The following is a 230,686-nucleotide window of genomic DNA, read 5'->3' as shown; positions in this document are numbered from 1 at the left end:
CAATGCCGTGTAACACAGCACATCTTTTTGCAGAGGCTATTCAAAGAAAAACCGCCCTACCGTTTTTTAATATGGTGAAATTATCGGTTCAAACCGCGCTTGCAAAAAGCAGAGCTGGCGATGTTATTGGCATTCTGGCTTCACCCGCACTGCGCAAAACCCAGCTTTTCGAAAGGTATTTTCAGGCCAGTGAGCGCATTATAATTTGGCCGGAAGATGATGTAAAAATGGTGCAGGCGATCCGGAAAATCAAAACCTCTGGCGACACAGCCGAGGCCCGCAGCCTGCTTTTGGAAGCCTCAACAGAATTGACCCGACGCGGTGCCAATCTTCAGCTCGTGGCCTGCTCTGAATTTTCAATGATTCAAACCAGTCATGATCCAAGCGCGGCGATGATCGACACATTGGATGTGCTGGCTGAAGCTGTTGCGCAATTCGCGCTCGAAGCCCGCGGGCCGCATCGTGGCGTATAGGCAGATGCAAGCGCAAAGCTTTGAGGGCCATGACCATGCCCGCTGACGCAACGCTTGAAACCGTCAAAAAAGGCGATGGCGACGTGCAACAAGGCCTAAAATATCCGCGGATCGTTCCTGTGGGCTTAAACGGCTTTCTGGTCCAGTTCAGCGGCGGCTTGAACGAAGCCTCAAATCGCGCTGCCTTGGCGTTCAAAGCCGCGATTGACCAGCAGGCTTGGCACGGCATCGAAGAAACCAGCAGCACCTTGGCGTCAAGCTTTCTGCGATTTGACACAGCTGCCCTGACCCATTCCCAGATGCGCGCGCAGCTCGCAGAGTTGCTTGGGCAGCATGATTGGTATCAGGCCGCGCTGCCCCGAGGGCGCCGTATATTTGTGATTCCCTGCGCTTTTGATACTGGAAACGGGCCACAATTATCCCAAGCGGCAGAGCTGGCCGGGATGGACAGAGCCACAGCGATCCAAAGCTTGACCGCTGCGCCGCTGCGGGTAATGGCCATAGGATACGCCCCGGGCCAACCTTATGCCGGCGAGTTGCCACCGGCTTGGGATATTCCGCGCATGGAGCATGTGAACCCAAAAGTCTCCGGCGGCGCATTGGTCGTGGCGATCCGGCAAGTGATAATTTTTGCCGCCGATAACCCAACTGGCTGGCGCCATATTGGGCAAACCGCTTTTCAATGCTTTCGCCCCCAACAGCCCGATAATCCCTTTGCGCTGCGCCCGGGGGATGAATTGCAATTGCAATCCGTATCGGCAGAACAGCTCTTTAATCTTAAAAGCCAAGATCACAGCGGTGATGGCGGTGCAGTGATTCGCGCTTTGTGATGGCCGGGCTAAAGATCCTCTCCTGTGGCGCTCATGCAAGCATTCAAGATTTTGGCCGCCCGGGGTATTTGGCTCAAGGGCTTTCGAAATCGGGCGCAGCAGATTGTTTGGCTTTAGAGGAAGGCGCCGTACTTCTTGGGCAATTCAGCGGCGATGGGGCGCTAGAGATGGCTGGGTTTGGCGGTGTCTTCCAAGCTCAAGGTGATATGAAAATTGCATTAACCGGTGCCCCGATGAAGGCAGAGCTTGACGGCACGCCCTTGGCTTGGAACGCCGCGCATCACCTGCCAGATGGGGCAATTTTGCGCTTAGGGGGGGTGCAAGCGGGCACATATGCCTATTTGTCGGTGGGAGGCGGCTTTGACACAGAAGTTTTTTTGAAGGCCCGTGCTGCGCATCATGCGATTGGAATCGGCGAGGCGTTGGCTGCAGGCGCCACTCTGCCGATCGGCCCGGATAAGAAACCCTTTATCGGCCAAAAATTGGAGGTAGAAGATCGCTTCCAAGGAGGCTGCGTTCATATCGTCGCCTCGGTTCAAACCGATCTTTTCAGCCCAGCTGAGCGCGCGCGCTTCGAAAATACAATTTTTACGCGCGACATTCGGGCCAACCGGATGGGCATTAAATTAGACTTTGAAGGCGCGCCGTTTCAAATCAGCAATCAACTCAAAATACTTTCTGAAATCATCGTGCCGGGGGATATTCAAATGACGGGCGATGGACGCCCCTTCGTCTTGATGCCTGAATGCCAAAGCACCGGCGGTTATCCACGGATTGGAACGGTGCTTCCAAGTGATCTACCAAAAATCGCGCAAGCCGGCTTAGATGCAAAGATTAGGTTTAAATTTCTATCGCTTGAACAAGCGCTTGAATATCAAAATCAGTATAATGAACGCGTATCTCAATTATCTGACCGCTTGCATCCATTGTTGAAAGATCCGTATAAAATGAAAAACCTCTTGTCGTTTCAATTGATCGGAGGCGTAGTGTCGGCCTTCGATGCAGGAGATACAAACCAATGAAAAATATTGATTTGAATGCAGATATGGGGGAAAGCTTCGGCCCCTGGAAAATGGGCAATGACGGCGCTCTTTTGCAGGTGATCACCTCGGCCAATGTTGCTTGCGGCTTTCACGCAGGGGATCCAGATGTGATGCAGCAAACGATGCAACAGGCGCAGGATTGCGGGGTCGGTATCGGCGCGCATCCGGGCTTTGACGATCTGCAAGGGTTTGGACGGCGGCGGCTTCACCTATCCAAAACCACGTTACAAAATCAAATACGCTATCAGATCGGGGCGGCGCAGGCGATGGCGCGCAGCGTTGGCGCTGAAATTCGCCATATTAAACTGCATGGCGCGCTGTCAAACATGGCATCGGAACATGCAGAGCTGGCTTATGACGCCTATGAAGCCGCGCTTTCAGTCGCGCCGGAGACCATTTTAATGGTGCTAGCGGCGAGTGCTCAGGAAAAGGTCGCGCAAAGCTTGCCCTGTCGATATGTTGGCGAAATTTTTGCCGATCGGGCCTATAATGAGGATGCTACGCTGGTGGATCGCTCAATCGAGGGTGCGGTGATCCATGATCCGGCGCTGGCGGCTCATAGGATCACACAAATGGTGGTAAACGGCAGTATCATCACGCGCTCGGGGCAGCATATAAAAGCCAAAATTGATACAATTTGTCTGCATGGGGATACGCAAAACGCTCTCGAAATTGCCAAATCTGTACGCAGGTCACTGGAACAAGCTGGAATCACTTTAGCGAAATTTTTCTCCTGACGCTGCAATTACTTCGGCAAATCCCAAATGATCCTAAAAACGGCAATGGCCTTTGCAGGCGGGCTGACAGGCTTGAAAAACCTTGCCTTGTCCTCAGAAACGGCTAATTACACTACGTGCAAGGGACAAATTAGTTGCGATCCGCAAACTGGTTAGATAACTTGACCAATATTGGGGCTCGGAGGACTGCCCTGTAAAAAACTAAACAGTGAGGAGAAACTGTATGGAACGTCGTAAGTTTTTAAAAGGCGCTGCAATTGGCGCTACTGGCGCTGCTTTGGCGGCACCCGCCGTTGCCGGTGGTCATGGCAAGACCATGACCGTTGTCGCAACTTGGGGGCGTGACTTCCCAGGCCTCGGAACATCTGCTCAGCGTTTCGCGCGCCGCGTCGGTGAGATTTCTGACGGTGCGTTGAATGTTGAATATTTCGCTGCGGGCGAGCGTGTTGGCGCGTTTGATTCGTTTAACGAAGTGGCATCTGGCAATAGCCAAGCCTACATTGCGGCGGATTATTACTGGATCGGAACGCACCCGGCCTTTGCTTATTTTACATCTGTTCCATTTGGCATGACCACGCAGGAATGGACAGCATGGATCCGCTTTGGAGGTGGACAGGCACTGTGGGATAAAGTGTCGGGCGAATTCGGTCTGAAAGCAATTCCAGTTGGCTCAACAGGCACCCAAGCCGGCGGTTGGTTCAACAAAGAAATCGAAAGCGGTGATGATTTTAAAGGCCTGAAAATGCGTATTCCCGGCCTTGGCGGAACGGTGTTGTCAAAGCTTGGCGCTTCAACCGTGTCATTGCCCGGCGGCCAGATCTATGAAAACCTGGTTTCAGGTTCAATCGATGCCACAGAGTGGGTTGGCCCATGGAACGACTATTTCTTGAAGTTCTATGAAGCGACTAAGTACTACTATACCGGTGGTATGCATGAGCCAGGCAGCTGTATTGCGCTGGGAATGAACGCTGAATGGTGGGGAAGCCTAAGTGATTATGAGCAAAACGTGATCCAAGCCGCCGCTGCGGAAGAGCATGCGCTGGCGCATGACGAGACGATGGCGCGTAACGGTGAGTACCTGACCAAACTTGTTGAAGAGCAAGGCGTTGAAGTGCGTAACTTTAACGATGATGTTTGGGATGCAATGGGCGAAGGCGCATTGGAAGTGTTTGAAGAAACACGCGATCACTCTGCTTTGGCAACCGAAGTTGACGATGCCTATCAAAAAGGCATGCGCGAAATTGGCGGCATGCTCGCGCAATTCGAGACAACGTTCTTGAACCAGCGTAACCGCGTATTCGATATCGGTTAACCCGAACCAGAAGAGTGCGTGTTTGATTACACGCACTCTTTTTATTTGTTTTATCAATATACAGGTGACAAAATGACAGCGCCGGACACGGGACACACCGGTCATCCGCAGGCAAAAAGCGCGGTGACCATAAGAGCAGTTTCTTGGGCCTTGCTGGCGATGTTGTTGGCATTTTTAACCAATAATGTTTTGAACCTTTCTTTTCAAAGTGACACCGAGCTGCGTTGGAACAACCCGCTGCCAATGTTGGTGTATTTAATTCCGATGCTTGCGGCGGTTTTATTCGCCCGAGGAACGCCTGGAACGGCCCTGCGTCAGGATGCAGATCGCATCCATCGGTTAAACCTCTATCTGGTTAGATCATTGTTTTGGGGCGTGTTTCTGGTTGGTATGGCAGATGTGGCTGTGGCTTTTTTACGCGTGGAAGGGCTGGCCGAAAGCTTGCTCTGGGAGGGCGCAGCAAAAGATCTGAACAAACCGTTCTTCGTTGGCCTCAAAATCCACATACCACTGCTTGTTGTTGGCTTCATTCTCGGCGCGATCACGCGCACAGCTGGGTTTTTGTGGTTGGCTCTGTTGATCGTGGTTGCCGAATTGGCAATCGTGGTTTCGCGATTCGTCTTCTCGTATGAACAGGCGTTTATGGGTGATCTGGTGCGCTATTGGTATGCCGCGCTGTTTCTATTTGCTTCTGCCTATACTTTATACGACGAAGGCCATGTGCGCGTTGATATCGTTTATGCTGGCCTGCGTGAGCGCACAAAAGGCTATGCAAACTTCATTGGGACGATCTTGCTGGGCCTGTCGACCTGTTGGGCGATCCTCTTGATCGGCCTTGATGGCAAACAGGCATTGATCAACATGCCCATTCTGAATTTTGAAGTCAGTCAAGCCGCGTCCATCGGGTTGTTTATCAAATACCAAATGGCTGCCTTCCTGGGCGTGTTTGCAATTACGATGTATATCCAATTTGTCAGCTATATGCTGGAAGCTTGGGCCGATGTTTGCGGCGAACCCGGCAAACGCGAAATAAATCCAACCGGTCATTGAGGTCATCATGGAACTGTTTTTTCTCTTAATTTTGATCCTCATAATGGCCACTGCATTGGGCTCGGGCTATCCCGTGGCCTTCGCGCTGCCGGGCTCTGCGATCATCACAATCGTTATCGCTGCAATCAGCGGCTACGCGTTTGAAGGCGATGTCAGCAGCTATTTTCACTCTGGCGGGCCTTCTGAATGGATCTCAGCCGGGGTTTTAAATCTGCGCGGCGTCTATTGGGAAGTGGAACGCGATACGCTGATTGCGATCCCCTTATTCATTTTCATGGGCATCATGCTGCAACGTTCAAAGATCGCAGAAGATCTTTTGGTGACGATGGCTCGCTTGTTTGGTCCTGTGCGGGGCGGGTTGGGCATTTCAGTTGTCTTCGTGGGCGCCTTATTAGCTGCCACCACCGGTATCGTCGGCGCAACAGTGGTTGCAATGGGTCTTATTTCGCTTCCTGCGATGCTGCGCAATAAATATTCCCCGTCCTTGGCAACCGGTACCATAGCCGCCTCAGGCACATTGGGGCAGATCATCCCGCCATCAATCGTACTGATTATTCTGGCAGATCAATTGGCTTCTGCGGCGGATCAAGCGGGCAGCCTGCGCAAATCCTTATTCAAGGAATCGACCGGAAATCTTCAAATGCCAAGCGTCTTTGACGTGACCTCAACCAGCGCAGGTGAAATGTTTTTAGGCGCCTTCATCCCGGGTCTGGTTTTGGTGGCGCTATACATGCTGTATATTTTAGGCTATGCGTTTTTAAAGCCTTCAGCGGCCCCCTCTGTGCCATATGAAGGGAAATTCGATCGGGCCTTCTGGGGACAAGTTTTTATTACATTGGTGCCCCCCCTGACCTTGATTTTCTTGGTGCTAGGGTCGATCATTGCGGGTATTGCAACGGTGAATCAAGCGGGCGCCATCGGCGCGGCGGGTGCATTAGTGATGGCCGGGTATCGCTTGGTTGATCAAACTAAATGGACGTTTGTGCCTGCATTTTTGGTTATCTTGGGGCTGCTGATCACCGGCTATGCGCTGCAAAATTATGATATGAATATCAAAGCGGCCGAGAGCGCCGAGGATATGCAAGGCATTTGGATTGGCGTGCTGGGCGCTCTGGTCATGCTGTCTGGAATCATTTGGAGCGCTATACGCGTGCTAAATATAAACGGCACTTTGCATGGCGTGATGATGGAAACCGCAAAAACCACCGCTTTGGTCTTCGTTATTCTGCTGGGGGCCGCAATGCTCACCGCGGCATTCCGTGCATTTGGTGGCGAGGAATTGGTGCGCGAGTTTTTGAACTCGTTGCCGGGTGGGTTTTGGACGCAATTCGTGATCGTGATGGCCGTGATCTTCGTGCTTGGGTTCTTTTTGGACTTTATCGAAATCGCGGTTGTGGTGGTTCCGATTGTGGCGCCGATTTTATTGGCCGATCCAGGTGCAAACATCACCGCAGTGTGGCTGGGTGTCATGATCGGTTTGAACATCCAAACCTCTTTTCTGACGCCACCTTTTGGCTTTGCGCTGTTTTATTTGCGCGGCGTGGCGCCGGCCGTGGTGCGCACAATCGAAATGTATCGCGGCGTGATCCCGTTTATCTTGTTGCAATTATTGGCACTGGGGATCGTTGGCAATTATCCACAATTGGTCAATTACTTGCCCAACCGATCAAACCTGCTTTCAGAATCTGCGCCGCCACCGCGCAATCCGCGGCTGCAATTCTGCATGGACGAATTCGTTGGGGATCAAATCGCGGCAGGTGGCGGCGCAACCGTCGCAGCTATCGAGAAAGCAAAACGCATCGATCTGTCAAACCTGTCAGCTATTTTGGCCGATCCGATTGCCAACTCGCTGGAAGAGGCTGATAAAGCCTTAGAGAACTTAGCCCAGATTTCGGTGACTTCTGCGGCGGTAAAAGCAGCAGAAGACAGCTATCGCCCAATGCTAAGCAAAGTGCGCTCAATTCAAAAACAATTGCGCCGTGAGAACGAGCATCTGAAAGCCGGCGAAAAAGAACTGTCCCGTTTAAAAGGGGACGAGTTTGCACAAAGACGCGCTGTTCTGAGCACAGATATTGCCGATACTAAAGCCAAAATTGCCACGCTAGAAGGCGAAATACCGGCCTCATGGGAAAGCGAATATGAAACCTTTAGCCTGCTAACCGCAGCCGAAACAAAAGCGCGCAACACCTATCGCAGGGCTGCAGATGGCACGTTTGAAGGGGCTTCAGAAGCATTGATGGTTTTGGAATCAACGCCAGCTTACATCGCACTCGAAGCAGAATTGATTGGCCTTAGGTCAATTATAGAAGCGGTTGAACTTGATGCTGATTACATATCCGCAGAAGAGGCCGTAAAACAAGCCGAGCGTAGCGTTCGCGCAGTAGAGGGCGCGGATGATGTGAAAAAAGCCTTAGGCAAAGCCAAAAAGGCGCTGGGCAAACGTAAAAAAGATCGTGAAAAAGCGCTTGCCCATTATGAGGAAGCGCTAGAGGTATACGCAGCCCAGCTTGACTGGCGCGCGCAGGCTGAAACGGAATTACGCGGCCCTCTGAGTGAGTATGTCGAGGCGCTTAAAGGCACATTGGGTGCGCGTTTGCAACCGGCGCTGACCCGCGATCAGGCGCTATTCTTAGCCTCTTGCACTGCCGTTCATCGTGATTTGTCGCTTAATTTTTAGGACCGTCATACAAGATTTAAAAGGTCGCCAACGCTGGCGGCTTTTTCCTTTTACGGCTTACCCGTTATGCGTTGCATCCACTCAAGGCTAGACAAAAGCATCTGGGCACGTAGGATCACGCCGATGAGAAAGAGGCGCGCATGCATCCCTTATTAACCACTGATTTAATTCACGCATTCCGTCGCGATGGTGTAACGCTGATCCGCGGCATGTTTGCCGATTGCGTTCAAGCGCTGCGGGACGGGGTTGCCTTTAATCTGCAGCATCCCGGGCCCTATGCTGCAGAAAACCTAACCGATACTGAGAGCGGGCGGTTCTTTGATGATTATTGCAACTGGACCCGCATCCCCGAATTTTCGGATGTTATTCATCGCCCACATATTGCCCAAATCGCTGCAGAACTGATGGGATCAGATATCGTGCAATTGTTCCACGAGCATGTTTTGGTCAAAGAACCGGGCACGTCAAAACCCACGCCATGGCATTCGGATGCACCATATTACTTCACCGGTGGCCAGCAAAATATAAGCTTTTGGGTGCCCCTTGATCCGGTAAAAGAAAACAGTTTGCGCGTGGTTGCCGGATCGCATAAATGGCAAAAGCCTGTGCTGCCAACCCGCTGGCTATCAGAACAAAACTTTTATCCCGATAGCGATCTCTACCAACCCGTGCCCGATCCGGATGCCGAGGGCATGAACATCATCGAATATAACATGCAGCCCGGAGATGCGGTTGCATTTCACTTTAATGCCCTGCACGGCGCGCGCGGCAATCATAGCGCCAAGAGGCGCAGGGCGTTTTCACTTCGCTTGCTTGGGGATGACGCGCGCTATATAGAGCGCCCGGGTCCAACCTCGCCACCCTTTCCCGGCCATGCCATGCAACCTGGCGAGCGGTTGCGCGAAGACTGGTTTCCTATTCTACTTGACCAAAGCCGCTTATAACCCCTACGGCCTGCGCATGTTTATATACCGCCTCTTCTTAAACTTTGCCGCCTTCCCGCTTGGGCTCCTTTTGATGATACGCTGTTTAAAAGGGACCGAAGACTGGGCAGATTTCTGGCAAAGGTTTGGAAAACCAGTGGCCATGAAACGCCCTGAGCAAAAATGGCTCTGGGTACACGCCGCTTCAAATGGTGAGCTGCAATCCGCTAAACCAGTTTTGGACGCGCTTGCAGCGCGTTACGGTCAAACCAGCTTATTGATCACCTGTAATTCGCTTTCCGGGCGTCTCTGGGCGGAAGAGCTTGGATATCACGCAGTGCTCTCACCGTTAGATTTACGCTGGGCACAACGCAGGTTCATGAGCGCATATCCAATCGCAGCGCATGTGACTTTTGAGGCCGAATTATGGCCCAACCGTATCGCCATCTTGGCCGCGGCGGGAATCCCAATTGCCGCCTTGGGGGCTCGGATGAGCGCGCGCGGTCAGAATCTCTGGCGCCGGTTTCCAAGGCTCAGCGCCAAATTATTGAACGCTTTAGCCTATCTGCAATCGCAAGATGCAGATTCTGACCAGCGCTTCAAAAGCTTGGGGATTGATCCCAGAAAAATGGGTCCTGTGCTCAATTGGAAATCATTATATCAACCCCAAACGATCGATTTGGATTTAACAAAACGCCGCAATATATGCCTGGCCGCCTCCACGCATCCCGGCGAAGACGAGATCATTTTAAAAGCATTTGGCTTGGTGAGGCAAACATGGCCCGAATTACAGCTGATTATTGCGCCGCGCCATCCCAAGCGCGGCGCCGAGATCGCTGATCTTATCCTGTCGCAGGGCTGGCGACTACAACGCTATAGCCAAGACCAAGCGAGCGGGCCTGAAAAGGTTGACGTGATCCTGGCAGATACTCTGGGCGAGATGCCCAAATGGTACGCTGCTTCGGGCCTATGTATCGTTGGTGGGGCTTTCAAAAATCACGGTGGACACACCCCTTACGAACCTGCAGCTTATGGATGCGCGCTGATCACGGGCACCCATACGCGCAATTTCAGCGCTGAATACGAAACGCTCGCCCAAAACAAAGCGGCGATACGCGCAACAGATGCTGAGGCATTATCCAAAGCCCTGTTATCGTTAAAGACGCCCAGCGCGCAACAAAACCTTGCGCAGCGCGCCACAAAAGCGCTGTCTCATGGCGTAGATATAAGTGTTATTATGGATGAGTTGGAACACCTAGTGCCCATATCAACTACCGATTTAACTTGATTCCAAATCCGCAATCGTTGACAACGCAGAGCGAATAGAGCACGGCGAGAGATGATCAATTATTCCTTAAAATGCAGCAATAAGCACAGTTTTGACAGCTGGTTCCAATCTGCCGATGCGTTTGAGAAACTGCAAAAGGCCGGAATGGTGACCTGTGCAATCTGCGGCTCTACCCAGGTGACAAAAGCGATTATGGCACCCCGGGTCAACACCGCCGCGGCGCCCGCGCCGATAGCGCAACCCAACGCCGCTCAAAAGTCCTTGCAAGGCCCCCCCCATCCTGCGCAACAGGCTCTAAAAGACTTCAAGGCGCATATGGAAAAAAATGCCGATTATGTCGGATCCGATTTTGCTCAAGAGGCTCGGGATATGCATTACGGATTAACGCCAGAGCGGGCAATTTACGGTGAAGCCAAAGTTACAGAGGCAAAAAAACTTATGGAAGAGGGGATACCCGTCGCCCCCCTGCCCTTTGATCCTAAGCGTAAAACCAACTGAACCGCCCTTGCGCTTGGCTCTACTTCGCCCTACACCGCGGTGCAATTTAGCTTTAGAGGACCATTATGCCGGTTTTGGTAATGAAGTTTGGTGGCACATCGGTTGCCTCAATCGACCGCATCACGCGCGCTGCCAAACGCGTGGCGCGAGAAGTGGCTCTGGGATATGATGTTATCGTGATCGTATCAGCCATGTCGGGCAAAACGAATGAATTGGCAGGCTGGGTAAATGATATCTCTCCTTTACATGATGCGCGCGAATATGATGCGGTTGTGTCCTCTGGCGAAAATGTCACCGCCGGGCTGATGGCGCTGGTGTTGCAAGAAATGGAAATCCCCGCGCGCAGCTGGCAAGGCTGGCAGGTGCCCTTGAACACCAGCTCTACCCATTCGGCCGCGCGGATCGAAGAAATTCCAACCGAGAATATTAACGGCAAGTTTGCCGATGGCATGCGGGTGGCGGTGGTCGCTGGTTTTCAGGGGTTAAGCCCCGAGGGGCGGATTACCACGTTGGGCCGCGGTGGATCTGATACCACGGCAGTCGCATTCGCGGCAGCTTTTGACGCAGAGCGCTGCGATATCTACACCGATGTTGACGGGATTTACACCACCGATCCTCGGATCGAAGCCAATGCCCGCAAATTGAACAAAATTTCCTTTGAAGAAATGTTAGAACTGGCATCGCTGGGGGCAAAAGTTTTGCAAACCCGATCTGTAGAACTGGCGATGCGCTACCGCGTTAAACTAAGAGTATTGTCAAGCTTTGAGGAACCATCGGAAACGGCCGGCACTTTGGTCTGTAGCGAGGAAGAAATTATGGAATCCAATGTTGTTTCAGGAATAGCCTATTCGCGCGATGAAGCGAAGATGACGCTGGTCTCGGTTGAGGATCGCCCCGGCACGGCTGCCGCGATTTTCGAACGGCTTTCAGAGGCCAATGTTAATGTAGATATGATCATTCAAAATATCGCCGAAGATGGCCGCACCGATATGACCTTTTCCTGCCCCACCGATCAGGTCGCCCGCGCTGAAAAAACGCTTTTGGATGCAAAGACTGAAAGCCATGTTGATTTCGTCGACCTGATCGCAGATATGAACGCCGCCAAAGTATCGGCCGTAGGAATTGGCATGCGAAGCCAATCCGGCGTTGCGGCAAAAATGTTCAAAACATTATCTGATGAAGGCATTAACATCAAAGTCATCGCCACGTCAGAAATCAAGATTTCCGTTCTTATTGATAGGAAATATATGGAACTTGCCGTACAATCCTTGCATCATGCATTTGGGCTCGAAAGCGCCTAAGCCAAGGGAAACGGGGGGCACGCCGCCCATGGAAGACACCACGGGAACCAACAGCCGCAAGCTGCTAAAGCGCTTGCGTGGCACGCTGGCAGAAGATTCAGCCGGCCAAGCCCGTTTGGATAAAATCACCCATTTGATCGCCGATTCAATGGGCACGGAAGTGTGCTCGATCTACCTTTTTAGAGACAAGAGCACGCTGGAGCTTTGCGCCACAGAAGGCCTGCATGCCGACGCCGTTCACAAAACGCGCCTGCGCCTTGGAGAAGGGCTGGTGGGGCGGGTGGCCGCGCGCAAGAGCACCATCAACGCGGCGAATGCCCCGGCCACCAAAGGCTTTCGGTTTATGCCGGAAACAGGCGAAGAAATTTACTCGTCCTTTTTGGGCGTGCCCATCCAGCGTCTCGGCTCGGGCCTTGGTGTCTTGGTCGTTCAATCCAAAACCGCGCGTGAATTTTCATCGGATGAAATTTACGGGCTGGAAATTGTGGCGATGGTTCTGGCAGAAATGGCCGAACTAGGCGCTTTTGTGGGTGAAGGCGCAGCATTAAGGCCCCAACATCAGGAACCGGCTTTGTTTCGCGGCACCCCTGTGCAAGAGGGCACCGCTTCTGGCCATGTTTGGCTGCACGAACCCCGCGTTGTGGTTACCAATCCAATCGCTGAAGATCCGCAAGTTGAAAAACAGCGCCTGTCCTCAGCCTTGGAAAAGCTGCGCAGCGGCATCGATGATTTACTGGATGCGGCGCATTTTGGCGATAAAGAGCCAAGGGCAATCTTGGAAGCCTATCGTATGTTTGCCAATTCGCGCGGCTGGCTGCGGCGGATGAACACCGATATTGATCAGGGGCTTTCGGCAGAGGCCGCCGTTGAAAAAGAGCAATCGGCGGCGCGGGCGCGGCTGTCACAAGTTGCCGACCCTTATTTACGCGACCGCCTGCATGATTTGGATGATCTGTCGAACCGTTTGTTGCGCAGCCTAACAGGACAGGGCCGCAACACGGGCGCGGTGATTCCGAGCGATGCGATTTTGGTAGCGCGAAATATTGGCACCGCCGAGCTCTTGGAATATGGGCGCAGCCTAAAAGGTTTGGCGCTTGAAGAAGGGTCGGTGGGATCGCATGCCGCAATCGTGGCGCGGGCCCTAGCGATTCCGCTTGTCATTCACGCCGAAAATCTCACCACCGAGGCCTTAAACGGCGATCCCATCATGATCGATGGCGATGCCGGTGTGATCCATCTGCGCCCAGATGACAGCGTGGCCAGCGCCTTCAAAGATAAAATCGCTATGCAAGCAAAAGCGCAAAAGCGCTATGCCGCCCTTCGCGACAGCCCCGCCATCGCTGCCTGCAAGACGCGCGTCACTTTGCTGATGAATGCCGGGTTAATGGCTGATCTGCCTAGCCTCGAAAGCTCTGGCGCCGAAGGCGTTGGGCTTTTTCGCACCGAATTGCAGTTTTTACTGCGCAGTCAAATGCCCAAACGCTCAGAGCTAAGCGCAATCTATGCGCGGGTTTTAGAATCAGCTCAAAACAAACCCGTCACTTTTAGAACGCTTGATATCGGCTCGGATAAAGTGCTGCCCTATATGACCGAAGTGAAAGAGCCTAATCCGGCGCTGGGCTGGCGCGCGATCCGCGTTGGCTTGGACAAACCAGGCGTGTTGCGCATGCAGTTACAAGCATTGTTGCGCGGCGCAAACGGGCGTGATCTGTCGATTATGTTCCCCTTTATCGCGCAATATGAAGAATTTCGTCAAGCGCGCAGCGAAATGGACAAAGCTCTCGAGCGCGAGAAAATCCTAGGTCATCCGCTGCCAAAGAACCTGCGGGTTGGCGCGATGATCGAAACCCCTTCGATCCATTACGCCCCCAAAGCATTTTTTGACTCGGTGGATTTTTTATCGATCGGGGGCAATGATCTGAAACAATTCTTCTTCGCTGCGGATCGCGAAAATGAATTGGTGCGCAAACGTTATGATACGTTGAGCAGCAGCTTTCTCAGCTTTCTTGAAGACATCGTGACAAAGTGCCAAGCGCATAAAACACCGCTGTCTTTTTGTGGTGAGGATGCGGGGCGCCCGCTAGAAGCCGTCTGCCTGGCGGCTTTGGGTCTTCATACGTTATCAATGCGCCCCGCCTCTATTGGCCCTGTCAAACAGGCCCTAATGAGTACCGACTTGAAAGCTTTGAAGGTGGAACTGGATCGGGCCCGCTTGGCAGGTGTCGATAATTTACGCAAGACGGCAGCCAATTTCATGGCCAAGCATGGCGGATAAAAGCGCAAAGGCACCCTTTTGCAAAATTGAGGCAGAAAACTGTTCTGCAACAGGGTCGGAAGGGTCTAGACCCGCAGGCGAGAGGGGCCTATAAGCGCCTTTAATGGCTGTTTTTTGTACATCATATCATCGAATTATTTACCCGGCGCTCTAAGAATAAGAGTGGCCGGGAAAACGCGTACGCGCCAGCCCGCCGTACATTATACGATCTTCTCACGCCCCAAGGATACCAAACCATGTGCGCCGAAACGCCCGATTATAAAGAGACTTTGAACCTTCCAAAAACCAATTTCCCTATGCGGGCTGGTTTGCCAAAACGCGAACCGGAATGGTTGCAAAAATGGGAAAACATGGGCCTCTACAATCGCCTCAGGGAAAAGCAGGGCCGTAAGCCCTTTACCCTCCACGATGGCCCACCTTATGCGAACGGGCATTTGCATATTGGCCATGCGCTCAACAAGATTTTAAAAGACATGGTTGTGCGCAGCCAACAAATGATGGGAAAAGATGCCCGCTATATCCCAGGTTGGGATTGTCACGGCTTGCCAATTGAATGGAAAATCGAGGAACAATATCGCAAAAATGGCCGCGATAAAGACACAGTGCCCGTGGTCGATTTCCGCCAAGAATGCCGCAAATTTGCTGCTGAATGGGTGGATGTTCAGCGCGCAGAATTCAAACGGCTTGGGATTACCGGCAATTGGGAAATGCCTTATTTAACCATGGATTATCATGCAGAACGCGTGATCGCAGAAGAATTCATGACGTTTCTGATGACGGGCACGCTGTATCAAGGCTCAAAGCCGGTCATGTGGTCCCCCGTTGAAAAAACCGCATTGGCAGAGGCAGAAGTGGAATATCATGACAAAGAGAGCTTCACCATTTGGGTGCGTTTTCCGGTTCTAAACAGCGATAACCCTGCGCTAGAAGGCGCTGATGTGGTGATCTGGACCACCACGCCCTGGACCATCCCCTCAAACCGCGGTGTGGTCTATCACCAAGACATCTCTTATGGCGTTTATGAGGTGACAGCCGCCCCCGAAGACAATTGGGTCAAAACCGGCGATCGCGTTCTTCTGGCGGATAAACAAGCAGCTTCGGTTCTGGAAAAGGCTCGAGTCGAAAGTTTTTCGCGCATCAGTGATGCGGGCGATTTATCAAATACAAGCCTGTCGCATCCATTGGCCGGTATGGAGGGCAGCAAGGGCGAATGGGATGAGCCGCGCGATTTTCGCGCCGCGCCCTTTGTGACCGAAGAGGATGGCACCGGATTTGTCCATTGTGCCCCCAGCCATGGTATGGATGAATTTGAGCTGTATCGCGATGCGGGCATGCTGGAGCAAGTGCTTACCTATAATGTAATGGAAGATGGCACGATGCGGGCCGATTTGCCGTTTTTCGGCGGCAAAAGAATTCTCAGACCCAATGGCAAAGAAGGCAATGTGAATGCGGCGGTGATTGAGAAGCTGGCAGAAAGCGGAAAGCTTTTGGCGCGCGGAAAGATCAATCACAGTTATCCGCATAGCTGGCGCTCTAAAGCGCCTCTGATCTATCGCAACACGCCGCAATGGTTCGCCGCAATCGATCGCCCGGTCGGCGATAATCAAGATAAATTCGGCAAAACCATTCGCGAACGGGCCCTGAATTCTATTGATAAAATGGTCGAATGGACGCCCAAAACGGGCCGAAACCGGCTTTATTCAATGATCGAAGCCCGCCCCGATTGGGTGCTCTCGCGCCAACGCGCTTGGGGGGTTCCACTGACATGTTTCACCAAAACCGGCGGCAAACCGACAGATCCGGATTTCTTGCTGCGCAACGGCGAAGTAAATGCCCGTATCGCCGCCGCATTTGAAAGCGAAGGCGCAGATGCGTGGTATGCTGAGGGCGCCAAAAACCGCTTCCTTGATGGTATTGTTGACCCAGAAGCTTATGAACAAGTTTTTGATATTCTTGATGTCTGGTTTGATTCTGGCTCAACGCATGCCTTTGTTTTGCGCGATCGCGATGATGGATCCGAAGACGGTATGGCTGATCTTTATCTGGAAGGCACCGATCAGCATCGCGGCTGGTTCCATTCGTCGATGCTGCAATCCTGTGGCACCCGCGGCCATGCGCCGTATCGCGGAGTACTAACGCATGGCTTCACGCTCGATGAAAAAGGCATGAAAATGTCAAAATCTTTGGGCAATACGGTGGCGCCCGAGCAAGTGGTAAAACAATATGGCGGCGATATTTTGCGCCTCTGGGTGGCGCAGTCAGATTATTCTGCGGATCTTAGAATTGGACCTGAAATCTTAAAAAATACCGCCGATGCCTATCGCAGATTGCGCAATACGATGCGGTTTTTACTCGGCTCTCTGGCCGATTTTAGCGAACGCGACCGCATCGCGCCGCGGGACATGCCCGAGCTCGAGCAATGGGTTTTGCACCGCTTGGCGGAATTGGATGAAAAGGTGCGCAGCGGCTATAATGCCTATGATTTCCAAGGCGTATTTCAAGCCGTTTTTGCCTTTGCAACCGTCGATCTGTCATCTTTCTATTTCGATATCCGCAAAGACGCGCTGTATTGCGATGGCGATACGGTTCAAAGGCGCGCGGCGCGTACGGTGCTTGATATTTTGTTCCATCGGCTGACCACCTGGCTCGCCCCGGTGCTGGTCTTTACGATGGAAGAGGTCTGGCTTGAGCGGTTCCCCGGCGATGACAGCTCGGTTCACCTGCTGGATATTCCCGAGACCCCCGCGGCTTGGAGAAACCCAGAACTGGCGGAAAAATGGGCAATGATCCGCTCTGCACGCCGCGTGGTCACATCGGCTTTGGAAGTGCAACGCTCTGAAAAAGTTATTGGGGCCAGTTTGGAAGCCGCGCCAAGCGTCACCATCAGCGATCCTGCGATGCTGGCGGCACTGCAATCTGTACCCTTTGAAGATATTTGCATAACATCGGCGCTGCAACTGACGGCAGGCCAGATAGAGCAGGGCCAGTTTACCCTTGCAGATCATCCTGGGATTGGCGTTGCCTTTTCCAAAGCAGAGGGTGAAAAATGCCAGCGTTGCTGGAAAATTCTGCCTGATATCGGGAAAGATCAGCATCTTGGCACCTGCCGGCGCTGCAGCACTGCTCTGAGCGCGGCTTAACGCGCCCCGCCGCGCCGCTTGGCAAAAAAATCGCGCAGCAGCGTGGCGGCTTGCTCTTCTGCAATGCCCGAATAAACCTGAGGTTTGTGATGGCATTGCGCATGGCGGAACACCTGCGGGCCTTGCGCAACACCACCGGATTTAGGATCGCAGGCCCCATAATAAAGCCGGTCTATCCGCGCCGCCGCAATCAAGCCTGCACACATCGGGCAAGGTTCTAGCGACACATAAAGATCACAGCCCGATAAGCGTTCGGATCCCAATGCTTTGCACGCGGAACGAATGGCCAGAACTTCCGCATGCGCAGAGGGGTCCTTTTGCGCGCGCATCTGGTTTCCAGCGCGCGCCAGAACCGCGCCCTGCGGCGAGATTACGACCGCGCCCACCGGAACCTCTCCACGCGCTGCTGCCAAACGCGCTTCCTCTAACGCAATCTCCATAAAACTTTTAAACCGCATAAGCTTTTGATGACCGCTGAATGCCCCTTTCGCAAGCCTTGTTTTTGACGTAAAGCCCCAATAATGGACAGCAAAACCCCTTCAGGCGAACGCATCGCTAAAACCATCGCCCGCGCCGGGCTTGCCAGCCGCCGCGATGCGGAAAAGATGATCCTTGCCGGTCGCGTGCGCGTAAACGGCGCCATTATTACATCGCCAGCCCTGAACGTGACGCAAAAAGACCAGATAAAAGTTGATGGCACCCTGCTGAAAGAGCCCGATCATGCGCGGCTTTGGCTCTATCATAAACCCAGCGGCTTGGTGACAAGTGATCGGGATGAAAAAGGCCGTAGAACAATCTATGATGAAATGCCCGAAGATCTGCCCCGCGTGATGAGCGTGGGCCGGCTTGATCTAAACTCTGAGGGCCTGTTGCTATTAACCAATGACGGGGCAATCAAGCGCCAGCTGGAACTGCCTGCGACGGGATGGCTGCGCCGCTATCGCGTACGCATCAACGGGCGGCCAAGCGAAGATAGTTTTGCGCCATTGCGTGCAGGCCTGCGCATCGGCGGTGAACGGTTTCAGCCCATGAGCGTCACATTAGACCGCCAGCAGGGTGCGAATGCGTGGTTAACCATTGGTCTACGAGAAGGCAAAAACCGCGAAATTCGGCGCGCGATCGAAGCTATAGGCCTGCAGGTAAACCGATTAATCCGCGTCTCGTTCGGCCCGTTTCAGCTGGGCACTCTGAAATTGGGCGAGGTTGAAGAAGTGCGCCGCAAAATCATGCGCGATCAATTGGGGTTGGCGCCGGTTTCTGACGAAAAGCCAAAGGCAAAAAAGCCCCAGCGCCGGCATAGATAAGCGCAGCAGCCCGTTTTTGCGCCAATCAAAATAAATCTTGTCAAATTTATTAAACCCAGCTTAGGCTTAGGGATTATGTTTGTTCTTTTTACAATCGAAAATTTTGGTAACCTGATCGTATTATTGGTTTTACAGGCCGTTCTTGGCTTTGATAATTTGCTTTATATTTCGATCGAAAGCCAAAGGGCGCCCGTGGCCCATCAAAAAGCCGTGCGGTTTTGGGGCATCATTATCGCCGTGGTGCTCAGGGTTGTTTTGCTTTTTGCAATGATCCATCTGATCGAAGCGCTTGGCGCACCCTTCTATATTTTCAGCTGGTCTGGAGTGTTAGAGGGCGGTGTGAATTTTGCCACATGCGTGTTCGTGCTGGGCGGTATATTTTTAATGTACACAGCGGTTAAAGAAATTGGCCACCTTCTTACGATCCAACATCTGGATGCGGATCTTGATAACAAACCGGGGAAATCTGCCGTACAGGTGGTTCTGCTGATCGTTTTGATGAACCTTATTTTCTCATTCGATTCAGTCCTATCCGCCTTGGCGATCACCAAAGTATTTGCGGTTCTGGCAACCGCAATCTTGCTATCTGGGCTGGCGATGTTGGTCTTAGCAGATGGTGTAACCGCCTTTTTGGAGAAAAACCGCATGTACGAGGTTTTAGGCCTGTTTATTCTCCTGATTGTCGGGATTGTACTGCTTGGAGAAAGCGGTCAAGCGGCAGCACATGCGATGCATGATCCCGGCTTGGCGCTGCGCATCTTTGGGTATGAAATTATTCCTATGTCCAAAACAACATTTTATTTCAGCGTCTTGGTATTGATTGTGGTGGAGATCATCCAATCGAGATATAGCCGAAAACTAACAATTGAGCGCAGCCATAACGGCGCTGGAACAGCAAAGCCTAAGCATCACTTATAAGGCGGCCATGCGCGTCAAACGTAACAGGACTAGGCGCAAAAGCGAAATAGCTGCGCTGGAGATATAAGACGTGCCAGATGTGACAGGCCTCACCATGTGTATCGCAATGAAACCGCTCTGGAAACGCAGCCTCAAAGGCGCAGTTGCCGCCCTCGCCCTCAGCCTGAGCGGTTGCGCGGAACTTGCCAATATCAAACGGGGCGCTGAGGGCGCAGACAATGCGGCTTTTGCCGCGGAAACATCGCGGCAGCTCAGACAACGCTATGACCACCTTGCCACGGGCTTAATAGCAAAGGGGCTGCTTCGAACTGATGGTGGTTCCAAAAGCCCGCGCGCGACACCAGAGGCCCTTACTGAGCTGTTTAACAGTTTGGCATTTTACGATGAATATGAACCAAGCAGCGGTTTTCAACCTGCCCAAGCGAGGCCCACGGCGCTTTCAAAATGGCAAAGACCAGTGAAGATCAATTTGCATTTTGGCCCCTCGCTCAGCCCTGAAACCCGCGTGAAGGATACGCAATTCCTGTCAGATTATGCCGCGCAACTGTCTGACATCACCCGTCACCCTATTGAACTTACAACCGAGCTTGGGAATTTTCACGTGGTTGTCGTGGATGAAGTGCATCGAATGAACATGGTACAAAACCTACGCAAGAAGGAGGTGCTTGTGCCGCCAAATATTCAACAAGTGGTCCAACAGATACCCGCTGATATCCACTGCATGGTGTTAACGTTTTCTGCGCGGCACAGCCCCCATATTCATGAACAAGCGCTTGCGGTGATCCGCGCCGAGCATCCGCCGATGTTAAAGAAAGCCTGTTTTCATGAGGAAATTGCCCAAGGGTTAGGGCTTCACAATGATAACCCGGCAGCGCACCCCTCCATTTTCAATGATGATGATGAATTCGCATTTTTAACAAATCAAGATGCCCTTCTTTTGCGGGTTCTCTACGATCCCCGCCTACCCGCAGGCATTGAATTGCACGAGGCGCAACCGCTCTTGAAGCAATTGATAATTGAGCATAACGCGCCAAGCCGTTAACCTTCCCGCCAGACGCTTTGATCTTTTTCAACCCCCTTCTCATACTATTAAAGGAGAAACAGATGCGCGCAGTGATTCAAAGGGTTCAGACAGCTTCCGTTGCCGTGAAAGGCGATCAGATCGGCACATGCGATGCGGGTATGCTCATCCTGATTTGTGCAATGGCGGAAGATACGCCCGCGCATGCCGAGAAACTGGCATCAAAAATCGCCAAATTGCGCATATTTGCAGATATCGAGGGGCGGATGAACAAATCCTTGCTAGACATTGGCGGCAGCGCTTTGGTCATCAGTCAATTTACTCTGGCAGCCGATACAAAGCGCGGCAACAGACCTGGGTTTTCGCGCGCAGCGCCGCCCGAACTGGGAAGGCAACTTTACGAAACATTCGCAAAAGCCCTTGCTGATCTGGGCCCGCGCGTTGAAACCGGCCGTTTCGGAGCCGATATGCAGGTCAATTTGATCAATGATGGACCAGTGACAATTTGGATCGACACAGAAGCCGATTAAAGCCACTTTAGGGCCGGCCCAGTTTCGCCAGTGCGCCGAAGCGGCGGAATTTATTTTTGCGTATTGCTATATTTTTTCAATTCTGCGCGGGCCACTTGGCGGCGATGCACCGCATCCGGGCCATCGGCAAAGCGCAGCGTGCGAATATGCGTCCACATATGGGCAAGATCAAAATCTTGGCTGATGCCCCCTGCGCCATGCATTTGCATGGCCTCATCCACCACTTTGCCCGCCATCAAGGGCGCGATCACTTTGATTTTTGAAATCCATGGCTGCGCCGCCCGCACCCCGGCCGTATCCATCATATAGGCCGCCTTTAAACAGAGCAGACGCGCCATTTCGATCTCCATACGCGCATTCGCGATGATATCATAATTGGCCCCCAATTCCGTAAGCTGCTTTCCAAAAGCCTCGCGTGACAAACCCCGCCGGCACATCATTTCCAAGGCTTTTTCAGCCTGCCCGATCGCGCGCATACAATGGTGAATCCGCCCTGGCCCCAACCGGCCTTGCGCCACTTCAAACCCGCGCCCTTCGCCAAGAATAATCGCATCTTGTGAAATTCTTACATCGGTGAAGCGCAAATGCATATGACCATGGGGTGCATCATCATTGCCAAAAACCTGCATTGGCCTTAGCACCTCGATTCCAGGCGTTTTCGGATCAAGCGCAAACATCGTATGGCGGCTATGTTTGGCTGCTTCCGGCGCGGTACTGGCCATTAAAATATACAAAGCACAACGCGGATCCCCTGCGCCAGAAATCCACCATTTTTCACCATTTAATATAAAATCATCCCCGACGCGGCGCGCTTCAAAGGCCAATTGCGCCGCATCAGAAGAGGCAAGCCCAGGTTCGGTCATCACATAGGCAGACCTGATCCGCCCCGCCAACAGATCACCCAGCCAACGATCTTTATGCAGCTGCGTACCGTAGCGCTCTAAAACTTCCATATTGCCGGTATCGGGGGCAGAGCAATTGAACACTTCGGCGGCCAAAGGCACTTTGCCCATTTCTTCAGCCAAATAGGCATATTCAACCGTGCTCAAACCGTAGCCGCGATCGCTGCCAGTCAACCAGAAATTCCATAAATTGCGCTTGCGCGCCAAGGCTTTTAATCCGTCGATAATTTCTAATTGCCGATCCGTCATGGCGAATCTGTTGCCCGACGGGTGCTTGCCCACTTCAGCATGATATTCGCGATCAAGCGGCGCAATATCATGTTCAATCATCTCGCGCACCGCGCTCAGCAGCGTTGCAACCCGTTCGGTTATACCTAAATCCATACTAATCCTCTATGTTTCGCGGGGTAATTCAAAGGCTGCAAATTGCTGACGCAGGGTGAGCTTTGACACTTTACCGGTAGCTGTCAGGGGCAGTTGTTCGACAAACTCGATTGCATCGGGCAATTGCCAGCGCGCTACATGGGCCAAGAGAAGACTATCTATCTCGGCCTTTGTCACCTTATAGGACCCGCGAGGCACCACAACCAAAAGCGGCCGCTCATCCCATTTGGGATGGGGCACAGCAATCACGGCACAATTTGCCACCTCCGGATGGCCCATCACAATATTTTCAAGATCGATCGAACTGATCCATTCGCCCCCTGATTTGATCAAGTCTTTCGCCCGATCCTGAATGATTAAAAACCCCTCTGGATCAATTGAAGCGACATCTCCGGTGCCAAACCAGCCTGCGCTGTCAAAGGCCGAATCGGTGGCCGCAGGATCTTCAAAATAACCAGAAATGATACCATTTCCGCGCACATAAAGATCGCCAGCAGCAATACCGTCATGCGGTAAAGCCTGCCCCGCCTCATCGACGATTTTTAAATCAACACCGAACGCGCGCCGCCCCTGTCGGGCCTGCAAATCAAACCGCTGATCCTGCGTTAGTTCGCGATGGTGATGTTGCGATAAAAGACCATGCGTGCCCACGGGGCTCATTTCTGTCATCCCCCAGGCATGCACCACCGTCACACCCGATGTTTCGAAAGCTTCGATCATTGAGCGCGGCGCCGCAGAGCCGCCTACGATCAAATTGTCAAACCCTTTTGGATGGCGCCCGCGCGCTGCAATCTCACCTTGCAGACCCAACCACACGGTTGGAACCCCCCAAGCGGAAGACACTGCCTCACGCTCTATCAAATCGAATAAAGAGGCCCCATCCAGAGCTGGCCCGGGAAAAATTAATGAGCTTCCCGTCATCGGCGCCGTGTAAGGCAGACCCCATGCATTCACGTGGAACAAAGGCACGACCGGCAGAATACGCGCGCCCTCTTTCAGGCTGTTTGGGATAGAAATGGCGGTGGAATACGCGTGCAGCAGCGTTGAACGATGCGAAAACAAAGCGCCTTTGGGGTTCCCCGTGGTGCCCGAAGTGTAACACAGACCCGATGCCGTGTTTTCTGGCAGTTCTGGCCAATCATACAGCGCGGGGTGCCCCTCCAACAAATCTTCATAAGATAAAAAATCTAAGCTTGACTGGGGCATATGCTCGGGCCCGGTCATGACCACAAATTTGAGTGATTTGGGCAATTTATCCGCCAGCGCCTGCACCAGAGGCACGAAACTGGTGTCGATAAACAAAATCTCATCGCCCGCATGGCCAATGATATAGAGCATTTGCTCAGCACTGAGGCGCGGATTGATGGTGTGGCAGACCGCACCAATCCCAGATATCGCATAATATAATTCAAAATGCCGATAGCCATTCCAAGCTAAAGTGGCAATTCTTGCGCCCGGTGCGACGCCAAGCTTTTTCAAAGCATGCGCCAATTGTCCAACGCGGCGTAAACTGTCAGCGTAAGTTTGGCGATGTATATCACCTTCGGTGCGCACCGAAACCATCTCGGCGCGCGGATGCGCCTCTGCCGCAAATTTTAAAATTTCGATAATCGACAACGGTCGATGCATCATTTGGCCAAGCATTCACCACCCCCCCCTTGCAGCGTCTGATTGCCATATGAAAAGGAAACCGCGCGGTTTGCAAGCCACCTTCTTGCCGCGCCCCAAGCAGAGCTGAACAGATTATCCATCTTCTTGAATATCCAAAGCCAAAGGCGCCGGAGCCTGCGCGCGAAGATCCTCGATTTGAAGCGGGGTTGAGGGTTTGGACAATCGGTTACGCACCACCCAGATCAGCCGCTGCTCGGCCCGGGTGATCGCCACATAGGCAAGGCGCTTCCAAAGCGGTTGATTGGCCTCGACTCGCCCCATACGCGCAGCCATTTCCAGATCTGGTGCAAAAACCTGCACCGTTTCCCATTGGCTGCCCTGCGCTTTATGGATGGTCACGGCCGCGCCATGTAAAAAAGCGGCGCCCATATTGGCCGCAAACGGAATAAACGGCTCTTCTTCACCGGGTTTTTCAATTTTGATGATCGAGGCCGCTGAAACTTTTGGGTCTTCCGCCCCGATCACGTGCAATTTTGAAAAGCCGGCGCGCCGCCCAGGGCCCAAATAGACAACTTGCGCGCCTTTGATCAGGCCCCGCGCCTCCAAATCAAGGCGCTTCTTACGATGTTTCAACGGCAATTCAATGCCATCGCAAATCAGTGGTTCGCCCTCTAGCAGCTCGGTTTCGGGTGCATCATAAACCCTTCGAAAGGCCGAAATAAGCCGAATTCGGGTGGCATTGCGCCAAACCAAAACCGGGCTGCGGGCCATCAGATCAACATCGACGCGCTGGCCCAAAATAACCCGCTCATCGCGCGTGGCATAATGCGAAATCATCGCTTCAAAATCAGAAAATCCAAGCGCAGGATCACCGAGCGCATGGGCCAAATCCAAGATCGGATTATCCGCATCTTGGCGATGAACGCGTTGCAGCGTGATCTGCTTTTCCGGGTCTAATTTTTCAAATACCATTTGGCCCGATTGGTTTACCGGGGCCAATTGCGCCGGATCTCCGAATAGAACCAATATTGGAAAAATTTGCTGTAAATCCTCAAATTGTCGATCATCCAACATTGAGGCTTCATCGATAAAGCCGATATCCAACGGATCTTCGCGGCGCTTCCAGCCGGTAATGAAATCCGAACCACGCAAGCCAGCCGCAGCCAGCGCCCCCGGGATAGATTTATTGTTTTGGTAAAACTCAAAAGCACGCGCCAGGGCCGCCTCGCTTAAATCTTCAATCTGTGGTTTTTCAGATTGACCGGCCAGCCAGTCCGCAATTTTTTCATATTCCGGATCATAAACCGGCGTATAAAGAATGCGGTGGATGGTGGTGGCCGGCACACCTTTCATACGCAGCACGCTGGCGGCTTTATTCGTGGGTGCCAAAATCGCCAAACTGCGCTTGGTACGATTGCGCCGCGGTTCATAATCCCCCGACACGACCTCAACACCGATGCTGCGCATCGCGTGATAAAGTTCCGACAGCAATAAGGTTTTCCCCGAACCCGCCTTACCGATCAAAGCGGTAACGCGGGCATCGCGCTCGCGCCCCGGTACCAAAAGGTTGTTTTCAAGGTCTACGCCAGCGGCGCGCAGCAGCGCCGCCACATGATCATAGGCCTCTGCCTGATCTAAAGAAAGTTCAACCTGCCGCATCTGCATAAGCTCAGTTTACCGGCCATGCCACCAAAGCGCCAGTGAGAAGCCACTTTCGCTACGGCACAGGCACCACGCGCTTGCTTGCCCCAAAAGCCAAATCAAACCAACGGCTTGAATGTTCCGGCAAAACCTTCGCGCGGCGGGCAACCGCCTGACGCTGCAGGGGAGAAAAAGTCCATAATCCCAACCCGATATATGTTTTCCCGGCGCCCTGCTCGGCTAAAATCTCAGGGGTTGCCCCGATACGCCGATAGATGCGCCGCATCGTATGATCAAAGACCGCCACCGATTGCTCAACGCCAAACCCAAGCATGACCTCACCCGCCGCCAGCATCAATTTTGACGCGCTATGCTTGAACGCTTTCGGAGCCAGACAGAACCGCGTAGATTCCCAGATCAACGGGCTGCTCAGGCTGCTGCCTCCCAGCAAAAAACAGAACTTCTCATTGATCATACAGCGCCCCGTGGTGGGCAGCAGCCGCAAAGAGCCCTCATGCCGGCCAAGATTATTTTCCAAGACCACATAAAGCGGATTAAGCGCGTCATACTCATCGCGCTCGAAGCCATTTTCATCCACATCCACCCTCCATTTAAGGCGGGTTCTAAACTGGGAGGCACGATCACGAAACATGGTGTCGCGCAAAAGCGGGTGATCAGATAGCTGATCGCCATAAAGATATCTAAGCAAATATATAATCCCCTGATTGCCTTAAAAGGACTAGGATCAGAGCATTAAACTTAGCTTAGACATGCGCGCGCAGCGCAGGCGAGCTAGAGCAAAATCAACCCGCGGCTGACTGCCAAAGAAACCGCATGCGTGGTATTGGCAGCGCCCAATTTATAGCGCGCACTTTCAATATAGACGCGCAATGTATTTTCCGAAATGCATAATGTATGCGCAACTTGCCCCCGACTATACCCAAGCGCCAGAAATGTCAGCGTTTCATTTTCGCGCGGGGAAAGCGCGGGGCTGGGAGCTGCGATACCTTCGGCTTCGATATCTAAAATTTTTTTATTAAAATAATGCGCAATTAAAATAAGATCGCGCCGAGCTATTTCGATAAAGCCCGCCCATGCCTCATCCGAAGCGTTATGACTGATCGTAAACAAAGCGTATTGGCCTTTTGGCCCACGGATCGGAATAGACAGCCCCTGACGACCCACCCCATGATCTAACGCGTCGGCCTGAAACGCCCGCGCCGCTTTGCTTGACCAATCAAGATCTTTCCAATCAACGGGGTGAAACCGCTGAAAGCACCCCAAAATCACCGGATCGATACGAATATAGGATTGCTGGATATAACGGCTGACCCAAGCGCCCGAATACGTGCCCACCCCCAGCCGCCCACATTTCGAATTCACCCAATGATACACCATATGATCAACGCAAAATACATCGCGAAATTCTTCAATAACGGATTGAACATCAGCCAGCTGGCTGGCGTTCTCGAGGCGGCCCAGCGTGGGTTCGAAGGTCGTGATCTTTGTGTAACGCGTCACTGCGCAGCCCCTCGGTTTTTGCCGCAATTTCCAGTGCGGCCATTAATTGCGCATTGTCTAATTGCAAAGCCAGCCCCTCTAGGCCGTTCTTCTCGGCGAAAGTACGAAGATCTGAAAGGACATCAATAATCCAATTATGCGTCATAGCGATTCTCACGAAAAATGGTTAACAGAGTGTTAAGTCTAGGATAGCAAAGCGTCTGATTTAACGAAATTCGCGTTTTCCAACTCCCCAAAAATAGTGAGGGGGTTCACAATAACCCACTGAAAAGCATAGAACGGACATAAAAGACTGCGCCCTCCCCTGACAGAAGCGCTTCGTGGCAACCTGCCCGAGGCGTCCTTTTTGAGCCTATAAAATCGCATCCTCAAACGTGCGCAAACCTGCCCGTGGCGCTTGTACCAAAACCGCCATATTTCCCGGCTTATGCTCATTGCGGCGCATTTTAATATGCGCGGCGGGAATCTCATTCCAACCAAAGACTTCGGACATGCAAGGATCTAACCGCCGTTCGATCATCAGCTTATTGGCCGCTGAGGCTTGCTGCAAATGCGCAAAATGGCTGCCTTGCACGCGCTTCTGGTTCATCCAAAGATAACGTGCATCTAGCGTCAGATTATACCCTGTGGTGCCCGCACAGATCACCACCATCCCACCTTTTTTACACACGAAGGTCGAAACGGGGAAGGTGCTTTCACCGGGGTGTTCGAACACGATATCCACATTCACGCCCTTGCCCGTAATCTCCCAAATGGCCTTGCCAAACTTGCGCACCTCGGCGAACCAGGTTTTATATGCCTCAGAATTCACAACCGGCAATTGCCCCCAACACTTAAAATCTTTGCGATTGATAACGCCTTTCGCGCCCAAGCTCAGCACAAAGTCGCGTTTATCTTCATCCGAAATCACGGCAATCGCATTCCCGCCAGCCGTATTGATCAGTTGGATTGCATAAGAGCCCAAACCCCCAGACGCGCCCCAAACCAACACGTTTTGCCCTGGCTTTAGGTCATGTGGGTGGTGCCCGAATAGCATCCGATAGGCGGTCGCCAATGTCAGCGTGTAACAGGCACTTTCTTCCCATGTCAGATGCTTGGGGCGCGGCATCAATTGCTGTGATTGTACCGCCGTGAATTGTGCAAAAGATCCATCCGGTGTCTCATAACCCCAAATCCGCTGACTGGCAGAATACATCGGGTCGCCACCATTACATTCTTCATCATCTCCATCATCCTGATTGCAATGGATCACCACCTCATCCCCGACGCGCCATCTTGTGACCTTTTCGCCGACGGCCCAAACGATACCAGAGGCATCAGAGCCAGCGATATGATACGCGGCTTTATGCACATCAAACGGGCTTATTGGAATGCCCAAACCAGCCCAAACTCCGTTATAGTTCACCCCGGCAGCCATTACCAAAACCAGCACGTCATGACTGCCCAACGAAGGGACATCCACAACTTCCAATTGGAACGAGCGATCCGGTTCGCCATGCCGCTCGCGGCGAATGGCCCAGGCATGCATAGATTTTGGAACAAACCCCAATGGCGGCATTTCTCCGACGTCGTATAAATCTTTTTCTTTGGCCTCATAGCGTGCCGTTTCAGGCTTTACATCAAGCGCCATTACTCTCTCCTATGCCCTGTCGCGCCGCAGCGCAGAAATTTTTGCCTCAGCCACCGTTATCGCCCAAAAGGTAACTTTGCAACCTTATTTAATATATTTTTGAAATATAATTACATTTCAATTAAAAAATTATGCGGAATAAACTCAGATGAAATTTAAATTGGCGTAGCACGCGCTGCCATAGCCAAATCGCGGGGCAAGAAACCTATTTAAAATAATTCCAAATAAATATTCGCTAAGATCCATAAAAAGATCACAACAGCCAATAAAACATTTGATTTATAAGGTTCGTCCTCGTCTACAAAGCCCAGATCAAGAAGCAGATGGAAATTTCAGCCTGCCGCAGCGCAGCGAATTGACATTGGTATATTATTTCATATAAAAACAAAAAATAGTAATAATATTATATCGCAAAGGTTGCGTAAATGAGCCCATCACCAAAAGATCGTCCATGGTTGATCAGAACATATGCGGGCCATTCAACGGCGCGCGACTCAAATGCGCTTTACCGATCAAATTTGCAAAAAGGCCAGACAGGATTGTCGGTAGCCTTCGATTTACCCACCCAGACAGGCTATGACAGCGATCATCTATTGGCGCAGGGGGAAGTTGGAAAAGTCGGGGTGCCAATTTGCCATCTTGGCGATATGCGCAGTCTGTTTGAGCAGATCCCCCTCGACCAGATGAACACCTCAATGACGATCAATGCTACAGCCCCTTGGCTGCTGGCGTTATATATCGCGGTTGCTGAGGAGCAGGGCGCCAATATAAGAGCGCTGCAAGGCACCGTGCAAAATGATATTATCAAGGAATATTTGTCGCGAGGCACCTATATTTGCCCCCCGCAACCCTCGCTCAAATTGATCGGCGATGTGGCAGAATATTGCTATGAGCAGCTGCCAAAGTGGAACCCGATGAACGTGTGCTCTTATCATTTACAAGAAGCCGGAGCGACACCAGAACAAGAACTTGCCTTTGCTTTGGCAACCGCAACCGCGGTATTGGATGAGTTGCAAGCACGCGTGCCAGCGCATGATTTTCCCAAACTCGTCGGTCGTATCTCGTTTTTTGTGAATGCAGGCATTCGCTTCGTCACAGAAATGTGTAAGATGCGCGCTTTTGTGGAGTTGTGGGATGAAATTTGCCAATCCCGCTATGGCGTTGAAAATCCAAAATACCGACGGTTCAGATATGGGGTGCAAGTTAATTCACTGGGGCTTACCGAACAGCAACCGGAAAACAATGTCTATCGTATTCTGATCGAAATGCTGGCGGTCACATTGTCAAAAAATGCCCGCGCGCGAGCCGTGCAATTGCCAGCTTGGAATGAAGCTTTGGGCCTACCGCGCCCCTGGGATCAACAATGGTCGATGCGGATGCAGCAGATCATGGCCTTTGAGACCGATCTGCTGGAATATGAAGATCTGTTCGACGGCAACCCCACCATCGAGGCCAAGGTTGAGCGTTTGAAAGACGAAGCGCGCCATGAGCTGGCATCGCTTGATGCGCTGGGCGGCGCAATCGAAGCGATCGGCTACATGAAATCGCGCCTCGTGGAAAGCAACACGCAAAGGCTGAACAAGATCGCTTCGAAAGAAACCACCGTGGTTGGGGTCAATAAATTCACCACGGGAGAGCCTTCGCCGCTTACCGCCGGAGATGGTGGCATAATGACGGTTGATCCCGCCGTTGAGCAAGATCAGGTGGACCGGTTGAACGCTTGGCGCAGCGCCCGCGATGACGCATCCGTTGCGACCGCGCTGCGCAGCTTACGCGCGGCGGCGCGGGCAGGTGAGAACATCATGCCCGCTTCTATCGCTGCGGCCAAAGCCGGCGTAACAACCGGCGAATGGGCGGCGCAAATGCGGCTTATCTATGGCGAATACAGAGGGCCAACCGGCGTGGCGCATGGCGTGTCCAACCAAAGCGAAGGGCTGGATGAAATTCGCGATGCGGTCGATCTTGTGAGTCAGAAGCTGGGGCGCCGCTTGGGCTTTTTGATGGGCAAACCCGGGCTTGACGGCCATTCGAACGGGGCCGAGCAAATCGCCGCCCGCGCACGCGATTGCGGAATGAAGATTGCTTATGATGGCATCCGCTTAACCCCCGAACAACTGATTGCCTCTGTTCAAGAGCACCAGCCCCATGTGATCGGTCTGTCAATCTTATCGGGCAGCCATATTCCTTTGGTAGAAGATATGATGAAACGCCTGCAACTGGCCCAACTTGATAATATTCCCGTGGTGGTTGGCGGCATTATCCCACAAGAGGATATGATCCGTCTGACAGCGATGGGCGTTGCAAAAATATACACCCCGAAAGATTTCGAACTGAACACCATTATGATGGATATCGTCAGTCTTGCAGATCCAACCGATTTAGCCGCAGAGTAACGCGTCCGCAGGCCCCAAAAAATCACAACCTCCGAAGAACAAGGCTGGCCTTGTCTGGCAGGCTTCGTTAGATTTTCGCCAAGAGCAAATAAAGGAACACGCGGTGATCACAACGCGCAGCTTACGGCCCAACGACTATCACGCCTGGCAGGCGCTTTGGCAGGGGTATCTGGCATTTTATGAAACCGAGCTGGCGGAAAACGTATATCGCACCACCTTTGAGCGCCTCTGTTCAAACGATATCACAAGGCAAAACGCAATCGTGGCCGAACTGGGCGGTGAAATGGTGGGCTTGGTGCATTATATTTTTCATCCGCATAATTGGCGGGTCGAAGATGTGGTATATCTGCAAGATTTATTCACCGCACCGCAGCAACGCGGCAAAGGGGTTGCCAAAGCTTTAATCAACGCCGTGTATCACGCCAGCGATCAGGCCGGGTGCCCAAGCGTCTATTGGATGACGCAAGAATTCAATCACCAAGCCCGCCATCTATATGATCAGATCGGCCAGCTTACCCCTTTCATAAAATATACACGATAGAGGCTTTTCATGACAATCCATATCGGTGCCACCCCAGATCAAATCGCAGAAACCGTTCTTTTGCCCGGCGATCCCTATCGCGCGAAATGGGCGGCGGAAACCTTCCTATCTGACGTCGCGCTTGTGAACGAAGTGCGCGGCATGCTGGGATTTACCGGGTTTTATAAAGACCACAGGGTGACCATCCAAGGATCGGGTATGGGCATGCCATCTTTATCCATCTACGCCAATGAGCTGATCAAAGACTATGGGGCCAAAACTCTGATCCGAATTGGATCCTGTGGCGGCATGCAACCACATGTTGGGATACGCGATATCATTCTGGCAATGACCGCCAGCAGCATTTCCACCCCGTCTCTTGGCATTTTTAAAGAATTCAACTTTGCCCCTTGCGCCGATTATGCTTTGTTAGAGGCGGCGGCCCGCGCCGCGCAAGCCAAAGCCATCGCAACCCATATTGGCGGTATCTACTCGTCAGATGTGTTTTACGATGAGCGTCCCGACCTAAACCAAGAAATGACCCGCCATGGCATCTTGGGTGTCGAAATGGAGGCGGCCGAATTATACAATCTTGCCGCGCGATATGGCGTTCGGGCTCTGGCCGTTTTGACCGTTTCAGATCATTTGCAAACCGGCGAGGCGCTGCCCGCGGATCAGCGGGAAAAGAGCTTTGGAGATATGGTGGAAATCGCGCTGCACGCAGCTTTTGACGTATAACAAGGCCCAGCAAAGCCGGGCACGGCGCGCGCCTTTTGCCGCTATCACAGGTTTTGCTTGGGCTCGCGCCCGCGTGATTACACCCCGTGGCCGCGATCATAGCTCGACAGTGCAGGGCCCTGCCAATCCGCCAAGGCATCCGGGGGCGCGCTAAAGATCTCGACCTTTAGCGGATGACATATCGCGGTATCGCTGGAATGTTCCAAGGAACAATCCCCCCCAGGGCAGGCGCTTAGCGCCCCCAAAAGATCAATTTCGGCAAAAAACTCAAGATAATCACCTGGGCGTACAGGGCTGGCTTTCATGAAATACTGCCCCGTATCGCGGGTAAACCCCGTGCACATAAACACGTTCAAAACATCATGCACCATCTCTTCCACCTCGCGCACGGGCCGTGCCAGCCTGCCCGCCAAAGCCCGGGTTAAGTTGGAATGACAGCAGTGGTGATAGGCCTCACCGCCCGAAAGCAAACCATGCGTGTACGGATCACAGCGGGTTCCAATCACGTCATGCACCGAGCCCCCATATGCATCGACTCCATACCATGCAAGCGTATCTTCAAATACCGTTGCCATCGGCCTCAAATAGGGAAAGCATGACCACATCCGCTCTTCCTGCGTGAGATGCGTGCCATGCAGAGCGCGGGTTTTCCCAGAATAAAACCGTTCATGCAGATTTTGGGCGTTCCACAAATTCAGATCACCAACCTGCGCGCCTTCGATAGAAGAAATGCGAAAAAACGAGCCCGCCGGCGCATCAAAACAGCTGGCATCGCGCGGTGCAATAATCACTTCATCGGATTTTACGGCGAACTGGCGCAATGTCTTCAAAGCCGCCATATCGGGCTTGGGTAAGCTTTCAACCGGATAACAAATCACGGGCTTTATAGCTTGGCGCGCAGCGCCATCTTCAGGCATTTCCAACATGTGACCACCCTTATACAAAATGACCCTGTAAACAGGCCGCTCTGTGCGCGCTAGACTGTCCGCTCGACCATCATCTTTTTAATTTCTGAGATCGCCTTAGCCGGGTTAAGCCCTTTGGGGCAGGTTTTGGCACAATTCATGATCGTATGACAGCGATAGAGCTTAAACGGATCTTCCAATTCATCCAACCGCTCGCCTGTAGCTTCATCGCGCGAATCAATGATCCAGCGATAGGCGTGCAGCAAGGCAGCTGGCCCCAAATAGCGATCGCCATTCCACCAGTAAGACGGGCAGGAGGTTGAGCAAGAGGCGCACATCACGCATTCATACAGCCCATCCAGTTTTTTGCGATCTTCGATCGATTGCTTCCACTCTTTCGCCGGACGGTTGGTTTTGGTTTCCAGCCAAGGCATGATGCTGGCATGCTGGGCATAAAAATGCGTTAGATCAGGGATCAAATCGCGAATAACGGGCATATGCGGCAAGGGATAGATCTTCACATCGCCCTTGATCTCATCCATGCCATAAATACAAGCCAGCGTGTTAATGCCATCGATATTCATCGCACAAGAGCCACAAATACCTTCCCGGCACGAGCGGCGAAAGGTCAAGGTGGGATCAATTTCGTTTTTGATTTTGATCAGCGCGTCCAAGACCATCGGGCCGCATCTATCCATATCCACGAAATAAGTATCAACGCTGGGGTTTTCTCCATCATCTGGCGACCACCGATAGATGGAAAACTTGCGGATATTGGTTGCACCTGCTGGTTTTGGCCAGGTTTTTCCAGTGCGGATCCGTGAATTCTTAGGAAGCGTTAGCTGAACCATATTGCCCTCATCTGGTCTTTATATCCCGTCTTTATTTTCACAGCCGCGCTCAAAATGTACGCACTTTAGGCGCGATTCTCTCAAGCGATATGCCACCCTGATCTTCATCCGTGAGGCGATCCAACACGACCGGCCGATAGCTCAGATCGCATTTGGCGCCGTCAATCACCGCCAATGTATGCACCCGCCAAGCCGCATCATCTCGATCAGCGAAATCTTCATGGGCATGCGCGCCGCGGCTTTCTTTACGCGCCTCGGCGCCGGCGATGGTGGCCAAAGCGTTGGGCATTAGATTGCCCAATTCAAGCGTTTCCATAAGATCGCTATTCCACACGAGGCTGGTATCAGTCACTTTGATATCATCCATTTTTGCGGCGATTTCGGTCATTTTGCTGAGGCCGGCTGCCAATGTGTCCGAGGCGCGGAATACGGCCGCATCGGATTGCATGGTCTTTTGCATCTCAAGGCGCAGCTCAGCGGTTGGCACCGCGCCATTGGCATGACGTAACCCATCGAAACGGTCAAAGGCCTTATCAATTTCAGCAGCGTTCAAACTGGGGATCTGTGCGGCCCGATCGACAACCTGACCAGCCCGGATCGCGGCTGCGCGCCCAAACACGACTAGATCGATCAAAGAGTTTGAGCCAAGGCGGTTTGCGCCATGCACCGATGCGCAGCCTGCTTCACCCACAGCCATGAGCCCGGGCACCACTGCGTTTGGATTATCCGCCGTTGGGTTTAGAACTTCTCCCCAATAGTTGGTCGGAATGCCGCCCATATTATAGTGCACGGTGGGCAGAACAGGAATTGCTTCCTTGGTCACGTCAACACCGGCAAAAATCCGCGCGCTTTCCGAAATTCCGGGCAGGCGTTCGGCCAAAGCCTCGGGGGGTAAATGGCTCAAATTAAGGTGGATATGATCACCCTCTGCGCCAACGCCGCGCCCCTCACGGATTTCCATCGTCATGCAGCGGCTGACGTAATCGCGCGGCGCAAGATCTTTATAATGGGGTGCATAGCGCTCCATAAAACGCTCGCCCTCTGAATTTGTCAAATAGCCCCCTTCGCCGCGCGCGCCCTCGGTGATCAAGCACCCGGATCCATAAATGCCCGTCGGATGGAATTGTACGAATTCCATATCCTGCAACGGCAAACCAGCCCGCGCCACCATGCCGCCACCATCCCCGGTGCAGGTATGCGCAGAGGTTGCACTGAAATAAGCCCGCCCATAGCCACCCGTGGCCAAGACGACCATTTTAGCGTTGAAAACGTGCATCGTGCCATCATCTAGCTTCCAGCAGACAACACCGGTGCACACCCCATCTTCAGACATAACCAAATCGATGGCAAAATATTCGATATAAAATTCAGCGTTATTCTTCAGCGATTGGCCATATAACGTGTGCAAAATCGCGTGGCCCGTTCGATCGGCTGCGGCGCAGGTACGCTGTACGGGAGGGCCTTCGCCAAACTCAGTAGTATGCCCGCCAAATGGCCGCTGATAAATTTTACCTTCTTCGGTGCGCGAAAATGGCACGCCATAATGCTCAAGCTCATAAACAGCTTTCGGCGCTTCGCGCGCCAGATATTCCATCGCGTCCGTATCACCAAGCCAATCGGATCCCTTGACGGTATCATACATGTGCCATTGCCAATGATCTGGACCCATATTTGAAAGCGAGGCAGCGATCCCGCCTTGCGCCGCAACCGTGTGAGAGCGGGTTGGAAACACTTTGGTGACGCAGGCGGTGCGCAACCCCTGCTCTGCCATGCCCAAAGTTGCCCGCAAGCCAGCGCCACCAGCGCCGACAACAACAACATCATATTCATGGGTTTCAAACGTATATTCTGACATTGCTTTCGCCCTTTAAAGTGCCATCTTCGCGATCGCAAACAGCCCTGTTGCCATCAAGGCATAGGACATACAAATCACCGCGATGATCCAGATCTTCTGTGCAGTCCCATGGACATAATCTTCAATTAAAACCTGCGCGCCCGACTTAAAATGCTCAAGACCAACGATCAGCGTCAGCGCCACAATCAAGGCAGGCCCGGGCCGGGCAAAATGCGCGATCACATCTTTATGGCTTTCACCGATAACGCGCCCAAGGGTATAGACGAATAAGGGCACCAGCACCAAAAGCGCTGCAGAGCTCACTTTCATGGCCCAAAAATGCGCGGTGCCAGTTTTGGCGCTGCCCAGGCCCGTAGCACGTTTGCGATCCGTTAAATAACGCATGTCTGTCCCTTGCCCCTAAAAAACCACAACGGTGATGACGCTCAGCAGCAGCGAACCTATGATAACACCCCAGCCAAGTTTTTCGGCTGTCGGCACGTCCAAACCAATAGCGTTGTCCCAAATCAGATGCCGCAAACCGGCCAAGCTATGATACCACAGCGCCCAGATCGATCCCAATAGGAGTAGCTTTCCAAACCACGAGGTTACAAATCCGTTGACCATGTCAAAATAGGCCGGCGAAGTTGCCGCCGCCAATAACCACCAAATCACCAGAATAGTGCCCAGCAATAATGCGTTGCCCGTGATCCGCGTCAAGATTGACGTGATCGAGGTCAGCTGCGGGCGATAGATTGATAAATGCGGTGACAAAGGGCGATTGCCCCGGCTTACATCAGCCATTAAATTTCCCTTACGATCTTTTTAAAGCGAAGCCTCCACAGCCATTCGCCAATACGATGGGATTCTTTTATCTTGATTTGAAGGTAATAACAGCCCCAGAAACGATATTCTTTCCTATCTCTTGACGAAATGCAATGTTGTGATCACAGAGTTTTTATTTGTGATCACATGTTTTCATATTGCCGGCTTAAATAGGTTTCAAATTCTGCGCAAAGCGTCACCGAACCGGTTTCTGGATCGTAAAATGCATTAGCCTCCTCGCAAGTTTCTATCAACACTGCAAAATCAAAAGGAAAGCCCAATTGCCCATTTAAAAAAGCGATTTCTTCGGCCACCACTTGGCCAATCAAGCTTTCAACAGGGCCCTCAAATATTATTTTTCCTTTCAGGGCCAACATCTGATCCAGCACCCCTCCCCAACTTAGAATCGCCTGATCATATTCCTCGGGGCAGCTATCAGCGCGTTCTTCTGGCAACCCAAGACCCTCGGCAAAAAAGATCCGATCGGCTGGGTTGGCTCCATAGAACAAACAAATCAGATTATAAAACCGTTGTTCGTCAAGCCCATGCACCCCCCAAAACGCCAATTCTTCCGCCTGTTCTGCATCTGCTAAAAAACCGAGCGCGGCATCATAAGCAATATCTTGGGCCGGCTCTTCGTCATAAACTTGATCGATCATTAAAATGGATAAAACATCCGCTGCGTCTTCTTCTTGGCCAAAAATCGGCACCGACATCTTATCGATAATTGCATGCCCCAATTCATGATAAAAAATGGACACAATGTTAGAGGATAAATAGGCGTCTCGCGCGTCGATCTTCTCCGCGTTTGACTGGCCAAAAGCAGGGAGCAACCCGCCCGCAAAAAGCACCATTAAGGCCAATAATGTGATCCGCATCACCTCTCCTCTGGTTACGAGGGTATCAAGGCCCAATAATCCAAATCAAGAAGAATATGAGGAAGATAGCGTTGGTCTTCCCCGCGCAGCGGCCCCGGTCCCGCTTGGTTTTTTTGCGCCACCAATCGCAAACGCATGGCACCAATACCCGGCACGCGGGTTTGCGCTATGTCCAGCACTTCAGACCAAGCCGAAATGGTATCGCCCGCAAAACAAGGGTTGGCATGCGCGCCGCTATTCAAAGCGACAATCATTTGCGCATTGGCCAGGCCATTAAAGGATAAAGCCCGCGCCAAAGAAATTACATGCCCGCCATAAATCAGGCGCTTGCCATCGGCGCGGCTGGTCACATCAAAATGCACTTTGGCAGTGTTTTGCCACAGCCGCGTTGCCATCATATGCTCGGCTTCTTCGATGGTGATTGCGTCAACATGATCAATCACTTCGCCGCGCTCATACGCAGACAAATGATATGGCTCTCCGGCAAGATCAAACGCATAATTGGAAAAATCCAGCCCCTCTGGAACGCAGAGATCTGCCGGATCTATCGCCCCGGCCAATTCGGGCAGAACAGCCTGTGGCGCTGGCGAGCTGATCTGTCTTTTGCGCAGCATTGCCCAGCGCACAAATTCAAGAACGCTGTCCCCGTGCTGGTTTACCCCGCGCGTGCGCAGATAGACGATGCCGGTTTTTCCATTAGTGTTTTCTTTCAACCCGATGACTTCTGACACCGCCCGCACCGTATCACCCGTGAAGATTGGGGCCAGCCACCGCCCTTCTGCATAGCCCAAATTAGCCACGGCATTGAGTGAAATATCCGGTACAGTTTTGCCGAACACCATATGAAACGCGGCCCAATCGTCTATAGGGGCGCGCGGCAAACCGCAATTTCGGGCGAATTCATCCGACGAATTCAATGCATGGCGCGCAGGATAAAGCGCATGATAAAGCGCACGCTCTCCCTCGGTGAGGGTGCGAGGAACAGCGTGCGCGATCACCTCGCCAAGTGAATAATCTTCAAAAAAACGCCCAATATTCGACTTGCTCATTCATTGTTCTCCGAGCGCTCGGTCTGGATCATAGGCATTTAAGCTGTCTTTTATCACTGCCTGCGCGCAGCGCATTTTCTGGCTGTCTGGATCAAAAACATACTGTGCCTCGCCATAAAGCCGCCATCCATTTGAAAGAGCCAAAGTGACTTTATGGCAAAACGCAGATCCGTCTTCACCGGTCAGCAATCGATATAATTGGGTCATGCGCCCCGAGCCCCAAAGGGCGATACGCCCAGCCACAAATGTAAACCCACCATCACGGCAAAGGTCACCACGGTCACCGCTAAAAATTTCCAATCGCGCTTATCTTCGCCGGGCTCGGGCCGCTGCCACTCTTCTGCGCGGTTGATCTTAACCACCGTCCAAACAGCCCAGCCCAACATACCGCCAAATAGAATGATAGACGCCAAGTCACCATTTACCAACAAATGCGCTGCGGCCCACATTTTCACTGAGGTCAACATTGGATGGCGCATCCGGCCACGCATCCGACCTTTTGTATGCGCCATCGCAAACACAGCCACGGCGACCACCATGATCAAATTGTTGACATGAATTAAAAATTCAGGAGGTGACCAAATCTCGATAAAAGCCGCTTGCCGATAACCGATAATCATCAACACCAATCCAAGCGCAATTCCGATTGCAACCGGAGCTTTTCCTTTTTCGCCCATTGCGCTACGCCGTTCTGGGGCAAGACGCTTAAAACCATGCGCAGCGAACCACAGCGCAACACCCGCTATCAATAAAACCATTTTTTACTCCGTCTGCATTGCAGCAATTGCCTGCGCCATTGCCAAGGTTTTCCGCGCGGTTTCGATATGCAGGTTCTCGATGATCGTTCCATCAAGCACAGCAACACCCTGTCCAGCGGCTTCTGCTTCTTCAAAAGCAGATATTTGGCGCTGTGCCAATTCAATTTCATCCGCTGAAGGCGCGAAACAGCGATTTGCAGCGCTTAACTGCGCCGGATGAATAAGCGTTTTGCCATCAAAGCCCAAAGCGCGGCCCTGCCTGCATTGCGCGATCAACCCTTCTTCATCGTGAAACTGATTATACACTCCGTCCAGCAAAGCCACATCATGCGCCCGCGCTGCAAGCACAAGCGCTTGCAGCGCCATTTGTAAACTGTCTCGGGTCAGCGTAAGTTGGCACTTTAGGTCTTTTGCCAAATCATTCGTGCCGGCCACCAAGGCCTGCAGCAGTGGATGAGCCGCGATTTCGCCCGCGTTTAAAATGCCCAACGGGGTTTCCAGCATCGCCCAAAGCGGCCATTTTTCTCCCATCATATCCGCCAGCGCATCCAAATCACCCGCTCTATTTACTTTCGGCAGCAGCACAGCATCAAGATCAAGCCCATCCAAAGCCTGAATATCAGCTTCGCCCCAAGGTGTATCAAGCGCATTTATTCTAACAATTTTCAAACGCGCGCCATAGCCGCCTTGCGCCAAAGCTGCGTGCAGGATTGCGCGCGCTTCGGATTTCGACTCGGCAGACACGGCATCTTCAAGGTCAAAAATAATGCTATCGGTGGGTAGGTTTCGCGCTTTTTCCAAAGCCCGCGGCTTGGAACCTGGTATATAAAGCGCAGATCGAAGAGGGCGATGAGATAGGGTCATAAGAAGCTTCCGCAATAATATTACGAAATCAATGCGCATCTCTTGCCGAAAAGTTCAAGGTCAAAACGTTATCATGCGAGAATTGCCCCAGCCCAAAAGGCCATTGCCGGCGTCTATGATGCCAAAGCGTTCGGCGCGGCCTAAGCCAAAGACAACCAGATAAGGCGCACAGCAGAAACCGCCAAAGCAACATACATCAAAACAAAAAATGCTTTTTCAGGTATTTTACGATGCGCCTGCAGCCCCAGCCAAACGCCGCATAACGCAAAGGGCAACAGCATCAGGTCAAGCACGAGCGTTTCACGGCTTAGCAAACCCAGCCCCGCGTAAAACCCACCTTTTAAAATATTTATCACCCAAAACACCAAAACCGTACTGGCTTGATATTCTGTTTTGGACATGTTTTTTGACAGAAGATACACCGCTGCTGCCGGACCACCAGCATGGCTGACAAAGCTGGTGAACCCCGCGACCAGACCCGCAAGCCCCCCAACCCGGCGTGAAAACGGGCCCATTCTTGAGAAAACTGCCGATAGGTGTGAGGCGCAAAACCAGCTTAAAAACAAAAGGCTAATCAGGCCAATCAGAAATTGCAGCACCTGTTGATTGACCTGCGTGAAAAACAGCGCCCCCAGCATAACCCCCGGAATGCCGCCAAGAATTAAGGTCAGGGCATCGCTGCGCGACCATTTCCCCCAGTAAGCGCGCAGGTTCGACAGATCCATCACCATCAGCAACGGCAACATCACTCCGATGGCTTTTCCCGGATCCATCAATCCGGCCAAAATCACGACCCCAAAAAAATCAACCTTAGAGCCAAATCCACTTTTGGAAATGCCTGTAAACAGAACAGCGGCCCCCATCAGGGCAAACATCCAAGCCTCCATAAACAGCCATCTTTCTTATCAAATGGGCCCGCGCAAACCACTTTGCATATGAAAGAGCCTATGGTCTAGAACCGGGCGGTTCAACCTTTTGCACCAGGCTCAGAACAAACGCTATTTTGCGCTGCAATGCAGCACACTTGCTAATTTTATCAGAAAGCAGTAACCGAATGCGAAGCAAAACCGAGACGGGAGAACTTCTATGGCACGACCCAAAATAGCACTGATCGGCGCCGGACAAATTGGTGGAACATTGGCGCATCTGGCCGCCATGAAAGAGCTGGGCGATGTTGTCTTATTCGATATTGCAGAAGGCATTCCACATGGCAAAGCGCTCGATATCGCAGAATCTGGCCCGGCCGAAGGGTTTGACGCGAATGTGTCGGGCACGCAATCTTATGCCGATATCGCCGGCGCAGATGTGTGCATCGTTACCGCGGGCGTCGCCCGCAAGCCTGGAATGAGCCGCGACGATCTGTTGGGGATTAACCTGAAAGTGATGAAATCTGTCGGAGAAGGTATTCGCGATCATGCGCCTGATGCCTTCGTGATTTGCATCACCAACCCGCTTGATGCGATGGTCTGGGCGTTGCGGGAATTCTCTGGCCTGCCCCATCACAAAGTTTGCGGAATGGCCGGCGTTTTAGATTCAGCTCGCTTCCGCCACTTCTTAAGCTTGGAATTTGAGGTTTCGATGCGTGACGTCACCGCCTTTGTGCTTGGCGGGCACGGGGATACGATGGTGCCTTTGGCGCGCTATTCCACCGTGGGCGGAATTCCGCTGCCAGATCTGGTTGAAATGGGCTGGACCTCGCAAGAGAAGCTGGATGCAATCATCCAGCGTACCCGCGATGGCGGAGCAGAAATAGTTGGTATGTTGAAAACCGGTTCGGCGTTTTACGCCCCCGCCACATCGGCCATTGAAATGGCAGAAGCCTATCTAAAGGATCAAAAACGCCTTTTGCCCTGCGCCGCAAATTGCAATGGTGAATTTGGCCTAAAAAATATGTATGTCGGCGTGCCAACAATCATTGGCAAAAACGGTGTTGAGAAAATCGTGAACATTAAATTGACGAAAGACGAGCAAGCCATGTTCGATAAATCCGTTGAGGCCGTCAAAGGGCTAGTCGCCGCTTGCAAAAATATTGATGACAGCCTCGCCTAAAGGATGCGCGCCGGTGCGCTAACGCGTGCCTGTCGGGCCTTTTTACCCTGCGAAAAAACCCCGCATGCGTGCATGCGGGCTTTTTTATTTTCAGCAAGAGAATCATCTTTTATCCCAATAAATGGGGCGCCGAGGGCAAGCATGAAGCCACCATCCACAGGAGCAACCTTTCTCAAACACTCGTCAAATTTTACTTTGTGATCACACCTATAAAATCTGTGATCACAAAGCATTAAAAAACGTAAAAATCGATAAAAGTTTTCAAAAAATGCTTATAACCGCCGGCTCGATGCGACTAAATAGCGCAAACTTTGAGTCATGTAGGAACACTCGATGAATATTCATGAATATCAAGCGAAAACCTTGTTGCGCAGCTATGGCGCCCCGGTGTCAGAAGGGCGCTTTGTGCTCAAGGCAGACGATGCAAAAACGGCTGCGGGTGAACTGGATGGGCCTCTTTGGGTTGTCAAAGCGCAAATTCACGCTGGTGGCCGCGGCAAAGGCCACTTCACCGAAGCTGATGCGGGCGAAAAAGGCGGCGTTCGCATGGCCAAATCGGCCACCGAAGCGGCAGAAGAAGCCAAAAAAATGCTTGGTCGCACCTTGGTCACCCACCAAACCGGCCCCGCCGGCAAACAGGTCAACCGCATCTATATCGAAGATGGTTCAAGCATCAAGCGTGAGCTTTATCTGGCCCTATTGGTCGATCGTCAAACCAGTCGCGTGTCTTTCGTTTGCTCGACCGAGGGTGGCATGGACATTGAAGAGGTTGCAGCCGACACGCCCGAAAAAATTCTGTCTTTTTCGGTTGACCCAGCCACTGGATATCAAGCCTATCATGGCCGTAGAATTGCTTTCATGCTGAAGCTAGAGGGCAAACAAATCAAACAATGCGTGGCCTTAATGGGCACACTTTATCGCCTGTTTATCGAAAAAGACGTCGAGATGCTGGAAATCAATCCTCTGATTGTGACCGATGGCGGCGATCTGAAATGTTTAGATGCAAAAATGGGGTTCGACGGCAATGCCGTCTACCGTCACCCTGATATCGCCGAGCTCAGAGATACTACCGAAGAAGACCCCAAAGAACTCGAAGCTTCAAAATACGATCTGAATTATATCGCCTTGAACGGCGAAATTGGCTGCATGGTCAACGGCGCAGGCCTTGCAATGGCGACAATGGATATTATCAAACTTTATGGCGCGGAACCGGCAAATTTCTTAGATGTTGGTGGCGGAGCAACCAAAGAAAAAGTTACAGAAGCCTTCAAAATCATTACCTCAGATCCAAATGTAAAAGGCATTTTGGTCAATATTTTTGGGGGCATTATGCGTTGTGATGTGATCGCCGAAGGGGTAGTGGCCGCGGTAAAGGAAGTAGGCTTGAAAGTGCCTTTGGTGGTGCGGTTGGAAGGCACCAATGTCGAACAAGGCAAAAAGATCATCAACACATCAGGATTGGATGTGATCGCAGCCGATAATCTTAAGGACGGCGCCGAAAAAATTGTAAAGGCGGTCAAGGGGTAAGACATGGCAATTCTCATAAACGAAAATACCAAAGTGATCTGTCAAGGATTTACCGGCTCGCAAGGCAGCTTTCATTCCAAGCAAGCCATCGCCTATGGCACCAAAATGGTTGGCGGCGTTACGCCCGGAAAAGGCGGCCAAGTGCATCTTGATTTGCCTGTGTTCAATTCGGTGCATGAGGCCAAAGCCGTCACCCAAGCAAATGCCACGGTGATTTATGTCCCTCCGCCCTTTGCTGCAGACAGTATTTTAGAGGCACTGGATGCCGAAATTGAACTGATCGTTTGTATCACAGAAGGCATCCCTGTGTTGGATATGATGCAAGTAAAGCGGGCTTTAGAGACCAGTAATTCCGTGCTGATTGGCCCAAATTGCCCCGGTGTGATCACGCCTGATGCTTGTAAAATTGGCATCATGCCGGGGCATATCCACCGCCGTGGATCTGTCGGGGTCGTGTCGCGCTCGGGCACATTAACCTATGAAGCGGTCAAGCAAACATCGGATGTTGGGCTGGGGCAATCCACCTGCGTGGGCATCGGCGGGGATCCTATCAAAGGCACCGAACATATCGATGTGCTTGAATGGTTCTTGGCCGATGAGGAAACGCAGTCAATCATTATGATTGGTGAAATTGGCGGCAGCGCCGAAGAAGAAGCCGCCCAATTTCTAAAAGATGAGGCCAAACGCGGGCGCAGCAAACCCGTGGCCGGCTTTATCGCCGGACGCACAGCCCCTCCGGGCCGCCGCATGGGCCATGCCGGTGCCATTGTTGCAGGTGGCAAAGGTGGTGCAGAAGATAAAATCGAAGCCATGCAAGCCGCGGGCATCGTGGTTGCTGAAAGCCCAGCCGGATTGGGTGAAGCGGTTCTTAAAGCCATCGGGTAACGTTTAATGCGCCATATCAGCAAAGATATCAGGGCTAAATTGCCTTGTCTCACCCCGCGCAATAGACAGGGCAAAGCTCTCTATCCACAAGGCTTGACGCAGCCATTTTTGACGCCACCCCATTCCAAAACACCCTTGATAAGCGCCCCTTACTTTGAACATCTTAAGAGGATCTAACATGACCGATCAGTCTGCGAATGAACAGTTTCACGCCTCTTCCTTCATGCAGGGGCATAACGCTGCCTATCTTGAGCAACTCTACGCGCAATATGCCCATGACCCCAATACAGTTGATAGCGCCTGGCAAGCCTTCTTTCAGGCGTTGGGGGATGCGGATTTAGACGTGAAAGCAGACGCTTCTGGCCCGTCTTGGGCCCGCAAAGATTGGCCCCCTCAACCCTCTGATGATCTAACCGCCGCCCTCACTGGTGAATGGATGCCGCCGCCGCATGAGGCCGCAGCGGCCAAGGAAAAAATCCTTGGAAAGGCCAAAGAGCTCGACAGTACGGTCAGCCAAGAGGCTGTGAAACGCGCGGTTTTAGACAGTATCCGCGCCTTGATGATAATTCGAGCCCACCGCATCCGTGGGCATTTATCCGCAGATCTAGATCCTTTGAAACTTCAAGTCACCGGACAGCACCTTGAGTTACAGCCAAAATCTTATGGCTTTGAAGAAGCCGATATGGATCGGCCAATCTTTATTGATAATGTGCTTGGCTTGCAATTTGCCAGCATGCGCCAAATCATCGATATTCTGCAACGCACCTATTGCAGCACGTTTGCTTTGCAATACATGCATATTTCGGACCCCGAGCAATCCTCATGGCTTAAAGAACGTATCGAGGGGCGCGATAAAGAGATCACATTCACCCGTGAGGGGCGCAAAGCAATCTTGAATAAGATGGTTGAAGCCGAAGGGTTTGAGAAATTTCTGCACGTCAAATACACCGGCACCAAACGCTTTGGCTTGGATGGCGGAGAAAGCCTGATCCCCGCGCTAGAGCAAATCATCAAGCGTGGTGGCGCGCTTGGGGTGCGCGATATTGTGATCGGCATGCCGCATCGCGGCCGCCTTTCTGTATTGGCAAATGTGATGCAAAAACCGTATCGGGCGATTTTCAACGAATTTCAGGGCGGGTCATTCAAGCCAGAAGATGTAGACGGCTCTGGCGATGTGAAATATCATCTCGGCGCATCCTCCGACCGTGAATTTGACGGCAATAACGTGCATCTGTCACTCACAGCAAACCCCAGCCATTTAGAGGCTGTTAACCCGGTTGTGATTGGCAAAGTGCGCGCCAAACAAGATCAAATTGGCGATGCGGATCGCACGCAGGTTTTGCCCTTATTACTGCATGGCGATGCGGCCTTTGCCGGCCAAGGTGTTGTGGCGGAATGTTTTGGGCTGTCTGGATTGGTGGGCCATCGCACGGGCGGAACAATCCATGTTGTGGTCAATAACCAGATTGGATTTACCACGGCGCCTCATTTTAGCCGCTCATCGCCCTATCCGACCGACATCGCCTTAATGGTAGAAGCCCCAATATTTCACGTGAATGGAGATGATCCAGAAGCCGTTGTGCATGCAGCCAAAGTGGCCACGGAATTCCGCCAGAAATTCCAAAAAGACGTGGTGATCGACATCTTCTGCTACCGCCGGTTTGGGCATAATGAGGGGGATGAACCGATGTTCACAAACCCCTTAATGTATAATCAAATCAAACGACAAAAGACCACGCTTTCGCTTTACACCGAACGGCTGGTCAAGGATGGGCTGATACCCGAAGGCGAAATTGAAGATATGAAAGCTGCCTTCCAAGCCAAAATGAACGAAGAATTTGAAGCCGGAAAAGACTATAAACCCAATAAGGCCGATTGGCTGGATGGCCGCTGGTCGCATTTGGATCGCCGTGGAGAGGAATATCAGCGCGGAGAAACATCAATTTCTGCCCAAACGCTGGCAGATATTGGCACTGCCTTGAGCCGCGTGCCAGATGGGTTTCCGCTTCATAAAACCGTCGCACGAATGCTTGAGAGCAAAAAGAAAATGTTCGCCGCCGGCGAAGGCTTCGATTGGGCCACCGGCGAAGCCTTGGCCTTTGGGTCCCTATTATGCGAGGGCTTTCCGGTGCGTTTGTCCGGCCAAGACTGTACCCGCGGCACGTTCAGCCAACGCCATTCTGGCTTGATCAATCAGGATACTGAAGAGCGCTATTACCCGCTCAATCATATTCGCGCCGGACAAAAGCGCTATGATGTGATCGATTCGATGCTGTCGGAATATGCCGTTCTTGGGTTTGAGTATGGCTATTCGCTGGCCGAGCCCAACGCTCTTACGCTTTGGGAAGCCCAATTCGGTGATTTTGCAAATGGCGCGCAAATCATGTTTGATCAATTCATCAGTTCTGGTGAAAGCAAATGGTTGCGCATGTCCGGTCTGGTGGTGTTGCTTCCCCATGGATTCGAGGGGCAAGGACCAGAACACAGCTCTGCGCGCCTCGAACGGTTTTTGCAAATGTGCGGGCAGGACAATTGGATCATAGCCAATTGCACCACGCCCGCCAATTATTTTCATATTTTGCGCCGCCAATTGCACCGGAACTTTCGCAAACCATTGATTCTGATGACGCCAAAATCGTTGCTGCGACATAAATTAGCCGTCTCAAAAGCTGAAGATTTCACCACCGGCTCGTCCTTTCATCGGGTGCTATGGGATGATGCGGAAGCCAGCACCTCGGCGCATAAGCTTAAACCAGATGCCAAAATCAAACGCGTCGTGATGTGCTCGGGCAAAGTTTATTATGATCTTTTAGAAGAACGAAATGCCCGCGGTCTCGATGATATTTACCTGATGCGCTTTGAGCAATTCTATCCGTTTCCGGCCATCTCAGCATTGAAGGAACTTCAGCGCTTTGAAAATGCCGAAATGATTTGGTGTCAAGAAGAACCTAAGAACCAGGGCGGCTGGAGCTTCATGGAGCCCAATTTGGAATGGGTGCTCGAACGCATGAAAGCCAAACATAACCGTCTTCGCTATGTGGGCCGCTCGGCCAGCGCCTCACCGGCCACTGGTTTAGCCGCACAACATAAATTCCAACAAGCCGCGCTAATCGATGAAGCGCTGACGATCGAAGGGAAATAACCAATGACAACGGAAATTCGCGTCCCGACTTTGGGCGAATCTGTCACAGAAGCGACGGTGGCCACCTGGTTTAAAAAACCGGGCGATGCTGTGGCTTTGGACGAAATGCTATGCGAGTTGGAAACCGATAAAGTCACCGTCGAAGTGCCAAGCCCGGCCGCAGGCGTTCTCAGCGATATCGTTGCAGCAGAAGGCACAACCGTCGGCGTTGATGCTTTGCTGGCCAATATTGCCAGCGGCGCGGGCAATGCCGAGGCTTCGGATGCCGGCAAAACCCCAGCCCCTAAAGCGCCGTCAAACGCGGCAGCAGACTCATCTGATATTGAGGTTGCCGTACCAACTTTGGGGGAAAGCGTGACCGAAGCCACCGTGGCCAGCTGGTTCAAAGCGCCAGGCGACAGCGTTAAAAGCGATGAGATCCTATGCGAACTGGAAACGGATAAGGTCAGCGTGGAAGTTCCATCGCCAAGCGCAGGGGTTTTGAAAAAAATCATCGCAGCGGAAGGCAGCACAGTGGATGCAACCGCCATTTTGGCCGTGATCGGCAAAGTAGAGGAGGAAGGCAACGCGCCCGCCGCGCAGCCCATTCCAGAGGCCGCTTCAAGCACGGCCAAAGCCAGCTCGGTGGAAGACGCGCCAGCCGCAAAAAAAGCCATGGCCGAGGCGGGTCTTAAACCCGGCACGGTGCAAGGCACCGGCCGCGATGGCCGTGTAATGAAAGAAGATGTAACACGGGCTGTTGCCGCCGCCGCGCAAGCCCCAACCGCAACCGTTCAAACACCAGCCGCGCCGCGCGCCCCAGTTATGGCCAGTGATGCAGCGCGTGAAGAGCGGGTGAAAATGACACGCTTGCGTCAAACCATTGCGCGGCGCTTAAAAGACAGCCAGAACTCAGCCGCCATGCTGACAACATATAACGAAGTCGACATGAGCGCCGTGATGGATCTAAGATCAGAATATAAAGATCTCTTCTTAAAGAAGCATGGCGTCAAACTTGGCTTCATGTCTTTCTTCACCAAAGCCTGCTGCCATGCTTTGCAAGAGGTTCCCGAAGTCAATGCCGAAATAGATGGCACCGATATCGTTTATAAGAACTTTGTCCATATGGGCATCGCGGCTGGCACGCCAACCGGCTTGGTTGTGCCCGTGATTCGGGATGTTGATGCGATGAGCTTTGCCGCCATCGAGCAAGCGATCAGCGAAAAGGGGCAGCGCGCTCGCGACGGCAAGCTGAGCATGGAAGAAATGCAAGGCGGCACTTTCACCATTTCCAATGGCGGGGTTTATGGCTCATTAATGTCCTCTCCCATTTTGAACCCCCCGCAATCGGGGATCCTGGGCATGCATAAAATCCAAGACCGCCCCATCGCCGTGAATGGCCAGGTGGTAATCCGGCCGATGATGTATCTGGCCCTCAGCTATGACCACCGGATCGTGGATGGTAAAGGCGCCGTAACCTTCTTAGTCCGCGTCAAAGAAGCGCTTGAAGATCCCCGGCGCTTGCTCATGGATCTTTAGGGTGAAGCCCAAAACTGACAGCTTAGGCGGGAAACAAACTCCGCGCTGCGAAAGGAAATAACAAATGGCGAGCTATGATGTAATTGTGATTGGCAGCGGGCCCGGAGGCTATGTTGCGGCGATCAGATGCGCTCAACTGGGGCTTAAAACAGCCTGTGTCGAGGGCCGCGAAACCTTGGGCGGCACCTGCCTTAACGTGGGCTGTATTCCGTCCAAAGCGCTGCTGCACGCCTCACATATGCTTCATGAAGCCGAACATAATTTTGCAAAAATGGGCCTCAATGCCAAATTGCCAACGGTAGATTGGTCGCAGATGCAGACCTATAAAGCCTACACGATCGAGGGCAACACCAAAGGTATTGAATTTCTTTTCAAGAAGAACAAAATCGACTGGCTGAAAGGCTGGGGCAGCATTCCCGAGGCCGGTGTGGTCAAAGTGGGCAATGAACGGCATCAGGCGAAAAATATTATTATTGCCAGCGGTTCCACGCCCTCCAGCCTGCCCGGCATAGAGATCGATGAAAAAACCGTGGTCAGCTCAACCGGGGCCTTAAGCTTGGCCAAGATTCCCAAAAAACTCGTGGTGATCGGTGCGGGGGTGATTGGCTTAGAGCTTGGATCGGTTTACGCGCGGCTCGGCAGTGATGTGACCGTGGTAGAGTTTTTAAACGCGATCACACCGGGAATGGACGCTGAGGTTCAAAAAACCTTTCAGCGCATTCTGAAAAAGCAGGGCTTGAAATTCATCATGGGCGCAGCTGTAAGCAGCGTTGAAAAGCTTAAAACCAAAGCCAAAGTTAACTATACTTTGCGCAAAGATGACAGCGCGCATCAGATAGACGCAGATACGGTCTTGGTGGCAACGGGGCGAAAGCCGTTTACGGATGGGTTGGGCTTGGCCGATATTGGCATAGAGATAAGCGAGCGCGGTCAGATCAAAACCGATTCACATTGGCAAACCAATATTTCCGGCATCTATGCAATTGGTGATGCGATTGATGGACCAATGCTGGCTCACAAAGCCGAGGATGAGGGTATGGCCGCGGCCGAAGTAATCGCCGGCAAGCATGGGCATGTGAATTATGATGTGATCCCAGGCGTGATCTATACGCATCCTGAAGTTGCCAATGTGGGCCAAACCGAGGCACAGCTGAAAGAACAGGGCCGCGCTTATAAAGTTGGAAAGTTCAACTTTATGGGCAATGGCCGAGCCAAGGCGAATTTTGCCGGAGACGGCTTTGTCAAATTATTGGCCGATGCGCAAACCGACCGCATCTTGGGCGCGCATATTATAGGGCCCTCGGCCGGAGATTTAATACATGAAATCTGCGTTGCGATGGAATTTGGCGCATCCGCCGAAGATTTGGCCTTAATCTGCCACGCCCATCCCACATATTCAGAAGCGGTGCGCGAGGCCGCTCTGGCATGCGGCGATGGCGCCATTCACGCCTAAAATCCGCTTATTGGCATCGGTCTAGGCCTTCCGAAACTCTGCCAACCGCCCGTTGGCCAAATAAATGCACGCGGCAAAAGAAAAAGGTGATCTAACAGTTAGATCACCTTTTTTTAATTGAGATGCCGTAAGGCCGTATCTGAAACCACCCTGCGCAGGCCGCGCTCCGGTGCCGCTAACCATAGCGCCCGATAGCGCGGAGGTTCTACCCAATTGGCGAGGCTAGGTTGGTTCAGGTGCCATATCCCCATCTGCGGATGGTTTGGCTTTCGGTTTGGTTTTGGGAATAGCGGTGATGGAGGCTGGTTTTTCATCCCCTGCCGCACTGCCCGCATCATCATCGGCTTCAGGGGGATCGCCGCGCATCACATTTTTGATTTGATCGCCCGTCAATGTTTCATATTCAAGCAGACCCTGCGCCAAGCGTTCCCACTCATCCTTGCGTTCAATCAAGATTGCATGGGCTTTCTCATACGCGGTTGCGATAAACTGCTTCACTTCATCTTCAATCATCTCTTTGGTATTGGCAGAAACGGACAGACCCGCCGTATTGCCCGAATAGCCCTCATGCGCCTCAGAATAATCGATATTACCAACCTTATCAGACATCCCCCAGCGCAGCACCATGGCCCGCGCCAAACCCGAGGCTTGCTGAATATCTCCCGCCGGCCCGTTTGACACATTCTCGGGGCCATATTTGATAATTTCAGCGGCTTTACCAGCCATCGTCATTGCCATTTTTTCTTCGCATTCAGATTTATGCCAGTTCAACCTATCGATCTCTGGCAAGGATACAACCATCCCCAATGCTCCGCCGCGCGGAATAATGGTTGCCTTATAAACAGGATCGCATTGCGGCAGGGCCATTCCCACAACCGCATGGCCGGCTTCATGATACGCCGTTTTTTCCTTTTGGTCGGCGGTCAGAACCATGCTGCGCCGCTCGGCCCCCATCATCACTTTATCTTTGGCATTTTCGAAATCCAACATCGCAACGGTGGATCTGCCAATCCGCGCAGCCATCAAAGCAGCTTCATTGACCAAATTGGCCAAATCAGCCCCCGAAAACCCGGGCGTGCCGCGGGCAATCAATCGAAGATCTACATCCGGACCAAGGGGCGTTTTGCGCGCATGCACGTTTAAAATTTTCTCACGTCCCTTGATATCAGGGTTTGGAACCGTCACTTGGCGGTCAAATCGACCCGGGCGCAGCAATGCAGGATCAAGCACATCACGCCGGTTGGTCGCAGCCAGAATGATCACACCGTCATTGGCTTCAAACCCATCCATTTCAACCAACAACTGGTTCAACGTTTGTTCGCGCTCATCATTGCCGCCGCCATAACCCGCGCCGCGATTTCGCCCGACAGCGTCAATTTCATCGATAAACACGATACAAGGCGCATTTTTCTTGGCTTGCTCAAACATATCGCGTACGCGGCTTGCCCCAACGCCAACGAACATCTCTACAAAATCCGATCCAGAGATCGTAAAGAACGGCACGCCCGCCTCACCCGCAATAGCGCGTGCCAACAATGTTTTACCCGTACCCGGGGGGCCCACAAGCAAAGCCCCTTTTGGGATCTTGCCTCCCAAGCGGCTAAACTTTTGCGGGTTTCTTAGAAATTCAACAATTTCTTCCAGCTCTTCTTTGGCTTCATCGATACCGGCCACATCGTCAAACGTGATGCGCCCCTGCTTTTCTGTCAGCATTTTGGCACGAGATTTCCCAAACCCCATTGCGCCGCCTTTGCCACCGCCTTGCATGCGGTTCATGAAGAAGATCCAGACCCCAATAAGCAGCAAAAATGGAAACAGCGTCACCAAAAACGATTGCAGCCCTGATTGTTGTTGTTGTTCGGCCCGAATTGCGACTTTATTCGCAATCAATAAATCGGTGACATTCGCGTCATCTGGGCGGATCGTGATATATTCGGCATTATCAGAACCGATGAACCGCACTTTTTCGCCATCCAATGTCGCAGCGGTAACATTGCCGCTTTCCACCGATTGGACAAAGTCGGAATAGCTCATCTCGCGGCTTTGCATCGCGCCACTGCCAGAGTTAAAGACGTTGAATAAAACAACGATCAACAGAAACAAAACGACCCAGAACGCTATGTTGCGGTTATTGCCCAAGGAACTTCTCCAAAAAAAATTGCCCCCGTGTATAACACGGCGCTGTTACGAGTTAAATAGCCATCAAACGCGCAGGTTCAATAGGGGCTAAGCGATTCAATGAAATCTCTGGGCCATATTTGGGCCTGCAGGCCAGAATGCGGGCGCAAAGCGGGTGCGCATAAAAATCCTGTTTGATCAAAAATGGCGGGCTGCGCCACCAACGCTCTAAATGGCAGGTCAATATCAAGATGCGGGCGCAGTTTCGCCGCCTCTTTAGGTCCGAGCGCTGCCACCCAAAGCGCGTCAGATGCTAAGGCCTGCGACATTGTGAGGCGCCAGCGATTATCCCATAACATCTTTGGCCGCAGCGCCACGGGCTCGGCCGCAATCGCCTGCGCTTCCCGCGTGATGTAAAGACAGTTTCTCCACAAAAACATCAAGCAACCATGAAGCGTCTGGGCTTTGCCCAAAAGCAGCAAGTCCAATGCCTGATCGCGCGCCGCCTGCCGCGGCGGATACGGGTTCGTAGACACCCAGCACAAAGCTTTTGAAAACAAACGCTTTTGTAACAAAGAGGGCAGGCCACAAAAGGCGGATAAGCGCAATCTTAGATCCCCGCTATATTCTTCGGTTAACATCTCTGCCACCTGATGAACTTGCGCGTCAAATTGCATTTTCGATTTCGCCATTTTTGCGGCAATATTGGATAAATCTTGGGCGGAGATGCCCTGGCGCGCTAATTCAGGAAGATGCTGGCGCATCCGCACGCGTTCATATTTTCTGTCAGAGTTTGACGGATCCTCAACCCAATCCACTGCTTGATCGTTTAAAAATGCGCGCAACCTAACGCCCGAGCTTTTCAATAAGGGGCGCAAGAGCCAAAAATCACCCTGCTGGGAAAAAACCCGCCGCTTTTGTGGTATTCCGGCCAAACCATCAATACCCGCAGGGCGGCGCAAACGCATCAAGACGGTTTCAGCTTGATCCTCAAGCGTATGGGCCATGAGCACGACATCGGCACCATCGCGCAGTTCATCGATCAAACGATAGCGCGCCACCCTGGCTTTTTGCTGCAAATTCCCCCCATCTACACGCTCATGCCATCGCCCGACCCGATGCGACAGGCCCAGTTTTTCAGCTTGCCGTGCCACGAAAATTGCCTCATCGGCGCTGCCCGCACGCAAATCATGATCGATGGTGATCACGCTGCAACGCACGCCTTGGCTGTGACACCATTCCGCCGCAAGCACCATCAGCGCCATGCTATCGCCCCCTCCAGAAACGGCGAGCGCAATATGGCTGGGTTTGTGGGATCCTAATAATGTAACCAGCGCAGATGAAAATTCACTTTTCAACGCACTGCTATCGCTCAAAAGCACTGCAACCTTTGCATTTCACTTTGCGCAGCTGCCGCTTGGGATGTGCCCGGAAACAACAGTTCAACCTGCGACAACATTTGACATCCGGTCTCCATCTGCCCCAAGCTGATCAAAGAATTAGACAGCCTTTGCAGCGCATCTGGAGATTTGAGCGTGTTGTAACTTTCTAAATAAGCACGCGCGCTGGCTTTATAATCTTCTACCGCTTCAAAGGCTTTGCCGCGCAGCAGATAGGCCTCTGCGATCAATGGGCTATCGGGATAGGTCTGGCTGAAACGGCTAAGCATTTCTGCAGCTTCAACATAGTTTTCCGCGTCAAATGCGCTTTGGGCAAGATCAAAATCTGCCTCTTCTCCGACAGCCAATTCAGGGGGGCTTCAATGGGCACCGTTTGTTCCTGAGGCTCTGACTCGCCGCCCAAGGTCGTGGTGTCGGCCAAGTTTGAAATATCGCCGCCTTCAAGTTCAATCAGGCGAAACTCAAGATCACCGATCCTATTTGTTCCGTCTTCAACCACGCGCTTCAGCCGATGGTCTAACTGTTCCGTTGCCCCGGTCAATCGCTGTAATTCCAATTCTATCGCATTCACCCGCTCTAAAACACTATCGCCCGACTGTAAACCGCTGGGCAGTTGCGTGGTCGATAATTCGCGCTTTAATTTTTGGATCTCAATATAAAGCACGCCGAGATCTTGCCGGATATCCGCCAAAGACTGGTCTTTATCTTGAGCAAATACCGCCCCAGAGCACAGCAAAAAAGCCCATAACAAAATACGAAACAGGAGCCCGGCCATCGGCTTATGACCCCAGATTATCTAACAAGGTGACCGCGCGCCGGTTCACAGAATAGCAGCTTTCTCTGCTACAAAGCTCAACCGGGCGCTCTTTGCCAAAACTCACTGTCTGAATGCGCGATCCAGCGACTCCGCGCGCCGAAAGATATTCGCGCACAGCATTGGCGCGGCGCGCACCCAGCGCGAGATTATACGCGCGTGTGCCTTGCTCGTCTGCATGCCCCTCAACCAGAATTGAGTAATCACCATTTTCCAACAACCAATCCGCCTGCCCATCCAAAACAACGCGCCCTGCCTCGGTCAAGCTTGACTGATCAATCTCGAAAAACACCCGATCCCCAATTGCAGATTGGAAATAGGCGGGTGAGGTTGGATCCCCAACCGCGCCGGCAGGATCAGTGCCAAAGCTTGATCCGCTGCCAAACCCTCCTGTTCCGGTTTCAGAACAGGCGGCGAGGAAAAGAATTCCCGTTAAAATAAACCAACGCGCGCATCGTCTCATCACATTTGCCCCTCGCTTTTTGCTGTGCCTAGCATATTCAGAAAACATTTAAAATCATTGATCAACAATATGTCACGACGGCTTTGGAATTTCACCCACCCAAGGGAGACCACGCAGGATCAGACGCGCCATCCGGCGTACGAACAGGCTTTAGATTTCGCCCCGAAACATCCACAGAGTAGAGGCTGGAAGCCCCATTTGCACCTTGGGTTTCACGGGCGAACATGATCACCCGGCCATTTGGCGACCAACTCGGCCCTTCATCCAAAAACGATGCTGTTAACAAGCGCTCTTGTGATCCATCAACGCGCATAACCCCGATGTGAAAGCGGCCCTTGCTTTGCTTTGTAAAAGCAATCATATCGCCCCTTGGCGACCACACTGGCGTTCCATACCGGCCATTTCCAAAGCTGACACGCTTGGCGCTGCCGCCGCGCGCGGGCATTACATAAAGCTGCGGATCCCCCGAGCGATCGCTTTCAAACACGACCTGTGTGCCATCTGGTGAGAAACTGGGCGCGGTTTCAATCGCGGGCGAGTTGGTGAGACGCCGTTGCTTTCCCGAGGACAGGCTCATGATATAAATATCTGTATTTCCGCCCTTTTCTAACGAGTATACGACCGAGCTGCCATCGGGAGAAAAGCGCGGCGCAAAGCTCATTGTACCATTCGAGTTTTGCAAAACGCGGCGGCGCGCCGAGCCAACATCCATCAGGTAAATACGTGGAAATCCGCTTTCATAGCTGGTATATAAAAGCTTATCTCCGCTGGGGGAGAAGCGCGGCGCAAGCACCAGCGCAGAGCTATCCGTCAAATACTGCACATTTTCGCCATCATAATCCATTACGGCCAAACGTTTCTTACGTGACCCCTTGCGCCCAGTTTCAGACACAAACACCACGCGGCTGTCAAAATAGCCGGTTTCACCCGTGATCCGGCTATAGACTACATCCGCCACTTTATGCGCGATCCGGCGCCAGCCATCGGCGCGCCCCGTAAATTGCAGCCCCTGCCCCATTTCCTGGCCAGCAAACACATCATAAACGCGAAATTTGACCGTTATTTGACCACCGGCTTCTGCCGTTACCGCGCCCGCAATCAACGCTTGCGCATTGATCGCCGCCCAATCGGAGAATTGTACCGGAGACGAAAAACTGGTTATTTTTGAAATATGCGCGCGGCTTGGGATAGCGCGAAACAACCCGCTGCTGGTAAGATCCTGCACCACCAACTCGGCCAACTGGCTGGCATAGTCCGCCCCACCTGCATTCTCAGCGATAAAGGCGGGCGCCGCGAAAGCCAAAGGCTCAACAACCCCTTCGGTTATTTCCAAACGCAACGGCGCCGCAGCGCCAAGAGTCGCAAAAAAGGCAAGCTGAATGAGCAAAACCAAACGAAATAGGAGCGTGCCTTTGCCAAAATAGCGCATCATCTTCATCTCATTTTCTCGGGGTTAAACGTCATTTCGATCTCCCGCCAGTGTTCATATTTCTCTGTTGGTAAATTGTAGCCGCCTTTCTGGCAACGTAAAACCGCTCTGCGCGCCGCTTGAAAGGCTGTTTTTGCCGCCGAGTCGGCGCCCCCATGGCTTGAGACCAGACGCAAGCTGCCCGGTTTCACCTTGCCCTCTGGTGTCATTTGCATGCCCAAAACAACCGTGACATTGGCTGCAGGGCTTCCAATATCAACCACCCAACATTTTTGCACGGCCACGCGCAATGTATCTTCTTCGGTTTGGGTCAAAGGCGGCCCCAAAGGCGCGGTTTCGCCAATTGCATCAGCCAGCGCAGCGGCCACGGCTGCCTCTGTCTCGGCCCTGCGCGTTGGCTCTGGCGTGGGATCGACTTCGGGCTTTGGTTCGGGCAGCGGCGCTGGCTCGGGCAGCGGTTCTGGTTCTGGAGCGGGCACCTCAGGCTGAGGCGACGCGACGGGCCGCTTTAGCGGTCGAGCAGATTGCAGGGGCGCAAAAGATGGCATTTCTTCTGCTTCTGTTACGATTTCCCGACTTGCGGCCTCTGGCGCGCTGGCCTCTTCTTTGGGCGGCGCAACCGGCGCGTTCAAATCATCTGGAATTGCCGCTTCCTGCCGCAGATCATCAATGTTGACCTCTGGTGGCGGTGGAGCCACCTCTTCCAGCGCCACGCGCTGCGCAGGGCGCAGAACAGGGCGGTCGCTCATCTGGCTGGCCTGCGGCAAATTCTCCTGAGCAGGGGGGGCAAATTGTGGGCTAGTATCCAGAATATCAGGCGTGGGCATTTTCAAAGCTTCAGGCGTTTTCGGCGCTGTTGCGGGAAGCTCGGGGCTTTCGTTTTGCATGGGCGCAGGCATCTTTTCCACGGCTTGCTCAGGATCAGGCGCAGCAGGGCTGTCTTCTGCCTGCGCCGCAAGCGGATCCAAATCATCCAGAACTTGCGCGGCGGTCGGCGCCGCATCCGAGAGCACCAAATCTGCAAATTCTTGCGGCGTGATCAAGGCCACATTCGACACTTCAAAAGGCACTGGCTGAGGTTGAAAAATACCTCCTAGCAGCACCCAGCTGAGCACTCCAATATGCAGCGTGGCAGAGAGATAATTCCCGATATGCATCGTCGGCGGCTCAGCCGTCCGGGTCGGCCAAGGCTGGCCCCCCGACATCGGTAACCAAACCAATATTTGAGAAGCCACCCGCATTTAGCGCGCCCATAACCTGCACCACCGCTTCATAAGAAATTGCGCCATCTGCGCGTAAATACACCCGATCACTGCTCCGCTCTGAGGCAATCGCTTGCAATTTTGGGATTAAGGCGCCCGCCGGAGTAGGGGTTTCTTGGATCAGAATTTCACCCGATGCGGTTAGGGTCACGGTGAGAGGTTCTTCTTTCTCGCTGGGCAGCGCATTGGCGGCTGTTTTGGGCAGCTCAACGGGCACGCCTACGGTCAACATCGGCGCCGCCACCATGAAAATAACCAGCAAAACCAGCATAACATCCACAAAAGGCGTGACGTTAATTTCGGCCATCGGCACCCGGCGGCGGCGTTTTCCTCGCCGGCGCTGAGAGGTGTTTTGGCCGATGCTTGCTCCCATCTTCAGCTGTCCAACTGGCGGCTAAGGATGGTCGAAAACTCATCCGCAAAACTCTCATAGCCAGAGATAATCCGCTCGCTATCAGCGCTTAATTTATTATAAAAAATCACCGCCGGAATCGCGGCCAAAAGGCCAAGCCCCGTGGCCAAAAGCGCTTCGGCAATGCCGGGTGCAACAACCGCCAGATTGGTGTTTTGTTGTTCGGCTATTTCAATAAAAGCATTCATGATGCCCCAGACTGTGCCGAAAAGCCCAATGAACGGCGCCGTAGATCCAACCGTCGCCAAAACCGCCAAGCCCGCTTGTAAACTATCGGCTTCTTTGGCAACGGCCACATCCATAGACCGGTCAATCCGCGCCTGCGCACCGGCGATAAGCGCCCCATCAGAGCGATGCGAGCGTTGCCATTCCGTCATCCCAGCCGCGAATATCTTTTGCGAGCGGCCTTTAGGTTCAGGCCCCAGCTTTTCAAAAAGCCCATCCAAAGGCTCGCCTGACCAAAACGCACGATCAAAGCGTTTGGCTTCGCCGCGCGCCAAACGCAAAACCCAAAGCCGTTGAAAAATCACCGACCAAGACCAGAACGAGGCCGCGATTAACATTAAAATAACTGCTTTTACGGTGAACGTTGCCCGCGCAAACAGGGCCCAAAATGAGAAATCAATCTCTTGCGCCAGTGCCAGCGTTTCTGCTTCCATATTCCTGCTCTTCAAAAATTGGTCGATTTACGACTTATTATCATGGCTTTTAACCTATTGCCGCTTCAAAACCAAGCCGTAACAACAGCGTTTACAAATCTGTGACCTTCACAAATGAATTGAGGCTAAATTCCGCCGGCAAGCGCGTGGGCTTGCCCGCCGCATTCAGCGCAACCAAAATCACCTGCGCTTGAAATAACAGATCCAAATCGCGATAAACGTTTTGCTGCAGATATAACCGCGCCGATGTCAGCTTGGTCATTTCTGTTGTGATTTGAAGCGGCTCATCGAAATGCCCCGGTTGCAGATAATCAGCCGTAATTTTGCGCACCGCAAACACCAATCCCTGCGCGGTTCTCAACCTGTTTTGATCAATCCCCAAGCTGCGCACCCAATCGCTGCGCGCGCGTTCAATATATTTCAGGTAATTCGCGTAATAAACGATCCCGGCCATATCCGTATCTTCATAATACACTCTTAGCGAAAACTGATGCATAAGCGCCCCCTTATTGAACCGACATCTGTGACAGGCGCGCGGACACGCGCAGCGCATGCGATTTATCTTCAGCCAGCTCGGGTAAAGTTGGATCATAAGAGGCACGGATCAGATTGCCAATTTCAGGCCGCAGCACCGCCCGGCCATCGGGCAAAATGGCCAGCGGTGATTGGCTCAGAAACGCATGGTCTGACCAAAGCAGAATCGATTGCACAACCTGCGTCAAACATAGCGTTTCAGCGGGCAATTCGCTAAGAACTGCATCCATACGCAAAAACACGAAACAGGCTTTGATCCCGCCGCTTTTTTCAAACCGAAACAACCGGTATTGATTGGCCTCTGCAGCAGCCAGTTGCGCCACCATTGATGATAAATTTGGCACCAATTTATCAAGATTTGGCACCTCCAAAAGCTCTTCCCAGTCTGAAAAGAAGAAAAACATCAAATTGGAACCCAGCTCAGGGTCGGTTTCGCTGACCTCTATCCCTGCCAGCGCCGCGACCGCCTGCACAGCGCCTTTCACCACCGGCAAAGTTGCATCATCAACGCCAAAAACAATTGGCGCCAGCGGGCGTGCCCAGCGGGCGAATTTATACCCGCCCTCGCTGCGGGTAAAATAGGCCTCTACCTCATCCGCGTTCATCCTGCATCCTTTCTGTCGCCTTATGCCCCTTTTGCGATAGCAAGCTTTGCGCCGATAGCAAAGTCTTCTGATCTGGCGATATCGGCCTCAAACGCCAGCGCAGAGGGCTAAATCAAAAGATCACCTTGTGATTTTGGCGGGGTTAAACCCAAATGCGCCCAGCCGCCCTGTGCCAACATTCTGCCCCGCGGCGTGCGCTGCACCAGACCACGCTGCATCAAATAAGGCTCGATCACCTCTTCCAAAGCATCGCGGCTTTCCGAAAGCGCCGCGCTCAGGGTTTCTATGCCCACCGGCCCGCCCGCATAATGTTCGGCCATCAGCATCAAATAGCGCCGATCCGCGCCATCAAGGCCCATATTATCCACGCCAAGGCGATGTAGCGCATGATCGGCCAGGTCGCGCGTGACGGTGCCATCCCCCTCGACCAAAGCGAAATCAACAACCCGGCGCAACAGACGCCCCGCAATCCGCGGCGTTCCGCGGGCGCGCCGCGCAATTTCACGCGCTCCGGCCTCATCTGCAGGGGCGCCCAATTTGCGCGCGTTACGGCTGACAATCAGAAATAATTCATCCTCGCTGTAAAACTCGAGCCGGGTTGGAATGCCAAAACGGTCCCGCAACGGCGTTGTCAGCAATCCCAGCCGTGTGGTGGCTCCAACCAAGGTAAAGGGCTGTAATTCAATCCGAACGGTGCGCGCGGCGGGGCCCTCTCCGATCACCAAATCCAGTTCAAAATCCTCTAAGGCCGGATATAGAACTTCCTCGACAACCGGATTTAGACGGTGGATTTCATCAATAAACAAAACATCGCGGGCTTCAAGATTCGTAAGAATGGCCGCCAAATCACCAGGTTTTGCCAAAACAGGGCCCGAGGTCATACGGAAATTCACCCCCAACTCGCGGCTCATAATTTGGGCGAGCGTGGTTTTTCCCAACCCGGGCGGGCCATAAAACAGCGTGTGATCCATGGCTTCACCGCGTTGCCGCGCCGATTGGATAAAGACTTTTAGGTTCGAACGGGCTTCAGCTTGCCCGATAAACTCATCCAATCCCTGCGGACGCAACGCCCGGTCATTATCCTCTGGTTGCGCGTCGGGGGTTAAAATAGGGTCGCGATCTTCCATGCCCTATCCTTTCGGCGCCAAAAGCTGCAAAGCGGCGCGTATGATTGCAGCGCTGTCCCCCTCGGGCAGCATGCCCAACGCCTGCATCACCGCACTGGCCGCGTCGCCGGGCGCGTATCCCAGATTTGTCAATGCAGACAGCGCATCTGCCTGCACGCTGGGATCTGGTTGCTTTGCCGGCCCGTCAGAAACTGGCGCCGTTACACTTGACTCAATCACCTCTGCCTCATCGGTCAGCGGGGGCGAAACAGATGCAGGCGCGCTGTTTTGCGCGGCCATCGCCATAACGCTGGGCGCTTTATCTTTTAGTTCAATCACCACGCGTTGCGCCGTTTTTGGCCCGATCCCTTTGGCGGCTTTCACCGCATTCCAATCGCCTAAAGCAATGGCTCGGCTGACACCATCTGCGCCCAATGCCCCCAAAATGGACAGTGACGCCTTAGCGCCAACCCCCTGAACCGACATTAGCAACCGGTGCCATTCTTTTTCGACCAGACTGGAAAACCCAAACAGCTGTAGCAGATCTTCGCGCACCAGCAGATCTGTATAAAGGGCAACCGCCTCGCCCGGCCCAGGCATGCCCATCATCGTTCGCTCAGAGCAATATACCAAATATCCGACACCTTTGACATCGAGCAGAATATGATCCTCGGCGCGATAATCTATGCGGCCTGATAATTTACCGATCATACCGCCACCTTGGCCAAGGCCTGTTCAAGTTTTCCCGATGCGCGGGCGTGATGTGCATGGCACAGCGCTATCGCCAAAGCATCGGCTGCATCCGCATTCTTTATCTGCACACCCGGCAGCTGCAACCGTACCATGTGATCGATCTGCGCCTTATCGGCATGGCCAACACCCACGACCGTTTTTTTAACTGTATTTGGGGCATATTCCGCTACGCTCAGGCCCGCTTGCGCCGGCACCAGCAGCGCGATCGCGCGCGCTTGACCCAATTTCAGCGTTGCAACCGCGTCTTTATTAACAAAAGTCTGCTCAACAGCCGCGGTGCTCGGCTCCCACGCCAGCATCACCGCCCGCAGCTGCTCGTGGAGCGAAAGCAACCTCAGCGCCAAATCATCGCCTTTTGAATGACATACCCCATTGGCCACATGCGAAACCTTGCTACCGGCCACGTCGATGATGCCCCAGCCCATATTGCGCAACCCCGGATCGACACCTAAAACCCGCATCTTCACTGCCCTGTTATTTTTTAAAAAGCGTTAGCACGAAACGTGAACATAAGCCAATCAGAAAGTGACAGATCCTCTAAAGCGACCCAAAACGCACCAGTGAAACTTACATATTAAGCGATTTCTCCCCGGCCTTTTAACAAGCTAAGCGCGTGGGCTATTCGGTATTTGAATAAAAAATAAGCCCTCAATGCGCACAAATCAGCAAGCGAGCATAATCGTTTATCCCCGCTGTTGGAGCGTTAGCGCCGACCATTCTCCAATATCTTCTCGATATTCAAGAGTAAGATCATATTTTTCATATTGCGCCAGAATATCCTGTACCTGCGTAACCAGCAAACCAGATAGGATAAGCTTTCCGCCTAAGCGAATATGCGCCGCGAAATCCTGGGCAAGATCGATCAAAGGGCCCTTTAAGATATTGGCAAAAATCAAATCGTAAGGGGACGCCGCCGCCAAAGCGGGATGATCAAACCCGGCGGCTTCAATGCAAGTAACCCGGCCTGAAAGCCCATTGGCAGCAAGATTGGCTTCTGCGACCTCAACCGCCACCAGATCGATATCGCTGGCTACTATCTCACCCTGCCAAATTGAGGCTGCGGCCATCGCCAAAACTGCCGTACCGCATCCGATATCAGCAACTTTTTCGGCCTTAAATCCTTGATCCAACAGGCGGTCTAACGCCCGTAAACAGCCCAATGTTGTTCCATGATGGCCGGTTCCAAAAGCCATCGCTGCTTCGATCAATAAAGCCGTTGCATCGCTTGGTACTTTTTCTGCATCATGGCTGCCATAGACAAAAAATCGTCCCGCCTTAACCGGCGCCAATTCGCGTTTCACTTTGGACACCCAATCGGTTTCGGGCAATTCCGACACCGCAAAAGGCACCGCATCAAACGCAGCCGCCAGCAAAGCCAACGCGACGGCATCGGGTACCTCGGTAAAATACCCTCCAACTTCCCAAAGCCCCGACCCATCCTCAAGCTCAAACACGCCGACACCCTCAGGTGGCGGATCAAGCCGCTCCATCGCCTCGCCGAGGGCCTCGGCCTGCGCGGGGCCGTTTAACGTTGTAAGCGCTGTAAATGTAGACATAGAATCTCCAAAATCATGCAACTGGCGGTAGGGGGCGATGGCGCTTAGGTCAAGCCTTGATCTGCAAACATCCAAAGGCAGAAATTCAACTCCCTCCCACTTGGCCGTGAAAATATGCCCCCGATGCCTTCACGCGACGCAAGTGACAAAGGGCTTGCAACGGCCAAAGGCATTGCCGCCGCGCGCACTCAAAGAGCATTAAAATACTCGGCGGTCTAGCTGATTGCGGGTGCCGAGCTGAAAATCGTTTCGCAGCCAGAGCGAGGATGGCGCGGGATCATCAACGCCAAAACCAAGGATGCGAATGCCATCGCTGCGGCAATCACAAAAACCCCAGCGGGTGAATATAGCCAAAAAAATCCAAGCGCCACGGGTAAGAAAACTGCCGCAATATGATTGATCGTGAAGGCTACCGCCGCGCTGGATGCAATATCGGCCGGATCCGCAATTTTTTGAAAATATGTTTTCAACGCCAGAGCAAGCGAGAAAAACAAATGGTCAAGCACAAACAATAAAACCGCCAAAGATAGCCCCCACCCAAAATAATAAATGCCCCCATAGGCCAAAAACACGCCTGCCAAGCCCAGATACTCAAAAGCCAATGTGGAGCGTTCCCCAAAATAGCCGACCGCGCGCCCGGCAAAAGGCGCAAGCACCGTGTTCAAGAGCAAATTCACAAGAAGCAGCCAAGCCATTTCATGCACTTCAAATCCAAACCGCTCTACCAACATGAAGCCGGCAAAAACCACAAAAATCTGGCGCCGAGCGCCGGCCATAAACTGAAGCAGATAATAAAGCCAATAGCGCCTGCGCAGAACCATTTTTTTGGTTTGAACATTGGCGGCTCGAAACCGCGGGTATCCAATAAAGCACAATATGGCAATCAGCATGGTTGCTCCGCCGCCAGCCATATAAATAGGATTATAAGAGAGATCAAAAACCTGCGTGGCGATCAAAATCATACCATAAGCAAACAAAGCCGAGCCCGCATCAGCGGCCGTTAGAAGCCCCAAAACCCGCGGCGCCTCTGCTTTGGGAATCCATTGCAACTGCAACGATTGATTTACGGTTTCAAAGTAGTGAAACCCGATTGAACTGATCAATGTGACGGTCAAAATACCCGCCATTGAAGGGAACCAGGCCGTAACGGCGGTGGCGGCTCCAAGCACGAATAACGCGATCAGCCCAAACACTTGTTCGTGAAAAAACAACAGAAAAGCCAGAACGCCAACCGCCAAAAACCCTGGAATTTCTCTTATCGTGTGCAGCCAGCCAATATCCGCGCCATCAAACCCGCCCACTTCGATCACAAAATTATTCAATAAGGCCGACCATACCCAAAACGCCAAGGGCATGGCCACCGCCAGCGCAAATAGCAGGGTTTTAGGTTGCTGCCATGAGGGGAGCTGCGCAGCATCTGAAAGCGGGACTTGATCTGGCATTTCAGTTTTCTACTGGCTTTCCAAGGCTTTGACGAGATCAAATTACACCCTGCATAGGCCGCCGACCGTATATCCGGTTGAAGCCTTATAGAAAACTTTGCGGGTCAATATCGACATGCACCCGCAGGCCAGCTTTCGGTTTTACCTTCAGCCAGCGCCGAAGCGCCGGCTGCAATCGGCTTGTTTTATCCGCCTTGATTAGCAAACGCACCCGAAAGCGGCCACGCACCCGCGCGATTGGAGCCGGCGCAGGGCCAAAAACTTGCGCTCCAATTTCGGTAAGAGGCCTAGAGTTGCGCGCCAAATGCTGAGCGTATTCAAACGCCTCTTCTTGCGTGACGGCGCTAATCACCAAGCCAACAAGGCGGCCAAAGGGCGGGACCAATGCGCTTTGCCGCATCTGCGCTTCCGCATTCCAGAACGCTTCTTCATCCCCTTTCAAAATAGCTTGTATCACAGGATGCTCTGGCTGATGCGTTTGCAAATAGGCAGATCCTGCCCTTTGCGCGCGGCCGGCCCGCCCCGCCACTTGCCGCATGATTTGAAATGTATGCTCCGCCGCCCGCAAATCAGACCCCTGCAACCCAAGATCAGCATCAATCACCCCAACCAATGTAAGATTTGGAAAATTATGACCCTTCGCCACCAATTGCGTGCCAACGATAATATCCGCAGCGCCATCGCCAATCTCTTGGATTTTTTCTTTTAACGCCCGCGCCGAGGCAAATAGGTCAGAGGATAAAACCGCAATGCGTGCCTCGGGGCACAGCGCTGCAATTTCATCGGCTAATCTTTCGATACCCGGCCCAATCGCGGCCATGCGCCCCGCAACCGAGCAGCTAGGGCATGCGTCTAACAACGGCTGCGTTTCGCCGCATTGATGGCACATCAAGCGCTTAGAAAACCGGTGCTCAACAAGACGCGCGTCGCAATGCGGGCAGCCAACCTGCTCTCCACAGGCCCGGCAAAGCGTGACCGGCGCGTATCCACGCCGGTTAATAAACAATAAGGATTGCTCTTTTTTTTCCAATCGAAGTTTAATTTGCGCAAGCAAGCTCGGGGAAATCCATCGATCACTTGGCAGCGTTTCAACGCGCATATCGATGGCCTGCATTTTGGGCATTTTGGCAGGCCCAAAGCGTTTTAGCAGATCAATGCGCTGGTATTTGCCTGATGTGGCATTCACCCAACTTTCCAAGCTGGGCGTTGCGCTGGCCAGAATAACATGCGCGCCCGCTATTGAGGCCCGCAAAACCGCCATATCCCGAGCATGGTAAATCACCCCATCTTCTTGTTTGTAAGAACTGTCATGTTCTTCATCGACGATAATCAGGCTCAAATTGCGAAAAGGCAAAAATAATGCAGAGCGGGCCCCCACAACCAATTGCGCACCGTTTTGCGCCACCATTCGCCAGCAGCGGCGCCGCTCCCGCGGCGTGATCCCCGAATGCCATTCCGCCGGGCGTGCGCCAAACCGTGCCTCGACCCGATTGATGAATTCAGCGCTTAGCGCGATTTCGGGCAATAACACCAATGCCTGACCGCCTGCGCGCAAAATATCGCCAACCGCCTCTAAATAAACCTCGGTCTTGCCCGAGCCGGTTACCCCGCGCAACAAGCTGGCGCCATAGACCTGCCGGTTTAAGGCGCCGCGCAGTTGTTGCACGGCTTTGTCTTGATCTTCGTTCAGCGCCTTGGCGCCAAATCCTGGGTTGAGCTGCGCAAAGGGGCGATCGCGCGGAATTTCATCCTCAAGCACGGCCCCCGCAGAGACCAGCCCTTTTACAACCGAGGACGAAACAGCCGCCGCCTCGGCCAGTTCGCTGAGCGAGAGCCCCGCGCCACCAAAGGTTTTTAGCGTTTCGAGCACGCGCAACCGCGCCGCTGTGGATTTTACCGGCCCCTCTGGCGCCAACCGATAAATTTTTTCAGTTTTCTGGCGATCGCTCAACCCCTCCACGCGGGTTGCCAATTGCAACATCGCACTCAGCGGAGTCAGCGTGTAATCCGCTGCGCGGATCAAGAACTCTTGCAATTCTGCTTGCATCAAGGGCACATCCAGCACCCGGTTGACGGCGCGCAGTTTCGTGCGATCATAATCACCGGTGCCGGCGCCCCAAATCACGCCCAATACTTTTCTCGGCCCCAACGGCACTTCAACAAAAGCGCGAAGCCGGCACCCGCCTGCGGGCGCATGATAGTCTAAAAGCCGGTCAATGGGTTGGCTCGTTAGAACGCAGACGGTCTCTCCTTCACTGAAAAACTCTTTTGCCTGCACTTTTTACTCCATGTTGGGGTTTTCCATAGCTGAAACTTACATTAAAGCCAAACCATGCCTCACCCTAGCCATGCAAGGATTACGTCATGAAATTTTTTGTCGATACCGCCGAAGTTTCCGAAATTATTGAGTTGAACGATCTGGGAATGGTTGATGGTGTGACCACGAACCCGTCTTTGATCAAAAAATCTGGTCGCGATATTTTGGAAGTCACCAAAGAGATTTGCGGCATTGTATCTGGCCCTGTCAGCGCCGAGGTCACGGCCACTGACGCCGATAAAATGATCGCAGAGGGGCGCAAACTGGCGGAACTGGCCAGCAATATCGCCGTAAAGCTTCCCCTGACATGGGATGGTTTGAAAGCCTGCCGCGTGCTGAGCCAAGAAGGCAAAATGGTCAATGTCACTTTATGTTTTGCCGCCAACCAAGCCTTATTAGCGGCAAAAGCGGGCGCAACCTTCATTTCCCCCTTCATCGGCCGTTTGGACGATATCAACTTGGATGGGATGGAGCTGATTGAAGATATCCGCACCATTTATGACAATTACGGCTTTGAAACGCAAATTTTGGCGGCCTCAATCCGGACCGCAAATCACGTGCTCGACAGCGCGCGCATCGGCGCCGATGTCATAACTGCCCCCCGGCCGTCATCAAAAACCTGGCCAACCATCCCTTGACCGATAAAGGTTTGGCCAGCTTTTTGGCAGATATCAAAAAAACTGGACAAACAATTCTGTAATCGTGTTATCGTGCAATCCCAAATTGGTAGAATGGCCAGAACGAGATGCGCGTAACGTCAAAAATAGACAGCATATTAAGGCAAAAAATTATTGATCGCCCAGATGTGATTCTGGACGATCCTGATGTTATGAAAGCGCTGATTGCAGCCAATGAAACCGCGATGGGTGCAAATATTGTTGATCTGCGCGGGGTTGCGATGGATCGTTTGGAAAGCCGCCTTGACCGGTTGGAAAATACCCATCGCGGCGTCATTGCAGCCGCTTATGAAAATATGGCGGGTACGAATCAAATTCAGCGCGCTGTTTTAAGATTGCTGGAAGCACCGGATTTTGCCGCCTTCATGGAGGCGATCACCGGTGATGTCTCCGATATTCTGCGCGTTCAGTCGCTGAAGATGGTCTTAGAAACCCGCCAGAATGACGGACCAGCGCGCAATGCGCTTGAACAATATAACGACACTATAACCTTAGTGGCGCCGGGCTTTGTTGATATTTATCTGTCGCAAGGGCGCAATGCCCCCGCCTCATATATTCTTTTGCGACAAGTTCATCGCGGCTCTGAGCAAGTGTTCGGCACAACGGCAAAATTCATTCGCTCTGAAGCGGCTTTGCCCTTGGATATGGGACCAGGCAGATTGCCCGGAATGCTCGTTTTAGGGGCTGAAGACCCTTATCTGTTCACCGCCCAGCAGGGCACTGAATTGCTCTCATTTTTTGGCAATGTTTTTGAAAGAATGATGATACGCTGGCTTTCATGAGCCCGCTGTCACCCGCGATTCTCAAATCAATGCATGAGTGGCTTTCGACGAAAGCCGCCTTGGAGAACCTTTCGGTTCATACAGTCAGCGCGTATGAGCGCGACCTGCTGGATTACCTAAGCTTTATGTCGGCTCATTTAAACAACGGACAAGCTGTTAAATCGCTGGCGCATATACGCGTTGGCGATTTACGTGCCTGGATGGCCGCGCTGCGCAAAAACGAGCTGAGCAGTCGTTCAATCGCCAGAAAGCTTTCTTCTCTTAAAAGCTATTATCGATGGCTCGCGCAAAGAGAGAATTTTGATCCCAGCATTGTGCTGGCTTTTAAAGCGCCAAAATTCCAATCAAAAATACCACGCCCCCTATCCGAGGAAAGCGCCTTGCAAATGTTAGAAACCGTGCCGCAGCAAAGCCTTGAACCTTGGATAGCCGCGCGCGACTTGGCCATTGTAAGCCTGCTATACGGCTGTGGTTTGCGCATATCAGAGGCGTTGGATTTGCGGACCCGCTCCACCCCTCTTGGCAATAGCCTGAAGATCACCGGCAAGGGCGGTAAGGAACGTCTAGTGCCGATTTTACCCCTCATTGCAGAGGCGGTGGCACGCTACCTTCATCTTTGCCCGTTTACTTTATCGCCGCATGATCAAATTTTTCGAGGCGCGCGCGGCGGCCCGCTGAACCCTAGGCTGGTGCAAAAAACGATTCAGCAGGCGCGCTTGCAATTGGGGCTACCGGCCAATGCCACGCCCCATGCGATGCGCCATAGTTTCGCCACCCACCTTCTTAGCGCGGGCGCAGATTTGCGCAGCATTCAAGAGCTGCTTGGACATGCCAGCCTCTCAACCACCCAGAGCTACACGGCGGTTGATACGGCCCGCCTGATGGAGGTCTATTCACAAACACATCCCAAGGCAGAATAGAAATTTGCATTCCTGCTGAAACTGGGCCATGACGGGACTATGACAAAAGAAACAAAGGCGCTGAGCGTCCATTTATTCACCGCCACGGGCGCTGTTTTTGCAATGCTGGCCATGCTGGCGGCTGCTGATGCAAAATGGAGCCTGATGTTTTTATGGTTAATCGTCGCCTTTTTTGTGGATGGGGTCGATGGGCCCTTAGCGCGCAAATATGACGTTAAAACCAATGCTGCGCGCTTTGACGGGGTGCTTCTGGATCTGATTATCGATTATCTGACCTATGTTTTCATCCCGGCCTTTGCGCTGTTTAAATCGGGGCTTTTGCCAGGGTGGACGGGCTGGATCGCGATCATTATCATCACCTTCGCCTCGGCCATGTATTTCTGTGATGGCAATATGAAAACCAAAGACAATAGCTTTCACGGGTTTCCTGGGTGCTGGAATATGGTAGTTATCGTCTTATTCGCGCTCTCTCCAAACTTTTGGTTTATTCTGGCACTGATCAGCCTCTTGGCTATATCGATGTTTTTACCGGTTAAATTTGTGCATCCCGTGCGTACGCTACGCTGGCGGGCGGTTACGCTTCCAATGGCGATGGCGTGGGTTGTTTTCGCAGGATGGGCCGCTTGGGTGGATTTCCATCCCCAAAGCTGGGCCCATTGGGGGCTGGTCATCACATCAATCTACCTTGCAACGGCAGGATTGTTTCAACAAATCACCCCAGCCTCTAAGGCTTAAGGCGATACCCGCGCAGCAACATCCACCAGGCCACAAAGCCCGTGGCAAAAAAACATATCAGCGAAATCATCAAACCCGGTAAAACGGGGGTATCAGACACCCCTAAAACCGAAAAACGCAGGCCATCAATCAGGTAAAAAATTGGATTGAATAAGGCGATTTTTTGCAAAACTTCGGGCAAGGCAGTGATCGAATAAAAACTGCCCGACAAAAAAGCCAATGGGGTGATAATGAAATTTGTAATCGCCGACATCTGATCATATTTCTGCGCATAGATACCCGCAAGCAATCCCAAGGATGCCAAGAAGCCCGCCCCTGCAATGGTGAATGCCAGCGCCAAAAGCGGATGCGCCACCTCAACGCCCAGCACAAACGCGCATCCAAGCCAAAGCCCGATCGCCACAAACAGACCCCGGGCAATCCCGCCAAGCACATAGCCTGCTAGCAGTTCCCCCGCTGAAAGCGGCGGCATAAGCGTATCGACAATATTGCCCTGAATTTTCGATGTCATAATCGAAGATGAGGTATTGGCAAACGCGTTTTGGATGATACTCATCATCACGATCCCGGGCACCATAAAGATAATATAAGAATACCCCATCACCAGACCACGATTGGGGCCAACCGCGATGTTGAAAATCAACAGAAACAAACCAGATGTCACCATGGGCGCTGCGATGGTTTGGTTCCAGACGGCCAGAAAACGCATAATTTCGCGTTTCACCAGCGTCGCAACCCCGATCCAATTCACCAAACCGAAACGCCGGACGCCAATTTTATTGTCAATCTGCATGTAAACGCCTCAATCTTTGATTCTGATGTCTTGTAACTCGGGACCCAATGCTTAGAATAGGGGCTTGTTGAATTTTTAAGGGCGGCCCCAGTTTATGGCCGCTTTTTGCATAGGAAAAACCGATGTCGTGGACTGATGAGCGGGTTGAGCTGCTGACTAAAATGTGGGGCGAAGGCCAATCGGCCAGCCAGATAGCAAAAGAACTGGGCGGCGTCACCCGCAATGCGGTGATTGGCAAAGTGCACCGGCTGGGGCTCTCGAACCGCGCCACGAGCACGGCCAAGCCGGATGCAAAAGTAAAATCAGCGGCCAAGGAAGAGGTGAAATCTGCGGCGCCGAGCGAAGCCGCGATCAAAGAGCCTGAAGCCAAAGCCCCGATTTCGCCAGCACGCCGGCAGATCATTCCGGCCGGCCAGCCTTTGCCACCGCAACCTTCTGCCAATGAAATCAGCCCGGAAGCTTTGGCAAAAGTTTCCGAAGTTGAAAAGAAATCGAAAAAAATATCTCTGATGGAATTGACCGAGCGTACGTGCAAATGGCCCATTGGCGATCCTGCCACCTCAGATTTCTGGTTTTGTGGCCTCCCCACCCAAACCGGCAAACCGTATTGTGAAGCGCATGTTGGCGTGGCGTTTCAGCCGCTCAGCACGCGCAGAGATCGCCGTCGCTAGGCCGGACTTCGCCGGCTTTAGAGAGGCAGGAAAAGCATGCGCTCTCAGAGGCTGAACACGCGATGACCGCCACCGTTTAAGAGCGGTCGGCGCAGAGATTGCATCACTGAGCACCAACGGAATGTCCAAGTCAGCTTTTCAAGCCCGTTGGCATAGGCTATAGGCGCGTTATGTCTGCAAACCCCCCATCCTTGCGACCTGATCTGGTCAGTGCAAAGCTGCAAAAAAATCTTCGCAATGGTCAACCGACCATCGGCATGGTGTCTCTTGGTTGTCCAAAAGCGCTTGTCGATAGCGAGCGGATTCTAACCCGGCTGAGAGCCGAGGGCTACGGCGTGTCGCCCGATTATTCCGGCGCTGACGCGGTGATTGTAAACACCTGTGGCTTTTTGGACAGCGCCAAAGCTGAAAGCCTTGAGGCGATCGGGGAAGCGCTGAACGAGAATGGCAAAGTGATCGTGACAGGCTGTTTGGGTGCCAATCCTGAATATATTTCGGGAGCGCATCCCAGCGTTCTGGCAGTGACCGGCCCCCATCAATATGAGCAGGTTTTGGACGCGGTTCATAAGGCGGTACCGGCAAAACCTAATCCTTTTATCGATTTGTTGCCTGCCGCCAATATCAGCCTAACGCCGCGCCATTACAGCTATCTCAAAATTTCCGAAGGCTGCAATCATCGCTGCAAATTTTGTATTATCCCAGATATGCGCGGAAAGCTTCAAAGCCGTCCAGCCCATGCTATTTTGCGCGAGGCGGAAAAACTGGTGTCAAGTGGCGTAAAAGAGCTTCTGGTTATTTCCCAAGACACCTCAGCCTATGGCGTAGATATCAAACATGCCGAAGCCAAGGGCCATCGTGCACATATCGTAGATTTAGCCCGCGATTTGGGCGGGTTGGGCGCTTGGGTGCGCTTGCATTACGTGTACCCCTACCCGTTCGTGCGCGATTTAATCCCGCTGATGGCAGAGGGCCTCATCCTGCCTTATCTGGATATTCCATTCCAGCACGCCCATCCAGATACTTTAAAGCGCATGGCGCGGCCGGCAGCGGCCACCAAAACATTAAATGAAATCGCCGCATGGCGCGAAATATGCCCAGAGATCACCCTGCGCTCTACTTTTATTGTCGGCTATCCCGGTGAAACCGAGGCCGAATTTCAAACCCTATTGGAGTGGTTAGAAGTAGCACAACTTGACCGCGTTGGCTGTTTTACCTATGAAAATGTCGCGGGCGCTCGCGCAACCGCTTTGCCCGATCATCTGCCCGAAGAGATCAAGCAAGACCGCTGGGAACGGTTCATGCAGAAGGCGCAACAGATTTCAGAAGCCAAATTGGCCAAAAAGCTCGGCACAGAGCTGCAGGTGATCGTGGATGAAGTTGATGAAGAGGCTGCAACCTGCCGCACAATGGCTGACGCGCCCGAAATTGATGGGAATTTGTTTATAGATTCAGATTTTGAAGATTTAACTATTGGCGATATTATCATGGTAAAAGTGGATGAGGCGGGCGCGTATGATCTTTGGGGCCAGCGCGTAAAGCCGTAACCTGAAAGGCACGCAAAAAGCTGCTAGCGTAGGCTCATGCACTCACCTGGCCCTTCGCGCAAGCGATCTGGCCTTACTCGGCGGGCTGCGCCCACCAAATTCCATACAAAGCCGACCCTCAGCCACTTGCGCGACCTGCGCATCGCCGCAACGGCGGCGCGGGCTTAAAATACCTACAGCATAGCACTCTTATCCTAAGGTTGGCGCAGACTAAGCAGCTTTCGAAGGATGAGCTAAAGGGTCTTTGCCCGCAACACCGCGCCTGGATTCATAATACCATGGGGGTCCAACGCGGTTTTTATAGCGCGCATGGCCGCCAATTTAGCTGGGTCGCCATAGCGTTCCAAATCTTCAATCTTCAGGCGGCCAATGCCATGCTCCGCGCTGACCGAGCCGTGCATTTCATGCACAAGATCATGCAGGTCTGTTTTGATGCGCGGGCGTAGATCTTCATAATCCTGCCGCGTTTTTCCCGGATCTGGAAACACGTTGTAATGTAAATTGCCATCCCCCAAATGGCCAAAACAATTCACCCGGAACGGACCGATACGGGCAATCGTTTGATTGGCCGCTTCGATGAATGCGGGCAAAGCGGATAACGGCAAGCTAATATCATGGTTTGACACCGCGCCAACCAAACGATTGGCCTCGGGCATCCGCTCGCGAACCGCCCAAAAATCCGCGCGTTGCGCTTCAGATTGCGCGATTATCCCATCCTGCACCAATCCTTGCTCGCACGCGCATTCGAATAAATCGCTCAGTATCTGCTGGGGATCTTCGCGCGCGCTGAGCCCCAAATCAATCAGCACCATCCATTCGGGCGCAACCTTGAAAGGCTGGCGCACCTCGGGCAAATGCTCTGACAGAAAATCCAGACCCTGCCGGTGCATCAATTCAAACGCGCTGAGCCCCTCTCCGATTTGAGCGCGGGCCAAAGACAGCAAACGCAACGCAGCGGCAGGTGATGGCACGGTGAGTATCGCTGTGCCCAGCATGCGCGGCCTGGGGCTCAGTTTTAAGGCGGCTGCAGTGATTATCCCCAAGCTGCCTTCTGAGCCAATCAACAGATTGCGCAGGTCATAGCCCGTATTGTCTTTATAGAGCCGCGTCAGGCCTTGATAGATCTGCCCATCGGGCAGCACCGCTTCGATCCCGATGCACAGATTGCGCGCATTTCCATAGCGTAAAACATTCACGCCGCCCGCGTTGGTGGCCAAATTGCCACCGATGCGCGATGATCCCTCAGACGCCAATGACAAGGGAAACAGCCGCTCCTGCGCCGCCGCTGCAGCTTGAATATCTGCTAGGATCGCGCCCGCCTCGACAACCAAAATATTTTCTTCAGGATAGATGGCGCGAATAGCATTCATCCGTTCAAGCGACAAAATCAAAGGCGCCGGACCCTCGCTTTTAACCTGCCCACCAACCAGACCCGTGCCGCCTCCAAAGGGAACAACCCCCACGCGTGATCGATGCGCCGCCGCGATCACAGCGCTCACCTGCTCGGTGGTTTCTGGCATGGCCACAATCGCAGCCTGCCCGGCCCAACGGCCACGAGGTTCCTCTAAATGCCGCGGCTCAGCCTGCCGGAACAAATGCGCAGGCAGCGCCGCGCATAATGTTTCAAGAAAACCGTGATCGGCCGGGTTCAACTGCATTTTCATTCCTTTTTGCTGGCTTTCCAACAGATAGCTCGCCCAGCGCGAGCCGCCAGCCTAACCCGCGCTGCTGCGCCCGCGCCGATCGCCGCGCAACGCGGCATATAGCACATGGTTCCGCCAGCGCCCATTGATCTGAATATAAGATTGCGCAACCCCTTCATATTTAAACCCGGCTTTTTCCAGCACGCCGCGCGAGGCAAGATTATCGGGCAAACACGCGCTTTCAACCCGGCTTAAATCCAAGGCCCCGAATGCATGCGCAACCATCGCAATAATGGCTTCGCTCATAAAGCCTTGCCGGGCATATTGCTGGCCCACCCAATACCCGATTGTGCCCACCTGAGAAGGGCCACGGCGAATATTATCCAAAGTGATGGCTCCAACCAACTGACCAGCCTCTTTATGAAAGACAAAAAGCGGCACCGCATTGCCATTTTTCACCGCCCGCTGCGACCAATAAACACGATTGGTAAAAGAGGCACGCGACAGATGATCAGGCGCCCAAATTGGCTCCCAAGGCGATAAAAAAGCTTTGCTCTCATGGCGCAGTTTTGCCCATTCTCGAAAGTCACGATGTTCAGGAAGGCGCAGGCTCAATCGCGCGGTCAGGATCGAAACACTGCGCCGCCTGAATAACATTAGGCAGCGCGCCGTTTCTCAAGCACATCAAAGCTTGGCGCCTTTGCCACCGGTCCGTAAAGCGCAAGCGCTGCCGGCGCCGCCACCGCCATATGTTCTGCATAGGCTTTCAAATCGGCCAGCCCGACGGCATCAATACGCGCAACGGTTTCATCCAAACTGGGCACATAGCCCCAAATCTGTACCATTCTGGCCAGACGCTCGGCGCGATTTGACGCGCTTTCCAGCCCCATCAACATACCAGCCTTCATTTGCGCTCTTGCGCGATCAAGCTCTGCCACGCTCATATCCTCTGCCGCGCGTTTCAACTCATCAATCGTTAAAGTCGCCAAATCGGGCAACTGTTCGGCGCTGGTGCCGGCGTAAATCGTGGTCATACCCGTATCACTATAAGCACCGGCCTGCGCAAAAATTGTATAGCACAAGCCCAAATTCTCGCGAATTTTCTGGAACAGCCGCGAGGACATGCCACCCCCAAGCGCCAGCGCATAAATTTGCGCCGTATGGATTTGTTTATCCAGATAGTTGGGGCTTTCAAAGGCCAACGCAATATGCGCTTGCTCGAGCTTTTTCTCACGCCGCAGATCACCCGCTTGGAAGCGCGCAGGCATAAACCCATCTGAGGTTATTTTCGCCACTGGGCCGAAACTCGCCTCCGCCATGCGCACCAATTGATCGTGATCAACGGCGCCCGCCGCCGCGAGGATCATCCGGTCAGGGCTGTAATGTTGCGAAATAAACGTCACCAAATCTTCGCGCTGGACGCCGGTGATTTGTGCGCTTGGACCCAAAATGCTGCGCCCTAGAGCTTGATTGGGATAGGCAATTTCTTGCAACCAATCAAAAATCACATCATCTGGCGTATCAAGAGATTGCCCGATCTCTTGCAAAATCACCCCGCGCTCTATTTCGATTTCTTTGGCATCCAGAGTCGAGTTTTGTAAAATATCTGCCAAAATATCAAAGGCCATGGGGACGTCATTTTGCAAAACCCGCGCATAATAGGCCGTGACCTCGCGCGAGGTGTAAGCGTTGATAAACCCGCCTACATCTTCGATGGCTTCGGCAATGGATAAGGCGCTGCGCGTTTTTGTACCTTTAAACGCCATATGCTCTAGGAAATGCGCCAAGCCATTTTGATCTAAGGTTTCATGGCGCCCGCCCGCCTGCACCCATATTCCAATCGAGGCCGATTGCAGCCCCGCCATAGGCTCGGTAACGATTTGAAACCCATTTGCAAGCGTGGTGTGTTGAACCGTCAAAGTGATATCCGTTCTTTGATAAACTGTTTCAGCGCGTCCAAATCATTGGCAACCCGGGAGATCCGCTCGGGGCGCTCGAAGAGATCGGCCAAATGGGGCGGCAAATCAGGGCGCAGACCCGTAGCAGCTTCAACTGCGTCTGGAAATTTCGCCGGATGCGCCGTGGCCAGAGTGATCATCGGCGTCTCGGGCTGTATTTGTTGCTCGGCCACATGCACGCCGATCGCCGAATGCGGGCAAAGCAGTTCGCCCGAGCCTTTCAAGGTTTGCCCAATTTGCGCACGGGTCTGCTCTTCACCGCAGCGCCCCGATTGAAAATCGTGTTGCAGCGTTTCCAAAACCCCTTGAGACAGGCTGAAACCACCCTCGGCTTTCAACGCCGCCATCAAAGTACTGACCGCGGCCCCATCACGGCCATAGGCCTCAAACAAGAGCCGTTCAAAATTCGAGCTCACTTGAATGTCCATCGAGGGGCTGATCGACGGAATAACGCCGCTTGTTTTATACTCGCCCTGCGTCAGACACCGATGCAAAATGTCATTCTGGTTTGTTGCGACAACCAATTTGTCAATCGGCAACCCCATTTTTTTGGCAATATAGCCCGCAAAAATATCACCAAAATTACCCGTTGGAACCGTGAAGCTAACCTGACGTTGCGGCGCGCCCAAAGCCAGGGCGGAAGAAAAATAATAGACCGCTTGCGCCAAAACTCGCGCCCAGTTGATCGAGTTTACCCCCGCCAAACGCACAGAATCGCGAAATTCAAAATCGTTAAACATATCTTTCACGCGTGCCTGACAATCGTCAAAATCACCATCAACCGCAATCGCATGCACATTACCCTCGCGCGGCGTGCTCATTTGGCGGCGCTGCACATCAGACACTCGGCGATGGGGATAAAGAATAAACACATCCACGCCGGCAAGCCCGCGGAATGCCTCAATCGCCGCACTGCCGGTATCGCCGCTCGTTGCCCCAACAATCGTTACCCGCTCGCCGCGGCGCTGCAAGGATAGTTGGAACAATTGCCCGATCAATTGCATCGCGAAATCTTTAAAGGCCAATGTCGGGCCGTGAAACAGCTCGAGAAGAAAGTGATTGCTGTCTAATTGAACCAAAGGAGCCTTGGCCGCATGCTGAAATCCTGCATAAGCTTTGCCAATTATTTGTTTGAACTCATCCTCAGAAAAAGCATCACCCAAGAAGGGCTGCATCACTCGAAACGCAATCTCTTCATAAGACAGGCCTGCCATTGCGCCAATCTCATCCGCCGATAGCTGCGGCACAGTTTCGGGTAAATATAATCCACCGTCGCGCGCCAAACCCGTGAGCATCGCTTCTTCAAAGCTCAGAACCGGTGCTGCGCCCCGCGTTGAAATATACTGCATATGCTTTAGCCTTTTTTCTTTTTTTGCGAACGCCATAAGAACGCACCTGACATCATAATCCAAATAGCGGCCAAGGAGAACCAAGTCACCGCATATTGCAGGTGATCATTCGGAATCGCTGAAGAGTCAATTTGTAAGGGCTCTATATTCTGATTTGGCGGAGAAATTTGTGATGCCACGATTAAAATAGGCTGCGTTTTTAGCGCCTCGGATAACGCGTGCACGTCGCGGGCAAACCAGATATTTTTCTCAAGATCGGGCGCAGGCGTAAAGCCATCCACCTCATCTGGCCAATGCAAGTTGCCCTGCACCACCACCTCTTGATCTGCTTGCACATCCAGGCTCTTGGACAAATCGATAAAACCACGATCCACCAAAATGCGACGCTCCCCGGTTTTAAAAACCGAGATCACACGATAGCCCGCTCCAATGCGCTTCTGACTGACCAAAACGCGGATATACTCTTTCCCAAAGCGCCCCTCAGCGAAGACCGGAAAATACGTATCTTCAGACGGATCCGGTATTGGCGGCACCGGCACAGCCGGCGCGGCGATACGCTGATCTATCTGCTCAAGCACCGTTTGTTTCCAAGCAAGACGGTCCAATTGCCAATTCCCAAGCCATAATAAAACGGCAGTACCGGCAAGTGAAAAGACAGTAAATAAAACCCGTTTCACACCTTAAACCCTGCTCTTTTAAAAATAAAAGCGCCCGACATGCGCGCGCTTTTATTCAATCGATCAAGCTGTATTCGCACCACTCGTGGTAAAACTTACCCGCCCCACACGTAAATTGCAGCGAATAAAAACAGCCACACCACGTCTACAAAGTGCCAATACCATGCGGCTGCCTCGAACCCCAAATGGGATTGAGGGCTGAAATGACCCCGCCGCACCCGCAGCAGGCAGATGAAGAGGAAAATCGTTCCAACCAAGACGTGAAAGCCATGGAAGCCAGTTGCCATAAAGAAGCTAGCGCCATAAATATTGCCCGCAAAGCCAAAGGCGGCATGGCTATATTCATAAATTTGAAACACGGTGAAGATGGCGCCCAGCGCAATCGCGATGATCAGGCCTAGTTTCACATCTTCACGATTATCTTCATGAACCAAAGCATGGTGGGCCCAGGTCGCAGCCGCGCCTGAACATAACAGGATAAGCGTGTTGATCAGCGGCAAGTGCCAAGGATCAAAGGTTTCAATACCAACGGGCGGCCAGACCCCATCAACGATCGGGCTCATTTCTCCCATTGGGTACATTGCATGTTTGAAAAACGTCCAGAACCACGCCAGAAAGAACATCACCTCTGACATAATAAACAGAATGAACCCGTATCGCAGGCCGATCAGCACAACGGGTGTGTGATCGCCTTCTTTATTCTCGGTGACCGTTTCGGCCCACCATCCGTACATTACGTATAAAACGCCAACAAAGCCGATAAGCAGCAAATAGGGGCCTTTGTCATGAAAGAACAACACCGCTCCAAAAAGCATGATGAACCCAAACAGCGCTCCAACAAGCGGCCATAAAGAGGGGTTAAGGATGTGATAATCGTGATTTTTTGCGTGTGCCATTGGGTTCCCTCGTTGGCCTTCTTAATAAACAGGTTGTGGCTGATCGTTTCCTGCAGACGCAGAGCCTAATGGCAGATCAAGTTCGTAAAACGTATAAGACAGAGTGATCACCTTTGTAAATTGCGCATCGCGATCTTCTGCCAGTTCCGGATCAATATAAAAAGTTACCGGCATTTGCACCCGTTCCCCAGGTTGCAAAATCTGCTCTTCAAAGCAGAAACAAGCGATCTTGTTGAAAAACCCACCCGCCTCATATGGGGTAACATTGTAACTGGCAGACCCGGCAACGGGCCGGTCGGTAGGATTATATGCTTCATAGAATGCCAAGCCGGTTTCACCGATCCGAAGCTCCATTTCGCGCTCAACCGGCGTAAATTCCCAGGGCATACCGCGCTCCAAGGAAGCATCAAACCGCACTTTCATCGTGCGCTCTAAGATCACGTCAGAATCTGCCTCAACGATGCTCGGCACGCCGCCAAAGCCCGTTGTGCGGCAAAACCAATCATAAAACGGCACCGATGCCCAAGCCAAAGAACCCATAACCACCACAAGCGCCACGGCTTTTGCTGCGGTTCTCTGATAGGCCCGCGACGACATTATTGATCCAATTGGGAGGTGGCGCGTTCAAAATCTCCGCGCGTGACTTTTGCAACCGTCAACCCAAAAACCAGAACCACGCAGGCCACCAGAATAAGACCCACACCCAGATTCCGCCCGAAACGGCGTTTGTGCAACTCATGTTCTTTTTGAAAGCTCATGCCCACAACCCTATCCCAACCCGTGATAGAACGGCTTCAAGCAAAATTGCCCCAAAATGGGCGAAAAGATATATCAGTGAAAGTTTGAAAAATTTGCGTTCGACCAAGAAATTGTCAAGCTCGCTATCCTCCTCATCGCGGCGCCAAATTTTCCAAGCTCCGATCAGAAACGCACCGTTTAAAACCACCGCCACCAAAAGATACACAGCGCCGCCAATACTGGTAAATCCCGCTGCAATCGCCAAAATCGCAAGCAGAACGGTATAGGCCAAGATATGGTTGCGCGTGACCCGACGGCCATGCGTTACCGTCAGCATAGGCACCTCTGCCGCGTCATAATCATTGCGCATAAACAGAGCTAACGCCCAGAAATGCGGCGGCGTCCACATAAAGATCAACGCGAACATCAAAACGCTTTCGATCGATACCGAGCCCGTTGCGCAGGCCCAACCAATCATCGGCGGGAATGCCCCTGCCGCACCACCAATCACGATGTTTTGAGGGGTCCAGCGTTTCAACCAAATTGTATAGATCACCAAGTAGAAGAAAATTGTGAATGCCAGAAGCGCGGCTGCGAACAGATTGGCCGCTAAAGCCAGCATAACAACCGAAAACCCTGCCAGTGCAAAACCCAGAATTTTGGCTTCATCTGCGCTCACACGGCCAGAAGGGATGGGGCGCTTTTGGGTGCGCCGCATCACCTGGTCAATATCGGCATCCCACCACATATTCAACGCGCCAGAGGCACCGCCCCCAACAGCAATTAAAAGAATAGAGGCAAACGCCACCACCCAATGTAGCGGCACGGGGGCTGCAAGCAGCCCCACCGCAGCCGTAAACACCACCAAAACCATAACCCGTGGCTTGAGCAACGCGAAATAATCACCGAAGCTGGCTTCCATTTCATTTTGCGCTGCGTCAAGTGTTGCGTTGGTCATTGAAAACTCATTTCCATGGTTATGCGCCAGCTCGGCTTTTAGGCCGGTTTATCCTGCGATGACACGCGCTGCATGCGGGGCGAGCATCGCGTATTCATCGATTGCATCTTTAAGCCATTCTTCATAGGCCTCTTGGCTGACCACCTTCACGGTGATCGGCATATAGGCATGGTCTTTCCCGCAAAGCTCGGAGCATTGACCGAAATATACGCCTTCTTTTTCGGCCTTAAACCAAAGCTGCGCCAAACGACCCGGCACGGCATCCTGTTTGACCCCAAAGGCTGGGATGGTCCAGCTGTGGATCACATCCGCGCCAGTCAATTGCATCACGACGATTTGCCCAACCGGCACCACAACAGCTGTGTCGGTCGCCAATAAGAATTCGTCGCGCGTATAGCCCGCAGCAACCAGCTCGGCCTCAACTTCATCACTCAGCACTTTGCCATCGCCAATCATGAAGCTGTCAAACCCAAACCCATGATCGACATATTCATAACCCCAATACCATTGGTTACCGGTGACCTTGATGGTCAAATCCGCTTCCGGTATTTCTTGTTGTTTGAACAAAACTGGCAGGGAATACACACCGATCACGGTTAAGATCAAAACCGGAATAACCGTCCATGCGATTTCGACGGGCGAATTATGCGTAAAGCTTGCCGGATTTGGGTTGGCGCGGCGGTTATAGCGTATGATTACATAGCCCATAAGCGCCGTCACAAACACCACAATCGCTGTGATGATATATAAGATCATCGCATCCAACCACTGCAAATCTCTGGCCAATTCCGTAACAGCTGGCTGGAACCCAAGGCCCCGATCTATCGGAACGCCAATAATTTCCAAGCCATCCTGAGCCAAAGCCGGCATGGCGGACATCCCAGCAATCAGGCCAAAAATTTTACTTATAATACGCATCAATCACCCTACTCCGTTACGCGGCGGTTTTTAAAGGAAACACGGCGGCCAAACGACCTGATAGAATCCCATTGTCTTTATCGCGCTTAAAATCATATTCTGCGTCAGAGATAAAGTCAGAACCTTGCGGCAAACGGACGCCCCTGCTTCAAAAATTGAGCATCACGGCGCAGAGACAAATGAGGATACTATGCACGAAGACATCTTTGACCCGTTTGCGCTCAGCCTAGATAAGGACATCGCCTTGAATTTGTTGCAAACCGCAACGCAAGGCGCGGATGATGGCGAGTTGTTTTTCGAACGCCGCCGATCAGAAACGTTGATTCTGGACGATCAACGCATAAAAACTGCTAATTTCGATGCCTCCGAAGGGTTTGGACTGCGCGCTGTGCGGGGCGAAAAAACCGGCTATGGCCATTCAAGCGAGATTTCAGAGGCCGCGATAAAAAGAGCCATGGGCACGGTTTCCTCGGCCGTGGCGGATAAGGGCGGCCAATGGGCTGACGCGCCGCAACGCAGCAATAATAGCCTCTATGCTTCTTTTGATCCAACCTCAGAGATCGGCTTTGCTCAAAAAGTAGATATTTTAAAACAGATAGATGCCTATCTGCGCGCCTTAGACAAACGCGTTGTACAAGTCAGTGCGGTTATCGCCGCCAGTCTGCAAGAGGTAGTGATTATGCGCCCCGATGGCGAGGTTTTTACCGATCTGCGCCCCATGAGCCGCGTCAATATTTCGGTGATTTTAGAAAATAATGGGCGCCGTGAAAGTGGCAGCGCAGGGGGGGAGGGCGATTTTCTCTTTCCGAATTGATCCACCCTGAAGATTGGCAGCCTAAAGCCCGCGAGGCCCTGCGAATTGCAACGGTCAACCTAGACGCAATTGCCGCCCCAGCCGGGATGATGGATGTTGTGTTAGGGCCGGGATGGCCTGGAATTTTGCTGCATGAGGCCATCGGGCACGGGCTTGAGGGCGATTTCAACCGCAAAGGCAGCAGCGCCTTTGCCGGACTTATGGGGCAACGGATCGCAGCGCCAGGCGTGACCGTTCTGGATGATGGCACGCTGCCCGCCCGGCGCGGATCGATTAATATCGATGATGAGGGCACAGCCGCGCAAAAAACGACCCTGATCGAAGACGGCATATTAACCGGGTTGATGCAAGATCGCCAAAATGCACGTTTGATGGGCGTCAAACCCACCGGCAATGGCCGCCGGCAAAGCTATGCCCATATGCCGATGCCGCGGATGACCAACACGTATATGCTGGGCGGTGACACGGAGCCTCAAGATATTGTAGCCAGCCTCAAAGATGGCCTTTATGCCGTGGGCTTTGGCGGCGGTCAGGTTGATATCACCAATGGCAAATTCGTCTTTTCCTGCACCGAGGCCTATCAGGTGAAAAACGGCAAAATCGGCGCACCGGTGAAAGGTGCCACTTTAATTGGCGATGGTGCCACCGCGCTGAAACAAATCCGTGCAATCGGATCGGATATGGCCTTGGATCCGGGTATGGGCAATTGTGGCAAGGCCGGGCAATGGGTTCCGGTGGGGGTTGGGCAGCCCAGCTTGATGATTGGCGGGCTTACGGTGGGCGGATCGGCGGAATAATCCGATCATGCACCTTTGCTTTACGATGAATTAACCACTTCTCCTGTAGAAGGGTTCTCGTAAGCGGCGGAGTTGTGATGGTCGACGATTTGTTTTCTTCCTCTCACCCCCTACTCCCACCCAAAACGGAAGATGATCAACTGGATTGGCTTCGTCTCTTACGCTCGCGGCGGGTGGGAATAAGCACCTTTTACCGTTTACTGGCTAAACATGGAACAGCCCGAAACGCATTGGAGCATTTGCCCGATATTGCCCAATCGCGCGGGTTAGCTGGCTATCGTGCCTGTTCGCAAAAAGACGCGATGAGAGAATTGTCGCAAGGCATCAAATATGGCGCACGATTGGTGTTTAGAGGCCAACCCGACTATCCGAAACAACTGGGCCAAATTTCAGATGCACCGCCTTTGATCTGGGCGCGCGGAGATTTAGGTTTAGCAAAACGCCCGGTGACGGCGCTTGTGGGCGCGCGCAACGCCTCGGCTTTGGGGTGCCAGATGGCGCGCCGGCTCGCGCATGATTTGGGGCAGGCGGGGGATTGCATTGTGTCTGGGCTCGCCCGAGGCATCGATGCTGCTGCGCATCAGGCTGCGCTTGAAACCGGAACGATCGCTATTTTGGCAGGTGGACTCAAAACCATTTACCCCCCCGAACATAAAGCCCTCACCGCCCTCATCGCCCAAAAGGGGCTCCTGCTTTCAGAACAACCCATTAATCTGCGCCCGCAAGCGCATCACTTTCCCATTCGAAACCGTTTGATTTCGGGATTGGCGACGCAAATCATCATTGTTGAGGCGGCGTTGAAATCCGGCAGCTTACTCACCGCAAGAAACGCGCTTGATCAGGGCCGTGATGTGCTTGCCGTGCCCGGGCACCCGTTGGATCCGCGGGCGGCTGGATGCAATGCGCTGATCCGCGATGGCGCTGCTTTGGTGCGCAACGCGCGCGACGTGCTTGACCTAAGGCAAAACGTAACATCCCCCGAAAATAATAAAACCCAGATTAAGGGCGCCCCGTCTCAGCCGCCCGTCATGGGCAGTCGCGCAGCGCATGAACCCGCGCAGACATCCAAATCACAGCTGCAACAAGATATCTTGGATCGATTGAGCGTCACCGCGATTTCAGAAAATCATCTGATCCGCAGACTTGCGCGGCCGGTGGCGGAATGCAATGCAGCCATCACCGAGCTTGAGCTGGATCAAAAACTACTCAGGCATGCCGGCGGCCATGTGTCTTTGAGACCATAGTTTCATTAAACCGGCCGGGTTTAAAAGCGCGCATATTCCATCTTAACGAAAATCAAAGCTGCTAAATTCCTTGGATTGACAAGCCGGTCTTTTCAGCATCATGGTCTCCGGTCATAAAGATCCGACCGAGTCGAAAGGAAGTTGAATGCCCGTTGTCGTCGTAGAATCACCGGCCAAAGCTAAGACGATTAACAAATATCTTGGGTCGGGTTTTACCGTTTTAGCCTCTTACGGGCATATTCGAGACTTGCCCCCAAAAGACGGCTCGGTCGATACCGAGAACAATTTTGATATGATCTGGGAAGTTGGCGCTGACAGCAAAAAACATATCAAAGCCATTGCCGATGCGCTGAAAGAAGACAATGCGTTGATTTTAGCCACCGACCCGGATCGCGAAGGCGAAGCGATCAGCTGGCATTTAGAAGAAACACTACGCAAACGCAAAGTTTTGAAAAAAGATACACCCGTCAGTCGGGTGGTATTCAACGCGATTACCAAAAAAGCCGTGACCGAAGCGATGAACAACCCGCGCGAAGTCGATGCGCCATTGGTGGATGCCTACCTCGCCCGACGCGCCTTGGATTATTTGGTCGGGTTCAATCTTTCTCCGGTTTTATGGCGCAAACTGCCAGGGGCGAAATCGGCCGGACGCGTGCAATCGGTATGTTTGCGCATGATCGTCGAGCGCGAACTGGAAATAGAAGCGTTTAGACCGCAGGAATATTGGAGCGTCGAAGCCCTGCTGCAATCGCCACGTGGCCAAGAGGTTACCGCCAGATTGGTCAGCCTTGCGGGCAAAAAGTTAGACAAATTTGATTTAAATAACGGACCGCAAGCAGAGCTTGCCGTTCAGGCGATTTCAAGCCGCCAGCTTTCGGTGCAATCGGTGGAAGCCAAAGCCGGCAATCGCAACCCCTCAGCGCCGTTTATGACCTCGACCCTGCAACAAGAGGCCTCGCGTAAATTTGGTATGGGCGCGCGCCAAACAATGAGTGCCGCGCAGCGCCTCTATGAGGCGGGTCACATCACCTATATGCGAACCGATGGCATCGATATAGCGCCCGAAGCCGTAATGGCAACGCGCGATGCGATCAAAGACCGATATGGTGAAACCTATCTGCCCAACAGCCCGAGAATGTATAAAAACAAAGCGCGCAACGCCCAAGAGGCGCATGAATGTATTCGCCCCACAGACGCAACGCGCGATGCGGCCAGTTTAAAATTAACCGATGCAGATCAACGCAAATTATACGATTTAATTTGGAAACGTACGATCGCCTGCCAGATGGCAGCCGCAAAAATTGAGCGGACTACGGTTGAAATCGGCAGCGCAGATGCTCAGGTGGGCCTGCGCGCAAACGGTCAGGTCATTTTGTTTGACGGGTTTTTAAAGGTCTATGAAGAAGGCCGCGATGACGGCCAAGACGATGGCGATGACAAACGCCTGCCGCAATTGATGCAGGGCGAAGCGATGCAAACCAATGCTGTCACCCCCGAACAGCATTTCACCCAGCCTCCGCCCCGCTACACGGAAGCCACTTTGGTCAAGCGGATGGAAGAGCTTGGAATTGGCCGCCCCTCGACCTATGCCAGCATCGTGACCACGATCCAAGAACGCGACTACGTACGCAAAGAACAAAACCGCCTAATTCCCGAAGATAAAGGCCGCATCGTTACCATTTTTCTACTAAATTTCTTCAAACAATACGTGGAATATGAGTTTACGGCCGGCCTGGAAGATCAGCTTGACAATGTGAGCGCAGGCAATGCGAATTATAAAGATTTGCTTGGAAAGTTCTGGCGTGATTTTTCGGCCGCAATCGCCGAAACTTCAGAATTGCGGATCACCGAAGTGTTGGATGTTCTGGATGACGCTCTTGCGCCGCAACTCTATCCCCCCGCGCCGATGGCAGCGATCCGCGCAGCTGCCCTAAATGCGGCGTGGGCGTGCTACATCTAAAAACTTCGCGCACGGGGGGGTTTGTCGGATGCGGGAATTATCCAGATTGTCGCTTCACGCGGCCTATGAACGGCGACACTGATGATACGGGCGATCGCGTCTTGGGCGAGGATGCCGGGGATGAAATTAGCCTAAAAAAAGGCCGGTTTGGTCCTTACATTCAAAGGGGAGAGGCCACAGAAGAGCAACCAAAGCCGCCGCGTGCCAGCCTGCCCAAAGGCTGGGCTGCGAGTGAAATGGATCTTGAAAAAGCCTTGCTTTTGCTGAACCTGCCGCGCGAAATCGGCCCGCATCCCGAAGATGGCGAGATGATCGAGGCTGGGATTGGGCGCTATGGTCCTTTTGTCAAACACGGCCGACTTTATGCCAATCTCAAAGAGGCAGAGGATGTGTTTACCATCGGCATGAACCGCGCCGTGGAAGAGCTCGCTAAAAAAGCCGCTTCACGCGGCGGAGCGCGCGGCAGCGCCGCCAAACCGCTGAAAGAAGTGGGCGAACATCCCAGCGAAGGCGGGCCAATTCAAGTGATGGCGGGCCGCTACGGCCCGTATGTGAAATTTGCGAAAATCAACGCCACCTTGCCCAAAGACATGGAACCGGAAAGCATTACATTAGAGCAAGCGCTTGAATTGATCGAAGCAAAGGTCAAAAAGGGCGGTAAAAAGCCTGCAACCAAAAAGAAGCCGGCTGCCAAAAAGAAAACCCCAGCAAAGAAGAAACCCGCCGCCTGACTATAATCTCATTTGGCGCCAATCAGTTGAGCGTTGCACGGCTCAAAAATAAACGCGTACCAGCGCCCCAAGATTTTCACGTTTTGCGATGCCTAAGAATTGACTCTAAGGCCTCCCTCGGCCAGATAAGAACAAATTGATCGGTCAGGAGCGGTTGCGATGAAAAAGATATATGGGTCTGCACAAGAGGCTTTAGACGGGCTTTTATTCGATGGGATGTTCATTGCGGCTGGCGGATTCGGCTTGTGCGGTATCCCCGAGCTTCTTCTACAAGCGATCAAAGAGACGGGCACAAAAGATCTTGTTTTCGCCTCTAACAACGCAGGCGTCGATGATTTTGGGATCGGAATTTTACTTCAGACGCGGCAGGTCAAAAAAATGATCAGCTCTTACGTTGGCGAGAATGCGGAATTCATGCGCCAATATCTTTCTGGAGAGTTAGAGTTAGAGTTTAACCCACAAGGCACCTTGGCCGAGCGTTTACGCGCAGGCGGCTGCGGAATCCCCGGATTTTATACAAAAACCGGCGTTGGAACAGTGATCGCCGAGGGCAAAGAACATAAACAGTTCAACGGCGAGACCTATATTATGGAAGAAGGGCTTTTCGCCGATCTTTCCATCGTGAAAGCTTGGAAGGCCGATGCAACCGGAAATTTGATTTTTCGCAAAACAGCGCGCAATTTTAATCCACCTGCAGCAATGTCAGGCAAGGTGTGTGTGGCTGAAGTGGAAGAAATTGTACCCACAGGATCGTTGGATCCTGATTTAATACATCTGCCGGGAATCTATGTGCACCGCATCATTCAAGGCACCCATGAAAAACGTATCGAACAGCGCACTACGCGCCCGGCAGCATAAGGAGCGCGCATTATGGCTTGGGATCGCAATCAAATGGCCGCACGGGCGGCGTTGGAACTGGAAGATGGAATGTATGTCAATTTGGGCATTGGTATTCCAACTTTGGTCAGCAACTATATTCCGCAAGGCGTTGAAGTCACGCTGCAATCTGAAAATGGCATGCTTGGAATGGGCCCGTTTCCCATCGAGGGCGAAGAAGATGCCGATCTGATCAATGCGGGCAAGCAAACCATCACCGAATTGCCGCAAACCGCTTATTTTGACAGCGCCACCAGCTTTGGCATGATCCGGGGGGGCAAAATAGCCATGGCTATTTTAGGCGCCATGGAAGTTGCCGAAAACGGCGATTTGGCCAATTGGATGATTCCGGGAAAATTGGTCAAAGGCATGGGAGGCGCGATGGATCTGGTGGCCGGTGTTGGCCGCGTTGTGGTTGTTATGGACCACACCAACAAGCATGGCGACAGTAAAGTTTTGAAGCAATGCAGCCTGCCCCTGACCGGAACCGGCGTGGTGGATCGAATTATCACCAATTTGGGTGTTTTGGATGTGGTTGAGGGCGGCTTGAAGATCGTTGAATGCGCCGAAGGCGTCAGCCCGGAAGAGTTGCGTGCCGCCACGCAGGCCAATATTGTTGCCTAGGCCTATCAAGAAGACCGCGCATCTGCTTCGGCTCATGGCCGCCCAAATTGCTGCCAAATGAAAACTTAACAGCGCCAGAATAAGCAGATCATTCAAAATCATGCGCCTCACTTAAAGGGCTAGGGCCAAAACCATGTCTTCCGGCCATGCAAGGGCGGCCTCGTTCATTTTGAAACGCGCCCCTTGGCCATTGCCCATTGCGCCTAGACCGCTATCCTTTTGCTATGACCACGCTTCCAGATAAATTCGCAACATGGCTGACCGGCAAAAACTGGGCTTTACACCCCCATCAGCTTGCAATGCTTAAAACAGCAGACCTGCCCGCGCAGGTGCTCATTGCGCCCACCGGGGCTGGCAAAACTTTGGCAGGGTTTCTGCCCAGCCTGATCGAGCTGGCCGAGCAACCGTCGCGGGGGCTGCATACGTTGTATATTTCCCCCTTAAGGCTTTAGCCGCCGATATAAAACGCAATTTGATTAGCCCAATCGATGAACTTGGACTGGATATTTCGGTGGAAGACCGCACCGGAGATACGTCATCGCATATCAAAAAGCGCCAACGCAGCGCCCCGCCCCATATTCTGCTTACCACGCCGGAAAGCCTTGCGCTTTTAATATCTTATCCCGAGGCAGCAAATATCTTTTCTGGCTTACAACGCGTGATTATCGATGAAATTCATGCCCTTGCCGAAAGCAAGCGGGGCGATCAATTGATGCTGGCGCTCAGCCGCATACAGGCGTTCTGCCCGGATATGCGCCGCATCGGCCTATCTGCCACCGTGAAAGAGGCTACCGACATCGCGAGCTTTCTATCTCCCATTTCGCCGCCCTGCCCGATTTTAATCGCAGATGCCGGGCCAACGCCACATATTCAAATGCTCACCGGTTCTGGCACGCCGCCATGGGCCGGTGCCGGCGGGCTATATGCGATTGCAGATGTGCTTGCCCAGATCAAAGCCCATAAAACGACCTTGATTTTTCACAATACGCGGGCGCAAGCCGAACTTTTCTTTCATAATTTATGGCTGGCCAATGAAGACGCGCTGCCGATCGCGATTCACCACGGTAGTTTGGATCGCCAACAGCGTCAAAAGGTTGAGGCCGCGATGACAGCCGGGGCCTTGCGGGCGATCGTTTGCACCGGGAGTTTGGACCTTGGAATCGATTGGGGCGATGTCGATCTGGTGATTCAAATCGGAGCTCCGAAAAACGTGAAACGGCTTGTGCAGCGCATTGGCCGTGCCAACCATCGCTATAACGCACCCTCTAAAGCCCTAATCGTGCCCGCCAACCGCTTTGAAGTGATCGAATGCCTTTGCGCCTTAGAAGCTGTGCAGGAAAACGATTTGGATGGCGAACCACGTCCCCCCGGAGGCTTGGACGTGCTGTGCCAGCATATTTTGCTTTGCGCCTGCGCCGGTGCGATTGATCCAGACGTTTTATTCGGGCAAATCAAACAGGCTGGCCCTTATAGCGCGTTAACGCGCCGCGAATTTGACGCCTGCCTTGAGTTTTGTGCGACCGGGGGCTATGCGCTGCGCCGCTATGAGCAATGGCACCGTTTACAGCAAAATCCCAATGGAGATTTTAAATTGCGTGATCCGCGCAGCGCCCGCCGGTTGCGGCTTAATGTTGGCACCATCCAAGACAGTGATACGCTGAAAGTGCGTTTGCATAAGCGGCGCGGGGGCAAGCCGCTGGGCGAGGTCGAGGAGGCCTTTGCCGCCACGCTCGCCCCGGGCGATACCTTCTTGATCGGAGGGCAAGTGGTGCGGTTTGAAAGCCTGCGCGACATGGTCGTCGAAGTCTCGCGACATGGGCATAAAAAACCCAAAATCGCCACCTTTGCGGGCACAAAATTTGCCACATCAACGCAGCTTTCCAAGCGCATTTTAAAGCGCTTTGACACAGAAAACTTTCGGGGCTTGCCCGCTTTTACCCAAAAATGGCTATTTCAACAGCAAACGCTTTCACGCCTGCCAAGCCGCGACTACCTGTTGCTAGAAACGTTTCCGCGCCGCGGACAGCAGCATTTGGTTATTTATGGCTTTGCAGGGCGCAATGCGCAGCAAACTTTGGGGTTGCTGATCACCAAACAACTGGAAGCGCAGGGCTTGGCCCCGCTTGGGTTTGTGGCCACCGATTACGCAACCTTGATCTGGGGGCTTGAAAAGATTACCGCTCCTGAAACGCTGTTTGATCTGACGGATTTGGAAAAAGGCCTTGCGGATTGGTTGGGTGAAAATGCCGTTATGAAACGCAGCTTTCGTGCTGTTGCCACCATCGCCGGATTGATCGACCGCAATTTACCGGGCCAACGTAAATCGGGCCGCCAAGCCACATTTTCATCTGATATTCTCTATGACACCTTGCGCAAATATGATCCTGAGCACATCTTGCTCGCCATCACTCGAAGCGAAGCACGGCAAGGCTTGGTGGATTTTGACCGGATAAAAGAATTGCTTGAAACGCGCGCAACACAGATTGTCCATTGTGCCTTGCCGCATGTCTCGCCGATGGCGGCACCGTTGTTTTTGGAAGCTGGCCGCGTTCCTGTTGAGGGCCAGGCGATGGACCGGTTGCTGGCTGAGGAAGCCACCGCCCTAATGGCAGAAGCCGGATTGGAATTCTAACGTGCCAAACCTGCAAAGCTCTAGCCAGTGCCGCCTCCTGAACGGCTTTGCCTTTATGTTATCAGGCGCGGCCCTGCTCGCATTGCCCTCCGGCGCTTTATGGTGGCCCGAGGTCGAATTGCTTTGCGTCTCAGATTTGCATTTGGGCAAAGCGGAACGGATCAGCCGAAAAGGCGGCGCGAACCTGCCGCCTTATGAAATTCAAGACACCCTGAGACGGCTAGAACAAGACATCGAGCACACGGGCGCAAGCACGGTGATCTGCTTGGGGGATAGCTTTGACGATCTCAGCGCAGAGCGTGCCTTTCCTGAAGATGCACAATTATGGATAGCGCGGCTTCAGGCAGGGCGGCGTTGGATATGGATCGAAGGCAATCACGATCCGGGGCCAATTCATTTGGGCGGCCAGCATATGGCCGAATTCGCCTGCGGCCCGCTGCTGTTTCGCCATATCGCCGATCCCGCATCATCTGGTGAGGTTTCGGGGCATTATCACCCAAAAGCGCAGATTTCCTTGCGCGGACGCGCGCGCAGTTTCGCCTGTTTCTTGCTGGATGAAACGCGGTTGATCCTGCCCGCCTATGGCACTTATACAGGCGGTTTACGCTGCGATCACCCCACCTTAGACCGCCTCATAAAAAAGCCCGGCCTTGCCATTTTAACCGGCAAGAACGCGCAGCCCATTCCAATGCCGCGCCCGAAAGCGACCTGAAATTTGCCTAGAAAAACAAACTTCCTGCGCTTACGCGGTTAACCCCTGCGGTTCGTCAATCCCATTGCTGCGGCAACAGGCCGTCAGCGTATTGGCCAGTAAACAAGCGATCGTCATCGGCCCAACGCCCCCTGGAACCGGGGTAATCGCGCCGGCAACCGCGGCGCAGCTGTCATAATCCACATCTCCGACCAAGCGGGTGCCACCTTCAGGTTTTTCAATCCGATTGATTCCAACATCGACCACCGTGGCGCCCGGTTTGATCCAATCTCCTGGCACCATTTGCGCACGCCCTACCGCGGCAACCACGATATCCGCGCGCGCCACCACATCTTTTAGGTTTTTGGTCCGGCTATGCGCGATGGTTACGGTGCAACTATCACCCAACAGCAACTGCGCCATCGGTTTACCCACGATATTGGAGCGGCCAATCACCACCGCATTCAATCCAGACAAAGACCCATGATGCGCACGCAGCATCATCAAGCATCCCAAAGGCGTGCAGGGCACCATTGATTTCTGCCCAGTGCCCAGCAATCCCACATTTGAAATATGAAACCCATCCACATCCTTTTCAGGGGCAATAGAGTTTATCACCAAATCTTCATCAAGATGGTTTGGCAATGGCAATTGCACCAAAATACCATGCACGCTGGGATCGGCGTTAAGCTTCTCGATTAATGCCAATAAATCGATCTGTGATGTATCAGCATCCAGCTTATGCTCAAAGCTGTTCATCCCCACCTCAAGCGTTTGCTTACCCTTTGAGCGTACATAAACTTGACTGGCCGGATCTTCCCCCAACAACACAACCGCCAATCCGGGCACGATTTGATGCTGTTCTTGCAACCGCGCCACATGCTCGGCCACTTGTACCCGAATTTGCGCCGCAAAGGCCTTGCCATCAATCACTTGCGCTGCCATTGGGTTTTTCCTTTACCTAAAAATTATGCCCCTCGGGGCTATATGCGCCAAAACGCGGCCGAACTCTATCAGAAAAGCCCCTCAATCTGGCCTAAATCATTCAGCATGATCGCCTCCGAAGCTGGCACAGATGGCAAACCTGGCATCGTCATAATTTCTCCGCAGATCACCACGATGAAACCCGCGCCCGCGCTTAAGCGTACTTCGCGCACAGGCACCGAATGCCCCAAAGGCGCCCCGCGTCGGTTTGGATCCGTGGTAAAACTATATTGCGTTTTCGCCATGCACACCGGCAGGTGCCCATAGCCGGCCTCTTCCCAATCTTTCAACTGCGTGCGAATTTTAGCGTCGGCCAAAACTTCATCGGCGCGATAAATACGCTTGGCAACAGTCTCAATTTTTTCGAACAAACTAAGCTCATCGGCGTAAAGAGGCGCAAAATTTGCCGTATCCGCATCTGCAATTTCAGCCACGCGCTGCGCCAGCACTTCAGTGCCTTCCGAGCCTTTTTCCCAATGTTGGCACAGAATTGCTTCCGAGCCTTGCTCGGCCACATAATCTTTGACGGCCTGCACCTCTGCATCCGTATCGGTGACAAAATGGTTGATCGCCACCACAACTGGAACCCCAAAGCTTTTGACATTCTCAATATGACGGCCCAGATTTGGACACCCGGCCTGTACCGCGGCCACGTTTTCTGGTCCAAGATCCGCCTTGGCAACACCGCCATTCATCTTCATCGCTCTGACCGTGGCAACCACAACCACAACCGACGGCGCAATCCCGGCTTTGCGACATTTGATATTCATAAATTTTTCGGCCCCCAAATCGGCGCCAAACCCGGCTTCTGTCACCACGTAATCAGCCAGTTTCAACGCCGTGGTCGTCGCAGCCACAGAGTTACAGCCATGCGCGATATTGGCAAATGGCCCGCCATGCACGAAGGCAGGGTTGTTTTCCAAGGTTTGCACAAGATTGGGCTGCATGGCATCTTTCAAAAGCACGGTCATCGCGCCATCGGCTTTGATATCGCGGCAATAAATTGGTGATTTATCGCGCCGATACGCCACGATGATATCACCCAGACGCTTTTGCAAATCGTCAAGCGAATTGGCCAAGCATAAAATAGCCATCACTTCCGAGGCCACGGTAATGTCAAATCCGGTTTGTCGCGGAAACCCATTCGACACGCCACCCAGCGATGTTACGATATCACGCAGAGCCCGGTCATTCATATCCATCACGCGGCGCCAGACCACGCGGCGTTGATCGATCTCAAGCTTATTACCCCAATAAATATGATTGTCGAGCATCGCCGAGAGCAGGTTATGCGCCGATGTAATCGCGTGGAAATCACCGGTGAAATGCAGGTTCATTTCCTCCATCGGAACCACTTGGGCATATCCTCCCCCGGCAGCGCCACCTTTCATTCCGAAACACGGGCCCAAAGACGCTTCTCGAATGCAAATCGCAGCGCGCTTGCCAATCCGGTTCAGACCATCGCCCAAACCAACCGTGGTTGTTGTTTTCCCTTCACCTGCAGGTGTAGGGTTGATGGCCGTTACCAAAATTAATTTTCCGCTCTTATTCGCTTGAACCGAATTGATAAACTCTTGGCTGATCTTGGCCTTATCATGGCCATAAGGCAGAAGGTGTTCTGAGGGAATATCAAGCTTTGCACCGATTTCCTGGATCGGTTTTTTCTGTGCTTCGCGGGCGATTTCAATATCAGATTTATAACTCATGGCCTTCCCTCCTATCGGTTTGTCCGATTTTATCTCTCTGGGCTATAGCCCGCTTACATCTCCGTAAAGACGGTGTTTCCGACATTTTCGGGATCTGTTGCGGCGGCACAGACGTCGAAAGTTTCGCATCCGAAACTAAGGTTCCAGCTTAGCACAAGCGCCTATCATAAGCGCGGTGCAGACTTTGATATCGGGCGATGCGCCTAGAAGCTGCGCTTTGGCCGGCCCTCGACCTTAGCGCGGTTTGTGTCCCTTGCTTAAAAGGCGGGTATGGACAGGCTCGCCTTAACGCGTCGAAAGCGACGCGGTTTCAATCTGCTGATATGGGTTAAAAGTCCAACCTAAGATGACGCACCAGCCTCAAGATCAGTGGCTTCGTGTAAAATCTGGCCAAGGCTCGGCACAAGCGGCGCATTGCGCGTTTGCCATAATGCTGCGCGTTTCACCGATTTTGCGCATTGAATATAAACCTCTTGCACAGTGATCACCATCACGCAAACCGGGATTCCTTTAACTTCTAAAAAACTGGCGCAAAGATCCGGATCCGCCGTCAAGGATGCATGGCCATTTACCCGCACCATCGTATCGGCGCCCGGCACCATAAACATTAATGATATAGGGCCATCTTCAACAATGTTACGCAAACTGTCCAAACGGTTATTGCCGGGCCAATCGGGCAATAAAAGCGTTTTATCGTCTTGGATCCGCACCACCGGTCCTAGATCGCCGCGCGCGGATCCATCGGTACCGGAGGGGCCAATTGTTGACAACACGCAAAAGCGCGCGGCCCCTATCCAAGCTTGATATAACGGTGTCAGATGATCTGCAACTTTATGCAGGCTTGCCGGGCCCGCCTTGCTATACAGTGCCTCAAGTGTCTCGACCAAGCGGATAAAATCTATCTGCTGCCGCCTCTTCCAACAAAGCGTTTGAGCTTTGCTCAATCATCTCTTCCAGCCTATGCATGAACTCTTCATTGTCAAACCCGGGTTGAATGGCAGGCAGAAACTCAACCACCGCCAGACCGGGCTGTCGCAGGATGCCATATTTGGGCCAGAAAACGCCAACATTCGTTGCCGCGGGGATGCAGGTTTGACCGGTTTCTTGATAAAGAACCGCAGTACCGATCTTATACGGCGCCGATGCGCCAGGCGCGATCCGGGTGCCTTGCGGATAAATGATCAACTGTCCTGCAGGCGAATTGCCTGAATTGACCGCAGCCACCATTGATTTTATGGCTTGCGTCCGTTTGCCGCGATCAACACAAATACATCCAATCCGCAAACCGAACCAGCCCAGAACAGGTGCATATTTCAGCGAATTCTTCATGATGAACTTGGGTTTTGGAACCACACTCACAATCAAAATCGCGTCAAAAAAGCTTTGATGCTTGGCGGCGATAAGAACTTCTCCCTCCGGAATTTTTCCGCGCACTTCGGAACGCAGGCCGATCATCCAGCGGGCGCTCCAGCGCACCCAATTTGAATAGGAGCGCACTGCCGCGTAAGCACCACGCCGTTCAAACAGGGCCCATGGTAGAAATAAAATACCCAATACCACCATCATCAGATACATTTGAAACACAAAGGCCGCGCTCATGATCCATCTGAAAACAGACATCTACGCAAGCCCTGCCAAAACCTGCTGGGCGGCGCGGCGCGTCGAAAGATAAGCCGTTCCTGCCGAAAACGGTGGAATAGAAACCAGCCATAGCCATTCCAGCCCCTGCAAGCCAAGCCCTGTTAAAATCAGGCTGCGCGGCTCTTCCGACGGGATCAGATACACCACCACCGCGCCCAGTGCGATGCCGATGGAGGCGCCCGCAAAGGCACGAAATGTAAACCAGCCAACAAAGGCCGAGGCAATGTAATTATCCGTCGCTCCAATCAAACGCAGAACCGCGATCACCTGCGCATTGGCCGCCATGGATGCGCGCGCGGCCAGCGTGATCATCGCCGCATTTGCCGCTATCATCAATATAATTGACACAATTCCCAACAACCACAACCGCTGCGCGGCCCGCGCCAACGGCTTTTGCCAACGCGTATGATCATCCAAAACCGCAGACGGCACTTCTGCCGCCAAACGCAGCCGAAGACCCTGTGCATCATACCCCGCACTGGTTTCTTGGATATCGATCAAGCGAGGCACGGCTAAATCTTCAAGCGGCATATCAGGCCCAAACCAAGGCTCCAGCAAAGCGCGCTGTTCATCGGCGCTCATCACACGGGCCGAGGCGATCCCGCTGGTGGTTTGCAAAACCTGCAAAGCCTGCTGCACCTGCGCCTCTAGCTGGTCTGCCGAGGCTGATACGCGCAATGTTGCGCTGCCAGATAAGGCCGTGCTCCAGCGCGCCGCAAGCCGATCAGCCGCTAAAGACAATACTAGCGCGAACACAACCAAAAACGCCATGATTGCAGATGTGGCCGTGCTAAGAGTTGCCGTAAAACCTGTGGGCGGAACAACTTTATTCCGACGCCCGTCTCCTGAAATCATCGCCAGAAAATTTGCCATAGGGGCGATCATAAATCAGCCCCCGCAAGTTGCACTTGCCGATTGTTAATCCGCAAAACGCGCACCGGAACCTGCGTTTTTGCGGCGCGAATCAAGCTTAAATCATGGCTCGCAACGACGATCGTTTTGCCCATGCGGTTGAGTTCGACCAAGAGCTTCAATAACCTCTCAGACATTTCCCAATCGATATTCCCGGTGGGTTCATCCGCCAAAATAATATCCGGAGACATAATGATCGCGCGGGCCAAAGCAGCCCGCTGGCGTTCGCCGCCGGACAGCTCGGGTGGATAAGCCTCGGCGCGTTTGTTCAGCCCAACCCAAGCCAATAGCTCTTTGAGGTTCATTTGATCCGAAAGGCGATCCTGCCCCGCCACTTCCAGCGGCAACGCTATATTTTCAATCACACTCAAATGATCCAAAAACTGACAATCTTGATGCACGACGCCGATTTTACGGCGTGCGATTGCAATTTCATCCCGAGACATAGACGCGCGACTGGTTCCAAATAAAGACACGATGCCCGATGTCGCGGTTAAAGCGCCATAGCACAGTTTCAGAAAAGTGGTTTTTCCAGACCCTGAGGGCCCTGTCAGAAAATAAAACGCGCCCGGTGTAATCGAGAAAGACATCCTCGATAAAAGCTCGTTTCCACTATAGGAATAGGCTGCATTTTCCAAATCTATCAAAGCATATCCTGCTGCTATCTTTTAAAGCCCCGCACCGCTGTTTTGCCCCAGTGCAGCCATCGTTGCAATCTATCATTCGCCTTTTGCAGAATGATTTTTTGCAGAAAGCCATTTTCTCTCTGGGTTTTTAGGCGCATATTGGTCTAGAAATACACGCCAAAGATCTAAATACGATAGGTTTATCTTGCCATGCTTCTGGCCTGCCCAATTTGCCAAGCCCAATATGAAGTGCCCGAAGACGCTATTCCAGAGACGGGATGCGAGGTGCAATGTTCGGCCTGTGGTGAAACCTGGTTCCAAACGCACCCGCAAGCCACTTTTCCAATTGAAAATATCCGCGGTGATCAGCGCCTGCAAGACTTTGCCTATATAAAGGGCGCGATCGAGCATAACAGCGAGTCTCAAACGACTGAACCAGGCAACCGCGAGGCACAGAGCCCTATCTTCAACAATCCAACCGCGATTCAACGCCCCCCGATCGCACCCGCTGTTGCGGAAGTGTTGCGGCAGGAGGCGGATCGAGAAGCAAGAGTGCGCGCGGCCTCCGTATTCGCAGAAGATCAAGCCCCGCGTGAGGCCGATACCCGAGCGGCTCTCGAAACGGCGCAAAGCAGCTTGCAGGCCACTCCGGCGGCGCCAACAAACGCCTTTCCCTCAGCGCCACCTCCCGCGGCGGCCAGCGAGTCGGATCAATTTGAAGCTGAGGAAACCGCGCCTGCGCCCAAACCCAACACCGCCCAAAATGCGGATGCGCCATCTTATAGATCGGGCAGGCTGGGCTTCATAATCGGGGTTGCTGCGGTGATGGCCGCTTTGCTTTTTTACCTTTACGCAGAAACACTCAGCAGCGCAGCCCCAAGCCTAACACCCTATGCCGATCTTTATACGTTATGGGTGGATGCCCAGCGCCAGCGTGTAGACCCATTGATCGACCAAAGCGTTCTGTGGGTTCTCGCGCAGGTTAAGCAGGTGTTTTGAGCCCTTGGCCCTAAAATTTTTCGAGCAAGCGTTCTAAATAGTCGCGTTCGGGTTTTGAGCGATCGCGCTCACCCATACGACGTCGGATCTCCTCAAGCAGCTGTTGCGCTTGGCGCTCCATAGCCTGCCTTTCCTGCGCCTCTGACATCGCATCATCTCCCGCATGCCGGCCCTGCTGACGCCCCAGCGGATCGGTTGCCTCGCCGCGCCCGCGCCCTTGAGCTGCGCTGCCCTGATCAGCCTCGTTTAAACGCTGGGCTTCGGCAAATGCCTGGTCTAACTGCTGAATACCATCCCGCAGCGCGTCCAAAGCATCCGCCTGTTGATCCAAAGCTTCTGGTAAATTATTCTCGCCCAAAGCCCGTTCAGCTCGGCGCATAGCCTCTTCTGCTTCATCCAAAGCCTGCGCTGTGGGCCCTTCGCTACCTTCACCGTTTGGATCAAGCGGCAGATTTTGGCGTTGCCTGCCCAGAGCCTCTCGTAGGCGCCGCTGGCGATCCGCCAAGTCTTGCGCAGAGGGCGGCGTTGCATCCTCAGACGGGCCTGTTTCACCTGGGCTTTGTTGGCCCAAACCTTCACCGGGCGATTGGCTGGGTGCTTGCTGAAGATTGCGAAACGCCTCATCGGATAGGTTTTGTTGACCCCGCAGCGTCTCTTCTAAGCCTTGCAACGCTTGTTCGCGCGGAGCGCCTTCACCCGAAGAGCCTTCTGCAATCTGCATATTTTGCATCATCTGCTGCAACTCTTGAAGCGCTTGCTGCGCCTCGGCCATACGCCCCTCACGCATCAATTTCTCGATACGATCCATCATGGCCTGAAGATCATTTTGCGTTAAATCCACACTATTTTGCGGCTTGGTTGAACGCGGGCCGTTTTCAGGAGCGGTTTTTTGTCGTTCGGCCTGTTGCATCAACTGGCGCAGGTAGTTTTCATTTGCCTCGCGTAATTCTTGCATCAATTCGGCAATTTCTGCCTCAGATGCCCCGTTTTTCATCGCTTGCGACAATCGCTCTTCCGCTTGCTGCATGCGCGCTAGCGCATCATCAACATTCCCGTCTTCAAGATCAATCGCCAAGGCCCATAGCAATTCCGCAACGTCAACGCGCGCTTGTTCCAGCGCGCCTTGCGAAAGCGCTTTTGTCAGCTCACCACTTATGAAACGCAGCTGTAGATAATCACCCTCGTTGCGGATTTGCGATCCTGGTGCAAACAAGATTGCCTTGAGCATACGCGCGACCCGCCCAGCGTTTTCATGATGCCACATCAAATCGCGCCGCTGTTCAATCAAGGCCGCAGCCAAGGGATCAAAAAATCTGCGGCCGGGCAGCATCATGGCGCGCGCAGGGGTCACGACGCTTTGACCCAAAGCATCCTTGGCTTCCAAAGAAACGCTTACGGGTAGATTTGAGAGCATATGTTTCGAAAAATCTTCGGTTACATCCATCGAGAAATCTCGATACCGCCCATCAAGCGGCATCGGCAAATCAAAGCTCAAGGCCGCGTCGCTATCTGGGTCAAGCGCCAAACCATAACGCCGATCTAATGCCTCCAAATCCACTTTAATAAGCGCGCGTACTGCGGTGATGCCAAAATCATCCTGCGCGGCGTAACTGAACCGACTGATCCCAAAAAAATCGGATTCAAAGCGTCCGCTCCATTGCAGATTGGGCGGCTTATCAGGAAGCAGCGTAACAGACCAAACCGCGTTGGATGGTCCCAAAATTTCCAACACACCCTCTTGTAAAACAGCGAAGCTGTGTTGCACGCCATCCGCGGCAGACGTGGCCGGAGGGTTGGGTGAAACCGATTGATTTATTTGGTAGCTGCCTTCCGGGCCATAAAACCGCAAATCAACCCGACTGGCGCTCATAAGCGTTAAATCAGCTTGCCCGAACAGATCCGGCAAATAAAGGCTGGGCAAACCGGAATAGGGCGGCGGTGTCACCCACCCCTCCCAGCTTTGAACCTCAACCGTTTTTAGGGTTGAAGGCAGCGGCGGTGCAAAACGCGCCGCAAAATTGGACGAGGATCCAAAGCTTACGCTGACCAAAAACACCAATAACGCGCAGAGGCGTAAGCCAAAAGGATCAGCTTTCATCAGAGTGAGATCAGGGGGAACCGATAAGGCCTGGTTGGCCAGCGCTTGCATTTGGTATTGGTGGCGCCGCCAGAGCGCTTGCGTCACCGGATCTTCATCTCGGATGCTCGCAACATCGCTTAGCGCTTGCAAGGGGCGCGGTGCCAGGCTGCGATCCACGCGGTGCTTGGCGTCTTGCCAACGCGGCATGCGAAACCTTTTGATCCCCCAAAGCAACGCAGCAAAAGACCCCGCGGCAGCAATACCAACCCCCAGCGTAAGAACATCGATTTGGCCAATCGCCGGCCCTTGCCACATCAGCAAGCTAAACCCAATCAGACCAACTGAAAAAAGCGGCCAAAACGCGTTTAAGCCGCGCTCACAGATCAACCCAATAAGCGTTTTAAAGACAGCCGGCTGCGGCGCTGAAAACCGGTTTTGAACGCGTGAAAAGACCAGATTAAACCTCCAACTCTTGGCTGTTTTTTCTACAACCAAGAGGGAATCATATCTCGATTAATCATTTCGTCAAATGTCGGACGGGCTCGGATCACCGCGAATTGATCGCCGTGCACCATCACCTCGGGCACCAATTGGCGGGTATTATATTCGCTGGCCATGACGGCCCCATAAGCGCCGGCCGACCGAAACGCCACAAGATCGCCCGCGCTTTGGCGCGGCAAAGCCCGGCCTTTGGCAAATGTATCTCCAGATTCGCACACGGGGCCCACGATATCATAAGTGGCTGCTGGCTGATCCGCGCTGGCCGCTTGCACAGGCACCACATCATGATGCGCCTCATACATCGCGGGGCGGATAAGATCGTTCATCGCCGCGTCTAAAATCAGAAATTCGCGGTCTTCACCGGATTTCACATAGATCACTGAACTGACCAAAACCCCAGCATTGCCCGCAATCAAGCGCCCAGGTTCGACTTCTATTTCACAGCCTAAATGGCCCAATTCACGCTGAACCATTGCTCCATATTCCTGCAAACTGGGCAAAGGCCCAGAATCGGCCTGATAGGCAATACCAAGCCCACCGCCCAGATCAAGCCGACGAATATCATGCCCCTCGGCCCGCAATTGCTGGGTCACGCTTGCAAGTTTGCGATACGCCAATTCGAAAGGGGCCAACTCCGTCAACTGGCTACCGATATGCACATCGACGCCCACCGCCTCGAGCCCGGGTAAGCTGGCCGCGCGCGCATAGACTTCAGAAGCGCGCGAAATCGGAATGCCAAATTTATTTTCTGCCTTGCCGGTGGCAATCTTGGCATGGGTTTTCGCATCCACATCGGGATTCACCCGCATGGTGATTGGCGCAACCGTTTCTAAAGACACTGCCACCTCATTGAGGGCTTCCAGCTCGGCTTCGCTTTCCACATTGAATTGGCGCAAACCGCCGCGCAGCGCGAAAGCCATCTCTTCGCGGGTTTTCCCTACCCCCGAAAATACGATCCGCTCTGGGGCAACGCCGGCGGCAATAGCGCGGCGATATTCCCCCCCTGACACCACATCCATCCCAGCGCCCAACCCGGCAAGGGTTTTTATAATGGCCTGGTTCGATGCGGCCTTCATCGCAAAACACACAAGGTGATCCATGCCTTGCAGCGCCGCATCAACCGCATGAAAATGGCGGGTCAAGGTGGCGCTTGAATACGCGTAAAATGGCGTGCCAACTTGCGCTGCTATCTCTGCCAGCGAAACCCCTTCGCCATGAAGAATGCCGTTCTTATACTGAAAGTGATCCATGGTTACCCAAAGGCCTTTTATCTATTTTTAAAAGCTCGATTACCCTATCGACCACGGGATGAAAAGCCTTTGCCCTGTTCTAGATTATGGCGGCGTCTGCTCGAGAAAAATAAATTCGCAAAATGGCCGGAACTTCTGTTTGACAAACACTCCAGGCTGCGTCTTCTAGGTGGATATCGTTACGGGACGTATCAATGCTGACCTTCGCACTTGCCGTTTTTTTACTGATCATAACGCCAGGACCCGGTGTGTTGTCCACGGCGGGCGTGGGTGCCGCCTATGGGTTTCAACCCGGCATGCGCTATGTGATAGGGCTTTTTATCGGCACAAATTTGGTGGGCTTGGCCGTGATCAGCGGTCTCGCGGCAATCGTGTTCAGCGTTCCTGTGGTGCGGGGCCTGCTGATGGCGGCCTCGCTGGCCTATTTGGTCTATTTGGCGGGTCGGATCGCGCTGGCTGGATCAAAACTGGCTTTTATAGATGCGCGCCGACGCCCCGGGATAAAAGACGGAATATTCTTACAAATTATCAACCCAAAAGCCTATGCAGTGAACTCGGCGCTCTATTCGGGTTTTGCGTTTCTGCCCGACAACCTGCTGCTGGAAACCCTATTGAAACTGCTTATCGGCAATGCGGTCTGGTTTCCAATCCATTTGATATGGCTTTATGCGGGCAGCGCATTACATCGCCTCGACCTCGCCGAGACAACGCAAAAGCGGATAAATTATGCGATGGCAGCCGCAATGATGACCGTTGTGCTGCTTGGAGTTTCCGCCGCGCTTTAAGACAATAGTGGGCGAATGCGATCAATCGCACGCAGAATATTCTCGCTGCTATTGGCATAGGAAAACCGTACATAGCCTTCGCCAAACTGGCCGAAGCTGGTGCCGGCAACCGTGGCCACGCCCGCTTTGTCTAAAAACAAATCTTGGGTTTGCTTGGCGTTTAATCCGGTGCCGCTGATATTGGGAAATGCGTAAAATGCCCCGGCAGCATCCGCGCAGCTTACCCCCGGCAAATCATTTAACGCCTCAACGATAATTTTTCGACGCGCATCAAATTGTGCAACCATGTCACAAACCGGATCTTTGGGTCCGGTCAGCGCGGCGAGCCCTGCAAATTGCGCGGCGGCATTCACGCATGAGTGATCATTGATGCACAACCGCGTCACCGGCTCAACCATCGCATCTGGCCAAACCGCATAGCCCATGCGCCAACCAGTCATTGCATAGGTTTTTGACCAGCCGTCCAAAACGATCAGACGGTCCCGAATTTCCGGATAGGTCAATAAACTCACATGCTCGCGGCCATCATAGAGCATTTGGCTATAGATCTCATCAGAGAGAATGGCGACATGGGGATGTACGGCAAGCCCCGCAACCAATTTATCAATCTCTGCCTTTGGTGTGACCCCACCGGTTGGGTTGGCGGGGCTGTTTATGATGATCAGACGGGTTTTATCGGTGATTTGAGACAAGACCGTTTCTGCATCAAAAGCAAAGCCGTTTTCTTCCAACAAAGCCATCGGAACCGGCGTGGCGCCACTGTAGCGAATAACCGATTCATAGATGGGAAAGCCCGGGTTAGGATAAATAATTTCAGCCCCTGCCTGACCAAACATCAAAACCGCAAAAAACATCGTGGGTTTTCCACCGGGCACGATAATCACATTATCGGGATGAACCGCAGCCCCGTGACGCTGCTCCAAATCCTCTGCCACCGCCGCCCGCAATTGCGGCAAGCCATTGGCCGGCGTGTAGCCATGATGGCCGTCCTGCAATGCTTTTATCCCCGCATCGACAATATGTTGCGGGGTGCGAAAATCTGGCTGGCCAATTCCCAGGTTGATAATATCCCGTCCCTCTGCCGCCAGTTTTTGCGCGCGCGCCAGAACCACAAAGGCCGATTCTGTTCCAAGCCGAGAAATACTATCGGCAAATTTTAATTGTGTCATTCGATGTCCTTTTGCATGCGTAGCCGCATAAAAAAATAAAACGGCAATCCGCATCCCAGCCCGATACATACGATAAGGGGAATGCTGATAAGCCCTGAAAAGTTACGCCTTTGAAAGGCCTCAAACACGATCCAAACCACCAAAGCGATGGCAGCAACGATCAAATCCCACGCCAAGCCCGCGCTGGTCTGGGTTAAGAAAAAAGCTGATATCAAAGCGCCAAGACCGCCCTCATTTTGGGCCATCCAAGAGGTGAAATAATACATCGGATGCACAGCACCCCAAACCGCCAAGCCCAAAAACACCCAAGAGATTTGCCGCATTTATTTTACGTCTTCCGTTTTTGGAGGCATGGGCGGGCCATCAACGCCGCATCCGGGCAATCCAACCATATACATCACAGAAAGCGCGATCCAAACCAATTTCATGCTTCCAGCTCCTGTTTCCACCGCAGGATCTGCGCGCGCACCTGCGCGGGCGCAGTGCCGCCGTAAGAGATGCGCGAGGCTACCGAATTCTCTACGCCCAAGACATCATAAACCTCTTTGGTGATCGCGGGATCCACAGAGTGCATCTGCGTCAGGCTTAAATCTTGTAGCTCGCATTTTTCGGCCTCGGCCAGCGCCACCAAACTGCCCGTGACATGATGGGCATCGCGAAACGGCATGTTTAAACTGCGCACCAGCCAATCTGCCAGATCGGTGGCGGTTGAAAACCCGGCCCCTGCGGCCGCGTAAAGGGCAGCTTTATTGGCCTGCATATCGGCCACCATACCCTGCATCGCGGCCAAGGCCAGCATCAGGTTATCGGCGGCGTCAAACACTTGCTCTTTGTCTTCTTGCATATCTTTGGAATAGGCCAAAGGCAGGCCCTTCATCACCATCATTAAGGCAACATTGGCACCAAAAATACGCCCGATTTTTGCGCGGATCAATTCAGCCGCATCGGGATTTTTCTTCTGCGGCATGATAGACGATCCGGTTGAGAACCGATCCGACAAGCTGACAAAACGAAATTGCGCGGAGGACCAGATTACAAGCTCTTCGGCGAAACGGCTGAGATGCATCGCGCAGATGCTTGCCAAGCCTAAGAATTCCAACGCAAAGTCACGATCGCTGACCGCATCCAACGAATTGGCAGCCGGGCGATCAAAGCCCAGCGCTGCGGCGGTGCTGTTGCGATCGATCGGAAACGACGTTCCGGCCAAGGCAGCAGCCCCTAAGGGACATTCAGACATACGCGTGCGGGCATCGCGCACGCGGCTTAAATCGCGCCCGAACATTTCGACATAGGCCATCATATGATGCCCCCAGGTCACTGGCTGCGCGGTTTGCAGATGCGTAAACCCTGGCATTACCCAATCCGCACCCTGTTCTGCTTGCGCGATAAGCGCGTGAATCAAAGCCGTTAATGCAACCTCACAGGCGTCTAATTGGTCACGCACCCAAAGTTTGAAATCAGTTGCAACTTGATCATTGCGCGAGCGCGCCGTGTGCAACCGGCTGGCAGGTGCCCCTACCAGATCTTTCAACCGTGCTTCGATATTCATGTGAATATCTTCCAGCTTGCTTGAAAACACAAATTTCCCGCTCTCGATCTCTGACAAAATGGTGATCAGACCTTCCTCAATCGCTTCAAAATCGTTATCGCTTATAATGGATTGTGCCGCCAACATCGCCGCATGCGCGCGCGATCCGGCTATATCTTGGGTGGCAAGGCGCTGGTCAAATCCGATTGATGCATTAATTGCTTCCATAATCGCATCAGGACCGCTTGCAAAGCGGCCTCCCCACATCTGATTTGAGGACGTGTTAGACATCAATTTACCTTTCGGAGGACACATGGCATTTATTCGTTCACTCTTTGTTTATACTGCTCTTATTCTGGGTGCAAATAGCACATTGGCGGCGGCAAATAGCACGGACCATCTACAGGCGTTAAAGCAAGGAGATATGAAGAAATTGGTGTTGCACAAAACGCCAAAAGAAATTTCAGAGCGCGCTTTTTTAACGCAAGGAGCAGATGAGGGGCGCTTGTCAGATTTTGACGGGCAATATGTTTTGCTGAATTTTTGGGCAACATGGTGCGCCCCTTGCCGCAAAGAAATGCCAAGCCTGTCAGCCTTACAAACGCAGCTGGGCGATGCGCGGTTTAAGGTGGTTACCATCGCAACAGGCCGAAATGCACCAAAAGCCATGCAGGCGTTTTTTGACGCTCTTGAGATCAAAAACTTGCCTTTGTATCGAGATCCGAAACAGAAACTTGCCAAAGACATGGCCGTGCTGGGTTTGCCCATGACGCTGCTCATTTCACCCCAGGGCAAAGAGGTTGCGCGGCTACGAGGTGAGGCCGATTGGGCCAGTGCACCGGCGCGGGCGCTTTTACGGGCTTGGATTCAACCGGCCCACTAAGACACGCTGGCACGCTAAAATCGCGCCTTAATGAAAAAAGATCCCAGCAACTGGCCGGTATGTTGCTGTTCAAATTCAGGGCTAAGATAGGTCCAACCAATGAAATTGCTCCAACGGCCCTGTACATAATTCAAACCAACCCTTGCGCGCACGCGATATTTAGAAGCGCGCAAGGCATTGCCGGATAAAATCAGTGAGCCAATAACACGTGTCAAATCCACGCCTGCGCTGAGTAAAAACCCTTCCTCCCTTTTGTCTACAACGCTATAACGCTGCCCCGAAACGGGCGCTCTTGCAAAAAATGCTTCGGACAAATCCCCAAACAATCCTACATCTACTCCAATTCGGATTAGGTCTTCGACCCCTGTTTGAACTTCTACAAACGGACGAATATTGGTTGAAGGAGATAGTGCGCTAGGCTGCGCAACCTCTATTAAACTTCCAAGGACAAACTTATTGGACACTTGCGTATTTCTTACAAAATCTGACGGAAAGGGCTGGCCAAGCTCGGAATGAACCGTTTGCTGCAACCCCATGAGGCCGGTTTGTGGGCCCAACAATGATGCATCTACCCCGAAGTTATAGGCCAAGCCGCCCGCTTGAAAGTGACGGTGCAGACCGATCGACAAATGGCCCACATAAGCCCTGTCTATATCTTCCATCAAGCCCGCCTTTTCACCGGCGTCAGACCTGTCAGGATTACGCGATAAATCTGACGGAGCTATTATCTGGCTAAACAATCTAAGTTCATTAAGCGCCTCTCTGCGCCGCCATGTCCGTGTCATTTCCGGACGACCAAAAACGCGGCTGGACACTAGCGACCCCGTGCGCCATCGATCCCTTCCATCCCCAAAGAAATCATTTGTAAACAAAAGGCCATATCCAAGCAGTTTGGTTTTTTCCTTTGCTTGAATGCCGTGAGGTAACGCAAAAAAGCAGAGGCCCACTAGTAGAAACTTTAAAAATACCACTTAATACTTATCCAAATATTTTGCTTTACATAAGGCGCAGTTACAGTTTTTAGATAATGCTCGATGATGCTGAATTTATAAAAAAATCCTAAAATAAACAAATCTTTTCGAACTATTCAGTAAAGTATCTATATGGTATTTTTTAAAATTCTGACTAAATGGTTAATGTTTTAACTGTAGAAACCATTGAGCTTTGTTAGCTGATATAAAAATATTTTGAAGTCATTAAATGACCCTATATATCAAAATAGACAATAGCCCAACTTCACATAATATTCCGAGATTCAATCACAGATAGAACATTTTTAAATTCTGAATAAATTAATAATCATTTATTGAGATGATACATCATGAAATCAAAAAGCACTTGAAACTAATTAAATCTGTTAAAATTTATTACTTAATATAATTTTGATATTAAAATTAAAAATATGCCTTTCAATTTATCTAGCACCAGCCTTGTAAATAAGAAAAAGGTTATTGACATATAAATAAATCAAATGATTAAGTATTTAAATATGCAATAAAAAGGACTTTTCTATGCTAGAAAATATAAATGACTACTCATTGGAAGACTTAAAAAAAATAAAAAAACAGGTCGATCAGGCTATTAACACATATAAAACCCGTGCGATCGCAAACGCACGCAAAGAATTAGAAGAAAAGGCTAAATCATTAGGCTTTTCTTTGAATGAAATTGTGGCAAGCGCGCCCGTAAAATCAAAAGTAGCCGCGAAATATGCCAATCCCGAAGATCCAAGCCAAACATGGACGGGCCGAGGTCGAAAGCCGCGCTGGGTAGAGGCATTGATTCTAAAAGGAAACACGCTCAAAGACTTAGAGATATAGCCACGGCTAAGCATTACGTCCGCCCGCAAGGTCATGGCACAAATCACGCAAAGGCGTGCGCACGTCTGTGAGGGTTGGTTCATAAATGCCTATATGCACTAGAACCCGTCAACTTCAGCTGCAATCAGATAGCGCCATGCTGATATAAGACGCCCTTCTTACCGCAAGATAGCAGATCGCTAGAAGCGCATATAATCAGCCCAAGTTCTTTTCAAGAAACTTGGTGTATTTTCAAAATATGCGCTTCGATCTTCTTCGATCAAAGGCATAATGCTTGAAGTGGAAAAGATTTCGATGAAACTCTCCGTTTGTTTAGGCCGCGAACCATCTCTTGGTATTGCGTCCAGAAGCTTGAGAGCAAAGCCAAAAGAGGCATCAGCGTCGCGTTTTAGCCGCAGCCCTGAAAACACTTCTAATGATATTTTTTTTGAAAGTCGTTTGCGCGCGCTTATCAATACCAAAGGGTGCAAAATATGCTCTGTCTCTTCAAACCTAATGGCTTTGCTTACGCTCATATCCCAAGAGCGGCTAAAACCAGCCTGTTCCAACGTTAAACCGGCGTTACGGCACCGCGCGCATCGGTTGGGCAATGATGCGTAAAGATGCGCGGCCCAAAAGGCCTCTGCAGCTGGCATTAGCTGATAGGCGCTCAATTGAAACCCATCTGAAAAACTATCAATTCGGCCTAATTTGCTGACAGCCAGAATATTTTTTTCAACAAACATCCGCCCCGTTAGGGATGCCTGATCCAGACCAAGGCCGTTTTTCTGGAAATGTATTGCGAGTCGGGTGGATAAATAACGCTCGAGATCATTGGTTATTCCAACTACAGCCCGCCGTGTTTCACCCTGCGCTGATAGGCCCCAAAAATACGTTTGTGGCAGCGGGTGTATTTCAAATGTATTCAAGCGCGATATATCGCTTAGATAGGCCAAAGCATTGCCGTCTTGATACCTTTGCGCTGATTTATACGCCGCATAGGGAATTTCTATTTGGCTTAAACTCAAGCGTCGGTTGACATGCTGCACCCGAAAACTGCGCAAATTCGTCCGCTCAGATGTCAAACCGTCCAGAACTGCCGGAAGATCCTCTGCTTGGGCTAAATTCATCTGAGAAACCACTTGGCTGCGCAGGCTGTTTAAAGACCCCTCATCGCGCAGCAACTGTTCTAAAATTTTATGCTTAGCAATGCGTTCAGGCTGCGCCCGCTCGGCCACGTGGATAGCAAAATCCTGACCACTTTCGTGATGAAATATATGGCTTTGCACCATACATGCATATATTGAGTTTCCAGCAACGGGCTGATCATGCCAAGTGAAAAAATAACCATTTTTCTGCGTCAGCACAATTGACGCAGCCGAGTTTGAAAGCGCGCTCTGCAGCGCTTTTATATCATCCCCGACCGGCGCCGTGACAATCTTTTTTAAGATAGGGCGACCCTCGCCAGAAAGCCCATAAACCTCGATAAGCGAACCATATTGCTCAGAGGGGTTCAGCCCATACGGGTCCTCAACGATCACCCGAATATCATTTGCTGAGATTTCAACCAACGATTGAGACGGCGCGTTTATCCCTAGGGTGATAATGTCTCGTTCTGCCAAAGCGCCCTGAAGATCACAACCAGACCAGCCGGGCGACGCAAGCGCAAACATCGCCGTGATCAAAAAAGTAACCGCCTTACATATTAGAAACACGCTTTGCGATCCGGCGTTAATATTGACGTTTTCTCTCACCGAACCGCGTTGATCGCCAGCAAGGATGTTGCGATATTGCTTAAAATATCGGACACTACGCGGCTAAGCCCCAATGGGCTTAATTTATCGACCCTCGGCGGCACGATCAGCACCGCGCCGGGTGGAATAATCACATTTGCGCTATCAATCTCTCCAATTGGCTCGCTTTGCCCATTGGGCAATACCATATAAACGTTCTTACTATCGGCAATCTTGCTGGTACCACCGGCTTCTGAAATATAATCTCGCGTCGTTTTATAGGGGGCATAAACCGCAGAAACCTCATTATAGACACTGCCGATCACGCTTACGTGAGAGGGGCGTTTGGGAATGAAGAGCGAATCCCCATTTTCTAAGAAAACTGGGTTTTCTCCGCTTTTCAGAGCTGCATTCACAATTTGGCGCCCCGAGCCACTTAAAGTTCGCAACTGATTGGCCAATCCAATAACGGCTGGAATCTGTTGGTTTTGCTCTGCGCTGGCATTTTGCGACAGAGAGAGAATAGATTGTTCAACTTGCCGCGCCAAAGTTAGGTTTGCGCGCGTTTGCTCTTCTTTCAACGACCGGCGCGTAAGAACGGCCCCGAGCGGATAAGCCACTTCTGTAAATCCACCTGCGCGTTCAATGATGTCATGCAGGGTTTCATCTCGGCCGACAGTGTAGGTCCCTGGCCGTTGCACCTGCCCGTTAAGAGTCACAACACCAGACATGGCATTATTCACCAAGGTTGGGATCTGTATATCGTAGGTCCCAGATAGCTTTATGGAAGTAGGACTGACAGCCGTTAAATCGATGCGTTTAGGCCGCTGAAGATCAATCTCACCGTTTTGGCTCACCACATATGTTCGCAGAATAACATTTTTAAGATCCGCGTTCGGCAGCGCCCCCCCCGCAACGCGCAGGAAAAGATCCAAACTTAAATCAGCGGCCACGGGGTATTGACCAGGTTGGCGTACAGCCCCCGAAATAAACCGCCCTGCCGCACGCAACGTGTCTACAATTTTGCTCAGATCTTCTGTCGTTTTTATCGGATCATTGGGCAAGACAAACCGTCTTACGAATTCTTGCGTATAGAAATCCAACCTCATACTGGCTTGGGTTGAAAAGGTGGATTCCGGGCTTGCAAGAGCCCCCAAAGCAAACGATCGCGTTTCAAAAGAATATCCATCAGGCGCTTGTGTCGCGACCTCTACGTAAAGTGGATAAATTTCGGCGGTACGCGTAAGCTCTCGCGCCAGCCGAGTGTTAGAAAACCGAACATCCGATGGCAAAAACCCATATTGTTGCCCATTTACGAATATAACGGTTGGAGCAGAGGCGGAAATACTGCGGGCTGCCACGGCAAGCTCAGCCTTTGTATCTAGCCGTGACCGCGTTTCAAAGGCAATCTGCTTGTCTAACTCGGCCCTTTGAAGCTGGCTTGCGCTATTGTTCGATTGGTTTGTCTGTTGCAACAGGGCGATATTTTCTTGCGGGTCTTTATTTTCATCTGATGCGCTTTCGCGACCAGTTTGATCAACTGAAAAGTTTTTCAAATTCGGCAAATTCACATCGCGCAAAAATGTGGTTGTGAAAAGTTGCAAGCGTACGCCCCCGCGCAGATCGTAGTCGGACGCCGCGGTCAACGCCTCTGAAAGCAGAAAAGCCTTGGGTTTTTGCGCCACGGCTTTTGGATCAAAGAGTAGGCTAAAGTCATAATCGATGTCTTGCGGAACCGAAAGTTGGGTTCCAAAGATATCGGCAATTGCTTGACCTTCGCTGGCCGCCACAAAGCCCACCCGCCTACCGTTCAAAAATACCTCGGCCGGCTCTGCAGAGATGAGCAATTGGGAAATTCGGCCGCTCGGTTCTGTTAAAGATTGTTTCAGCAAAGTTTGATATTGGTTCAAAGTCAAAATGATCAGCGTTTCCCCTGGCCGGATCAAAAACCGATCGGGAAATTGCAGCGCTTTGGTCAAATTGATTGCTCTATCGGCGCCGTTTTCGCTCCGGTTTCCCGCAATAAGCGCAAAATGCATATAGACATCAGACGTTAAAGCTGCGCCGTTCCGCAAAAGCTCGGCAATCGGCAAAGGGTTGACCACATTCAACGAGAACGGTTTTTCAACCGCTCCAAAAACTTTTACATCCGATTGGCTTCGGGTCTGCACAAATTGGATTTGAATCGCTTGACCGGCCTGAACCATTTGATCTTTTCCAAAAGCAATCGGTTCAGAAACCGGAACCCCCTGATCGTTAAAGCGCAGCAGATCCAGCTTTGTGCCCGGGGCCATCAACCTAATATTTGCCAAGCGAAACAGCTCTTGGCTGGAAATTTCAGTTTGGCCGGCGGCCAATTCAAAAATCGCTGGGCGCCCAACAAATCCTGCAACTGCCACCGTGCCGCCTTGATCGCCGACATGCAAACGTGCATTGTTCACCACCAAAGGGTCAACGCCGGCATCAAGCCCCAAAAGCGACTGATAAAGATCAACAATCTGGCGGTCGCCGTTTTGGAACAGGGTAATATTGCGGGCCGAGCCCTGCGGCAGAATATCCCCCACAAGCGGCAAAATTCGGCTCACAGGCGTGTAGGCCGGCACTGCAACCGTACCGGGTTGCCCTATAGCGCCGGTAACTTGCACCGATACCAACCGCGCCGCTGCAAGGCTGACATACACGTTGGCAGAGGCATCATCGACTTCCAAGACTTGCGTGATGTCACTTTGCACATCCGCGATAGAACGCCCTGCCGCAATGACGGGCAGCATCCCGGAAATAGCGATTTTTCCCTCACCATCAACCACGGCTTCTTCATCGGTGCTGCTTAATCCGCGGATTGAAATGGCAAGAATATCGCCTGCAGCTAGGCGGTAATCTGAGCCTAAAGAGTTGAAAAAGACCAATTCATCAGCAGGGTCATTCGCGATATTGTTTGACGTGTCGGATTTGCCTGTTCCAAACACATCCAAGCTTTCACCGGTAAGAACCTTGTAATAGGTTTCGACCATCGATAGCGTTTGTGCCTCCGATTGCCCACCCAATACATCATTCGACAGCGCTTGCCCTTCTTGCATGCGCTGTTGGGCTTCTTCCGCCGTGAACCGCCGGTCCAGCAGTTTAACATTTTGCTCATTCGGGATTACCGGCTGTTTGGCCGTACGCCCTGCATTTTCAGGATTAATGTCAAAACCCTGCCCGGATAACTTATTCTCAAGGCTTTGCAGATCAGTGCCAAATGGCAGCCCCTGCGATTGCTGCTTTAGCAACTGATCAAGCGGCGAGGTTTGCGCCGCGCTATTCGTTGCAAGCAAAACCAAAATTATGAAGCTGCGAACCAATGACATCATGATTGTGATACTTTCTTTTCATTGCCACCAAGGGCTTTGCGCATCAAAACCACAGCGGCCCCTAAAAACAGCCCCAACACCAAACCCAGCGCCAAGACCAAGCTGCTTTTGGGTGATGTGGGCCGCAAGGATTGATCCGGACCCATCATAATTTCAACCACAAAAGGCCCTTCTCGCGTGGCCAGCATTAATTTTTGCTCCTCAGTCGCAATCAGTTTCGCCAATGCTTCGCGGTGTTCGCGCGAGCGCGCTTTGGAAATTTTCTGTTGATAGAACTGCAGCGCTTCTGACCCTGAAACCACGAAACGCTCTTTGAGAAATCCATCAGTTTCACGTATAAGCGCCAGCATCAGATCACTTGCCAATTCTGGCTTAGCACTTTCCATGCTCAATGTAAGCATACCACTGTTTTTATCTTCCGAAACCGATAGATCTTCGGATAGTGTTTTCGCCAAGCGCGCGGCGTTGGGCGCGATATAGGCAGCTTGCCCCTCACCGGTTAAAAGCGGCTTGATCAGACGTTTGACATTTCCCAAAGTTGAGGGAATGGGCTGCAAAAAGCTTTTACGGCTCTCATCCCATTCACCTGCGAAAAGCCGCTGTATTAAGGTTTCATCGGCAAAAAGCCGTGATGCCACTTCTTGAGACTTCAGCATCGCCTGAAATGTGATGAATTCAGTGGCGCCGCCGCTGGGCAATTGAACACCTGCCAAGGATGCAAGCCCGCCAAGCCCGCCCAAATTGCCGCCAGCCGAACTTTGATCTTCGGTAGGGCGCAACGTGACCGACACGGTATAGCTCCTCTCCGCAACATGCAAATATGCCGAGGAAAATAAAAATACGGCGCAGGTCACGATAAAAATGAGGAGCTTTCCATCCCACAGCGCGGCGAATAATTCGCGCAGATCGATCTCATCATCTTGCAGCTCGTCGCTCATCTCAAATACACACCATTCAACTTTTAATCCACTCAATATGGCAGTAAAAGCATCCCCCCCTGAGGTCAACGCCTTCTCCGCAAATATATAATATAATATCAAGATCAAGCCACTGGGCACGCCGTTGAAAGGGCTTTTTTCAAGCCTGATCAGGCCTTATCTTAACACAGACAGAGCATCCGCTTTCCAAACCCTTAAAACGCAATCTGCACTTTCAGCGCGGATCCTCGGTCCGATGCCATTTCAAATCCTGCAATTGCATCATGCAACGGCACATTTTGGGTGATCAAATCAGAAACCTTTATCAAGCCTTTTTGCATCAAAGATACCGCCAACTTAAACTCAAAATGAAACCTAAAAGAGCCCTTCAAAGAAATTTCTTTGGCGGTCAACGCTTGCATTGGTACGTTCATATCACCGCCCAAGCCAAGCTGTATCAATTGCCCGGCCGGTCGTAAAACTGAGATGCCGCTCGCCAGCGCAGCAGCTGCCCCCGAACATTCAAAATGCACATCGACCTGGCCTTTATCACGGCCGTAAGGGGCCAAAGCCTGTGGCCGTGTCAGGATGTTATGCGTTTGATCCGCCCCAGCGGCTTTCGCTTTCGCAAGCGTGTAATCCGAAAGATCAGTGGCGATTATCTCTGCAGCGCCGGCGCGCCGTGCCACCAAAATGGTCAGAGCTCCAATCGGACCACTGCCCGTGACCAACACGCGGGCCCCTATCAAATTGCCAGCTTGCTTCACCGCATGCAAAGCCACGGCCAGCGGCTCGGCCATCGCGGCTTCACCCGCCGTTAATCCATCTGCCACAACGCATTGATCCGCCTCTGCCACCAGATATTCCTGAAAAGCCCCCTGAATATGCGGAAACGGCATCGCGCTGCCATAAAACCGCATATTCAAACAATGATTCAATTGCCCGCCCCTACAGTAACAGCAATCATAACAAGGTCTTGAGGGTGAAATAGCCACTAATTGCCCAAGCCGTAGCCCCTCTACATCGGGGCCAAGCTCAACGATTTCACCTGCAACCTCATGCCCCAGAACCATTGGTTCACGCAGTTTGATCGGCCCAAAACCACCGTGATTGTAATAATGCAGGTCGGACCCACAAATGCCCCCCGCTTTCAAAGCGACCGCCACCTGCCCGGGTCCCGGCGCCTCTGCGTCCCGCGTTTCCAAACGCAAGTCTTTCGCGCCATGAATGACCAAAGCTTTCATGTCAGTGGCTTTCCCTGCTGTACAAGCTGATTAAAGATAGCGATAAGATCCATCGCGGCCAAGCCCAATAATCCCGGGCCCAAGAAGGAGAAACCGAATGTCATCTGGATTGTTCAATCTTAATGGGAAGCGCGCCTTAATCACGGGATCAAGCCAAGGCATCGGCTTTGCTCTGGCAAAAGGTCTGGCGGCAGAAGGCGTTAAAATCGTCTTAAACGGGCGCAATGCCGAAAAACTGGCCAGCGCCGCGAAAGCCTTAGAGGCTAACGGTGTAAAAACCCATCAATTGGCGTTTGATGCCACGGATCATACCGCGGTACGCGAGGCGATAGACGGGTTTGAAAGCGCGTCTGGCGCGATTGATATCTTGGTCAACAATGCCGGAATGCAGCATCGCGCCGCGTTGCAAGATTTTCCACCCGAGGCGTTTGAGCAATTGCTCCAAACCAATATCGCGTCGGTCTTTCACGTGGGCCAAGCCGTCGCCCGCCATATGATCGGGCGCAAACGGGGAAAGATCATCAATATTGCCAGCGTACAATCAGCCTTGGCCCGCCCCGGCATTGCACCCTATACCGCCACCAAAGGCGCCGTGACCAATTTGACGAAAGGCATGGCGACAGATTGGGCAAAACACGGGCTGCAATGCAATGCAATTGCGCCGGGCTATTTTGACACGCCCCTAAATGCAGCTTTGGTGGCCGATCCCGAATTCAGCGCCTGGCTGACCAATCGAACCCCCGCGGGGCGCTGGGGGCAAGTGGAAGAATTGGTGGGGGCTTGCATCTTTTTGGCCTCTGACGCGTCTAGTTTTGTAAATGGCCACACGCTTTACGTCGATGGTGGAATCACCGCCTCGCTGTAAACTTTATGCCAGCTGCAGCCGAAACGGCTGCAGCCGCTCCCAATCAAACTCGACCCCGATACCGGGCGCATCGGGCGCTACAGCCAAATGCTGTTCCATTTGCAGGGGCTGCTTGGTGTATCGGTCAATCGGAAAGCTATGCACTTCAAGCCATCCGCCGTGGGCTTGCCCGCTCACCAAAGACACGTGTAATTCTTGCATCCCATGGCTGGAAATCGGCACGCCAGAGCGTGCGCTCTCAGCCGCGACGCGCAACCAGCCCGTGATGCCCCCGCAATTTGACGCATCGGGCTGAACAAAGCCCAACTGGCTTTGCGCCAGCGCCATTTGGAACTCTTCATGCGTGTGCAAGTTTTCACCCTGCGCAACCGCGATGCCGCTCGCCTTGGAAATTTCCGCATAGCCGGCAAAATTTTCAGGGATAATCGGTTCTTCAAACCACAAGATATTCTGATCGCGCACCGCCTTGGCGAGCGCGATGGCCTGCGCCACATCCAGCGCATAATTGGCGTCAATCATAAAGTGAATCTCAGGCCCGATTAACGCGCGCACCGCGCGGATCCGCGCAATATCTTCCTCAAGACTGGGATGTCCCACTTTGATTTTTACCGCATTAAACCCAGCCGCCAAATAACCCTCAATATGCTCGCATAATTTGGGCAATGGAAAGGCCAGATCAATCCCGCCTGCATAGGCTTTGCAGCGGTTGCCGGCGCCACCCGCCATCTGCCAGAGCGGCAAACCCGCAGCTTTGCAGCGCAAGTCCCAAAGCGCAATATCAACAGCAGAGATTGCAAAGCTTACGATGCCCCCGCGCCCGACATAATGCATATGCCACAGCATTTGCGCATACAAGCTTTCGATATCCATACTGCAGCGCCCAACTAAAAATGACGCCAAATCGTTCTGGATCAGCGCAAGAATCGCATGCCCGCCGCGTCCGCCCGTATAGGTATAGCCGGTGGCGCGGCGCCCATCTGCCAAACAGATGGTAACGCAGATCAGCTGAAAATGGCTATGCGCCCCATGTTTGGCATCCACCAAAACCTCATCCAGCGGCACCTCAAAAAGCGCCGCCTCTACCTCAACGATCTGGGTGTTCTCCCCCACGCTGCGATCTCCTTACAGATGCGCGCATTCCGGCACCGGGCTGATCACGCTGCCCGAGGCCAGATGAGTGAGTATATTATCAACCGTCAGATTTCCCATCGCCGCGCGGGTTTCCACAGTGGCGCTTCCCACATGCGGCAACAGGGCCACATTTGACAGCGCCCGCAAAGTTTCAGGCACTTTCGGCTCTTGCTCAAACACATCCAGCCCGGCCCAGCCAAGGCGCCCGTCTTGCAAGGCCGCGATCAGAGCCTTTTCATCCACAACCGACCCGCGGCTGACATTGATCAAAGTGCCGTTAGGACCCAGCGCATTCAACACCTCTGCGTTTACAAGATGCCGCGTTGCGGGCCCGCCTGGGGTGATGCAAATCAACACATCACTTTGGCGCGCCATATCGATCAGACTCTCACAATAGGTGTAATCCACCGGCTTTGCGCTGCGCGAATGATAAAGAATTTTGGCGTTAAAAGGAGCGAGTTTCTGGGCAATGGCCTGCCCGATCCGACCCATGCCCAAAATACCAACAATTTGATTATCGGCAGAGCGCGACAAGGGCGCATTGCCCTCGCGCTCCCACGCACCCGAGCGCACATACGCATCTTCTGCCAAAAAGTTTCGATAGCATGCAAGCATCAGCAAAAGCGCTGTGCTCGCCACTTCGGCATTCAACACATTCGGCGTATGCGTGACGTGGATGCCGCGTGCGGCGGCGGCGGCGGTGTCGATCGCATCATAGCCCACCCCGTAGCAGCTGATCACTTTCAAATTGTGCATCGCCTCCATATAGGCCGGCAAAATCCCATCATGACCATTGGTGGCCACGTAAGAGATTTTATCACCATGCTTTGCCAACCACGCGATTGGATCTGCGATATCCGCCAATGCATGGATGTTAAATTTTTCAGAAAGGCGATGCAGCATCTCTTCCGTTGCGTCTCCGATCAGTAAAAGATTAGGCATGATCATGCGTCTTCCGTAACGCTTTGACGCTGCGATCCAAGGCCTTCAATCGTCAGCTCCATCACATCGCCGCGCTTGAGATAAATCGGCTGCGGCTTGATCCCCATTCCAACGCCAGGGGGGGTTCCGGTGCTAATCACATCACCCGGGTGCAAAGACATCAACCCAGAAAGATGTTCAATTATTTCCGCTACGGAAAAAATCATCGTATTGGTGTTGCCTGTTTGCATACGCTTGCCGTTCACATCTAGGCTCATCGCCAGGTTTTGCGGATCCACAATTTCGTCACGTGTGACCAACCAAGGACCGGTTGGCCCGAATGTGTCGCAGGATTTTCCCTTCGTCCACTGCCCCGTAAGCGAGGTCTGAAAATGGCGCTCAGACACATCATTTATAACGCAATAGCCAGCCACATAATCAAGCGCCTCTGCTTGCGAGACATATTTGGCCGTTTTACCGATCACCACGCCCAGCTCGACCTCCCAATCTGTATGGGTTGATCCGCGTGGCATCGACACATCATCGTTCGGACCAACAACAGCCGATGTGGCTTTGGCAAATAAAATTGGATGTTCGGGAATTGCGGCGCCAGTTTCAGCCGCGTGATCGGAATAATTCAACCCGATACACAGAAATTTTCCAATGTTTCCGACGCAGGCGCCCAGGCGTGGGCTTCCATCAACCAATGGCAGGTTGTTAGGATCGAGCGCGCGTAATTTATCCAGCTCTGCATCTTGCAGCGCGGCCCCGGCAATATCAGCAACATGCGATGACAGGTCTCTCAGATCCCCATTTTGATCAATCAAACCAGGTTTTTCCGAACCGATGGCCCCGTAACGAACAAGCTTCATTCTCTATCTCCTAATGGTTGTCGCGCGGCACATATTTGCGCGCAATATCTCTGTAATTATCGGCATCTTTCAAAATCATGCCTTCGTCGAAGCGCCCGACCTTTTCGCGGAACAGCTCTTGCCAGGGCGAATGATTCTCTGGGTAGGGATAGCCTTCGGCCTCAAAGGCGCGCGCGCGCTCTGCAAGCTCGTCCAAAGGCACCAGCATATCCGCCGTGCATTTTTTAAGATCAATGCGGACGCGATCGCCAGTTTTCAAAAGTGCCAGCCCACCGCCAGCCGCCGCTTCTGGCGAGGCATTCAAAATTGAAGGGCTTCCTGATGTGCCCGATTGACGGCCATCGCCAATACAAGGCAGCGCCTCAACGCCTTTTTTCAGCAAATAGGCAGGTGGGCGCATATTCACCACTTCGGCGCCCCCAGGATATCCAATCGGCCCTGTACCACGCATGAAAAGAATACAGGTTTCATCGATATTTTCCGCAGGATCATCAATGCGATGGTGAAACTCTTCGGGCCCATCAAACACAATAGCCCGGCCTTCGAACGCATCTAGGTCCTCGGGGTTTGACAGATAGGTTTGCCGAAAATTATCGCTGATCACCGAGGTTTTCATGATCGCACTGTCAAACAGGTTCCCCGATAAATTTATAAACCCTGCTTGCGCTTTGATGGGCGCGCTCACGGGTTTGATCACATCTTGGTTTTCGCTGCGCCGGTCGATACAGTTATCGCCCATCGATGCGCCATTGACGGTAAGCGCTTTGGGATGCGGCAATAAACCAGCTTCGAGCAACTCTCCAACAACCGCCGGGACGCCGCCCGCCCTTTGATAATCTTCACCCAGATACTCCCCCGCGGGCTGCAAATTCACCAAAAGCGGGATGTCATGGCCAATGCTCTGCCAATCATCATTGTTCAATGGCACGCCAAGATGGCGCGCAATCCCGTTCAAATGGATCGGCGCATTGGTAGAGCCGCCAATCGCAGAATTGATCACGATCGCATTTTCAAAGGCCTCACGCGTCATCACATCGCTTGGCCGCAGGTCTTCCCACACCATATCGACGATCCGCAAACCAGTTTCATAACTGATTTGCCCGCGTTCACGATAGGGCGCCGGAATCGCTGCAGAGCCGGGCAATTGCATGCCCAGCGCTTCGGCCAAGGAATTCATCGTGGTGGCGGTGCCCATCGTATTGCAATAGCCAACCGAGGGTGCGGCACTGGAAACCAGCTCCATAAAACCATCATCATCAATATCGCCCGAGGCCAACATCTCGCGTGCCTTCCAAACGATGGTGCCCGAACCGGTCCGCTCGCCGTTGAACCAGCCATTCAACATCGGTCCTACCGAAAGCGCGATGGCAGGGATATTCACCGTCGCTGCCGCCATGAGCAGCGCAGGGGTGGTTTTATCGCAGCCAATATTCAGCACCACGCCATCAAGCGGATAGCCAAATAAGGTTTCAACAAGCGATAGATAGGCCAAATTGCGGTCTAACATCGCAGTCGGGCGCTTGCCGGTTTCCTGAATCGGGTGAACAGGAATTTCAATCGGTGTGCCGCCGGCCGCGATGATCCCGTCGCGCACGCGCTTGGTCAGCTCAAGGTGATGGCGGTTGCACGGGCTGAGATCGCTGCCGGTTTGGGCGATCCCAATGATCGGTTTGCCCGATTGCAGCTCTTTTCGTGTCAGGCCGTAATTCAGATACCGCTCTAAATAAAGCGCTGTCATTTCGCGGTTATCCGCATTCATGAACCATTTACGTGATCTCAAGTCTTCAATTTGAATTTTTTTCATAAGTTTATCCTGACCATCCGCCGTCAATGATATGGGCTTGCCCTGTGGTAAAGGCACTTTCATCGCTGGCAAGATACACCACCAGCGCCGCGATTTCTTCTGCTTTTGCAATCCGCCCCATCGGTTGGCGCGCAATAAAAGCTTTCATCGCCGCCTCGTAATCACCGGTGGCATGCAAGCGATCATGCAAGCTCGGGCTTTCAACCGTGCCCGGGCAGATCGCATTGCAGCGGATCCCTTTGGTAATGTAGTCGATTGCAACCGATTTTGTGAGGCCCAGAACCGCCGCCTTCGTGGTGCCATAGACAAACCGGTTTGGCGCTCCGATAACCGAAGAGCAGGCTGAAGACATATTGATAATAGAGCCTGATCCGCGCTCTAACATGCCCGGCAAAGCCGCCCGCACGGTCCGCAACATCGAGCGCACATTCAGATCAAAGGCGAAATCCCAATCTTCATCGCTGGCCTCTAGCACCGTGCCATTATGCACAAAACCGGCACAATTGAACAATACATCGGGCTGCGCTACTGCAACGCCCGCCACCACAGAGGCCACTGAGCGGACGTCTAATTCAAATATTTCTAAAGTGCCGGTCGCCTCGGATTTCAACTGCGCCAAGCCTTCGGGATTTATATCAGTGGCGAATACCTCAGCGCCCTCAGCCACCATCGCCAAAGCCGCCGCGCGGCCAATCCCTTGACCCGCCGCCGTCACCAAAATGCGTTTATTTTTCAATCTGTTACCAGACATACACTTCCCCCCATTGCCCGTGCTAAACCCAATATTTCTGGGCAACGCAACCTTCGCTTCGCTGTGACTAACATCAGAAGCACGAACACTCAACAGTTACGGAACGCGGCAACAACGACCGGCAAATCCTGAGTGACATCCGAAATTTCATCTTTATTGTGACGGTAGAAAGAGCAAAATGAGGATGCCATGTCGGAAATATCAAAGGTCGCATTTCTAGGAACAGGTCTTATGGGGTTCCCAATGGCTAGGAATTTATCTGCCGCCGGCGTCACGCTCAGCGCTTGGAACAGATCTGCTGAAAAAGCGATCGGGCTCTCTGGCTTTGGCGTGCATGTGGCGACAAGCGCCGCAGAGGCAGTTAAAAATGCTGATATAATCATTTCAATGGTGTCAGATGGCCCGACCGTGGCCCTGATCTTAGACGATGCGGCCTTGCAAAAAGCGCTTAAACCCGACGCAGTCTGGGTGGATATGTCCAGCACGAAACCAGAAGAAGCGCGCGCCCAAGCGGCGCATTTGCGCGCCTTTAACATCCGCCATTTAGACGCGCCCGTTTCAGGCGGCACCAAAGGGGCCGAAGCCGGAAGTCTTGCGATTATGGTTGGGGGGGCTGTCGATGATTTTTCGCAAGTTCAAGATGTTCTGGCCGGCATGGGCCGGCCAACCCATGTGGGGCCATCGGGCGCTGGACAATTGGCCAAGCTGGCGAACCAGGCCATCGTTGCCGTTACAATCGGCGCGGTTGCCGAAGCCATGCTGCTGCTCGAGCGCGGCGGCGCCGATCCGGCAGCGGTGCGGGCAGCCTTGCAGGGCGGCTTTGCTGATAGCGTTATTCTTCAGCAACATGGAGAGCGTATGACGACGGGCAATTTTGTGCCTGGTGGGCCTGCCAAATTTCACCTCAAAGATCTGAATAACGGGCTAAATGAAGCCGCACAGCTTGGCGTGAGCTTACCCGTCACGCAGCATATCCGAGATCGCTTTAAATATTTCGTTGAGCATATGGGTGGCGCAGATACAGACCATTCTGGCCTGTATTTAGAATTGCTCGAACATGGAAAGAACAAGCCATGACAAAAATCTTGATCCTTGGCGGTGGCGGTATGGTGGGGCAAAAGCTTGCCAATCATCTTTTGGCAGGCGGCTTGCCCGGCCATAAGACGCTCGATATTATTTTGTTTGATATGGCCTTTCCCCTGAAACAAAACGGGCGTCTGCGCTGTATAACCGGCTCTTTGACCGATGCGCAAAATATAACAATGCTTGCCCAATTGCGCCCCGATCTCGTCTTTCATCTGGCATCGATCGTTTCGGGCGAAGCTGAAAGCAATTTCGACGCGGGCTGGCAAGTTAATATGTTCACAATGTGGCATTATCTGGAAGCGTTAAGAAAACTGCATATAGAAACCGGCGGAACATATGTGCCCAAAATTATTTTCACCTCCTCAATTGCCGTCTTCGGAGGCCCGTTTCCGGAACAGATTGACGATACGTTTTTAAGCGCCCCTCAAACCAGCTATGGATCTCAAAAAGCCTCCTGTGAATTGCTGCTGTCAGATTTTAGCAGAAAAGGGTTTGTAGATGGGATATCCTTGCGGTTACCAACGATCTGCGTGCGCCCAGGCAAGGCCAACCTGGCTGCCTCATCGTTTTTTTCAGGGATCATACGCGAGCCTTTAAATGGCCAAAAAGCAATTTTACCTGTGGATGAAAGCGTGCGCCATTGGCACGCTTCTCCGCGCGCAGCCGCGGGGTTTTTAAAGCATGCCGCAACGCTAGACAGCCGCCTGTTGGAAAATCGGCGCGCGCTCAACCTGCCAGGCGTAAGTTGCACCGTGGCGGAGCAAATAGAGGCGCTGCGCCGTGCTGCGGGCCAGTCGGTCGTTAACTTGATTGAGCGTCGACCTGATGACACGATCATTAATATCGTTTCCTCCTGGCCTCGAAATTTCACCGCGCAACGTGCGCGTGCGCTGGGCTTTCAAGCAGAAGCCAGTTTTGATGAGATCATCGCAACCTATATTCAGGATGATTTGCCCAGCGCTGGCAAAGTCAACGCTGATTAATAAGAAAGCTTGGGCAGCTCGGGCGGCATGTCGAACACCAAGTTTCTTTCTAAATGGCTATAGATACGAGACCGAATCAACGCCTCATCCCGCATCAAAGCAGCCTCTAAAATTCCCTGATGCTGCTCAATGTTTTCGGCAACAAATACAAATTTCTTATCAGAATTAAAAACTTGCTGGCGAAATCGCTGGTAGATCATCGCATGCGTGGCTTTGAGCACATCTGATCCGCAGTCTGAAATAAGGGTTTCATGAAAGGCTTGCTCGGCTTTTGCCCAAAGAATGAAAAGTGGCGTATGGTCGGCGCTTCCTCGCACTCTTTTTTCAATATGCGACAATTTATGATGCGCCGCGGTCAACCGAGATTCCCAATCGATGCCGCCCTGACGAATCGACAAGCATGCCCCCTCGCATTCAAGCAAAATACGCAGATGCGTCAGTTCATGTTGTGCTTGATCGGTTGGAATTGGAACGCGAAAGCCACGCTGCTCTTGAAAAGACACCAAACCAACGGTGGATAATCTGAACAAAGCCTCTCGAATGGTGCTGGCCGAACAATTATAATCATGACGCAAAACGGCTGGTTTTAATTTCGTATTCGGCGTCAACCCACCCGAGGTTACCCGCAGACGCAGACCTTCGTAAATATCGTTTTCTTCATCCATCCGAGGCTCTCTTACTGCGTTCTAATCATGGTATAATATTATTATTTTAGCAAAATCACGAAATTTTCAAGAAATTAAATAAAAACTTGAAGAAACAGATTAAGCCCTCTAGTCTTTTCTGTGTTGATTAAAGGTCAGAGCTTCTACGGTTCTGGATAATTCGGCTATAAATGTCTGGGAGGACATCATGAAAATAGTAAAAAAGGTAGCCTTTGCTGCCGGTATCGCAGCTATGGCTGCAACAAGTGCATCCGCAGCGACCAACCTGCGCATTCAAACGCATTTCTCTGAAGAAAGCCCCAACGGTAAGCTTGCGGCGCAATTTATCGACAATGTGCAAACAATGTCTGGCGGTGAGATCTCGATCGAGATGTATTATTCATCTTCCGTGGTTTCTTCTGTGGAAACATTCGACGCGGCTGCCACAGGTGTTTTGGATTGCGACATGACAGGTGGTGCTTACCAAACAGGTAAGAACCCTGCATTCCAATTTGTTGGCGACATCATGGGCGGATATGACTCACCCTGGGATCAGTATAGCTGGCTCTATAACGGTGGTGGTTATGAGGCAGCACAAGAGCTGTACAACAAATATGACATGCAGTTCATCGGTTGGTGGATCCCAGGCATGGAGAGCCTGTCTTCTTCAAAACCAATCCGTAACGCAGAAGATTTCAAAAACTGGAAATTCCGGTCACCTCCAGGCATGGCAACGATGATTTTTGACAATCTTGGCGCCTCACCCATCGTGATGGATTTCACCGAAATCTTCACCGCTTTGGAAACTGGTATCATTGATGGAGCGGATGCATCAAACATCGCCACAAACGTGAGCTTGGGCCTGTATGACATCGTGAAGCACACAAACTATCCTGGTTTTCACTCAATGCCATCTGATCACTTGGCCTGTAACAAAGCCGTTTGGGATGGCATGCCCGAAGCACACCGCCGCATCATCAATGTTGCGATGGAATCCTTGGCCTTCCAAACCTCAATGCAGGTGGGCAAAGGCATGACTGCAGCAGCCTCTAAGCTGCGCGGCGAAGGTGTAACCTTGCATGACTGGTCTCCCGAAGACCGGGCCAGCTTCCGCGCCGCTGCGCAAGCCGCTTGGAGCGATTTCGCAACCACTCCAGAAGCGAAAGCTTTGCTTGCAAGCCACGTGACATATCTCAAAGAGCTGGGTCTGGTAGACTAAGTTTATTCATTGATAATTAACCAATAACGGGGCCCTACGGGGCCCCGTTATCCGAACAGGCAAAGATGTAAAACGTAAGAAAAAGGTGAGTTGGGCTTCCCAATGGAAATAACCAAAATCACCAGCCATATTCTGCAATATAACATGCCGCAGACGCTGGGCTATTCTCAACAGTTTTATGACAAACGCACCGCGCATCTGATCGAAGTTGAAACCGACGAAGGTCTTACCGGTTGGGGGGAATGCTTTGGCCCGGGCAATATTGCGCTTGCGAACCGCACCATCGTGCAAGATGTTATTCAACCAATGATCTTGGGCCACTCACCGCTTGATCGGGATGTCTTGTGGCATAAAACCTATAATCTAATGCGCGACCACGGACAAAAGGGCATGCCGATGCAGGCCTTATCTGGGGTAGATATCGCGCTGTGGGATATTGCCGGAAAAGTCGCAAATTTGCCGCTTTATCAACTGATCGGCGGCGCGCATCGCAAACAAATTCCCGTTTATGGATACGGCATGATGCTGCGCCCGGAGCCGCTTGAAAATTTGACAGCCCGCTTTAAAGAAGAAGCGCGCGCGATCAAAGATATGGGCTTTGTTGCAACAAAAATGAAAGTGGGCTTGGGGCCTCGCGCAGATATAAAACTGGCGGAAGCCGTGCGGCGCGGCATTGGCGATGATTTTAGGTTCATGGTGGATGCAAATCACTGCTATACAACAAGCGATGCTTTTACAGTGGGGCGCGCGCTTGAAGATCTTGGCGCCTATTGGTTTGAAGAACCGATCGCACCAGAAGATCTGCAAGGTTACCGCGAATTGCGCGCGGGCCTGAACGTCAATATTTCAGGCGGTGAAGCCGAATTTAACAGATGGGGTTGGCGCAGTCTGCTTGAATCGCGCGGGCTGGATATAGCCCAGCCAGAAGTGTGTGCCTTGGGGGGTATATCGGAATATTTGCGAGTATTGGCGCTGTGTCACGCGCATTTCACGCCGGTGGTCAATCACGTCTGGGGGTCGGCGGTTGCCGTTGCAACCAATATGCACTTACTCGCGTCCATGCCTGATTTGCCCGGCGGGATGAACCCTTGGGAGCCAATGTTGGAATTTGACACAACCGATAATAAATTCCGCGATGAATTGTTGGAAACGCCGTTAGAAATTCAAGCGCAAGTTGCCCAAACCAATGGCTATATTGCGCTGCCAGAGGGCCCAGGCCTTGGGATCACACCAGATAGAGACTTTTTGCAATACTTTGCACTATAAATAACGTAGCCTCACCAAGAGGCGCGAGGAGAGAAAACGCATGCAGGGAAATACGGTTAACCACAAGGAATGGTATATACCAGCCGCCTTTATCATTTGTTTTGCCTGGCAATGCTGGCACTTCCCCTATTTCATCCTGGATTTTTTCACTCCAGAGGACCAATCGCTGTTTGACCAGCTCTCTGCTCAAATGATCCGCAATGATGTGACCCCGAATCTGCCAGGCTTATTTGGCGGCTTCGCGGATATTGTAGATTGGTTCACGCTGATTGCGCTTCCTATTTTGCTGGTTTTTGGCTTGTTCACGGTTGAACGGGCGCGCATGGAATTCGAGCATTGGCGCCCGGTAGATCGGTTCGCTGTTTTCATTGGTCGGATCACGATGGTGCAAATCGTTCTACTGACCAGTGTAATGATCTACGAAGTGTTCATGCGCTACGTGGTGGAGGCGCCTACATTATGGGCCAATGAGCTGTCATTATGGGTGGCCAGCTTTGTGTTTTTATGCGCAGGGCTTTACGCGATGCAGCAGCGCAGCCATATTAGGATTTTCTTGCTCTATGATGTTTTACCGCGCGCTTTACAACGTGTCTGCGACACCATCTCAACCCTTCTCATCGTTATTTTCGCGTTCTTTTTATGTTATGGTGGGTATGGCGAGTCTTTCAAAAAGTTTTACAGTTGGGAAACATTTGGCACCGCCTTTGATCCACCGATACCCGCCACTTTAAAGCCGTTTATTTTGGTGATGGTATCTTTGGTGGCCTTGCAGTCTGTGTTTAACCTGTTTTCTGACTGGAAGCTCGAACCCGTCAAACATTCAGCAACAGACGATATAGAAGACGAAATTGAAACATTGAAACGCAACGTGGGATCAAACTGATGGATATCGGAACTATTTCTCTGATCTTGTTAATAGGCCTGTTTATTTTACTTGCCATTGGCATGCCTCTTGGCTTGGCCTCGGCCATTTTGGCCGTTTTGGTTTTAGTAATGAAGTTTGAACCTGCCCTTTTGTCTAACCCGCTCAGCTTCGGGTGCCCTGACTGGTATACTGAGGCAAATCCCGGCGCACGATGTACGCTTACCGGGAGGCCGGGGGCGGGAGCCCTGAATATCCTGCAGCAAAAAATTTACGGCGTCATGACCAGCTATGTTTTGATTTCGGTACCTTTGTTCATCTTTATGGCCTCGCTATTGGAACGTTCGGGTATTGCCAAAGATATGTATAGCTCTTTGAATGTCTGGCTGAACGGAACCCGTGGCGGTATTGCTATCGTGACCTCGATCATGGCGGTGATTATGGCTGCGATGTCGGGGATTATTGGGGGAGAAGTGGTGCTGCTGGGATTGATTGCCTTGCCGCAAATGCTCCGCCTTGGCTATAATCAAAACCTCGCAATCGGAACAATCTGCGCCTCGGGATCTTTGGGCACAATGATCCCCCCCTCAATCGTTTTGATTATGTATGGGTTGATCACAGAAACCTCGATCAAAGCGCTGTTTACCGCAGCGTTTTTACCCGGTTTCATGTTGGCAAGCTTCATCATCATCTACATCATTATTCGAACCCAAATCCGCCCCGAAGATGCCCCGCTGCCTGAGCCTGCTGAAGGCGAGCCGCAGGGATATGACAAATTGAAACTGTTCATCGCGTTTTTGAATGTTGTCTTTTTTGGCGCTGTAACCGCATTATTCTTGCGCGCCTTGTTCTTCACGGTAACGGGCCAAAACGCACCCTTGGATGACGCCATAGAGCCCATCTTCTTAGGAACTGCGGATTACCTTCCATGGTTTGCCGGCTATATCATTGCCTCTGTGCTGATCGCGTTTTTTGGCTTTGGCCGCGAGCGCTCTGCATTGGCCTGGGAAATGGGCAAGGGGTTGGTTGCGCCTATGGTCGTGATCGGCGTGGTTCTTGGATCAATTTACGGTGGCATTACAGGCATTACAGAAGCGGCAGGCATGGGCGCGATTGCGGTTTTGATCATCGCCATATTACGCGGCGAAGCCAATTTTGAGCTGGTCTGGGACAGCCTAATGCGCACGATGAAATCAACCGGAACCATCATTTGGGTGACCATCGGTGCCGCAGCGCTTGCAGGGGCCTATACGATCGCGGGTGGGCCGCGTTTTGTGGCAGATCTGATCGTTGGCTCCGAAATGCCCACGATGCTGGTTCTTCTTTCTATGATGTTCATTCTCTTGATCATGGGCGCTTTTATGGATTGGGTTGGGATTGTTTTGCTGATCATCCCGGTCTTTTTGCCGATCGTTTTGCGCCTGCCCATTCAAGAAATTGGCATTTTTGGTGAATTGAATCCGCGCCATGTGGCAACTTGGTTTGGGGTATTATTCTGTATGAATATGCAGGTCAGCTTCTTATCACCACCCTTTGGGCCGGCCGCATTTTACCTCAAATCAGTGGCGCCTGCGCATATTTCGCTGACTGATATTTTCAAAGGCTTCTTACCCTTTATCGGCATTCAGCTGATGGCCTTGTCAGTCTTGCTGATCTGGCCACCGATTGTTTCAGTTCTGTTATAAGAAAGGCAGCCGCATATGTTGAGCCCGGAGCAACAAAACGCCTTTGAGCAAAATGGGTATCTGGTAGTTCCAGATGTTCTAACCTCTGAAGAGTTAGCGCATATTCAAAGCGAATATGCGCAGCTCTTAGAAGGGCTGTATCACAAATGGTTTAAAGAGGGTCGCGTAAAAACTGCGCCCGAAACCTTAGATTTCTGGCAAAAACTAGCGCTGTCTTACGAAGCCGGCTGCGATTGGTTTCAACCGCTAGATATCAGCCTGCCAGGGGATCAAATTTTTCCCGATACGCCCATGCATTTTGGGCCTGCTGTCTTTGCTATGATCACGCATCAACGGGTTTTAAAAATCGTTGAAGATCTAATTGGGCCTGAAATCACGTCAAATCCGATTCAGCATGTGCGGATCAAACCGCCCAGCAAGCGCTTGGCAGAGGATGAGATCAGGGCCCATATCACCAAAACAGATTGGCACCAAGATCGCGGCGTGGCGCTCGAAGAAGCTGATCAGACAGATATGATAACGGTTTGGGTTGCGATCACGGATGCCACCAAAGACAATGGGTGCCTAAAGGTTATTCCGGGCAAACATAAAAAAATGCTTCCCCATTGCCCGAAAACCCAGACCGCCATTGCCGATGGCTGGATCAACGAGGCGGAGGCCAAGGCCTTACCAGTTAAGGCGGGCAGCCTGGTTATTCTGCATCCGCTCATACCGCATGCCTCCTTGCCCAATCATACAAATGGCTTTAGATGGTCCTTCGATCTGCGCTATAACGTAACCGGTCAACCGACGGGCCGATCGCATTTTCCAGATTTTATCGCCTACAGTCAAAGCCAGCCCGAACGTGTTTTGCAGGATTGGAAAGAATGGCGCGGTTTATGGGAAACAGCCCGCAGAAAACTTTCAAAAGGGGAGCATATCCCGATCCATCGGTGGCAGTCGGATGCCCCGTTTTGCGCGTAAAGGTAGATTATGGATTTCATTCGGCTTGATTCTGCAGATAACGTTGTTACAGCGGCGAGCCGCCTACCTGCAGGGCATATTGTTGAAACGATCAAAACCCTTCAACCCATTCCCTCTGGCCATAAAATTGCCACGGCAGCGATCCCTTTAGGGGGAGAAATCCGAAAATACGCACAATTGATCGGCTATGCCTCGACAGATATCCCTGCCGGCGCGCATGTGCATGATCACAATGTGTCTTTCAGAAACACCGAAGCCTCATATGAGTTCAGCACTGATTTGCGGCCTGTTGATCTAATTGCATCAGAGCAACAAGACAGTTTTATGGGCTTTCGCCGGGAAAATGGTAGCATTGGCACCCGCAATTATATCGCCATCGTCACCTCGGTAAATTGTTCTGCAACCGCAGCGCGGATGATCGCAAACGCATTCACCCCTGAGGTTTTGGCAGACTACCCGAATGTTGACGGTGTGGCCGCGTTTGTTCATGGCACCGGTTGCGGAATGGCGGGGGATGGCGACGGGTTTGAAGCTTTGCAACGCGTCATGTGGGGTTATGCGCGCCACCCGAACCACGCTGGGGTTCTGATGGTCGGGCTGGGCTGTGAAATGAACCAACTTGATTGGTTGCTCGAAGCTTATGGCCTCAAACAAGGGCCGCTGTTTCAAACAATGAATATTCAATCTGTTGCCGGCTTAAAGCGCACCGTTGAGATCGGCATCGAAAAAGTGCGCGCCATGCTACCGCTTGCTAATAAAAATACCCGCAGCCCCTGCCCTGCTGGTGCCTTGAAAGTTGCGCTGCAATGTGGCGGATCTGATGCCTGGTCTGGAATTACGGCAAATCCCGCTTTGGGATATGCCTGCGATTTGCTCGCTGCCCAAGGCGGCACCGGCGTTTTGGCAGAAACGCCCGAAATCTACGGCGCCGAGCATTTGCTCACGCGGCGGGCGGTGAACCAAGAAACCGGCGAAAAGCTAATAAAACTGATCCGCTGGTGGGAAGATTATACCGCTCGCAACAAAGGCAATATGGATAACAACCCCAGCCCCGGAAATAAAAAAGGCGGACTCACAACAATTTTGGAAAAATCGCTTGGCGCGGCCGCCAAAGGCGGTACCACACCGCTAACCGGGGTTTATAAATATGCCGAGCCAGTCACTGCGTCTGGGTTCACCTTTATGGACAGCCCCGGCTATGATCCGGCCAGCGTTACGGGACAAATAGCGGGCGGCTGCACTCTGGTCTGCTTCACCACCGGGCGCGGATCGGCCTTTGGCTCCAAACCAGCCCCAACGATCAAAATCGCCACCAATTCGGAAATGGCCGCGCGCATGTCCGAGGATATGGATATTGATGCCGGCAGTATTTTAAACGGCGGGTGTTCTGTGGAAGAAAAGGGCCGGGAAATTTATCAGATGTTTTTAGACGTTGCCAGCGGCAAAACCAGCAAATCAGAACAGCAGGGACTGGGCGATTACGAATTTGTCCCCTGGCAAATAGGAGCAGTAATGTGAAGCAGCTTTTGGTGCTTGGTGCTGGGCTGATCGGCGCGCGGCACGCCCAAGCAATCAAGGCACATACGGGGTGTAACCTTGTCGGCGTGGTCGAACCCAACCAAAGCCTATATCGAGATGCCAATACCACCTATTTTTCGAACATATCGCAGGTCACAGCCCCCGTTGATGGGGTAATCATCGCCACGCCCACAAATTTGCACTGCGAGAATGGTATCTATGCAGCGCGCAAAAGCTGGGATATTTTAATCGAAAAGCCCGTCACCGCCAGTTTAGAGCAAGCCAAACAATTGTCGCAGGTGGTCCAAGACAGCGGAATCGCAAGCCTGGTGGGACATCACCGACGCTATCATCCCAGCGTTCAAGCGCTTAAATCCCTTGTTAAAGACAAAAAAATTGGCACCGCCGTGACGGCCAGCATGATTTGGGCAATGCGCAAACCAGATGCTTATTTTGAACAAAATTGGCGTAGCACCGAAGGTAGTCCGGTGATGATCAATATCGTTCATGATTTAGACCTGCTGCGTTTTATTTTTGGCGATATTGCCAAAATAACCGGCTTTGGATCCTCGCTAATCCGTAATCAAAACCGTGTGGAAAGCGGCGCAGCGGCTATTTTGTTTGAAACAGGAATGACAGCAAGCATTAGTTTTGCCGATACCGCCCCCAGCCCATGGGGGTTTGAGGCCGGCACAGGAGAGAATCCCAATATTGCAACAAGCGGCCAAGATATGCTGTGGATTACGGGAACAGAAGGCGGGATTTCATTTCCCTCAATGACCCAATGGGGCGGAGCGGCAGATTGGTCAGAAGCGCCGATACCGCGTAAATTGAAAATTGCAACGGCGGTGCCGCTGCAGCAACAATTGCAACACTTTCTGGATGTGATGGCCGGCACGGCCGAACCGCTGATCTCGGTCTTTGATGCAACCAAAACATTGGCAAATACACTGGAATTGGAAACCCTTTTGGCCCAACAAATTAAACCGATTTGAACGAGCTATTACCAAAAAATAAGCCCTCACAACGGAGCCTGATCCCATGCCTGAGCAACTGACACCACAGCAAATAAGCTTTTACGAAGAGAACGGATATGTGGTAATTGAAAATCAAATTCCCAAGGGCTGGCTTGCGAAAATACACGCCGAGATATCCCGTTTTGAAGAAGAGGCGGCTGAGCTTGAGCACAGCAATGACCGGATTGATCTTGAAGACAGCCATACCCGCGCCGCGCCACGTCTACGCCGGATTAAGCTGCCGCATATGATCAGCACAATTTTTCATGAACTGATGCTGTCCGATCATATTTTGGGCCCAGCAAGAGATTTGATCGGACCGAATTTGCGCCTGCACACCAGCAAGCTGAATATGAAATCCGCCGGATATGGCGCGGCTGTGGAATGGCATCAGGATTATGCGTTTTACCCCCATACAAATGATGATATTTTAGCCATTGGGGTTATAATTGACGATATGGAAATCGAAAATGGGCCCTTGATGGTCTATCCGGGCAGCCAAAAAGGGCCTGTTTATGATCATCATGTTGAGGGTGTATTTGCCGGTGCAATGCTGCCCGAAGATAACGGTTTGAACCCCAATGATGCTGTGCCTCTGACGGGGCCGGCCGGCTCCATCTCAATTCATCATGGCCGGATCGTGCATGGATCCGCGCTGAACACATCAGAGCGGGCCCGGCGCATCCTATTTTACGAAATGATGGCTGCAGATGCGTTCCCCCTGATGGGATCGATGACGCGCTGGGATGGGATTGAAGATTACAACACCCGTATGCTTTGCGGCACCCCAACCCTGAATCCGCGGCTGAAAGATATTCCCGTGCGCATCCCGCAACCCCAGCCCGATGTGCCAATTTCAATATACGAAATTCAAAAAGGCTTAAAAAAACGCGCGTTTGACGTGATAAAATAAGAAAGAAATAAAGATGCCACATGAAAATATTGGGTTCATAGGCCTTGGCCTGATGGGATCTGCGATGGTCAGCAGATTGCAAGACTTGGATTATCAAGTGAGCGTCTGCGCCAATAAATCTAGGCCGAATATTGAGGCCGCAATCGCGCGCGGTGCCCATGAGGTTGAAACCGCATACGCGCTTGCACAAACCAGCGATATCATTCTGCTCTGTATGGATACAAGCGCCAGCGTCGAAGCCAGAATGCGTGGCCCCGATGGCGTTATTGCTGGCCTGCAAAAAGGTGCGATTGTGATTGATTTTGGCACGTCACTACCAGCCAGTACGCGGGCCTTGGGCCAAGAGGTGGCAGCGGCGGGGGGCTATTATTTAGATGCGCCTCTCGGGCGCACGCCGCAGCATGCCCTGACCGGCCAATTGAACATTATGGCAGCGGGCGATAAAGCTGCGTTTGAGAAGGCGCAACCCGTCTTAAAAAGCCTTGCCGAAAATGTGTTCCATCTTGGAAATCTAGGAGATGGCCATTCCATCAAATTGATGAATAATTTTTTCGGGATGACGGTGGCCAACGCCATGGCAGAAGCGTTTGCCATGGCCGACCAGTTGGGCCTTGATCGTGATAAACTATATTCTGCCATGTCGGCAGGGCCATTGCACAGCGGTATGATGGATTTTGTCAAAGCCTATGCTATTGAAAAGGATCCCAACCAATTGGCGTTTTCAATAAAGAATGCTGCCAAAGATGTAGGATATTACACCCAAATGGCGCAGTCAGCAGGCGTTGACAGCGTAATGTCGCAAGGCGCCCTTTCCGCCTTGGAGACGGCCGTTGCCGAGGGCCGCGGCGAACAAATGGTCAGTCAAATGGTTGATTTTTATGCCGATCGGTTCGCCCGTTAGCTATGGCGCTGACCGCAATGGCAAACAGGGATAATCCCAGCCTGGGCATTCTTATGATGCTGGTGACCTATTTCCTTTTTTCATTGGTGGATACCTCGGTAAAATGGCTGCTCTATGCCGGGCTTGGGTCCTTTCAACTGGCCTTTATGCGCTATGCCTCGCATTTCGTTATCAGCCTAAGCACCATCGCTTGGGGCGGCGTCAGCCTGAGTAGATTTGCAACCCCACATTTGGGGTTGGTGTTGTTTCGAGGCTTCTTATTGGTCAGCGCAACGGCGCTGAATTTTATCGTTTTACGGTATCTGTCTTTAACCGTGGTGTCGGCGATCATGTTTTCAGCACCAATAATCGTTTGCCTTCTCTCTTGGCCGCTCTTGGGTGAGCGCGTTGGCCCGTGGCGCTGGTTTGCGATTATCTTAGGCTTTAGCGGCGTTCTACTCGTCATCCGCCCTTTGGGAGAAAGCTTTCACTGGGCGGCTTTGCTCACTTGTTATAACGCCGTGGCGCTCGCGCTTTATTCGATCATCACCCGCCGCCTCTCTGGCCTCGTTGCCGCGGAAACCATGCAATTTTACATGGGGGCATTGGGCACCTTCAGTTTACTGCCCTTAGCTTTTTTAGACTGGGCAACTCCAAGCTCTTTATTCGAATGGGTGTTGATGTGCGTGCTTGGGGTTTGGGCTTGGGCCGGGCATGGTTTGCTTACACGCGCGCATGGGCTGGCCCCCGCCAATACCTTGATGCCCTATACCTATAGTTTCATGATCTTTCTCACCATAGAAAGCTATATCGTTTTCGCAGAATTCCCCGATCGATGGACCTTGATCGGCGCATCTATCGTTGTCATCTCGGGTTTGATCATCTGGAAACGCGCAAAATTAAAAGAGGAAACGCAATGAAAATTGCCTGTATAGGTGAAGCCATGATCGAGCTGTCCTTTCGCGGCAGCATTCCAAGCATTGGCGTGGCAGGCGATACATTAAATACCGCAATATACTTAAAAAGAGCCGCACCAAAGCTGCAAGTTGATTATGTCACGCGCCTTGGAGCCGATCCTTTTTCAACCCAAATCAAGACATTTATCGCCGCGCAAAATATCGGCATAGAAGCGATTGAAACATCGCAAAAGCGGCATCCGGGCCTTTATGCGATTTCAACCTCGGCCAGCGGAGAGCGGGCCTTTACCTATTGGCGCGCGCAATCTGCAGCAAGGGAGCTGTTTCAAACGGCCAATGGCGCAGATTTTTCGGCCTTGAATGGCTATGATGCGCTTTATCTCTCGGGAATTACGCTGGCAATCCTGCCCTCAGATATCCGTCACGAGCTGCTTAATTTCCTAAAGACCAGCGATGCGCTCTTTGCCTTTGACAGCAATTACCGCCCCGCGCTTTGGAGTGATGCGCAAGAGGCACGTAAGACGATAAATAGCTTTTGGGAGATAAGTGATCTGGCCTTACCCTCGCTGGATGACGAAATGGAACTGTTTCAAGAAAACTTTGAAACCGTACAAAAACGCTTCGCAGCTTATGGCAGCCTTGGGGCACTAAAACGCGGAGAAAAAGGCCCCTTATCCTTGGGGGAGGCGGTCTCGGCAACCCGCTACCCGGCCAGTCCGATTGTGGTGGATACAACGGCTGCAGGCGACAGCTTTAATGGCGCGTATTTGGGGGCGAAGCTCAGCGGTGAAAACCAAGAGAGGGCTTTGCAAAAAGGCCATGCTTGCGCGGCGCAGGTTGTGCAGGTGCATGGCGCTATTATTGAGGCTTAAGCGGCGCAAGAAGCGATCTACAATATGCTAAGCCTGACTGCCCGCGCGGGCCAAAACAAACCTAAGCTCAGCACGGGCGCAGCAGTGGTTTAATCAAGATCCGAATAGTTTTGAAGCTTTGACTGCAGCGCTTTAAATGCTTCTGATTTGATTTGAGACACCCGGCCCGGTGATAAATCCAAAACGGCGGCGATCTCATATGTGTTAAGATCTTCTACATAATAGAGCTGCATCACCATGCTTTGCTGTTTTGAAAGCATCTTTAGGGCATTTACCAATTCGACGCGCAAATTTTGACTGTCTAATAAGCGTTCAGGTTCAATCGTTGGCGCGGCAAACACCATTGAATACTCATCATATGCCTGACTGAGGCTTTCAGAAACGTTTGCTTCGAACAGCTTCGTCCAACTGTAAAACTCTTCCATCGATAGGTTCAGCGCCGCGGCAACTTCTTCATCCTTCGCGGTGCGCCCCAATGAAACGGCCAACTCGTTGCGTTTGCCATCAATCATCTGTTTGGCCTGAACCGTCGAACGGTTCAAATTTCCAGATCGGCGAATTAAATCGAGCATTGATCCTTTTATCCGGATGCCCGCATAATTTTCAAAACTTGAACCTTCAACAGTGGTGTATTTTTGCGCCGCATCAACCAAGCCTTCCAAGCCGGATTGCAACAAATCATCCAATTCAATAAAGCTTGAAACTTTTGCATGCATTTTAAACGCGATGCGCCGCACCAGACCCTCATGGCTACGCACGATGCTGTTTATATCTAATTTCATTTCTGCATAGGTTGTTTGTTTCAATTAAGCGAGCTCGCGTATAATTCTTTGGGCACTATATGCGGATTTGCATTATATTTCAAATTTAATAACTCGAAGGTGATATTTTGCAGCGACATCGTTGCAAGCGAGCGAAACTTTGAGCCACCCTGCAAAGCTGGGGCAAAACCGATAAATTTGGTTGCGATCTTACGCCCACCCACGCGCTTGGTGTCGAGCGATGCATAAATTTCTGCTGCGCGATGCGCAGAATTCCCAAAATTTACGATAATGCCCAAATCGGGCATCACATCACAATTCTGCGCCAATGTGCAAAAGGCCTCAATTTCAGCGGCTGCGCTGGCCTCGTGTTGCAATAATAAAGCACAGCGATCCTTTGCCCCAAATCGTAGATCACAAGGATGCGCATCCATCAAAGAATGGTCAAATACCACAAAATCTGATTGGTCCGGTTTGCCCCACTGCGATCGAGCTGACAATCTGCGCAATTCACGCGCATTTGGCGATGGTAGGGCTTGATAGCGCTTTAGGGTTTTGCTTGTACAGGCGCCAGGGCGTTGATACTCGATTTGTGCGGATCTATGGCTATCTTGCGCGGAGGCCAATGCAGGCGCGCTGCGAACGGGTTCGTCTAGACGCCGCATGATATCCATAGGCGCCAAATGCGCAGTTCCAAAAAACTGCTCAAGATGTTCAACCAGATTTTGCGAAAATACCGTTGGTTTATAGATATTTTTTTTACCGCTAAAAATATGGATATTTTCGAACATCAACTCTGCCTTCTTGCCTTAATCGTCTGCCTTCAGAGGTTTATCCTCTGTCTTATTTTTGGGTTAACGCGTGAAGCGAGACACCATATCACTATCGGCCTGCAATGCTTTTGAGGCGGCCGTGAAGGCCTGTTGCGCATTGATCAATCCGACTAGCTCATTGGTGAGATCAACGTTTGACACTTCTAAATGACCTGAAATCACGCTGCCCACCCCACCATTCTTAGGGTCAAACGCGCCAAATAAACTGGCCTCTTCTGTCGCCAAATACCGCCCATTTCCAAGCTGTCGCAGGGCTGCTGGATTATCAAAATTTGCCAGTCCGATGCGCCCGAGATTCAATGGCATAGCAACCCCGTATGTTGCCAGCACATCACCCTCTGGGTTGATTTCCAATCCAGAAAGCGGAATTCCATTGTTTTGAAAGGGAATGTAAATCTGTTCAAGGTTTTTAGTTAATACAGGGCTGCCATCATTGGCAGATAACAAACCCGTCTCGTTAATCTGGAAAGATCCGTTGCGCGTAAACGTCACCTGGTCGGTGCCCTCAACCGAGCCAAGCATGAACATTCCATGGCCATTTACCGCCATATCCGTTGAAACACCGGTTTGTTTCAATTCAGCAGGGTTATGGGACACGCGATTTACCGCCACCATCGAACCTTGGCCAACATTCGGGCCGGACGCGCCGGCGCTGGCCAAATAAACATCCCGGAATGTCGCTTCGCTGCGTTTAAAACCGGTAGACCCGGTATTCGCGATATTGTTTGAGACCACGTTCAATTTATGGCTCGAAACGCTTAACGCAGATTTTATGATATTCAGCATGACACAACCTTTTAAATTTTAAACAATAGTTTGCATATTTCATGCCAAAGTGATCGGTGTGAAAAATCAGCCCTTTAATGAGGATCAATCTTTATTGGCCAGCCACCAATAAAGGCTTGCCAGTGAATTTTCTGAGATCGGTGAAAGCAGGTTGCGATAAATCAAGCTGAGCTGTCAGCACTAAAGGGCCCTGCGGCGCTGTCCAAAACAAAACTGACTTCGCCTGCGCGGCGCCAAATACGCTGGGCATCTTGGGCGCTCGTTCCGGCGCTGGGGGTGGGATGAGCATGGGGCGCCGCGAAGGCTTTGTGCGGATCATCGCAATAGTATCAAAATTGGGAAGTGTCGAAAACTTCGCATAATAACGCTCGTTATATTTTGGATTACGCGAATGGTAATATTTCACGGCCTTCATCCAAGATCCGGTTTCTTTATAGAGCTGCTCTAAATATTTGGCGGCATAAAGAGTGTTATGCTCAGGGCTTAACATTTCTGAAAAATTGTTAAAATATTTCGCATGCCATTTAATATTCAATTGCATGCAGCCCACATCCACATTCGTCTTGCCGGAATTTGATAATTTTGTAAGCAAGTCTAGAGCATCTGCTTTGCTGTTCAGAAAATACCCTTTGCCGCCATTGTTTAAAGTCCATGGCCAGCTCACAAATTTTTTATTGACCTTGCGGCCCGACTCTAGGCGCGCGATTTTCATCAGCACAGCTCGAGGAACCGTGCTCTCTTGCGCCGCAAGGGCGATGCTTTCATCGCAAATAGAGCTGTCCTCAAACGCTGCATAAAGCGATTGGGGCATGAAAAACACTATTAGGCTTACACAACCTGCGCGGATCAACTTCAACATTGCAGCTCCTTTCGCAAAAGAGTTGCAATTACCGGACCAAGTTTTCAGATCTACCTTATTTTAGAAAATCAAATAGCGATTGCGAATTAATCGTTGAATAGGTTTGCCGCGCCGCATCGCGGGTAACCATGATAGTTTGCAACTCGGTGATCAGCGTCTCAATATCTGCATCGCGTAGATCAGAAATTTCTGTTTGAATTGAGATGCTGCGATCCTGCAAAACGGTGTTTTGCGCATTGGCATTGTTGATCCTGGCGCCCACAATGGTGCGCGACAACGCAAAATGTTCAAGCAAGGCTTGAATGGCTGTACCTTGGCGCGACAAGGCCTGGTTTTGATCACTTAATTTGACAGCAACCTCATCATCCTCATTCAGAACATCGATATAATAACGCGGCTCTTTTTGTGCCAAATTATAACCTTCAATGGAAATATCTTCCAAAACAACATCCACTTCGGAAGATGGATCGGTTTTTGACAGGCTCAGAGTGCCATCACCATTATCCGTTGCTGTCAATCCCGTTCCGCTTGCATTTATCGCATCAACAAGCGCGGTAAAAGAGTCAGAGTTTATGTCTGCGCTTACCGTGGCACTGCCCTCGGGTCCGGTCAGAACCATCGACCAATTCTGGGGTTCTCGAGAGGCAGTGATGCGTAATTTCATCGCGCCAGAGACGGCATCTGCGGCTTCCGAGACAACCGTTAATTGCGCGCTGGTACTGCTGCTGGCAGGTACGCCGGTCTGCAAAACAACTAATTCCTCATCGCTGCTAGAGATTGAAAAAGCATTTTCTGCACCAGCTGTTGATGTTATTTGCAACGTTAACCCGCTGTCTTTTTGAACCAAATTGGCAGTCACATTGCTGATTGCATTTATTTCATCAATCAACCCCTGCAAAGTGTCATTACTGCCAGCAGTGATCGTGATCGTTGTCGGCGTGTCATTGATCGTAAACGTAAAATCACCTGAATGTATTCCCGTTGATGCAGCAAGGTTTTGCTGAGACTCACCCGTATCAAAATCAAACATCCCAACCATAGAGCTATTTGTCAGATCATAGGAGATAGACTGCGCGGTATCTGCGGAATTTGCCGAGTAAGATTGTTCAAACTGGCTGTCTGTTAGCAATGCATTTGCAAAACTATCTAAGATGTCAAAGCTGCTTTTGGTGCCGGTTCCATCCTTCACTTCCATGAATAAAGAGCTGCCATTCAAACTCGTCGGCAGTTTAACGCTTTCCGACACTTGCAATGTGTGGTCACCACCATCGCCGCGATAGCGCGTCTGGCCGTCTTCGTTTTGCACAAAAGGCGATTCCTCGGTTGAAAATCCGCCGTAAAGCGCGTCGCCATTATTATCTACCGAGTTCGCCAATCCCAGTAAACTTTCTTTAAACGTTAACACTTCGAGACGTACCGCCTGACGCTCAGCATCGGTCACCGTGGCGGTATTGGTGGCGATAAATTTTTCGTTCATCCGGGTTACCAAATTGCCCATTGTTTCCAATGTAGCATCCGCCAAACCCAAGCGCTCGTTTACTTTCTCAACATTTGACTGATATTGTTCAATACGCGATTGTAGTTCACTTCGCGCGGTCAGCGTTACTGCATCGATCGGGGCATCAGAAGATTTTGTGATCCGTGATCCGGTTGAAATCTGGGTGTTTAGCGATTGCAATCTATTTTCAATCACCTTGAATTGATCCAGCATTTGCGTGGCGAATAGTTTACTTGAAATAGTCATATTACCCTCACATTATGCCAATAATTGTATCAAATAGATCGCGCGCAGTTTGCAGAATTTGGGCTGCTGCCTTATAAGCCTGCTGCTGCTCCATAAGTTTTCCAGCTTCTTCATCCAGATTAACGCCTGCCAATTCATCCTCGGTCGCAATAGCCGCATCGCGGATCGCGGTGGCAGAGATATTCAGCAAACGTCCCGATTCCAGCTGAGATCCGACAGCCAAAGCAATCTGTCGGAAATCATCTTGAAAACTACTGCGCTCAGCCGAGGATCTGCTCAGCGCAATCATCGCGACCATATTACGCGCATCCCCAGCATTTGATCGGTTCAACGCGATGTCAAAATGATCATCCGTCGATCCAAAGCCGGCCAATTCAAATCGGTAATTATCGGCTTCAAACTCGACGACACCATTGGTGAAACGGGTTGCCATTGACGTTCCCGTTTCGACATCAATCAACTCAACGCGCCCTGCGTCAGCATCAACCACTTTAACCCGGTAATCTTTCTGCGCTTTTGCATCCTCTTCGGTGCTCATCTCAAAGCTTGAGGCCAGCCGCTTGGCGCCTTCGGAATCGAGTAAAACGATAAAATCCTCATTGGGTAATCCGCTCATCGACAGCACTTGCCCTGGCAAATTTCCTACCTCGAGCGTTACACCCGATGGATTGCCGTTCATCGACACTGTTTGAAGCCCTGTTTCGGTTTGTTCTACAGAGAAATCCGCCGCGCGAAACCCAAACGCAGCGGCATTTGTACTGGGCTTGATGCGCATTGGGCCTTGTTTTACCTCTGCGTTATCATAATAGGCCATTTCTAACGTAATATTGTGTGCGTTTGCTTCCGTTGTAATCGACGGCGTAACCAATGAATTGTTGGAAGAGATAGATAAAACGTCGCCGCTGCGGCTGACAGAAATCTGCACTTCAGTTTCTCCAACCATCACATCGAAAGTTTTCGTCTCCCCATCGGCCAATTCCGTAAGGCCGCTAAAGCTAATTCCTTTTAAATCCGCGACAACAGTTGTTTCCGTACTCGCCAATCCGAACTCGGTTAAATCCCCACCATCAAGCAATTGCAAACTGGTGCCATTTAGAACCCCGTCTGCAACATTAATAGAAAAGTAATCATTTCCGTCATCGCCGGTTTGGATTTCAGCAAACACCCGACCCGCCTCCGGCCCGCTCACCACAAACTCTCCTGCGACATACTGAACATCATATTGAGACGCCCCAACCAAAACAGACACTTGGCTGCCCTCGCTGGGCAATGTGGATAAAGCCGCCCCGGTTAAAGATGGCAGACCAGCCGTAGATCTTAAATCAGACACTAAAGTTTCGGAAATAGAGGCGAGTGAAACGTCGATCAATGCGTTTGTATTTACAGAGAATTCAGTTGCAGTTTCCGATCCGTTCAAACGGGCAGATAGTGTAAAGCTTGTGTTGGAGGCTGCTAAGCGCAGCCCATCTGGACTGACTTGCGGCACTAGAATATCGGGGTCAACTTCAATCGATATATCGCTGATCGATCCCCCTGCGGTCAAGTCAACACGAACACCTCCCTCTTCTTTCGACAGTGTTTGCGAGTTGGCAGTCACAGCAGCATCAAGGCTTGATGTCACCTTGAAAGCGCGCGGCGAACGTAAGCTTAACGACCCGACAATTTTAGTATCCGCGTTTAAAGCGGTTTCACTTGAAAGTTCAGAAAAGTTCTGGTCAAGCGAATTCACCGTTAACAGTTCACCCTCCGGATTTGTGATAGAAATATCTAACCCATCGGATTGCACCAATACGATGCGAGAGCCATCCTGCGAAACTTCAGCGGTGATTCCCGTTTGTTCGCTTCGTTGATTAATCTTAGCCACCAAAGGAGACAAATTTGACTCCCCGAAAACACCAGAAATTGAAACCGGGCTTGAATTTCCAGACGAAAGTTCAAAAGAGATATCTCCAGAAATTGAAGCGCTATCATCGAGCCTTAAAGACGCATAGGTTTTCGCTTCTGCGACAAACCCAAAAGCTTCTAATTTGATATTGATATCATCAGCGATGGTTTTCATATTGACGCCGGAATCCACGGCAATATCGACATTTACAACACCGTCTGCCGTGTCAGTTCCCAATCCAGACGCGCTCATAGTGGTGGTTTCGAACGTTAACGTTTGCGCAGAGATTGGGTTGAAAATTGTTCCCTGCTGGATCAAAGACCCCAAGGATCCACCGGTCAGAATACTGGCGGCGCTTTCAACCGTTGAATAGCCACCCGGCAGCATGTTATTGATCTTGGCACCGCGATACCCGACCCCATCTGTTGGGTTTAAGTAATCGGCACGATATTCAGCCTCTGACGCAAAACCGTTGGTTTCAGTAAGAAAAATATGGGCCTCACTGATTGACAATGGGACGCCGGCGACCTGCCGCCCTTCACGTGTGAACACCCGGAAGCCGGAAGCCGTTTCAGCTGCTTTTACAACCGCATTTGTCTCACTGATTTGACCATCAACTTCAACTTTGACCTGCCCGGAGGTAAAGGCAGTGTTGCCCGTAAGCTTTAAACCACCCTCAAACCCTGAGGCAAATAAACCAAGATCCCGCAGGCTTACCGAATTCACATCCTCTAATGCTATACCTGCCTCATTCGGTGTGGTGAACGTTAAAAAGCCTTTGTTCAGATATTCCGCCAGATGTGCCTTATCCCGCAAATTTTCGCGCAATTCATCCGAGATTGAGGCTTCATAACTATTGCCGCTGAGAACAAAAGAAAAACTGTTTAATTCTCTTAATTCGTTAAAATTCAAGGTCAAAGACGGGTCTTGTCCAAACGATGCCAGCTCTAAATTTTTAATCCCGGCGGGTATATAGGCGACAGCACCGCCATTTAAAAATTCTGAGTACGAAACCGGAGAAAGAGAATTATTTGTCACATCCGTAAGCGAGGCAAGCGGTGGCGCTTTCATTTCGATCGCTGAGCTGGACATTATGGCTGCGCCCGCATTGGCGCTATTTGGTGTTATAACAAAATTTGATGCCGCAGCGATTTGTCGTCCATCGGTTAATAAAAAAGAGAGTCGGTCCGCTTCACCATCTGCTTTTGTAAGCCGAAAACTATCACCATCCTGAGCTGGGTTCCCAACCTTGACAATCACGCCATCTAAATCAATTTGCGAGCGCCCGGTTCCCATCACATCATTGTTTTGACCATAAGCTGTCCAAAAACCCGAACGCTCATCAAAACGAAAGGTCGCATTTTCAACCAAGTCAACCTGTCCTGGCACCGTCAGCACGCTAATATCAAGATCTTGGCTGTTTTTCAGATCAGGCGCTACGTCAAATTGCCGCGCTGTAAACATCGAACGCCCAAATTCACCGTCATAATCAATACCATTGCCATGGGCCGAATTAAGCTCTCTGACCAAACGATCAGCAAGAGCATCCACTTGAGAATGCGTATCTTGAATTACGGATAAGGCGGTCGACAGCCCTTTGAGCCCGCCATCATCAAGCGTTTTCACAACCCGTGAGGTGCCGATCTTATAACTCACGCCATTCTCATCGCCCTGTATTGGCTGGATCTTATAGGAGGTTTCTCCCTCCAACAGCACCGGCCCAGTAGAATGCTCTCCTAATCTTATATTGACATCAAACCGTGGGCTATAATTGACCGTTATCCTCACCTTTTGAGAAATTTCTGAAATTAAGCGATCGCGCTCATCCATCAGGGCATTCGGTGGTGAAGCCCCTAAATTCGAGGACCGTAATTTACCATTCACAGACGCCAACGATTCCACAAGCCGGTTCACCTCGTTCACTTCTTGATCAATCGTACCGGAAATCTGAGTTTCTAAATCCCGTAAAACAAAAGCTGTTACGTTAAAGGCGTTGGCCAAGCCATTGCCTCGCTCGATGGCCGCGGCGCGCGGCGCCAAATCACCGGGGCTTGCCTCAACATCCGATAGGGTGCGGAAAAATTCAGTAATCTGCGAGGATAAATCACCCTCGCCGGGCAAAATGGCATTTTCCAACCGTTCCATAGACTCCACAAAGGTTTGTGACGATTGGAACCGGCTTTCCGATGAATTGGAGCTTGAGGCTAAAAAAACATTATAGGCGCGGCGCACCTCGCCCAAGTTAACGCCCAAACCGATTTGAGAAGTGATCGAGGTAAGCTCACTTTGACTGCCTGAAACCTCGGTCAAATCAGCACTGCGCTTGCGATACCCTTCCGTATTCACATTCGCGATGTTTTGACCGGTCACATTCAGCGCTTGCCGTTGCGCCTGAACTGCCGATTTGCCTATGTCAAATAAGCTTGCCAACCAACTCTACCCCGTTACTTGCGTTCGAACTGTTGAACAAGCGCCTCAGCAATTCCCAGACTGTTACGTTTTGAAATTGTTTGCGAAAACTCTTGATCCATCATCTCTAAGAACGGCTGCGTTCCAGAGTTGCTTAGAATATCGTCCGACAATTTCGCTGCCCGGCTGGTTTTCATCAATTCGTTGACAAAAATCGCTTCAAATTGTTGCGCGACCTCTTCCAAAGAGGATCTGCGGTCAATACGCTCAAGCGCCGAGGGCTCTGCCCTGGCGCTGTGCGAAACAAATGCTCTGACTTCATCCACCATCGTGTTTCCTAAATAATAATCAACTGCGCGCGAAGCGCGCCAGAAACCTTCAACGCTTCCAATATGGCCACCAAATCAGACGGCGTTGCGCCAACGGCATTGATCGCATCGACGATATCTGTCAGCTGAATACCCGGATCAAACACAAAGGCTTTGGCCATTTTTTCTTCTGCATCTACAGCACTATCCGGGGTCACAATGGGCGCGGCCGGCGTGGCCACAACGCCTGCATCATTGGCAATCACATTGGTCTGGGTTTGCACGTTTGGATCTTCGGTCACGCGCACGGTCAAGCTGCCATGGGTGATAGCAGCCGGCGTTACACGCACATTCCCATTGATGATGATTGTACCCGTTCGAGAGTTTACAATCACCTGCGCGGGCGGTCTGGCAGGTTCCACTTCAACGTTTTCAAGCAGGCTAACAAAAGATACACGCTGCGTCGGATCCGCTGGCGCTTGCACGCGAATGGAGGAGCCATCAATCGGAACGGCCGTTCCCTGCCCAAAAATATCATCCACCGCGCGTGACACCGCGCTGGCGGTTGAAAAATCACTGCGGTGAAGGTTTAAAATCAAAAACTCGTTTTCCAAGAAAGGTGTCTCGACCATTTTTTCAACAGTCGCCCCCTGGGGAACCCGGCCAACCGTGGGAATATTAACGGTTAATGATGATCCATCGGCCGCAGCAACGCCCAACCCCCCGACAGCCAGATTTCCCTGCGCAATCGCGTATGTTTGCCCATCTGCACCCAAAAGCGGTGTCATCAAAAGCGTTCCACCTCGCAACGATTCTGATGCGCCCAGCGCCGAAACGGTGACATCAAGCGTTTGTCCAGGTTTGATAAACGGAGCCAAATCGGCCGTTACCATCACCGCCGCTGCGTTAGCCCCCGACAAACCAGAAGTGTCCGTTGACATGCCAAAACGCGACAGCATGGCCTGCATAGATTGCAAGGTGATCCCCAAATTGGCATCGCCCGTTCCCGATAAACCGACAACCAAACCATATCCAACCAATTGATTGTTGCGCACCCCGGCCAAATTGGCCAAATCTTTTATACGGTCCGCATAGGCTAGGCTGGCCAGTCCTGAAAGCCAAAAGCAGAATGCAAAATTAACCAAAAGTCTCATTGTTTATCCTACTTAAATTGGTGAAACGACGCTGAAGACCTTTGAAAGCCAGCCCTTTTTAGACGTATCCGCCAATTCGCCCGCGCCAATATAGGTTATTTCGGCATTGGCAAGGCGGTTAGAGTTCACGATATTTCCGTTGCCAATATCTTGCGGTCGGACAATCCCCTTAACGCGCACATACTCATCGCCATTATTCAGCGTCAGCTTTTTCTGGCCCAAAATTTCCAGATTTCCATTTTGGTACAGCCGCACGACCGAGGCCGATACCAATCCCGTTACAGCATTGGACTGAGAGGCCGACCCGGAGCCTGTAAAGGCTTGCGTGGTGCCCAACCCGTAATCTGCTGATGCAGCATTGGGGAATATGCCTTTTGGCAATGTGACACCGAAGCTGTCATCTTTGCCGCTCGTCGCAGATTGCGATTTGGTGGCCTGAAAGCTTTCATTCAATGAAATGGTAAGGATATCGCCAACTTTTGAGGCTTTGCGTTCCGAGGCAAATAAGCCCTGCGCATTGCCATCAAAAATCGCTCCATCAGCCACCTGAGCGGTTTCGGTTTCTTCTGGAAACACCGGCGCGAACTCATCGCTGGCCAATTCTTCAACATAGGTCGAACATGCCGACAAACTGATGCAAAACAGAACCGAAAAAAGAGTGATGATGCGCATTTTATGTCAGCCTATAGATTATTTGAGATATATTTCATCATCTCATCCGCTGCGGTGATCGACTTTGAACTCACCTCATAAGCGCGCTGCGTTTCAATCATCTCGACCAATTGCTGCACAACATTCACATTCGAACTTTCCAACGACCCCTGCACCAGTTTACCGCGGCCTTCCGTGAAGGGAACTCCGATTGCGGGCGCGCCGCTGGCTGCCGTTTCGACCAAAAAGTTTTCACCCAAAGCTTTCAAGCCACGCGGATTGGCAAAACCTGCCAAAGTAATTTGGCCCAATTCGCTAGGCACTGCCTCACCAGCCAATAAAGCGGTAACCAGCCCATCTTGCGAAATATTGATTTGCGAAGATCCAGAAGGGATAGTGATTTGAGGTTGCAGCACATAGCCACTGGATGTGGTCATCAAACCATCTGCGTTTCGCGAAAAAGTACCGTTACGCGTATATCCAATATTCCCATCAGGCATAAGAATTTGAAAGAACCCGTCGCCATCAACGGCCACATCCAAAGCGTTATCTGTGGTAATCATACTGCCCTGAGAGAATTTTTTCTCGGTGCTGACCGCACGCACACCCGTGCCAAGCGCCAAGGAAGATGTCAGCGCCGTATCTTCAGAGGTTTGATCACCGCCAGAGCGTGATATTTGATAAAGCAAGCTTTCAAAATTCACCCGGTCACTTTTAAAACCAACAGTATTCACGTTGGCAAGATTGTTTGAAATCACTTGCATCCGAGTTTGCTGCGCGGTCAAACCGGTTTTCGCGACATACATTGCTGAAGAAGACATTTTGGCACCTCTCTTTTGCAACCAGTGATGCAAATGATGTGCCAAGATTTGAAATAGGCGGCGTTTATTGAAATTAATCGAAGCGTTAACTTTCAAACAGGCATAGGCGGCGCTAAACTATAGGCTTGCCCTGCAGAACAGCTTTCTTAAGTGCCCGGAAGGCGCATAATGCGCGTGGTTGCTTCGTCTAGGTTCTTAGCTTCTTTGATAAACTTGACGTTCAGCTCAAAATATCGCTGGCCCTCAATATTTGCCAAAAGCGCGTCTAAGGCTGTTGCGTTGCTGCCTTCCAAAAAACCTTGCGCAACTTCGGCGCGCTGATCCGCAACCGGCATTTCATTTTTATTATACGGGCGAATATAGCCATCTATCGATTTTACCAATTGCGCGTCTTCGGCCAATGTCGTCCCTAAGATCGCAATTTGTTGCCGCGTTCCGTCTGGTGCATCAAGCGGCTCGATCAAAACAACGCCCGACTCGTCAATGATCAAATCGCGATTTTGCGGCACGTTGATCTTATTCATATTATTATCGAGCATGTAGTTGCCGGCACCATCGGTCAAAAACCGATCTGCGGTTATGGCGAAATCACCGCGCCTTGATAACGCGATATCAGCACCGTTTTTCGGTTCGATAAAAAAATACCCTTGATCACGAATGGCAAAATCCATCCGCTCATCCGTGCGTTGGATTGCGCCGTTTTGCGACGAAAACAACGTTTCCTGGCTGGCCTGAGCGAAATATCGGCTTTGATATTGGTCCATATTGGCCAAAAAGGTACTTGCGCGCACAGTTGACAGATCTTTTTTGAAACCTGGCACGTTTAAATTTGCCAGGTTTTGCGCGTTTACCCTTTGGTCAAAGCGTGAATTCGAAAGAGAATTCAACGCTGTATATATCATCCGATCCATATCAGACCCCTGCTATGCCCACCTTAGCCTTACGAACGAATATTAATGATCGCCTGCGTCAGCTGGGTCGAGGTTTCAATCGCTTTTGACGAAGCTTGGAAGTTTCGTTGCGCTGTGATCAAGTTCACCAGCTCTTCGGTAATATCCACGTTTGAGCGTTCCAAAGAACCTGATTGAATAGCGCCAAAACCTTCTGCACCCGCTTCCCCGAAGGTCGGCGTACCAGAGGTGGCCGTTTCAACAAAGGTCGCGTTCCCAACCTGTTTCAAACCGTTTTGGTTGTTGAAATTCGCAAGAACGATTTTACCCAAGGGTCGGTTTTCACCGTTGGTATAGTTGGCGCGCAACAAACCGGTCGCGTCAATATCCAAACCATCCAATCTACCAGAGGTAAAACCATCCTGCTCAAGGTTGTTCACAGCAAAGGGCTGTGAAAGCTGCGTTGAAGCACTGTAATCCACATCTAGCGAGATTGAGAAACCGGCCGCCTGTTGTTCGTAATGAACACGGTTCAGCGGGCTGATTATTTGACCGGTTTTATCAAAGGTTAATTCGCCTTCATCGATATAAAGAGGATAGTAATCGGTCACCAAGTTATCGGGTGGTGTTTCCACGATTTCGCCTGCCGCGTTCACATAAAGCGGCACACCTGCATCATTGGTTGCTTGCACTAAGTTTACAATTGTGGGAACCGAACCAACACCCAAAGGCACATCATCTAGGCCCAATTTTGCAGCCCCTTTAACCTTGATCGTAGATTGATCACCCGTTGTGCCCGTCGTGAAAACAAAATTGTTTGTATCCGCTTGATACTTTACAGTAACACCACCTACAACTTCGCCTGTCTCGGTATCAGAAATCTGGTTAATTCTCGTTTGCAATTCTGCTGCAAGGGTCGAGCCAACATAATTTCCTGAGGGGACTTCGATAATACCGCTAATACCATTTACAGACACGTTGAAAACATTCGCGTTACCAGCAGATGATAAGTTAAAGATTTCGTTAAGGGGCTCTGTCGCTGGAGCTCCGATCGCCCGCGCCGGATCCGAAGCCAATCCTCGGGCTGTTTCAAAAACCGTATCGTTTTTACTGGCTCCGACCCCCATCAGGCCATTATCTCCGGTACCCATATATCTGGTAGCCGTATCAAAACTGGCGTTCACAACACTGCCGTCAGTTTCGCTTATAGCATATCGCCCAACCTGAATATTTGAGGCATTTTGGTCAGTATTCACTCCGAGAGCGCCATCTGCAGAAATTGTTTCTCCTGTTGTACCACTCAGGAAAGTAAATGTTTTAGTGTCACTGTTATAGGCAACACTTGCACCAAATCTTTTGGCGTTAATCTGCATCTCGCCACCATCGGCTACGAAAGATTCAGCAGAAATCACCGCCGTCGAACTGATTTCGGTTTGTGGAGAAGAATCTGAAGCTGGGATACCGAGATTGTTTGTTCCATCCGCATCAGATGCACCATAGACTTTAAAGGCCCGGAAGTTTGAATCAGTTCCTGGTCCAATCGCCGTGTGGTTTACACCAAACTGGAAGCGCTGATTCACAGCATCATAGCTTACCTTGATAGGTGGATTTTTCTCATCAACCCAAACGGTTGCATTTGAAAAATTACCAGCGTCCAAACCGAGACTCGCCAGAGAGGAGGAACCGCCCAGGCTTTCGGAAGACAAACCAGAGAAAACTTCATCATGTGAAATGAATTTCGCGGTTCCGGATGTGGACTTGGTAGCGGTATTTACAGCAGTGAATGTGCTTCCGGCAGCATAATCAATATTATTGTGCGTTATAGTGCCAGACACTACCTTATAAGTCTTACCTGCAACAACGTTATCGGATGAATCGGTCGTCGAAGAAATAGTTGGCTTGACACGTCCAGTGCCAGCAAGGGTTGTCACATTTGAATCCGTAGTAAAGATGGTTCCAAGTGTCGTACTTCCATCATTGCCATCGGCTTGAAATGAGCTTGTGCTGGTTATGGTCGAAAAGTCAGAAGTCCCAACTGAAGTGACGTAATATTCTGTAGAAGCCGAGAGTGCATTGGTACCTGAAACGTTTATCGCGCCTACATCTGCATGATTATGTTTGTAACCATGGGTTGCATCGCTTGTTTCTCGCAGTACTATTTTCTTATTATTATAACTATTTACAGCCCCTTGGGGGTTCAAACTTTCGCCTTCAAAAAACGCTTCAACGTCAGAAGACTCATCACTCAGAATATAGGCTTCTAAAAATGTATCTCCTGATGTGGCAGTACCCTGGGTAAGTGTGAAACCCCCATCGGGAAAACCCTCACCAGTCGTGTTGATCGTGATCGAATTATTACTGTCGATGCTCAAAATCGTAAGGTCGCGGCCGTTGATGATGGAATTTTGATTTTCAAAATTCCCAGCTAAACGCACCACTTCTCCGACAGTAAAATTACTGGTGTCATCTACATCAATGGTTAGCAAGTTGTTAGATGAATCATACACAATCGTACCACCTGTTTCTACTGCGTCTTTGTTATCGAAAACAGCAAGATCAGGTTTTTTATCATAATATGAATAGGCTAAATGCCTTTCAGCAGAAGGTGACTCGCTAGCATAATCAAACGTTATGACGTCTGTTTTCTCGTATACTGTGTCCATTTGCGCGCCGCTTGACCTTGTAAATAGGTTCGCGTTGACGCCCAAATCTCCGGTGCCATTAATAACATAATCATTCATTGTATCGATAACACGAACCTGAGCGTGGGCAAGAAACTCTTCTCTTGTAAAGTCAGGAGACGAACCGCTCGTATCAATTCCAACTTGTTCCGTTACATATGATGCAGACAGCAAATCTACAGACACAGGGGTCGACAAACCGCTCAGCGTGCCGTCTCCAGTATTTAATGTATAGAAATCAACGGTTAAAGTATCATCAACGTTTGAACGAACTTGAAGTTTATTATCGTCGCCATAGGCATCATTGATAGCACGCTGCACTTCTGCTGCAAGCTGCGTCGCATTGTAAAATCCTGGGCGCAAATCGATGCTGACGGGAACATCGCCATCATCAACATTGACTAACAGAAAGTCTTTTCCCCAAAAAATAGAACTGTCCGCGTTTCCAGCCTCTCGGGTTGCGTTGAACATCATCGGGTCATTGGTGATCTGAATAAGCTTGTTCCCTTCTTCGCCAAAATCGAAGCTGGTTTGAGACCCAGTTAATTTTGCAGGCTGGGATGGAATGCTTTCGTTTAGATCATCTTTACGATAGAGGGCCGAACCTTTTCCTTCCGAAAAGTAGTTATCATCAGGGATGTTCGCCACAGTTGTTTCATTCCCAAATCGATCAATGTAAATTTGCTCATTGTTATCGTTCACCGAAGCCACCAGATCGGGGTTGATCACGGTTTCATCGATCACCAGGCGCGTATCATATTTGTTGGTCGGATCATCCGCCGTGGCAGCTTGCGTTTTGATGAAATATACGGTCGCAATCGTGGGGTTACCCAAATCATCAAAGATGGTCAGCGAGGTTGAGTTTGTGAAGCTTTCAGGGTCGGAGCTGCTAAATTGATATCCATCGGCAAATTTTGGATTGTCGGTAATCACTGGTGCATCCGCAGGCAAGTTGATCGCGAGATCAATGTTACTTGTCGCTTTTGGTTCACCCGAGGTCACCGGCAATTGCAAGGGCACCGCGTCATTGATGGTTTTCGATGTCACAGATCCATCTTCGTTCACCGGATAGGTCAGCAAGAACTGCCCTGTTGAATCAACAACGTTTCGGTTGTTATCCACGTTAAAAGAACCGTTTCGGGTATAAACCACCTGGCTTGATGTTAACGAGGGTTTCAACGCAAAGAACCCCTGGCCAGAAATCGCCAAGTCAAGCGCGTTTAATGACGCGGCAATGTTACCTTGGGTAAACTGTTGTTTAACACCTTTCAAGATCGAGCCAGAACCAATCGATGAAGAAGAGTTCTGCAATGGAGACGTCGCGAAGATATCCCCAAATTCAGCCCGGCTTCGCTTAAAGCCGGTGGTTCCGACGTTCGCAATGTTGTTTGAGGTAGCGGCAATATCAGCCTGCGATCCATTCAATCCGGTAAGTGCGGTATAAAACGACATCTGTTAGTCTCCCTTAACCCTGGTAACGTCTTCGATTACATCCGATACCGCAGAACATTTGCGGCATCGATGGTTTGATTATTCTCTAATTCAAGATTGGTGGCGCCGGTGTCTTTGTTCAGCTCGGCCCCAATCACTTTGGCGAATAGGTTTGGCTGTAGGCTTTCCATGCCTTCGCCATAATTCACCATCACATCCACACGGATGTTTTTATTGCCATCCCGATAGGCTTGCGGCAGGTCGGTCCATTGGAAGCCAATCATTCCAGAAGCTTGTGGTCCCATTGTTTGCTCTTCAAGCAATTCATTGGTGGCAGCGTCATAAAAATTCACCCGCGTATCAACCGCGGTTTTATCCAGCTCGAACACCCCGTGTAATTCGCCATTTGCATCGGCTGAGGCCATGTCACCGGGCACCAAAACCGAATGGCCCATCACGTTCGAAATCGAGGCAACGCGAAGTTGTTGAACCTCTGCGGCCATGGCTTTCATCGAGCTGGCCATTTCCTCAATACCAGTCACGGTCGAGAACTGAGCCATCTGCGCGATGAAATCGCCATTATCCATTGGAGCCATTGGATCCTGATTTTGCAATTGGGCTGTCATCAGGGTCAGAAAATCTTCTTGCCCCAATTTATCACTGGATTCGTTTACAACATCGCTAGCGCTCTTAATGCCCAGCTTGTCGAGGATCTCTTTTTGCGTTTGCGCGCTTGGGTTATTGCCGATTTCCATCATTTACACTCCAGCTTATTTGCCCATATCGATCGTACGCATCATCAAGGCGCGCATAGTCGATAGAACTTCCAAATTATTTTGATATAGCCGACTGGCTTCCATCATCTCGACCATTTCTTCATCCGAATTGATCGGTGCTTTATACACAAAGCCATCTGCATCCGCGCTCGGGTGACCTGGTTCATAAAGCTTTTCTGCTTCACGCTCTAACGCGATAATTTCATCGGCGGTAACGCTTGCCATCCCATCATTTTCATATTGATCGCTAAAAACAGTTTCAAAAACCGGACGGATTGGTTTGAAAGCTTCTTCAGGCGTGCTTGCCTTGCTTTCCATATTGGCTAGGTTTGAAGCAATCGTATTCAGGCGCACCATCTGCGCGCCCATCGACTGACCTACAACGTCAAATATGTTTTTAATATTGCTCATCATTCGCCCTTTATCGCCGTCATCAAGCCACTAAGCCGCTTGTTGAGAAAGTTAAGAGACGAGATGTATCGCAAAGAATTTTCCGAAAACTCCATCTGCTCAACCGCCATTTCTACCGTGTTGCCATCGGCAGATGGATTCATTGATTGACGAAACTTGAGCTTCTCAGAGGAGGCCGCACCGCTGAAACCAAAATGCTGTTCATACGACCTTTTCAGCGTACCTTCACCCGCTTTGGCCTTTAAAACCTGTTCAAAATCGATATCACGCGCCTTGAAACCCGGCGTTGCCGCATTGGCTATGTTTGAACCAATGATCATGTTCCGACGATCGCGCAGTTTAAGCGCATCGGCGTTGAAGCTAATATAATCCTTGAGAACTTGCATATTCTAACGTACGTTCCTGCCAAACTTTGTTTCAGGAAGAAACTTGCAAGTATTGTGCCAAAATGGAGATGTTGGTTATGGCCAAGCCCCGGCAGCCCGCAAAAAAAACCGCCCCAAAGTCAAAAAAAGCTTCGGCAGGGACGCCCGACGTTGATTTGGGGAAACTGCTGGCAGAAAAACTAAGCAAGCAGCCTTTGGGAAAATCCCTTTCAGTTCTGGAACAAATTTACCAAGATATTGACGATCTTACGATGCGCTTGGATCTGTTGATCTACCGTATCCAAATCTTGAAAAAGCGAACTCTGGGGCTAAAACGCGGTGAGTTTATAGATATGGGCGAAGTGCTCAATCTATTAGAAGGCACCGAGAGCAATCTGACAGCAAAAGCAAACCTGATGGCAAAAGCCGCCGGCGATACAGTTAAAGAAGCACCAGAAGCACCAGAGGATACACCCGTTGAATGGGTGAAGCTTAAACTTCTTAAGGAAACCGAAATTAACGGTATAAAGCTTTCCGCTGAGTCGACAGTTGCCGTTGAACAAATAGCTGCAAAAAAACTTATCGAGGATGGCATGGCCGAGGCGGTCGAAGAGCCCGCGGAAGAAACTGCATAAAATGCACCTAGCGCGATGAAATCTTTTTTGACATTAGCGGTTATCCTCTCTGTTGCCATTGGCGTATTTTACGCCGTGACCTCATCCAACCTGCTGGTGCGCTATTCTTATGACGTATATGCCTGCGCATCGCCATCTGGAGAAACCATTGAACTGACATTTAACGATATCAAAATCGGCGAGAACGTCGTTCTCACCAACGCAAATGGCGAAAGCACGCTTGAAATTTTACAAGCAACCCAAGAAACCGTGATGTTCAAAAAACAAAGCGAGACCTTTACGCTTGAGCGCGTAGAGAAGCGGTTGCTGCGCGAACTAGACGCGCTGGTGTCAATTTTATATTGTGACGTTTCAAGTTTTCGGATGTAAACTAAACAAAACTTCAATTTCTCCGTTAACAAACTAAAGCGAGGGAAGATCAAGTGGCAAGCACAGGCAGCTCGACATCTGGCACCACCACCACTGGCAGTGAGATCATATCCAGTGTCAACCAATCTGGTTCGGGCATTAATCTAAAAAGCTTGGTGACGGGGTTGGTCAATGCGGAAACTTCCGTTGCGCAATCGCAGATTACCAAAAAGGTTGAAAGCACGAACCTTGCGATCTCGGCCTTTGGAACATTGACATCAAAGCTCGACACCTTGAACACCGAGCTGACCACGTTGAAAAGCAATACAGCGCGCTCAGTCGCTAGTTCAAATACCGCCGTTATCCTATCTGTCACAGATGAAACGATCGCAAACGATGTGTATTCTGAAATTGAAGTCTCAGCGCTGGCAGCCGGTCAAGTCACAACCTTTGACTTGACGCATGCGTCCTTGCTCAATTCAGGGTCGCTTAGCGCCTCAAGCACAATCGACACTGGCACAATAAGTCTTACAATCAACGGGAGCAGTACAAATATTACCATTGGCTCATCCAATAATACGCTGCAAGATTTGGTAGATGAAATTAACGCAATCACTGGCATGCAAGCCACGTTGGTCGATCAAACCGGCAGCGGCGGGTTGGCCCTGATCTTACGCTCAGACACTGGAACAGCGAACGCTTTTTCACTGAGCAGCTCAGATGGGTTACAAGAGTTCAACACGTCCGGATCCGATGCGAGTTCAAGCCCAATAACACTGACCCAAGCGGCTGCGGATGCCGCCTTTACGGTGGATGGATTATCTGTGACGCGCTCGTCAAATTCGGTCACCGATTTGTTTGGCGGATATCAGCTGGATCTGACGGCCGTGACATCAGATGCCGTAACCATTGCATCATCGTTAGAAACAGACGATGCCAGCACGCGGATGCAAAGCTTTCTAGACAGCCTGAACACTATTAAATCATTCCTCACCGAAGAAACAAAACGCGGCCTAAATGGCGCAGAGCCGGGGGTGTTGGCCGGCGATGTAACAGCCCAATCCATCCTGCGTAAATTATCTTCATTGACCACAACGGCAATCACAGGGTTTGGTGGCACGGATTATTATCTGGCAAATTTGGGTGTGCAAACCGAAAGAGATGGCAGCCTCTCTTTAGATGAAGATGCGTTTGAAGCCGCGATCACCGCCAATCCAGACATCTTGGATGTGGTGTTTTCGTCAAAATATTCTTCCAGTATTGCAAATCTGACAGCCAGCGGGATCAGCGCTTACCCGCCCGAGGCAGGGGCCTATAGTTTTGCCTATTCAAGCGGCAGCACGGCCACCTTAAACGGGGAAACCTTAACCGCAGTTACGAATGGCGATAGCCAAAAAGTGTTCACCGGCACCACTGGCGATGCGGATAATCTCAGCGTCACGCTGGTTACCGATACCGCAACAAGCGGAACAGTATATTACGGACGAAGCTTGATCGACACGCTGCAGGATTATGTCACATCTCTCACCGCCTCTTCGGGTGATATTAAAACCCGCACCAACGCGCTAAATGAAGACATATCAACCTTTGCGGATGATCAAAGCGATCTAGATGCAAAAATCGAGGCATTGACCAATGATTATAACACCAAATTCGGATCAATGGAGGCCATGGTAACGCAGCTCAATAAAACCGGCGAATATCTAACGTCTATGATGGATGCATGGAATAAGAAAGACTAGAGTTGCCAGAGGCTTCCCCAGTTTTGCCCAATTTACATGCTGTGTTGCCTTTTTAAACCTTGTAACGCTGTTGAGATAAAAGTTCAGCGCTGGGTTTTAAAAAACTCCGCTTAACATGAGGTGCCGATTAACCCACAGACGATTGTGGCGCCACAAACCCTTAATAGGGTCGGGATTTAGTAAAGCATTAGGTCTTGCGCATTATGAAGTATCACCGCGCCCAAAATTCGGCGCATCTGTATCTTGACCGGCTTCGATTATACCGCGTCGAATTTCTCGGGTTCGGGTAAAATACGCGTGTAAATGATCACCATCTTCGGTTCGAATAGCCCTTTGAAGCGCAAATAACTCTTCTGTGAAGCGGCCAAGGATCTCAAGCGTCGCCTCTTTATTGCTTAAAAACACATCCCGCCACATCGTTGGATCAGAGGCTGCAATGCGCGTGAAATCGCGAAATCCCGCAGCTGAATATTTAATCACCTCGCTATCGGTGACGCGGCCCAAATCATCCGCCACACCCACCATCGTATAGGCGATAAGATGCGGCGTATGGCTGGTAACGGCCAAAACGCGATCGTGATGATCGGCATCCATAAAATCAACGTTAGACCCCATCGCAAGCCATAAGCGATGTAGCGCATCAACAGCCTCTTTGCTGCTATTCTCACTAGGCACGATTAAACACCAGCGATTGTCAAACAAACTGGCAAATCCGCTTTCAGGGCCCGAATGTTCGGTGCCGGCCAAAGGATGCGCAGGCACAAACTCAACCCCATCCGGCACATGCGGCATCACCGCATCAATCACCGCCCGCTTTACCGACCCCACATCGCTTAACGTGGCCCCTGGCTTTAACGAAGGTGCAATCTCGGCCACCACATCGCCCATAATGCCGACGGGCACGCAGAGCACCACCAAATCTGCAGTTTCAACCGCTTCACTGGCGCTGTCATAGACGCGATCGCACAAGCCGATGCGGCGCGCTGTCTCGCGGGTTTTTTCAGATCGGGCATAGCCCACCACCTCACCGACAACGCCGCTGCGCTTTATCGACCAATACATCGAAGAGGCAATCAATCCCAAGCCGATCAAAGCCACGCGCTGATAGATTTGGCTCATGACACGGCCCCTTTAAACTGAGTAATTGCCTCTGCAACGCGCTGACAAGCGGCTTCATCACCAATTGAAATCCGCAAGCAATTGGGCAATTTATATCCTGCCACCCCGCGCACAATCAGGCCTTGCGATTTCAAATAGCGGTCGCAGTCTTCCGCCTCTGACCGCGACTGAAACCGCGCCAGAATAAAATTGGCTAAGGAGCGATCAGAAGGAACGCCTTGCGCGTCTAAAGCCTGCGCCAACCATGCGCGCAAACGGTTGTTTTCATCGCGGCATTTTTGAACATAGGCTTGATCTTTGACCGCGGCTTCAGCCGCCGCCAATGCCGGCGCGGATAAGTTGAAAGGACCGCGGATCCGCGACAGGGTTTCAATCACAAAATCGGCACCATATCCCCATCCCACGCGCAGCCCGCCAAGCCCGTAAAGCTTAGAAAAGGTCCGGGTCATAAACACATTCTCATGCGCCTCAACAAGCTTTGCGCCGCCGTCAAACCCCTCAATATATTCGACATAGGCGCCATCCAGCACGCAAAGCACATGCGCCGGAAGCCCCTCTACCAGACGCTGTATTTCGCGATCCGCCACCATCGTGCCGGTTGGATTATTGGGGTTGGCCAGAAACACCAAGCGCGTACGCTCGCTGCAGGCCGCCAATATTGCGTCAACATCCGTGTGACGATCGCGCTCGGGCACCTCAACCGGCGTGGCTCCAGCGGCCAAGGCAGAAATACGATACATCGCAAACCCGTGTTCGGTATGGATCACTTCATCGCCCGGCCCAGCAAATGCTTGGCAGAGCAATGTGATAATTTCATCGCTGCCCACGCCGCAAATCAAGCGCTCGGGATCCAGATCATATTCGGCGGAGATCGCCGCGCGTAAACCCGCATGATCTGTCGAGGGGTACCGATGTAAATTAAAAGAGCTGCGCCGAAAGGCCTCTATCGCAGCATCAGAGGGGCCGAACGGATTTTCATTTGAGCTCAGTTTAACCACGTTGCTCACACCATCAATATGAGAGGAACCACCCTGATAAAGCTCGATTTGGCTGATCCCAGGCTGCGGTAAAATTTTTGCCATGCTCATCCTCCGTCTCTCTTTCTTCTTAACGTTGCCCTGAAACCAACACCAGCGCCAAAACGCAAAAGGCCGCAGCAGTTTCCTGCCACGGCCCCAAACAGGAATGCGCTTTGATTAATTCTGCGCGTAATATTCAATCACGAGGTTTGGTTCCATCATCACCGGATATGGCACATCACTAAAGCTTGGCGTGCGCACGAATGTGGCAGACATTTTAGAATGATCTGCGTCCACATAATCTGGCACATCGCGCTCGGCCAATTGGGTGGCCTCGATCAAAACCGCGATCTGACGTGACTTTTCGCGCACTTGAACAACATCGCCCTCTTTTACACGATATGACGCAATGTTAACGCGGCGACCGTTCACGGTCACATGACCGTGGTTCACGAATTGACGCGCGGCAAACATCGTTGCCACGAATTTTGCGCGATACACTACCGCATCCAAGCGCCGTTCCAGCAGGCCTACAAGATTCTCGCCTGTATCGCCTTTGATCCGCTCGGCTTCGGCATAAATCCGACGAAACTGTTTCTCGGTTAAATCGCCATAATAGCCTTTCAGCTTTTGCTTTGCGCGCAGCTGCAAACCGAAATCACTTAGCTTGGCTTTCCGGCGCTGGCCATGCTGACCAGGGCCATATTCACGGCGGTTTACGGGGGATTTGGGGCGACCCCAAATATTTTCGCCCATGCGGCGATCAATTTTATGCTTGGCAGACGTGCGTTTGGTCACGGCTGATCTCCTTCTGTTAATTGTCGAAGGGCGTTGTCCTCTGAATTTCTTCCGACAGGCATCCCCTTGCGGGGGCCACCAACACCAATGAAAACGCGGTTATATCGGTCCAGAGGGCAGAGTCAATCCTGCATCCCTATTTTTTATTAGGTGAATTTTCAATGCAGGAAGCCGACCTTAACGTCACCTGCGAATGGCGAAAACACCCCACCAAATGATCATTCACCATCCCCGTGGCTTGCATAAAAGCATAGACGATTGTCGGGCCACAAAACTTAAACCCCTCAGCCTTTAAATCTTTTGAAATTTGCGTGGATAAGGGCGTGTAATTGGGCACCTCGTCTAAACTTTTCCAATGGTTTATCAAAGGCGCAAACTTCACATAGGCCCATAAAAAATTTGCAAACCCGACGCGCTGTTCGATGTTCTGCCACACCCTTGCGTTCGAGAGGGCTGCCTCAACTTTACCTCGATGCCGGATAATCCCGGGGTTTTGCAGCAATCGTGCAACATCTTTTTCGGACCAGCTTGCCAATATATTGGGATCAAACCCAGCAAAGGCTTGGCGAAAATTATCCCTTTTTTTCAATATCGTGATCCAGCTTAATCCGGCTTGGAACCCATCCAAAATCAGTTTTTCCCAAAGCGCCCGGCTATCGGTTTCTGGAACGCCCCATTCCGTATCGTGATAGGCACAATATATCGGATCTTGCCCGTGCCAACCGCATCGCGACCGATCTTCCATTTTATTCCCTTACCTTTTTTGCTTTGTTAGAGGTTTGTTATCTAATTTTTTGCAAGCTTTGTTCGGATCCAGAATGGAGTAAATCATGCAAATCGGCAATCCTCTGGATATGTCCAGCGAAGACAGGTCTCCTTTAGCCTTCGCAAACGCCCAAAATGAAAAAAACATCCTGCGCAGGGTGGTCCGCGCTGTAAATCAAAACGACACCCTGCTTGCCTTCCAGCCGATCGTCAAAAGCGTAGAGCCCAATTCAGTTTTCTGCTTTGAGGGGCTGGTTCGGATCCGAGAGGCGTCAGGCCAGATTATACCCGCCTCGAAATTCATGCCATTGATCGAAGAGTTAGAGATCGCGCGTACCATCGATTGCCATGCTATTGCCCTTGGTTTGAGGCGTCTGCGCGATCACCCGAACCTATACCTTTCGATTAATATGTCTGCGCGCTCGATTGGATATCACAAATGGACTGACATTTTATCAAAGGCGCTGCAACGCACCCCCTCTATCGGCAAACGGCTTATTTTGGAAATCACCGAAGGTTCTGCGATGCGGCTTCCCGAAATTGTGATTCCGTTCATGCGCGAATTTTCGCAACGCGGGGTTGGTTTTGCATTGGATGATTTCGGGTCCGGGGCCACATCTTTTCGATATCTCAAGGATTTTCAGTTCGATTTTTTAAAAATTGACGGGCAATTCATCAAAGATGTTGAGCATAATGCGGACCATCAGGTTTTGGTGCACGCCTTATTGTCCATCGGGCGCCATCTTGGCATGTATACGATAGCCGAGGCGGTTGAAACATCCGCAACAAGCGCTTGGCTAAAGAAGAGTGGCGTAACATGCCAGCAAGGGTATTTTTTCGGACGCCCGACACTGAGGCTCGATTGGCCAGGAGCCGAGATCGCGTAGCGAGAACGCCGCCCAGTTCCCTTGCGCATCTCTAAAAATCGCGGTGATAAGACATATTACATGTTCGCTTTTATACCGCGTTGCGTGGCATCAGCGCGCTCGATTTCTGCAAAATGCAATCTTATGTTGCTGCGATGCAGCATATGCTTTAAACAGCCGCGCAAGCACGTTCAATTGTTTTATCAATGCAAATTTGGAGACCACCATGACCAATGTCGTAATCGCCTCTGCAGCCCGTACAGCGGTTGGCAGCTTTAACGGATCCCTCGCCACGACGCCCGCCCATGATCTTGGCAAAACAGTACTTGAAGCCTTGGTCACGCGGGCCGGCATCGAGAAAGCGGAGGTCTCTGAAACAATTCTCGGACAAGTGTTAAGCGCGGGCCAAGGGCAAAACCCAGCCCGTCAGGCGCATATAAATGCGGGCTTGCCAATTGAAAGCGCGGCTTGGGGCATCAACCAAGTCTGTGGATCGGGCTTGCGCGCCGTTGCCTTGGCAGCTCAACATATCCAACTGGGAGATGCGCAGATTGTCGCCGCGGGTGGACAAGAAAATATGTCGCTCTCTCCGCATGTCGCGCATTTGCGCGCCGGTCACAAAATGGGCGATGTCAGCTATATTGACAGCATGATCCGCGATGGTCTCTGGGATGCTTTCAATGGCTATCATATGGGCCAAACCGCGGAAAACGTGGCGGAAAAATGGCAAATTAGCCGCGAGATGCAAGACCGCTTTGCCGTGAATTCTCAGAATAAGGCAGAAGCAGCCCAGAATACGGGTAAATTTGTTGATGAAATCGTACCGGTTGTGATCAAAACACGCAAAGGCGAAATCGTCGTGGATAGGGATGAATATATCCGCCATGGGGCAACAATGGACGCGATGCAAAAGCTGCGCCCAGCTTTTGCAAAAGAGGGCAGCGTAACAGCCGCGAACGCATCAGGTTTGAATGACGGCGCAGCGGGTGCCTTGCTGATGAGCGCCGATAAGGCCGAAAAACGCGGGATCACGCCTTTGGCGCGGATCGCCTCTTATGCAACGGTCGGGCTTGACCCTTCGATCATGGGCGTTGGGCCGGTTTATGCCAGCCGCAAAGCGCTTGAAAAAGCCGGATGGTCTGTGGGCGATTTAGATTTGGTTGAAGCCAACGAAGCGTTCGCCGCGCAGGCCTGCGCCGTCAACAAAGATATGGGCTGGGATCCTGATATCGTCAACGTCAATGGTGGCGCCATTGCCATCGGGCACCCTATTGGTGCCTCCGGCGCGCGGATTTTGAATACATTGCTTTTCGAAATGCAGCGTCGTAATGCGAGAAGAGGTTTGGCAACTTTATGCATTGGCGGCGGCATGGGTGTGGCCATGTGCCTAGAACGCCCCTGAGCAAATCACAAAACCATCAAGAAATGTTATTGCTAAATATATACATTTTTTGCAATAATATTACGAATGAAAAATATTAGGAGAAAATAATGTCAAGAGTCGCGCTGGTTACAGGCGGAACCCGCGGAATAGGGGCCGCTATTTCGATCGCAATGAAAACTGCCGGCTATCAGGTCGCGGCAACTTATGCCGGAAATGACGCCGCAGCGGCGGCCTTCGCGGCAGAGCATGGCATAAAAACATTCAAATGGAGCGTTGCCGATTATGATGCTTGCGTCGCCGGCATTGCCGAGGTTGAGGCCGCGCTGGGGCCTGTCGACGTGCTGGTCAACAATGCCGGCATCACGCGCGATGCACCTTTCCATAGAATGACGCGCGCGCAGTGGAGCGAGGTCATTGATACCAACCTCTCTGGCGTCTTTAACATGACGCATCCGCTTTGGCCTGGCATGCGCGAGCGCAAATTTGGCAGAGTGATCACAATCAGCTCGATCAATGGTCAAAAAGGCCAATTTGCTCAAGCCAATTATGCGGCCTCTAAAGCCGGTGACTTGGGGATGACCAAAACCCTTGCCCAAGAAGGCGCGCGATATGGGATCACGGCAAATGCCATCTGCCCGGGATATATCGACACAGATATGGTTAAAGATCTGTCTGAAAAAGTAATCGACGGCATCGTGGCGCAAATTCCAGCGGGGCGCCTTGGTCAAGCAGAGGAAATCGCCCGATGCGTGGTGTTTTTGGCCGCTGATGGCTCTGGCTTCATCAATGGCGCAACTTTAAATGCCAATGGCGCGCAATATTTGGCGTAATTCAAGGCATCTGCTTACTTTACGATTATGGCATGGGCAGCGCTCTGTGCGCAAAACGCTGCCCAAGATATATAAGCCTTTCCCTAAGGCGAGCGGGGAGGCCATGTCAGCACAGGCTATTGTAAAAACCTGCGCGGCGATACGTGGAGAGCCACCTCTGCCGCGCGACGCACTCGCCCCGACAGCATCTCTTTGATCTGCAGCTATGGCGCGGCGTTTTTTCAAAAAGATCAAACAGGTCTTTCCATCCACACCTAATAAAAAAGGCAGGGGCATGGATAAATGACCTTTCTTTATCGATTAAATGCAATTTTGCAAAAGCTGTAAGCTATAAGCTATAAGCTATAAGCTATAAGCTATAAGCTATAAGCTATAAGCTATAAGCTATAAGCTATAAGCTATAAGCTATAAGCTATAAGCTATAAGCTATAAGCTGTGCTGATGCAAAATGATCTGGACTGTATAGAGGTAAATCCGAATTTAGGCATAATTCAATAATTGCGGATGTTTAAAAAACAAATTCTAAGAGCGTCTCGAAAAGGCAAACGCCTGCAATAGTCTAAACCGGTTGGCCCCCAAACCTGCAACATATGCGATTATGCCAGGCCAACGCGCGTGGCCATCGACTGCGGCGTTGTGCGCCGCCATTTGCGGCCTAAAGCATCGCCGGGAAAACCTGATCAGGCGGTCTATGACCATCGGCAAAGGTCTTGATATTGATGATGACCTTTTCGCCCATTTCCATGCGCCCCTCGATCGTGGCAGATCCCATATGGGGCAATAAAACCACGTTTGCCAAACGGCGCAAATCAGCATTGACATCGGTGCCATGCTCGTACACATCCAATCCTGCACCTGCCAGCTCGCCGGCTGCCAGCATCCGCGTTAAGGCATTTTCATCAATCACCTCGCCCCGGGATGTATTTATGATCACCGCGCTGGGTTTCATAAGCTTCAAGCGCCGCGCGTTCATCAAATGAAAAGTTGACGGCGTATGGGGGCAATTGATCGATAGAATATCCATTCTCGCCACCATTTGATCCAGGCTTTCCCAATAGGTGGCCTCAAACTGGCCTTCAGTTTCTGAATGCAGACGTTTGCGATTGTGATAATGAATTTGAACGCCAAAGGCGCGCGCGCGTTGCGCAACCGCTTGGCCAATGCGCCCCATCCCAAGGATACCCAGGCGGCGGCCTCCCAGGCGCCCCCCCAAAAACCCGGTTGGCGACCAACCCGACCATTGGCCCGATTGCATCATGCTCAAACCTTCAGGAATCCGGCGCGTCACGCCTAGCATCAGCGCCATCGCCATATCCGCCGTATCCTCAGTCACCACGCCAGAGGTGTTCGAAACCAGAATGCCACGTTGATTGGCAGTTTTCACATCAATATGATCAACACCCGCCCCAAAATTAGCGATCAACTTTAGATCTGGGCCAGCTTGCGCCAATAAAGCCGCATCAATATCATCGGTGACGGTTGGCACCAAAACATCGATTGTCTTCATCAAAGCACCCAGCTCAGCCCGCTCCATCGGAATATCTTGATCGCGCAATTGAACATCAAACAGCTCTTTCATACGGGTTTCGACCGCTTCAGGAAGACGGCGCGTTACTGCTACGCGAAGTTTGTCTGATGGCATATGAGCCTCTTTACTGACACAGCTGTTACCCGCATAAAGTGACGTAAGTTGCATCAGGGCACAAGAACCCCTAGATAAAAAATTGAAACAGGATTTCGAGCGTCAAATATGCTGCGCATTCTAGCACCATTCGTTCTGAGCTTTTTATTGGCCGGCAGCCTCTGGGCACAAGAGCGCGGCCCAGTGACCAATCTGCCCATGCCGCGCTACGTGTCTTTGAAAGCCAGCAAAGCCCATGCCCGCCGCGGGCCTTCCTTATCACACCGGATTGATTGGGTGTTTACACGCAAAAACATGCCTTTGGAAATTTATGCCGAATATGAGAACTGGCGTCGGGTGCGTGATATCGACGGCGCCGGCGGCTGGGTGCATTATTCGATGCTCTCCGGGGTCCGCAGTGCGATTGTAACGACCGACATGCAGCCGTTGCTTTCACGCCCCGATCGCAGCAGTGCGTTGCGCGCACGGATTGAACATAATGTCATCGTCAACATCGATGAATGCACCTTGGATTGGTGCCGCGCAAGATCCGGTCAATTTAAAGGCTGGCTGCCAAAAAACGCGCTTTGGGGCGTCTACCCTAACGAATTGCGCGATTAACGGCGCTCTAAAACCATCACGTTTGTCTATTTGACGATTTGCCAGTCTCCATCCGCGCTGCGACAGGCTTGGCCATAGCCTTGCTGTTTACGCCCACCAACGATGATTTCTTGCGTATATTCACGGCACACCGTGTCAGCGCGATAAAACGTGCGCGTTGGCTTTACGCTGCCACTATTGCCGCTATCGGGGTTCTTCCACGCAACGGCTGTATTCGTGGGCGAGGTTTCAAGCGCGGTTTGATAATTATTGTTCATCATCCGGCGATCCAGCTCATCCAGTGAGGCCCCAATATCTGCTCCAATTACCATACCTGCCACGGCGCCCAGAAATGTCGCAAATTGCTGATTATCAGACCCCTCAGCCATCTGATTGGCTAAGGCACCCCCCACAACCGCACCGCTCAGCGTGCCAATTGTTTCTTTACGGCCGGGCTCGCCAGGCGCTTGAGAAACGCCGCCGCCGGTAGTTTGGCAGCCCGCCAAACCGATCATAAGAACCGATATTATCACGCATTTTCTCATAGTATTCTCCTGTTACGTCATCGCGAGCGCCCGTCGATATATAGCAATATCATGCCGTAGAAACCAAATGATTTAAATAGCCGACTTACGCCTAGCGGCAAAAATCCGCACATAAAAACACCCGCTGCAAAATGTAGATTTTGCTTGCACCAGACAGAGTAACAATGCGCGATGCCACACAAACTATGATTTTCAATCAAAAACTTTTAAAAAACCTAGATGAAACGCAGCAGGGTTGATCCAAAGCCTTGGCTATCCCCCGGCGTCAAAATTTAGGTAAAATTATTGTGATTGAGTGATAAGTATCAAGCTTTCGGCCGAAAGAGCGGACAAAGCTTGAAATCATATTCGCCCTTGGCAAGGCGTAAAAAGAAGTTGCCAAATCCATAAAAAAGGTGGGCACGAGGCCCACCAGTCTTTTAAGGGAGGAAATGAAGACAAAAACCAACTTCACATTTTATAATACGGTTTTCTTATCAAATCGTTTAGCTGAAGCGCGAAACATTAAGATCGGAATGTCGGCAAGGTTATTGCGCCAAACGCTCGAAAACCTCTTCGACCTGCACCAGCCGTTTTTCAGAGATAGAAAGATACGCAGCTTCAGCAAGAAGAAGGGCCTGACGCCCATCTTCAAAGCCAACCTCTGCGGGTTTATGATTTTTCACGGCCTCAACAAAAGCGGCGATCTCTGCCATAAAGGCTTCGTGATAGCGCTCTAAAAAGAAATGCAAATAGGGCTGGCTTGTTTCGCTTTCCTGCGCCGAGTAGCGGCGCAACTCATACGGCTTGCGATTATCGCTGATCAACATGCCCGTTGAACCTAGCAATTCCAATCGCTGGTCATAGCCATAAACCGCCGTTCGCGAATTATTAATCTGGCATTGTTTGCCATCCGCGGTCCGCATGACGATCATCGCGCTGTCAAGATCGTCTAGCTCCTCCATCAACGCAGGATCGATCAAACGCCCACCCATCGCCATAACCTCTGTGGGGGTTTCGCCCAGAATAAAGCGGGCCAAATCAAAATCGTGGATGGTCATATCGCGCAGCAATCCGCCGGCACTTTCATAATAGGATCTGGGCGGCATTTCTGGGTCGCGCGAGGTTATAATCACTTGATGCAAATCACCAATATCTCCGTTCAATAGCCCTTGGCGCGCGGCGCGATGGCCTGGATCGAAACGGCGGTTAAAGCCCAGTTGGATCAACACATCGCTGCCCGAAATTCTTTCTGCGCAAGCATTGACGCGTGCGAGGCTGAGATCAATGGGCTTTTCGCACAGCACCGGCTTACCCGCAGCCACCGCCATTTCAATAAAATCCGCATGGGTTTCAGTTGTGGTGGCGATTAAAACAGCATCTACTTGACCCGAGGAAAATATCTCTTGTGGGCTAGAGGCCGCCGGCACACCATGCTGTTCGGCCACGGCAGAGGCGCTTGGCACGTGGACATCATAAACCATAGCCAATTCAGCATCTGCGTGGCGCGCGATATTATCCGCATGCATGCGCCCTATCCGTCCACATCCCAAAACCGCTATGTTGAGCATTTCTTTTCTCCTAAAATAACAGGATATTCGGTTCGCGCACAGGCTTTACATTGAGCGCTCTAATGTCAAGCCTCAGCAGCTGCGCGCATATCTGCACAAGCAGCTTGACCATAGGCCCAAGCATTCAAACCCAAATCCAATCAAAATCAGAATGGCAAAACGCCCGGAAAAATATTACAGACAGCGTCATGCCCTTAAGAACATGTAAAAGGATAAGGTTCGCCCTACGATGCGCTATACATGCGCTATCAGATCTTCAATTTCTTTGCGCAAATATGGCGGAATATTGATCCCGTTTTTGCGGGCGTCTTGACGCTTTTGACCACGGCTTGCGCCGGGCAAGCGCGTACCGCTTTGCGCCAAGATGGCAGAACATAAAGCGCTGAGGCGGGTTTCGAAGGCCTGGCCACCAAATTTTTGCGGGTCAATCGCTATGATCATTTGCCCCACGCCAGGGGGCGCGCCTTCCGCCTCAAAAAAGGACGTGGCCTCAAAGCTATGATTTGCACCGATCAAACTGGCAGATAGAATTTCAACCATGAGACTTAAGGCGGCACCTTTGGCATCGCCAAGGGGGACCATTGAACCAGCCAAAGCCGCTTTGGGATCAGTCGTCGCTTGCCCGTTTTGATCCAAAGCCCATCCTTTAGGAATCGAGTCGCCGGCTTTATCAGCCGCCATCACTTTACCTCTGGCGACTTTGGACAGCGAAAGATCAATTACCAAAGGCGCTGCATCGGCGCGAGGGCTGGCAAACGCGATCGGGTTGGTGCCGAACACCGGTTGGCTTCCCCCCCAAGGCGCCATCGCTTTGGGCGTATTGGCAAACATGAGGGCAATCATGCCTTGCTCTGCCAAGGCCTCGACATGCGCGCCCATTTGACCCGCATGGTGCGATCTTATGATCCCCGCAGCCGCTATGCCCGTTTCTGGCAAGCGCGTCAGCAATTCCGAAATTGCCAAAGCAATCGCGGGAAAAGCGAACCCGTTTTGTGCATCAACGCGTATCAGCCCAGCGCTGCAGATTTCAAGCTGCGGAACCGCGGTTCCATTCACTTTGCCCGATCGCGCCTGCAACGCATAGCTTTTCACCCGCGATAACCCATGGCCTTTTTGTCCATCAATTTCTGCGGCAACCAAAGCTGCAGCAACCTTAGCTGCATTGGTCCCAGAAACCCCAGATTGTACCAGAGCCCGGCTAACAAAGCGAACCGCATCCGCAACGCTTAATGTGGTTATATTCTCGATATCAGTCATGCCATCTCCCATTTGCCTGCCCTCTAACCTGTTTCATTCGCGGTTAGAAGCTGGAAATGACCAATTTTGTTTCAAACAGAGGCCGCGTTCAGCGCCGCAGATTGTACCAGAGCCCGGCTAACAAAGCGAACCGCATCCGCAACGCTTAATGTGGTTATATTCTCGATATCAGTCATGCCATCTCCCATTTGCCTGCCCTCTAACCTGTTTCATTCGCGGTTAGAAGCTGGAAATGACCAATTTTGTTTCAAACAGAGGCCGCGTTCAGCGCCGCCAATACACCGCGCAGTTCAGCCAAACCCTTCAAGCGCCCGATATAAGGATATCCCGGATGCGTGCCAGCCCCCTTATCGCCCGCCAAAGCATGGCCGTGATCTGGCCGAAAATAAATCGGGCGACCCTGTTGTTCCGCGTGCCGACGATGCGTTTCAGCCTGTAGGATTCCCATCACTCTAACCAGATCGACATCCCCGCCCAGATGATCTGATTCATGGAAGGATCCATCGGGTGATTTTGTGACATTGCGCAAATGCGCGAAATGCACACGTTGCGCAAAAGCGCGCGCCATTGCGATCACATCATTCTTAGGATGCGCCCCGAAACCACCCGTGCAAAACGTGACCCCATTCTCATCCGCCTGGACTGCCTCTAAAATCCAAGCGATGTCAGATTGCGTTGAGACAATACGCGGCAAGCCCAAAATATCCCAAGGAGGATCATCGGGATGAATGCACATATTTACCCCAAGCTCTTGCGCCGTAGGAATGATTTCCTGCAGGAACCGTTTCAAATTCGCCCTTAAATCTTGATGGGTCAGCCCCTCATATGCCTGCAAAGCAGCGCGCAAGCCCGCCACATCATACCTATCATAAGCCCCCGGCAGGCCCGTCATAATCGAAGCCAGCAAACGGTCTTTATCTGCCATATCCGCCTTTTCGAACCATAGTTGCGCTTGCGAAATCTCCTGTTTGGCGTGATCGCCTTCGGCGCCGGGGCGCTGCAAGATGAACATATCAAAAGCTGCCATCTCAACCGCGGAATAGCGCAGAGCATGGCCGCCCGATGGCATCTGCCAATCCAGCGTTGTTCTGGTCCAATCCAGAACGGGCATGAAATTGTAACAAATCGTTTTAATGCCGCAGGCCGCAAGATTGGCCATTGATTGTCGGTAATTTGCAAAAATACGCGGCAAATCGCCTTCGCCTTTTTTGATATTCTCGTGCAGCGGCAGACTTTCCACCACTTGCCAAGATAAGGGGCGATCAGCCCGCGCAATAAGCGCTTGCCGGGTTTGGATCGCCGCCTCATCCCATATTTCTCCGTATGGAATTTCATGCAAGGCAGAAACCAATACCCCCGCGCCGGATTGGGCAATATGATCCAAAGAAATCTTATCAAGCGGTCCGAACCAACGCCACGATTCAATCACTGATCTCTCCCGTTTTGAAACCTGGAGCACAGGTAAAACGCACGGCTTTTTCAAAAGCTCTGCGCCCAACAACGCGTTCCGGCTGAGTTTACGGCACGATTGCATAAACCAGATGATTGTACAATTTGGATCTTATTCGCGCGCCTCTGTCTTAAAGCGGGCTTCAAAGGCTCTAGATTGAACATCCCTGCTTGGGCGGCTGGGGTTTTGGTTTTCAGCTTGTTTTCGCACGCAGAAATAAAAAAGGCCCCCAAAAAAAGGGGGCCAAAGTAACATTGAAACGTCTGGGAGGATCGAGTTCAATGATGCACAAAATTCGGGAGGAATTAAGATTTGCAGCATGGAGGTATCACCAGAGCCCGCGCCTGCAAAGCCGAAGTTGGGTTTTCAGCGGCCGAAGGAATATCAGGACTACCCTCTGGCACTTTCCGCCTAGAGTTTCAGCGCAACTGCTTAATAAGTCACCACAAAGAAACTTTTAAGCGGGTGGCTCTGTTATAAAATACGATAAAGCCCAGCGCATTACGATTGATTGATTGATTGATTGCAGGGCGCAACGCAGCCCAAATGGGCGGCGCGTTGGCCCGATGCGTGATGTGTTCAAAGCGAGTAAATCGTCTCAGACACCTATTGAAGTTGCACAGTAACTTGGGCTTAAAATTTAACGCCTTAGGATCTGAAACCATTTGCCAGAGAGATGATGCCTCAGTAGACAAGGTAAGCGCCCCAGTTTAGAGCGCCTATGAAAACGCATGGCATTCGCCCTTCAAATTTGGATATAAAATGACCTATACGCCCGCATCTTCACGCTATGACGCAATGGTTTATCGCCGATGCGGTCAATCCGGTTTAAAACTGCCCGCGGTATCTTTGGGCCTCTGGCATAATTTCGGTCATGATTTTCCACATGATACTAAGCGAAAAATCTGCCAAACAGCGTTTGATCATGGAATCACACATTTTGATCTGGCCAATAATTATGGACCACCGCCCGGCAGTGCGGAAGCAGCCTTTGGTGATATTTTGCGCCAAGATTTCGCCGGCTATCGAGATGAATTATTGATAAGTTCAAAGGCCGGTTATAATATGTGGGATGGCCCCTACGGAGAATGGGGCAGCCGCAAATACCTAATTGCCTCTTGCGATCAATCGCTTCGGCGGATGGGCTTGGACTATGTGGATATTTTCTATTCACACCGGTTCGATCCAAATACACCTTTAGAAGAAACGATGGGCGCTCTGGATCAAATCGTGCGCTCTGGGCGGGCACTTTATGTAGGCATTTCAAGCTATAACAGCAAGCGCACGCAAGAAGCCGTGGCAATCTTGAAGGCACTGGGTACCCCCTGTCTGATCCATCAGCCAAGCTATAATATGTTCAATCGTTGGATCGAAAGCGATGGGCTGCTTGACAGCTTAGACAGTCTTGGCATGGGGTCAATCGCCTTCACGCCTTTGGCCCAAGGGCTTCTCACAAACAAGTATCTTAACGGAATTCCCAGCGATAGCCGCGCCATGCAAGAGAAAAGCCTTGATCGCGGCCGGATCGCCGATACGCTGGTCGAGGCGTTGCGCGGTTTGAATGCTATTGCAGAGGCACGCGGTCAAACCTTGGCCCAAATGGCACTGGCTTGGGTCTTGCGCGAGGGGCGCGTAACGTCAGCGCTGATTGGGGCATCAAAGCCCGAGCACGTGGTGGATTGTGCCGCTGCGATCCAGAATTTAGAGTTTAGTGAAGATGAACTTCAGCGCATCAATACCTATGCCACTGATCGAGACTTGAACCTGTGGGCCGCCTCATCCGAGCTTGCATAGCCCAAAGCCCCGGAGAGGCCTTGCCAAGTTGATGATCGATGCGCGAGTTGCCGCGCAAAAAAATTGCGCCTCTCACGTCTGGATCATCATTTTAAGCCGGGCCGGCAGCAGAAGCGGACTATTTGGCGGATCTGCTTGGAAGCCTTTTTGCCGAAGTTTGATTTTAAAACTTCACACAAGCTTTCCCCGCGCTGCCACAGGAATAGAGGCAACCACTTGGTCGCCCCGAATGGCGACCAAGTGATCAAACATATTTACAGACACACAGACATGGTTGGGGATGACGCGGACGATCTCTCCTATCTCTGGTTTGCGCGCAGTTTGGGATAAATCTAAAAATCCGTGTTCTTCTGCAAATTTATCAATGCGAGCGCTTGGATATTCAATAATATGCCCAAAGCCATCTAAGCCTCCTACATCCGAGGTGAAGGTTTTTGAGCCCGCATCCAATATACCGCGCTCGGCGCCGGCCCGGCTCACAACGCTGGTGAAAATGTGATAAGCGCACGTTTCTAGCGTGGCAAATCCAGCGGCGATCATTATCCGATCATTGAAAATACAGGTTCCAGCGCGATGCTCTGTTGCGCCGCTCAGACGTCCGATATTCTTTAAATTTGGGGTTCCGCCAGTCGAAACGATACAAGCTTTAAGACCAAGATGTTTCAATCCCGCCTGCACCGCATCCAAAAATCTCTGGGTATGTGGCCAGCCGTTTAACGGCGGGTAAAACAACAAGCCAGCAAACCTTAAATGCGGATCATCTTTAATCACCTGAGCCAAATCTAAAGCTTGCTGTGGGGTCTCAACGCCCGCACGGTTTTGCCCCGTATCGCATTCAATCAGAACCTCTAAAGGGCGCCCTGCATGTTGCGCAGCCTGCGCATAGGCGGTTAAGCTCACGCGGTTATCAGCGCAGACTTTCAAAGCGACGCGCTTTTGCAACCCTGCCAGCCGACCCGAGCGCGCGGCGCCCAGCAGATTGGTTGCAATCACGATATCGCTTATCCCGGCATCCACCATAATTTCAGCCTCGCCAAGTTTCTGACAAGTGATCCCCTGCGCCCCCGCCTCGATTTGCATTTTGGCTAAAATTGGCGATTTATGCGTTTTTATATGGGGCCGATTGGCAAGGCCTTGGGCGGCGCATAAACGCTGTACGGTTTGGATATTTTGCTCAACCTTATCAAGATCAATAACAGCGCAGGGTGTGCCAAACTCGCGCATAATGGTTTGTTTCAACGTATGATCAATTGGCCCCATAACATACCTGCCCTTCAGATTTAACACTCGCAATTGAAGCTTACGTTGATCGGGCAAATGGCGCCACTTTAAACTCGCTAAGCGCCCTGAAATAGCGTAGTCTCTTGGCCATGAAAAAACAAAAGATAGGCATTAGCGGGCTGAGCGTCACATCAGTGGCGTTTGGTGCCTCGGCGCTGGGCAATATGCCTGATACCTATGGATATGAGGTAAATGAGGTGCGCGCGCAGACCACCTTGCAAAAAATCTTTGATGGGCCTGTCAATTTTCTGGATACGTCAAACAACTACGGGTTGGGACGCAGCGAAAGCCGGATTGGACAAGCGATTAAAGCCCGAGGGGGGTTGCCTGACGGCTTTGTACTAGCCACAAAGCTTGACCGCGACATGCAAACAGGGTGCTTTGATGCTGATCGGGTCGCGCGCTCAATTGAAGAAAGCCTAACGCGCCTTGGCCTTGATTGCGTTCCACTTTTACATCTTCATGATCCCGAACACGCGCGTGACTTAAGCGAAGTAACCCGTGATGGCGGCGCAATTGATGCCTTGTTCAAACTTAAGGAACAGGGCTTGGTTACCGCCGTTGGTCTTGCGATGGGCGCGCTGGACATCATGTTTCCGATCTTAAAAGCATATCCATTCGATAGTTTGATCAGCCATAACCGGTTTACCTTATTGAACCGCTCAGCAGGCCCAATGTTTGATTATGCGCAAACGCAAAGCATCGCTGTTTTCAATGCCGCTCCATATGCAGGGGGCGTGCTCGCCAAGGGCAGCCATGATATGCCAAAAATCACCTATCAACCCGCGGACGCAAAGCAATTGACACCCATAAGGGTTTTGGAGGAGATCTGTACTCGGCACAACATCCCATTGGGAGCCGCCGCATTACGATTTTCTCTAAAAGAGAGTCGCGTCACATCCACGATTGTGGGCGTATCCAGACCAGAGCGCATAGATGAGACGCTTGAGTGGGCTGCCCTTAAGATCCCTGAAGCAGCGCTAGTAGAACTGGCGCAGCTTTCTTATGATCTTGACGATCCAGAGGCTAATCGGCTTTATAAGCCCGGTTAAAACCAACCGAGCCGCGTCATAAAAGCTTGGACGGCTCCTATCCGCTCACATAGGGTGTATCTTTTGGGCGATACCAAAGCTTTTGATTGTGCAGACTGCCCAGAACAGATTGAATTTCCGTAATTTCTTTTTTTTCCGTATAGCATATTTTTGCGTTAGAAGTCGACATCTTTGATAATTGATTCAACCGAAAACGCAGCGCGTCTTCTACGATTTCGAGCTCTTTCAATCCCATTTCAAAATTCGTATTATATCCCATATGCCCACCCTGTCGACGCGTTTAAAGATCAAAAATTTCATATTGTAAACAAATATAAATTAATTGAAATTTTATCAAGGCAGCGTCTGATTAAATTTTTTAAAAGTCTTTTCTATTTTTCTTACGCGCCGCCGTGCTCAAAAATAACCTCAATTTTGAAAGCCACACCGCTTTGAAAAACCCTCAAATTGGGTAACTGCACTGCCCTTTTTTATGTAATGAATTGCACCCGGCGCATCTGTGCGGAACGCGGAGTGAAACGCATCGCCTTTGGCCGATACTAAAGTTCACAACATGTTAGCGGGCGCTTTCACAGAAGCTTTTAGAGGCGCGTTATAAGCTCTGCTCCCGCGACGAACAGCACGAAAGCGACAAGCGTGGCGCCGAGAGACAAAAACAACTTACCATTTCCCTCCTGAGCCGCCTGAGCAGGTGTTTTCACCGCTCTTGAACGTCTAAAAATCAAAAGCAGGACAGCAATAACCAAAAGAATTGGGAGAAATCTTAAAACAAGCGCCATGATGTTTCCTTGGGATACGAGACAGGCTGATAATAACCAAGATAAATGGAATTAGAAACGTGAAAACCCGTGTTCAACCGCGTCATTTTTCAACTTTTGATCCAGAACGGCCAAAACAACGCATGCCAAGCGCTTTGTTGCAGTTCCGATCCTCTGAATTGGAACGTATATTCAAATTTTTGACGGGCAGCGCTGCCCTCTGCGCATTGCAGATTTAGAAAAAATGCGCCTGCTGGTGAGGCATGTAAAACGCCCTCTCAAACATCCATGCTTGGTCTACGCGGTTTTCACGGGTTTTCCAATATTATCAGGTAAAGGCGAAAGCTGAGGCCAAGAACCGCTCTTGAACACGGGGCGGCAAAGCGCAATCTGCGGCTGAAAGGCATCTGATGTTTAAAAAATGACTTGCTCTATAATGATTTTTATTGGCACCCCCCCAAACAGCCAATAGGCAGCGGTATGACTTGGATCGATCGGCTCACATTATTTTCGCAACTTGATTTGGTGGCCGTGTCTTTGCTTTTATTATCCTTTATCGCCACTGGCGGGCTGATCGAATATGCGCCGCACGCGCGCCCCTCGGTATCACAATTAATGGCAGAGCACTGCCGAAATTGGATGCAGCATATGGCAGCACGCGATGTGCGTATTTTTGACGCGCAAGTTTTGAATGGATTGCGTCAAGGCACTGCCTTTTTTGCCTCGACCACAATGATCGCCACGGGGGGTGCATTGGCACTGATCGGCGTTGCCATCGACCTTAATTTAAAATGTCAGTTCTCAGGTGGTTTGGGAAATCAAGCTGTTGCTGCTTTTGTTTTTCCTCACTAATGATTTTTGAAATTTGTTTGGGCGCACCGTCTGTTTGGTTATTGCGCCATATTGATGGCGGCGGTTCCTAATGACCCCAAGGATCCGCTGACGCTGCCAACAGCGCGCAAAGCCAGCGAAATGAATATTACCGGCGCCCGCAGCTATACTCGTGGTTTGCGTGCGATCTATTTCTCGCTCGCTGCCGCTGCTTGGCTGGTGGGCCCAATCGCGCTTATTCTCGCCACTTTGATCACGCTCAGCGTTTTATTACGCCGTGAATTTCTTTCCCATTCGCGTCCGGTTTTGCTGGATCAAGCTTAGGGTCGACTCGAACCTGATAGGAAGCAAAAGCAGCAATTTCATCTGATCGCCCAACTGGTTTTGCGTGTCAATCTATGAACCATTTTTCACTGCGGGCAAAGGCTGCCCAAACAGATGCAGGTTGAAACTGATTGAAACATCCGATGCGGGGCTTGACCTGTCGAGATAGACAGCCTAATCCCGCATCGCGCATGGGAATCATGGGCCGAGTCTCCGCCACCTTGATAAAACGGATTAGAAAATGAACAGATTACTTCCCGGAATCGCCGCTATGGCGGCTATTGTTGTTGCCTCAAATATTTTGGTACAGCTTCTACTGCTGGATGGGCTTCTCACATGGGGGGCCTTCACCTATCCCCTAGCCTTCTTGGTCACCGATCTAATGAACCGGCTCTATGGGCCTGGCGACGCGCGTAAAGTCGTATTTTCAGGATTTGTGACAGGTATCTTCTGCTCCTTAATCGGTAGTCAAATTACGTTGCAAGGCGATGGCTATGAGTATCCGGCGGTGGCTTTACGCGTTGCAATAGGCTCTGGAAGTGCCTTTTTAGTGGCTCAATTGGTCGATGTGTTCATCTTTAATCGGCTGCGCAATGGCCAATGGTGGCGCGCGCCTCTTGCGTCTACGATTGTGGGATCTATCTTGGACACCGCTTTGTTTTTTACGATTGCCTTCTCGGCAAGTATTTCGGTTTTTTCCGATGCGGCCAACGATGAAATATCATGGGCTTGGGACCTAGTGCCCTTGCTGACCGTTGGCAGCGACGCCCCGCTTTGGGTGTCTTTGGCAATTGCGGATTGGATTGTAAAATTGTCAGTTGCCCTGATAGCGCTGATTCCTTTTCGCATTCTGGCCGGCGTAAGTCGGTAGCAAATAGGCGCGGCATCCAGCACAGAACAAGGGCATGTCACCTATTTCGCGTGGATTAAAGATCTGCGTGAAAAGATAGCTTTATACTGGCCCGAAATGGACTTAAACTAAACTGCAAAATGCCACTGCATCTTTAGGTTCAAAAATGCGGAAAAGAAAAGCTATCGATTTGCAACTGCCCTTTTTTCAACCTCTTTGGCGGCGCATTGGCGTGGTTGCAGCTTGTGTTTTATGGACAGGACTCGAATTTTGGGGAGACAATCAAATTTGGGCTATGCTAGCGTTATGCCTCAGCCTTTATGCAGCCCATCAGTTTTTTATCGCTTTCGATCCTCAAGAGCCTATTGAAACGTCGGATAAACACTCCAAGCAAAAGAAACCTTAAGACTTCTCTACCAGCGCACGAAACAAACTTGAACGTCATTACTCTGCTAACGCTTAAGCCAACCAGACCCTTGGCAATGAGGTAATCTCTATAACGCAGAGCATCTGCTCTGGTGTACTCAGCCAAGGTCTTGGCTCCACAGGCATCCACCATATACGTACAGGCTCTTTGTGCGGCTGCATGAAAAGTCTTAGACTTACCAGCACCCTTTTGCGCGACGTAGGTTTCTAAATTCTCAGGCAGCGAAATACACTGCTCAAAATACACTGCTCAATAGCAGTAGACATATCAAGCTGAGTATTTCGAGCAAATGAACCATATCCCGACTTTAACAAACTGCGTCCAATAAGATCAGGGGCAGTCATTCTAAGGTGAGACCAGTATTCATCCAATTTAGCCGCAGCGACCATAGCCCTTGATTTAGCAGTCTGCGCAGACCTCGTCTTAAGCCCCTGAACAATACGAGGATAGGAATAATGGCTCAAAAGATCGGCGGGAACACGTCTTGAGAAGTAGTAATATCCGGCACAGTGAAACGTGTAAGGGACTTTTTTGGTCAGTAATCTGGTCAACACTCTCTCCAGCCCAATACGAAGGCAATGCTATTTATAAGAATGTTATCAGTAGATTATATATCAGCTGCCTGCTTAAGTCTGATGATAGTGGCGCACCCGAGAGGCTTCGAACCTCTGACCTCTGCCTTCGGAGTACACAGATCGTAAATTAAATCATTGTAAAATTAGTATATTATTTGGTTGTAGTAAAGAAAAATGCAATTTGTAGTAAACTGAGTTGAGTGTTTTTAGCAGATTAAAAGGGTATATCGTCTTCTTGGTTGATCGTATTGTCGTGATTTAACTCTTGGGGAAGCCATTTTTTAAAATCATTAATGTTGCTGGCTTCTGTCACATACCATTTTTTAACATCAGGATCCCATTTTCCACCTAGAGATTTACATTCATCCTTTTCGGCATATGTGCAATTTAAATAGATTCTTTGATTAGAGTTCTGGTTCGTTTTGGTCGGCTCTGATTGCCTCTCATCGTGGGACGAGTTGCCCCATGGAAAAATGTCCCGGAACCAATATGTGGCTCGGAATATTTCAGGTTTCCAGGTGGTCGTAACTACCATTTCGCCCACCAAATTTTTAGCCTTATTGAAAACAAAATTTTGCGGATCAAAAACTTCATCCATTTTTCTCTCAGGCGAGTTGCCCTCGAACCTGAGGAATACGCAGTTGACTAATTGTCCACTAGATTTTGATCTTTGTTTTCTCTCAACTCCAATGAGGCGAGCAATTGTTGAAATTTCAACCTCTGAGCCGTCATATTGAGGGCTCTGTTTAGATATTTCTTTTATCTGGTCTCGTAGTAGCTGATTGTCTTCAGCTAAATTATCTATCTTTCCACCTTGCGACGCAACCAGAAGTTACAGATTTACAGATGCGACTTAAGCCGACTGACTCACCATCAAAAATATGTACGAATAACCTAGCCCCAGATGGACAGTTCATGATAGCGTTTATTGCTACATGTTCATTTAATCAGCGAGCAATATGTATGTTTCCGATATACGATGCCAACCCCACTAAAGTGTTCCCGATTGCCACCACTTCACTAATTTTACTCACAATATTAGTGTGGCTTCTTGTTCAGGGCGCAGGCAACGAAAATGTTTTGGATTATTCGCTGTGCAGATATGCATCGTCACAAAATTATCACCTTGATCAAGGCATAATTCACCGTCAGTGGTGTGAAAATGATAACATTGGCTCTTTTAGTTTAATCACGAGTGTGTTTATTCACGGTGACTGGTTTCACCTTATTTTCAATCTCTGGTTTTTATGGATATTTGGAAACAATATTGAAGAAGCATTTGGGCGAACAAAATTTCTAGCCATATTTTTGTTTGCAGGTGTTTTCACTGAAGTTGCATCAATTATGACCTCCAATGAAAAATTTTCATTGTCATTCGGTGCATCTTGACGCCATCACTGACACGTGAGATTCTATGCTCTGCTTAGATTAAGGCATTTAGCTGGTACACCTTCAAGGAACCAATACCGCCCCCGGGCACCACTATTTCTCTTCTGAAACCTTTGGTTTTACTAGGCTTTTTAGCTTGTAGGCGCTAGTCACAACTTCGTTGTTAATTTGTCTGGATCCGCATCTAGTGGGCGTTATTGTCAAAGCATTTGTGACCCAGCTGTGATCATAGTGACAGCGTGTAACCTTTGGTCAGTCTATGTTTACGGCTATTATACCATGTGACTTGGTGTCCATATTTGCGACTGGGAGGGGGGGGCAGTTTTTTTGATATGCAAACGCAGCTAACAGTAGTAGTGAGCCCATTGTGTGAATTCGACTTTTACGCTGCATGCGCTCGCCGCACATAAATTGCTGCAAGAGCATTATTCGCCCTGTCGCAATACGACAACAAGGCCAATTTCAGACGTTGGCTACGTGGTTTAGAAGCGTTCCGAAAGAGACTATTCAACTCAAAATAGATCAGAGGAGGCATCCTTGGAATTACATCATCTACTGGCGTTCAACCTCGCACTACTTGCTGCAATCGCCAGCCCTGGCCCGGCCTTGCTTGTTGCAATCAAGACGACACTAAGCTCAGGAAGGCGGTCAGGCATTCAAATCAGTGTCGGCCTTGGGCTCATCGCCGCGATGTGGACTGCTGTCGCCCTGATTGGTCTGGATGTTATTTTCCGAACCTTCCCATGGCTCTACAAAATGATGACCGTCATCGGTGCAACCTATCTTACCTATATTGCCTTCCGGACTTGGCGTGGCGCAGGCGACCCCATCTTAGACAACTCTAACGTATCAACAAACGCGTTTTGGAATGGCGTTTTTCTAAACCTCTCCAACCCCAAATCAGTGTTGTTCGCTGCTGCTGTCTTAATCGCAATTTTTCCTGGCGGGATGTCACTTTCTGCCAAATCACTGGTAATCGTGAACCACTTTTTTGTTGAAGTCATATTTTACGTCTTGCTGGCGTCAGTCATGGGAGGCGTATCGATCAGAGCCAAATATCTGTCCCGAAAACTTTATCTCGACCGTTTCGCCGCAGCGGTTCTATTTGCACTTGCCGTAAGGATTTTTCTGACGATCTTCTGAGACTCACGCGACCCGTGCGCTAACGCGTGCGACCTGATTTCCGCCTTGGTCGTGCGATGTTTTCCAATGTCGATCCAAACCCAAATGAAAAGAACGCCCAAGCCGGTGTGAAGGCCTATAACGAGGGAGGGCATGACGGTGTAGTCGCCTAAACGGAGTTCACTGTGGAGAGGTTCGTTGATATTGCGAGGGATTTTAACGCCTGCAAAACCAAACACAGCCATTTCCTCTGGCGTGAGATAACTGCGCACAAAAATCTTTTGGTTTCGGCTTTGCCAGCATAGCGTGGAGAAGTTTCTGATGGTGTGATGCCGCGCAAGCTCTGCAGGCAGGGCTAATCTTAGATCCCCACCGTTCGTATCTGTGTGGTGTGCGTGGATATCATTCCTCTTATTGAAGTGTTCAATCACTGTTTCAAAGAAGCCCTGTACCGCACGCGGTGCTACGCTGCCATTTACCCTTACTTTTGACCGCATCATCGATTCAGGGGCGGCACTGCGTCTTTTAAGCCTGATTGATCCGAACGGCGCCGAGATCAGCGGCACGCTTTACACCGATGGTGGTGGATGGTCCCTCACCCCAAGCACTCCTTGGGAGCCCGGATACTACCAACTGCTTATCGATCCTGAATTGGAAGACGTCGCGGGCAATACGATCCGGGCAGCCTTTGACGCAACAGCGGGCACCATAGGTTCGACAGTTTCCGAGGCGTCAATCTACGTCCACATCGACTAAGACGAGGCAGGTACCTATCGCTGAAATCGAAACAGCGCCTCGGGGTGCTATCAGAAAAATCAGCTCAAGCATCACAAGCCTCTAAAGCGTAAATTCTACAAGACGATAAGATAACGCCACTCAGCATGAGCAACTTAAACCAAAGTTCGGTTGATTTCGTGGTGCGCATTTGGTGCGACTCAAGCGGTTTGTGGAGTTTGCGTCTGGACCTAAACCGCCAGGTGAAAGACAGCTTTGATGCTCAAAAGATCGAAATTCCCTTCCTCACAACCACGATTGTGCAGCAGGGTTCATAGCAATAAAGCGGCTTCATTGCTCTGTTGTCTGGCGGTTCAATGGCAATTTTGTGAACGCCCAGCCCTTTGATGATGCGGGGGGTTACGAGGCTTATGGCGCCGCGTTTGATGCCGAACCACCTTGGTGGTGTTCAAGATTAAGATTATATCTGCACTCTTAAGCGCTCCGGGGCGTTGATATTGGCGAGCTGTGAATAATATTGCAGAGGTTGAAAACGGCTTGGTTCCCAATCTGGTGGATCAAACCCAGCGCGTGCTGGAATTATACAATGTCACAAAAGCGACCTAAAACGTCGCTTTTTTCTATTTATGCGGCGTTGAATTGGATAGCGTCTGCAATACAAAGCTGGTCTTGGTTGAATTACCTAACCAGACCACAGAAATAAATGTCTAGGGAGTTTAAGATGACAAAAATAAATAATAATCACGGAAAAGTGCATCCCGCCGCGAAAATGTATGCGAACGAGTTTAAGGAAGGTCAGCTCAGCCGTCGTGAATTCTTATCCAGAACAACCGCCTTGGGGCTTACAGCAACTGCTGCCTATACGTTGGGGGGTTTAACTCAGCCCGCTCACGCTGGTGGCCATTTGCAACAGGGCGGAACAATGCGCATGTCGATGCAGATAATTGCATTAAAGGACCCGCGGGTTTTTGACTGGACACAGCTGGCGCATTTCACTGCTGGGTTTTTAGAATATTTGGTTGAATATAATAGCGACGGATCTATCACGCCAAATCTTTTGGAAGGTTGGAGTGCAAGTGAAGATGCAAAGAAATATATTTTAAACGTTCGTAAAGGCGTGAAATGGAATAATGGCGACGATTTTACTGCTGAAGATGTTGCGCGCAATATTGAGGGTTGGTGTGATAAATCAGTCGAAGGCAACTCAATGGCTGGCCGTATGGCATCCCTTATCGATCCTGACACTGGGAAAGCCGCTGCAGGCGCAATCAAAGTGGTTGATAGCCACACGGTTGAACTGACATGCGTTGCTTCTGATATCACTGTTATTGCAGGAATGGCTGATTATCCCGCAGCCGTTGTGCATTCAACGTTTTCTGTTGATACAATGGCAACAAATCCTGTGGGTACTGGCCCATTCATGCCAGAGAGCTACGAAGTAGGCGTTAAGGCCGCGGTGGTTAAAAACGAAGCACACGATTGGTGGGGCTATTCAGTTGGAAGAACCGTGCCGCTGGATCGCATTGAATTTATCGACTACGGAACCGACCCTTCGGCATTTGTAGCAGCTGCCGAAGCCGATGAAGTTGATGTGTTTTATGAAACCGTTGGAGAATATGTTGATGTGATGGAAAGCATCGGGTGGGAAAACTCATCGATCGCTACGGGTTCAACGATTGTGATCCGGCCAAATCAGGTGGCAGAAGATGCAAATGGGAATAAACCTTATGCTGACAAACGCGTCAGACAGGCGATTGCTATGGCTGTTGATAATGCATTGTGCTTAGAATTGGGCTATGCAGGAAAAGGGGCGCCGGCGAACAATTCCCACGCGGGGCCGATGCACCCTGAGCATGACCCAAGCGTCGAGAGACTGCCATATGATCCAGAGAAAGCCATGGCCTTGATGAAAGAAGCCGGCATGGAAGAGTATGAACATGAAATCGTATCGATTGACGATGATTGGCGAAAAAATACAACCGACTCGGTTGCGGCGCAGCTTAGGGATGCCGGCTTTAAGGTGAAAAGAACAATTCTGCCAGGTTCTACATTCTGGAATGATTGGACAAAATACGCCTTCAGCTCAACAAACTGGAACCATCGCCCCTTCGCAACCCAAGTGTGGGGTCTTGCATATAGATCTGGAGAGGCGTGGAACGAGTTTGGTTGGAGCAATGCTGAATTTGACTCATTGCTGGCACAGGCCAATGCGATCGCAGATGCAGATGAAAGACGCAAAATTGCTGGCAAGTGCCAAGCATTGATTGCTGAAGAAGGGGTTACGATTCAGCCATATTGGCGTAACCTTTACAGAAGCCACAGGCCAGAACTTCAATGCGATATGCATATCGCGTACCATCCGCATGTTTATAAATGGGGTTTCAAAGTTTAAACTCTATATTTTTTTGGGGCCGCTCTTCTATAGAAGGGCGGCCTTTTCGTGTTTAAATCAAATTTAAAAATATGCCTTGGAAGGGTAGGAGACTGAATGGGGATGTTTATTTTACGGCGTCTTGTGATTATGATTTTCACTGCTTTATGTCTTACATTCGTCGTCTTTTTCCTGACAAATCTCTATCCAAACCTGGAAAAATTAGCCAAAACTCAGGGCAACTTTCGAATGAGCGATGAGGCCGTTCAAACTTATTTGCTCAATCGTGGGTACTTGTTACCCGTGCATGTAAAATATGGTCAGTGGCTAGGTTTCTTGCCGGGTTATGTGATCGAAGGCACGGATGGAGAAGTGCGCGGTAGATGCATCAACTCTGAAATTTCCTTAAGTGATGCCCCTAAATATTGTGGGATTTTACAAGGCGATTGGGGATATTCAACGCGCTTTAAAGATGACGTTTCGGGGATCATTGGCACTCGGCTTGCGTTGACCGGTACGTTAATGTTCTGGGTTATGGCGCTTATGGTGCCCAGTGCGCTTATTCTGGGTATTCTGGCCGGCATGCGCGAAGGCAGCCGAACCGATCGATCGCTGTCAACGGTTGCGATTTTGACCACAGCGACCCCTGAATATGTCTCAGGCGTGATCCTAATATCTATTTTTGCATCCAGCGCCGTAGGGCTGAAATGGTTCAAAGGAACCGCAACCTCGGCGATGGAAAACCCTAATCTTGAGAATTTTTTATTACCGGTTTTAACGATTGCGATCTACGGAATGGGCTACATTGCGCGGATGACAAGGGCCTCAATGACCGAAGTGATGACCGCCCAATATATCCGAACCGCACGTTTAAAAGGCGTTTCATTCCCGAATGTTGTTTTGAAACACGCGTTGAGAAACGCTTTAATTGCGCCGTTCACGGTAATCATGCTTCAATTTCCTTGGCTGCTAAACGGCGTTGTAATTGTTGAAACACTTTTTAATTACAAGGGCTTTGGATGGGTTTTGGTGCAGGCTGCCGGAAATAATGATATTGAGCTTCTTTTAGGGGTATCGGTGGTCTCTGTCGTGGTGGTTCTTGTCACGCAGCTCATATCTGACATCGGTTACGTTTATTTGAATCCACGCATAAGCGTCACGTGAAAAGGACCCTGCAATGACTTCTTTATCGTGGACGGAAATATTTTTGGGCATGTTCATCCAGCTTGGGCCGGTCTGGATTTCTCTTGTGGTGCTTTTTGTTATCTCTATGCGATATAAAAGATCGCTGGGCCTATATGGAAAGCTTTTTGACTCGGTTATTGGAATGATCGGGTTTGCGATTGTAATGTTCTGGGTGTTTACAGGATTTTTCTCCGGTGCAATGGATCTGATAATTACGCAAGACCCATTGGCGCAATTTTCAGGTATGAAGAATAAAGTTCCCGGCACTGCCCTAAGGGGCGCCGAAGATGACAGTTACAAGCATTTTTTATTGGGAGGCGACCATTTAGCCCGAGACGTTTTCAGCCGCGTGATCGCCGGTTCTACGATCGTTATTGTGATTGCACCTTTGGCCACGTTATTTGCCTTTATGGTTGGAATCACACTGGGCATTCCTGCCGGCTATTATGCGGGGCGGCTCGACACATCGATCTCTTTTGTCGCAAATTTGATTTTGGCGTTTCCAGTCATATTGCTGTTTTATCTCTTGGTCACTCCGGAAATCAGACTGACCGGTTTGCCGCAATATATGGCGATTATTTTGTTTGTGTTCCCATTAATTTTTTACTCTGTATTGATCTATTCGCGTTATCACACAGTTCCCGCGAAGCGGAATGCTTTGCTGGGCGTGGGACTGGCCATATTAGGGCTATTATATGTTTCGTTGATCAATGAAACGGGCAGTAAAATTGAGTTCTTTAACGCGATAGATCTGTTTGACGTGGATGCGGGATTGCTGACCGTTTTTGTGTCGGTGGTTTTTGTAAACTCACCAACCGTTTTTCGGATTATCCGAGGCTTAACCATGGATATCAAAACCCGAGATTACGTTGCTGCGGCGCAGACGCGGGGTGAAGGTGCGTGGTATATCATGCTTTGGGAAATACTTCCAAATGCGCGCGGGCCGCTGATCGTAGATTTTTGCCTTCGCATTGGATACACCACTATTTTACTTGGAACGCTTGGCTTTTTCGGTCTTGGTTTGTCGCCTGAGGATCCCAACTGGGGGGCAACAATCAATGATGGTCGAAAATTGCTTTCCATTTATCCCCATGCGGCTTTGGTTCCGTCCTTTGCCTTGCTGAGCCTTGTGTTAGGCTTGAATTTGCTGGCCGATGGTCTGCGCGAGGAAAGCCTGAAGGATTAGAAAGTTAAAACTCGTCAAAAATTGCGCACTTAAACGCGTCAACTGAATAGGCAAAGAATAATGGATAAAACAGATTTTGACGGTCCGATTTTGGAAATCGATAAGCTTTCCATATCCTTTTTTACCCGATTAAACGAAATTCCAGCCGTGATGGATTTTTCCGTTGCTGTTCAACCTGGTGAAGCCGTGGGTCTGGTTGGAGAATCTGGGTGTGGGAAATCTACGGTTGCATTGGGCGTGATGCAGGACCTTGGTGTGAATGGCAAAATCGTTGGAGGTACGATCAAATTTAAGGGGCGCGATCTTGCTCAGATGAGCGCCGAGGAGTTGCGGTGTATTCGCGGCAATGAACTTGCGATGATCTATCAAGAACCAATGGCCTCATTGAACCCGGCGCTGAAAATTTCCAAGCAGCTAACAGAAGTGCCGATGATCCACGAAGGGGTGTCCGAGCGAGAAGCTTATAAACGGGCGCTCGAGGTTGTCAAAGATGTTAAGCTGCCCGACCCTGAGCGCATCCTTAAATCATATCCTCACCAATTGTCTGGCGGCCAGCAGCAGCGGATCGTTATCGCTATGGCGCTGATGTCAAAACCGGCTTTGCTTATTTTGGATGAACCCACCACCGCGCTTGATGTCACGGTTGAGGCGGCGGTTGTCAAACTGGTGAAAGATTTGGGCAAAAAATATGGCACATCCATGCTGTTCATCTCGCATAACCTTGGGCTTGTTTTGGAAACCTGTGAACGCATCTGCGTAATGTATTCTGGTGAAGCGGTGGAAACCGGCAGAATTAAAGATGTTTTTGAAAAAATGCAGCACCCTTATACGCAGGCCCTTTTTCGATCTATTCCGCTGCCAGGGGCAAATAAAACAACCCGTCCATTGGTGGCTATTCCTGGAAATTTTCCACTGCCGCATGAACGGCCGCTAGGGTGCAATTTTGGGCCACGCTGCGACTATTTCCAAGAGGGGGTCTGTGATAGTTCGGCTATTGATATGGTCCCAATCGAAGGCCATGCGCTTCATTTAAGCCGCTGCAAAAGAGTTCAAAATATCGACTGGGCGCAACCTGCCAGTGCTTCAAGCGCAAATTCTAAGTCAGAGCTTGGGGATGTGATCCTCAAAATTGATAAGCTTAAGAAATATTATGAAGTTGCCGCCAATGCGCTTTTTGGCAGCGCAGGGGAAAAGCGCGTTGTCAAAGCGAATGAGTCAATCTCGTTTGAGGCGCGTGAAGGCGAAACTCTTGCGATTGTGGGAGAGTCCGGTTGCGGCAAGTCTACCTTTGCCAAAGTTCTCATGGGTCTGGAAACGGCGACAGACGGCCAAATTTTATTAGACGGAAACAATATTCAGCAAATTGCAATTGAAGATCGTAGCACTCAAACAGTTGCAGATATTCAAATGGTTTTCCAAAATCCGTTTGACACGTTGAACCCTTCTATGTCGGTTGGCCGTCAAATTATGCGCGCGCTTGAGGTTTTCAAATACGGCTCATCCGATACAGAGCGTTCGGACCGTATGCTTGAGCTTTTAGATCTGGTGAAACTGCCCCGAGCCTTTTCGCAGCGGATGCCGCGCCAGCTTTCGGGTGGTCAAAAGCAGCGCGTAGGGATCGCAAGGGCGTTTGCGGGTGGCGCGCGGATTGTGGTTGCCGATGAACCGGTTTCGGCTTTGGATGTTTCAGTTCAAGCGGCGGTTACGGATCTTTTGATGGAGATCCAGCGCAACGAGAAAACGACGCTTCTCTTTATCAGCCACGATTTGTCAATCGTTCGCTATCTCAGTGATCGGGTCATGGTGATGTATTTGGGGCATGTGGTTGAGCTTGGGACCACAGAGCAAGTATTTTCGCCCCCCTATCATCCCTATACGCAAGCCCTGCTTTCGGCGGTTCCAATTGCTGATACAAGCGTTGAAAAGCAGAGCATCGTGCTTGAGGGCGATATTCCCTCTGCCATGGATCCACCCAGCGGATGCCCGTTTCAGACCAGATGCCATTGGAAGGTGCATGTGGCCGATAATTTATGCGAAACGGAAATTCCAAAAAATCAAATTTTGGATAATGACCATCACATAAAATGCCACCTCAGCGACGCGATGCTGCAAAGAATGGAGCCTGTTATCAAACTTGCGGCAGAATAGCCGGCCGCTCAGTGCCTAAACGTTGGAACCGAGTCGTTTCTTTTGCGATGATCTGTTAGAAGCGCAGGGCGGCTTACAAACCAAGCAATGCCTCATTTGGAATCGCAACCTTTGGTCTGCGGATGAATGTGGCTTAATCGACAAGCTAGCCTACCATTCCATAATCGAAGCGAAGCAGGCCATTTTTGATACAGGCAATCACAGTACTGCGGAAAATTTATCGTCCTTTGAAAGCCTCAGTAAACTCGAAAACATTTGCAAATTTACCGCGACAGATAGAGCTGTTTCATTATTTAGCCTTGATACGGACCCAATGCTCTTGGCTGCACCAAACCAGTGGATATAACTCAAATCTGGGGAAGCAATTGATCCTGATCCATCAATTTTGGTCAGCAAGACAACAGCCACAAATTATTGCGCTAAATCCCTCTGCCCTAACGTCGAGGCGTTTCTCAAGGATATTTTTAATAGTGATCAGATCCTTATCGATTATATGTAAAGAGTGATCAGCTATAGTCTTACGGGGTCTACCTCTGAGCAGTATCTGTCGATATCGATCGGCGATGATACAGACAGCAAATCTACCCTCATAAATGGGATCAAAGGTTTTTTAAGCCCGCAGTTTTTTACCTGTGGGATCGAAGGGTGGCTGATGCAGTATTTTGGCTTTATGCGGTCGGCCCAGCACCATAACTTCTACCTCATCCCCTGGCCCTACATCTTTGACCATAGCCAGCGCTAACGAGAACCCAACACTATAACCATATGCGCCAGATGTCACCCGTCCAATGCCATTGCCGTCTTTGAACACTGGCTCACCCCCTGTGGCATCAGCGTTTGAAGCGGTTACCGCCGCCTCATTAAGATGCAGCAACACCATCTGTTCGCGCGGTTCTTGCGCCAGAACCGCTTGCAGAGCGGCTTTATTGAGAAAATCTTTATCCATTTTACACAGGCGATCCATGCCCTGCTCATGCGGCCAATATTCGGGGCTATATTCCCGCGACCAGCTACCATATCCTTTTTCTACACGCATCGCCATAAGCGCGCGGCTGCCCACTGGCCCAGCTCCAAATTCTTTGCCTGCCTCAAGTAAAGCTGTGTAAAGTGCCTTTTGATCCGCTGTGTTACAATGTACTTCCCAGCCGAGATCGCCGGTAAAAGACACACGCAGCATTTTCACATCAATACCGGCTAAGTCGGCACGTTTTGAACGCATAAATTGAAAATCTTCGTTATTCAGCGATGTATTTGTCAGGCGTTGCAAAATTTTGCGAGATAGGGGACCGGCCAGGTTGAACCCGCAGACTGCTTCAGTCCGACTGTCAAAACTAACGCCCTCTGGCAGTGGCACTGAATCAAAGAACCGTTTGTGATAGCGCTCCGCCATGCCTGAGCCGAAAATCCAATACTCATCCTGTGCAATCAAGGTGACGGTAAAATCCCCCGCCAGACCGCCGCGCCGTGATATCAGCGGCGTCAGGCAGGATCGCCCCACCTCAGTTGGCATTTTATTAGCAAAAACCGCATCCAACCAGTCACGCCCTTTTTTGCCTTGCACCACATATTTGGCAAAATTGGAAATATCGATAATACCGGCTTTTTCGCGCAGCATTTTACATTCTTTGCCCACTGGCTCGAACCAATTTTGACGGGTAAAACCATTGGTGTCCTTAACCCCCGGCGTCTCGGCAAACCAAAGCGGATGTTCCCAGCCATAATTGAACCCCATGACCGCACCCATCTCTTTTTGCATCTGATAAATGGGGCGCGTGCGCACCGGACGACCTGCAGAGCGCTGTTCATTGGGGAAGTGGATACTAAAACGATGGGCATATTGATCACCAACACACGATTTGGTGAATTCTTTGCTTGCCCATGCGCCAAAGCGTGCCACATCCCACGCAAACATATCGTATTTTGTTTCGCCCTCAATTATCCATTCAGCTGCCAAAAGCCCCAAACCGCCTGACTGGCTAAAACCCGGAATAACACCGTTGCAACAAAAATAGTTTTTCAGTTCAGGCACTGGGCCAAACAACACATTACTATCTGGTGACCAGATCATCGGACCGTTGATCACCCGTTTGATTCCTGCCTCGCCCACTGCAGGTACACGTTCGATTGCGCGCATCATATTTTCTTCGATCCGCTCCAGATCATCTTCAAACAACTCATGGCCAAATCCGGCAGGCGTTTCGCCCTCGGCCCAGAAGCGTAGGTCGCGCTCATAAGCACCAACCAGAAGGCCTTTGCCCTCCTGACGCAAATAATATTCACCATCGCGATCTGCAACTGATGGTAAGCGGCGGTCCATCGAATCAATCTGGGCAATAGTTTCAGTGACAAAATACTGGTGTTCGGTGGGTTGCAATGGCAATTCCACTCCTGCAAGCCTAGCAACTTCACGTCCCCAAAGACCAGCGGCATTAACCACCCATTGCGTTTTAATATCACCTTTAGATGTACGAACGACCCAACTGCCATCAGACTGAATTTCAGTTCCTGTTACTGGTGTAAAGCGATATATTTCTGCCCCGTTCCGGCGTGCGCCGGCGGCATATGCTGCGGTCACGCCCGAGGGATCGACATTACCGCCATCAGGTTCCCACATAATAGAACGGATGCCATCAAAATTCACCAGTGGATGCAACTCTTCAGCTTCTGAGCGGGTGATTTCAGAAAAATTCATTCCGTAAAGCTTCGCCTTTGCTGCCTGAAGCTGCAATTGGTGAGATCGATTCTGAGTTTGCGCAAGGTAAATAGATCCGGGTTGAAAAACGCCGCAACTCTGGCCAGTTTCCGCCTCTAGGTCTTTATAAAGTCCCATGGTATAATGCTGTATGCGACTTATATTGGTGCTGTCGTGAAGTCCGTGGATATTGGCCGCTGCATGCCATGTTGAACCTGAGGTCAACTCATCCCGCTCCAACAGAATAACATCGTGCCATCCTAATTTCGTGAGGTGATAAAGTATCGAGCATCCAACAACCCCGCCCCCGATTACCACTGCCTGTGCATGCGTTTTCATTTTGCCCCCTTTTTAAACCGATCCTGTTGTTTTGTCTTTCAGCTAAAGGGCAGCTGGAGCATCCTCATAGTCTACCTTTACACTTTGAAACAAGTTTCCTTCGATGCCACCAAACAAAAGGTAATGCATCAATTCCTGTTTAAAAGCGACAAAAATCTATCAATTCTTTTCTTGCTGACAGAAAACGTTTGGTTCAATCCATGCCTCATGCAACACTCACTTCAAATTACGATGAACATTTTGCAAACATATCAACTTTTGGATAAACCATACCCCTTTCTAGGCTTCAGATGGTGCTTTCAAACAAATCCGCTTAAGCATCATAAGCTTGGAGAGCGTCATTTTGTAAGAGCAGCGTAATGGTTTAGCTTGAAGTTAGTGCACCTTCCCCAACGCCTCTTCACAAAAAAAATAGAACAGCACGCCCAGCCCCCCGCTCTGGGAGGCTTGCTTGGTTTTTGGTCGGGGGGCCGCACCCCAACCGCTTCCTGTCGACATACACCCGGAGCCACGCACAGTAACGGGCCTGATTTCGGAAGCCCTGGGCCTGCGCTGCAAGGTCCTTGGCTTGGTCGGTTGGAAGGCCACCCCCATGGATGTGGATGGCCACTCTTTCCTCGAAGGCCTCAATATCGGGGATCAAGGCTAGATCTGCTGTGGTGGTTCAGCTGAGTTGGCCCTCACTCTTTGCTTGGGTCCGGCAACCTCACCCCATCCACGATCTCCCGCTTCTGCGCATCACTGATGCCTGCTGAGTACAGCCCATAGGTCAGCTTATTGGCTGAACGTGCAGAGTGATGCCCCACAAGGGAGGCCGTGAAGTGCTCAGGGGTTCGTGTGCGCTCGCACTGGGTGATGAACCACTTGCGGGTGGAGTGGAATACGCTGCCTTGGAGGTCAGGGTATAGTTGCCTAAGCTTGGCGTAGCGCTTTACCACGGCATCAACTGTTAGATAAGGAAATAGCCTTCCCTGTTTTGGCAGGGATGTATCCAGAAGCTGCTCTAGGATTTGATGAAGCGGTACTTTTCGTTCAGCTGCTTTTGACTTGAGTTGCCGGATGGCGTTTGGCCTGATTTGGATAAACCGTCCAAGGTTTCCCTTATGGGTGATATCCTCTGCCATAAGCCCGCAGATCTCCCCTGAGCGCATGCCAGTCAGGAGGCCAAAGAGAAGGGTGCTGTAAAGCACCCTATCCTTGGCTTTGAGTAGAATTGAGACTTGTTCATCTGTTAGAACGCCATGAGGGGATACCTCTGGCTTTGCTCTTATGCTGAGAGTTACCCAAGGGTTGCTGTGTAGCTCTCCTTCTCTCACGCACCAGTCAAGGAAGCGCTGCATCTGCTTGAAGATACGGCCTTGCGTTTGAGGTGTCAGGGATATGGCCTCAAATGTTTGTGAGAGCTCTGCCAGCTTTGTAAGGCTAGCCTCCTTAGCCTCTGCGTATTTCCTGACATTGGGAGAGAGCTTGGATATTAGCTTAAGGATATCTCTTCCTGTATCAGCGCTAAGCTCTCCTATCTTTAGCTTCTTGCCTACATGAGAGCTTAGAAGCTCCAGCGCATATCGAATGGACTTTGTAGTCCCCGGTCTAAGCATTTGAGATAGCTCTTCCAGATATCTCTTGGCTAACCCATGAACAGGCTGCTCACCCAGAAGCCTTGCGCGCTGATATCGAGGACGCGCCACAGCAAGCTTAGGAGTTTCAAGGTTGGGTTCATCTGTTGCAGCATCAGCATGGGCCTGTGCCTCCTTTACGAGGTTCGTGAATGTTTGATTGAGCTCAGCCACTCTGGCTTTTGCCTGTTTGGCATCTGCTGTTCTCAGGGATTGCTTGAGGCTTGAGCCAAGGATGGGTTGCAGCGCCTTGGGGTGGGTTCTGCGATAGACCCAGGTGTTATGCCGCTTGTAGGCGTATTTTATGTCTGCAGACATACTGTCTCCTTACTGGGGCAATTGCCCCGGTTTTGATGTTGAGTTGGGATTTTGTAAGTAAGAACAACGAAGGGCTGGGTTTAAGCCCTTCCCTGAAGCAATAAGCTTATCTCTGTGCTGTTGTTCCTTGAGAGATGAGTTTCACAATCATCTCAATGTCTGGCTCTCCGTATTCCCCTGCAAAGGGACCGGAGAGAGCCATACCTGTGACAAACTCCTCATAGATTTCTTCTATGCGGAATTCATGCTCTGGGATGTCATCAAAGCCTGCTATCAGCACGATGCATCCTGGTCTTATATCCAGCTGCCCCATATCAGCGCCTTCTCAGCAGAAGGTCTGGAAGCAGCAGGCCAATGGTCAGGCCCAGAGGTACTGGAAAGGGAATGGGCTTAATGAACTCAGGCAGTCCTGCCAGCACCACTAGAGCACCGGCTAAGGCTTGAGGCACACCAATAGACACACCCCAGCGCTGCTTTAACAGCCAGGCCAGGGCAAGCCGAAGGATACCGCCCGCAGCAGCGAGCAGCATGAATAACGTAAGCATGATGGTAATCTCCTTTTCTTGTTACCATCATAGATGCTCAAGGTTTCTCGGTTTTAGGGGGGCGAGACAGTAATAGCTGCCACGAGACGTAAAAAAAGCCCCCACTGTCTTGGACAATGAGGGCTCAACTGTGATGGTTTATTGGGCTTTAAGCCTGCATGCGGCAGCGAGGCGACGAGACGGTAAAACCTTTCACCGATGTGTCCAGTTTAGGTTAATCTCGTCGGACCGCTTTTGCCGTTGATCGAACAGGTTCTGCGCCAGTGTGCCGATGGCGAGGTGCTGCTGGTTGATACATGCCCTGTTATTGCACAGATGACGCACGACTGTTTTTGGCAGCGGAACTTGGCCAGCTTCCGCCCAAGCAATTAGCTGATACACTCGCATGCGCTGCCCTCGCCATTGGACACGCGCCGGGCACTGTTGGGTGCCAAGCTCTCGACAGCCCTGCGATGTCACTCTTGCTTGCGATAGGTAAGACTGGACCTTTTGCTCGAGCGCTTCGGCGTGATTGTCGAACGTATCTAACCACCATTCCGCTGAAGTATCCGACATATCGGCTGGTAACCACTCCATCTGTTATTTCCGCAGCATATGGACGGTATTACTGCCTATCAGCTCCTCCAACTCATCTTGCGTACGAGCCTGCAGGCGAAGATGCGTAGTGCTATCCGTAAAGGGCCCGTATTTACCTTCGGAGTTTTCCCATTCGGACTCGCTGATTGCCGCATAGTTCTCAATGGTTTTCCGTTGACCTTTCACCAGACGCTCTTGACGAATACGTTTCCAGCTCGTGTTGACGTAAAACTCTAGATCAAACCAAGCGTACCCAATTTGCGCAGCTTCTGGCGTGTATGTGTTGGCAAGCAATTCGTGTTTGACCCGTCCATTTTCGATTTCCAGGTCCTTCTTGCACCATGCTCGATACTGCGCTCCACCGAACCGAATACGACGAGCTTCCCAGTCAAGTTTCGCAAGCATATTGCGCAGTGAGTTCGCATTACGGAGCCTTAGGTGCGCAATCAGGTCTGGAAAGTCCTCGCTGAGGATGATTGAGCAGTGATGTTCGGCGAGAATTGCCACTAGGACCTGTTCCCCTTCGTTGCCGGAGTTTACCTGCAGTTCACGCATGATCGGTGTTGCATTATCATTGAAGCGCATATTCTTCGGATCGAACTTCGCTGATAGTTTCCGTGCCATCAGCCGTTCGTACAGATCCCTGACAAACTGCGGGTACTTGACCTGTTCATTCACTGCTGCGGCGAGCTCATAGAACTCTTCATTCTTGCTGCCCTGAGCATGGCCGTCGTGATCCATATCGATGATGTAATAGCGACGCTCACCGCCCTCGAGCCACAGTGGCTTATGGTTTGTCATGAACAAAAAGCAGGAAGTTTGTGGAATTGTCACTATAGGTTGATATTTGCGTTCAACAGATACGACCGTGTTGGTGATCAGATCCTTGAGAGCATTCCCTTCAGCAGAGTGACTGGAAATATGCACCTCTTCGGCAACCACCAGTTTGCGGTCGAGAGTATCTGCGGAAAAGCGCTGGGTGAGTGGTTTGATACCATTTGTCGATGCTGTGTTTTCTAGCCCAAACAACGCTGTCAGGACTTTAGCCACTGTTGATTTCCCTGTGCCCTTTGCCTCCGAATAGAGCATGATTGCCCAGTTGGGCTTGCTCCCTTCGTTTTGCAGGTTCCAAGCAATCCAATCCATCAGCATCATTCGCTGCGCCGTATCGGGAATGGCAAACTCAAGCATGGCCTCGAAGGCGTATGACTTTGACGGCGTCTCCAATGAGGGCCGCAAGCCCCGATACGCAGGCCGTCGCCAGGTATTCAAATCCCACATACTATTGCGATATAGCCTTGATGAGGGATTGTCCGGTGCCGGGTATGCTTTTCCCGAATAAACCCCGAATGCTGATCTTGAGTCTGCGGTCGTGCCAAATATGGCTGCAAATGAAAGCTTACCTGCATTGCGTTCAACCAACGCGTTATCCGGAAACCGCTCTGCTAGCATCTGTGGCAAGATCTTTTCGATCTCGCCTATGCCAAGCCTACCGTCCTTGTTATTTGTTGGAATAAACTTGCCGTCAAGCTGGACGAACCAACTGGCGACTTCTCGACGTATTACATTCAGACGCCGTTCAGCACTTGGCTTGATCGGTGCCGTCAAATTGTTTGCAGTTGCTGGGTGCCAACAAACCCCTGAAGCACAGTCTAGCTCCTCGACGTCAAGTTCATAGGTCTGCCATCTATTCGGGGCAGGTAGGTCTGCTTCATCTACTAATTCGAAATCCGTTTCATCAAAATCAAAATCATTTTTTTTATTTTCGTTCATAAAAAACCTCATGCAGTGATGCCCAATTGGGCACCACTGGCTTAATTAAGCTGTAAAAATTTAATTGGGATTTATGACATCACTGAAAAATTGATCAGTGACATATTACCTTCTGAAATACAGAAAAATTCTGGCTCTTTCGCCTCGCGAAACTTGTCGAGGCAAACATTAAAATCCTCCTCTAACTGCGTTAGCTCCTTTGCACGTTTCCACGCCAGGAAGGAAATTGCTGCATCCATCGCGTTGGAAACTGATTGTGCCCAAATAAACCGCGCGAGCAAGCTATCCTCGCCCTTATTGATGTCCTGTTCTAGCTCAGCAGCAAATTGTTTATCTTTGATTTTGTCCTCTGCCAAAAGTGATTTCACACCCTCAAAAATAGCAGTATCTGCAAGTGACTGAGCTTGTTCTTTCTCCTGCCAAAAGAAGTTCAATTCACTCGCGTACATTGCAAGCTCGTCAAAAAGACAGAAATTGCTCAATAAAATTGTAAAGAGGTTAACCGAGAACGCACAAATATTAAAGGAATTTCAAATATTCAAATTTAGGTAATTTAGTTTTTCCAATACTTTCGCAACTTAACTAACACTTTATTAAAGTAACTGAAGTTTTTATCACGCTTAGCGTGAATGGGAAAATTGGACAAAGCATCCCAATCTGGCTTGAAGCTGTCAACTCTTGGATACCAATACTCGCTAGCAGAAATCGTTGGAATTTTCTCTATCTTAGCCATTATCGAAAAAAAAGACTGATCATGTCTATGTTCGCGAAACCCAGACAAATTTTCTGAAACCGATGGGCTATTGTCCAGCAATGAGACGTTATTACGCATATGCATTTCCCATGATTTGAGGAACCGCTCTGCTTGGGGAGTTTTCCTGAATAAAATAATCCCAGCACCGATAGTTTGGGTTTGCGTGATTTGAGTGTCATTTCTTACGCCAAAAAAATCTAGAAGGTCACCTTTGGTCCAATTGCCCTCTGGCAAATCCAAAAGTTTTCTTCCATCATAATCCAACGGAGCAACAGGATCTTTGTTTTGAAAAGCTAATATTCCACTCGGAGAAAGTCGTAGAGATTGAAAATATTCATAAAGCCGAGCTTTACCTTTTAGGTTTAAATGACAACCAGCATCAATGTACAATAAATTATGTTCTGGTTCTATTTTACCCAGAGCTTGTAATATAATAGTTGGCTTCCAAAGCCAAAATCCGTAACCTCTGGTTTTATATTTCATAAAATCAGAATATTGTTTCCTAAAAGCTGGATCTAAATCTTCCTCCGTATACATATGGAGTGTCTCGAAAAGATCAAATGCTAAAGCTTGATTCTCTAATCTATTCAATGATTTGATCATATCCGAGCTAGCGAACGAAACCAAGTGACAGTTTTTTTCATGCATAATTGGCTCAGTGCTTTTAATTAATAAGTTGGAATGCAAATTTAAACACTTGCACAGTTTTAATAGGATAAATCGTTTATGATTTTCTTGCTACTTCATTCCCTTCCAACGCGTAGAACATTATGTCGATTGGTATCCGCCATTCAAGTACAAAATGCGTTCGCCGGGTTTTTTCAGGCAAAAGTAGATGGGGCAAGTTTAAGATCTCAGTGTCCTCATTGGTTACACTGATATCATTGTCCTCTTTTTGCATTACGAGCCGCCTGTTTTTGACCTCATTGAGTTCCTTTTTGACCCAATTTGAGTTCCCTTTTTAGAAGCCTAGGCTAAGTATGCTTTACTATAAAGGAAAAACTTGCCTAAATCTGGTACCCACGGCCGGAACAAACGTGAATCTCAACACATTGTTTTTATCAAGTTTTTCAGAGTTTCGGCGGATTTATGAGTGCCTTTTAGGTGATTTTTGAGTTCCTGTTATTACTGTAATATAAATCTGTCTATTGGTGCCATGAAAAGCAACTGTACTGTTCGAAATATCGTTTTATTATTAATGATGATGCAAGCTTTACGTTTTTAGGTAGGTATGGATAGTTGCCTCCAGGCCCTGATCCCAAATCATGTTCAACCAGTTTGAGAAACTTTTTGAAAATCTAGGTTCATCACGAAGTGTTCCATAAATTTGCTGCATATCTAACCAAGTTCTTGGATCGCTTCGTGCTTCTTGTGCTTTAGTCTGCAGATCGTTCCAATTTGGATCATTTGGGTCTATCAAACTTCCATCCGCCCGTGTACCAAAGCACATTCTTGCCCATGTCGCCTCTACCAGCGCCAATCCTTCAATAGACGTACCCGCTTCTAGACCATCACGAATTGACGGCAAAATGAAGCCAGGGTGTCGTGACGACCCATCGAATGCCACGCGACGCGTAGTATCTTCGATTTTACCGTTTGCGAACCTGCTTTGAATAAGCGTTACATAGTCGAATGGTGACATCCCTGGCACAGCCTTTACGTGCGGTACAATTTCATTGAGCGTAACTTTTGTGAAAAGGCGGCCTATTAAGTCATGTGCCATACAGTCTGCAATTGTACTTACAGATAGCACCTCTGCGGGCACTGAGATAACTTGATGCCCACCATTCAAGATGCGAATTTTCATCATCTCAAAATCATGAACAGTATCTGCGAATTGAACACCCACCTTTTGCCAATCGGGCCGGCCAGCACAAAAATTATCTTCGATCACCCACTGCCGAAAGTTTTCATGAGTAACAGGGACGCAATCATCAACCCCGTGTTGGTTAGCGATGGCTATTTCTTCAGGCCCCGTAGCTGGCACGATACAATCGACCATGGAATTAGGAAAAGTACAATTTACGTCTATCCAATTGGCCAAGGACCCATCCAACATTCGTGCTAATGACACAACTGCTTGGCGTAATATGTCACCGTTACCTTGCAAGTTATCGCAGCTAAGTCCCGTTAACGGCCCAGCTCCCGTATCTCGCCGTATTTTCAGGGCAGCTGCGATTGCTCCAAACACGGTTTTTGGTGCATCTGGATTACGAGCATCAAACACGATATCTGGATGATCTTCATCAAAGCATTTCGTGGCTGGATCAATAAAGTATCCACCCTCGGTCACTGTCAAAGCCACAATACGAATATCGCTTCGAGCCATACGCAGTATGAGAGATTTATTATTTTCTTCTATTGGTAGATAGTCAATCATTGAACCAACGACCTCAACAGACGAAGACGATGGATCGAGTTCTATTAAGGTTGTAAGGCAATCCTGCCGTAACAGCTTTTCTCGCATTATTGCGTCAGCATCACGTACCCCTGCACCAATTATCGCCCAGTCATGTGCCTCACCGACCTGCATTAATCGGTGAAGATACCAAGCCTGATGCGCGCGGTGAAAGTTACCTACACCTACATGAATGATGCCGGGCCTTAATGCAGAACGATCATAGTTGGGCACGATAATATTCTGTGGCAATTCATTCAGCGTGCCGTTGCTGAGTTCCATCAGTTTAGTTCTCCGTACAAAATCGTCCATCAACTCATCCAATTTCCGCCATCCACGTTGTACGTTTGTGCAACGATGTATTTTGCATCTTCGGATGCTAGAAAAATGGCCATACCAGTCAAATCATCAGGATTTGCCATACGCCCATAAGGGACTGCTTTACTGACTTCGGCTTTCTTTTGCCCTAGCGCTTTGCCTTCATATTTCGCAAAATATGTATCAACGTCATCCCAGTGTTCTCCGTCAACCACACCAGGTGCAATAGCATTCACGTTAATACCATGCTCAATTAGGTTCAGCCCGGCAGATTGGGTCAAGCTAATGACTGCAGCCTTCGAAGCGCAATAAACTGATACCAGTGCTTCGCCACGACGCCCAGCCTGACTGGCCATATTTATGATCGTACCACCATGGCCTTGCTCGATCATCTGACGAGCAACCGCCTGCATAGTGAACAAAGTTCCCGCAACATTAATTTCAAACGTACGTTCAAATTCTGTTCGATTTATTTCGGTGATTGGAGCAGCCGTAAAGACAGCTGCGTTGTTGATTAGAATATCTATTCTGCCAAATTTCGATACCACATTTGTGATAGCGTCATCTATGCTTGCCTGACAGGTGACATCCATTTCTATTGCGACAACTAAACCGCCAATTTCCTGCGCAGTTATTTTTGCACGCTCAATGTTTACATCGCCAATCGCAACTTTAGCACCCTCTCGAACATAAGCTTTGGCAAAGGCACGCCCGATACCGCGGGCGGCACCTGTAATCAAAGCTACCTTTCCAGAGAGCCGTCCCGTCATACGCGCAGTCCTTTTTCATCAAATTTATGAATTTTGTCCATTTGTGGCGTCAGATAAATGTTATCGCCATGCTTAACAGCAACATCGCCCGCAATACGAACAGTAACTAAATCTCCAAGCCCTGTATCGTGAACGTGGACAAAGGTATCTGAACCTAAATGCTCCGCCACTCCGACGGTGCCTTTCCAAGTACCATCCGACAAATCGATGTCGATATGTTCGGGTCGTACACCAGCAGTATGTGCGCCAAGTTTCTCGGCCTCAGAACCCGAAAAGATATTCATCTGTGGCGACCCAATGAACCCTGCTACAAACACATTTCCTGGTGTGTGGTAGAGTTCAAGAGGCGTCCCAACCTGTTCAATCACGCCCGCTTGAAGCACAACAATCTTGTCAGCCATCGTCATCGCTTCGACCTGATCATGGGTGACGTAAATCATCGTTGTTTTCATGCTTTCGTGCATTTCACTGATCTCAAGACGCATTCCTACCCGCAATGCCGCATCAAGGTTCGACAGCGGTTCGTCGAATAGAAAAGCCGAAGGGTTGCGCACAATTGCGCGTCCAATGGCTACGCGCTGCCGTTGACCACCAGAAAGCGCGGCAGGTTTTCGATCAAGGTAGTCTGTCAAATTCAATGACCTGGCAGCAGCCCCAACCTTTTTATCGATTTCCGACTGATCCATACCTTCCATGCGCAAAGGAAACGCGATGTTTTTGCGCACAGTCATATGTGGATACAAAGCATATGATTGGAACACCATGGCAAGGCCGCGCTTTGATGGTGGAACCTGAGTGACATCGCCTCCGTCGATTTCAATATGCCCCGAGGTCAATTCCTCGAGTCCAGCAATCATTCGAAGCAGCGTAGATTTACCGCAGCCTGATGGCCCTACGAAGACCGTAAATTCACCGTCCTCAATGATTAGATCTAAAGAAGGAATAACCTGCGTCTCACCAAAGCTTTTCGTTACATTGTTAAGTACGATGCGTCCCATAATCTTTCCTTATTTCACGGCGCCAAAGGTCAAACCTTGGACAAGTTGTTTTTGGCAGAACCAGCCCAACACGACGATGGGTCCAACAGCAGCAGTAGACACTGCGGATAAGCGTCCAAAGAAAAGCCCTTCCGGCGCTCTATTGCCTTCGATGAGTTTGGAAAGCGTTGCTGCATCAATCGTTGTCAGCCGTACGGTCCAATAGGCTTCGTTCCAGCAGAAAATAAAAATAAGTAGAGCAGTCGATGCTATGCCCCCCCAAGCGAGAGGTATGAGGATTTCTTTGACTTCGCCCCAGGTACTTACCCCATCCATTTTGCCCGCTTCGATGATATCTTTGGGGATTTCTTTGAAATAGGTGAACAACATCCAAATCGCGATCGGAAGATTAATCAAACTAACGACCGTAATAACCAGAACGTGCGTATCATATAAACCGATACCTTTTGCCAAAAATATCATTGGGTACAAGACTGCAGCAGCTGGCAGCATTTTTGTGGATAACATCCACATCAAAATATCTTTTGTTGCACGACTTGGATTGAAAGCCATCGAATAAGCCGCGGGTATACCGACCACCAGCGTAAACAAAGTAGCACAGACCGAAGTTATGACTGAATTTGTTGCAAATCGCCAATAGTCATAATTCTCGGTCAAGTTTAGATAGTTATCCAACGTCGGCTTGAACCAAATCAGGAATTCCGGCTTAACGGCATCGGCATCGGTTTTAAAGCTGGTCAACACCATCCAAAAGATCGGAAAGAAAAATAGTAGCGCAACACCCCAGGCCAACACTGGTCGGCCATAACGAGATATGCTTGAGTTCGCTGAAACAATAGCCATGATGCACCCCTCAATCCATCAACGTCTTGCCGATCATCCGCAGCAAGAAGATCGCAACAAGATTTGCAAGGATGACCGCAAATATACCTGCAGCGCTCGCAGCACCGATATTGTTGTTTGCAAATTCTCCAATTAGATAGGGCAAATTTTTGTTACCATTGCCGCGGCTTACAATTTCTATCTCAGCATATAAGGATAGGTGAAAAATTGCCTGTATCATTACAACGATCGCTATAGGGCGGGCCAAATGTGGCAAGGTCAAGAAGCGGAATTGAGACCAAGTTCCTGCACCGTCCAATACAGCAGCCTCCTTTTGTTGCTGATCTTCGGATTGCAGCGATGTCATAAAGATCAAAACCGCAAATGGAGTCCATTGCCAGGTTACCATTGTAATAACCGCATATGCTGACGTCTGTGTTGCACGAAACGAGATTGGTTCGAGCTCTGGCCACATAGAAAAGAAGCCACCCAATATTGGAAAAGTGCGTAAGCCGTCAATTACTTCATTTATCCCTGCGACGGCCAAACCCTGCAGACCTAAAACAGGATCCAAAATCATGTTAATCCACAAAACTGCATTGACAGCGGGCATAACAAAAAACGGAGAAATCAATAACACTCGTACGACGCCACGTCCCATGAATGTCTTGTTAATCAAAACTGCGATTAATACACCAAAAATGACTGTTAGAATTAAAATACTGCAGACAATTATAAGACTGTTTTGAATTGCCAAAATAAAATCTTTGTTATTCAGGACAAATTCGTAATTACCAAAACCGCGCCAATTGCTCAAAGCTGGTTTTGTCCATTCTGGTCGGCGCAAGCTGTTTAATACGTAGCGAATAAACGAAAAATAAAGAGTTATACTCAGTGGAACCAGCATCCATACAAGGAGTAATAAAACGGCTGGTGCTTGAAGTAAGCGTGGCAGGCTTCGATTAGTCATGATGGATTACCTACTATTGAGTTTCAGAACCCATAAATTCATTTAGCGAAACGGTTGTAAATAGGATGCTTTACTGCGGTAAAGGCGGTGTGAAAAGGGGCGCAATAGTGAGTGCCACGCCCCTTTTCATTCTTGGGAGAAAGGTTAGTAGTAACCCGCTTCTGACATGATTGCGTCAGCCGCAGCTTGAGATGCCGCAAGAGCGTCTTTCACAGATTTCGCGCCTGATAGTGCAGCTGCCATCTCTTGTGCAACTGAGATACCAACTTCTGGGAATTCTGGGATCGCCGCGAACTGAACACCAACGTATGGTTTTAGATCTGTTGCTTCTGGTGCTGCTGATCCAATCGCTGCCATTTCCGCTGCTGCAAAACCTGCAACCGCCTGGAATTCTGGCAATGCGTATGTAGATGAACGCTGACCAGTCGGAACTGAACCCCAACCAAAGTCTGGGTGGTTACCAACAGCTTGGACGTAATCTTTTGATGTCGCCCATTCGATGAAAGCTTTTGCTGCGTCTGCGTTTGGAGATCCTGCTGGAACGGCCATCGCCCACGCCCATAACCAGTTCGCACCAACTGGGTTACCAGCGTTTGGTGACTGTGCATATGCAACGCCGTCAACTGTTAGGAAAGATGCCGCGATTGTCGCGTCAATCCACATGCCACACTTGCCTTCGTTGTAAAGCGCAAGGATTTCATTGAATGAATTACCTTCTGAACCGGGTGGTCCGTAGTTACCCAACAGATCAACATAGAAATTAATTGCTTCTTCCCATGCTGCTGAGTCGATTGTTGGACGCATGTCCGCATCGAACCATGCACCACCGAATGAGTTCACAACAGTCGTAATGAACGCCATGTTGTCGCCCCAGCCTGGTTTTCCGCGCAAACATGCACCATAAACGCCGTTATCGGGGTCGTGCATCGCTGCCGCGGCGCCTTTGATGTTTGCCCATGAATCGTTATCACGAACTGTAACACCAGCTGCATCAGTTAGATCTTTACGATACATAACCATTGATGATTCACCATAGAATGGCGCAGCATACATTGTACCTTCGTGTGACAAACCTGCGCGGATCGCTGGTAGAATATCATCCATGTCGTAGTCTGCGCCAAAGTTCAATGGTTCGATCCAGCCTGCCGCACCCCAAATTGGCGCTTCTTGCATACCGATGTTGATGATGTCGTACTGACCGCCGCCTGTGGCTGTGTCAGAAGTTACCTGCTCACGAAGAACGCCTTCTTCTAGAGCAACCCAGTTCAATGCAACACCTGTTTCCGCCGTGTAAGCTTCTGCAACTTTTTGCATGTTGATCATGTGACCGTTGTTCACGATCGCAATAGTGAGTGAGTCTGCGGCATAAGCACCACCAGCCATCAAAGCTGCTGCACTCGCTGCAAACAGTGAGTTCTTCAAAGACATCCTGGAACCTCCCTAATTGGATGAATGTAGCGACATGCATAATATTATAAAAACACGCAGTCAATAATTTATTTACGCGTGTAAATCTAAAGAAAAACAAGCGTAAATCACTTTTTAAGCTGAGCTCCTCATGACCAAACGGCCTTCAAAAAGCTTCTCCGAACGCTCAGTGATTCCATTTGTTCCATCAATGATTTTCAGCATCTCTGAAACGCTACGCTCGCCAATTGCGTCGTAGTCTTGAGAAATGGTAGTCAGCGAGGGACAGGTATATCGCGAGAAAGGGTGGTCATCATGACCAGCAATTCTCAAATCAAATTCAACACCATGCCCGACCTTTAGCCCACTCTCGTAGGCAGCGGACATCAGCCCAATTGCCAATCGGTCATTAGAACACAAAATGGTAGCGCCTACATATTTTGAGTTTTGAAAAATCTGCCTGCCTGACGTAAAACCAATTTCTTCGAAATTCCAACCGTCACCATTTACTTGGAGCAACTCCGGCTCAAGCCCCAACTTTTCCATTGCCGAGATATATGCCGCTCGTCTCTTGTAAGCATTCGGATTAATCGGATCCTTCATCTCAAAAAACTTGGGTGGTTTACCTGTCCTTGCCAGATAATCAACCATCAATCCAATCGACTGATGATTGTCAGAACCAAAGAACGCCTCACCCACCCCCTCGACATTTGCATCGAACAACACTGTTGGAACAAGCTGAGAAAAGTCTTTCAATTTTTTTACATTACTTGCCCTTCCAAGGGGCGCCAGCAAAACCCCGGCCGGCTTGATGGATCGCAAACTGTCTAGATTTGCAACCTCTTGCTCTGGCCCACCATGAGAGCTTAAAAGCAATGGATTGTAACCAGAAAGTACAATTAACTCCTCAAGTTTTCTTGCGATACCTGCGAAAAATGGGTCTGTTAAATTTGGCACAACCAACCCAATATTTTTTGTTTTACGCCTATTTTGGTTCATCGCGTAAAAATTTGGACGATAGTCGTATTTTTCGATTGCTTGCTCGATTTTTAATCGTGTTGATTTTTTAACACTCTGCGCATCGTTGAAAAACTTTGAAAGTGTTGGTCTGGAAATACCACTCACTGAGGCAAATTTTTCCATCGTGTTGATTTTTTGGCCCATTAGCTATCACTCTTTTCCAGCTTTAGAAGCATATACTTCTTACATATTTCGTTAAAATATTGATTAACTCGCGTAAAAAATCAATGTATTTATTTCTTAAGCATAAGCCCAGTTTATACTTGTGATAAATTCTATCGTTCAGCCCCTCAGGGGCTGAACCATTTCTTTTCTAGGCTACCCTAGCCCAACCTCTTTCTCTCGACGTACGCTTTGATCCAAGCCCAGTAGTGGGCCTGGCTGCGGAAGCCTTGGGCTTGCGCGGCAAGGTCCTTAGCCTGATGGGTTGGAATGCCGCCCTCATGGATGTGGATGGCCACTCGTTCTTCGAATGCTTCGATGTCAGGGATGAGAGCAGGTTCTGCTATAGTGGTTGGACTCATGATGTACCGTCCCAGTCCGGCAGCCTGATGCCATCCACGATCTCCCGCTTCTGGGCGTCGGATATCCCTGCTGAGTACAGCCCGTAGGTGAGCTTATTAGCTGAGCGTGCAGAGTGATGCCCCACGAGGGATGCGGTGAAGTGCTCAGGGGTGCCTGTGCGCTCGCACTGGGTGATGAACCACTTGCGGGTGGAGTGGAATACGCTGCCTTGGAGTGCAGGGTAGAGCCTTCTAAGCTTGGCATAGCGCTTTACTACAGCATCAACTGTTAGATAGGGAAATAGCCTTCCCTGTTTTGGCAGGGATGTATCTAAAAGCTGCTCTAGGATCTGGTGCAATGGGACTTCCCGTTCAGCTGTTTTTGATTTCAGCTGCCGTATAGCGTTTGGCTTGATTTGGATAAACCGCCCAAGGTTGCCCTTTGCTGTGATGTCCTCTGCCATAAGCCCGCCCGCAGATCTCCCCTGAGCGCATGCCAGTCAGGAGGCCAAAGAGAAGGGCGCTGTGAAGCACCCTGTCCTTGGCTTTGAGTAGAATTGAGACCTGCGTATCTGTTAAAACGCCATGAGGGGAGACCTCTGGCTTTGCTCTTATCCTGAGAGTTACCCAAGGGTTGTTGCTGAGCTCTCCTTCTCTCACGCACCAGTCAAGGAAGCGCTGCATTTGCTTGAAGATACGGCCCTGCGTTTGAGGTGTCAGGGATATGGCCTCATAGGTTTGTGAAAGCTCTACCAGCTTTGTCAGGCTGGCCTCCTTAGCTTCAGCGTATTTCCTGACATTGGGAGAGAGCTTGGATATTAGCTTTAGGATATCTCTTCCTGTATCTGTGCTAAGCTCCCCTATCTTTAGCTTCTTGCCTACATGAGAGCTTAGAAGCTCCAGTGCATAGCGAATGGACTTTGTAGTCCCTGGTCTAAGCATTTGAGATAGTTCTTTTAGATATCCCTTGGCTAACCCATGAACAGGCTGCTCACCCAGAAGCCTTGCGCGCTGATATCGAGGACGCGCCACAGCAAGCTTAGCAGTTTCAAGGTTGGGTTCATGTGTTGCAGCATCAGCATGGGCCTGTGCCTCCTTTACGAGGTTCGTGAATGTTTGATTAAGTTCAGCCACGCGGGCTTTTGCCTGTTTGGCATCTGCTGCTCTCAGGGATTGCTTGAGGCTTGAACCAAGGATGGGTTGCAGCGCCTTGGGATAGGTTCTGCGATAGACCCAGGTGTTATGCCGTTTGTAGGCGTATTTTATATCTGCAGACATACTGTCTCCTTACTGGGGCAATTGCCCCGGTTTTGATGTTGAGTTGGGATTTTGTAAGTAAGAACAACGAAGGGCTGGGTTTAAGCCCTTCCCTGAAGCAATAAGCTTATCTCTGTGCTGTTGTTCCTTGAGAGATGAGTTTCACAATCATCTCTTTGTCTGGCTCTCCGTATTCCCCTGCAAAGGGACCAGAGAGAGCCATACCTGTAACGAACTCCTCATAGATCTCATCTATGCGGAACTCATGCTCTGGGATGTCATCAAAGCCTGCTATCAGCACGATGCATCCAGGTTTTATATCCAGCTGCCTCATATCAGGCTCTTCTCAGCAAAAGGTCCGGAAGCAGCAGGCCGATGGTCAGGCCCAGAGGTACTGGAAAGGGAATGGGCTTAATGAACTCAGGCAGTCCTGCCAGCACCACAAGGGCACCGGCTAGAGCTTGAGGGACGCCGATAGACACGCCCCAGCGCTGTTTTAACAGCCGAGCCAGGACAAGCCGAAGGATACCGCCCGCAGCAGCGAGCAACAAAAATAAGGTAAGCATGATGGTAATCTCCTTTTCTTGTTACCATCATAGATGCTCAAGGTTTCTCGGTTTTAGGGGATAGCGATACGGTGCCTTCTAAAAATACACTGTTTAATACAGTTCAAGTCGAGCACTGTATCGCGCTATACTACTGATATTAAAAATTATCACCTCCGTGATACAGTGATACGGCGATACAGTGAACTTTTCGTATCTGCTTGGTTTAGGGGGCGTATCACGACAAGAGACACCCGCAGTGAATACACAAAGCACCCGCATGATATTCACGTATACTGCACTATCAGGCGCAACTGGTGTCTGTGTGGGTGTTTTACACACTCAGACATGCTCGAATGTATTTCTCAGGGTGGGTTTAATCACCCGAGGGTGAGTAATGATCACGCTCAAAGCACAGCCATGCTGGGCTCGGGTGAAAAGGTGGATTTCTTAAGTCGCTTTTGCATGAGGTTTCAATTCTTCCAAATAATCCCCGAGACAGTGACGCGGCAAGACAACGCAAACTCTCCGTATTTATGTGCACCATACCCGACGCAAAGCTTAAAAAACCTCTACCGAAGAAAGGGTGGAGGCTATTTTGAGTAATACATCAAGATTTACAGGACACTTGGCCCGCTAAACGCAAAGCAGACATTAAATCGGATTGCAGCGAATGACTGCTAGGAGCCCAAAGCCACCGCATTCTACATTGCAACGCATGGCGGTTTACCATCTAAATTTTGGTTTTAATATTTTATTTGTAGCTGCGACTCAGGCGCTCAAAGCGTGGAGTACGCCACGAAGTTCGGCTAGGCCGCGAAGCCGTCCGATCAAAGGATAACCCGGAAATGTCTTCTTTGAGGATCAGTCAGAAGTTCGTGACCATGGTCAGGACGGAACGGGATTTGCCAATCCAGGCGCCCTGCAGACTTACGCGCTTTTTCCTCCCCTAAAAGGACACGGCACAAGGCTGGAATATTCGTGTCCCCGCTCAGGTGCTCAGCTTCTTCAAACGAGCCATCCGGATCCTTGCGGACGTTTCTAAGATGAACAAAATGGATCCGGTTGGAATGCTTGTGTGTAATGTCGACAACATCGTTTTCGGGGTTGGCACCCAGCGAACCGGAACAGAGCGTCAAACCGTTAGCAGGTGCGTCATAGGCGCTCATAATCCACGCGATATCATCGGCATCCGAAACAATACGTGGAAGACCGAGAATATCGCGCGGCGGGTCATCAGGATGTACGCACAATCGCATCCCCAAATCCTGTGCGGTTGGAACGACTTCGTGCAGAAAGCGTCGGTAATTTGCCCGAATATCCGCAGCATCCATGCCTCGATAGGTATCGAGCGCGCGCCGCAACCCCATAATATCAAAACGGTCATAGGCGCCCGGCATGCCCGACATGATCGAGTTCAGCAACTCTTTCTGATCTTCTTCACTTGAAGCAACGTACCATTCGCGCGCCTTTGCGATGACATCGGTGGGGTAATCGTTTTCCGCTTCCGCGCGACCCAACATGCAGATCTCGAATGCGGCCATCCGAAACGCCGAGAAGCGCAGGCAAGTTCCGCCGTTTGCGACCGGTGAATTCAACTCAGTGCGTGTCCAATCCAGCAGCGGCATGAAGTTGTAGCAAATGGTATGGACACCCTCGGCGGCCAGATTCGCCATGGACTGCCGGTAGTTGGCAAAAAGCGACGCAAGATCCCCGGTGCCCCGTTTGATATCTTCGTGCAGTGGCAAGCTTTCCACCACATCCCATTCAAATCCTGCAACCCTGATCTTTTCGCGTCTTTTGGCGATCGTGGTTCGTTGCCACACTTCGCCATAAGGGATCTCATGCAAAGCTGTAACAATGCCTGCCGCGCCCGTTTGACGAACCTCAGAAAGCTTAATCTGGTCCAGGGTGCCATACCAACGCCAAGTTTCTTTCATTGCCGTACTCCTTCAAGTCGGGCGGTGTCATAAATATCGCCGATTTGGCCCAGAATGGCGACTAATTCGTCGGCGATCAGATGGGTCGGCAGGTCGCCAAAAACCGGTACTATTTGGAGCAAATTCTCTGTCAAAGCGCCGTCATCTGATGCGCGCCTTGCTGCCCGTATAAGCTCCTCTTGAAGGGGGTCGTGCAGCCCAGGTTGGGCATACTTCGACCGGCTTTCGATATACCGGAACCAAGCGGCGACAACCATTAGAAACCGCTTATAGGGCTTTCCTGCCGAAAGGTTTTCAAAAAGCGGCGCCAGTATTCTTTGCGGTAGTTTTTGGCTGCCATCCATCGCAATTTGCTCAAGTAAATGGCGAATTTCCAAGTTCCGATAGCGTGATTTTAGCTGCCTAGCATATTCATTCAGATTCGTATTTGGTGGTGACACCAGAGACTCAGTGATCTCCTCTCGCCAAAGATCGTCGATGAATCGCTCGATTCCTTCGTCGCGGATGGCCTCTGCAACGACTTCATATCCCGCAACAATGCCAAGATAGGCTAGCGCGGAATGGGTGCCATTGAGCATTCGCAGCTTCAAATGTTCGAATGGTTCTACATCATCGACTAGCTGAACGCCGGTGGCTTCAAAAGCTGGCCGTACGCTATCGACGAAGTCGTCTTCGACCACCCACTGCCGAAATGGTTCGTGCGACACGACAACGGGATCTTGGTATCCGCTGATGCTGTAGGCGCGCTCGATCACTGCGTCGGTTGTGGCCGGAACAATCCTGTCGACCATAGAGCATGGAAATTTGCACTCCTTTTCGATCCAATGCGCCAGGTCCGGGTCGATCTGGACCGCCAACTCGCACACGATTTGGCGAGTTAATTTCCCATTTGCCGGTAAGTTGTCCAAAGAAAGAACCGTGAAAGGGCGCAGTCCTTGACGCCTTCTCATTTCCAGAGCGCGCAGTAGAAAACCCGGAGCGGATTTTGGCGCGGGGTTTCGCAGATCATGCTTGATATCAGGATGGTCAAAGTCGAGCGCCGTATCCCCGCCACCGCGGCAATATCCTTTTTCCGTGATCGTCAGACTGACGATCCGGGTTGTTTCGGCGGCCATTTCCCGAAGAAGCGTGTTTGGATCCTCTGGTGCGAAAAGAACGGACGTAACGACATCGATGACCTGAGACTTCAAACCCTGGTTCGACAATTCTAGTGCAGTATAAAGACAACCCTGTTTAACCAGCTTATCACGAACACCCGGGGACCGCATTGAGACGCCCACCACACCCCAGTCGCCGCCCGAATGCGCCATGGCTTCCTTAATGTATATCGCGCTGTGCGCTCGAAAAAAAGCACCAAGCCCCAGATGTACGATTCCGGTTTTCGGAGCGGGTGTAGATCTGCAAAGCTTGTTTTTATTTTCTGATTTCATAACCGATAGGCTCGTTTGGCGAGGTTGACAGTAAGATCCCTTGCCAATCCCAGTCCTTTTAGTTTGGTCGGGAACAGCCTATCGTCATCAAGAAGTTTCAATGCTGCAGTCTCTTTTATTGGCGCTGTTTCTTTAGCTTAGTCTTTAGAAAACACGGCTGCTTTTGCCCAAGTCAGCGTACAGGGCCCGTAACCGCGACGCGCGGCTTCGATCTGCATGACCTGCGAATTGTCCACTAATACGTTCACTTTCGGCCCATAGGCGTTTACGTAATAGGACATGACGTCCTGCTCGTCTGCCTCAAACATGAGGTCGCGAACCTCAAAGTCCGCTGCGAATTCATCCACAAAATCCCAGCGTTCCTGGCCCGACTTAACGTTTTCATAAACACCCTCAGCCTCCAAAAGCACCTTCCACGCGCCGTTTTCCAAAGCACGCCTTGCCTGCGCCTTCTTACGTTTGGCGAATGTGCGCCCATCGACCACGGGTTCATGAGCAAAGGACAATCCGCATTCGACAATCGGCTTAATTCCTTTGCCGTTCACGTAATCCAACAAATCTGCCAAATCTTCGTCATCGATGGTGCGGGCGATGACCGAAATTTCCATGATGTCGAGGCCCAACCTAGCCGCGTAATCGATAACGTCCCGGGTCGCCTGTGATCCTGCACTCAGCGCCTGGTCCATAATGGGATTGCCGATGGCGACACGCACACCATGATCATGGCTGAACTTAATTGCCTTTTTGATCTCGTCTTCTGGGATAAAGGTCAGCTGGTTGGTTCCCAGCTTGACGATATCCGTCAGCGCACCGTAGCAAGTCAGGAAATCTACAAAATATTGCCCCAAGGTTTTTGGCGCACGGACATAGTTGATGCCGCGTTCGCGTGGTTTGGGCTCTCTTTCGATCATTCCGTTTCGTGCTTCTACAAAGCTCTTTTGGTTTGTCATTTTGTTTCCTTTTCGAAATGGGTTATCCGCAAGGTTTCAGCGGCCACCCAGCCACCATGGAAGTGGCAAGAAATCTGCGATAATGCCAGCGGGATATTGCAGAGTCAGAACACCTGAAAGCGTCCATAGAATGATTAGAACCGCCGCTGATACGATGATCGAAACCAGGTATTTGCTGCGATCATGCATCAAGATAAACCCGTTGATCAAAGCCACAGCCGCGATCGGGAATCCAAGCAGAAATACCAAAACAAGGAACACAGGGATCATCGCAAAGGCCAGCACCTGATCATACAATGTGCCGTGGTTTTCAAAGATGTTCCGGGACATGGTCCGTAAGGCCATATTAGCGTCATTGATGCGTTGCATTTCTGGTCGTTGCTGCACCATTTGCAGGCCCGCAATGGATACAAGCAGCAACAGTAACACGCCGCTCAAAGCAATCGGATAGATGCTGGCGCGAAAATCCAGAGCCACAACCTGAAGGATCATGGTAATGGGAAACAGTGCCAAAAAGCACGTGAACAGGGTCTGTTTGCCAGCCTCTTCCACGGTCGACCTGCCATCCGGTGTCATTTTTTGCCGCAAAAGCAGGAATATCGTGCCCAATGCCAGAAAGATCAGGATGATCGACCCCGTGCGATACAGAAAGGACAGACCGTAGGCTGCGCTCACTTGATAGCTTAGCAATTCGATTTTTGATGACAAGAAAAAACCGATCAAAAGCGCGGGTCGCGACCAGCCGTAAGTCTTGAACATCACACCGACCGCACCGAAAAACATCAAGGCCACAAAATCGATCCAGTCGCGGCCGTTATTGAAGGTCGCAAAGAAAATCAGCACGACCAGGATGGGAGCGAGAATAAAGAATGGAACGCGAGTAAGCTGCGCCATTGGCCTCGCTAGAAACAGGCACAGACCTGCACCAACCACATTTGCTACCGCCAATGACCATATGATTAAATAAGTAATGTCCAACTGGGTCGTGACCATTTCGATGCCTGGTTCGATTCCGACGAGCACTAGACCGCCAAGCAAAAGCACCTTGTTCCCGGAACCCGGAATCCCAAAAAGGATCGTTGGAATGAGCGCCCCGCCTTCCTTTGCGTTATTTGCCGATTCCGGCGCAATGACGCCGCGAATGTCGCCGGTGCCAAGTGTTTCGGGGTTCTTGATTGTCTGTTTTGCGTGGCTATAAGCGATCCAGTCAACAACCGTTCCACCAAGTCCCGGCAGCGCCCCTACAAGTACGCCGACAGTCGAGCAACGGATAATCAGAAACCAATTCTTGATGGCATCGCGCATGCCGTGCAGCCAGCCTTTTTCAAGCTTACCACCGCCTGCAACCGTGGACTTTGATTGGAGCAGACTGACAATCTCGGGCACCGCAAAAAGCCCCAGCCCCATCACAACAAGTGAGAATCCATCTACAAGATACAACGTGCCGAACGTATATCTGGGTTCTCCGGTAATTTGGGCCAGACCGATTGTACCGATGACAAGACCAATCACACAGCTGGCCAGACCTTTCAGAAAGTTGGCACCCGTCAACGCACCGATCATCAGAAGGGCAAGAATGATCAAAAGAAACTGTTCGCCAAAACCAAAAGACATGATCAGCGGTTTTGCAAAGAAGATCGAGACGCTAAGGATAATCGCTCCAAACAACCCACCAACAAGAGACGAAAGAAAAGCAGCGGATAGCGCCCTCGACGCTTCACCTTTCTTGGCCAAAGGGTGCCCATCCAAAACAGTCGCTTGTGAGCCCGCTGTTCCGGGAATACCCAACAAAACCGCCGGAAAGGTATCAGAAGTAGTTGTCGGCGCAAGGACACCAATCATCATCGCTAAGGCGACGCTTGGTTCAAAGGTGTAGACAAAGGGCAGCAGGATCGCGAGACCCGACGTTCCGCCAAGACCGGGCAGAATGCCCAGCGTCAGCCCTAAAAATACGCCAGCCATGAGATATGGGAAATGGGATATCTGAAATAGCTGCGTCAGCGCTGACATGAACATTTCAATTTCCACGGCGACCTCTTAAATGAATTCGTTTCGACATTCGCATACATGTTTCGGCGCTACTCTTAAATTTCTGTTTCAGTGCAAATTCAGCCTCATATGTGCGTCCGTAGGAATTGCTGGCGATGGCGCAGTCGTTACACGCTTTGGCGGTGCGCTATGCAATTGACTGGCCTCGAACAGAAATTCGGGACCAGTCTGTTTCGTAATTACCTCGTTGCGTCTACTCGATACGATAAGTCAATTGGTAATGCGCGATCGCATCGTTGAACTGCTGCTTACTTGCGTCAGACAGATCCACGGCCTTGCCGATGATGCCGCGGACGTCTTCACCGATCACGACCGGGAAAGGCCCGATATTCTTGGGGGCAGCATCCATGAAATCGAGATCCTTAGTCATTTCCTCGACCGCTTTCCGCCACGCATCAACGATTTCATCCGAGGTGCCAGTGGGCAGTACCAGACCTTTGGAGGCAGGGCCCCAATTGGCCGCGATCACTTCGTAAGCTTCGCGCTCTGCACCTTCCAGCGGCTTGCCATGCACCTTTTCGTACATTTCCGGGAAGGTTAGAGCATCTGGCGAATAGGACGGACGTTGTACGGATCCATCTGGCTGCAAGACACCGAGCGTCATGAACTGGTGCACTTTTCCATCAGCAATATCCTTGCTGACCTTCTTCAAGAAGTTGCCTGTTCCGTGCGACGCCATCTGCAATTCGCCCCGCTGAAATGACTGATACCCAGCGGAGCTGGACAAGCCAGGAATTGGACGGGCACCGTCAATGCCCAATGTTTTATAGATCCAAAGGTGGAACAAATCCGCCGAAGCGGCTGTTTTGAACGGGAACAGGGCAACTGGCAATTCCAGCAAGCCAGAAACGTCATTTGGCCCGTCTGCCAGATCTGCATGCGTAACCCAGTGGGTCGTGGTCGCCAGCGACAAAACCGGTTCGTAGGACAGCAGGTCAAATTTGGCCAGAGGATTGCCGGTTGCCTGCTGCATGTTCACGGATGAAGATGTCGCAAGCGCAAATGTTCCATCAGTTTTCTGGTTGTCATGGAAAAAGTTGCCGCCCTTGATCGTGCCACCGCCCGGCATGTGCTGAAGCTGGATTACTGGGTTACCTGGCAAATATTTGGACAGGTAAGGCTGGAAAAAACGGAACGTGCGTGACGTACCACCACCCTCTTTGAACGGAATGATGATTGTTACGGTTTCACCCTCGAAATTCACTTCCGCAAGCACAGCGCTTGCCGATACCGAGAATACCCCTGCGGCAATCACGCCGGATATGGTCTTTAGCGTCTTCTTTAACATTTTACCCTCCTTAGAAGTTGACCGCTTGACTTTTATGCAGCCGAGTTTGGCGGTGCGGGGATTACAGCCCAGCACCATTGACGATTGGCAGCCCTGCAAACATTGATGCCGCTTCCAGGGGCCCTTTTGGCGCGCACTCCGAAATGATACGTTTCGAAACGCACGTTATCGTTTTCTAATGATCGCTCCCTTTGTTGATGTTACTCTTCCCACGCAATCCCCAGATCAAGCCCAATTATTTCCTCTAAAGCTGAAAAATTTGATATCGTTATCACCGCTAACCAAATTCATTACTTGTGACGCACCCGGTTCAGCTCCGGGTAACGGTCAAACAATAAATTCGCCGGCCTTTCACCCGACCTAAGCGGATCAATAAACATGACCTGACTAGGCATGATGTTCGTGACGTTACAGTCACTGCCGAACATCTCGAAATAGTCCAACAAGTTCGTATACCACAACATCTCTGCTTCTTTGGTCGACGTGACTTCAAATGCCACGCGATCTTTACCCAGAATCTCGCGGACTTCATTCAGCACGTCTTTTGCTGCCTCTTCCTGTATCTCAATCTCTTCGTGGTCGATCAAAAGCGTGAATGCACCATGCGCCAAAAACGGCTCTGCGCCTTGAGCGATTTCCACTGCGGTGGCAGGCACATCCACAATATCAGACTGACCCTTGCGCCATCCGCGTTCGGGATGGTGCTCATAGATTATGCTCATCCCGCAATCTATAGCGCGTTGACGCCATGCTTTGAGTTGTTCATCAGCAACGTCGCCGAAAGTGTTCATGAGTTCGATCACAGGAAACCCAAGCTCCGCACCAGCCTCGATGGCCTCATCAACAACCCCGTTCTTGTAGGCTCGTAGAAAGAACCCGTGATCTAGATACGGCCGGACCCCGTGCTTTTTGTAGAGCTCAATCTTGCGTTTTACCCATTCCGCTGGGTGGTTCAATACCTGCGTGGTTGCGATCTTCACATAGTCAATGCGCTCGCCTGCAACGTCCAAAAAATCTCCAAGCTCGGTCAGGCCCATGCGTTCGTAATACCATGGTGCCTCATCATATCCCACGTCCTTGGCCCAGATCTGGTTGGTCGTTCTCGGCTTTGGCTCAATGCCTTTCAGACCGAATACCTTGGACATCGACAACTTTGAGATCCTCGCTCATTATTTCATTTGAGCTCTGGTTGCCAAATTGATGTCGTTATTCAGCAACTTTCACTCTAATTTTTGATAACGTTATCATTATGTTTTGGGAAGTGTCAACACCCGATCTTCTTATCGGAATCAATATTGTAATGCGAATTTGGTACGGGCAAAGGCTAAGTGTACGGAGCAGCACTAAATTTTGTTTACGCAAATTGGGTTCAGAATTAATTAGTGTTGGCCGTAACCGTCATATCTGACGGCAAAACTATATTCCCCCCTGTGCCAAGTCCCATGGTAAGATAGCTAGCCTTCGCTGGCCATTGGTGCTGGACCCATCGATCCCCGCTCAAGCAGTTTACAACTCAATAACTGTCTTCTTGCTGGTTCACCTTCTTTGGATTTCATTTTATCCAGCAATGCAAGGGCAGCGGTACGACCAATTTCTCTTCGATTTTTTTGAACAGTGGCTAGCGGTGGATGGCTTACCTCTCCCGAAAAAATCCCATCCATACCGATAACGGATAGACGATCAGGCACCCCGATCCCTTTGTCATTGGCCACCTGCAACGTTGCGAGTGCCAATATATCATTTGAGGAGAAAATCGCAGTTGGCAAATCTTGTCGATCAAGAAATGAATTCATGATCTGTCGCGCAGCGGCGAGAGAGGATTTTGAACTGACGCCATAGTCACTCTCCAGTATTAACTCTGGGTCAACTGATAACCCGCGTTCGCGATGGAACTCACGAAAAAGTTCTGCCCTCCAGTTTGCCCCCGATTTCATGGAACCACCAACGAAAAGGGCAATGCGACGATGCCCAAGTTGGTATAAGCGTTCCAAAGCAAGGCGCATTCCGCTGCGAGTGTCATTGCCAACAGTATCGTGCATTGCGAATTTATCTGAATTTGACAGAAGCACAAATGGGGTCGAATGGAGTACGTCAAAAACAGTTGTAGAAGATGACGGAGAAATTATCGCGCCTTCGACGCATGTGCGCACCATATAGTCAAAGTACTCCTGTTCTACTTCTGAGTCCCAGTCATTATAAAGTTGGACAATGCTGTAGCCGGCTTCTCTAAGTACCTCCTGAGTACCTTTCACTACTTCGGGAAAAAAGGGGTTGGTTATGTCGGCGATCGAGACCGCAATCGAATTGCTCTTCTGCAACCTAAAATTAGCGGCGATGGCGTTTCTCTGATAGCCAACTTTTTTAGCGGCTTCCAAAACACGCTTTCTGGTGTTCTCTTTGGTGCGGATACCGGTTTGGCCGCTTAGAACTCTTGCGACAGTCGCTTGCGATACTCCACACTCTTTTGCGACATCAACTATGGTTGCTCTTTTTTTTAATGACTTGCCCATGATTTCATTCCGCAGAACCGTGCCCTACAGCCAAATTTTCCTAGGTTAATAGCCCCTTTATGGACAAAATATAGTCTGTGTTCCAGCACACTGGACAATAACCGTGAGAACATTATCATTTATTTTGTCGAGCTTGCCAAGTTAATCTCGATTAAGTCCTCATATAGTTCTAGATCGTGACCAGCTGTCTTGCGGCGGTATGCTTTTATCTGGCCACTTAGTAAGAGTACCAAGGGTTGCATAAACGAAATTTGTTAATTAGCCCAATGGGCGAGCTATCTAATTTTTATGGCTAAATGATGTATTATACTTTGCAACGCAATGGAGGTTCTATTGCCATTTTTTAGATAACTTTTACAAATGAGCACATCGAAAGATATGGTTGTCCGCATAGCAGACATTTTGGTCCGCTGCAGCGAAGGTCCGCTTTGCTCTCTGAGTTTTGAAAGTGAACGTTATGGCCCTCATGCCTACTAGGTGGATTGTAGGGCCTTTTAGGTTTAGAACGTAAAGTCATCATCTTGATGACTGACCTGGTGAACAGGTCTATTAACTGTATCTGCACGACACCCATCTCTGTAGTCCTGCTCGGTGAAGATTATATCCTCCCAGTCATGCTGATAGCTGGCCATGTACTCATTGAAGATAGCGCTGCACCCTTTCTTAGGACCACTTGCTATTAGCAAGGCGTTTATGACTTGAATTGGTAGCTGCCATTGGTGGGTTAGCGTATCTAGTAACACATACAGATGCTTCTTTTCTGTTAAGACAAACACATGGGCATTATCAGCAGTGGCATTGATATCCCCTTTAAGATGCACCCTGTAGATGAGGCTGTTGGGGTGTTCAGCCAGTAGCTCTTCTATTAACTGGTAATGCTCGGGCTTAGTTAAAGCACTACGATCATACTGCCTTTTATAAGCTTCTCTGGAGCGCTTAGGCTTTACTGCATAGTACTCAACTCTGTCTTTATGGCTTTTATGAAAGCTGAGCTTGATGCGCCCTGAGGTAAACACCTGAAGGCTATAGCCTTGGTAGGTTTCTAGGGCCTCTTGGGAGAGCTTTGGATCAATATATTTGGTCATTCTAAATTATCTTTCTGTTCTTAATACAAAAATAAAAAACACCTCAGGAAAGGCTCCTAAGGCAGGGTTAAAGGATAAGCTGTAAGGGGTAATGCGTAAGACGTAATATGTAAGTCGTAATACTTAATTCGTAATATATAATATATAATACATAAGGGTTTGGGTGTTCCCAACTCCCTGTCAGCTTAGAACAAACTACACTACAATTTATTCTTTATCGTCTGCTATTAGAGCTGTCTTTATTTCCATAGCTTTGCTTAGCCTTTAAAGTGTCTCCTCGTGGCACTCTGGGGCACTCTGGTAACTTTGGCCTGTAAATTTGCGCTGCTGTTCTTTTAATAGCACTTCGCTATTTGAGCTTTGACATTTGCTTGAGTATGTTTCCATCTACCTGATTTTAATCTGATATATTTTTGCTGCTTCACACACTTGAACTCACTTTTCCACTTTCTATATCAAAAGTGAAAATTGAGATGTAGGAGGATTGTATCATGCATATGGACCTTCAAACCGCAGTTGAAGCGATCCTAAAAAGCAAAGACCCTGTGACAACGGTAGGCGATCTAATTGTTGCCGAGGGTGGATTTTGGAACCAAAGCGAAGCAACCGACAAAGGACAGCTATTCACAATACAACTCTTTGAAGTGCAGGGTATTGGCTTAGGCGCTGCTGCCGCACTTGATAGCTGGCTTCAACGAGCGACGAACGCAATTCAATCTGAGTTTTCAGATACTCACTAAGCTGCATTAGGTTCAGTAATGACATGGGGTTCTCTAAAGTCACGGATAATGCAGACGCTTCTGCTCCCGATACTGCTTATTCAGGGAAATATGGTCAGGAAACAGGCCATTGAACTTCCTGAAGCAAAAGGAGCACGAAAAGGGCTCTGTGGATCTGGTAAAGATTTAAGTATCATTTTCTTGGGTGACTCTTCTGCTTGTGGCGTAGGCGTCGATCATCTTGACGACGCTTTGTCTGGACGTCTTTTGACCTCGATCAAAGATGAATACTCGTGTGATTGGTCAATACTTGCAAAGAGTAAAATTACCACTCGAGATCTCATTAAAATTATCCAAAATGAGGCAGATACTAAGGTTGATGTTGCAGTTATTTGCATTGGAATGAATGATATTACTGCAGGTAAACATGCTGAAAGTTGGATTTTAGAACTGTCCGAATTGACGTCGCTTTTAACTGAAAAATTTGCTGCAAAAAAAAATGATATTTTCAGGCATTCCCCCAGTGCGTCATTTGAAACAAATATCCCAGCCTCTTCATTATGTTCTCAGTTTGAAAGCATCTGTTTTTGAAAATGCATTGCAGGAATTTTGTGTCTCACACCCGAACTGTCATTATGTGGATATTAATTTACCCGTTAATAAACAAACTATGGCGAAGGATGGCTTTCATCCAAATAAGATATTCTACTCTACATGGGCTGGCAGAATAAGAGCTTTGCTTTGATTATGATTTTTGGCGAAATAGAGACAGCCGCTTGATGGGTTTTAGAATGCCTGAAACATCTATTATCTTTGACTGAACCCTACCACACTTTCTTCATATGCCCTCGCATGACATCTAGGGCATAGCCTGAGCCATAGTTCGCAGCGACTGTGTTTGAACCATGCCCTAGTATGGCCATGGAGATGGCCTTCGGGCAGCCTGTATTCCTCAGCTTGTCCTTCATGCGGTGGCGTAGCGAATGCATCGTGAGCTTCTTGTCTGTGATTATGGTTCTGAGGCGCTTCATGAGCATGGCTGAGCAGTTATCCATCCCCCTATCCTTGGCATAGCGCTCAAATACCGGCTCTTCCGCTGCTTTGCCTTTAGTGAGGTCTTTTAACAGTGTTGCTGCTTCTTGCGAGAGTGGTACAGAGCGCTCCGAGGTTTTATTCTTTAACCGCCGCCATGGGGTGGGAGTTATCGTTAGACATCCTTTACCAGTGTCACAGTCTTGCACTCTTAAGCCCGCTATTTCAGCGACCCGTGCTCCAGTATCTCTAAGCAGGACGTAGAGCGCCCAAGCAATCTCACTCTCCTTCATCGCTGGTTCTAAAAGTTTGATATGCGCATCCTGTAGTGGAAGCCTATCGACCTTAGAGCTCCCTGCCCCTTTAATCAGTAATCCGGCAAAGGGACTCGTGATCTCTAGACCGTTTTCCTTGATGTACCAGTTGAAGGCAGCATTCAGCGTGTTCTTATATCTCGCAACCGAGTTAGCAGACATACGCCCTGCAAGCGTATCCCGATAGGCATTGGCATCTTTTCGCGTGATGGTTTGAATAGGTTGCTTGCTTACCTTGTATGCGCCCAGCGCCTCAATAAGGTCTGCCTTACATTTAGCGATGCGCACCTTAAGGCGATGGTCTGTTGCGCCATATCCTGTTTGTTTAAACTCACCATAGTAATCCAGTACATCTGCAAAGCTATCAGACCTTTCCGGCAGAACAGCCCCATGCATCAACGAGAGCGTTTTCTTCGGGTATTGCCCCTCTAGTCTGTCAGCCAGATCCATCAGAGCGAATTCGAGGTTATCATCCACAGCACCTACCTCCAGGCGCTGCGCTGCTTCCTTGCCGTATTCCTCTTCAACCAAGTGCAGGATAGTAGCTCTATGGTCTTTCTTGCGAATAAGCTCTTGAGCTTTGCTTTCACCCTCTATGGCAGAGGTAAGAATCTCTTCTATCTCTGCATGGGCACTCGGCCATTTCCCAACAACTTCCTGCTTGGTTTTACCCAAGTTACGATAGAGGTAGCCTTTGCCAATCCGGGAAACCAAAGACTTGGGGACACGTCTTCTATAGCGATAGATACCATCGGCTTTACGCTCTGTATAAAGGGGCAAGTTTAAGATCTCAGTGTCCTCGTTGGTTACACTGATATCATTGTCCTCTTTTTGCATTACGAGCCGCCTGTTTTTGACCTCATTGAGTTCCTTTTTGACCCAATTTGAGTTCCCTTTTTGGAAACCTAGACCACGTATGCTTTATTATAAAGGAAAAAATAGCCTAAATCTGGTACCCACGGCCGGACTCGAACCGGCACGGCCTATTAAGCCCAGAGATTTTAAGTCTCTTGTGTCTACCATTCCACCACGTGGGCAGGAACCAGATTTTTAAACTTGCCGTTACTTTAAGTTCCAACCACCAAACAGTGTCACTTTTACGTCCACCGGTCGTTTTATAATCAAGAGCGCAGCACGTTCACACGCCTCATATCTCAAAGAACCACAGTTTATTCTCGAGCCAAACGCTGCCACCTGTTGCTTGTGAAAACGATAAGCTCAACAACTGTGCTATCAAGGTAACCGCGAGGGGTAAAGTACCTTTTATGCTGGAAATGACAATAAACGCCGCGACGCCGTTAAAATAATTTAACCACGTCAGGTTGGCCACAACTCGATAATTTCAGAGGCTTGCTGCTACGGCCCAGCCTACAATCTGTCCCAGCACGAGGCGGCCCATTAAAACCGGCCAAAGGCACTGACCAATCAATAGAAATTTTTAATGCAACCGCGAACCAAGCGGCACCGCGCGATCTGGGCCCACCAACACAATACCGCCATCATCGCCAGAGACCCCCAGCACCAAAACTTCGGACATAAAGCGCCCAATCTGGCGTGGCGGAAAATTGACCACCGCCAATATCTGCTTCCCAACCAACTGATCAGGCTCATAATTCTGGGTGATTTGCGCTGAACTTTTCTTCACACCCAGTTCAGCGCCAAAATCGATCCACAGTTTAATCGCGGGTTTACGCGCTTCGGGATAGGGCGCCGCATCAACGATACGCCCCAGCCGGATATCAACCTTGGTAAAATCGTCAAAGGATATTTCAGCCATTGGCCAAATCTCGCGAACGGTTTGCCGCGGCGGCCACAGTTTCGCGCATCAAGGCATCAAGCCCCCCTTTGGCTTGCATCAAAACCTCGAGACCGGCTTGTGTGGTGCCATTTGGGCTGGTGACATTGATCCGTAATTGCTCGGGCGTTTCCTGCGATGTGGCGGCCAAAGCCCCGGCACCGGCCACTGTCGCCTTGGCCAATTGCATCGCCACATCTTCGCCAAGCCCTTGTGCACGGGCCGCCGCAGCCAAACAATCGATCATATAAAACACATAGGCTGGGCCCGAGCCTGACACACCCGTCACCGCGTCCATCTGCGCCTCATGCTCCAAGCGAAGGGTCTGGCCAATGGCGCCCAAAAGGCCCTCGGCCAGTACCAAGTGACGTTCTTCGATCCGGTGATTTCCCGATAATGCCGTAATGCCTTGCCCAATCGCGGCTGGTGTGTTTGGCATTGCCCGAATAATTGGAGTGTGCGGGCCCAATATCGCTTCAAAACCGGCAATTGTAATGCCCGCAGCGATTGATAAAAACAAAGTGTTTCCATTTCCAAATCTCGACATTTGAGGCAAAGCCGCTTGCATCAATTGGGGCTTTACCGCCACCAAAACCAACGCCGGATCAGACGGAAGAGCGGCATTCAAATGTATATCTTGCACTTGAAGCCACGCCGAGGGATGCGGGTCTATTACCCAAACGGACTGAGCTGGAAGCCCTGAACTCAGCCACCCTTCCAGCATCGCTGACCCCATTTTCCCGCAGCCAAGCAGCACCAAGCCACGCTGCGCAATATCAGAAAAATCCATAGCCCCCCCTATGGGCACTTTGCCCAAATACAGGGAAAGTTTAGGCCCGCCCGTACGCCTCTGCAATAGCCACTTGCATCGCATCTTTCGCCGAATGATCGCCATAAACGACCAATTGAAAGGCTGGGTAATACCGCTCGGACGTGGCAACTGCTGACGAAATTAATGTGCTTATTTGATCTGCGCTGGCGACTTGCCCGCCAGACAATAACAAGCCATAGCGATAAACCATCAAAGATTGCTCGGTCCAATAGGTGAAAGCGCCGGCCCAGCATTGATCGTTGATTTCGTTCAAAGCTTCGAATAAGACACCATGTTTATGCGCGGGCGGTTCCATCTCGAAAGTGCACACCATGCGCAAGGTTTCATCATAAGCCGACCAGGCCAACGTGATGGAATAAGTCCGCCAGCGCCCTTCAACAGCCATCGCGATTTGATCCTCTGCAATGCGATCGAAATCCCAAGCTTTATGCTCTGCGATATTTTCAACAATATCGATTGGATGGATATCTTCTTCAAGAAAACTCTCGGTCAATGCCATAGCGCCACCTCTTACGTTTTTAGTGGGGGGGATATGGCAGTATCCCTACCACTTGGTGCCTGCTCTACAGAGTGCTGCCGATTGCTGCACCCCTACTACATATGGTTATATGGATTGACCTTCCTGTAAAGCTAAATCTTTGCAGTGCCTACAATAAGTTGTGGATATCTTGATTATGCCTACGACATAGGCGGATATCAGCCGCTATTATATCGCAAAAATAAAGCTGGTTCCAAAAGGAACCAGCCGCATATTTCTGCTTAATCGGGTTCAGAAAAACCGCGCAGCGTCTTGAGAATTTATTTTCCCTGCTCCAACGCTTCGAGCCGCGCAGCCAGTTCGGCATTTTCTTCACGCGCTTTGCGCGCCATAGCCTGCACCGCATCAAATTCCTCACGGGTGACAAAATCACGATCAGCCAACCAACGGTCAATCATTGAGTTCATCGCCGTTTCAGCTTCTTCGCGCGCACCCTGTGCCACCCCCATCGCGTTGGTCATAAGTTGAGAAATATCGTCAAACATTTTATTTCTGGTTTGCATTGGACACTCCTTCGTTACACTTACCTCCTATATGGGGCTTTCCACGCATAGTCTCAAGCACCAGTTTACATTCTGCAGCGTTCATGAGATCGCTAGAGAGGCAAAATGATTATATTTCCTGATATCTCTCCTGAGATTTTCTCAATCTCTGTTTTCGGATTGTCCTTTTCCGTTCGTTGGTATGCTCTGTCCTATATTGTAGGTATTTTATTGGCTTGGCGCATGGCGCTTGTCGCGTTGCGCCGTGCAGAGCTTTGGCCCAAAAACCTTGCGCCAATGGCCGCTCGGGATTTTGAAGACCTGCTAACCTGGATGATCCTTGGCATCTTACTGGGGGGACGCTTGGGTTATGTGCTGTTTTATCAGCCCGCATATTATCTGGCACACCCGTTTGAAATTGTAATGATCTGGACGGGTGGCATGGCCTTTCACGGGGGCTTGCTGGGGGTCGTAATCGCGGCGTTTTTTTACTTTCGGCGCAATCTTGTTCCTTATGCAAGCGGCGCGGATGTGATCGCCCTATCCACGCCAATGGGGCTTTTGCTTGGGCGCTTGGCAAATTTTATAAATGCCGAGCTCTGGGGGCGGCCTACAGATCTGCCATGGGGGGTGGTGTTTCCCGGACAGGCCGCACAAGCCTGTGGTCAAGCTGTGGGCCTCTGCGCCCGCCATCCCTCGCAACTTTATGAAGCGGCGCTTGAGGGCTTGTTGCTAGGCGTGGTGTTGGCCGCGATGGCGTTTCGCTATAACGCTCTGAAGCGCCCCGGCTTGATCACTGGCGCTTTCTTTACAATATACGGGCTGTCGCGCTGCCTTGTTGAATTGGTGCGCCAGCCCGATGCGCAGTTTCAAAGCCCCGAAAATCCTTTGGGATATGCGCTGAACTTTGACGGCTTTGGGCTTACGATGGGGCAGCTTTTATCACTGCCGATGGCTCTTTTGGGCATGGCTTTGATGCTGCGGGCTTTTCGCAAATCATGACTGCGCTTGCACCAGTTCTTAAACAGCGCATCGCGCAAACCGGACCCATTGCGATAAGCGAATATATGCAGACCTGTTTGCTGCATCCCAAGCATGGCTATTACACGACCCAAGCGGTTTTCGGCCGGCAAGGCGATTTCGTGACGGCGCCTGAAATTAGCCAAATGTTCGGCGAATTATTGGGCCTCTGCTTGGCACAAACCTGGCAGGATCAAGGGCGTCCCGACCACTTTATCCTGTTAGAAATGGGCCCCGGGCGCGGCACATTAATGGCAGATATTTTGCATGCCACGCGCAATATTGATGGATTTCATGCCGCTGCCCAAATTCATCTACTGGAAGCCTCGCCTCAACTGCGCGCCATGCAAAAGGAAAAACTGCACCCGTTTCACCCGGTCTGGATTGAGCAGGTTGTAGATCTTCCAAATCTTCCAATTTTCTGCATCGCCAATGAATTTTTTGACGCGCTTCCCATCCGGCAATTCCAATTCGAGGCCACAGGCTGGCACGAACGCCTGATCGGGTTGAAGGATGGGGCGTTTCACATTGGTTTGACCAGCGCGCCTACCCTCCTTCCTGCATTAGACCATAGGTTTGGCGAAATTCAAATTGGCGATATCGTTGAACTAAATACCGGCGGCCAGGCAATTGCCAAACAACTTGGACAACATATAAAAGCGCAGGGCGGGGCCGCTTTGCTGATCGATTATGGCGATTGGGAAACTTTGGGGGATACGCTGCAAGCCGTCTACGAACATGGCATAACCGAGTTTTTAAGCGCACCCGGATTGGCGGATCTTTCCGCG

At 50.9% G+C, this 230,686-nt stretch carries 198 protein-coding genes, 1 tRNA gene and 8 pseudogenes (2 of these 207 running past the window's edge); 81 read left to right on the top strand and 126 right to left on the bottom strand.

Annotated elements, in window-relative coordinates:
- From GN241_04960 to GN241_04900, 13 genes are all read left to right on the top strand, one after another.
- A protein-coding gene (locus tag GN241_04960; protein XAT56770.1) for an amino acid racemase crosses the window boundary here: on the top strand, window positions 1-473 show its 3' portion. 244 nt of this gene lie to the left of the window's left edge; 473 of the gene's 717 nt are visible here — the last part of the coding sequence; the start codon falls outside the window, past its left edge; it ends in the stop codon at window positions 471-473.
- Window positions 474-508: 35 nt separating this feature from the next.
- Window positions 509-1,303, top strand: a complete 795-nt coding sequence (locus tag GN241_04955) for a carboxyltransferase domain-containing protein (protein ID XAT56769.1) — start codon at window positions 509-511, stop codon at window positions 1,301-1,303.
- The gene (locus tag GN241_04950; GenBank protein ID XAT56768.1) at window positions 1,303-2,325 is read left to right on the top strand and encodes an urea amidolyase; all 1,023 of its coding nucleotides are present in this window, start codon (window positions 1,303-1,305) and stop codon (window positions 2,323-2,325) included. Before GN241_04955 ends, GN241_04950 begins: the two co-directional genes overlap by 1 nt.
- Window positions 2,322-3,083: a 5-oxoprolinase subunit PxpA gene (gene pxpA / locus GN241_04945; GenBank protein ID XAT56767.1), complete on the top strand. Its 762-nt coding sequence runs from the start codon at window positions 2,322-2,324 to the stop codon at window positions 3,081-3,083. Before GN241_04950 ends, pxpA begins: the two co-directional genes overlap by 4 nt.
- A 223-nt stretch (window positions 3,084-3,306) precedes the next feature.
- Entirely contained in the window at window positions 3,307-4,395 is a 1,089-nt protein-coding gene (locus GN241_04940) for a twin-arginine translocation signal domain-containing protein (GenBank protein XAT56766.1), read from the top strand.
- 72 nt (window positions 4,396-4,467) lie between these two features.
- Entirely contained in the window at window positions 4,468-5,445 is a 978-nt protein-coding gene (locus GN241_04935) for a TRAP transporter small permease subunit (GenBank protein ID XAT56765.1), read from the top strand.
- Between the two features lie 7 nt (window positions 5,446-5,452).
- Complete coding sequence (locus tag GN241_04930; protein ID XAT56764.1) at window positions 5,453-8,122, top strand: TRAP transporter large permease subunit; 2,670 nt, start codon at window positions 5,453-5,455, stop codon at window positions 8,120-8,122.
- Between the two features lie 140 nt (window positions 8,123-8,262).
- Window positions 8,263-9,066, top strand: a complete 804-nt coding sequence (locus tag GN241_04925; protein XAT56763.1) for a phytanoyl-CoA dioxygenase — start codon at window positions 8,263-8,265, stop codon at window positions 9,064-9,066.
- Window positions 8,996-10,333: a 3-deoxy-D-manno-octulosonic acid transferase gene (locus GN241_04920; protein XAT56762.1), complete on the top strand. Its 1,338-nt coding sequence runs from the start codon at window positions 8,996-8,998 to the stop codon at window positions 10,331-10,333. Before GN241_04925 ends, GN241_04920 begins: the two co-directional genes overlap by 71 nt.
- Window positions 10,334-10,384: 51 nt before the next feature.
- Complete coding sequence (locus GN241_04915; GenBank protein ID XAT56761.1) at window positions 10,385-10,831, top strand: DUF1178 family protein; 447 nt, start codon at window positions 10,385-10,387, stop codon at window positions 10,829-10,831.
- Window positions 10,832-10,896: 65 nt separating this feature from the next.
- A complete protein-coding gene (locus tag GN241_04910) occupies window positions 10,897-12,132 on the top strand; it encodes an aspartate kinase (GenBank protein ID XAT56760.1) in 1,236 nt (411 codons plus the stop codon).
- A 28-nt stretch (window positions 12,133-12,160) separates the two neighbouring features.
- Window positions 12,161-14,407 carry a phosphoenolpyruvate--protein phosphotransferase gene (ptsP, locus tag GN241_04905; protein XAT56759.1) on the top strand — a complete coding sequence of 749 codons (2,247 nt, stop codon included), beginning with the start codon at window positions 12,161-12,163 and terminating at the stop codon, window positions 14,405-14,407.
- 236 nt (window positions 14,408-14,643) lie between these two features.
- Window positions 14,644-17,547 (top strand): isoleucine--tRNA ligase, encoded by a 2,904-nt coding sequence (locus tag GN241_04900; GenBank protein ID XAT56758.1) that lies wholly within the window; start codon window positions 14,644-14,646, stop codon window positions 17,545-17,547.
- Here GN241_04900 and GN241_04895 read toward each other — a convergent pair.
- Window positions 17,544-18,005, bottom strand: coding sequence for a nucleoside deaminase (locus GN241_04895; protein ID XAT56757.1), 462 nt, complete (start codon window positions 18,003-18,005; stop codon window positions 17,544-17,546). The two genes, GN241_04900 and GN241_04895, sit on opposite strands and share 4 nt — an antisense overlap.
- 63 nt (window positions 18,006-18,068) lie before the next feature.
- Between GN241_04895 and GN241_04890 the strand changes: the two genes are divergently transcribed.
- The 4 genes from GN241_04890 to GN241_04875 all read left to right on the top strand — a co-directional run bounded on the left by GN241_04890 (window position 18,069) and on the right by GN241_04875 (window position 21,320).
- Window positions 18,069-18,851: a pseudouridine synthase gene (locus GN241_04890; protein ID XAT56756.1), complete on the top strand. Its 783-nt coding sequence runs from the start codon at window positions 18,069-18,071 to the stop codon at window positions 18,849-18,851.
- A 75-nt stretch (window positions 18,852-18,926) separates the two neighbouring features.
- A complete protein-coding gene (locus GN241_04885) occupies window positions 18,927-19,769 on the top strand; it encodes a tellurium resistance protein TerC (protein ID XAT56755.1) in 843 nt (280 codons plus the stop codon).
- 70 nt (window positions 19,770-19,839) lie between these two features.
- Window positions 19,840-20,811, top strand: coding sequence for a DUF2927 domain-containing protein (locus GN241_04880; protein XAT56754.1), 972 nt, complete (start codon window positions 19,840-19,842; stop codon window positions 20,809-20,811).
- Between the two features lie 62 nt (window positions 20,812-20,873).
- On the top strand, window positions 20,874-21,320 hold the full coding sequence (locus tag GN241_04875; protein ID XAT56753.1) for a D-tyrosyl-tRNA(Tyr) deacylase: 447 nt from the start codon (window positions 20,874-20,876) through the stop codon (window positions 21,318-21,320).
- A 50-nt stretch (window positions 21,321-21,370) separates the two neighbouring features.
- Here the strand turns inward: GN241_04875 and GN241_04870 are convergent, their stop codons facing one another.
- The 6 genes from GN241_04870 to ccrA all read right to left on the bottom strand — a co-directional run bounded on the left by GN241_04870 (window position 21,371) and on the right by ccrA (window position 29,009).
- Window positions 21,371-22,606 carry an acyl-CoA dehydrogenase gene (locus tag GN241_04870; GenBank protein ID XAT56752.1) on the bottom strand — a complete coding sequence of 412 codons (1,236 nt, stop codon included), beginning with the start codon at window positions 22,604-22,606 and terminating at the stop codon, window positions 21,371-21,373.
- A 9-nt stretch (window positions 22,607-22,615) separates the two neighbouring features.
- The gene (locus GN241_04865) at window positions 22,616-24,250 is read right to left on the bottom strand and encodes a long-chain-fatty-acid--CoA ligase (protein XAT56751.1); all 1,635 of its coding nucleotides are present in this window, start codon (window positions 24,248-24,250) and stop codon (window positions 22,616-22,618) included.
- Between the two features lie 99 nt (window positions 24,251-24,349).
- Window positions 24,350-25,882 (bottom strand): AAA family ATPase, encoded by a 1,533-nt coding sequence (locus GN241_04860; protein XAT56750.1) that lies wholly within the window; start codon window positions 25,880-25,882, stop codon window positions 24,350-24,352.
- Window positions 25,883-25,934: 52 nt separating this feature from the next.
- Window positions 25,935-26,567: an autoinducer synthase gene (locus GN241_04855; protein ID XAT56749.1), complete on the bottom strand. Its 633-nt coding sequence runs from the start codon at window positions 26,565-26,567 to the stop codon at window positions 25,935-25,937.
- Between the two features lie 83 nt (window positions 26,568-26,650).
- On the bottom strand, window positions 26,651-27,379 hold the full coding sequence (locus GN241_04850; GenBank protein ID XAT56748.1) for a LuxR family transcriptional regulator: 729 nt from the start codon (window positions 27,377-27,379) through the stop codon (window positions 26,651-26,653).
- A gap of 352 nt (window positions 27,380-27,731) precedes the next feature.
- On the bottom strand, window positions 27,732-29,009 hold the full coding sequence (gene ccrA, locus GN241_04845) for a crotonyl-CoA carboxylase/reductase (protein ID XAT56747.1): 1,278 nt from the start codon (window positions 29,007-29,009) through the stop codon (window positions 27,732-27,734).
- A 425-nt stretch (window positions 29,010-29,434) separates the two neighbouring features.
- On the opposite strand from ccrA, the gene GN241_04840 reads away from it, so the two are divergent.
- The 3 genes from GN241_04840 to deoD all read left to right on the top strand — a co-directional run bounded on the left by GN241_04840 (window position 29,435) and on the right by deoD (window position 32,660).
- Window positions 29,435-31,402: a protein meaA gene (locus tag GN241_04840; GenBank protein XAT56746.1), complete on the top strand. Its 1,968-nt coding sequence runs from the start codon at window positions 29,435-29,437 to the stop codon at window positions 31,400-31,402.
- Between the two features lie 103 nt (window positions 31,403-31,505).
- Window positions 31,506-31,943 carry a GNAT family N-acetyltransferase gene (locus GN241_04835; protein XAT56745.1) on the top strand — a complete coding sequence of 146 codons (438 nt, stop codon included), beginning with the start codon at window positions 31,506-31,508 and terminating at the stop codon, window positions 31,941-31,943.
- Between the two features lie 9 nt (window positions 31,944-31,952).
- Window positions 31,953-32,660, top strand: coding sequence for a purine-nucleoside phosphorylase (deoD, locus tag GN241_04830; GenBank protein XAT56744.1), 708 nt, complete (start codon window positions 31,953-31,955; stop codon window positions 32,658-32,660).
- A 77-nt stretch (window positions 32,661-32,737) separates the two neighbouring features.
- Here the strand turns inward: deoD and GN241_04825 are convergent, their stop codons facing one another.
- From GN241_04825 to GN241_04775, 11 genes are all read right to left on the bottom strand, one after another.
- Window positions 32,738-33,583 carry a DUF1989 domain-containing protein gene (locus GN241_04825; protein XAT59178.1) on the bottom strand — a complete coding sequence of 282 codons (846 nt, stop codon included), beginning with the start codon at window positions 33,581-33,583 and terminating at the stop codon, window positions 32,738-32,740.
- Between the two features lie 53 nt (window positions 33,584-33,636).
- Window positions 33,637-34,416 carry a succinate dehydrogenase iron-sulfur subunit gene (sdhB, locus tag GN241_04820; GenBank protein ID XAT56743.1) on the bottom strand — a complete coding sequence of 260 codons (780 nt, stop codon included), beginning with the start codon at window positions 34,414-34,416 and terminating at the stop codon, window positions 33,637-33,639.
- A 49-nt stretch (window positions 34,417-34,465) separates the two neighbouring features.
- Window positions 34,466-36,271, bottom strand: a complete 1,806-nt coding sequence (locus GN241_04815; GenBank protein ID XAT56742.1) for a succinate dehydrogenase flavoprotein subunit — start codon at window positions 36,269-36,271, stop codon at window positions 34,466-34,468.
- A gap of 12 nt (window positions 36,272-36,283) precedes the next feature.
- Window positions 36,284-36,655 (bottom strand): succinate dehydrogenase, hydrophobic membrane anchor protein, encoded by a 372-nt coding sequence (gene sdhD, locus GN241_04810; GenBank protein ID XAT56741.1) that lies wholly within the window; start codon window positions 36,653-36,655, stop codon window positions 36,284-36,286.
- A gap of 15 nt (window positions 36,656-36,670) precedes the next feature.
- Entirely contained in the window at window positions 36,671-37,054 is a 384-nt protein-coding gene (gene sdhC, locus GN241_04805; GenBank protein XAT56740.1) for a succinate dehydrogenase, cytochrome b556 subunit, read from the bottom strand.
- Window positions 37,055-37,218: 164 nt separating this feature from the next.
- Window positions 37,219-37,953 carry a hypothetical protein gene (locus GN241_04800; protein ID XAT56739.1) on the bottom strand — a complete coding sequence of 245 codons (735 nt, stop codon included), beginning with the start codon at window positions 37,951-37,953 and terminating at the stop codon, window positions 37,219-37,221.
- Window positions 37,954-37,967: 14 nt separating this feature from the next.
- Entirely contained in the window at window positions 37,968-39,002 is a 1,035-nt protein-coding gene (locus GN241_04795; protein ID XAT56738.1) for a hypothetical protein, read from the bottom strand.
- Window positions 39,003-39,209: a DUF1737 domain-containing protein gene (locus GN241_04790; protein ID XAT56737.1), complete on the bottom strand. Its 207-nt coding sequence runs from the start codon at window positions 39,207-39,209 to the stop codon at window positions 39,003-39,005.
- Entirely contained in the window at window positions 39,206-39,760 is a 555-nt protein-coding gene (locus GN241_04785) for a hypothetical protein (GenBank protein XAT56736.1), read from the bottom strand. The genes GN241_04790 and GN241_04785 overlap by 4 nt, the downstream gene beginning before the upstream one ends.
- Window positions 39,761-39,763: 3 nt before the next feature.
- Window positions 39,764-40,624, bottom strand: a complete 861-nt coding sequence (locus GN241_04780) for a CoA ester lyase (GenBank protein XAT56735.1) — start codon at window positions 40,622-40,624, stop codon at window positions 39,764-39,766.
- A gap of 140 nt (window positions 40,625-40,764) precedes the next feature.
- A complete protein-coding gene (locus GN241_04775) occupies window positions 40,765-41,511 on the bottom strand; it encodes a TSUP family transporter (protein XAT56734.1) in 747 nt (248 codons plus the stop codon).
- Between the two features lie 199 nt (window positions 41,512-41,710).
- On the opposite strand from GN241_04775, the gene mdh reads away from it, so the two are divergent.
- From mdh to lpdA, 6 genes are all read left to right on the top strand, one after another.
- Window positions 41,711-42,673, top strand: coding sequence for a malate dehydrogenase (mdh, locus tag GN241_04770; GenBank protein XAT56733.1), 963 nt, complete (start codon window positions 41,711-41,713; stop codon window positions 42,671-42,673).
- Between the two features lie 333 nt (window positions 42,674-43,006).
- Window positions 43,007-44,200, top strand: a complete 1,194-nt coding sequence (gene sucC / locus GN241_04765) for an ADP-forming succinate--CoA ligase subunit beta (protein XAT56732.1) — start codon at window positions 43,007-43,009, stop codon at window positions 44,198-44,200.
- A gap of 3 nt (window positions 44,201-44,203) precedes the next feature.
- A complete protein-coding gene (gene sucD, locus GN241_04760) occupies window positions 44,204-45,085 on the top strand; it encodes a succinate--CoA ligase subunit alpha (protein ID XAT56731.1) in 882 nt (293 codons plus the stop codon).
- A gap of 178 nt (window positions 45,086-45,263) precedes the next feature.
- Window positions 45,264-48,227 carry a 2-oxoglutarate dehydrogenase E1 component gene (locus tag GN241_04755; GenBank protein XAT56730.1) on the top strand — a complete coding sequence of 988 codons (2,964 nt, stop codon included), beginning with the start codon at window positions 45,264-45,266 and terminating at the stop codon, window positions 48,225-48,227.
- Window positions 48,228-48,230: 3 nt separating this feature from the next.
- Entirely contained in the window at window positions 48,231-49,745 is a 1,515-nt protein-coding gene (gene odhB, locus GN241_04750; protein XAT56729.1) for a 2-oxoglutarate dehydrogenase complex dihydrolipoyllysine-residue succinyltransferase, read from the top strand.
- A gap of 64 nt (window positions 49,746-49,809) precedes the next feature.
- Window positions 49,810-51,198: a dihydrolipoyl dehydrogenase gene (lpdA, locus tag GN241_04745; GenBank protein XAT56728.1), complete on the top strand. Its 1,389-nt coding sequence runs from the start codon at window positions 49,810-49,812 to the stop codon at window positions 51,196-51,198.
- Between the two features lie 222 nt (window positions 51,199-51,420).
- On the opposite strand, the gene hflB is transcribed toward lpdA, so the two are convergent.
- The 16 genes and pseudogenes from hflB to GN241_04665 form a co-directional block, all read right to left on the bottom strand.
- A complete protein-coding gene (gene hflB, locus GN241_04740; GenBank protein ID XAT56727.1) occupies window positions 51,421-53,337 on the bottom strand; it encodes an ATP-dependent zinc metalloprotease FtsH in 1,917 nt (638 codons plus the stop codon).
- A gap of 77 nt (window positions 53,338-53,414) precedes the next feature.
- On the bottom strand, window positions 53,415-54,692 hold the full coding sequence (gene tilS / locus GN241_04735) for a tRNA lysidine(34) synthetase TilS (GenBank protein XAT56726.1): 1,278 nt from the start codon (window positions 54,690-54,692) through the stop codon (window positions 53,415-53,417).
- A pseudogene (locus tag GN241_04730) lies at window positions 54,689-55,491 on the bottom strand (tetratricopeptide repeat protein). The gene tilS and the pseudogene GN241_04730 overlap by 4 nt, the downstream one beginning before the upstream one ends.
- 4 nt (window positions 55,492-55,495) lie before the next feature.
- Entirely contained in the window at window positions 55,496-55,993 is a 498-nt protein-coding gene (gene pal, locus GN241_04725; protein XAT56725.1) for a peptidoglycan-associated lipoprotein Pal, read from the bottom strand.
- A 91-nt stretch (window positions 55,994-56,084) separates the two neighbouring features.
- The gene (gene tolB / locus GN241_04720; GenBank protein XAT59177.1) at window positions 56,085-57,422 is read right to left on the bottom strand and encodes a Tol-Pal system protein TolB; all 1,338 of its coding nucleotides are present in this window, start codon (window positions 57,420-57,422) and stop codon (window positions 56,085-56,087) included.
- A gap of 5 nt (window positions 57,423-57,427) precedes the next feature.
- Window positions 57,428-58,663 (bottom strand): cell envelope biogenesis protein TolA, encoded by a 1,236-nt coding sequence (locus GN241_04715; protein XAT56724.1) that lies wholly within the window; start codon window positions 58,661-58,663, stop codon window positions 57,428-57,430.
- Window positions 58,590-59,057, bottom strand: a complete 468-nt coding sequence (tolR, locus tag GN241_04710) for a protein TolR (protein ID XAT56723.1) — start codon at window positions 59,055-59,057, stop codon at window positions 58,590-58,592. Before tolR ends, GN241_04715 begins: the two co-directional genes overlap by 74 nt.
- 2 nt (window positions 59,058-59,059) lie before the next feature.
- Entirely contained in the window at window positions 59,060-59,755 is a 696-nt protein-coding gene (tolQ, locus tag GN241_04705; protein XAT56722.1) for a protein TolQ, read from the bottom strand.
- A 91-nt stretch (window positions 59,756-59,846) separates the two neighbouring features.
- A complete protein-coding gene (gene ybgC / locus GN241_04700; protein XAT56721.1) occupies window positions 59,847-60,251 on the bottom strand; it encodes a tol-pal system-associated acyl-CoA thioesterase in 405 nt (134 codons plus the stop codon).
- A gap of 10 nt (window positions 60,252-60,261) precedes the next feature.
- On the bottom strand, window positions 60,262-60,894 hold the full coding sequence (locus tag GN241_04695; GenBank protein ID XAT56720.1) for a hypothetical protein: 633 nt from the start codon (window positions 60,892-60,894) through the stop codon (window positions 60,262-60,264).
- A 107-nt stretch (window positions 60,895-61,001) separates the two neighbouring features.
- The gene (gene ruvB, locus GN241_04690; GenBank protein XAT56719.1) at window positions 61,002-62,021 is read right to left on the bottom strand and encodes a Holliday junction branch migration DNA helicase RuvB; all 1,020 of its coding nucleotides are present in this window, start codon (window positions 62,019-62,021) and stop codon (window positions 61,002-61,004) included.
- Window positions 62,022-62,024: 3 nt separating this feature from the next.
- Window positions 62,025-62,711, bottom strand: coding sequence for a Holliday junction branch migration protein RuvA (gene ruvA, locus GN241_04685; protein XAT56718.1), 687 nt, complete (start codon window positions 62,709-62,711; stop codon window positions 62,025-62,027).
- Window positions 62,708-63,214, bottom strand: a complete 507-nt coding sequence (gene ruvC / locus GN241_04680; GenBank protein ID XAT56717.1) for a crossover junction endodeoxyribonuclease RuvC — start codon at window positions 63,212-63,214, stop codon at window positions 62,708-62,710. Before ruvC ends, ruvA begins: the two co-directional genes overlap by 4 nt.
- A 222-nt stretch (window positions 63,215-63,436) precedes the next feature.
- Window positions 63,437-64,309: a methyltransferase gene (locus GN241_04675; protein ID XAT56716.1), complete on the bottom strand. Its 873-nt coding sequence runs from the start codon at window positions 64,307-64,309 to the stop codon at window positions 63,437-63,439.
- 215 nt (window positions 64,310-64,524) lie between these two features.
- Window positions 64,525-65,751, bottom strand: coding sequence for an MFS transporter (locus tag GN241_04670; protein ID XAT56715.1), 1,227 nt, complete (start codon window positions 65,749-65,751; stop codon window positions 64,525-64,527).
- A gap of 85 nt (window positions 65,752-65,836) precedes the next feature.
- Window positions 65,837-68,029, bottom strand: coding sequence for a primosomal protein N' (locus GN241_04665; protein ID XAT56714.1), 2,193 nt, complete (start codon window positions 68,027-68,029; stop codon window positions 65,837-65,839).
- Window positions 68,030-68,115: 86 nt separating this feature from the next.
- On the opposite strand from GN241_04665, the pseudogene fsa reads away from it, so the two are divergent.
- The 4 genes and pseudogenes from fsa (at window position 68,116) to GN241_04645 (ending at window position 71,182) form a co-directional block, all read left to right on the top strand.
- A pseudogene (fsa, locus tag GN241_04660) lies at window positions 68,116-68,768 on the top strand (fructose-6-phosphate aldolase).
- 45 nt (window positions 68,769-68,813) lie between these two features.
- The gene (locus GN241_04655; protein ID XAT56713.1) at window positions 68,814-69,527 is read left to right on the top strand and encodes a DUF484 family protein; all 714 of its coding nucleotides are present in this window, start codon (window positions 68,814-68,816) and stop codon (window positions 69,525-69,527) included.
- The gene (locus GN241_04650; protein ID XAT56712.1) at window positions 69,524-70,447 is read left to right on the top strand and encodes a tyrosine-type recombinase/integrase; all 924 of its coding nucleotides are present in this window, start codon (window positions 69,524-69,526) and stop codon (window positions 70,445-70,447) included. Before GN241_04655 ends, GN241_04650 begins: the two co-directional genes overlap by 4 nt.
- 39 nt (window positions 70,448-70,486) lie before the next feature.
- Entirely contained in the window at window positions 70,487-71,182 is a 696-nt protein-coding gene (locus tag GN241_04645; GenBank protein XAT56711.1) for a phosphatidylcholine synthase, read from the top strand.
- Here GN241_04645 and GN241_04640 read toward each other — a convergent pair.
- Complete coding sequence (locus GN241_04640) at window positions 71,172-71,975, bottom strand: ABC transporter permease (protein ID XAT56710.1); 804 nt, start codon at window positions 71,973-71,975, stop codon at window positions 71,172-71,174. The two genes, GN241_04645 and GN241_04640, sit on opposite strands and share 11 nt — an antisense overlap.
- A gap of 122 nt (window positions 71,976-72,097) precedes the next feature.
- Here GN241_04640 and GN241_04635 point away from each other — a divergent pair, with 122 nt between their 5' ends.
- Entirely contained in the window at window positions 72,098-72,646 is a 549-nt protein-coding gene (locus tag GN241_04635; protein XAT56709.1) for a GcrA cell cycle regulator, read from the top strand.
- 170 nt (window positions 72,647-72,816) lie between these two features.
- Window positions 72,817-74,190 (top strand): 30S ribosomal protein S12 methylthiotransferase RimO, encoded by a 1,374-nt coding sequence (rimO, locus tag GN241_04630; protein XAT56708.1) that lies wholly within the window; start codon window positions 72,817-72,819, stop codon window positions 74,188-74,190.
- 233 nt (window positions 74,191-74,423) lie between these two features.
- Here the strand turns inward: rimO and GN241_04625 are convergent, their stop codons facing one another.
- The 9 genes from GN241_04625 to coxB all read right to left on the bottom strand — a co-directional run bounded on the left by GN241_04625 (window position 74,424) and on the right by coxB (window position 83,327).
- Window positions 74,424-75,848, bottom strand: a complete 1,425-nt coding sequence (locus GN241_04625) for an FAD-binding protein (GenBank protein XAT56707.1) — start codon at window positions 75,846-75,848, stop codon at window positions 74,424-74,426.
- Window positions 75,849-75,905: 57 nt separating this feature from the next.
- The gene (locus GN241_04620; protein ID XAT56706.1) at window positions 75,906-76,490 is read right to left on the bottom strand and encodes a GNAT family N-acetyltransferase; all 585 of its coding nucleotides are present in this window, start codon (window positions 76,488-76,490) and stop codon (window positions 75,906-75,908) included.
- Window positions 76,490-77,752 (bottom strand): insulinase family protein, encoded by a 1,263-nt coding sequence (locus tag GN241_04615; protein ID XAT56705.1) that lies wholly within the window; start codon window positions 77,750-77,752, stop codon window positions 76,490-76,492. Before GN241_04615 ends, GN241_04620 begins: the two co-directional genes overlap by 1 nt.
- Complete coding sequence (locus GN241_04610) at window positions 77,749-79,140, bottom strand: threonine synthase (protein XAT56704.1); 1,392 nt, start codon at window positions 79,138-79,140, stop codon at window positions 77,749-77,751. Before GN241_04610 ends, GN241_04615 begins: the two co-directional genes overlap by 4 nt.
- 5 nt (window positions 79,141-79,145) lie before the next feature.
- The gene (locus tag GN241_04605) at window positions 79,146-79,817 is read right to left on the bottom strand and encodes an SURF1 family protein (protein XAT56703.1); all 672 of its coding nucleotides are present in this window, start codon (window positions 79,815-79,817) and stop codon (window positions 79,146-79,148) included.
- Between the two features lie 95 nt (window positions 79,818-79,912).
- Window positions 79,913-80,713 (bottom strand): cytochrome c oxidase subunit 3, encoded by an 801-nt coding sequence (locus GN241_04600; GenBank protein XAT56702.1) that lies wholly within the window; start codon window positions 80,711-80,713, stop codon window positions 79,913-79,915.
- 21 nt (window positions 80,714-80,734) lie between these two features.
- A complete protein-coding gene (locus GN241_04595; protein ID XAT56701.1) occupies window positions 80,735-81,310 on the bottom strand; it encodes a cytochrome c oxidase assembly protein in 576 nt (191 codons plus the stop codon).
- Between the two features lie 157 nt (window positions 81,311-81,467).
- Window positions 81,468-82,409, bottom strand: a complete 942-nt coding sequence (locus GN241_04590) for a protoheme IX farnesyltransferase (protein ID XAT56700.1) — start codon at window positions 82,407-82,409, stop codon at window positions 81,468-81,470.
- Between the two features lie 48 nt (window positions 82,410-82,457).
- A complete protein-coding gene (coxB, locus tag GN241_04585; protein ID XAT56699.1) occupies window positions 82,458-83,327 on the bottom strand; it encodes a cytochrome c oxidase subunit II in 870 nt (289 codons plus the stop codon).
- A 190-nt stretch (window positions 83,328-83,517) separates the two neighbouring features.
- On the opposite strand from coxB, the pseudogene tldD reads away from it, so the two are divergent.
- From tldD to pdeM, 7 genes and pseudogenes are all read left to right on the top strand, one after another.
- A pseudogene (gene tldD / locus GN241_04580) lies at window positions 83,518-84,938 on the top strand (metalloprotease TldD).
- Between the two features lie 77 nt (window positions 84,939-85,015).
- Entirely contained in the window at window positions 85,016-86,182 is a 1,167-nt protein-coding gene (dprA, locus tag GN241_04575) for a DNA-protecting protein DprA (protein XAT56698.1), read from the top strand.
- 145 nt (window positions 86,183-86,327) lie between these two features.
- Window positions 86,328-88,873: pseudogene (topA, locus tag GN241_04570) on the top strand (type I DNA topoisomerase).
- A gap of 159 nt (window positions 88,874-89,032) precedes the next feature.
- On the top strand, window positions 89,033-89,731 hold the full coding sequence (locus GN241_04565; protein XAT56697.1) for a 3-oxoacid CoA-transferase subunit A: 699 nt from the start codon (window positions 89,033-89,035) through the stop codon (window positions 89,729-89,731).
- Window positions 89,732-89,743: 12 nt separating this feature from the next.
- Complete coding sequence (locus tag GN241_04560; protein XAT56696.1) at window positions 89,744-90,373, top strand: 3-oxoacid CoA-transferase subunit B; 630 nt, start codon at window positions 89,744-89,746, stop codon at window positions 90,371-90,373.
- Window positions 90,374-90,597: 224 nt separating this feature from the next.
- Window positions 90,598-93,005 (top strand): annotated as a pseudogene (locus GN241_04555) (ligase-associated DNA damage response DEXH box helicase).
- A 55-nt stretch (window positions 93,006-93,060) separates the two neighbouring features.
- A complete protein-coding gene (pdeM, locus tag GN241_04550) occupies window positions 93,061-93,717 on the top strand; it encodes a ligase-associated DNA damage response endonuclease PdeM (protein ID XAT56695.1) in 657 nt (218 codons plus the stop codon).
- 30 nt (window positions 93,718-93,747) lie between these two features.
- On the opposite strand, the gene folD is transcribed toward pdeM, so the two are convergent.
- The 6 genes from folD to GN241_04520 all read right to left on the bottom strand — a co-directional run bounded on the left by folD (window position 93,748) and on the right by GN241_04520 (window position 99,586).
- Window positions 93,748-94,641: a bifunctional methylenetetrahydrofolate dehydrogenase/methenyltetrahydrofolate cyclohydrolase FolD gene (folD, locus tag GN241_04545; GenBank protein ID XAT56694.1), complete on the bottom strand. Its 894-nt coding sequence runs from the start codon at window positions 94,639-94,641 to the stop codon at window positions 93,748-93,750.
- 68 nt (window positions 94,642-94,709) lie between these two features.
- Window positions 94,710-96,386, bottom strand: coding sequence for a formate--tetrahydrofolate ligase (locus GN241_04540; GenBank protein ID XAT56693.1), 1,677 nt, complete (start codon window positions 96,384-96,386; stop codon window positions 94,710-94,712).
- Between the two features lie 341 nt (window positions 96,387-96,727).
- Window positions 96,728-97,288, bottom strand: coding sequence for a pyridoxamine 5'-phosphate oxidase family protein (locus GN241_04535; protein XAT59176.1), 561 nt, complete (start codon window positions 97,286-97,288; stop codon window positions 96,728-96,730).
- The gene (locus tag GN241_04530) at window positions 97,257-98,006 is read right to left on the bottom strand and encodes a 1-acyl-sn-glycerol-3-phosphate acyltransferase (protein ID XAT56692.1); all 750 of its coding nucleotides are present in this window, start codon (window positions 98,004-98,006) and stop codon (window positions 97,257-97,259) included. The genes GN241_04535 and GN241_04530 overlap by 32 nt, the downstream gene beginning before the upstream one ends.
- On the bottom strand, window positions 98,007-98,912 hold the full coding sequence (locus GN241_04525) for a cell division protein FtsX (GenBank protein ID XAT56691.1): 906 nt from the start codon (window positions 98,910-98,912) through the stop codon (window positions 98,007-98,009).
- Complete coding sequence (locus GN241_04520; protein ID XAT56690.1) at window positions 98,909-99,586, bottom strand: ATP-binding cassette domain-containing protein; 678 nt, start codon at window positions 99,584-99,586, stop codon at window positions 98,909-98,911. Before GN241_04520 ends, GN241_04525 begins: the two co-directional genes overlap by 4 nt.
- Before the next feature lie 189 nt (window positions 99,587-99,775).
- On the opposite strand from GN241_04520, the gene GN241_04515 reads away from it, so the two are divergent.
- A complete protein-coding gene (locus tag GN241_04515; GenBank protein ID XAT56689.1) occupies window positions 99,776-100,564 on the top strand; it encodes a hypothetical protein in 789 nt (262 codons plus the stop codon).
- A gap of 10 nt (window positions 100,565-100,574) precedes the next feature.
- Here GN241_04515 and GN241_04510 read toward each other — a convergent pair whose 3' ends face one another.
- Both GN241_04510 and lysA read right to left on the bottom strand, forming a co-directional pair.
- Entirely contained in the window at window positions 100,575-103,139 is a 2,565-nt protein-coding gene (locus GN241_04510) for a DUF4175 family protein (protein ID XAT56688.1), read from the bottom strand.
- The gene (gene lysA, locus GN241_04505) at window positions 103,130-104,395 is read right to left on the bottom strand and encodes a diaminopimelate decarboxylase (protein ID XAT56687.1); all 1,266 of its coding nucleotides are present in this window, start codon (window positions 104,393-104,395) and stop codon (window positions 103,130-103,132) included. Before lysA ends, GN241_04510 begins: the two co-directional genes overlap by 10 nt.
- Window positions 104,396-104,589: 194 nt before the next feature.
- On the opposite strand from lysA, the gene GN241_04500 reads away from it, so the two are divergent.
- A complete protein-coding gene (locus GN241_04500; protein ID XAT56686.1) occupies window positions 104,590-105,180 on the top strand; it encodes a LysE family transporter in 591 nt (196 codons plus the stop codon).
- Here GN241_04500 and GN241_04495 read toward each other — a convergent pair.
- The 3 genes from GN241_04495 to argH form a co-directional block, all read right to left on the bottom strand.
- Window positions 105,177-106,349, bottom strand: coding sequence for an aminotransferase class I/II-fold pyridoxal phosphate-dependent enzyme (locus tag GN241_04495; GenBank protein XAT56685.1), 1,173 nt, complete (start codon window positions 106,347-106,349; stop codon window positions 105,177-105,179). The genes GN241_04500 and GN241_04495 overlap by 4 nt on opposite strands.
- On the bottom strand, window positions 106,346-106,672 hold the full coding sequence (locus GN241_04490; GenBank protein ID XAT56684.1) for a DUF2834 domain-containing protein: 327 nt from the start codon (window positions 106,670-106,672) through the stop codon (window positions 106,346-106,348). Before GN241_04490 ends, GN241_04495 begins: the two co-directional genes overlap by 4 nt.
- Window positions 106,673-106,773: 101 nt before the next feature.
- Window positions 106,774-108,168, bottom strand: a complete 1,395-nt coding sequence (gene argH, locus GN241_04485; protein XAT56683.1) for an argininosuccinate lyase — start codon at window positions 108,166-108,168, stop codon at window positions 106,774-106,776.
- Window positions 108,169-108,190: 22 nt separating this feature from the next.
- Here argH and GN241_04480 point away from each other — a divergent pair, with 22 nt between their 5' ends.
- Window positions 108,191-108,760 (top strand): redoxin domain-containing protein, encoded by a 570-nt coding sequence (locus GN241_04480; GenBank protein XAT56682.1) that lies wholly within the window; start codon window positions 108,191-108,193, stop codon window positions 108,758-108,760.
- 14 nt (window positions 108,761-108,774) lie between these two features.
- Here GN241_04480 and GN241_04475 read toward each other — a convergent pair whose 3' ends face one another.
- Entirely contained in the window at window positions 108,775-109,731 is a 957-nt protein-coding gene (locus GN241_04475) for a DUF2219 family protein (GenBank protein XAT56681.1), read from the bottom strand.
- A gap of 540 nt (window positions 109,732-110,271) precedes the next feature.
- Here GN241_04475 and GN241_04470 point away from each other — a divergent pair.
- Window positions 110,272-110,580 carry an H-NS histone family protein gene (locus GN241_04470; protein ID XAT56680.1) on the top strand — a complete coding sequence of 103 codons (309 nt, stop codon included), beginning with the start codon at window positions 110,272-110,274 and terminating at the stop codon, window positions 110,578-110,580.
- A gap of 179 nt (window positions 110,581-110,759) precedes the next feature.
- Here GN241_04470 and GN241_04465 read toward each other — a convergent pair whose 3' ends face one another.
- From GN241_04465 to GN241_04450, 4 genes are all read right to left on the bottom strand, one after another.
- The gene (locus GN241_04465) at window positions 110,760-112,244 is read right to left on the bottom strand and encodes a hypothetical protein (GenBank protein ID XAT56679.1); all 1,485 of its coding nucleotides are present in this window, start codon (window positions 112,242-112,244) and stop codon (window positions 110,760-110,762) included.
- A 65-nt stretch (window positions 112,245-112,309) separates the two neighbouring features.
- Window positions 112,310-115,642 (bottom strand): hypothetical protein, encoded by a 3,333-nt coding sequence (locus tag GN241_04460; protein XAT56678.1) that lies wholly within the window; start codon window positions 115,640-115,642, stop codon window positions 112,310-112,312.
- A complete protein-coding gene (locus GN241_04455) occupies window positions 115,639-116,580 on the bottom strand; it encodes a hypothetical protein (GenBank protein ID XAT56677.1) in 942 nt (313 codons plus the stop codon). The genes GN241_04460 and GN241_04455 overlap by 4 nt, the downstream gene beginning before the upstream one ends.
- A gap of 194 nt (window positions 116,581-116,774) precedes the next feature.
- The gene (locus GN241_04450; GenBank protein XAT56676.1) at window positions 116,775-117,803 is read right to left on the bottom strand and encodes an alcohol dehydrogenase catalytic domain-containing protein; all 1,029 of its coding nucleotides are present in this window, start codon (window positions 117,801-117,803) and stop codon (window positions 116,775-116,777) included.
- A 97-nt stretch (window positions 117,804-117,900) separates the two neighbouring features.
- On the opposite strand from GN241_04450, the gene GN241_04445 reads away from it, so the two are divergent.
- A complete protein-coding gene (locus GN241_04445; GenBank protein ID XAT56675.1) occupies window positions 117,901-118,668 on the top strand; it encodes a glucose 1-dehydrogenase in 768 nt (255 codons plus the stop codon).
- Window positions 118,669-118,671: 3 nt separating this feature from the next.
- Here the strand turns inward: GN241_04445 and GN241_04440 are convergent, their stop codons facing one another.
- The 5 genes from GN241_04440 to GN241_04420 are packed head-to-tail and all read right to left on the bottom strand — an operon-like array spanning window position 118,672 to window position 124,147.
- Window positions 118,672-119,778, bottom strand: a complete 1,107-nt coding sequence (locus tag GN241_04440) for a uroporphyrinogen decarboxylase (GenBank protein ID XAT56674.1) — start codon at window positions 119,776-119,778, stop codon at window positions 118,672-118,674.
- A 12-nt stretch (window positions 119,779-119,790) separates the two neighbouring features.
- Window positions 119,791-120,741, bottom strand: coding sequence for a 2-hydroxyacid dehydrogenase (locus GN241_04435; GenBank protein XAT59175.1), 951 nt, complete (start codon window positions 120,739-120,741; stop codon window positions 119,791-119,793).
- A gap of 2 nt (window positions 120,742-120,743) precedes the next feature.
- Window positions 120,744-121,592 (bottom strand): 2-hydroxyhepta-2,4-diene-1,7-dioate isomerase, encoded by an 849-nt coding sequence (locus tag GN241_04430; protein ID XAT56673.1) that lies wholly within the window; start codon window positions 121,590-121,592, stop codon window positions 120,744-120,746.
- Between the two features lie 10 nt (window positions 121,593-121,602).
- On the bottom strand, window positions 121,603-123,396 hold the full coding sequence (locus tag GN241_04425; GenBank protein ID XAT56672.1) for a dihydroxy-acid dehydratase: 1,794 nt from the start codon (window positions 123,394-123,396) through the stop codon (window positions 121,603-121,605).
- A 4-nt stretch (window positions 123,397-123,400) separates the two neighbouring features.
- Window positions 123,401-124,147 carry an SDR family oxidoreductase gene (locus GN241_04420; GenBank protein ID XAT56671.1) on the bottom strand — a complete coding sequence of 249 codons (747 nt, stop codon included), beginning with the start codon at window positions 124,145-124,147 and terminating at the stop codon, window positions 123,401-123,403.
- Between the two features lie 189 nt (window positions 124,148-124,336).
- Between GN241_04420 and GN241_04415 the strand changes: the two genes are divergently transcribed.
- A complete protein-coding gene (locus tag GN241_04415; GenBank protein XAT56670.1) occupies window positions 124,337-125,224 on the top strand; it encodes an NAD-binding protein in 888 nt (295 codons plus the stop codon).
- Complete coding sequence (locus GN241_04410; GenBank protein XAT56669.1) at window positions 125,221-126,216, top strand: NAD-dependent epimerase/dehydratase family protein; 996 nt, start codon at window positions 125,221-125,223, stop codon at window positions 126,214-126,216. Before GN241_04415 ends, GN241_04410 begins: the two co-directional genes overlap by 4 nt.
- Here GN241_04410 and GN241_04405 read toward each other — a convergent pair.
- Window positions 126,213-126,881, bottom strand: coding sequence for an FCD domain-containing protein (locus GN241_04405; protein XAT56668.1), 669 nt, complete (start codon window positions 126,879-126,881; stop codon window positions 126,213-126,215). The two genes, GN241_04410 and GN241_04405, sit on opposite strands and share 4 nt — an antisense overlap.
- A gap of 187 nt (window positions 126,882-127,068) precedes the next feature.
- On the opposite strand from GN241_04405, the gene GN241_04400 reads away from it, so the two are divergent.
- The 11 genes from GN241_04400 to GN241_04350 all read left to right on the top strand — a co-directional run bounded on the left by GN241_04400 (window position 127,069) and on the right by GN241_04350 (window position 138,971).
- The gene (locus GN241_04400) at window positions 127,069-128,079 is read left to right on the top strand and encodes a C4-dicarboxylate ABC transporter substrate-binding protein (protein ID XAT56667.1); all 1,011 of its coding nucleotides are present in this window, start codon (window positions 127,069-127,071) and stop codon (window positions 128,077-128,079) included.
- A 102-nt stretch (window positions 128,080-128,181) separates the two neighbouring features.
- Window positions 128,182-129,345, top strand: coding sequence for a mandelate racemase/muconate lactonizing enzyme family protein (locus GN241_04395; GenBank protein XAT56666.1), 1,164 nt, complete (start codon window positions 128,182-128,184; stop codon window positions 129,343-129,345).
- Between the two features lie 40 nt (window positions 129,346-129,385).
- Window positions 129,386-130,228 (top strand): TRAP transporter small permease subunit, encoded by an 843-nt coding sequence (locus tag GN241_04390; protein XAT56665.1) that lies wholly within the window; start codon window positions 129,386-129,388, stop codon window positions 130,226-130,228.
- Window positions 130,228-131,892 carry a TRAP transporter large permease subunit gene (locus tag GN241_04385; GenBank protein XAT56664.1) on the top strand — a complete coding sequence of 555 codons (1,665 nt, stop codon included), beginning with the start codon at window positions 130,228-130,230 and terminating at the stop codon, window positions 131,890-131,892. The genes GN241_04390 and GN241_04385 overlap by 1 nt, the downstream gene beginning before the upstream one ends.
- A gap of 15 nt (window positions 131,893-131,907) precedes the next feature.
- Window positions 131,908-132,855, top strand: coding sequence for a phytanoyl-CoA dioxygenase (locus tag GN241_04380; protein ID XAT56663.1), 948 nt, complete (start codon window positions 131,908-131,910; stop codon window positions 132,853-132,855).
- 9 nt (window positions 132,856-132,864) lie between these two features.
- The gene (locus tag GN241_04375; protein XAT56662.1) at window positions 132,865-134,373 is read left to right on the top strand and encodes an altronate dehydratase; all 1,509 of its coding nucleotides are present in this window, start codon (window positions 132,865-132,867) and stop codon (window positions 134,371-134,373) included.
- Complete coding sequence (locus GN241_04370; GenBank protein ID XAT56661.1) at window positions 134,370-135,368, top strand: gfo/Idh/MocA family oxidoreductase; 999 nt, start codon at window positions 134,370-134,372, stop codon at window positions 135,366-135,368. The genes GN241_04375 and GN241_04370 overlap by 4 nt, the downstream gene beginning before the upstream one ends.
- A 46-nt stretch (window positions 135,369-135,414) precedes the next feature.
- A complete protein-coding gene (locus GN241_04365) occupies window positions 135,415-136,302 on the top strand; it encodes a phytanoyl-CoA dioxygenase family protein (protein ID XAT56660.1) in 888 nt (295 codons plus the stop codon).
- 13 nt (window positions 136,303-136,315) lie between these two features.
- A complete protein-coding gene (locus GN241_04360; protein ID XAT56659.1) occupies window positions 136,316-137,203 on the top strand; it encodes an NAD-binding protein in 888 nt (295 codons plus the stop codon).
- Between the two features lie 2 nt (window positions 137,204-137,205).
- A complete protein-coding gene (locus tag GN241_04355; protein XAT56658.1) occupies window positions 137,206-138,102 on the top strand; it encodes an EamA family transporter in 897 nt (298 codons plus the stop codon).
- On the top strand, window positions 138,099-138,971 hold the full coding sequence (locus GN241_04350; GenBank protein ID XAT56657.1) for a sugar kinase: 873 nt from the start codon (window positions 138,099-138,101) through the stop codon (window positions 138,969-138,971). The genes GN241_04355 and GN241_04350 overlap by 4 nt, the downstream gene beginning before the upstream one ends.
- Before the next feature lie 89 nt (window positions 138,972-139,060).
- Here GN241_04350 and GN241_04345 read toward each other — a convergent pair whose 3' ends face one another.
- The 15 genes from GN241_04345 to flgB all read right to left on the bottom strand — a co-directional run bounded on the left by GN241_04345 (window position 139,061) and on the right by flgB (window position 157,757).
- Window positions 139,061-139,753, bottom strand: coding sequence for a sigma-70 family RNA polymerase sigma factor (locus GN241_04345; GenBank protein ID XAT56656.1), 693 nt, complete (start codon window positions 139,751-139,753; stop codon window positions 139,061-139,063).
- Between the two features lie 20 nt (window positions 139,754-139,773).
- A complete protein-coding gene (locus GN241_04340; protein ID XAT56655.1) occupies window positions 139,774-140,523 on the bottom strand; it encodes a hypothetical protein in 750 nt (249 codons plus the stop codon).
- A gap of 63 nt (window positions 140,524-140,586) precedes the next feature.
- The gene (locus tag GN241_04335) at window positions 140,587-141,351 is read right to left on the bottom strand and encodes a flagellar hook-basal body complex protein (GenBank protein ID XAT56654.1); all 765 of its coding nucleotides are present in this window, start codon (window positions 141,349-141,351) and stop codon (window positions 140,587-140,589) included.
- Between the two features lie 91 nt (window positions 141,352-141,442).
- The gene (locus GN241_04330) at window positions 141,443-142,210 is read right to left on the bottom strand and encodes a transglycosylase SLT domain-containing protein (protein ID XAT56653.1); all 768 of its coding nucleotides are present in this window, start codon (window positions 142,208-142,210) and stop codon (window positions 141,443-141,445) included.
- Between the two features lie 55 nt (window positions 142,211-142,265).
- Window positions 142,266-143,954 carry a flagellar hook-associated protein 3 gene (gene flgL / locus GN241_04325; protein ID XAT56652.1) on the bottom strand — a complete coding sequence of 563 codons (1,689 nt, stop codon included), beginning with the start codon at window positions 143,952-143,954 and terminating at the stop codon, window positions 142,266-142,268.
- A gap of 7 nt (window positions 143,955-143,961) precedes the next feature.
- Complete coding sequence (gene flgK / locus GN241_04320) at window positions 143,962-148,269, bottom strand: flagellar hook-associated protein FlgK (protein XAT56651.1); 4,308 nt, start codon at window positions 148,267-148,269, stop codon at window positions 143,962-143,964.
- Window positions 148,270-148,283: 14 nt separating this feature from the next.
- A complete protein-coding gene (locus GN241_04315) occupies window positions 148,284-148,577 on the bottom strand; it encodes a hypothetical protein (GenBank protein ID XAT56650.1) in 294 nt (97 codons plus the stop codon).
- An 8-nt stretch (window positions 148,578-148,585) separates the two neighbouring features.
- Complete coding sequence (gene flgI, locus GN241_04310; GenBank protein ID XAT56649.1) at window positions 148,586-149,710, bottom strand: flagellar basal body P-ring protein FlgI; 1,125 nt, start codon at window positions 149,708-149,710, stop codon at window positions 148,586-148,588.
- Window positions 149,711-149,722: 12 nt separating this feature from the next.
- Window positions 149,723-150,382, bottom strand: a complete 660-nt coding sequence (locus GN241_04305) for a flagellar basal body L-ring protein FlgH (GenBank protein ID XAT56648.1) — start codon at window positions 150,380-150,382, stop codon at window positions 149,723-149,725.
- An 11-nt stretch (window positions 150,383-150,393) separates the two neighbouring features.
- A complete protein-coding gene (flgG, locus tag GN241_04300) occupies window positions 150,394-151,182 on the bottom strand; it encodes a flagellar basal-body rod protein FlgG (protein XAT56647.1) in 789 nt (262 codons plus the stop codon).
- 146 nt (window positions 151,183-151,328) lie between these two features.
- A complete protein-coding gene (locus GN241_04295) occupies window positions 151,329-152,093 on the bottom strand; it encodes a flagellar hook-basal body complex protein (protein XAT56646.1) in 765 nt (254 codons plus the stop codon).
- Between the two features lie 29 nt (window positions 152,094-152,122).
- Window positions 152,123-156,205 (bottom strand): flagellar hook-basal body complex protein, encoded by a 4,083-nt coding sequence (locus tag GN241_04290; protein ID XAT56645.1) that lies wholly within the window; start codon window positions 156,203-156,205, stop codon window positions 152,123-152,125.
- Window positions 156,206-156,240: 35 nt separating this feature from the next.
- On the bottom strand, window positions 156,241-156,939 hold the full coding sequence (locus GN241_04285; GenBank protein ID XAT59174.1) for a flagellar biosynthesis protein FlgJ: 699 nt from the start codon (window positions 156,937-156,939) through the stop codon (window positions 156,241-156,243).
- Between the two features lie 15 nt (window positions 156,940-156,954).
- Entirely contained in the window at window positions 156,955-157,371 is a 417-nt protein-coding gene (gene flgC, locus GN241_04280; GenBank protein XAT56644.1) for a flagellar basal body rod protein FlgC, read from the bottom strand.
- Window positions 157,371-157,757 (bottom strand): flagellar basal body rod protein FlgB, encoded by a 387-nt coding sequence (flgB, locus tag GN241_04275; protein XAT56643.1) that lies wholly within the window; start codon window positions 157,755-157,757, stop codon window positions 157,371-157,373. Before flgB ends, flgC begins: the two co-directional genes overlap by 1 nt.
- 77 nt (window positions 157,758-157,834) lie before the next feature.
- Here flgB and GN241_04270 point away from each other — a divergent pair, with 77 nt between their 5' ends.
- Genes GN241_04270 through fliD form a run of 3 tightly spaced genes read left to right on the top strand, consistent with a single transcriptional unit; the run spans window position 157,835 to window position 160,461 of the window.
- Complete coding sequence (locus GN241_04270) at window positions 157,835-158,371, top strand: hypothetical protein (GenBank protein XAT56642.1); 537 nt, start codon at window positions 157,835-157,837, stop codon at window positions 158,369-158,371.
- Window positions 158,372-158,386: 15 nt separating this feature from the next.
- Window positions 158,387-158,740 carry a hypothetical protein gene (locus GN241_04265; protein ID XAT56641.1) on the top strand — a complete coding sequence of 118 codons (354 nt, stop codon included), beginning with the start codon at window positions 158,387-158,389 and terminating at the stop codon, window positions 158,738-158,740.
- 53 nt (window positions 158,741-158,793) lie between these two features.
- Window positions 158,794-160,461 carry a flagellar filament capping protein FliD gene (fliD, locus tag GN241_04260; GenBank protein ID XAT56640.1) on the top strand — a complete coding sequence of 556 codons (1,668 nt, stop codon included), beginning with the start codon at window positions 158,794-158,796 and terminating at the stop codon, window positions 160,459-160,461.
- 201 nt (window positions 160,462-160,662) lie between these two features.
- Here fliD and GN241_04255 read toward each other — a convergent pair whose 3' ends face one another.
- The 4 genes from GN241_04255 to tag all read right to left on the bottom strand — a co-directional run bounded on the left by GN241_04255 (window position 160,663) and on the right by tag (window position 164,142).
- Window positions 160,663-161,580 (bottom strand): prephenate/arogenate dehydrogenase family protein, encoded by a 918-nt coding sequence (locus GN241_04255; protein ID XAT56639.1) that lies wholly within the window; start codon window positions 161,578-161,580, stop codon window positions 160,663-160,665.
- The gene (locus GN241_04250) at window positions 161,577-162,662 is read right to left on the bottom strand and encodes a histidinol-phosphate transaminase (protein ID XAT56638.1); all 1,086 of its coding nucleotides are present in this window, start codon (window positions 162,660-162,662) and stop codon (window positions 161,577-161,579) included. Before GN241_04250 ends, GN241_04255 begins: the two co-directional genes overlap by 4 nt.
- Before the next feature lie 114 nt (window positions 162,663-162,776).
- Entirely contained in the window at window positions 162,777-163,397 is a 621-nt protein-coding gene (gene rpsD, locus GN241_04245) for a 30S ribosomal protein S4 (protein ID XAT56637.1), read from the bottom strand.
- Between the two features lie 136 nt (window positions 163,398-163,533).
- On the bottom strand, window positions 163,534-164,142 hold the full coding sequence (gene tag / locus GN241_04240) for a DNA-3-methyladenine glycosylase I (GenBank protein ID XAT56636.1): 609 nt from the start codon (window positions 164,140-164,142) through the stop codon (window positions 163,534-163,536).
- Window positions 164,143-164,227: 85 nt separating this feature from the next.
- Between tag and GN241_04235 the strand changes: the two genes are divergently transcribed.
- The 3 genes from GN241_04235 (at window position 164,228) to phbB (ending at window position 167,242) form a co-directional block, all read left to right on the top strand.
- A complete protein-coding gene (locus GN241_04235; GenBank protein ID XAT56635.1) occupies window positions 164,228-165,049 on the top strand; it encodes an EAL domain-containing protein in 822 nt (273 codons plus the stop codon).
- Between the two features lie 205 nt (window positions 165,050-165,254).
- On the top strand, window positions 165,255-166,430 hold the full coding sequence (locus GN241_04230) for an acetyl-CoA C-acyltransferase (GenBank protein ID XAT56634.1): 1,176 nt from the start codon (window positions 165,255-165,257) through the stop codon (window positions 166,428-166,430).
- A gap of 89 nt (window positions 166,431-166,519) precedes the next feature.
- Window positions 166,520-167,242 (top strand): acetoacetyl-CoA reductase, encoded by a 723-nt coding sequence (gene phbB / locus GN241_04225; protein ID XAT56633.1) that lies wholly within the window; start codon window positions 166,520-166,522, stop codon window positions 167,240-167,242.
- A 655-nt stretch (window positions 167,243-167,897) separates the two neighbouring features.
- Here the strand turns inward: phbB and GN241_04220 are convergent.
- Window positions 167,898-168,884 carry a D-glycerate dehydrogenase gene (locus tag GN241_04220; GenBank protein XAT56632.1) on the bottom strand — a complete coding sequence of 329 codons (987 nt, stop codon included), beginning with the start codon at window positions 168,882-168,884 and terminating at the stop codon, window positions 167,898-167,900.
- 108 nt (window positions 168,885-168,992) lie between these two features.
- Here GN241_04220 and GN241_04215 point away from each other — a divergent pair, with 108 nt between their 5' ends.
- A complete protein-coding gene (locus tag GN241_04215) occupies window positions 168,993-169,484 on the top strand; it encodes an aspartyl-trna synthetase (protein XAT56631.1) in 492 nt (163 codons plus the stop codon).
- Window positions 169,485-169,510: 26 nt separating this feature from the next.
- Here the strand turns inward: GN241_04215 and GN241_04210 are convergent, their stop codons facing one another.
- The 4 genes from GN241_04210 to uxuA (GN241_04195) all read right to left on the bottom strand — a co-directional run bounded on the left by GN241_04210 (window position 169,511) and on the right by uxuA (GN241_04195) (window position 174,244).
- Window positions 169,511-170,008, bottom strand: coding sequence for a glycine zipper 2TM domain-containing protein (locus GN241_04210; protein XAT56630.1), 498 nt, complete (start codon window positions 170,006-170,008; stop codon window positions 169,511-169,513).
- Window positions 170,009-170,535: 527 nt separating this feature from the next.
- Complete coding sequence (gene iolG / locus GN241_04205) at window positions 170,536-171,558, bottom strand: inositol 2-dehydrogenase (protein XAT56629.1); 1,023 nt, start codon at window positions 171,556-171,558, stop codon at window positions 170,536-170,538.
- Window positions 171,559-171,792: 234 nt separating this feature from the next.
- Window positions 171,793-172,815: an Ldh family oxidoreductase gene (locus GN241_04200; GenBank protein ID XAT56628.1), complete on the bottom strand. Its 1,023-nt coding sequence runs from the start codon at window positions 172,813-172,815 to the stop codon at window positions 171,793-171,795.
- 247 nt (window positions 172,816-173,062) lie between these two features.
- Entirely contained in the window at window positions 173,063-174,244 is a 1,182-nt protein-coding gene (gene uxuA / locus GN241_04195; GenBank protein ID XAT56627.1) for a mannonate dehydratase, read from the bottom strand.
- A gap of 783 nt (window positions 174,245-175,027) precedes the next feature.
- On the opposite strand from uxuA (GN241_04195), the gene mgrA reads away from it, so the two are divergent.
- Window positions 175,028-176,059 (top strand): L-glyceraldehyde 3-phosphate reductase, encoded by a 1,032-nt coding sequence (gene mgrA / locus GN241_04190; protein XAT56626.1) that lies wholly within the window; start codon window positions 175,028-175,030, stop codon window positions 176,057-176,059.
- Between the two features lie 171 nt (window positions 176,060-176,230).
- Here mgrA and GN241_04185 read toward each other — a convergent pair whose 3' ends face one another.
- Window positions 176,231-177,319 carry a D-TA family PLP-dependent enzyme gene (locus GN241_04185; protein ID XAT56625.1) on the bottom strand — a complete coding sequence of 363 codons (1,089 nt, stop codon included), beginning with the start codon at window positions 177,317-177,319 and terminating at the stop codon, window positions 176,231-176,233.
- Between the two features lie 110 nt (window positions 177,320-177,429).
- Between GN241_04185 and GN241_04180 the strand changes: the two genes are divergently transcribed.
- Complete coding sequence (locus tag GN241_04180; protein XAT59173.1) at window positions 177,430-178,392, top strand: aldo/keto reductase; 963 nt, start codon at window positions 177,430-177,432, stop codon at window positions 178,390-178,392.
- Window positions 178,393-178,429: 37 nt separating this feature from the next.
- Here the strand turns inward: GN241_04180 and GN241_04175 are convergent, their stop codons facing one another.
- Both GN241_04175 and GN241_04170 read right to left on the bottom strand, forming a co-directional pair.
- Window positions 178,430-178,651 (bottom strand): hypothetical protein, encoded by a 222-nt coding sequence (locus GN241_04175; GenBank protein XAT56624.1) that lies wholly within the window; start codon window positions 178,649-178,651, stop codon window positions 178,430-178,432.
- A gap of 322 nt (window positions 178,652-178,973) precedes the next feature.
- Window positions 178,974-179,171, bottom strand: a complete 198-nt coding sequence (locus tag GN241_04170; protein ID XAT56623.1) for a hypothetical protein — start codon at window positions 179,169-179,171, stop codon at window positions 178,974-178,976.
- 459 nt (window positions 179,172-179,630) lie between these two features.
- Here GN241_04170 and GN241_04165 point away from each other — a divergent pair.
- From GN241_04165 to GN241_04155, 3 genes and pseudogenes are all read left to right on the top strand, one after another.
- Window positions 179,631-180,305, top strand: a pseudogene (locus GN241_04165) (DUF599 family protein).
- Between the two features lie 241 nt (window positions 180,306-180,546).
- A complete protein-coding gene (locus tag GN241_04160) occupies window positions 180,547-181,176 on the top strand; it encodes a queuosine precursor transporter (GenBank protein ID XAT56622.1) in 630 nt (209 codons plus the stop codon).
- Window positions 181,177-181,321: 145 nt separating this feature from the next.
- The gene (locus GN241_04155) at window positions 181,322-181,561 is read left to right on the top strand and encodes a hypothetical protein (GenBank protein XAT56621.1); all 240 of its coding nucleotides are present in this window, start codon (window positions 181,322-181,324) and stop codon (window positions 181,559-181,561) included.
- Window positions 181,562-182,371: 810 nt separating this feature from the next.
- Here GN241_04155 and GN241_04150 read toward each other — a convergent pair.
- Window positions 182,372-182,755: a hypothetical protein gene (locus GN241_04150; protein ID XAT56620.1), complete on the bottom strand. Its 384-nt coding sequence runs from the start codon at window positions 182,753-182,755 to the stop codon at window positions 182,372-182,374.
- A 248-nt stretch (window positions 182,756-183,003) separates the two neighbouring features.
- Here GN241_04150 and GN241_04145 point away from each other — a divergent pair, with 248 nt between their 5' ends.
- The 8 genes from GN241_04145 to GN241_04110 all read left to right on the top strand — a co-directional run bounded on the left by GN241_04145 (window position 183,004) and on the right by GN241_04110 (window position 192,293).
- Window positions 183,004-183,546, top strand: coding sequence for a rhomboid family intramembrane serine protease (locus tag GN241_04145; protein XAT56619.1), 543 nt, complete (start codon window positions 183,004-183,006; stop codon window positions 183,544-183,546).
- Between the two features lie 537 nt (window positions 183,547-184,083).
- Window positions 184,084-184,689 (top strand): LysE family transporter, encoded by a 606-nt coding sequence (locus tag GN241_04140; protein XAT56618.1) that lies wholly within the window; start codon window positions 184,084-184,086, stop codon window positions 184,687-184,689.
- 393 nt (window positions 184,690-185,082) lie between these two features.
- Complete coding sequence (locus GN241_04135) at window positions 185,083-185,424, top strand: hypothetical protein (GenBank protein XAT56617.1); 342 nt, start codon at window positions 185,083-185,085, stop codon at window positions 185,422-185,424.
- A 125-nt stretch (window positions 185,425-185,549) separates the two neighbouring features.
- Window positions 185,550-185,720, top strand: a complete 171-nt coding sequence (locus GN241_04130; protein XAT56616.1) for a hypothetical protein — start codon at window positions 185,550-185,552, stop codon at window positions 185,718-185,720.
- Window positions 185,721-186,124: 404 nt separating this feature from the next.
- Window positions 186,125-187,795 (top strand): diguanylate cyclase, encoded by a 1,671-nt coding sequence (locus tag GN241_04125; protein ID XAT56615.1) that lies wholly within the window; start codon window positions 186,125-186,127, stop codon window positions 187,793-187,795.
- A 96-nt stretch (window positions 187,796-187,891) separates the two neighbouring features.
- Window positions 187,892-188,938, top strand: a complete 1,047-nt coding sequence (locus GN241_04120) for an ABC transporter permease subunit (protein XAT56614.1) — start codon at window positions 187,892-187,894, stop codon at window positions 188,936-188,938.
- Between the two features lie 13 nt (window positions 188,939-188,951).
- On the top strand, window positions 188,952-190,145 hold the full coding sequence (locus GN241_04115; GenBank protein XAT56613.1) for an ABC transporter permease subunit: 1,194 nt from the start codon (window positions 188,952-188,954) through the stop codon (window positions 190,143-190,145).
- 60 nt (window positions 190,146-190,205) lie between these two features.
- On the top strand, window positions 190,206-192,293 hold the full coding sequence (locus GN241_04110; protein ID XAT56612.1) for a dipeptide ABC transporter ATP-binding protein: 2,088 nt from the start codon (window positions 190,206-190,208) through the stop codon (window positions 192,291-192,293).
- Window positions 192,294-192,903: 610 nt separating this feature from the next.
- Here GN241_04110 and GN241_04105 read toward each other — a convergent pair.
- The 26 genes and pseudogenes from GN241_04105 to GN241_03980 all read right to left on the bottom strand — a co-directional run bounded on the left by GN241_04105 (window position 192,904) and on the right by GN241_03980 (window position 223,166).
- Complete coding sequence (locus GN241_04105) at window positions 192,904-195,324, bottom strand: FAD-dependent oxidoreductase (GenBank protein XAT56611.1); 2,421 nt, start codon at window positions 195,322-195,324, stop codon at window positions 192,904-192,906.
- Window positions 195,325-196,004: 680 nt separating this feature from the next.
- Window positions 196,005-197,258, bottom strand: coding sequence for a tyrosine-type recombinase/integrase (locus tag GN241_04100; GenBank protein XAT56610.1), 1,254 nt, complete (start codon window positions 197,256-197,258; stop codon window positions 196,005-196,007).
- 106 nt (window positions 197,259-197,364) lie between these two features.
- Window positions 197,365-197,571: a hypothetical protein gene (locus tag GN241_04095; GenBank protein XAT56609.1), complete on the bottom strand. Its 207-nt coding sequence runs from the start codon at window positions 197,569-197,571 to the stop codon at window positions 197,365-197,367.
- A gap of 1 nt (window position 197,572) precedes the next feature.
- Entirely contained in the window at window positions 197,573-197,803 is a 231-nt protein-coding gene (locus GN241_04090; protein ID XAT56608.1) for a hypothetical protein, read from the bottom strand.
- A 192-nt stretch (window positions 197,804-197,995) separates the two neighbouring features.
- Entirely contained in the window at window positions 197,996-198,379 is a 384-nt protein-coding gene (locus GN241_04085; GenBank protein XAT56607.1) for a hypothetical protein, read from the bottom strand.
- Between the two features lie 3 nt (window positions 198,380-198,382).
- The gene (locus tag GN241_04080; protein XAT56606.1) at window positions 198,383-200,152 is read right to left on the bottom strand and encodes a hypothetical protein; all 1,770 of its coding nucleotides are present in this window, start codon (window positions 200,150-200,152) and stop codon (window positions 198,383-198,385) included.
- Window positions 200,153-200,223: 71 nt separating this feature from the next.
- On the bottom strand, window positions 200,224-200,601 hold the full coding sequence (locus GN241_04075; protein XAT56605.1) for a hypothetical protein: 378 nt from the start codon (window positions 200,599-200,601) through the stop codon (window positions 200,224-200,226).
- A 104-nt stretch (window positions 200,602-200,705) separates the two neighbouring features.
- Entirely contained in the window at window positions 200,706-201,554 is an 849-nt protein-coding gene (locus GN241_04070; protein XAT56604.1) for a hypothetical protein, read from the bottom strand.
- 565 nt (window positions 201,555-202,119) lie between these two features.
- A complete protein-coding gene (locus tag GN241_04065) occupies window positions 202,120-203,616 on the bottom strand; it encodes a mannitol dehydrogenase family protein (GenBank protein XAT56603.1) in 1,497 nt (498 codons plus the stop codon).
- Window positions 203,616-204,392, bottom strand: coding sequence for an L-iditol 2-dehydrogenase (locus tag GN241_04060; protein ID XAT56602.1), 777 nt, complete (start codon window positions 204,390-204,392; stop codon window positions 203,616-203,618). Before GN241_04060 ends, GN241_04065 begins: the two co-directional genes overlap by 1 nt.
- Complete coding sequence (gene ugpC / locus GN241_04055; protein ID XAT56601.1) at window positions 204,389-205,390, bottom strand: sn-glycerol-3-phosphate ABC transporter ATP-binding protein UgpC; 1,002 nt, start codon at window positions 205,388-205,390, stop codon at window positions 204,389-204,391. Before ugpC ends, GN241_04060 begins: the two co-directional genes overlap by 4 nt.
- A gap of 9 nt (window positions 205,391-205,399) precedes the next feature.
- A complete protein-coding gene (locus tag GN241_04050) occupies window positions 205,400-206,233 on the bottom strand; it encodes an ABC transporter permease subunit (protein ID XAT56600.1) in 834 nt (277 codons plus the stop codon).
- Between the two features lie 10 nt (window positions 206,234-206,243).
- Window positions 206,244-207,182 (bottom strand): ABC transporter permease subunit, encoded by a 939-nt coding sequence (locus GN241_04045; GenBank protein XAT56599.1) that lies wholly within the window; start codon window positions 207,180-207,182, stop codon window positions 206,244-206,246.
- A 144-nt stretch (window positions 207,183-207,326) separates the two neighbouring features.
- Window positions 207,327-208,610 (bottom strand): extracellular solute-binding protein, encoded by a 1,284-nt coding sequence (locus GN241_04040; GenBank protein XAT56598.1) that lies wholly within the window; start codon window positions 208,608-208,610, stop codon window positions 207,327-207,329.
- A 114-nt stretch (window positions 208,611-208,724) separates the two neighbouring features.
- Entirely contained in the window at window positions 208,725-209,732 is a 1,008-nt protein-coding gene (locus GN241_04035; protein XAT59172.1) for a substrate-binding domain-containing protein, read from the bottom strand.
- 397 nt (window positions 209,733-210,129) lie between these two features.
- Window positions 210,130-211,390: pseudogene (locus GN241_04030) on the bottom strand (tyrosine-type recombinase/integrase).
- Between the two features lie 106 nt (window positions 211,391-211,496).
- Entirely contained in the window at window positions 211,497-211,703 is a 207-nt protein-coding gene (locus GN241_04025) for a hypothetical protein (GenBank protein XAT56597.1), read from the bottom strand.
- Between the two features lies 1 nt (window position 211,704).
- On the bottom strand, window positions 211,705-211,935 hold the full coding sequence (locus GN241_04020; GenBank protein XAT56596.1) for a hypothetical protein: 231 nt from the start codon (window positions 211,933-211,935) through the stop codon (window positions 211,705-211,707).
- 750 nt (window positions 211,936-212,685) lie between these two features.
- Window positions 212,686-213,854 (bottom strand): annotated as a pseudogene (gene uxuA / locus GN241_04015) (mannonate dehydratase).
- Entirely contained in the window at window positions 213,851-215,284 is a 1,434-nt protein-coding gene (locus tag GN241_04010; protein ID XAT56595.1) for a mannitol dehydrogenase family protein, read from the bottom strand. Before GN241_04010 ends, uxuA (GN241_04015) begins: the two are co-directional and overlap by 4 nt.
- A gap of 137 nt (window positions 215,285-215,421) precedes the next feature.
- Entirely contained in the window at window positions 215,422-216,234 is an 813-nt protein-coding gene (locus GN241_04005) for a hypothetical protein (protein ID XAT56594.1), read from the bottom strand.
- A gap of 36 nt (window positions 216,235-216,270) precedes the next feature.
- Entirely contained in the window at window positions 216,271-218,250 is a 1,980-nt protein-coding gene (locus tag GN241_04000) for a hypothetical protein (GenBank protein ID XAT59171.1), read from the bottom strand.
- A 226-nt stretch (window positions 218,251-218,476) separates the two neighbouring features.
- The gene (locus tag GN241_03995) at window positions 218,477-219,571 is read right to left on the bottom strand and encodes a hypothetical protein (protein ID XAT56593.1); all 1,095 of its coding nucleotides are present in this window, start codon (window positions 219,569-219,571) and stop codon (window positions 218,477-218,479) included.
- A gap of 290 nt (window positions 219,572-219,861) precedes the next feature.
- Window positions 219,862-220,722, bottom strand: coding sequence for a hypothetical protein (locus GN241_03990; protein ID XAT56592.1), 861 nt, complete (start codon window positions 220,720-220,722; stop codon window positions 219,862-219,864).
- A gap of 303 nt (window positions 220,723-221,025) precedes the next feature.
- Entirely contained in the window at window positions 221,026-222,081 is a 1,056-nt protein-coding gene (locus GN241_03985; protein XAT56591.1) for a LacI family DNA-binding transcriptional regulator, read from the bottom strand.
- A 500-nt stretch (window positions 222,082-222,581) separates the two neighbouring features.
- On the bottom strand, window positions 222,582-223,166 hold the full coding sequence (locus tag GN241_03980; GenBank protein ID XAT56590.1) for a hypothetical protein: 585 nt from the start codon (window positions 223,164-223,166) through the stop codon (window positions 222,582-222,584).
- Window positions 223,167-223,657: 491 nt separating this feature from the next.
- Here GN241_03980 and GN241_03975 point away from each other — a divergent pair, with 491 nt between their 5' ends.
- Window positions 223,658-223,906: a hypothetical protein gene (locus GN241_03975; GenBank protein ID XAT56589.1), complete on the top strand. Its 249-nt coding sequence runs from the start codon at window positions 223,658-223,660 to the stop codon at window positions 223,904-223,906.
- An 18-nt stretch (window positions 223,907-223,924) separates the two neighbouring features.
- A complete protein-coding gene (locus GN241_03970) occupies window positions 223,925-224,476 on the top strand; it encodes a hypothetical protein (protein XAT56588.1) in 552 nt (183 codons plus the stop codon).
- A 233-nt stretch (window positions 224,477-224,709) separates the two neighbouring features.
- Here the strand turns inward: GN241_03970 and GN241_03965 are convergent, their stop codons facing one another.
- From GN241_03965 to GN241_03940, 6 genes are all read right to left on the bottom strand, one after another.
- Window positions 224,710-226,020 (bottom strand): tyrosine-type recombinase/integrase, encoded by a 1,311-nt coding sequence (locus GN241_03965; protein ID XAT59170.1) that lies wholly within the window; start codon window positions 226,018-226,020, stop codon window positions 224,710-224,712.
- A gap of 161 nt (window positions 226,021-226,181) precedes the next feature.
- Window positions 226,182-226,268, bottom strand: a tRNA-Leu gene (locus GN241_03960).
- Window positions 226,269-226,669: 401 nt separating this feature from the next.
- The gene (locus GN241_03955) at window positions 226,670-227,008 is read right to left on the bottom strand and encodes a tRNA-binding protein (protein XAT56587.1); all 339 of its coding nucleotides are present in this window, start codon (window positions 227,006-227,008) and stop codon (window positions 226,670-226,672) included.
- Entirely contained in the window at window positions 227,001-227,816 is an 816-nt protein-coding gene (locus GN241_03950; GenBank protein ID XAT56586.1) for a pyrroline-5-carboxylate reductase, read from the bottom strand. Before GN241_03950 ends, GN241_03955 begins: the two co-directional genes overlap by 8 nt.
- 40 nt (window positions 227,817-227,856) lie before the next feature.
- Window positions 227,857-228,357 carry a diacylglyceryl transferase gene (locus tag GN241_03945; GenBank protein ID XAT56585.1) on the bottom strand — a complete coding sequence of 167 codons (501 nt, stop codon included), beginning with the start codon at window positions 228,355-228,357 and terminating at the stop codon, window positions 227,857-227,859.
- Between the two features lie 299 nt (window positions 228,358-228,656).
- Window positions 228,657-228,899, bottom strand: a complete 243-nt coding sequence (locus GN241_03940) for an accessory factor UbiK family protein (protein XAT56584.1) — start codon at window positions 228,897-228,899, stop codon at window positions 228,657-228,659.
- Between the two features lie 105 nt (window positions 228,900-229,004).
- Between GN241_03940 and GN241_03935 the strand changes: the two genes are divergently transcribed.
- Both GN241_03935 and GN241_03930 read left to right on the top strand, forming a co-directional pair.
- Window positions 229,005-229,880: a prolipoprotein diacylglyceryl transferase gene (locus tag GN241_03935; protein ID XAT56583.1), complete on the top strand. Its 876-nt coding sequence runs from the start codon at window positions 229,005-229,007 to the stop codon at window positions 229,878-229,880.
- Window positions 229,877-230,686, top strand: the 5' portion of a protein-coding gene (locus GN241_03930) for a class I SAM-dependent methyltransferase (GenBank protein XAT56582.1). 255 nt of this gene lie beyond the right edge of the window; the window shows 810 of its 1,065 coding nt (coding positions 1-810); its start codon is at window positions 229,877-229,879; its stop codon lies beyond the right edge, outside the window. The genes GN241_03935 and GN241_03930 overlap by 4 nt, the downstream gene beginning before the upstream one ends.

The sequence above is a fragment of the Rhodobacteraceae bacterium IMCC1335 genome (genome assembly GCA_039640495.1).
Lineage (GTDB): Bacteria > Pseudomonadota > Alphaproteobacteria > Rhodobacterales > Rhodobacteraceae > Thalassovivens.
This window is presented reverse-complemented; position numbering and strand designations above follow the sequence as displayed.

What these genes read in the sequence shown, in the direction of transcription:
- GN241_04815 (XAT56742.1), bottom strand. Translation starts at nt 36,271, where the DNA reads ATGTCAGAATATACGTTTGAAACCCATGAATATGATGTTGTTGTTGTC.
- GN241_04170 (XAT56623.1), bottom strand. Translation starts at nt 179,171, where the DNA reads ATGGCGCTTGTTTTAAGATTTCTCCCAATTCTTTTGGTTATTGCTGTC.
- ptsP (XAT56759.1), top strand. Translation starts at nt 12,161, where the DNA reads ATGGAAGACACCACGGGAACCAACAGCCGCAAGCTGCTAAAGCGCTTG.
- GN241_04365 (XAT56660.1), top strand. Translation starts at nt 135,415, where the DNA reads ATGCCTGAGCAACTGACACCACAGCAAATAAGCTTTTACGAAGAGAAC.
- GN241_04255 (XAT56639.1), bottom strand. Translation starts at nt 161,580, where the DNA reads ATGAGCCAAATCTATCAGCGCGTGGCTTTGATCGGCTTGGGATTGATT.
- GN241_04045 (XAT56599.1), bottom strand. Translation starts at nt 207,182, where the DNA reads ATGACTAATCGAAGCCTGCCACGCTTACTTCAAGCACCAGCCGTTTTA.
- GN241_04860 (XAT56750.1), bottom strand. Translation starts at nt 25,882, where the DNA reads ATGCAGATGCGGCAGGTTGAACTTTCTTTAGATCAGGCAGAGGCCTAT.
- GN241_04340 (XAT56655.1), bottom strand. Translation starts at nt 140,523, where the DNA reads ATGTTCGAAAATATCCATATTTTTAGCGGTAAAAAAAATATCTATAAA.
- GN241_04130 (XAT56616.1), top strand. Translation starts at nt 185,550, where the DNA reads ATGAGCAACTTAAACCAAAGTTCGGTTGATTTCGTGGTGCGCATTTGG.
- GN241_04315 (XAT56650.1), bottom strand. Translation starts at nt 148,577, where the DNA reads ATGGTGGATGAAGTCAGAGCATTTGTTTCGCACAGCGCCAGGGCAGAG.
- mgrA (XAT56626.1), top strand. Translation starts at nt 175,028, where the DNA reads ATGACCTATACGCCCGCATCTTCACGCTATGACGCAATGGTTTATCGC.
- flgG (XAT56647.1), bottom strand. Translation starts at nt 151,182, where the DNA reads ATGTCTTCTTCAGCAATGTATGTCGCGAAAACCGGTTTGACCGCGCAG.
- GN241_03970 (XAT56588.1), top strand. Translation starts at nt 223,925, where the DNA reads ATGACATGGGGTTCTCTAAAGTCACGGATAATGCAGACGCTTCTGCTC.
- GN241_04095 (XAT56609.1), bottom strand. Translation starts at nt 197,571, where the DNA reads ATGGGGCAGCTGGATATAAGACCAGGATGCATCGTGCTGATAGCAGGC.
- sucC (XAT56732.1), top strand. Translation starts at nt 43,007, where the DNA reads ATGAATATTCATGAATATCAAGCGAAAACCTTGTTGCGCAGCTATGGC.
- lpdA (XAT56728.1), top strand. Translation starts at nt 49,810, where the DNA reads ATGGCGAGCTATGATGTAATTGTGATTGGCAGCGGGCCCGGAGGCTAT.
- GN241_04360 (XAT56659.1), top strand. Translation starts at nt 136,316, where the DNA reads ATGCCACATGAAAATATTGGGTTCATAGGCCTTGGCCTGATGGGATCT.
- GN241_04525 (XAT56691.1), bottom strand. Translation starts at nt 98,912, where the DNA reads ATGATCGCCCCTATGGCAAATTTTCTGGCGATGATTTCAGGAGACGGG.
- GN241_04175 (XAT56624.1), bottom strand. Translation starts at nt 178,651, where the DNA reads ATGGGATATAATACGAATTTTGAAATGGGATTGAAAGAGCTCGAAATC.
- GN241_04335 (XAT56654.1), bottom strand. Translation starts at nt 141,351, where the DNA reads ATGCTGAATATCATAAAATCTGCGTTAAGCGTTTCGAGCCATAAATTG.
- GN241_04940 (XAT56766.1), top strand. Translation starts at nt 3,307, where the DNA reads ATGGAACGTCGTAAGTTTTTAAAAGGCGCTGCAATTGGCGCTACTGGC.
- GN241_04840 (XAT56746.1), top strand. Translation starts at nt 29,435, where the DNA reads ATGAGCCCATCACCAAAAGATCGTCCATGGTTGATCAGAACATATGCG.
- GN241_04220 (XAT56632.1), bottom strand. Translation starts at nt 168,884, where the DNA reads ATGCCATCAGACAAACTTCGCGTAGCAGTAACGCGCCGTCTTCCTGAA.
- GN241_04375 (XAT56662.1), top strand. Translation starts at nt 132,865, where the DNA reads ATGGATTTCATTCGGCTTGATTCTGCAGATAACGTTGTTACAGCGGCG.
- GN241_04330 (XAT56653.1), bottom strand. Translation starts at nt 142,210, where the DNA reads ATGTTGAAGTTGATCCGCGCAGGTTGTGTAAGCCTAATAGTGTTTTTC.
- GN241_04560 (XAT56696.1), top strand. Translation starts at nt 89,744, where the DNA reads ATGGCTTGGGATCGCAATCAAATGGCCGCACGGGCGGCGTTGGAACTG.
- GN241_04910 (XAT56760.1), top strand. Translation starts at nt 10,897, where the DNA reads ATGCCGGTTTTGGTAATGAAGTTTGGTGGCACATCGGTTGCCTCAATC.
- GN241_04250 (XAT56638.1), bottom strand. Translation starts at nt 162,662, where the DNA reads ATGGCAAAAATTTTACCGCAGCCTGGGATCAGCCAAATCGAGCTTTAT.
- GN241_04950 (XAT56768.1), top strand. Translation starts at nt 1,303, where the DNA reads ATGGCCGGGCTAAAGATCCTCTCCTGTGGCGCTCATGCAAGCATTCAA.
- GN241_04210 (XAT56630.1), bottom strand. Translation starts at nt 170,008, where the DNA reads ATGAGAAAATGCGTGATAATATCGGTTCTTATGATCGGTTTGGCGGGC.
- GN241_04080 (XAT56606.1), bottom strand. Translation starts at nt 200,152, where the DNA reads ATGAACGAAAATAAAAAAAATGATTTTGATTTTGATGAAACGGATTTC.
- tolQ (XAT56722.1), bottom strand. Translation starts at nt 59,755, where the DNA reads ATGGAAGCAGAAACGCTGGCACTGGCGCAAGAGATTGATTTCTCATTT.
- GN241_04295 (XAT56646.1), bottom strand. Translation starts at nt 152,093, where the DNA reads ATGGATCGGATGATATATACAGCGTTGAATTCTCTTTCGAATTCACGC.
- GN241_04495 (XAT56685.1), bottom strand. Translation starts at nt 106,349, where the DNA reads ATGACACAATTAAAATTTGCCGATAGTATTTCTCGGCTTGGAACAGAA.
- GN241_04110 (XAT56612.1), top strand. Translation starts at nt 190,206, where the DNA reads ATGGATAAAACAGATTTTGACGGTCCGATTTTGGAAATCGATAAGCTT.
- GN241_04430 (XAT56673.1), bottom strand. Translation starts at nt 121,592, where the DNA reads ATGAAGCTTGTTCGTTACGGGGCCATCGGTTCGGAAAAACCTGGTTTG.
- GN241_04795 (XAT56738.1), bottom strand. Translation starts at nt 39,002, where the DNA reads ATGAGCAAGTCGAATATTGGGCGTTTTTTTGAAGATTATTCACTTGGC.
- GN241_04540 (XAT56693.1), bottom strand. Translation starts at nt 96,386, where the DNA reads ATGAGTTATAAATCTGATATTGAAATCGCCCGCGAAGCACAGAAAAAA.
- GN241_04785 (XAT56736.1), bottom strand. Translation starts at nt 39,760, where the DNA reads ATGGTTTTATTGATAGCGGGTGTTGCGCTGTGGTTCGCTGCGCATGGT.
- GN241_04920 (XAT56762.1), top strand. Translation starts at nt 8,996, where the DNA reads ATGCCATGCAACCTGGCGAGCGGTTGCGCGAAGACTGGTTTCCTATTC.
- GN241_04065 (XAT56603.1), bottom strand. Translation starts at nt 203,616, where the DNA reads ATGGACGATTTTGTACGGAGAACTAAACTGATGGAACTCAGCAACGGC.
- sucD (XAT56731.1), top strand. Translation starts at nt 44,204, where the DNA reads ATGGCAATTCTCATAAACGAAAATACCAAAGTGATCTGTCAAGGATTT.
- GN241_04610 (XAT56704.1), bottom strand. Translation starts at nt 79,140, where the DNA reads ATGCAGTATATTTCAACGCGGGGCGCAGCACCGGTTCTGAGCTTTGAA.
- ugpC (XAT56601.1), bottom strand. Translation starts at nt 205,390, where the DNA reads ATGGGACGCATCGTACTTAACAATGTAACGAAAAGCTTTGGTGAGACG.
- GN241_04345 (XAT56656.1), bottom strand. Translation starts at nt 139,753, where the DNA reads ATGAAATTAGATATAAACAGCATCGTGCGTAGCCATGAGGGTCTGGTG.
- GN241_04925 (XAT56763.1), top strand. Translation starts at nt 8,263, where the DNA reads ATGCATCCCTTATTAACCACTGATTTAATTCACGCATTCCGTCGCGAT.
- GN241_04625 (XAT56707.1), bottom strand. Translation starts at nt 75,848, where the DNA reads ATGCAGTTGAACCCGGCCGATCACGGTTTTCTTGAAACATTATGCGCG.
- GN241_04800 (XAT56739.1), bottom strand. Translation starts at nt 37,953, where the DNA reads ATGCGGATCACATTATTGGCCTTAATGGTGCTTTTTGCGGGCGGGTTG.
- GN241_04120 (XAT56614.1), top strand. Translation starts at nt 187,892, where the DNA reads ATGGGGATGTTTATTTTACGGCGTCTTGTGATTATGATTTTCACTGCT.
- GN241_04480 (XAT56682.1), top strand. Translation starts at nt 108,191, where the DNA reads ATGGCATTTATTCGTTCACTCTTTGTTTATACTGCTCTTATTCTGGGT.
- pxpA (XAT56767.1), top strand. Translation starts at nt 2,322, where the DNA reads ATGAAAAATATTGATTTGAATGCAGATATGGGGGAAAGCTTCGGCCCC.
- GN241_04395 (XAT56666.1), top strand. Translation starts at nt 128,182, where the DNA reads ATGGAAATAACCAAAATCACCAGCCATATTCTGCAATATAACATGCCG.
- GN241_04695 (XAT56720.1), bottom strand. Translation starts at nt 60,894, where the DNA reads ATGAACGCGGATGAGGTAGAGGCCTATTTTACCCGCAGCGAGGGCGGG.
- GN241_04085 (XAT56607.1), bottom strand. Translation starts at nt 198,379, where the DNA reads ATGGAGTGGTTACCAGCCGATATGTCGGATACTTCAGCGGAATGGTGG.
- GN241_04595 (XAT56701.1), bottom strand. Translation starts at nt 81,310, where the DNA reads ATGTCGTCGCGGGCCTATCAGAGAACCGCAGCAAAAGCCGTGGCGCTT.
- GN241_04040 (XAT56598.1), bottom strand. Translation starts at nt 208,610, where the DNA reads ATGTCTTTGAAGAACTCACTGTTTGCAGCGAGTGCAGCAGCTTTGATG.
- GN241_04915 (XAT56761.1), top strand. Translation starts at nt 10,385, where the DNA reads ATGATCAATTATTCCTTAAAATGCAGCAATAAGCACAGTTTTGACAGC.
- ccrA (XAT56747.1), bottom strand. Translation starts at nt 29,009, where the DNA reads ATGGCGCTTGATGTAAAGCCTGAAACGGCACGCTATGAGGCCAAAGAA.
- GN241_04100 (XAT56610.1), bottom strand. Translation starts at nt 197,258, where the DNA reads ATGTCTGCAGACATAAAATACGCCTACAAGCGGCATAACACCTGGGTC.
- GN241_04105 (XAT56611.1), bottom strand. Translation starts at nt 195,324, where the DNA reads ATGAAAACGCATGCACAGGCAGTGGTAATCGGGGGCGGGGTTGTTGGA.
- GN241_04400 (XAT56667.1), top strand. Translation starts at nt 127,069, where the DNA reads ATGAAAATAGTAAAAAAGGTAGCCTTTGCTGCCGGTATCGCAGCTATG.
- GN241_04350 (XAT56657.1), top strand. Translation starts at nt 138,099, where the DNA reads ATGAAAATTGCCTGTATAGGTGAAGCCATGATCGAGCTGTCCTTTCGC.
- GN241_04515 (XAT56689.1), top strand. Translation starts at nt 99,776, where the DNA reads ATGCTTCTGGCCTGCCCAATTTGCCAAGCCCAATATGAAGTGCCCGAA.
- pdeM (XAT56695.1), top strand. Translation starts at nt 93,061, where the DNA reads ATGTTATCAGGCGCGGCCCTGCTCGCATTGCCCTCCGGCGCTTTATGG.
- sdhD (XAT56741.1), bottom strand. Translation starts at nt 36,655, where the DNA reads ATGCGTTATTTAACGGATCGCAAACGTGCTACGGGCCTGGGCAGCGCC.
- GN241_04590 (XAT56700.1), bottom strand. Translation starts at nt 82,409, where the DNA reads ATGACCAACGCAACACTTGACGCAGCGCAAAATGAAATGGAAGCCAGC.
- GN241_04035 (XAT59172.1), bottom strand. Translation starts at nt 209,732, where the DNA reads ATGGAAAAATTTGCCTCAGTGAGTGGTATTTCCAGACCAACACTTTCA.
- GN241_04670 (XAT56715.1), bottom strand. Translation starts at nt 65,751, where the DNA reads ATGCCAGATCAAGTCCCGCTTTCAGATGCTGCGCAGCTCCCCTCATGG.
- mdh (XAT56733.1), top strand. Translation starts at nt 41,711, where the DNA reads ATGGCACGACCCAAAATAGCACTGATCGGCGCCGGACAAATTGGTGGA.
- GN241_03935 (XAT56583.1), top strand. Translation starts at nt 229,005, where the DNA reads ATGATTATATTTCCTGATATCTCTCCTGAGATTTTCTCAATCTCTGTT.
- GN241_04470 (XAT56680.1), top strand. Translation starts at nt 110,272, where the DNA reads ATGCTAGAAAATATAAATGACTACTCATTGGAAGACTTAAAAAAAATA.
- ruvB (XAT56719.1), bottom strand. Translation starts at nt 62,021, where the DNA reads ATGGAAGATCGCGACCCTATTTTAACCCCCGACGCGCAACCAGAGGAT.
- GN241_04405 (XAT56668.1), bottom strand. Translation starts at nt 126,881, where the DNA reads ATGGATGAAGAAAACGATATTTACGAAGGTCTGCGTCTGCGGGTAACC.
- GN241_04185 (XAT56625.1), bottom strand. Translation starts at nt 177,319, where the DNA reads ATGGGGCCAATTGATCATACGTTGAAACAAACCATTATGCGCGAGTTT.
- GN241_04070 (XAT56604.1), bottom strand. Translation starts at nt 201,554, where the DNA reads ATGCATGAAAAAAACTGTCACTTGGTTTCGTTCGCTAGCTCGGATATG.
- phbB (XAT56633.1), top strand. Translation starts at nt 166,520, where the DNA reads ATGTCAAGAGTCGCGCTGGTTACAGGCGGAACCCGCGGAATAGGGGCC.
- GN241_04025 (XAT56597.1), bottom strand. Translation starts at nt 211,703, where the DNA reads ATGAGGCAGCTGGATATAAAACCTGGATGCATCGTGCTGATAGCAGGC.
- GN241_04390 (XAT56665.1), top strand. Translation starts at nt 129,386, where the DNA reads ATGCAGGGAAATACGGTTAACCACAAGGAATGGTATATACCAGCCGCC.
- GN241_04415 (XAT56670.1), top strand. Translation starts at nt 124,337, where the DNA reads ATGTCGGAAATATCAAAGGTCGCATTTCTAGGAACAGGTCTTATGGGG.
- GN241_04420 (XAT56671.1), bottom strand. Translation starts at nt 124,147, where the DNA reads ATGTCTGGTAACAGATTGAAAAATAAACGCATTTTGGTGACGGCGGCG.
- flgC (XAT56644.1), bottom strand. Translation starts at nt 157,371, where the DNA reads ATGAGCAATATTAAAAACATATTTGACGTTGTAGGTCAGTCGATGGGC.
- GN241_04445 (XAT56675.1), top strand. Translation starts at nt 117,901, where the DNA reads ATGTCATCTGGATTGTTCAATCTTAATGGGAAGCGCGCCTTAATCACG.
- sdhB (XAT56743.1), bottom strand. Translation starts at nt 34,416, where the DNA reads ATGGTTCAGCTAACGCTTCCTAAGAATTCACGGATCCGCACTGGAAAA.
- ruvA (XAT56718.1), bottom strand. Translation starts at nt 62,711, where the DNA reads ATGATCGGTAAATTATCAGGCCGCATAGATTATCGCGCCGAGGATCAT.
- iolG (XAT56629.1), bottom strand. Translation starts at nt 171,558, where the DNA reads ATGCTCAACATAGCGGTTTTGGGATGTGGACGGATAGGGCGCATGCAT.
- GN241_04870 (XAT56752.1), bottom strand. Translation starts at nt 22,606, where the DNA reads ATGGATTTAGGTATAACCGAACGGGTTGCAACGCTGCTGAGCGCGGTG.
- GN241_04020 (XAT56596.1), bottom strand. Translation starts at nt 211,935, where the DNA reads ATGCTTACCTTATTTTTGTTGCTCGCTGCTGCGGGCGGTATCCTTCGG.
- GN241_03995 (XAT56593.1), bottom strand. Translation starts at nt 219,571, where the DNA reads ATGTTAAAGAAGACGCTAAAGACCATATCCGGCGTGATTGCCGCAGGG.
- pal (XAT56725.1), bottom strand. Translation starts at nt 55,993, where the DNA reads ATGAGACGATGCGCGCGTTGGTTTATTTTAACGGGAATTCTTTTCCTC.
- GN241_04215 (XAT56631.1), top strand. Translation starts at nt 168,993, where the DNA reads ATGCTGCGCATTCTAGCACCATTCGTTCTGAGCTTTTTATTGGCCGGC.
- ruvC (XAT56717.1), bottom strand. Translation starts at nt 63,214, where the DNA reads ATGCGGGTTTTAGGTGTCGATCCGGGGTTGCGCAATATGGGCTGGGGC.
- GN241_04935 (XAT56765.1), top strand. Translation starts at nt 4,468, where the DNA reads ATGACAGCGCCGGACACGGGACACACCGGTCATCCGCAGGCAAAAAGC.
- GN241_04380 (XAT56663.1), top strand. Translation starts at nt 131,908, where the DNA reads ATGTTGAGCCCGGAGCAACAAAACGCCTTTGAGCAAAATGGGTATCTG.
- GN241_04645 (XAT56711.1), top strand. Translation starts at nt 70,487, where the DNA reads ATGACAAAAGAAACAAAGGCGCTGAGCGTCCATTTATTCACCGCCACG.
- rimO (XAT56708.1), top strand. Translation starts at nt 72,817, where the DNA reads ATGTCTGCAAACCCCCCATCCTTGCGACCTGATCTGGTCAGTGCAAAG.
- GN241_04620 (XAT56706.1), bottom strand. Translation starts at nt 76,490, where the DNA reads ATGTTATTCAGGCGGCGCAGTGTTTCGATCCTGACCGCGCGATTGAGC.
- tolB (XAT59177.1), bottom strand. Translation starts at nt 57,422, where the DNA reads ATGCGCTATTTTGGCAAAGGCACGCTCCTATTTCGTTTGGTTTTGCTC.
- GN241_04890 (XAT56756.1), top strand. Translation starts at nt 18,069, where the DNA reads ATGGACAGCAAAACCCCTTCAGGCGAACGCATCGCTAAAACCATCGCC.
- GN241_04000 (XAT59171.1), bottom strand. Translation starts at nt 218,250, where the DNA reads ATGTTCATGTCAGCGCTGACGCAGCTATTTCAGATATCCCATTTCCCA.
- GN241_04600 (XAT56702.1), bottom strand. Translation starts at nt 80,713, where the DNA reads ATGGCACACGCAAAAAATCACGATTATCACATCCTTAACCCCTCTTTA.
- GN241_04285 (XAT59174.1), bottom strand. Translation starts at nt 156,939, where the DNA reads ATGGAAATCGGCAATAACCCAAGCGCGCAAACGCAAAAAGAGATCCTC.
- GN241_04930 (XAT56764.1), top strand. Translation starts at nt 5,453, where the DNA reads ATGGAACTGTTTTTTCTCTTAATTTTGATCCTCATAATGGCCACTGCA.
- tolR (XAT56723.1), bottom strand. Translation starts at nt 59,057, where the DNA reads ATGGGAGCAAGCATCGGCCAAAACACCTCTCAGCGCCGGCGAGGAAAA.
- GN241_04270 (XAT56642.1), top strand. Translation starts at nt 157,835, where the DNA reads ATGGCCAAGCCCCGGCAGCCCGCAAAAAAAACCGCCCCAAAGTCAAAA.
- GN241_03950 (XAT56586.1), bottom strand. Translation starts at nt 227,816, where the DNA reads ATGGATTTTTCTGATATTGCGCAGCGTGGCTTGGTGCTGCTTGGCTGC.
- GN241_03945 (XAT56585.1), bottom strand. Translation starts at nt 228,357, where the DNA reads ATGGCATTGACCGAGAGTTTTCTTGAAGAAGATATCCATCCAATCGAT.
- GN241_04435 (XAT59175.1), bottom strand. Translation starts at nt 120,741, where the DNA reads ATGCCTAATCTTTTACTGATCGGAGACGCAACGGAAGAGATGCTGCAT.
- GN241_04490 (XAT56684.1), bottom strand. Translation starts at nt 106,672, where the DNA reads ATGCGGCAAATCTCTTGGGTGTTTTTGGGCTTGGCGGTTTGGGGTGCT.
- GN241_04780 (XAT56735.1), bottom strand. Translation starts at nt 40,624, where the DNA reads ATGACCCTATCTCATCGCCCTCTTCGATCTGCGCTTTATATACCAGGT.
- GN241_04410 (XAT56669.1), top strand. Translation starts at nt 125,221, where the DNA reads ATGACAAAAATCTTGATCCTTGGCGGTGGCGGTATGGTGGGGCAAAAG.
- GN241_04355 (XAT56658.1), top strand. Translation starts at nt 137,206, where the DNA reads ATGGCGCTGACCGCAATGGCAAACAGGGATAATCCCAGCCTGGGCATT.
- GN241_04650 (XAT56712.1), top strand. Translation starts at nt 69,524, where the DNA reads ATGAGCCCGCTGTCACCCGCGATTCTCAAATCAATGCATGAGTGGCTT.
- ybgC (XAT56721.1), bottom strand. Translation starts at nt 60,251, where the DNA reads ATGCATCAGTTTTCGCTAAGAGTGTATTATGAAGATACGGATATGGCC.
- dprA (XAT56698.1), top strand. Translation starts at nt 85,016, where the DNA reads ATGGTCGACGATTTGTTTTCTTCCTCTCACCCCCTACTCCCACCCAAA.
- argH (XAT56683.1), bottom strand. Translation starts at nt 108,168, where the DNA reads ATGTCTAACACGTCCTCAAATCAGATGTGGGGAGGCCGCTTTGCAAGC.
- deoD (XAT56744.1), top strand. Translation starts at nt 31,953, where the DNA reads ATGACAATCCATATCGGTGCCACCCCAGATCAAATCGCAGAAACCGTT.
- GN241_03975 (XAT56589.1), top strand. Translation starts at nt 223,658, where the DNA reads ATGCATATGGACCTTCAAACCGCAGTTGAAGCGATCCTAAAAAGCAAA.
- GN241_04460 (XAT56678.1), bottom strand. Translation starts at nt 115,642, where the DNA reads ATGATGTCATTGGTTCGCAGCTTCATAATTTTGGTTTTGCTTGCAACG.
- GN241_04290 (XAT56645.1), bottom strand. Translation starts at nt 156,205, where the DNA reads ATGTCGTTTTATACCGCACTTACCGGATTGAATGGATCGCAGGCTGAT.
- GN241_03980 (XAT56590.1), bottom strand. Translation starts at nt 223,166, where the DNA reads ATGACCAAATATATTGATCCAAAGCTCTCCCAAGAGGCCCTAGAAACC.
- GN241_04155 (XAT56621.1), top strand. Translation starts at nt 181,322, where the DNA reads ATGCGGAAAAGAAAAGCTATCGATTTGCAACTGCCCTTTTTTCAACCT.
- GN241_04050 (XAT56600.1), bottom strand. Translation starts at nt 206,233, where the DNA reads ATGGCTATTGTTTCAGCGAACTCAAGCATATCTCGTTATGGCCGACCA.
- GN241_04305 (XAT56648.1), bottom strand. Translation starts at nt 150,382, where the DNA reads ATGCGCATCATCACTCTTTTTTCGGTTCTGTTTTGCATCAGTTTGTCG.
- GN241_04655 (XAT56713.1), top strand. Translation starts at nt 68,814, where the DNA reads ATGCGCGTAACGTCAAAAATAGACAGCATATTAAGGCAAAAAATTATT.
- GN241_04265 (XAT56641.1), top strand. Translation starts at nt 158,387, where the DNA reads ATGAAATCTTTTTTGACATTAGCGGTTATCCTCTCTGTTGCCATTGGC.
- GN241_04865 (XAT56751.1), bottom strand. Translation starts at nt 24,250, where the DNA reads ATGCTTGGCCAAATGATGCATCGACCGTTGTCGATTATCGAAATTTTA.
- tag (XAT56636.1), bottom strand. Translation starts at nt 164,142, where the DNA reads ATGGAAGATCGGTCGCGATGCGGTTGGCACGGGCAAGATCCGATATAT.
- GN241_04640 (XAT56710.1), bottom strand. Translation starts at nt 71,975, where the DNA reads ATGCAGATTGACAATAAAATTGGCGTCCGGCGTTTCGGTTTGGTGAAT.
- GN241_04885 (XAT56755.1), top strand. Translation starts at nt 18,927, where the DNA reads ATGTTTGTTCTTTTTACAATCGAAAATTTTGGTAACCTGATCGTATTA.
- GN241_04160 (XAT56622.1), top strand. Translation starts at nt 180,547, where the DNA reads ATGAACAGATTACTTCCCGGAATCGCCGCTATGGCGGCTATTGTTGTT.
- GN241_04450 (XAT56676.1), bottom strand. Translation starts at nt 117,803, where the DNA reads ATGAAAGCTTTGGTCATTCATGGCGCGAAAGACTTGCGTTTGGAAACG.
- folD (XAT56694.1), bottom strand. Translation starts at nt 94,641, where the DNA reads ATGGCAGCGCAAGTGATTGATGGCAAGGCCTTTGCGGCGCAAATTCGG.
- GN241_04200 (XAT56628.1), bottom strand. Translation starts at nt 172,815, where the DNA reads ATGACTGATATCGAGAATATAACCACATTAAGCGTTGCGGATGCGGTT.
- GN241_04790 (XAT56737.1), bottom strand. Translation starts at nt 39,209, where the DNA reads ATGACCCAATTATATCGATTGCTGACCGGTGAAGACGGATCTGCGTTT.
- coxB (XAT56699.1), bottom strand. Translation starts at nt 83,327, where the DNA reads ATGCGTATTATAAGTAAAATTTTTGGCCTGATTGCTGGGATGTCCGCC.
- flgI (XAT56649.1), bottom strand. Translation starts at nt 149,710, where the DNA reads ATGAGACTTTTGGTTAATTTTGCATTCTGCTTTTGGCTTTCAGGACTG.
- GN241_04900 (XAT56758.1), top strand. Translation starts at nt 14,644, where the DNA reads ATGTGCGCCGAAACGCCCGATTATAAAGAGACTTTGAACCTTCCAAAA.
- GN241_04500 (XAT56686.1), top strand. Translation starts at nt 104,590, where the DNA reads ATGCTGACCTTCGCACTTGCCGTTTTTTTACTGATCATAACGCCAGGA.
- GN241_04115 (XAT56613.1), top strand. Translation starts at nt 188,952, where the DNA reads ATGACTTCTTTATCGTGGACGGAAATATTTTTGGGCATGTTCATCCAG.
- odhB (XAT56729.1), top strand. Translation starts at nt 48,231, where the DNA reads ATGACAACGGAAATTCGCGTCCCGACTTTGGGCGAATCTGTCACAGAA.
- GN241_04145 (XAT56619.1), top strand. Translation starts at nt 183,004, where the DNA reads ATGCGACTTAAGCCGACTGACTCACCATCAAAAATATGTACGAATAAC.
- GN241_03940 (XAT56584.1), bottom strand. Translation starts at nt 228,899, where the DNA reads ATGCAAACCAGAAATAAAATGTTTGACGATATTTCTCAACTTATGACC.
- GN241_04455 (XAT56677.1), bottom strand. Translation starts at nt 116,580, where the DNA reads ATGAGCGACGAGCTGCAAGATGATGAGATCGATCTGCGCGAATTATTC.
- GN241_04235 (XAT56635.1), top strand. Translation starts at nt 164,228, where the DNA reads ATGCAAATCGGCAATCCTCTGGATATGTCCAGCGAAGACAGGTCTCCT.
- lysA (XAT56687.1), bottom strand. Translation starts at nt 104,395, where the DNA reads ATGGATCACTTTCAGTATAAGAACGGCATTCTTCATGGCGAAGGGGTT.
- GN241_04755 (XAT56730.1), top strand. Translation starts at nt 45,264, where the DNA reads ATGACCGATCAGTCTGCGAATGAACAGTTTCACGCCTCTTCCTTCATG.
- GN241_03955 (XAT56587.1), bottom strand. Translation starts at nt 227,008, where the DNA reads ATGGCTGAAATATCCTTTGACGATTTTACCAAGGTTGATATCCGGCTG.
- GN241_04005 (XAT56594.1), bottom strand. Translation starts at nt 216,234, where the DNA reads ATGACAAACCAAAAGAGCTTTGTAGAAGCACGAAACGGAATGATCGAA.
- flgB (XAT56643.1), bottom strand. Translation starts at nt 157,757, where the DNA reads ATGCAAGTTCTCAAGGATTATATTAGCTTCAACGCCGATGCGCTTAAA.
- GN241_04955 (XAT56769.1), top strand. Translation starts at nt 509, where the DNA reads ATGCCCGCTGACGCAACGCTTGAAACCGTCAAAAAAGGCGATGGCGAC.
- GN241_04425 (XAT56672.1), bottom strand. Translation starts at nt 123,396, where the DNA reads ATGAAAAAAATTCAAATTGAAGACTTGAGATCACGTAAATGGTTCATG.
- GN241_03985 (XAT56591.1), bottom strand. Translation starts at nt 222,081, where the DNA reads ATGGGCAAGTCATTAAAAAAAAGAGCAACCATAGTTGATGTCGCAAAA.
- GN241_04090 (XAT56608.1), bottom strand. Translation starts at nt 197,803, where the DNA reads ATGCTTACGTTATTCATGCTGCTCGCTGCTGCGGGCGGTATCCTTCGG.
- GN241_04125 (XAT56615.1), top strand. Translation starts at nt 186,125, where the DNA reads ATGACAAAAATAAATAATAATCACGGAAAAGTGCATCCCGCCGCGAAA.
- GN241_04895 (XAT56757.1), bottom strand. Translation starts at nt 18,005, where the DNA reads ATGCGGTTTAAAAGTTTTATGGAGATTGCGTTAGAGGAAGCGCGTTTG.
- GN241_04715 (XAT56724.1), bottom strand. Translation starts at nt 58,663, where the DNA reads ATGCGGGTGGCTTCTCAAATATTGGTTTGGTTACCGATGTCGGGGGGC.
- GN241_04075 (XAT56605.1), bottom strand. Translation starts at nt 200,601, where the DNA reads ATGTACGCGAGTGAATTGAACTTCTTTTGGCAGGAGAAAGAACAAGCT.
- GN241_04635 (XAT56709.1), top strand. Translation starts at nt 72,098, where the DNA reads ATGTCGTGGACTGATGAGCGGGTTGAGCTGCTGACTAAAATGTGGGGC.
- GN241_04230 (XAT56634.1), top strand. Translation starts at nt 165,255, where the DNA reads ATGACCAATGTCGTAATCGCCTCTGCAGCCCGTACAGCGGTTGGCAGC.
- flgL (XAT56652.1), bottom strand. Translation starts at nt 143,954, where the DNA reads ATGACTATTTCAAGTAAACTATTCGCCACGCAAATGCTGGATCAATTC.
- GN241_04060 (XAT56602.1), bottom strand. Translation starts at nt 204,392, where the DNA reads ATGACGGGACGGCTCTCTGGAAAGGTAGCTTTGATTACAGGTGCCGCC.
- sdhC (XAT56740.1), bottom strand. Translation starts at nt 37,054, where the DNA reads ATGGCTGATGTAAGCCGGGGCAATCGCCCTTTGTCACCGCATTTATCA.
- GN241_04010 (XAT56595.1), bottom strand. Translation starts at nt 215,284, where the DNA reads ATGAAATCAGAAAATAAAAACAAGCTTTGCAGATCTACACCCGCTCCG.
- GN241_04150 (XAT56620.1), bottom strand. Translation starts at nt 182,755, where the DNA reads ATGGATGAAGTTTTTGATCCGCAAAATTTTGTTTTCAATAAGGCTAAA.
- GN241_04675 (XAT56716.1), bottom strand. Translation starts at nt 64,309, where the DNA reads ATGTCTACATTTACAGCGCTTACAACGTTAAACGGCCCCGCGCAGGCC.
- GN241_04530 (XAT56692.1), bottom strand. Translation starts at nt 98,006, where the DNA reads ATGTCTGTTTTCAGATGGATCATGAGCGCGGCCTTTGTGTTTCAAATG.
- GN241_04775 (XAT56734.1), bottom strand. Translation starts at nt 41,511, where the DNA reads ATGGAGGCTTGGATGTTTGCCCTGATGGGGGCCGCTGTTCTGTTTACA.
- GN241_04180 (XAT59173.1), top strand. Translation starts at nt 177,430, where the DNA reads ATGAAAAAACAAAAGATAGGCATTAGCGGGCTGAGCGTCACATCAGTG.
- GN241_04385 (XAT56664.1), top strand. Translation starts at nt 130,228, where the DNA reads ATGGATATCGGAACTATTTCTCTGATCTTGTTAATAGGCCTGTTTATT.
- GN241_04875 (XAT56753.1), top strand. Translation starts at nt 20,874, where the DNA reads ATGCGCGCAGTGATTCAAAGGGTTCAGACAGCTTCCGTTGCCGTGAAA.
- GN241_04565 (XAT56697.1), top strand. Translation starts at nt 89,033, where the DNA reads ATGAAAAAGATATATGGGTCTGCACAAGAGGCTTTAGACGGGCTTTTA.